Raw genomic sequence first — 227,387 nt, 5'->3', positions numbered from 1 at the left:
CACCGCGCGCTCGATGCCGTCGAGCAGCAGCGCGTTGTGGACCACGCCGATGCCGCTCTCGACGTTCTGCAGCGTCGCGCCGGGGAATCCGCCCCACGGCAGCGTCGGGGTGAGGAACCCGAAGGCGGTCCACGAGTTGATCGAGATCGTCCCGTAGCGCAGGTCGGCCATCGCGCGCTCGAACCCTTCGCCGAGCGCCGCCTGCGTCACGGGGTCGATGAGCACGTTCGCGCCGAGCGTGCCGGCGAGCTCGTCGTTGGCGTGCGCGACCGCCCGGTCGACGAACTCCTGACCGTTTCCGGGAAGCGTCACGATGCCGAGGACCGGCGCGAAGTACTCGGTCGTCTCGACGGCGGTCGCGTCTTCGCGGGGACCGACCTCGACGATCGCGCGGGTGCCGTCGCCGCGCCAGGTGGCGGACGGATAGTCGGATGCCGCGGCCGCCAGCTTCTCGTCGGACCGCGGGTACCAGACCGGTCGGGCGGGTGCGGCGTCGAACGCCGCGCGGAGCGCGTCGAGGAAGGCCTCGCGCTGGGGCCAGTCCGAGCTCAGGAGCACGAGCTGGCCGGCGATGCAGTTGTGCCCGGAGTTGTAGAGCCGCATGGTGGCGACGTGCTCGGCCTGGAACCGGAGGTCGGCGTCGCTCCACTCGCCGGGGACGATGATGATCGGAGAGACGCCGCCCAGCTCGGCCGTGATCGGCTTCTTGAGCTTCGGGCGGTCCTCGCGTCTGCGGCGGGCGGTGGCCGCCGCGCCCGCACCGGTCGAGGGGCCCCACACGATCGAGTCGAACGTCGGGGTGGCTCCGGTGATGTGCACGTGGGCGACGCCGCGGTGGTCGGCGAGGTACGCGCCGACGTCGCCGCCGCCGCGCACGATGCGCAGGAAGCCGGGCTCGATGAGCGGCGCGAGCGCGCGCTCGAAGACCGGCACGACGGAGTCCTGGGTCGGGTTGACCTTGAGGATCGTGACGCGGTTGTGCGCCATCAGCTCGTAGACCACGTCGAGCACCGGGATGGACGTCACGTTGCCCGCGCCGAGCACCAGCCCGACCCCGCCGGGCTCGGTCGGTGTCAGCTGCGCCAGTCCGGCCGTGCGACGCGCCTGCGCCTCGGTGACGCCCGGCTCGAACCAGATCTCGCCGGTGTAACCCGACAGCAGCATGCCGTCGACCGGGCTGAGCGGGAAGACGTGTGCGCGCAGTCGGCCGCCGGGCGCGGCATCCGTCCGCACCCCGCGAAGCGGACTCTCGCCCTTGGCCAGCGCCGACAGCGTCGACCGGTACGCGTCGAGGGCGACGAGCGTGCCGTACGGCCCTGAGAGCCATTCCTCGCCACGGAGCGGATGCCCCGGCTCGAGGCCCTTCGAGGTCGCGGCGACGTCGGCCCACTCCTCGGCGACGGTCGCCACCGAGTCGCGTACCCGGCCGAGCAGGCGGGCGCGCTGGTCGAGTGTGAGGTGACTCCACGTGCGGGCGCCGGTCTGCAGGTCGCCGATCGCGGCGTCCAGCGGTCCCGAGACATCCTCGGGGAGGGCGGGCGCCTTCGCGCGGGACGGGACGGCTGCTGCCGGGGCGGCCTTGGGCACGGGCGCTCTCCTTCGGGCGGGATGACTCAGTCTACGACGGCTCCGGTGAGACGGGATCTCACGACTGCTGTGACTCGATGTCGCTGCGACGGAGCGGGTAGCGGGCGAGGCTCCACAGGCTCAGCCCGATGAGGAGTGCGGGCGCGAGGCTGAAGCTGACGACGATTCCCGTCACCGCCGCGGCGGGCTGGGTGACCGTCTCGCCCGCCGTCGACGAGATGTACCCGGTGACCGCGAGGATGAGCGACAGCACCGTGGCGCCCAGCGCGAAGCCCACCGTCTCGCCTGCGGTCCAGACGCCGCTGAACGACCCCGCGCGCCCGGGCCCGGAGGTGCGCTCGTCGTGCGAGATGACGTCGGGCAGCATGGCCATCGGCAGCGACTGCATACCCGCGTAGGCGATCCCCGCGACGCCGACGGGCGCGTAGATCCAGTCGCCCGGCGCCCACAGCACCCCGAGGATCGACAGTGCGGCGACGGCGAAGACGGTGCTCGCGATCGCGAACGCGCGCTCCTTGCCGATCCTGCGGGAGACGACGCCCCACGCAGGGGCCGCGAACAGCGCGGGTGCGATGAGAGCGACGAACAGCAGCTCGACCGCGGCCTCCGACTCGAGCACCCACGTCGCGGCGTACTGCGCGCCGGCGAGCATGAGCCCGGTCGCGAGAGCCTGCAGCACGAACGTCGCGAGCAGCGCACGGAACGGCCCGCTGCGGCGCACGGCACGGACGCCGTCGGCGTAGTGCTCGCGCAGACTCGCCCGGGCGGCGGCGGGGAGCGTGCTCCCCGGGGCGACGGGCGCGGTCTCCGTGACGGGGCGGCGCGCGACCGTCGTGGCGACCAGCATCCCGAGCCCGATGACGACGCCGGCGACGACCCCCATCACGAGGTAGCCGATGACGGGGTCGTCGGCCACGCGGCGCAGCGCCGGGCCGCCGGCGCCGAACAGCAGGATCGCGAGCGTCAGCACGACCACGCGCCACGTCAGCAGCCGCGTGCGCTCGTCGTAGCGCGGCGTGAGCTCGGCGGGGAGCGCGATGTAAGGCACCTGGAAGAGGCTGAAGGCCGTCGCGGTCAGGGTGAAGGCGAAGAAGACCCAGATCGCCGCGACCACGGGGCCGAGGGCGGGCGGGACGGCGAACGTGAGGGCGAAGAGCACCGGGATCGTGCCCGCGCCGAGAAGCATCAGCCGGCGGCGCGTGCCGTGGCGGGCGAGGTCGCGGTCGGTGAGCGCGCCGATGACCGGGTCGATCACGACGTCCCACACCTTGGCGAGCGTGATGACGAGGCCCGCAGCGAGCGCGGCGACGCCGAGGGAGTCGGTGAGGTAGTACGTCAGCACGAGGCCGGGCAGGGTCGCGAACCCGCCGGTGCCGAGCGAGCCCGTGGCGTAGCGGGCGATGGTTCCGTTCGAGAGGCGGGCGCGTGCGGTGGCGGAATCGGATGCCGCGGCCGCGCCGCCGCCGGCGGCGTCGGTGCTCATCGCGCCAGTGTAGGGGCGGAGGCGTGCGCGGAGCTGCGGCTGTGGACAGCCGTTGCGTCGGGCTTCGGGGGCCCTCAGCCCCGTGCGGTCAGGGCGTCGCGCACGGCGCGCAGCCCGGCGAGGGTCTCGGCGAAGCTCGTCGACAGCGGCGAGAGTCCGATCCGCAGACCGTCGGGGTCGCGGTAGTCGGGGATGACGTCCTGGGTCCACAGCCGCGCCGTCACTGCACGCATGGCGGGGTGCGACAGTGTGATGTGCCCGCCTCGGAGCGCAGCATCCCGCGGAGAGGCGATGCTCACGCCGAGCGGCGCCAGCAGTGCGTCGGAGACCTCCACCGCGAAGTCGGTCAGCGCGATGGACTTCGCCCGCACGGCGTCGATCCCCGCCTCTTCGATCAGCCCGAGGGTGTCCTGCATCGCGATCATCCCGACGATCGGCGGGGTGCCCGACAGGAACCGCCGCATGCCCTCGGCCGGACGGTACTCGGCGCCCATCGCGAACACGTCGGCGGTGCCCATCCAGCCCTGGATCGGCTGCGCGAGTGCATCCTGGTGCCGCGCGGCGACGTAGGCGAAGGCGGGCGAGCCCGGACCGCCGTTGAGGTACTTGTACGTGCAGCCGACGGCCAGGTCGAAGCCCCAGGCGTCCGCGTGCACCGGCACCGATCCTGCGGAGTGGCAGAGGTCCCACACCACGAGCGCGCCCGCGTCGTGGATGATGCGGGTGAAGGCCGCGGCATCCGCCAGATATCCCGAGCGGTAGGCGACATGGCTGAGCAGCACGACCGCCGTCGAGGACCCGACCGCCGCGCGGAGAGCCTCTTCCGTCACCCCGGTCGAGAGGTCGACGTCGATCCACCGCACGCGCCCGCCCCGCTCGCGCGCGATGCCGTCGACGAGGTAGCGGTCGGTCGGGAAGTTGTCGCGGTCGACGACGATCTCGACCCGGGCGGGATCCGCCGCGTGCTGAGCATCGAACGCCGCGCGCACGAGCTTGTAGAGCAGGACGGTCGTCGAGTCGCCGACGACGGTCTGCCCCGGCGCCGCGCCGATCACCGCGTGCCCGATCGTGTCTCCGATCCGGAACGGCAGCTCCATCCACGATTCGTCCCAGCCGCGGATGAGCCGCCCGCCCCACTCGTCGCGGGCGAAGGCGGCCAATCGCTCGACGCTCGCACGCGGCGGCCGGCCGAGCGAGTTGCCGTCGAAGTACACGAGCGACGACTCGGCACCGACGAACGCGTCGCGGTGGTGCCGCAGCGGGTCGGCGGTGTCGAGAGCGGATGCCTCGACCTCGAGCTCCGCGACCGTCGCGGCGAGGGTGGGGTCAGTGGTCGTCATGGATGAGCTCCTCGGACGGAACGACGGCCGCGCGACCCAGCCACGCGGCGACCTCGTCGAGCGTGGTGGGAGGCGGGCCGGGAACGAAGGTCGAGACGCCGGCGGGCGCCGTCGCCGGCCACGGGTCGCACAGGGCGGCGACGAGCCGGTCGCCGCGCACGCCGGCGCGGTCGAGCGCGCGCAGCTCGTCGACCAGCACGCCGGCCCGGCGGTCGCCGTTGCCGAGGTCGGTGCCGTAGAGCACCGTGCCGCCGGCGGCGACGAAGGCCTCGAGGTTGGCGAGGGCGCTCGCCTCCGCACCGGGGTCGCCCGCATGGATGTCGAGCGACGAGATCCACGTCTGCCCCGCGGCGACGGCGCGCCCGATCACGTCGTCGTCGAGCGCTTCGGTGAAGGGCGTGTGCGCGAGGGCGTCGACGCCGGCGTCGAGCGCGAGCCGCGTCATCCCGCTCCCCTCCACGTGAGCGACGACGGGCAGGCCGTGCCCGCGTGCGGCGGCGACGATCGCCTCGAGGGTCGTCGCGTCGAAGACCGGCCCGGCGGCGGAGTTGAGGGCGACTTTGATGAGGGATGCCCCGAACGACGCCTGCTCGTCGACCGCTGTCGCGGCGCCGCCGGCCACGCCGGGATGCGCCGACGGGCCGGTGACCGTCCGCACGATCGCGTCGGGTGCCCACCCGCGTCCGGTCGGGTAGCCGCCGGGCGCAGTGAGGAACGCGCCGGCGTACGCGACCCGCGGCATTCCCGCGCCGGCGCGGCGGGCGAAGCCGATGGGGTCGCCGCCGAGGTCGACCACGCCGGCGATGCCACCGGCGGGCAGGGCGTGCTCGTCGATGAGATGCACGTGCACGTGGTGGTCGATCAGGGGCGGCAGCGAGACGCCGGGCTCGCCCGTGATGGCCCGGCGGCACGGTGCGGCCGCAGGACCGAGGAGCTCTCGCAGCGCGAACGGGTCGGCGTGCACGTCAGCGGCCGATCTCGGTGCGCACCGCGAAGAGCTCGGGGAAGAACGTCAGCTGGAGGGCCCGTTGCAGGAACGGCACCCCGCTCGACCCGCCGGTGCCGGTCTTGAAGCCGATGATGCGTTCGACGGTCTTCAGGTGTCGGAACCGCCAGAGCTGGAAGTTGTCCTCCAGATCGACGAGCTCTTCGCACGTCTCGTACGCCGCCCAGTGCTGCTGCGGGTCGGCGTAGATGTCGGCGAACATCGGGACGAGCTCGGGCGCGAAGGTCCACGCCTGCGTGACGTCGCGGCCGAGCACCTCGGCGGGGATCGGGTATCCCGACCGCGCGAGCATCCCGAGGAATTCGTCATAGAGGCTCGGCGCGAGCAGCGCGCGCTCGACGAGTTCGTGGGCAGCGGGGTCGGCGTCGAACACGCGCAGCATGGCGGCGTTCTTGTTACCGAGGGTGAACTCGACCGCACGGTACTGCGCCGACTGGAACCCCGAGGCGTTGCCGAGCACGCCGCGGAACTGCGCGTACTCGGCGGGGGTCAGCGTCGCAAGGACCGACCACTGCTCGGTCAGCGTCTTCTGGATGTGCTTCACACGGGCGATGCACTTGAGCGCCGGTGCGAGGTTGTCCTCGCGCAGCAGACGGCAGGCGGCGCCGAGTTCGTGGAGCACCAGCTTGAGCCACAGCTCTGTGGTCTGGTGCTGGATGATGAACAGCAGCTCATCATGGTGCTCGGGATCGCTCAGCGGTCGCTGGGCCGCCAGCAGCGTGCCGAGATCGAGGTAGCCCCCGTAGCTCATGCGATCGGCGAAGTCGGTGACGACCGTGCCCTCGATCGCCCGGGTATTGCGTTCGACGCCTTCGCTCACCCGCTCAGCCTAACGAGGCAGAACGGTCCTTCGTCAGGGCTGTGAGCGGCGCGAATGACGCGGCGTCAGATGAGCTCGAGCTCGCGGAGCTTGGCCTCGACGTCGTCGTTCGACGGCTCGACGTGGTGCGAGGCATCCGGGTACACCACGACCGGGATGTTCGTGCGGCCCGAGATCTCGCGCGCGACGTCGGCGGCAGCGGGGTCGGCGACGAGGTCCACGTACGTGTATTGGATCCCCAGCGAGTCGAGCTGGCGCTTGGTGCGGACGCAGTCGCGGCACCAGTCGGCGCCGAACATCGTGATGGTGGAGGGGGCAGACGTCATGACGTCTATTCTCCCGTATCGATCCTGGGCGAGGGCCGGGTGCCGGGCGGGTCCCGCTCGCACTCAGGATTCGCTTCGCGCCCACCAAGGTTCCGAGTACAGTTCCCGCGCGGCGGGGGGTTATGTCACCATGGTCCCCTGGGGTAGCAGGACATCAAGGGGAGAACGGGGACTCTCATCGACGTCTCGATCATCGTGCCGACGTACAACGAGGCTCCGAACGTCGCGGAGCTCGTTCGCCGTGTCTCCGCTGCGGTCCAAGGTCGTCAGGCCGAGATCATCTTCGTCGACGACAGCACCGACGACACTCCCGACGTGGTGCGGGCGGTTGCGGCATCCGCTTCCCTGCCGGTGCGCCTGATCCACCGCGATGAGAAGGTGGGCGGCCTCGGCGGCGCCGTGGTCGAGGGGTTCCGCGCCGCGCAGTCCGACACGTGCCTGGTGATGGACGGCGACCTTCAGCATCCTCCCGAGAAGATCCCTGAGCTGCTCGATCGTGCCGCGCGAGGCGACGTCGATGTGGTCGTCGCGTCGCGCTACGCCGGGGGCGGCACCTCGACCGGTCTCGCCGACCGCACCCGCGTGCTGGTCTCGAAGGCGTCGACCGCCGTCACCAAGGCGATGTTCCCCGTCAAGCTGCGCGACGTCACCGATCCGATGACCGGCTTCTTCGTCGTCGACCGTCGTGCGATCGAACTCGAGACCCTCCGGCCGCGGGGGTTCAAGATCCTGCTCGAGATCCTCGCGCGCAAGAGCTTCCGCATCGCCGAGGTCGACTTCGACTTCGCCGACCGGCACGCCGGCGAGTCGAAGGCATCGTTCCTGCAGGGCTTGCACTTCATCACGCAGCTCGCCGCCCTTCGATTCGGCAAGATGTCGCTGTTCGCCGTCGTGGGAGGCCTGGGCGCCGTCGTCAACCTGCTGATCGTGTGGGCGCTCACGAGCATGGGCGTCAACTACGTCATCGCCGCCGTGATCGGTGCCGAGGTGACCATCATCGGCAACTTCCTGCTGATCGAGCGGTTCGTCTTCCACGACATGCGCCACGCCGCCTCGAGCGTGTGGTGGCGGTTCGCGAAGTCATTCGGGTTCAACAACGCCGAGGCGCTCATCCGCATCCCCATCATGGCGCTCATGGTCGAGACGTGGCACATCTCCAGCGTCATCGCGACGGGGATCACACTCGTCGTGGCGTTCTTCGTCCGCTTCGTCTTCCACTCGCTGGTCGTCTACGCGCCCAAGAAGGGCGCCAAGCCCTCCGCTGCACGCGCCGTGCTGGAGGAGATCGACGAGCAGGCGATGCAGCCGGGCGAGATCTAACCGGCGATGACCGAGACGCGGACGTCCCAGGCGCTCCCGGCCCCCGCCGAGCCCACGGGCGGGATCCGGCCCGAGATCCAGGCGCTCCGTGCCGTCGCGGTCATCCTGGTGCTGCTCTTCCACCTGTGGGAGACGAGGGTGCCGAGCGGCTACATCGGCGTCGACGTCTTCTTCGTGATCTCGGGTTTCCTCATCACGGCGCAGCTCCTGCGCGAGATCGAGCGCACCGGTTCGATCCGGCTCCTCGACTTCTGGGCGCGTCGCATTCGACGGCTGCTGCCGGCGGCGTTCGTCGTGATCCTGGTGACGTTGGTCGCGCTGATGGTCGTCGTCCCCCGCACGGAGTGGGGACCCAGTCTCATCGAGTCCGCGGCCAGCGCCCTGTACGTCGAGAACTGGGCTTCGCTCGCGCGGCACCTCGGCTTCCTGCCGTGGGTGGACTACCCGTTGCCGGTCGAGCACTTCTGGACTCTCTCGGTCGAGGAGCAGTTCTACCTGCTGTGGCCGCTCCTGCTCCTTCTGGGGGTCGCCGTCGCGGCCGGGCGCCGCATGAGCGCCCGCGCGCGCGTGCAGATCATCGTGGCGCTCATCATCGTCGCGATGCTGCTGTCGTTCGCGTACTCGCTCTGGCTCTCGGCGCAGCATCCGCTCCACGCCGCCCGCAGCACGCCCTCCGTCGTGTGGGAGTTCGCCGCGGGCGGTCTGCTGGCACTTGCACCGCGCCTGTCGCAGCTGTCGCTGTCGGAGCGGGCGAAGACCGCGGTGCACTGCGTCGCCTCGTGGTCGGGTCTCATCCTCATCGTCGGCTCTGCTCTCACCCCCGAGCTGTTCCTCCACCCCGCGCCGGGCGCGGTGCTGCCCGTCCTCGGGGCGGTGCTCGTCATCTGGGGCGAGAGCAACCGCAGCTGGCTGAGCCCGACGCGCTACGGATCGCTCGCACCGGTGCAGTTCGTCGGCGACGTGTCATACGGCATCTACCTCTGGCATCAGCCCATCTACGTGCTCGTGCTGCTGAGCACCGGCGAGAACGTTCGTTCGGTGGGCGCACTCGCGGTGGTCGCGGCTTCGATGCTGCTCGGGTGGCTGTCGAAGCGGTTCATCGAGGACCCGTTCCGCACCTCGAAGTTCTGGAAGCCGTTGCCGCGCACATACGGCTTCGCCGTGGGAGGGATGCTCGTCATCTCGGCGATCGCCGGGGTCGGCATCCTTCTCTCCGCCTCATAGGCGTGCCGTCACTCGGCGAGCACCCGCTCCTCCGACTGCCGCGCGAGCGGCTCCCGCTCGCGCGCGGCGTCGGCCCGTGCCGCGAGGGCGACCGAAACGCCCAGGGCGAGGAGCGATGAGAACACCACCGCGATGTACTGCGGGGTGCTCTCGCCGAACTGGTTGTCCAGCGGAGGGAGCCGGAAGACGATCACCCACCACACCGCCAGCACACCGACGGCGATGAGCGACTCGAGGCGCCGCGTGCCCTTCATGGCGTGCGCGATCCACACCCAGAGCAGCGGAAGCGCGAGCACGAAGTACCAGAGGTGGCAGACGGGGATCAGCAGCACCACCGCCAGGGCGATGTTGAACATCGACAGGGCGTCGTCTCCGGGCCGGCGGAGGGCGACCACGATCAGCGCGATGACGGCAGCCGCCAGAAGCCACGACACGGCCGTCGCCACCACCGGGGCGACGAAGAGGGGCGTGAGCGCCGCCGACTGTGTGAACAGGTGCCTTCCGGCGCCCCACACGGAGTAGGCCACGAGATCCTGCTCACTGAGGACGAGGGTGCGGTCGATCCACTCGCCGAAGATGCCCGGGCCGTGCACGATGAGCGCGATCAGGAGGAACGCGACGCCTGTTCCGAGGGTGGCGCCGATCAGCCGCGCCCGATGCTGCACACCGCGACGGAACATCCACAGGCCGAGGCCGACCGGCCAGCTCTTGATGATCGCACCGAAGGCGAGCGAGACACCGCTGGCGATCTGACGGTTGCGTGAGGCGAAGAACACCGCGAGCGAGGCGACCAGCGGCAGGAACGTGTCGGTCTGCCCGAGCCAGAGGTCCAGCGAGAGCAATGCGCTGTACAGCGCGCTGACGATCGCGATGCCGGCGAGCACGGGCCGCTGCCACCACGACAGCACACGCCAGAACGTCGCGGTGATCGCCGCGACGGCTCCCCACAGAGACAGGATGGATGCCGCGGTCCACGGCCCGACGGCGGCGTCGAAGTCCTCGAAGGGCAGCAGGACCCACGCCACCAACGGCGAATACACATACCCGAACTCGGTGTACGGGCTGCGGCCTTCGCGGATGTGCTCGGCCGCTGCGACGAACGTGCGCAGATCGGTGCCGATGTCGCTTCCGACGGCATCCTGGAAGCGCTGCACGCTGATGTAGGCGCCGATCAGGACCACGGCGATCCACATCACGACGGACAGGACGGTCTTCGTCATCGATGACATCGGCGGCTCCCCAAAGCCGTTGGCGTCTGGGCCGGTTCGGCGAGAGCCGCACCCAGTCCGGTCGACGAACCGGTGGCCAGATACTAGCCGATGCGGTGCGTCCCGCGCTCCAGGCCGATATCCTTGCCACGACCGGACGTGGGGCGCCGGTCGCCGGGGCATCATCCCTCGGTCGAACCCGGCGTGAAGGGGTAGCACGTGACCGTCGCTCTCGCGCACGACTATGTGACGCAGCGCGGGGGTGCCGAGCGCGTGGCGCTCGCGATGGTCAGGGCGTTCCCCGGATCGCCGCTGCATACGGCGCTCTACGACCCTGCCGGCACCTTTCCGGAGTTCGAGCGCGTCGACGTGCGCACGATGCCGATCAATCGGTGGGGCATCCTGCGCCGCCACCACCGGCTGGCGCTCCCCTTCCTCGCGAAGGCGGTGTCGGGCTATCCCGTCGACGCCGACGTGCTGCTGGCGAGCTCGAGTGGCTGGGCGCACGGCATTCCGGTCACCGGCCGCAAGGTCGTCTACTGCCACGCTCCTGCCCGCTGGCTCTACCAGTCGGAACGGTACGCGGGCGAAGGCGACGGCGGCGTCCGCGCTCGCGCGGTCCGCTCCGCCATCAGCGTTCTGGGGCCCGGATTGCGGGAGTGGGATGCCGCCGCCGCGAAGAGCGCCGACCGCTACCTGGTGAACTCGACGGTTGTGCAGCGTGCGGTCCGCAATGCGTACGGCATCGAGGCGGAGGTCCTCGCGCCACCCCCTGGACGCATCCTCGGCTCAGCCGCCACCGAGCCGGTGGACGGGGTGTCGCAGCCGTTCGTCCTGTGCGTCGCACGCCTGCTGCCGTACAAGAACGTCGATCGCGTGATCGAGGCGGTCGGATCGGTCGGTGGCCTGGAGCTCGTGGTCGTCGGCGACGGCCCCGAGCGAGGGCGGCTGAGCGAGCTCGCCCGGCGGGTCGGCGGCGCACATCTGGTGGGTCGGGTGTCCGACGCGCAGCTGCAGTGGCTCTATGGCCACGCAATGGGGCTGGTGGCGGCATCCTATGAAGACTTCGGCCTCTCACCCCTTGAAGCGGGATCTGCCGGCAAGCCCACCGCGGCGCTCCGCGACGGCGGGTATCTCGACACGGTGGTCGAAGGTCGCAACGGCGTTTTCTTCGACACCGCGGATGCCTCTTCGATCGCCGCCGCGATCGAGGAGATGCTCCGGCGGGACTGGTCGCCCGACGCGATCCGCGCGCACGTCGAGGGGTTCTCAGAGGAGCGGTTCGCCGATCGCCTGCGCTCCGTCGTCGCGGAAGAGGCCGCGCGTGTCTGAACCGACGCGGGAAGAGTCGACGCGCGAGGACCGGGGGCACCGGACCCGGAATCTGTGGCTGGTGGGCCTCGCGTACGGTGGCGCCTTCGTGCTCCTCTACTTCACTGCGGTGCTGACCGCCTTCGGGCAGCTCGTCGATGCCGGTTCGCTCAGTCTGTTCGGCTGGATGCGGAGCGAGGCGTGGCTGGCGTTCTATGACGGACGCGACATCGTGATGTATTGCGTCGTCGGGGCCGCGGTGGTCGCCGCACTCTCCGACGTGCTCGAGCATCGTTGGAAGGCGCCGCTGTACTCGGCCGCCCTCGTCGGGGTGGTCGCCGTGATCTCGCTCCTCATGAAGGAGTTCGCGCCGCGTCCCGATCTGGGCGACTGGGCGTACGCCCACAACACCTTTCCGAGTGGTCACACCGCGATCACCCTGGCCGCTGCCGTGGCGATCATCTGGTGCTATCCGCGCTGGATGTCGCCGGTGCTCGTTCTCGTGCTCGGCGGTGTGGTCGCCTTCGTCGCGCTGGGGTCGCTCTTCTCCATGGCCCACCGCGCCAGCGACAGCATCGGAGGCGCCCTTCTGGCGGGAGCCGTCTCGTGCGCGCTGGCAGCGCTTTCACGGGCGACGCAGCCCGTATCCTCACGCCTGCGCAGGGGATCGGTGATCGCAGGCGGGGTGATGGTGGGCGTCGGCCTGCTGTACCTGGCCGGTGCGCTCGGCTTCTTCGGGGGCGGCGATCACGCCCTGACGCTCACGATGGCAATCCTGCTGTGTACGCTGGGTGTCATCGTCTCGGTCCTCGCCATCCATCGGCCCTTCCTCGTTCAGGCCCGGACGAGGGCTCGACCTGGAGGGGACCGGGCTCCGCGAACGCCTGTAACCTAGACGACTGCCGCTGCTCGCGGCACCATGCCCGTGGGGAGAGTGGACTTGACGCTCCGACAGATTCTCGATGTGCTCTGGAAGCGCAAATGGATCATCGGCGCGGTCATGCTGGCCGCACTTGTGACGGCAGCTGTCTACCTCCAGGTGCGCACTGAGACGTTCGTCAGCACCGGCGTCATCCGGCTCAACGACGTGATCTCACAGGGGGCCGTCACCGGTGAGGTCGGCGGCGTCTCCGTCGACGTGAGCCCCGAGGCGGTGACGGGGCCGACCGTCCTCGAGGCGGCGGCCGCGCAGCTCGGAGAAGACCCCGCCGCACTCGCTGGTGCCGTCCGCGCGAACGTCGACGACTCGACGTCTCTCGCACGCATCCACATCAGCGCGATGGGCACCACGCCCGAACAGGCGCAGGCGCGAGCCGACGCGGTTCTGACGGCGTACGTCGCCCACGTCGACGAGCAGCTCAACCTGGCGCTGACGACCCTGCAGCAGCGGCAAGCCGAGGCCATCCAGAACGCGCGGGATCTGCAGCGCGAGGTCGCCGAGAACCCCGGCGACTCGATCGCGGCGACCAACCTCGCGACCGCGCTCTCTCAGATGACGTCCGTCAACCTCGCCATCGAAGACGTCAACGACGCCGGTGCGGCGACAGCCATCGTGACGCCTCCGTCAGCAGGGGGTTCGACCGTGCCGTCGGTGCTGATCGTCCTGCTGCTCGCGCTGGCCACGGGTCTGATCGTCGGAATCGCGGCCGCACTCATTCGGGATCAGTTCGACAACCGCCTGCGTGGTGAGGACGAGATCGAGGCCATCTCCGGCGCCCGGTCGCTCGGCGAACTGAGCTGGGACCGCGGGGTCGCCGGGATGGATCCGCCTCTCCCCGTCGCGCACAACGAGCGCACCGACCTGAGCGAGCGGCTCCGCACGCTCCGCTCCACGCTGCAGGTCTTCCTTCCCCGACGGGCGGCCGTCGCTGTCGTCACGAGCGTCGAGCCCGGAGACGGCAAATCCTTCGTCTCGGCCAACCTCGCGATGGCCTGGGCTCGCGCGGGAAAGACCGTCATCCTCGTCGGTGGCGACCTGCGACGTCCCGATCTCGGGCGCTACTTCGGCGACGCGGCCGACGGAGACGGCCTCGCCGACATCCTGAGCGATCACGAGGTCGGAGAGACGCTGTCGCGCGGCGATGTCGAGTCCCGCCTGAACACCACGCGCTACCGCCGTCTGCGCATCCTCCCTGCCGGTGCCGAGCCGCCCGACCCCGCCGACCTGCTCGCCCGTCCGGTCCTCGGCGAATTGGTGGCGCACCTGCGCACGCTCGCGGACGTGGTGATCATCGACTCCCCTCCCGCGATCGGGATGGCCGATGCGGCACTGCTCACACTCCAGTCCGACGGCGCGGTCGTCATCTCCTCCGTTCGCAAGACCGACCGCGTGCTGCTGTCCGATACTGTGGCCGCCCTGCGCGCCGCCGGCGCTGACGTGATCGGCGTCGTGGCGAACCGCAGCCGACGCAAACTGCCGAAGACCTACTCGTCGTACTACGTGTCGCAGCGGGCCGGGGATTCTGCGCCGCGGGCAGCCGCTCCGGTCATCGCAGACGACGTGACCCCCGGCGACGTCGAAGACCTGCGCAAGATCCTCAAGACCGGATCCACGGATGACCTCCGCTCGCGCAACCGGAACGGCACGCAGAAGTCGGGGACGAACGAGAACGAGCTCGCTTCCGACCCGGGCAGCGCTGCGGACCTCGATCTCGATACCGACCTCGACGTCGACTCCTCCCAGGCGGAGAAAAGGACGTCCAGCGACCTGTGATGGCGCGTTCCCGCAGCCTCTCCCTGCCCGTCCGGTCACCAGACCCCGAGCACGGCGTCACACACGTGCTCTTCGTCTGCCAGGCGAACCGCTGCCGTTCGCCCTACGCCGCCGAGATCATGCGCCTTCTCGCGGATGATTCCCTCGACATCCACTCGGGGGGCCTCATGGCCGGGGGGCACCGGATGCCACCTGCAGGGGTTCAGACCGGCGCCCACCTCGGGATCGACTTCTCGTCGCATCGCAGCCGCGAGCTCGACCGGGGTGATCTCGGCGGATTCGACGTCATCCTCACCATGGCTCGGGCACAGTCCCGCGAGCTCGCCGCCGACGACGCTCACGTGACCCACCGCATCTTCACCGTCAAGCAGTTCGCTCGATGGCTCACCGATCACCCGCTCCCCGCCGGCATGCCCCTCGGCAAGTGGCTCGACGAGGCAGCGCACGATCGGCCGCGAGACGACTTCCTCGGCGATGACGAGAGCGACGATGTCGCCGACCCGATCGCGTCACCCCCCAGCGCCTGGGTCGCGATGGTCCGGGAGCTCACAGCGGTGCTCTCGACGATCGTCGCGGCGCTCGGCGCGGCGCGCGACTGATCACGCGACCTCGTCGAGCGCCGTCCGCAGCTGTGCCCACGAGTGAGACCAGGAACGATCCTCCGCACGGCGACGGGCTGCGATTCCGATAGTGCGCCGCTTCCCCTCGTCATCGATGAGGGAGCGCAGCGCGTCGGCGAGGGCCGACTCGTCCCCGGGGTCGACAAGAACCCCGGCATCGCCGATCACGCTGGGGATACCGCCGGCGTCACTGGCGACGACAGGAAGTCCGGTGGCCATCGCCTCGCCGACCGTGAGCCCGCTCGGCTCAGGCCAGCGGGAAGGTGCGACGAAGATGTCGGCCGACTGCAGCAGAGCCGGGAGCGCTTCGCGGTCGACGAAGGGCTGAAACCTCACCGTCCCGTCCACCTCGGACGCCAGCGCACGCAGCGCGCGCTCGTACGGCGAGAGCGCCGCGCCGGCGTCGAATCCCTGGCTGCCGACGATGACCACCTCCACGTCGGTTCGTGCCAGCATTCCCGCGGCCTTCAGCAGAACGTCGGCACCCTTCTCCGGCACGATCCGACCGACGAACATGATCCGGACCACATCGCTCGCCGGAGCCCCGGCCGGTTCGCGTGGTCGGAAGCCCACGGTGTCGACGCCGTTCTCGACCACGCGGATCCGCCCTGCGACGGCCGAGGGGACCCGGGAGGAAATGCGGTCTGCCAGGTCGGCGCTCACCGCGATGAGGGCTCCGACGGATCCGAGCGCGCGACCGGCCTCGGAGCGCGACATCCCACGCGGCAGGTCGTTGTGCGCGTAGTAGATGGGGACGTGCGGCGTCGCGTCGAGCATCCCGGGGAGGATCGGCGCATTGTGCGCGATGACGAGGCGCTCGGTGCTCCCCTCCAGCGCCGTCACCATCGGGCGGTACGACCGTTGCGCGCGAACACGCGGAAGGCCGATCTTCGAGAGACCCAGGTCGACGGCACGCTCCCATTTGCGGGGATACCCGGCGCCCGCGTACTCGATCGCCGTTGCACTCGAGTACCGCGGATGGAAGGTGGACGCGTCGAGGAGCACCTCGTGCCGATAGCCGTCGTCGGATGCCGCGGCCTGGGCGAGACCGTGCACGACGGTCGGGATCGCCGAGCCGGTCCTGGGTGAGAAGTGGTCGCCGGGGGTCAGCGCATGGACGACACCCCGCATCAGATGCGAACCCCCCGCGTGCGCCGCCAGAGCGTCTGCACGGGGTGGGGGATCCGCTCGATCCCGTCGGCTCTGTCGCGTTCCTGGACGCCGTAGCAGATGCCGGCGATGATCCAGAGGATGGAGGCGTGGCCGGCGACCCAGTAGAGGTCGAACTGGCTCTGGGCCAGCTTGGCGGCGACGACCGCGAGGCCGAGCGTGCCATACACCGGGTTCATCCGCGCGAGCGCCCAGAGCGCGCCGGCGAACATACCGAGGAAGCCGATGAGTCCCAGCACGCCTACGGTCGTCAGCACCTCCAGCTCGGCGTTCGGAGGCTGGAATCCGCCGAACCCGGTGTGCCACGTCGTCCACCATCGGTGGCCGACACCGAAGATCGGCGACTGCAGCCACACGATGATCGATTCGCCGTACCATGTGATCCGCTGGGCGGCCGAACTGAAGTCATTGTCGGACGCGAGCTGGGAGGCGACTTCTTGGTAGACGAACCATCCGGTGGGGATGAGGATCAGCCACATCCACCTCGAGCGCTTCCCGTTGTGGAATCGCGGCCGGAGGCCGACGACGAAGATTCCGATCAGCCCCCCGACGATCGCCTGGCGCGACTGGGCGGCGGCCATGCCGACACCGCAGATCACGAAGGCCCCCCACGCCATCCACCCCGGCCAGCCCAGCCACGGGGGGTTGGCGAAGGCGATGACGAGACCGACCATCAAGAACGCGCCGATCGCATTCTTGTGCCACACGCCCAGGTAGACGGGCTGGAGTCCGTTGCCCAGCGCCATGACCCCGGCCGTCGCGCCCATGGCGACGCAGATCGCGACGAAGATTCCCAGTGCGAGGCGGGCGTGGCCCTCTCGGCCGATCACGAACCCGACGACCATCGCGCCGAGAACCAATACCAGTTCGTGGGCCCACTCGATGTAGTTCTCGGCGTAGCGGTTGAGGATGAGCTGAGGGGCGGTCAGCGCGACGTAGAAGGCCCCGGACCACAGCAGCGGCTGCATGGTGTGGAGACCGCGGCCGCGCACCAGCACCAGCGCGACCAGCACGGCTATGCCCAGGAGGAGGTCAGATCCGCTCATCGGGCCGATCCGCTGCACCGCGAAGACGGCCGGAACGGCGAGCACCGGCACGAGCGAGAGGTCGATCGCGGCGACAGCGATGAGCAGAACACCCAGCGCGAGGTAGATCGCGTAGTCGGGCAGGCGCGCGCTCGCCAAGCCCATGGAGGCACCGAGGACGAGCAGCACGAGGATCCCCAGGATCGTCGTGCCCACTCCCCGGATCGTCGTGCCTGTGGGCTGGAAGGTCACAGGGCAATGGTAGGGCTCGATCGCGGTGTACCGCTCGGCGAGCCTCTCCCTTAGGGTGTGCAGGTGGCATCTCCTCCTCGCAGCGCCCCTGCGCGGGTGGTGGTCGTCTCCCACACCGCAGATGTCGGGGGCGCAGAGATCGCGATTCTGCGTCTGCTCCGCGCTCGCGACCGCGACGCTTTCGACGTCTCGGCGATCGTGCTCGAGGAGGGTGCCTTTCCTGACCTCCTGCGCGCGGCCGGGGTGCCGACCGAAGTCATCGCGACCGCGGCGGTGCACCGCGTCACCCGCCGCGAGGCGGCGTCCGTGGGCGCTCTATGGCGAAATGCCGTCGCCACCCTGGCCGTCGCGCGCACCGTGCGACGGAAGCTCCGTGGCCTCCGCGCCGAGTTGGTCGTCGCCAACTCGCTCAAGGGCGCTGTCATCACTTCGATCGCCCGTCCGCTCCGCACGCCATGGGTGTGGCACCTGCACGACCGGCTCGCACCCGACTACCTCCCCGTCCCGTTCGTCTTCGCGATGCGCGCTCTGGCGCGCTGGAGTCCGCGACTCGTGGTGGCGAACTCGTGGGCGACGGCGCAGACCCTTCGCTCGACGCCCGCCGAACGCATCGTCGTCGCGTATCCCGGGCTTCCTCGTGAAGCGTTCGCGGATCAGGGGCATCCGCCGGCAGCGACCGTGGGGATCGTCGGGAGGATCAGCGCCACGAAGGGCCAGCGTGTCTTCCTCGAAGCCGCCCGACGCGTCCTCGCCGAGAACCCCGCCGCGCGGTTCCGCATCGTCGGGGGCGCCCTGTTCGAAGACGCCGCCGAGGAGAACGAGCTGCGCAGGCTCGTCGAGACCTCACCCGACCTGAGAGCCAGCGTGGAGTGGACCGGCTGGGTCGCAGACACCCCGGCCGAGCTCCGCCGGCTGTCGCTGGCGGTCCACGCGTCGCCGGTGCCTGAGCCATTCGGTCAGGTGATCATGGAGGCGATGGCGGCCGGCGTGCCGGTGATCGGCACCGATGCCGGGGGAGTTCCCGAGATCATCGACCCCTCCTCGTGCGCTGTCGAACTCGCCGATGGCGTGCGTCGGAGCGATCTGGGACTGCTCGTCCGCCCCGGCGACGATCTCGCCCTCGCTCGGGCGATCGGGTGGATGCTGCGCCATGACATCGAAGCGCAGGTGATGGCGTCGGCCGCGCGGGAGGCAGCGTGGGAGCGCTACGGGATCACCCGCACGTGGTCCGTCGTCGGCGACGCGTGGGCGACCGCCCTCGACGCCCGTCGTGGGGAGCGCGGCGCAGGCTCAGGGGGTGCCGACCCCAGCGCGGCGGTCGCGACGACGACCGTCGATCCCCGCCCAGACTCCGGCGAAGAGACCCGCGATCTCGACGACTGACCGAGTCAGGATGATCGGCGAGGTCACGCGCCGCTGCATGGTCGCCTTCTCACCCTCAGCATCGCGCCCCTTCGCGATCAACCTGCCGACCAGCGAGAAGTAGTGGCCCTGCTGTCGGAACGCCGTCACGTAGTACCGACGCAGATACGGGGTCCGCCAGCCGAACACCCGCGCCAGGAGCATGACGTGATTGCGGCGGGAGTAGTACAGATAGCGCCGATCGAAGCGCTGGCCGCCGATCTGGTACGGCGCGGCCACGTGGCGTACCAGCGCCCGAGGCGCGAAAACCAGCCGGTACCCGGCAGCGGTGAGTCGCAGGCACGTGTCAGACTCTTCGCGCAGGCAGGTGCCGGGATAGTTGCCGCGGATGCCGCCGATCGATTCCAGGATCGATCGCCGATACGACTGGTTCGCGCCGAGGAAGTGATCGACGTCGACCGGACGCAGCGAGTTCGCGCCGAAGTATCCGGTGAGATCCCCGTTGGGAAGCAGTCGGCCGATGGTGCCCACACCCTCGCGATCCTCGCCGGGGATGCCGTTGTCGGCACGTCCGCCTACTCCGGCGACGGCCGGGTCGTCGTCATAGACGCGGGTGAGCTCCGTCAGCCACTCGCGGTCGGCGTACGCGTCGTCATCGATGAATGCCACGATGTCTCCGGTCGCCGCCGCCAGGCCGAGCTGGCGCGATTCGGGCATCGTGCCCTTCCCCAGTTGGTGGCGGATGTACACGACATCGGGATGCTCAGCCGACACGAGGTCGCGCGTGCGGTCATCCGGCGAGCCGTCGACCACGATGATCTGATGCGGCCGGCGGGTCATCTCGTACAGATGGCGCAGGCACTCTGCGATGTACTGCGGCCGCGCGTACGTGATGATGATGACCGAGACGGTCGGGGCGGGCGGGTCCGGTGTGGTCATGTCAGTCGATTCCTCGGTTCTGCATCGCCGGGCGGTTCCGCGACGACCGCGCTGCGGAACACCTCTTCGTAACCGTCTGCCACGCGATCCCACGTGAACCTGCGCACTGCGTCGCGGCCGCCCGAACCGAGCCTCGCCCGCAGCGGGGCATCCTCGGCCACACGCGTGAGCAATCGCGCGAGTCCCTCGGGATCGCGGGGGTCGAAGAGCAGGCCGTCGGCGCCGTCGGTCATGAACTCGCCAGGGCCGCCGCGCTGTGTCGCCAGCACGGGGACGCCCGAACGCCACCCCTCCAGGATGACGAGCCCGAACGCCTCGACGTGGCTCGGTACGACGTGCACCAGGGCACCGTCGAGAAGAGTGCGCACCTGCTCGCGCGGGAGCGCCCCGACGAACCTCACGTGCGCGTCCACGCCGAGCTCGCGCGCCTTGGATTCGAGGTCGGCCCGTCGTGGACCGTCGCCGGCGATGATGAGCTCGGCGCCTCCCAGCCGGTCACGGGCGCGGGCGTACGCCTCGATCAGCACATCGAACCCCTTGTTCTCGACAAGGCGCCCGACGCCGGTGATGTAGGCGGCCGGCAGCGCGACAGCGAGAGGCGAAGCCTCCGCGTCGAGGTCGATTCCGTTGCCGACGACCGCCACCTCGCGATGCGCCCCGAAACGATCGAGATCGGCAGCCGCGTAGCTCGAGCACGACGTCACGGCCCGCGCGTCCCGGAGCACGTCGGCGAGCGATCGGCGCAGAAGCTGGGAAGAGGCGAACGCGTCGTGTGCGTCCATGAACGTTTCGCCGTGGTTCGCGTAGACGAGTGGGATGCCTGCGCGCTTCGCGACGTGCGCCGCCCACGGGCCGTTGGCGCCGAAGCACTGGACGACGATCACCTCCGGCGCATCCTGCCGCACAGCAGCGCGCCACGACCGCAGGGCGCTCGGTGCCGCGAGCGCGAACCGCATCACGCCGCCGAGCGATCGAGTCGGCAGCGGCGTCGGAAGGTACCGGAGCGGCGGGCCGTCGTCCCGGGGCGGCGCCTCGTCGCCCTGATCGACGGCCCACACGGTGACCTCGTGCCCCCGGGCTCGCAACCGGCGCCCGAGATGGAACACGTGCTCCTCGACTCCCCCGAACCGGGGGAGGTATGAGCTCGCGACGAGGGCGATCCGCATCATGCGCCTTCGCCGGGGAAGTCGCGGACGCGGCTGAGCCGGTAGTGCCGCCACAGCGGGGCGAAGGGGGTCTTGAGCACGGTCATTCGCGGCCTGCGGGTCGAGTGCAGCCACATGCCGTACTTGCCGCTGTGGCGCCATTCCTCGGAGTGCCCCGACCAGCCCACCTTGCGTGCGATGTCGGCAGCTGAGCGCACCCAGCTGTAGTGCAGCACGGCGGCCTCCGGCGATATCACCTCGTTGACGATCGTCTCGGGCGAGGCCGCCGGATCGGTGTTCCACGGGCGCACGTCCACCCGGTAGATCGGGAAGTCCGTCTGTCGCGCCAGCCGCAGCGGAACGCCGACCCGCACCGCGAGCGGGCCGGGGAACGAGCAGGCCAGTCGCCAGAATCGAGTGCTCGCTTCGAGGAATCGGCCCGGGGCGACTCGCGTGTACAGCCACCGTGCGGGGTAGTCCAGCGCCCAGGCGCCCGCGCGGTGCGCTCGCCGAACCATCTCGACGAAGACGTCGGGCTGCGGCATCACCTCGTCGGTGTCGAGCTGCAGCACCCAGTCGGCCCCTTCTGCGGCCTGTACCAGCGCCGTCTGGCGCTGGTAGGTGTCGTTCTCGAGCGGATCGAAGCCCTCCCGGCCGAAGTGCCCGGGGCGGTAGTCGCACTTGCCCTCGGTATCGACCTCGCGCAAGATCTCGAGGCAGCGCTCGATCGGGAGCGGCGTGCCCGTCCACGACGTCGCATTCTCGTCGTACGACACGACGATGCGGTCCACGATCGAGTAGTAGGAGCGCACGCTCGGACCGAGGAAGGCAGGGTCACCGAGCATGATGTAAGCGTTGAGTCGCATCTCCCACAGATCTCGTCATGTGCGGTGGCCGGGCGGTCCGATCCTAGCCCGACGACGTCAGGTACTGTCTTTGCGATGTGGGAGGGGGCGAGATGACGGACCAGACAGGGCTTGTGAGCGTCGTCGTGGCCACGAATCGAGCTTCGCCCTATCTGGCGGAGGCCCTTCGCTCCGTCGCCGAGCAGACCTACTCGGACTGGGAGCTCGTGATCGTCGACAACGGAGTGCCCGACCCGGTCGCTCTCGCAGAGCTCGTCGCCCAGCATCCGAGATCGAGAGTCTTACACGTGCCGCCGCCGGTGACGGTGTCGCTCGCCCGCAACGCCGGGGTTGCGGTATCCGAGGGGGCGTTCGTCGTCTTCCTGGACGACGATGACGTCTGGCACCCGGAGCGCCTCCAGACCCAAGTCGCGCTGCTGCGCGACGCTCCCGCCGCGCCCGCCTCGTACTGCGGCGGATGGCACATGGATGCCGCGAGCCGGCGAATCCCGCCGTCCTGGCCCGCGTCGGCTTCGACGGCGCAGGACATGCTCGCCGGCAGGGCGCGGATGCCGCACATCTGCGGCGCGCTTTTGATCCGCCGCCAGTCGTTCGCCCAGGTCGGCGGATTCAGCCCTGAGCTGTCGATGATGGAAGACTTCGAGCTCATGCTGCGCCTGCTCCAGCGCGGAGACCTGGTGTGCGCACCGGGGGAACTCGTCGGCTATCGGCGACACGACCGCAACGCCACGAGCACGTCGCTGTCCAACCTGCGCGTGCGGCGGGACGCCATTGACGGGATCCTTGCGCGCCACGCCTGGGCCGCGCGCGTACGTGGCGATACGCGGTCCGCAGCGCTCCTCGACTCCCACCGTGGGTTCGAGCGGCGGCGGGCGGCACGCGAGGCCTCGCGGGCGACTCTCTGGGCGGCGAGACGCCTGCGGCTCGCGGATGCTCTCACTGAAGCGACATGGGGACTCCGGCACGACGCCGCGGGGTACGCGGGCGAATTCATCCGACGGCTCGCCCGGCGCCGGTGACTGCGCGGGCGATGCTAGCCTGTTCGGCGTTGCGTCCTGCGCAGCGGGGTGGCGTGTCTTGGGGGGATGGAGCCGAATGGCCGATACAGCGATCACGGTCTCGAACCTGTCCAAGGCGTACCGCATTCAGGTGACCGGTGCACAGACGGACCGAATCACGACCGCTGTGCTCAACCGCATCCGGCACCCGCTCACCCGAACGCACTTCGAGGACTTCCACGCGCTGACGGACCTTTCGTTCGAGATTCCGTGGGGTGAGGCGGTCGGCATCGTCGGCAGGAACGGCGCCGGCAAGAGCACGCTCCTGAAGATCCTCACGCGGATCACTGCGCCGACCGCGGGTGTCATCGATCTCGGCGGTCGTGTCGGCTCGCTGCTCGAGGTGGGCACCGGCTTCTCGGGCGAGCTCACCGGTCGCGAGAACATCTATCAGAACGGTGCGCTGCTCGGCATGAGCCGCAAAGAGATCAAGCGCCGTTTCGACGAGATCGTCGACTTCTCCGGCGTCGAGAAGTTCCTCGACGTCCCGGTCAAGCGCTACTCATCGGGCATGTACGTGCGCCTGGCCTTCTCCGTCGCCGCCCACCTCGATACCGAGATCCTGGCGATCGACGAGGTGCTCGCGGTCGGCGACGCCGAGTTCCAGCGCAAATCGCTCGCCAAGATGCGCGAGGTGGCGCGCGACGGACGAACCGTGCTCTACGTGAGCCACCAGATGAACACCGTGACCGCCCTGTGCACCTCGGCGATCTTCCTCGACAAGGGCAGGCTCGGCTACCACGGGTCGGTCGACGGCGCGATCACCCACTACCGCGACACCTTCGAGAAGTTCCAGGTGCAGCAGCAGGACGCGGCTTCGCGTCCCGGAACGGGCGAGCTCCGACTGCAGCGGGTCGGCGTGACCGAGCAGACTCAGGAGCCCGGCGACGAGAAGGTCATCGAGTTCAACGTCGGGCGCAACCCCCACATGATCGGCAAGTACTTCGTATCGGCCCACATCACCGACGCGAACGGCGCCGTGGTGGTCCAGTGCGACTCGCGCCTCCTCGGCCAGTGGTTCGACCCGAGCAAGGAGCAGGCAGGCACTCTGCGCATCCAGAATCTCTGGCTGCGGCCCGGGCGGTACACGGTCGACATGTTCGTGTGCCAGGCGGGCATCCTCGACGCGTGGGAAGGGGCCGACGTCATCGAAGTCGTCGAGCACAGCCCGTACCCCGAGCTCGCGACCGACGACGCCCTGAGCCATGGCATGGTCCTGGCCGACTTCGAATACGAGGCGACCCGATGAGCCACCGCACCGTCATCCATCCCCCGGGGCGGTTCAATCTGCCGAACTGGGGTGAAGTCTGGGCGGCGCGCGAGATCTTCTTCCGGTTCGGTCAGAAGGAGATCCTGCTTCGTTACCGCCAGACCGCGGTGGGCGTGGCATGGGTGTTCGTCCAGCCGTTGGTCGCTGCCGGCGTCTTCACCATCGTCTTCGGCGGCATCGCGCAGCTTCCCAGCGGCGGCGTTCCCTACTTCATCTTCGCCTTCGCCGGTCAGATGGCGTGGTCGCTGTTCAACAACATCGTCAATCGCGGCGCTGGGTCGCTGGTGGCCAACCTCGCCCTCGTGCAGAAGGTCTTCTTCCCCCGCATCATCGTGCCGCTGTCGGTGCTCACCTCGATCCTTCTCGACTTCGCCGTCTCGTTCGGGCTGTTCGTCGTTCTGCTGTTCGTCTTCGGCATCAACCCGGGCTGGCCGATCCTGCTCCTGCCGATCTGGGTGCTGATGACGGTACTGCTCGCGATGGGCATCGGTCTGGCCGCGTCTTCGTGGATGGTCAAGTACCGCGACGTGCAGTACTTCCTGCCCTGGTTCATGCAGATCCTCATGTACGCCTCTCCGATCGCGTACTCGATGGAGGCCGTGGACGATGTCGGGCTTCAATGGCTGTTCAACCTGAATCCGATCACGTGGCTCATGGAGGCCTATCGCTGGTCGCTGCTCGGTCAGGCGGCGCCGGAGGCGTGGCAGGTCATTGCGCTGGCGGTGGCGGCGCTCGTGTCGATCTCGTGGGGCATCCTGGTCTTCCAGCGCACTGAGCGCCTCTTCGCCGACATCATCTGAGCGGACCGTTCGTGCGCGTGGCGATGATCTCGTACTACCTTCCGAGCGGGAGCAAGATCGGAGTCGGATTCCAGGCGCACGAGCTCGCGAACGCGCTCGTGCGACGCGGGCACGAGGTCGACATGTTCTCGGAATGCGCGCCGGTCGACGGCGCTCTCTACGGGCACCGTCAGGTGCACTTGGCGGGGTCGCTGCGCACCTTCCGATTCGCCTGGGCTCTGCGTCGGTTCGATTTCCGCGCCTACGACGTGATCCATGCCCACGGCGACGACTACTGGCTCTGGCGGCGCCGCGCGCCGGTGCACGTGCGGACGATGCACGGGTCATCCTTCGAAGAAGCCGGGCGGGTGCCGGGACTCTGGGAGAAGCTGCGGATGCTCCTGCTGGGGTTGAGCGAGGTCCTGGCGACAGCGGTGGCCGACGTGACGGTGGCGGTGTCTCCGGCGACGCGGCGATGGACTCCATGGGTGCGACGCGTGATCCCGAACGGCGTGGACGTGGAGCGCTTTCGACCGGATCCGGAGAAGAGGTCCGCAGTGCCCACCGTGCTGTTCGTCGGCACGTGGCGCAACCGCAAGCGCGGGCGGGACCTCGCTGCGGCATTCCAGCAGGTCGTGCTGCCGGCCGTTCCCGGGGCGCGGCTCCAGATGGTGTGCAGGGATGCGCCGGACGACCCTGGCCCAGGCATCGAGGTGCTGGGCGAGCTCAGCGCTGCTGAGCTGGTCGCGGCGTATCAGCGGGCGTGGGTGTTCTGCCTGCCGTCGGATTACGAGGGCTTCGGCATCCCCTATGCCGAGGCGATGGCCTGCGGATTGCCCGTGGTGGCGACTCCCAATGTCGGCGCGAGGTATGTGACGGACGAAGGACGGGCGGGGGTCCTCAGCGAGCTCGGATCGCTCGGCGATGCCCTTGTCCGCATCCTGACCGACGAGCGGGAACGAGGGCGGCTCGCGCAGGCGAGTCTGGAGCGCTCGCGCGCGTTCGCGCTGACCTCGGTCGTCGACGAGTACGAGCAGCTCTACCGCCGTTAGCCGTTCGTCTCCCCGCGTGTGTCCATCAGGCGCGGCGTCGGCTCAGCCGTCGCACCACCGCGTCCAGCGGCGCGAACGGTGCGAACCGCAACGCCCACAACGCGTCGGAGGCAGCCGTCCTGAACCTCCTCTGCGTCGCTTCGGTGCGGGCATGCCTGAGTGCGGCCCACCACGCGAACCTGTCGTTCGCACGAAGACTCTCGCGATGCGCCGCGACGAGATCCCGATCACCAGCCTGACGCGCGAGAGCCATATGTGCGCGCACGATCCCGTCGATCGAGATGGCCAGCTCCCGGTGGCGGGAGGTGTTGTTGGCGCCGTGCCAGCGGTAGTCGAAGAGTGCCTCCGGCACGAACTCGAACGGCCCGCGCTCGGACAGACGCAGCACGAGGTCAAGGTCCTCCGCGAGGAGCAGGCCGGCGTCGAAGCCTCCGACGGCAGCGAAGTCGCTGCGACGTATCATGAGGTTGCCGAGCAGGATGCCGGTCCGCCGCCGGGCGATCTCGATCCTGTCCCGTGCCGCGGTCTGGTCGGCTTCGACGAGCACTCGTCCGTCCGCGTCGATGGTGCGCATTCCGCAATAGCAGGCGACGGCTCGGGGCGAGGACGCGAGCGAGGCAGCCTGCCTCGCGAAGCGCTCCGGGTGTGACACGTCGTCGTCGTCCGCGAAGACGAGCAGGTCGCCCTCCGCGACCGCGGCGCCCGCGTTGCGAGCGGCGGAGACTCCGCCGGGCTCTCGTCTCAGCACCCGCGCTGCGGGAATCACCGCACGGACGGCGGCTTCGACAGACGAGGGATCAGGAGACCCGTCGTCGACGACGATCAGCTGCACATGCGGATGCGTCTGGTGTGCGATCGACTCGAGCGCGGCTGTGAGAAACGGACTCACCCGATTGGTCGCGAGGACGACACTGACGAGCGCCACAGCGCTGCTCGGCATCACGTCGCTTGCCCCCTCGATCCACCCGACCTCGCAGACCCACCCAGGGGCAGCTCCGGGATTCCCATTCTGGCAGTATGCCTCCCGCCGCCACCCGTACTACGATTGCCCAAATCCAGCCGTCACACACGCAAGGCGGCGCGTCGGGTGGATCGAAACCGTTCACTGGGGAAGGCGGTTCGGGATGGCGTACCTCAAGCGGTTCGCGCGACGCGCGCGCCGCACCTTCGGGCGACAAGAGTCATCGGACGAGGGCGGCGGAGCTCCGGTTCTGCCGACGTTCCCTGCGGCCGGGCTCATCGGCACCTACGCGATCGTGCGGGCATACCTGCGAGAGGATCTCGCGGGACGCGCCGCGCTGGAGGAGAGTCAGGGCGTCCAGTGGGCGCAGATGCCCAAGATCGCCGATCGCATGGACTCCTTCTTCACCGAGTCGCATGCCGCTCTTGCGAACGGTCGCGGACCATATCAGCTCGCGGTCGTCGGCAAGGCGGACGGCCGGTATGCCGGCGAGGTCTACGTCGAGACGTCCGGTGAGGCGAGCGCGACGTACGCCGCCGCGTTCCTTCCCGAGTTCCGGCACACTCGAGTGTCGATGGAGTCGCTCATGCTGATCCCGGACTGGCTGATGACGACGTCGCTCCATCGCCTGGAGGCCAGCCACAGCATCGAGAACATCCCCGCGCATCGAGCGCTTCTGCGCATGAGCTTCCCCGTGGAGGGTGTGAAGCGCTTGGCCTACCCGCTCCGCACAGCCGACGGCATCGAGTGGTACGACGAGTGCTGTCACGCGATGGTCAACGAGAACGCCTGACGCGCCGGCGGAGGGCACCGATCGCCCGAAGAGCGAATCGATCCGCCCTGTTGGCGAGGTCCAGGCCCCGCCGCACGGCGGCGGAGCGCTCCGCCACCGCGATCAGCCGAACGACCGTCGAGGGCACGAGCCCCACACCGACGACGACGTCGAGAAACTCCCGGCGATCGGGATAGATCTTCGACGCCTCGGGGTACTGGTCGTAGATGCCCGGGTTCATGCCCCTGATCTCCGGCACGCTGCGCAGGTGCGAGCACACCGCGGTGCGCGCAAGGCTTCCCGGCGAATACTGGCCGAACTCGTGCTCATACGCGTCGAGGTAGCCCACCGCCACCCCGCCCGCGACGAAGATCACCGTGGTGTAGACGCAGTGCTCGCCGGCCCACAGCTCCAGTACCCTCAGATCGCCGGATGAGCGGAAGGCGTCGACCTTCTCGCGGAACGCCCGCTCGGCGCGGTCGTCGAGCGCCAGCGCGGTCCCCCCGCGATTCTGATCTCCTTTCCATCCTGATGCTTGAACCGAGACGAAGCGGTCGATCGCCGAAGGATCGGCAGTGGCGTCGTGCAGGGCGAGGGGGCCTCCCGCAGCCTCGGTGAGGCGGCGGGCGCTGTTGCGCAGGACTCTGCGCGAGCCGTAGCTGCGGTACGAGGGCTCGACGTCGGCGGGGAGCACGTCGGCGTCGGGCGCGGGAAGAACCGGGTCGGGAGCGGGGTACGCCCACGCCGCCGAGCGGCTCCCGAGCACGTGAGTGTGGATCGTCGGCCGGTCGACGCCCCCGAGCGCATCCGCGAGGGGGCCGGTGGCGGGGTAGCCCCTCAGGATCAGATATCCGCCACGAAGGAGGTGGCGCACGCCGTGCGCGATCGTGATGAGTGCCTCCGCCGCGCGACTGCGGTCGAGGACCGGATGGCACGGCCCGGCCACCGGGGGGTCCCATGTGCCGTACCCGGGCAGCGTCAGCGATGACGGGGCCTGGGTGGGGAACACTCTCAGAACGCCGAACCACGCGCCGTCTTCTTCCGCCACGACGAACAGGTGATCCTCGTCCGGACCCTTCCGTTCCGACGAGAGGAAACGCGGGTCGAGTACGACGTTCGCTTCGGCTGCCCGCTCGGCGAGAGCGGACCAGCGTGCGAAATCCGAATCCGTCACGTCGGCAAGCCTCAGCAGCTTCGGCCGCATGTCGTCCTCCATTCGGCGCACGATCTCCACCAGGTGCCGAGTGCGCCTGTCCCCGGCATCAGCCTAGTTGCGTCGACTTTCCCTCGGCGCGGAGGCCCCGCCGTGGCCTAGCATTGCGCCATGCGCGGGCTGTGGCCGCGCACCGCACTGCGCCGTGGGGCCGCGCAGGAAGACGCCGGGGGAAGCGAATGCGAGTGAAGATTCAGCGGGCGCCGGACCCCCGCGCGTGGCCGTGGGCGGTCGCGCTCGGAGCGGTGGCCGTCCTCATCGGCGTGTGGCGGATCGCCGAGCCCTCCCTGATGGGTGATGAGGCCGTCACCGTCTCGATCGCGACGCGTTCGCCCGGCGCGCTGTGGGCGATGGTGTCGGCGAACATGGATGCCGTGCACGCGGCCTACTACGCCGGGATGCACGTGTGGTTCTCCATCTTCGGAGCGGATGCTGCGAGCCTGAGGGTGCCGAGTGCGATCGCTGTCGGGGTCGCCGTCGCCGGGGTCGTCCTCATCGGCAGCGTCTTCGTGTCACGGACCGTGGGAATCGTGGCCGGCATCCTGCTGATGGTCACCCCGGCGTCGCTTCTGGTCGCTACCATCGGGCGATCCCAGGGTGTGCAGCTTGCGCTCGTGACCTGGCTCGCGTTCCTCCTGCTGCTCGCGCTGGAGCGCGGAAAGGCCTGGCGGTGGATCATCGTCGGGGCACTCGTGGCGCTCTCGATGGTCACCTTCCTGTTCACGGTCTTCGTCGTCGTCGCGTTCGGCGTGGCCGTCCTCATCCACCGGCCGTGGCGTTCGCGGCTTCTGCCGTTCATGGCCACGGTCTTCGTCGGCGGGCTTGCGGCCGTGCCCGTTGCGCTCCTCGGCTACCGACAGCGCGGCCAGGTGTCGTGGATCGAGCCGATCGGTTGGGACGTCTTCGACAACGTGCTGGTGAAGCAATGGTTCTCGGGGGTGATCTGGGTCGACTCCGCATATCCGGGGTGGGTGGCCTACGTCACCGCAGCGGTCTTCCTCGGTCTCGCCGCCCTCGGCGCCGTCGTCGGCGTGAGGGAGGGCGGGGTCTTGCGGGGCGTCACGTTGCTGAGCGCTGCCTGGATGCTCCTCCCCACCCTCCTTCTGATCGCCGTGTCGCTGGTCGGAACGCCCTTCTACTCACCGCCCTACCTCGCCATGTCGGCCCCCGCGGTTGCGCTCCTGGGCGCCCTGGGCGTCGCGTCGCTCACCGCGCGCTGGCTGCAGGTGGCACTCGTCGCCGCGCTGATCGCCCTCGCGGTGCCGCCGTATCTTGCGATGCGTGCGGAGACGGCACATGGGACCGACTGGACCGCGGTCGCGCGCACCCTCGACAGCGAGGGGGTGGCGGGTGATGCAGTGCTCGTCGAGAGCGAGCCGTGGGATCAGCCGCACCTGCTGTTCGAGCTGTATCCGGATGAGACGCGTGGGCTGCGCGACATCGCCCTCAGCGGTCACACGAACCCTGTCGCGCTGTGGGGGGACCGGGCCGCGCCCGGTGACCTGCAGATCCCCGACGACGTGGAGCGGGTGTGGATCGTCTCGGCCTCCGACGGCAACGGCGAGTGGGACGAGCAGCTCCGTTCGGAGCGATTCCGCGAGGACACGGTGATAGAGCTCTCCTTCAGCACTTTGACGCTCTTCTCCCGCTGATCTCCCCTCGCGATACGCGCGCACGCCTTCCGTGCCATAAGGTCGGACGTGGGGCGAGTAGGGGAGCAGTCAGGGGGGTCCATGCAGGACGATCGATTGAGCGTTGCCGTGGTCGGCGCCGGGTATTGGGGCCCGAACCTCGTACGGAACTTCAATCTCAGTCAGCACTGGCACGTCGCGGCGGTGTGCGATCTCGATCTCGAGCGGGCTGAACGACTGGCGCTGACCACTCGGTCGGCGGTCGCGGTCCGATCGGTCGAAGAGGCGCTCGCCATCGAAGGGGTCGACGCGATCGCGATCGCCACCCCCGCCCGTACCCACGAGCCGATCGCCCTCGCGGCGATCGCGGCCGGCAAGCATGTGCTGACCGAGAAGCCGCTCGCCGACAGTGTGGGCAGCGGCGAGCGCATGGTCGCGGCGGCGGAGGCGGCCGGTGTCGTCCTCATGGCCGACCACACGTTCTGTTACACGCCGGCCGTGCTCAAGATCGCCGAGCTGATCGCGGAGGGCGAGCTCGGCGACATCACCTTCGTCGACTCTGTGCGCATCAATCACGGCCTCGTTCAGCCCGACGTCGACGTCTTCTGGGACCTCGCCCCGCACGATCTGTCCATCCTGGACTTCATCCTCCCCGACGGGCTGCGCCCCAGCGCGGTCTCGGCGCACGGCGGCGACCCGCTCGGCCTGGGGAAAGCGTGTGTCGGCTATCTGGTCATGCAGCTTGCGGACGGTGTGATCGCGCACGTCCACGCCAACTGGCTCAGCCCGACGAAGATCCGGCAGCTCGTCGTCGGCGGAACGCGTCGCACGCTGGTGTGGGACGACCTCAACCCCACTCAGCGCGTGAGCGTGTACGACCGGGGGATCGACTTCGTGACGGTCACCGAGGACGCCGAACGAGCGGCGGCCCAGGTGTCGTACCGCTACGGCGACACCTGGGTGCCGGCGCTCCCCGAGGTCGAGGCGCTGTCTCTGATGGTGGGCGAGTTCGCCGCGGCGATCCACGAAGGTCGTGCCCCGCGTACTGACGGCCGGGCCGCATTGCGCGTGCTGAAGGTATTGGACGCGACGTCGAGAAGCCTCGAGGCGCACAGCGCACCAGCCACGGTGGGTGCCGAGAAAGAGGAGACGATCGCATGACGGAGTTGGCAGGTGCCGACGTTCTCGTGACGGGGGGCGCAGGGACGATCGGATCCACGCTGGTCGACCAGCTCCTCGACGCGGGTGTGGCCCGGATCGATGTGCTCGACAATCTCGTCCGCGGTCGGCGCGCCAACCTCGACGCCGCTCTCGAGTCCGGGCGGGTGACGCTCATCGACGGCGACGTCCGCGACCGCGACACGGTTCACGACGTGGTCAGGGGCAAGGACGTGGTCTTCCACCAGGCCGCTATCCGCATCACGCAGTGTGCCGAAGAGCCGCGCCTCGCACTGGAGACGATGGTGGATGCCACGTTCAACGTTCTCGAGGCATCGGCGGAGCACAGGGTCTCCAAGCTCGTGGCCGCCTCGTCGGCCTCCGTCTACGGCATGGCCGAGTCCTTCCCGACGAACGAGCGTCACCACCCGTACAACAACGACACGTTCTACGGCGCGGCCAAGACCTTCAACGAGGGGATGGCGAAGAGCTTCCGGGCGATGTACGGCCTCGACTACGTCATGCTGCGCTACTTCAACGTGTACGGGCCGCGCATGGACGTCCACGGCTTCTACACCGAAGTCCTCGTGCGGTGGATGGAGCGGATCGCCGACGGCAAACCGCCCCTGATCTTCGGCGATGGCAAGCAGACGATGGATTTCATCTTCAGCGCCGACATCGCCCGGTCGAACGTGCTCGCGGCGAAGTCCGGCGTAGCAGAGGGCACCTACAACATCGCCAGCGGCACCGAGACGAGCCTTCTCGAGCTCGCCGAGATGCTGCTGAAGGTGATGGAGTCCGATCTTCAGGTCGAGTTCGGTCCCGAACGGGGCGTGAACAATGTCGTGCGACGGCTCGCCGACACGAGTGCCGCCGAGCGTGACCTCGGCTTCACAGCGACGACAGACCTCGAGCAGGGGCTTCGGGAGCTGGTCGAGTGGTGGCGCCCTCTGCGTCAGGAGATCGCGGCAGGCCGGGAGCTGCGAGGTGCCGACGCATGACGCGCGTCAACGTCATGAAGCCGTGGCTCGGGCCCGAAGAGGTCGCGGCGGTCACCGAGGTGATCGAGTCGGGCTGGGTCGCGCAGGGCCCCAAGGTGGCCGCCTTCGAAGAGGCATTCCGCACGAGGCAACAGGCCGAGCACGCGGTGGCGGTGTCGAACTGCACGACCGCCCTGCACCTCGCGCTCAAGGTCGTCGGAGTCGAGTCCGGAGACGATGTCGTCGTCCCGTCGTTCTCCTTCATCGCGACCGCGAACGCACCGACGTATCTCGGTGCCACTCCCGTCTTCGCCGAAATCGACCCGATCACCGGAAACCTCACCGCGTCGACTGTCGAGGCCGCGCTCACACCGCGCACCCGTGCAGTCATCGCCGTGGATCAGGGCGGTGTGCCGGTCGACCTCGACGCCATCCGCGGAGTGTGCGATCCGCGCGGGATCGTCGTGATCGAGGACGCCGCGTGCGGCGCGGGCTCCACGTACAAGGGCCGTCCAGTCGGCGCGGGCGCCGACATCGCGGCATGGTCGTTCCACCCGCGGAAGATCCTCACCACCGGCGAGGGCGGGATGATCACGACCTCGCGTGCCGACTGGGCCGACCGCGCGCGCTCGCTGCGTGAGCACGCGATGAGCGTGTCAGCGGCGGTGCGTCACGCCAGCGTGGTCGCACCCAAAGAGGCGTACACCGAGATCGGGTTCAACTACCGGATGACCGACCTCCAGGCCGCCGTCGGACTCGTGCAGCTCTCACGCCTCGATGAGGTGGTGCACCGACGTCGCGCGCTCGCGTCGGCGTACGCCGACGCCATCTCGAAGATCGACGGGCTCCGCGCGGTGGCCGACCCGGCATACGGCACCGCGAACTTCCAGTCGTTCTGGGTGGAGGTCGAGCCCAGCTATCCGCTCGAGCGCGAGCAGCTTCTGGCCGCACTGGGCGCGGCCGACATCTCAGCCCGCCGCGGGATCATGGCGGCACACCGCGAACCGGCCTATGCGCACACCGAGGCGGCGCTGCCGGCGACCGAGCGTCTCACTGACAACACGCTCATCCTGCCGGTGTTCCATCAGATGACCGAGGACGAGCAGACACGGGTCATCGACGTCCTTCGCGAGAACGCGGCAGCGGCCGGTTCGGAACCGGCGTAGGGAGGGTCACGGCGGCTTCGGCATCCACGACTCGGGCACGGAGCGCAGCTCCGAGTCGTACACCCGCACGTAGTCGACGAGCATCGCGGCGGGAAGGACGGCGTCCTCGATGTCGTCGCTGGGCCACCGCCCGCCGACCGCGACGTTCACGATGATGTGCGACGGGTTGTCGAACGTCCAGAGATCTCCCTCCTCGAGTTCCGACTTGCGGAGGGTGCCCAGTTCGCTGCCGTCGACCGAGTACGTGATCGAGTCGGGCGACCAGTCGACGGCGTATACGTGCCACTGCCCGCTCCAGCCGCCCTCCTCATCCGGGCGCGTCACGACCCAGTTCCACGGGTTGTCTTCGGTGTCCACGCCGATGGCCGCGCTCTGAAGCGTCATCGCCTTGTCGACGTACTCCATCATGTCGAGCTCGCCGCGGCTGGCCCACGGCGCCCCAGGGGTGTGCTCGGTGCCCAGCATCCAGAACGCCGACCAGAGGCCGTAGCCGGAGGGGACGTTGATGCGCGCTTCGACGCGCCCGTACCGGAAGGTCTCGTAGGTCATCAGACGCGCCGATGTGTAATCGGAATGATTCCCCTCGGCATCCTCGCTGGACTCCTTGCGCACCACGATGTGCAGGAAGCCGTCGGCGACGAAGGAGTTCTGGGCGGAGGTCGTGTAGTTCTGGAGCTCCTCGTTGCCCCAGCCGCGCGCACCCTCCATGCGCTTCCACGTCTTCCAGCGGTCCGGGGAATCATCGTCGAACTCATCGGCCCAGACGAGCCCGGTTCCGGCCTCCACGGACTCGAACGGCTGTGCCCCGCCGAGCGGTGACGAGGGGGCTGCCGACGTCGTCGGCGGAGGGGCTGTCGTGCCGCCGCCGCCGGTCTCGGCGGAGCATCCGGTCAGCATCGCCAGGGCGACCGTCGTGACCACACCCCATCGGATGAGTCTTCCTGGCCGTTCCTCTGTCTGCCGCATCGGCCCGACCCCCCGTTGAGCGGCATACGGCCGCAGATCCCCATTCTCGGCACTGCGTACTCCCTTGGCCATCGTACAAGCGCGTCAGCGACCGAGGGCCGGCCGGTAGTGTCGGAGTCTGAATCGTCGCGAGCCCGAGGAGTTCGTCCATGCAAGCACGGCGCACCGTCCCCTTCGTCGACCTCGCGTGGCAGACGGCGCGGATCCGCGAAGTCACGGATGCCGCGATCGCCCGGGTGATCGACTCTTCGGCGTTCATCCTGGGCGACGCCGCAGAGGCGTTCGAGCGTTCGTTCGCGAGCTATTGCGGGGTCGACCACTGCCTCGGGGTGGCGAACGGCACCGACGCACTCGAACTCGCCCTCGAGGCGGTCGGTGTCGGTGGCGGCGACGAGGTCATCCTTCCGGCGAACACGTTCGCCGCCACCGCCGAAGCGGTCGCCCGTGTCGGCGCCGTTCCGGTGCTCGTCGACTGCACCGACGACTACCTGATCTCGGTCGAGGCGGTCGCTGAAGCAGTGACCCCGCGCACGCGCGTTGTAGCCGCCGTGCATCTCTACGGGCAGGCTGCTCCCGTCGATGCGCTGCGCTCGGTCATCGGTGACGACGTGCTCATCCTCGAGGACGCCGCCCAGTCCCAGGGTGCGCTCCGCGGCGGGGTGCCGGCCGGAGGCCTCGGCGATGTTGCCGCGACCAGCTTCTACCCCGGCAAGAACCTCGGCGCATTCGGGGACGCGGGAGCGGTGATGACCGACGACGTCGACCTCGCCGACGCCATCCGCAAGCTGCGTAACCACGGCGGCATTGCGCGCTATGAGCACAGCGTCGTCGGCCGCAACTCGCGGCTCGACGGCATCCAGGCGGCCGTGCTGTCGGCGAAGCTCGAGCACCTCGACGAGTGGAATCAACTGCGCCGAGACGCCGCCGCGCGCTACGGCGACCTGCTCGGAGGCGACGAGCGTGTTCGGCTGCCGCTCGTCGCCGATGGCAACGAGCACGTCTATCACCTGTATGTCGTACGGGTCTCCGACCGCGACCGAGTGCTCGCCGGTATGGCCGAGGCCGGCGTCGGCGTCGGCATCCACTACCCGAAGCCTATCCATCTCTTGCCTGCCTTCGGGTTCCTCGGCCAGGGCGAGGGCCGATACCCACAGGCCGAACGCTTCGCGACCGAGATCGTCAGTCTGCCGATGTATCCGGGCATCACCGCCGACGACCAGGAGTACGTCGTCCACACCCTGCGTTCGCTGCTCTGACAGCCCGTTCCGGGCTCTGCGACTAGTCCGCGCGCCGCCCGAGGACGGATGCGGCGAGCCGGCGTCCGCGACGCTTCAGCGCGCGCGCGGCGCGCTCGGCCTGGGCGACGGTGTCCGCGGCGACGAGGCGCGGTTCGATCTCGACGTTGTACGCCGTGCGCCCGGCGGGGGCGAGACGGCGCTTGTAATGGTCGTGAAAGCCGCCGATGTCCACCTTTGCCAGCCCGGCCCTGCGCGCCGCGTCGAAGCACTCGACCGCCACGAGCGTGCCGATCGATCCGACTCCCTGGACGCTCATGTCGCGGGCGGTGATCAGACCGACGAGCGTGTCGCCGTCGACGAGGTTGACGTTCGACGCGACGGGCGCGCCGTCGGCGGTGACGAGAGCGGTCGACATGAGCCGCCCTCGCCGAAGAAGCTCCGGCCAGACCGCTCTCAGATCCGCGGCGGCGCCGGCCTCTTCGTTGGGGTGGTCGGTCCAACGGCCTTCCCAGGTGTCGATCGACCACTTCACGACCTCGGCGTCGTCCTGCACGACCTGAAGGTCCGAGGCCTTCCGCTCGGCGCGGCGGATGTCTTCGCGCAACCGGGTCGAACGCCAGTACGCGTCGAAGTCGAAGCCTTGCAGCGGTGCCACGTAGGAATCGAACGGGTGGAGCTTCTGCCGAGGGAAGTCGTCCTTCGCATCACCGACGTGGTCGATGATGAGGATGGGGAGACCCAGTGCCGACAGGGCAGGCTCGAGCATCCCTTCCCGGTGGGGGATGGCGAACGTGGGGGCCGCGGTCGTGCTCGCGAGCTCCCAACGATCCTGTCGCAGACGCAACGTCGTCGCGATGACCGGCTCACCACGGTGCAGGACGACGACGTTGCGCTTGGGAACATCCGTCGGCTGAGCGAGGGTCATGTGGACGAACCGGGCGAGGTCGTCGTCGGCCGGCACGAGGTGCTCCAGAGCGCGCGAGAACTCCCCACTCGGGCGCTTCTCGACGACAACCTGCAACCCTCGCCACCGAGCCCTCAGCGATTCCGCCAACAAGCTCGCACGCTCCACTGCACCCACCGCGGCCCCCACTCTCTACACGGCAGTTCAGGTTCGAAGACCAAGCTAGCAGTCGCCGTCAGCCATCCTGACTGGGCCACCGCGTGGTCAGTAGACCCCGGTATCCTCGTTCGCGGCCTTGCTTCGGTCGGTCTGCCGCACCCGGGGCGCCACGACGATCCTGCGCACGCCGGTGCGGGCAAGCGTCTGCGCGAGCACCCGCCGTGTGCGCGAGGCCGCCCACGCCGCTCGGCGACGCGCTGCGGGGTCGAGCTCGGCGGCGAAGGCGACGAGCTCGTCGACGAAGTCGGGGTCTGCAGGCGCGTCCCGTGCGATCCGGGCCAGCATGAGCGTGTACTTCGCGACGGCCCGCCGCGCCGCGCTCAGGTACCGCGCTCCGCGAGGGAACTCCCTGGACGCAGTCTCGAACGCCGCCATGCGATGTCGCAGCTCGCTGAGCTCTCTGCGGTCGCCGACCATCCCGCCCTGTGTCATCGACATGTTGGACCCGTGCACGCGGTAGTAGGCCTGGGTGGTCCCGGCGACGAACCCGATGTTCGTCTGCGCGGCGAACCGCAGCCACATCTGCAGGTCGGAGGTGAACGGCACTGCTGGGTCGTAGTCGCCCACCTCGCGCATCGTCGACGTGCGCACGACCGCCTCGGGCGAGTAGATCTGATTCGCACCGTTGCGGAAGATCCGCTCCGCCCACGCCGTACCCTCCCAGATCACCCAGTGACTGGCCGGGGCAGGCAGGTCTGTCGGCAGGTCTGGACCTGTCGAGTACACCACCGGGCCGTACGTCAGCCCCACGTCCGGGTGGGCTTCCATGAGCGCCGCCGCACGCGACAGCGCGCCGGGAGCCAGCGCGTCGTCGGCCGAGATGAGCAGCGCATACGTGCCGGTCACCATCGCGAGGCCTTTGTTGGCCGTGCCGATCAGTCCGAGATTCTTCTCATTGTGAACCACCCGCACGTGCGGGTAGCGGCCGGCCAGCTCCTCCGCCACCTTCAGGCTGTCGTCGGTCGAGCAGTCGTCGATGATGATGACGTCGACTTCGACGCCCTCCTGTGTGCTGACGCTCTCGACGGCGATCGGCAGGTAGTGCGCGTAGTTGTAGCAAGGGATCACGACGCTCACGGTGGGCGTCGTGTTCAGTGCGACAGGATCGGCTTTCCTCATCGTGCGTGGTTCCCTCCGCGACAGGACGTGGCGACCGACCCGCGATCCGAGCCGGCGTCCCCACCGTCGGCTCGGCCCCGCCGAACAGGTCCGTAGCCGAGCAGGTCCATAGTAGGGGGCGCCGGGCCACCCCAGCCGGCTCGGTTAGAGTGCGACGGTGGAGATCCGATTCGGACTGGGGATCCGCGCCCGCCTCGCGGCCGGCGCGGCGGCTGCGAAGGGCGGCGTGGAGGCCGCGCGACTCCTCATCGATCGACACACCCTGGCGAGCTTCGGCCGGGACACCCCTCGCGCGGGCGGCCGCATCCTGTGTTATCACTCGGTCGGACAGCCGCGGTGGGGCATCAACGACGTGGGCGTGCGTCGCTTCCACCGCCAGATCGAGTCTGCGCTCGATGCGGGTTACCGTTTCGTTCCGGCCGCCCAGCTGGCGCGCACGGGCGGGGGGCCTCGCGATCTCAGCATCACGTTCGACGACGGTCCTCGCAGCATCCTCACGACAGCCGCTCCCATCCTCGCTTCCTACGGCATCCCCTTTTCGGTCTTCGTGGTCTCGGGCTGGTCGGAGGACGGTCTCGGGGGCGATGCGTTGAGCTGGGCCGACGTGAGCCGTCTCGCCGAGCTCGGAGCAGACATCGGAAACCACTCCGCCACACACCCCGACTTCTCGCGCATCGACAAGGAGCGCGCGCTGCACGAGATCGGCGACGCGGAGGAACTCATCGCGAAGCGCACCGGCATTCGCACCACCAGCTTCGCCATCCCCTGGGGGCAGTCGCGCAACTGGCCCGCCGACGCCCACCAGGCCGCGCAGGAACTGGGCTACGACGTCATCTACGCGCAGGCGGAACAGACGCGGGTGCCGGGGACGGTCGCCCGCACGTTCGTCACGCGCGTCGACTCGCCGCGGGTGTTCGACGCGCTTCTGCGCGGTCGGTACGACCGCTGGGAGGAGTGGACCTGGCGCCTGCCCGCCAGATGACTACTCCGCGGGCGCCGCGAACGGCCGCTCCCGCTCGAGATAGCGACGGGCGAGGGATGCCTCCACCTGCGGCTCCGATGTGTCCACCCGGCCGACAACCCGCCCGAGGAAGAGACCGAGTGAGACGGCGGCGCGAAGGCGCAGCGATCGCACCGTACGGCGCGCGAACTGACTGCGCTCCTGACCGTCTCTCAGATAGAGCATCACGCGCCCCATGCGGGAGGGGGGCGGCTGCACGGCAGGCTGGACCGCGCTCACCACTCCCGTTTCCCAGCCGGCCGCAGGTGCGCTCCCGCGCGCGGTGTCGAACTCCTCGATCACACGGGCGTAGCGGTGCCGCAATTGGCGCCTTCCGCGCTGGTAGCCGGCGAACTGACGCACCGTCGCAGCGAAGCCGTCCCGATGATGATGGACGATGAGCGCGTCGGGGGATTCGTTGAGGTGATAGCCGGCGAGCTGCAGCCGCCACGACAGGTCGACGTCTTCACCGGTGCGCAGCGACTCGTCGAAGCCCCCGACGGCGGCGAACGCTCCGGCGCGCAGAGCGAGCCGCGAGCTGCTCCCGAACGCCAGCTCGGGAAGGAAGGGCATCCGCAGTGTCGTCACGAGGTCGTAGAGGGGGCGTTCGGGCGTAGAGTACGGCGACTCGACGCGCGCGCACGCGACGACGACCTCAGCCTCCGCGAGCGCGCGGAGCAGATGGGCGAGCCACTCATCGGTCACCTCGTCGTCGGCGTCGCAGAAGGCGAAGAGGGGCGCGCGGGCGGCATCCGCGCCCGCATTCCGTGCCGCAGCGGGGCCGCGTCGCTCTGACGCGTCGACGACGCGCAACGGCAGTCGATCGGCCCACTCGCGGGCGATATCGGCGGTGCGGTCGGTCGAGCCGTTGTCGCTGACGATCACTTCCCAGGCGGCGTCGACCCTCTGGCGCGACAGCGCCGCCAACTGCCGGCCGATGGTCGCAGAGGCGTTGTACGCCGGGATGATGACACTGACAGCCGGAACAGCACCGCCGGGAGGATCGTCAGGTGTCACCCGGTGATCGTAGCGCGAGGCTCGCGCGCACCTCGGCGGCCGGTCAGAGGATGCGCGCCGCCGGCGGAAGCGGGTCGGGGACCGATACGTGCGTCACATGGTCGACTCGTGCGGTGCGGTATCCCCACGCGAACGCGAGCCCGGCCACGTAAGGAGTGATCGCGGCCGGGTTTCGCGCGATCTCGGCCACCTTGCGCGGCACCCTCCGAAGCCGGTCCGCCGCGGCCGCCCAGCGGGGCCGTCTCGCGTCGGCCGAAGGGACAGGCATGGGATCGGTCACGGACGCGCCGGCGGCAGCCGGACGGGCTTCGTGCGCGTACGCCTCACGCACGAGCGCGAACCTCTCGGCGAGAATCCGGGTGCCCTCGCCCTTGGCGCGGCCCTGGCGAGCTGCCGCGCGCAGCCCTCCCCGCTTGCGGTAGTGGATGATCGCCGACGGGACGCCGACAAGCTGATGCCCGGCCAGCTGCACGCGCCAGGAGAAGTCGAGATCCTCGCCCGCACGGAGCGATTCGTCGAAGCCGCCGACTTCATCGAAGACCTCGCGGCGTACTCCCATGTTGCCCGAGCCGCAGGCGGGGAACTGCGGCAGTCCCGGATCGGAGAACAGAGGCTCGTTCCAGCCGAAGTCCCACTCCCGCCCCGGATTGAGCAGTCTGTGTTCGACGGCGCCGGCGACGAACACCGCGGCGCCCAGCGCGTCGTACAGCGAGCGCACCCACGTCTGCCCGACGACGTCGTCGGCGTCGCAGAACAGGAGCCGGGAGCTCTCTGCGGCATCCGCCCCGATGTTCCGCGCAGCCGACGCGCCACGGCGCGCCGACGCGTCGACCAGTCTCAGCCCCGCGAGTCTGGGCGCGAAGTCCTGCACGATCGCGGGGGTTCCGTCGGTGGAGCCGTTGTCGCACACCAGAACCTCGAAAGACGGCGCGTCGTGCTGGTCGGAGAGCGCACCGAGCTGCTGAGCGAGGAAGTCGGCGGCGTTGTAGGCGGGGATGATGACGCTTGCGGCAGGCCGATCGGGCGAAGCCATCTCTCGCTCCCCTCCCTCAGCCCACCGCGTCCCTGGACGCTGATTCCATCATGGGGGATGGGGGGCGTGGGGCGCGCGCTCCCCTAGGCTGGACCGCGCAGGCCAGGGAGGCGCCGTGCGCGATGGGGGATGCGATGGTCGACGGGCTCGAAGCCGGAGTCGAGATCGTCGTCGTCGCCTACGGCGCGCCCGACCTGATCCGCGAGGCGCTCGCCCCCCTCCGCGACTTCGCGGTGACGGTGGTGGACAACTCCTCGATGCCCGAGATCGAACGGATCGCTCGCGAAGCCGGTGCGGCCTACTGGGACACCGGGGCCAACCTCGGATTCGGCGGCGGCGTCAACCACGCGCTGGCCCGTCGGCGCCTGCCCGGTTCCGATGTGCTGCTGCTCAACCCCGATGCCGTCGTCAGCCCCGAGGTGATCTCCCGTCTGCACCAGGCCCTTCACGCGCAGCCGATGATAGCGACGGTCGGCCCGGCGCAGGTCTATGCCGACGGCAGTCACCAACAGGTCACCTGGCCGTACCCGAAGCCGGCGCAGTTTCTGGCCGACGCGGTGAAGCTGGGCCGTCTCGTGAAGAGCGAGCCGCGGTACGTGATCGGCTCGGTGCTGCTGATGAATGCCGCAGCGCTCGAGGCCGTCGGCGGATTCGACGAGGACTTCTTCCTTTATGCCGAAGAGGCGGACTGGCAGTACCGGGCAATGAGGGCAGGGTGGCGCAACATCGCGGTCGAGGACGTCACCGCGATGCACGTGGGTGCGGGCACGAGCACTGACCTCGACCGCCGTGAGGTATTCCTGCAGGCAGGGCTCGAGCGATTTCTTCGCAAGCACCACGGCTGGCTCGGCTGGCAGCTCAGCCGGTGGTCGATCGTCATCGGCGGGCTTCCGCGCGTTCTCGTCTTCCGCGGTGAGCGGGGCCGCGCCGCGAGGGCGCGGATGGCGCTGTTCCGTCGCGGACCGGTGGTCGTCGAGGCCGGCATCCGCTCGAAATGATTCCCTGTCGGCATCCGGCTGTTCGGGGGTAGACTGCCCAGCGCAGAGTCTCGGGCCTCGCCCGCGACTGGGGATCTGCAGATGGGGAGCGGGGGTCTACGCATGCCCTCAGACAAGCCGCGCGAGCGTTGGATCGACATCGCGAAGGGGATCGCGATCATCTTGGTCGTCTTCCTCCATGCGACCTTTCCGGTGGTCACTGACGCGCACACCTGGCGCTGGGGCGACTGGTCGGTCGTCCTCGAGTCGTTCCGGATGCCGTTGTTCTTCTTCACGGCGGGGATCTTCGCCTCTCGGGTGCTATCGATGCGTTTGCGCGACGTCGTCGATCTGCGGGTCCTGAAGTTCACGTGGCTCTACGTGCTCTGGTCGATCCTGACCGGTGTCCTCATCGTGTGGGGCGTGTTCCACGCCGTTGACCTGCCGTCGCAGGCCACCGATCTGCTGCTGGACGCCGGCGGGCCCAACGGCGCGACGTGGTTCATCTTCGCCATCGCCTTGTACTTCTTCGTCGGATGGTTCGTGAGGAAGCTGCCCCTTGTCGTGCAGCTCGGGCTGGCCTTCGTCCTCACGATGCTCTGCGAGTCGGGGCTCATCGTCGACCCCGCCAGCTCGTGGGGCAAAGTCGGGAAGTACTTCTTCTTCTTCCTGCTGGCGGTCGAGTTCGGCCCGCGACTGCGCCAGCTCGCGCCGCGGCTGCGTGCGTGGCACACCTTGATCGCTCCCGCCGTGTACGCTGCGCTGGTCCTCGCCGTCCGCAAGCTGGGGTGGCTCGGGACCGAATCCGGGTCCGCGCAGCATCTGGCCGTCTGGTTCCTGCTGAGCGTTCTCGCAGTCGTCGCGGGCTGCAGCGTGGCCATCCTCCTCGCCCGGTGGGCAGCATTCGACTGGCTGTTCTGGCTAGGATCGCGCACACTCTACGTGTATCTGCTTCAGTGGTACCCGCTCGCCGCAGGCTGGCTCCTGATTGCGTCGCTCGCGGGCATCCCGTCGGTGATCGAGCCATTCCTTGTACCGCTGCTCACCGCTTTCACCATCACCGTCGCCCTCGTGATCCATCGACTGACCAGACGGGCGGTGTTCCTCTACGAGCAGCCGCTGTGGCTGCATCTTCCGCGGCGGCGACCAAGCACATCCGACTCCGGCACCGAGCCGGCGGATGCCGGGAAGCCCGCCGAGGCCGGGACGCAGACGCCGCCGGCAGTCAAGACCGCGGAGAGGTCATCGGAGCCGTAGATCGGGCGTCGCGAGGTCGCAGATGTCGCGCAAGGCGAGTCGCGCGGCATAGAACCCGCTCAGCCCGTGCACACCGCTCGCCGGCGGAGTGGACGACGAGCCGAGGTAGACACCGCGAACGGGTGTGCGCCACGGATGAGGCGAGAGGCGGGGACGCGCGATCAGCTGGGGCAGGGTGATGGCGCCGGCGGAGATGTCACCCCCCACCAGGTTCGGGTCCAGCCGTTCGAGCTGATGCGCCGTGTACGCGTTGCTGGCGAGCACGAGGTCGCGAAAGCCGGGCGCTGCCGACTCGACCATCCGCATGACGTCGGCGGTCGGATCGTGTGCCGAACCGTGCGGTACGTGTATGTATGCCCAGAGCACGTGGCGCCCGGCGGGCGCCCGGCTGGGATCGACGATCGTGGGCTGGCTGACCAGCACGTAGGGGGCTTCGGCCGTGACTCCCGATGCTACGGCGGCTTCGGCTGCCCGGATCTCCCGTCGCGTGCCGCCCAGGTGCACGGTGGGACTTCGCCGAGCGGGTTCGTACGCCCACGGCACGGGTCCCGAGAGTGCGAAGTCGACCTTCGCGACCCCGTCGCCGTACTTCAATCGGTCGAGCCGGCGCGCATATCGGCGGGGCAGGACCGATCGGCCGATCCGGGCCAGTGCGCGCGCCGATGTGTCGGCGATGACGATGCGGGCCCCTGCCAGTTCTCGCAGATCTGTTACCTCCACCCCGGTCTCGATGACGCCGCCGTGCGCCACGAGGTCGTCGGCCATGGCGTCGATGATCGCCTGGGAGCCGCCGATCGGTACCGGCCATCCCCGGGCATGCCCGTGCGCGGCGAGCACGAGGCCGACGGCGGCAGACGCCAGGCTGGGGATACGGCCGATGCTGTGACCGATGACGCCCGTGAGCAGGGCCGGCGCACGGGCTTCACGAAAGCGGACGTTCCAGAGTGGACTCCCCTGCTCGAGCGCGCGCAGACCGAAACGAGCGGCGGTGACCGGCGATCTGGGCAGTCGCAGCATCTGGTTTGCGGTGAAATCGGTCACGGAGTCGATGTGGTGAACCAGAGGACCGAACAGGCGCGCCCAGGCGGATCCGTCCCGGCCGAGCTCAGCGGCTGTGCGTCCGAGCGAGCGGTAAGCGGTTGCGCCGGCCGCTCCCGCCAGCGGCTGCGCATATGAGACGTCGGGGACGGTGAGCTGGATTCGGCGGTCGAGTTCGAAAGCACGGAAGAACGGCGAGGCCAGCGCGAGCGGGTGGATCGCCGCTCCGACATCATGCCGGAACCCACTCAGCGTGAGCGGAAGGGTGCGCGCAGCTCCCCCGATGGAGTCCTCCTTCTCGAGCACGCGCACGCTCAGCCCCGCGCGGGCCAGGGTGACGGCAGCGGCCATTCCGTTGGGGCCGCTGCCGATGACGACCGCGTCATCCATCCCTGCGTCCTCTCACGGGCGAGGAGCTCCCGCCTCGTCGAGTGGAGCACGCGAGGGCGCAGGTTCGGCGTCGGGGTGATCGGTGGCTCGCCTTCTCTGCGCGAGTCGCGTGAGGAAGGGAATGATCCGCTCCCACTCGATGAGGAGGAGGCAGACGATCTGGTATTCGTAGAACGGCAGGCCCATGAGGAAGCCGATCGTGGAGTGCATGCAGATGTATCCGACGAGCAGGGCGCTGCGCAGCCTCGGCACGAAGAGCAGGAAGCCGGCCAACTCCAGCAGGACGGTTGCGATGGAGAACGCCGCTGAAACGGCCGGCGTGTGCGCCATCCAGTCGACCAGGTTGGCCAGGACCGCCGGCTCGTAGTGACCGAACCTCGGGTTGGCGAAGGTGTACATCTGAAGCCCGAGGTCGTCGCGCCACGTGGGCGGGCCTCCGCCGACCGAGTACACGGTCTCTGTGGCCGTGACGCCTCGCAGGTAGAACCCGAGCGTCTCGCCGTTGAGCCATTGAAGTCCGCCGAAGCGGAGCTTCGACAGCCCGGATGCCGTGTAGGTGACGGCGAGGAGCGCCAGGATGAGGTACACGCCCCATTGCCGATACGGGGTCGTCAGCGACGCCAGGAGATCCCTCCGTCCACCCCGCCACCACCGGATGAGGTGCTCCACCGAGACCGAGTTGGTGCCGGGAGCGAACACGAGCACGAACAGCACCTGCGTGGTGAGCGAGGACTCGTGGTCGAAGATCCCGTTGTTCCACGACATCGCGCGCGCGATAAGGCCGATGAGCACCAGCAGGAACAGCGCGGGGCGTGTCCCCAGCCCGATGACGCTCAGCACGATGAGGACGACGACGACCGCCGCCACGCGATTCGGATGGCTCACAAGGAGCTGGGTCACCGACTCGGGGACGACGCTCATCACCCAGCCGTGGCCGCCGTTGCGCGGGACGCCGACGTGCCAGGTTCCGATCAGGGCGAGTGTGCGCTCCCCGAAGGCGAGGGCGAGCGCGATCCGCATCCAGCTCAGCCGACCGATCCACACCAGGGAGAGGGCTCGCGTCAGTCGTGTCTCCGGTGCCGGCGTCTCAGTCGTCATCGCGACACCTCGTACGTCTGCGTGTACGTCTGGGTGGATGTGTCGTATGTCCCCACGGGCTTGGATTCGATCAGGGTGCCCGAGCTGTCCACGATGTCGACATACAGGCCGACGGAGTCGTACTCGATTCCGCGCTGGTCACGCAGAAAGCTCGTCAACGCGCCGAAGTACCCGGACATCACCGACGTGAAGCCCTCGGGACTCGATGCCTCGCCGCTCAGGTCACGGAACGGCGCATTGTCTGCGAGGGGCCGGTAGTACCACGATGCCAGCTGCCGCTGGAACTCGATCGGGTTGAGATTCGTCTCCTCGATCGGAAAGGGCTCGGCCGTGCCGTCTTTGACGACCTCGAGGCGCAGCGCGTACAGCTCGGAGTCGGGCCCGACGTAGTGGGCGAACATGGGCGCGGTCGTGAACGGGAAGTCCTCGACGCCGAGAGCGATCACCACGAGGTTTGGTATGAGCACCACGGCGGACACGACCGCAGGCAGGATGAACGAGCGTGCCCTCCTCGGGGAGGAGAGTTCGGATTGCGTCCGCATCGGGCGATCCCTTCGTAGAGTTGGGGGCCTTCCCATGCGGCTTGGGGGATCGGCTGGCGCCGACCGCAGGTGGATGCTGATACTGTAGCCCCTCCTTTCTTCTCCGTCAGCCGCGGCTGTGCGCGACCGCGCTCACCGGGGCGTCGCTAGGCTGACAGGGGAAGGGCGCGGGCCCGTGTCCGTCGAGGCGGGAATCCGGCGAGGATGAGGGAGTTCGACCGGTGACAGAGCGCGTCGGTGTCGTCGGGGGCGGCATCGTGGGGATCGCGCTCGCGCGACTGCTCGCCGGCCGCGGCAGCGAGGTGACGGTCTTCGAGAAGGAGTCCCGGCTGGCCCAGCACCAGACAGGACGGAACTCAGGCGTCGTCCACGCCGGGCTCTACTACAAGCCCGGATCGCTGAAGGCGATGCTGTGCGCTGCGGGCAGGGTGCAGCTCCGCGAATTCTGCAAGGAGAAGGGCTTGCCGTTCCGGGAGGTGGGCAAGCTCGTCGTTGCCGTCGACGAGTCCGAGCTCCACGCGCTCGCCGAGATCGAGCGGCGCTCCATCGAGAACGGGGTCCCCGACCTTGCGCGCATCGACGACCCCGCAGGCCTTCGCGAGATCGAGCCCCACGTCGCCGGCATAGCGGCCGTCCACTCGCCGCGCACGGCTGCCGTCGACTACTCGGCGATCACCGAGGCGATGGCCCAGGACGTGCGCGCGGCGGGCGGACGCATCCTCCTCGCGCACGAGGTGACCGCGATGACCTCCGAGAACGGGCGGGTCCGCGTGGTCACCGCGGCGACCGAGGACCGATTCGAGCGGGTCGTGGTGTGTGCGGGGCTCCACTCGGATGTCGTTGCGCGCTTCGTCGGCGCCGATGCCGCCCCCAAGATCCTGCCGATGCGGGGCGAGTACTGGGACATGACACCCGAGAGCGCCAAGCTCGTGCGGGGCATGATCTACCCCGTGCCGGATCCGCGCTTCCCGTTCCTCGGCGTCCACTTCACCCGAGGCGTCTACGACGGCGTGCACGTCGGACCCAACGCGGTGCCGGCGCTGGCCCGCGAGGGATACGGATGGCTGCGAATCTCGCCGAAGGACACCTGGGAGTCCCTCCGGTGGCCGGGTGCCCTGCCGCTCGTCCGTCAGCACTGGCGCATGGGCGTCGATGAGATCTCCGCATCGCTGCTCAAAGCGCTCTACTACCGGAAAGCCCGCCGCTTCGTTCCGGAGCTGAAGATGTCGGACCTCTCGCATCGCGCCCCCGCCGGAGTCCGTGCACAGGCATGGGGCCGCGACGGAAGCCTGCTGGACGACTTCGCCGTCGACCAGGTCGGCGCCGTCACCGTGCTGCGCAACGCTCCTTCGCCGGCGGCGACCTCCTCGATGGCCATCGCGGAGTACGTCGCCGAGAAGTACCTGTCGTGATCGTGATGGCTAGAGTCGGACCGGGAGGGGCCGAATGAGGGTGCTGCGCGTCGCTCATCACGCTGTCGTGTCAGCGTGGCGGGATCGGGAACGAAGCCTGCGACAGCGGGGCATGGACGTGCGACTGGTCTCGGCCGAGCGCTGGAACGAGGGCGGGCAGACCGTCGCGCTCGCGGCGGACGGTGACTCGTTCGTGGTCGGCGCCCGCACGATCGGCACCCACCCGAACGCCTTCCTCTACGACCCCCGTCCGATCTGGCGGCTGCTGCGCGGACGGCCCGACCTCATCGACCTGCATGAGGAGCCCTTCTCGCTCGCCACGGCCGAGGTGCTCCTGCTGCGCCGGATTCTGCGGCTGAAGGCCCCGTACGTGCTGTACTCGGCGCAGAACATCGAGAAGCGCTACTCGATCCCGTTTCGGTGGTTCGAATCGGCCGCGCTCCGCGGCGCGGCAGGTGCCTACGTGTGCAATCGGGAGGCGGGCGAGATCCTCCGACGCAAAGGTCTTCGCGGGCCGGCCGAGCTCATCCCCCTCGGTGTCGACACCGAGCGCTTCAGCCCGGCCGACACGTCCTCACCGCGACCCGAGCCCGTCATCGGGTACATCGGCCGGCTCGAGCCGTACAAGGGCGTCGCGCACCTGCTCGAGGCTGCGGCATCCCGTCCTCACTGGCGCATCGAGATCAGCGGGGACGGCAGCCAGCGCGCCGAGCTCGTGGCGCTCGCCGCCCGCCTCGGCATCTCGGACCGCGTCACGTTCCTCGGGTTCGCACAGGGCGCCGAGCTCGCCGACCGCTATCGGCGGCTCGATGCGATCGCCGTGCCGTCGATTCCCTGGCCGGGGTGGCTCGAGCAGTTCTGCCGGGTCGCGGTCGAGGCGATGGCCTCTGGAGTGCCGGTCGTCGCCAGCCGCTCCGGTGCGATCCCCGACGTGGTCGCCGACGCGGGCGTGCTGGTAGAGGCGGGTGACCCCGAGGCGCTTGCCGCCGGACTCGACGAAGCGCTCGAGCCGTCCCGGTGGTCGGGCCTGCGCGAGCGGGGCCTCGCCCGCGCGACCGAGTTCACGTGGCAACGGGTCGCCGAGCAGCACGCCGCCCTGTATCGCAGCGTCGCCCCCCGGCGCGACGCCGGCGCCGGGCGTCCCCCGCAGGTCGTCGCGATCGCCTACGGCGACCCCGACCTGCTCGAGGGCGCCCTCGAAGGCATCGGCTCCGGCTTCGGCGTGACGATCGTCGACAACTCCTCCGCCGCCGAGACCCGCGCGCTCGCCGAGCGACGCGGAGCCGTCTACATCGACCCGGGAACGAATCTCGGATTCGGCGCAGGGGTGAACGTCGCCCTCAGGTCTCTCGCCGAGCGGGGACTCGCCGGCGACGACGTGCTGCTCCTCAACCCCGACGCGCGCATCTCGGCGGAGGGCATCTCCGCGATGCACGCGGCCCTCCATGCCACGCCCTCGCTCGCGGCGGTGGGCGCAACCCAGACCGAGCCATCCAGCGGCGAGACCGTGCGAGTGTGGTGGCCGTTCCCCAGCCCGGTCCGGGCGTGGATCGACGCGCTCGGCCTCGGACGGTTCGACCGGGCCAAGGGATTCGCGATCGGGTCGGTCCTGCTGCTGCGGGCCGAGGCGATCGCGCAGATCGGCCTGTTCGACGAGCAGTTCTTCCTCTATGCCGAGGAGGTCGACTGGCAGAAGCGGGCGCGCGATGCCGGGTGGGGCATCGCCGTCGCGCCGGTGACCGCGACGCACGTGGGCGCGGGCACGGGCGGCGACGGCACCCGCCGCGAGGCGCTGTTCTTCGCGAGCAACGAGAAGTACCAGCGCAAGCATTTCGGAGCCCTGGGGTGGCACGTGTTCCGCGCGGGTGTCATCACGGGGGCGACGGTACGCGCGTGGGTGGGGCGAGGCTCCGCCCGCGAGGCCGCCAGACGCCGCCGCGCGATCTTCGTCGAGGGTCCGGTCGCGTACGCCGACCGCATCGGCTGATCCGCCCGCTCAGGCGGCGGATCGGGTGCGCAGCTTCTCCTCGGCGACCTCGGCGTACACGTCGAGCGTGCGCTGCGCCACCGCTTCCCACGAGGTGTAGGCCGAGGCATCCGCTCGCGCTTCCTCGCCCATGCGCCGGCGCAGGTCGCGATCGGCGACGAGCGGGGCGACAGCCGCTGCGATCGATGCCCCGTCGCGCTCGATCAGTGCGCCGTTGCGCCCGTTCTCGATCATCTCCTCCGCGACCCCGAGCGGGGTGGCGACGACGGGAAGGCCCGCTGCCGCCGCCTCGAGCATGACCAGACCGAACGCCTCGTAGATCGTCGGGAACACGAAGACATCGCCCGCCTGGAAGTACTCTTCGACGACCGGCGAGTGCCCCGTGAAGACGATCCGGTCGCCCACGCCCAGCGCGGCGGCCTGGGCGCGGAACGGCCGGGGGTCGTCGCCGCCGACCACGAGCAGGCGCGTGGTCGGCGGCAGAACGGGCAGCGCGTCGATGACGGCTGCCAGTCCCTTGCGGCGGAACTCCTTGCCGACGAACAGCAGCACCACGTCGTCGTCGCCGTAGCCGTGGCGGGCACGCACCTTCGCGCGGATCGCCGGGGCGTCAGCCGGCTGGAACCGCCGCACGTCGACGGCGTTCGGGATCACGGTGATGCGGTCGGGGTCGGCGCCGTAGTACTGCGTCAGCTCGCGGGCGACGCTCGGCGACACCGCGATCGCGCGGCGGAACCTGCCGGGCCGGTAGTTGCGCTGCTCGACCTGCAGCACGGCGTGATGGAAGGGGTTGGCGATGGCGCGCAGCGCCTCGCCGTTGCGGAACTTCATCTCCCACCACGCCCGGTGGCAGCTGTGCGCGGTGATGACGTCCTGCACCCGGGTCGCGCAGCCGCCCTGGTTGTGGACGATGTCGACGTCGAGGGAGCGGATGCTTCGGCTCGCCGCCGCCGAGTAGGTCACGGGGATGGCGAACCCGGGCGAGGGTGCCATCGGCACCTGGTGCCACCGCAGCGGGGGCTGGGGAAGAGGGTCGATCTTCGCCGACACCAGAGTCAGATCGATGCGGTCCGCCATGCGGAGCGCCAGTTCATAGGACGCGCGCTCGATGCCTCCTTCGTTGTTGAAGGCATAGGACGACATGGCGACGCGCATCAACTCATGCTAGCCAGGCGCGCGCAGGGCGACGGTGGTCGCAGTGACCCTCGATTCTGCGGATCACGCCCCGTCGGTGGCGAATCCTGCAGAAATCGTGAGATATCTCTCACACTCCAGGGCCGGATGCCGATAGAGTGCGCTATGTATCTTCTGCTGGTGATCCTCCTCTTGGGAAGGTGAGGGTCTGACAGCACTACCAGCAGGAGTGCTTGGCTCGCGGTGTGGGATCGCGGGTGACTGGGGATAGTACGTGCGGCCGGGGGGTCGCGCGGCTTTTTGTGCCCACCTGGGGAGGGCCACATCGTGACGACCGCTTTCGAGCGTCAGCTGTTGGGGACACGCCGTCCTTTGGCGACGCCGTCCGTGCAGATTTCTGCGCCGCCCGCGCAGACCACCGCAAGAGTGTCGGCCGCCGTCGCGCCGACGTCGAACGCGACCCTGGAGAACAGGCACCGCTGGGAGCGCGCCTATCGCTGGCGTCTGCGCCTCACCGACACCGCGGTCGTGATCGGTTCGACCGGTGTGGCGGCGTGGATCCAGATCGCCGCCATCGCCCAGGTCCACCTGGCCGACGCCCCCTGGCAGTACGGGCGCGTCTTCGTCCTGACGGCCGCCGTCTGGCTGCTCTTCCTGGCCCTCTTCCAGACGCGTTCACCGCGCGTGATCGGTCAGGGCATCGAGTATCGACGCGTCCTGCACGCCACCGGCATGGCGTTCGGTGTCGCGGCCATCGCCTTCGTCATCATGCAGTCCCAGGGAATCCGCACGCAGCTGCTCATCGCGCTGCCCCTCGGCACTGCCGCAATCCTCGCCACCCGCTGGACTTCCCGCCGCTGGCTTCAGCGCCAGCGGGTGGCGGGCCACTTCGTCTCGCGCGCATTGGTCGTCGGCAACCGCTACGACGTCGAGTACGTCATCGACAGCCTGCAGACCGACGGCCTTCACGCCTACAAGGTGGTGGGCGTCATCCTCGATCAGCCGCACACCGAGATCATGGTCGACGGCCAGCGTTACGTCTCGGTCGGTTCCGTCGACGACGTCGCGACGCACGCCGCGTCACTCGGTGCCGATTCCGTCATCCTGGCGAGCATCCCCGAAGGCGATCGCGGGTACATCAAGCGCCTGACCTGGCAGCTGGAGGGCGCCGCAGCCGAACTGTCGCTGTCCAGCCCGCTCGTGGATGTCGCAGGACCGCGGATGTCCCTTCGCCCCGTCGAAGGACTGCCGCTGATCCAGGTCGAGATCCCGACGTTCGAAGGTGGCCGCCACCTCGCCAAGAGGGCGTTCGACATCGCCGTCGCCTCGATCGCGCTGGTGTTCGTCGCCATCGTGACTCCGTTCGTGGCACTGGCCATCAAGCTCGAGAGCAAGGGGCCGGTCTTCTTCGTCCAGCCGCGCGTCGGTCGTGACGGCGAGACCTTCCCGATGCTGAAGTTCCGCTCCATGCACGTCGACGCCGAGAACATGCTCCACACCGTGGCGGAGCTCAATGAGGGCTCCGGCCCGCTGTTCAAGCTGAAGCGCGACCCGCGGGTCACCCGCGTCGGAACGTTCCTGCGGAAGTTCTCCATCGACGAGCTTCCTCAGTTCGCGAACGTCCTGCTCGGTGACATGAGCATCGTCGGACCGCGCCCCCCGCTGCCGCGCGAGACGAGCCTGTACGAGAACGACACCTACCGCCGGCTGTACATCCGGCCCGGCATCACCGGACCGTGGCAGATCAGCGGGCGTTCCCACCTGTCGTGGGAGGAGAGCGTTCGCCTGGACCTGCGCTACGTCGAGAACTGGTCGGTCACCGGTGACATGCTGATCCTGCTCAAGACCGTCGGAACGGTGTTCAAGGCCGAAGGCGCGTACTGACTCGGCCTCAGCGGCTCCAGAGCGGTTCGAGCAGTTCGGCGTAGGCCTCGACCCGATCCGCCCAGTCGGGGACACCCGAGACGGCGGCCGTCGGCCGCTGCTCGCGGAGCGCGGTCATCACCGCGCCGGGGAATCCGTCGGCCGACGCGATGGTGAGGGTCTCCGCGCTGAGCGATCGGAATCCGGCGACCGGGGTGCTGATGATCGGTCGCCCGACGGCGAGGTATTCATACAGCTTGATCGGGTCGAGGCTGTCGGTGAAGCCGGTGACCACGTGCGGCACGATCAGCGCGGCGGCGTGCTGCAGGTACGAGGGCACCGCCTCGAAGGGTCGCGGTCCGAGCATCGCCACCGCCGGATGGGCGGCCAACCGTGAGGAGTTGGCGTCCGAGAGGGCGCAGGGTCCGATGAGCACGACGGATCCGCCGACGGATGCCGCGGCATCCGCTGTCCGAATCACGAGGTCGACGTCGAGGCGGTCCTCGTGCTGGGTCCCGACGTAGAGAGCCGCGCGCGCCGGAAGATCGTCGGGGCGCGGTGTGGGCTCACGGTAGCGGACGACGTCGACGGCGTTCGGGATGAGCACGACCTCCCGTCGGGACTGCCGAGTGTCGCGAAGTCCTTCGGAGCAGACCACGACGGCGGCGCTCCGCTCCATCAGCAGGCCCTCGTTCCGTGCGATGCGCCGCAGCTCCCGGGCGGGGCGGTCCGCAGCCAGCCAGTCGTCCGTCATGTCGTAGACGGTCGGCCATCCGGTCGCGGCGGACAGTCCCGCCCAACCCGGATCGTTGATCCAGAGCACCGGAGCACGCATCCCCAGACGGCGTGCGGTGCGGAGCACGCTCCGTCGCAGGAGCGCGTCGGCGAGAGGTCCCGCCACGCGGGGGAGCAGCTTGTCAGGCTGAAGGAGATGCAGTCGCCCGGCGTGGCGATCGGCAAGGCGAAGGCCGCGGCCGGGCCGGACTCCGCGACCGGAGAGCGCCGAGTGGAGCAGATCGTTCGACGGCTCGACGAACAGCACACGCAGCGACGGGTCGTCGCGCAGCAGGCCGTCGATCAGGTACTGGTTGCGACGCCACACGTCGTCCCAGGCTTCGAGCGAGAGCACGACGAGGTCCCGGGTCACGCGAGCAGCCGATCGTAGACGGCTTCGACTCCCGCGATCTGGGCATCGATGGTGAAGCGCTCACGCTGCAGGCGCTGCAGTGCGGCGCCGGAGGTGAGGCGCAGCTCGGGGTCGGCGACGAGCCGGTCCAGGAGCTGCGCGGCGGCCATCGCGTCACCGGGTGGGTAGAGCAGGTCGGGCTGGGCGACGCCCACGGATTCGAGGTGCCCGCCGCCGGCAGCGGCCACGACAGGGGTGGCGTGCGCCATCGACTCGAGAACGAGGATTCCCAGTCCCTCTCGCGGCGTGGGGGCGATCACGACGGCTGCGCGACTGAGGAGGTCGGGGATGTCCGTCCGGTGGCCCAGGAACTCGACGGAGTCGCCGACTCCGCGTTCGTGGGCGAGCGTGTGGAGGCGATCCCACTCGGAGCCATCCCCCGCGATGCGCAGCATCCAGCCGGCTGCGGGGCCATCGGACAGCGCCCACGCTTCGATGACTTCAGCCGTGTGCTTCTCGGGCTCGAGTCGTTGCGCGGCGAGGACGAACGGCGCACGCTCCGTCGAGTTGGGCTGATCCTCGACGCCGGAGTAGACGACCTGTGCGGGGCGCTCGACGTGCTCGGCGACGAAACGCGAGATGGCGATCTCCGCATCGAGCGATCTGCCGATCGGCGCGAACGCCGCGCGCGCGAACGCTCCGGTCCCACGGGGTCCCGCGAAGTGGCGGGTGCTCACGTGGCGTGTGCTCTTGCGGCCGCGTCGGCCGATCCAGCCGACGAGATCGGCTTGCGACATGTGCGTGTGCAGCACGTCGACGTGACCGGTGGCCCGCAGGGACCTCAGAGCCTGGCGCATGTCGTCGCCGGGGAGCCATTCCACGCCCGTGCCCTCGAGAGCCGGCACCATGTGACTCCGGCCTCCACCGACGACCGTCACCTCCGCTCCTCGGTTCGCAAGCCCTGCGGCCACGGTGACGATGTACCGCTCCACGCCCGCGAAGCCCGTCGAGCACACGACGTGGACTACTCGCACCAGCACCTCCTCGCCCCGCTCGTCCTGTGCAGTCTACGAGGCGGGTGCCGCGCTCACCCGCTGCTAGGCTCGCGGCCGTGCTGCCGACCGACTGGATCGAACACCGCCGGCCCGACGGCGAGGTGCTGGGGTGGATGGCTGCCGATGGCGAGGGCTTCCGGGTGTTCGACCTGCTGGGCCGCGAGCGGACGGCTGAACCCGTCGACTGGCTCGAGGCCGAGGAGCTGCTCGAGGCGCTGGGCATCGGCTATCTCGCCGACCGCTGGACGCTCCGCCTGCACGACGGCACCGAGCGCCCGGTGCGCATCTCGGAGGCGAGCGCCCGCGGCATCACCGTCGTGGGCGACGAGTTCGGCGCGGCATCCGCTGTCGGCGCCGACCTCGACCGGTTCCGACTTCCCTTCCCCGCGCCCGACGAGCTGCAGCCGCGGGTCTGACTCTGTCGTGGGGCGGTCGCTACGCTGTCGCCCATGACAACTCTCGTGCTCACCGTGGTCGGCAGCGACCGTTCCGGGATCGTCGCCTCGGTCGCCGACGCCGTCGCCGCGCACGGCGGCAACTGGGAGAACAGTCAGCTGGCCGAGCTCGCCGGGGCGTTCGCAGGCATCGTCGAGGTGTCCGTCTCCGCCGAGAACGCCGATGCCCTGCGCGCCGCGCTCGCGGGGCTGGACGGTCTCCACACCGTCGCTGTGCAGGCGGGGACGGATGCTGCGCCCCGGCCGCACCAGGATCTCGTGCTGCACGTGCTGGGCAACGACCACCCGGGCATCGTGCGCGAGCTGTCGTCGGCGCTGAGCGCCCACGGCGTGAGCATCGACCGGATGAGCACTGAGACGCGCGATGCGGCGATGGCGGGCGGGAGGCTGTTCGAGGCCACCGTCGTCGCCGCCGCCCCGGCCGATGTGGACATCGCGGCCGTGGCCGCCGAGATCGAGCGGCTCGCGGCCGAGATCCAGGTCGACGTCACCCTCGACTGAGCGCAAAAGAAATCGGCCTCCGGAGGAATTCCTCCGGAGGCCGTCCGCATCGCTGTGCGGAAAAACCCGTGGCTGCGAGGACCACGCCTCCCCCTTGGCACCGCGAATTCCCGGGCCGGCTCCCCAGAAGCCATCTCCCCAGATTGCCCGGGATTCGCAGTGGTTTGAATCTACCCTGTCCCCCATATGGGGGACACGCTGATCGAGCGATCTTCAGCAATTCCTGAGGTTCGGGGTCGCGGCTCTCGCCGGGGCGATCGCGCGGGCCTTGTCCGGTTCGGCCGGAGACCGCGGCTCTCGTGCAGAGAGAGACGAAACCCCCGCGATGTAGAAGCTACGCGGGGGTTCCTGGGGTGACTGTAACGATCACCCTTGTGGCTCCGACCGGCATCGATCCGGTGACCTTTCGATTTTCAGTCGAACGCTCTACCAACTGAGCTACAGAGCCGCACGGTGGTATCTCATTCGAGACCTGCCGCGTCCTAGACGAAAGGCCCTCTCGAAAAAGGGCCCGTCGCTCGGAGCGACCCTGACGGGACTTGAACCCGCGACCTCCGCCGTGACAGGGCGGCACGCTAACCAACTGCGCTACAGGGCCATGCTTGTTAAGTTGTGTGTTCCCGGGATGTGACCCCAACGGGATTCGAACCCGTGCTACCGCCGTGAAAGGGCGGCGTCCTAGGCCGCTAAACGATGGGGCCGGGTGAACCCGAGGGGCTCACGCTTACCGAGGGTCAAGCATACGCAATGGATCTCGATTGCGCCAATCGAGCGCGTGTCACCCTTGTGTGCGGCGGTCTCCCGGATGACACTGAGCGGGTGGTGCTCCTCCCGCGCGCTGGAGGGCGTTCCGCCGAACCGGTTGCGCATGTGACTGATGTTGCTAATGTGAATCACGACGATGTCACGAAGGGGGATCGGGTGGAGACCGACGACGCCCTCGATGAGTGTGGCTGCGCCCCGTCGCCGCGTGAGCGCCGACTGCTCTGGCCGGCCGTGAGTCGCCGTGGCGCCCTCGGCCTCGGAGCCATCGCCGTCGCGACGCTCGGCGCGATCGGCGGTCCGCTCGTCGCCCCGGCCTTCGCCGCCTCGTACCCCTCGTGGGACGACGTGCAACGCGCCAAGGCGAACCAGGCGGCCAAGGCCGCCGAGGTCACCAAGATCAAGAACCTCATCCAGGCGCTCGCCGACGACGTCGCATCGAAGCGTGCGATCGCGGAGTCCGCCGCCGACGAGTTCTACGTCGCGCAGCAGGAGTACTTCGATGCGGCGCACCGCGCCGAGCAGTTGCAGTCCCAAGCCGACGAGCAGGCTCAGCTGGCACTGGATGCCGCGAACAAGGCCGGCCGCGTCGCCGCCCAGCTCTACCGCAACGGCGGAGATGACACCTCCCTCGAGCTCTTCTTCTCGGGATCGGCGGCCTCCGCCGACGATCTGCTCGCACGGCTCGGCACCATGGACAAGCTCATCGAGCGCAATCAGGCCGTGTACGCCGACGCGATCACCGCCCGCGACTCGGCGCAGAGCCTCAGTGACCAGGCAGAGGTCCAGCGCGCCGAGCGCGATCGCCTGCAGCAGGTCGCCGAGCAGAAGATGGTCGCCTCGCAGCGCGCGGCCGACGAGGCCCAGGCGGCGCTCGACGAGCAGAACGCCCGCCGCGATCAGCTCGAAGCGCAGCTCGCCGCCCTCCAGGACACGACCGCCCGGACGGTCGCCCAGTACCAGGCGGGCGTCCGCGCCGCGGAGGAGGCCCGACGCAAGGCCGCCGAAGAGGCGGCGCGCCGTGCTCGCGAGGAAGCCGAGCGCCTGAACCAGGGCGGCGGTGGCGGCGGAGGCGGCGGAGGCGGCGGCGGTGGCGCAGTCGTCGGGTCCGGCTGGGCGCGGCCCTCGTCCGGCTGGCGCAGCTCCGGCTACGGGTCGCGCACCGTCCAGTGCGGGAGCGGCTACTGCTCCAGCGGCTTCCACTACGGCGTCGACCTCGCCGCCGGCTGCGGCGCGGGCATCTACGCCGCGCACGCCGGCACGGTCGACTACGCGGGCTACAACGGCGGCTACGGCAACTACATCCGCATCAATCACGGCGGCGGCATCGGCACCGGCTACGGCCACATCAGGCCCGGTGGTATCTTCGTGCGCTCCGGCCAGTGGGTCAACGCCGGACAGCTCATCGCCAGCGAGGGCAACACCGGCAATTCGTTCGGCTGCCACCTGCACTTCGAGACCTACGTGAACGGGTACCCGGTCAACCCGATCAACTTCATGCGCGACCGCGGCGTCTCGGTCTGACCCTCCCGCGGGGCGTGTCCGGCGAGGCGGTCGCCTGCACGGTCGAGGCTGCGGCCGTGCATCCGCTCACCTGTCGCGAATCGCTGCGACTGCCGGCGTGTTGCGACAGGTGAGCCACGACCACGACGCCCCGTGACGACGAAGAGCGGATGCCGCGACGGCATCCGCTCTCCTCGTGGATCGTCGTCAGAGCGTGCTCGGCGCGACGCCCTCACCCTGGGTGCGGGTCTCGCCCTCGTGCGCCTTGAAGCGGTCGAAGGCCTCGCTGACGAGGCGCTCCGCCTCGGCGGCATCCGCCCACTCGTCGACCTTGACCCACTTGTTGGGCTCGAGGTCCTTGTAGTGCTCGAAGAAGTGCGCGATCTCCTTCTGGAGGTACTTGGGGATGTCGCCGACGTCCTGGATGTGCGCCCAGCGCGGGTCCTTGGCGAGCACCGCGACGACCTTGTCGTCGCCGCCGGCCTCGTCGCTCATCTTCAGCACGCCGACCGGGCGGACGCTCGCGAGGATGCCTGGCGAGAGCTCGACGTCGAGGATGACCAGCACATCGAGCGGGTCGCCGTCCTCGCCGAGGGTGTTCTCGAAGAAGCCGTAGTTCGTGGGGTAGCCCATCGGCGTGTACAGGATGCGGTCGAGGAAGACCCGGCCGGTACCGTGGTCGACCTCGTACTTCACGCGGCTGCCGCGCGGGATCTCGATGACGGCGTCGTACGCGCCCATGATGGTGCTCCTTCGGAAGAGACGGTGGGATGCCGCGACAAGCCTAGTCGCGGCCGCTTGCGGCGCCGTTCCGTACCGTACCCAGAACTGACGGAGGACGGGGCGGGCGGTCGGCCCCGTGATCGTGCGGCGGCGCCGGCCGCGCCATCACGCCGGTCCTGAGCCGGGTACGGCGCGGCCGGGGACCCTGGGTACGGTGGGCGGGTGGAACAGCATCGTCCCGGACTCGACCCGGCGGTCGCCGCCGTTCGGCTCGCGGTGCGCCGCGCGCTGGCCGGCCTCGAGCCGGGCTCGGCCGTCGTCGTCGCGCTCTCGGGCGGCGCCGACTCGCTCGCGCTCGCCGCGGCCACGGCGTTCGAGGCGCCGAAGCTGGGGCTCGCAGCGGTCGCGGTGACGGTCGACCACGGACTTCAGGACGGGTCAGCGGATGCCGCGTCCGCCGCAGCGGCAGCGGCCGAGGCCCTCGGACTCGAGGCCCGCGTCGTGCGCGTCGAGGTCGCCGGGGAGGGCGGACCCGAGGCGGCGGCGCGGGACGCGCGGTACCGGGCCCTCCGCGACGCGGCGCGCGAGGCCGGCGCCGCGGCGGTGCTCGTCGGTCATACGCTCGACGACCAGGCAGAGACCGTGCTGCTCGGCCTCGCCCGCGGTTCCGGCGGGGGCAGCCTGCAGGGTATGCCGGCGGCCGGGACGCTCGACGGAGTCGTGCTGCTGCGGCCGCTGCTCGAGGTGCGGCGCGCGACGACGCGGGCAGCATGCGCGGCCGAAGGTATCGAGCCGTGGGAGGACCCGCACAACGCCGACCCGAGGTTCGCCCGGGTGCGCGTGCGCGAGACGGTGCTGCCGGTGCTCGAGGCAGAGCTCGGCCCGGGCATCGCCGAAGCGCTCGCGCGCACAGCCGCCCAGCTGCGCGAGGACGCCGAAGCGTTCGACGAGATGATCGACGAGACGATCGAAGACATCGTCGAGCACGCCGAGGCGGGCATCTCGGTCTCCGTCGCCGCGCTCGCCGCGAATCCCGCCGCGCTGCGGGGGCGGATCATCCGCCACGTCGTGGCGAGCGAGTTCCACCAGAGCCTCACCCGCGGCCAGACGCTCGAGGTGGCGCGGCTGGTGACGGACTGGTCCGGCCAGGGGCCGATAGATCTGCCCGGATGCCGCGCCCGCCGCGTCGGCGGACGGATCGAGTTCACGGCCCGCCGCGACGCCTAGACTCTGAGCATGCGCGCGGCCGACATCCAGAGCGAACTGACCGAGATCCTCGTCACCGAGGAGCAGATCCGAGAGAAGCTCCAGGAGATCGCGGCCCGGGTCGCCGAGGACTACGCAGGCAAGGACCTGCTGCTCGTCGGCGTGCTCAAGGGCGCGGTCATGGTGATGGCGGACTTCTCGCGCTACCTGCCGTCGTCGGTGCCGATGGACTGGATGGCGGTCTCGTCGTACGGCGCCGGCACGAAGTCGAGCGGCGTGGTGCAGATCCGCAAGGACCTCGACACCGATCTGCACGACAAGCACGTGCTGATCGTCGAGGACATCATCGACTCCGGTCTGACCCTCAGCTGGCTGCTCGAGAACTTCGAGTCGCGCGGCGCCGCCTCGATCGAGGTCTTCGCGCTGCTGCGCAAACCCGAGGCCGCGAAGGTGCAGGTCGACTGCAAGTACGTCGGCTTCGACATCCCGAACGAGTTCGTCATCGGGTACGGACTGGACTACGCCGAGAAGTACCGCAACCTGCGCGACGTCGCGGTGCTCGCCCCGCACGTCTACTCCTAGCCCGGCGCTCGCGCCGACACGGGCACACCCGGGGGCGGTCCTCCCGAGCCTTACGCCGTCGGCGAATGCACAGTCAGCGCCTAGGAACCCCGCGATACCCTGATCCCACCGCTTCGCGCGCCATTCTGTAGGCGCGCAGCCGGTTCGCAGACGAAAGGGATCGGGCGCGCGCCCGCACCATGGACTTCAAGAAGATCACCCGCAATCCGCTGTTCTACGTGCTGCTGATCGGCGTCTTCCTCATTGTGGGGTTCTCGCTCATCTCCAGCCTGAACGGCGCGAAGCAGATCTCCACGCAGGAGGGCCTCGAGCTGCTCGGCGGCAGCACCGTGACCGAGGTGGTGAACACCGACGGTGATCAGCGCGTCGACATGAAGCTCTCCGACGAGTACGAGGGCGCGAGCGACGTGCAGTTCTACTACGTCTCGGCGCGTGCGGACGAGGTCGTCAGCGCCATCAACGAGGCCGACCCGAAGGACGGGTTCAACGACGCCGTCCCGCGCGCGACCTGGTTCGACGGGTTCCTCTCGCTGCTGCTCCCGATCCTCCTCCTGGGCCTGCTGTTCTGGTTCCTGCTTTCGAGCGCGCAGGGTGGCGGCAGCAAGGTCATGCAGTTCGGCAAGTCGCGCGCGAAGCTCGTGACGAAGGAGATGCCGCAGGTCACGTTCGGCGACGTCGCCGGCGCCGACGAGGCGATCGAGGAGCTGGAGGAGATCAAGGACTTCCTCAAGGATCCGGCCAAGTTCCAGGCGGTCGGCGCGCGCATCCCGAAGGGCGTGCTGCTGTACGGCCCTCCCGGAACCGGAAAGACCCTGCTGGCCCGCGCCGTCGCAGGCGAGGCGGGCGTGCCGTTCTACTCGATCTCGGGTTCGGACTTCGTCGAGATGTTCGTCGGCGTCGGCGCCAGCCGCGTGCGCGACCTCTTCAACCAGGCGAAGGAGACCTCCCCGGCGATCATCTTCATCGACGAGATCGACGCCGTCGGTCGCCACCGCGGCGCCGGCATGGGCGGCGGTCACGACGAGCGCGAGCAGACGCTCAACCAGATGCTCGTCGAGATGGACGGCTTCGACCCCAAGGCGAACGTCATCGTGATCGCGGCGACGAACCGTCCCGACATCCTCGACCCGGCCCTCCTGCGTCCGGGCCGCTTCGACCGTCAGATCGGCGTGGACGCGCCCGACCTCAAGGGCCGCCAGCGCATCCTCGAGGTGCACGGCCGCGGCAAGCCGCTCGCCGACGGCGTCGACCTCGAGGTCGTCGCGCGCAAGACGCCGGGCTTCACCGGCGCAGACCTGGCGAACGTCCTCAACGAGGCCGCGCTGCTCACCGCCCGCTCGAACGCGCAGCTGATCGACAACCGCGCCCTCGACGAGGCCATCGACCGCGTGATCGCCGGTCCGCAGCGCCGCACCCGCGTGATGAAGGACAAGGAGAAGCTCATCACGGCCTACCACGAGGGCGGCCACGCCCTCGTCGCGGCGGCGATGAACCACAGCGACCCCGTCACGAAGATCACGATCCTCCCTCGCGGCAAGGCGCTGGGCTACACGATGGTGATGCCGCTCGACGACAAGTACTCCGTGACCCGCAACGAGCTGCAGGACCAGCTCGCGTGGGCGATGGGCGGCCGCGTCGCCGAAGAGATCATCTTCCACGACCCCACCACCGGTGCCTCGAACGACATCGAGAAGGCGACGAACATCGCGCGCAAGATGGTCACCGAGTACGGCATGACGACCGATGTCGGTCCGGTCAAGCTCGGGCAGTCGTCGGGCGAGGTCTTCATGGGCCGCGACATGGGTCACGGCCGCGACTTCTCGGAGCGCGTCGCCGAGCGGGTCGACGCCCAGGTGCGCGGGCTCATCGAGCAGGCGCACAACGAGGCGTACCAGGTGCTCAACGAGAACCGTGAGATCCTCGACCGGCTCGCGCTCGCGCTGCTCGAGAACGAGACGCTCGATCATCTCGAGATCGCCGAGATCTTCACCGACGTGAAGCGGCTCCCGCCGCGCCCGCAGTGGCTGTCGAGCGAGCAGCGCCCGGTGTCGGTGCTCCCGCCCGTCGAGGTGCCCGCCCGTCCGCAGCCGGTCGGCGCCGCCGCCCAGACCGAGGCGGAGCAGCCCTCGGCCGAGAAGGCCGCCAAGCGTCGCCCGACCGGTCAGGCTCGCCCCGCGACCGCATAGGCTCCCGTCATGGCCGTCGACCGAGATCGCGTCGCCGCGCTCGTGCGCGAGCTGCTCGAGGCGATCGGGGAAGACCCGGATCGCCCCGGGCTGAAGCTCACCCCGGGGCGGGTGGCCGACGCGTACACGGAGTTCTTCGCCGGGGTGGGCGAGGATGCCGCGGCCCCGCTCGCGCACACGATCTCGGTGACACGCGGGCCCGCGCCCGAGACGCTTCCGTCCGGTGCTGTGATGGTCCGCGACATCCGCTTCCGCTCGATCTGCGAGCATCACCTGCTGCCCTTCCGCGGACATGCGCACATCGCGTACCTTCCCGGCGAGCAGGTCGTCGGACTCGGCGCCCTGCCGAAGGTCGTCGACATCCTCTCGTCGCGGCCGCAGGTGCAGGAGCGGCTGGGCGAGCAGATCGCCGACGCGATCGCCGGATCACTCGACACCCGCGGCGTGCTGGTCGTGCTGGACGCCACCCACGAGTGCGTCACGATGCGCGGAGGACGACAGTCGGATGCCTCGACCGTCACGATCGCCGCTCGCGGAGAGCTCGCCGAGCCGGCGGCACGCGCCGAGCTGATTGTGCTCCTCGGGAGCCGCGAATGACGCTCGTCATGGGCATCGTGAACGTCACGCCCGACTCCTTCAGCGACGGCGGCCGGTTCCTGGATGCCGCCGCCGCGGTCGCGCACGGGCTCTCCCTCCGTCAGCAGGGCGCGGACATCCTCGACGTCGGCGGCGAGTCGACCCGGCCGGGCTCAGAGCGTGTCGCCCCGGGCGTCGAGCAGGAGCGCGTGCTGCCGGTCGTGCGGGCACTCGCCGAGGCGGGCGCCTACGTCAGCATCGACACCATGAACGCCTCCACCGCGGCGGCCGCCGTTGAGGCGGGCGCGCGCCTGGTGAACGACGTGTCGGGCGGACTCGCCGACCCTGACCTGCTCGCCGCGGTCGCGGCATCCGGCGCCGACATCGCCCTCGGTCACTGGCGCGGGCCGTCGGCCGACATGTACGCGCGTGCCGAGTACGCCGACGTCGCGGCCGAGGTGATGGCGGAGCTGAGCAGTCGTGTCGATGCCGCGGCGGCTGCCGGCATCCCGCCGTCACGCGTCATCGTCGACCCGGGCATCGGGTTCGGCAAGAAGGGCGAGCAGAACTGGGCGACGCTGCGGGCCACGGAGCGCATCGCCGCCATGGGGCATCGCGTGCTCATCGGCACGAGCCGCAAGCGGTTCCTCGCCGAGACGCTCGGTGCGGCCGGCGGCGATCCGTCCGAGGTGAGCGAGCGCCGGCGCGACCTCGCGACCGCGGTGACCAGCGTGCTCGCCGCGCAGGCGGGCGCATGGGCGGTGCGTGTGCACGACGTGGCCGCGACCCGTGACGCGCTGCGCGTCGCGACGGCGTGGGAAGGGGAGAGCCGTTGGGCGCCGACGAGATCACTCTGACGGGGCTCCGCGTCTTCGGGCGCCACGGCGTCTACGACGAGGAGCGTCGCGTCGGGCAGGACTTCGTGGTCGACGTCACGCTGCGGCTCGACACGCGGCCGGCGGCGGAGACCGACGACGTGGCCGACACCGTGCACTACGGTGAGCTGGCCGAGCAGATCGCGGCGATCGTCGGCGGCGAGCCGGTCGACCTGCTCGAGACCCTGGCCGCCCGCATCGCCGAGCAGGTGCTCACGGCCGAGCTCGTCGACAGCGTGCGCGTGACCGTGCACAAGCCGAACGCGCCGATCCCGCTCTCGTTCACCGACGTCGCCGTCACGATCGAGCGCGCGCGGGGGTCCCGATGAACCGGCGTCTGGCGCAGGGGTTCCAGGGCGACGCATCGCACACCGACCGCGCCCCCGCGGTTGCAGTGGTCGCACTCGGTGCGAATCTCGGCGAACGCGCGGCGACGATGTCGGCGGCGATCGAGGCGCTGCGACGCCTGCCGCTCGTCGACACGGTGCGCGCGTCGGAGCCGGTCGAGTCGGTCGCGGTGAAGCCGGATGGTCCGGATGCCTCGGCCCCGTCTTACCTCAACGCCGTCGCGCTCGTCACCACGCGGCTGGCCCCGTCGGTGCTGCTCGCGTATCTGCACGCGATCGAGACGCATCACGGCCGGGAGCGCCGTGAGCGCTGGGGCGACCGCACGCTCGACCTCGACCTCATCGCCTACGGCGACCTCCGCAGCGACGACCCCGATCTGCTCCTTCCGCATCCGCGTGCCGCGGAGCGCGACTTCGTGCTGGGGCCGTGGCTCTCGATCGATCCCGAGGCGACGCTCCCGGGCGCCGGCCGGGTCGATGCCCTGCTCGCGAAGCTCCGAGGGGACCGATGAAGCACACCGGAGCCGGCATCCTCCTCGTCGCCGCCGCCCTCGGCGTCGCCGCGGGGTTCCTCCTCGACCAGGTGCTGACGTCGTCTGGGCGTGCCACCTTCACGCCTGCGGTCACCCTTCCGATCCTGCTGGTGATGCTCGGCGCTGTGGTCGTCGTGCTCGCGGTGCCGATCCGGCAGGCGACGCGCGGCTCGGCGTCGAAGATGGTGAACCCGTTCCGCGCCGTCCGCGTGGCGATGCTCGCGAAGGCGGCCAGCATCGTCGGCGCGGCCATCGGCGGGGTGGCGCTCGGGCTGCTGCTGTTCCTCGTGACCCGACCCGTCGTGCCGTCGATAGGCTCGATGGCGACGGTGATCGCGACCGCGATCTGCGGGGCCCTCCTCGTGGCCGCCGCGCTCGTCGCGGAGCATCTGTGCACCATCCGGAAGGACGATGATGACGAACACCCCGGCGGGGATCCCGGACTCGAGCCCCGCATCCACGGACACTGACCCGGCGGCCGGAGGCTACACCAGTCTGGCCGAACCGCGTTCCGAGAACCGCCTCGTGCTGGAGTCGGGGGTGTGGCACCAGATCTCGCCGAAGTACGTGCGGGTGCAGTTCATCTCGACCGGCTCGTTCCTGCTGATCGTCGTCGCGGCGATGCTCGTGCTCACGCTGCTGATGCACCAGACGTGGGCCTGGATCCCGGGCGGAATCCTCACGGTGATCCTGGTCTGGACGCTCGCGATCCTGCCTCGCCAGGCTCGCTCGATCGGCTATCAGCTGCGGGACGACGACCTGGTGTTCCGCCGGGGGATCCTGTGGCAGCGCTTCGTCGCCGTGCCGTACGGCCGGATGCAGCTCGTCGACATCACGCACGGCCCGCTCGACCGTGGCTTCGGCATCGCGCAGCTCAAGTTCGTCACCGCCGCTGCGACGACGGGCGTGGTGATCCCCGGGCTCGAGCAGCAGACTGCCGAGACGCTGCGCGACCATCTCATCGAGGTCGCAGAGAGCCGGCGCACGGGACTATGACAGATCCGACTCCGTCGCCCGACGCTCCGCCGCAGGAGCTCGTGCGCTCGCCCCTCAGCGACGGCGAATGGCATCGCCTGCACCCGCTCACGCCGCTGCTGCGCGGCGGGCTGTTCCTGCTCGTCGTCATCGGCATCGTGATCGCGAACCTGCGCGACCGGCTGGTGTTCCTGTTCCTGCCGTGGCTCGCGCCCGAGCTCGGCGACGAACTCGGCGACGAGGTCCGCGAATGGGAGGGCGCCGGCGACCCCGTCGACTTCATCGTCGCCAACAACCTCTACGTCCTGGCGCTGCTCTCGGTCCTCGCGGCGCTCCTCGTGATCGTCGCGGTGTTCTACACATCGTGGCGCTTCCACACGTTCCGGATCACCGACGACGACGTCGAGGTGCGCAGCGGCATCCTGTTCCGCACGCAGCGCCGCGCACCGCTCGACCGCGTGCAGGGCGTGAACCTCACGCGGCCGATGATCGCCCGGCTGCTCGGCATGGCCAAGCTAGAGGTGGTGGGCGCGGGGACCGACTCGAACGTCAAGCTGGAGTACCTCTCGACCGCGAACGCCGAAGCCGTGCGCGCGGACATCCTGCGGCTCGCCTCCGGCAGAAGACTCGCGGATGCCGCGTCCCACGCCGCGCCGACGCGTCCGGCGGGCCGCGTGGCCGCGCTCGGGCAGACCGTCGGCCGGGAGCTCACCGGCCTCATCGAAGGACCTGAACTGCCGGTCGCGGTGCCGGACTCGGTCGTCAACATCCCGATCGGCCGGCTCGTGGCATCCCATCTCGTGAGCATGTCGACGGTGGGGCTTCTGGTCGCCGCCGTCGCGATCGGCGTCGGGGTCTCACAGGGCGTGACGTGGCTGCTGTTCGGCTTCGTTCCCGCGATCATCGGTTTCGGCGCCTACTGGGTGCGCTCGATCGTGCGGTCGCTGCGGTACTCGATCGCGCCGACGCCCGACGGCGTGCGCATCACGTTCGGGCTGCTCACGACGATCACCGAGATCGTGCCGCCGGGTCGCATCCATGCCGTCGAGGTGACCCAGCCGATCCTGTGGCGGCCCGCGGGCTGGTGGATGATCCGCATCAACCGGCTCACCGGGCGCAGTGCGACCGATGCCAACACCGACCAGTTCACGACGGTGCTGCCGGTGGGCACGTCCGCTGACGTTGAGCGGGTGCTGCGGCTGGTGCAGCCGCAGGTCGCCGAGACCGAGTGGCCGCTGATCGTCGAGCAGGGCGTGCTCGGGCCTCGGGATCGTGACTCCTTCACGAACTCGCCGCGGCGCGCGTGGTGGATCCGGCCGTTCTCGTACCGGCGCAACGGCTTCCGCCTCACGCCCGACGTGCTGCTGCTGCGACGCGGGGCCGTGTGGCGCAAGCTCGCGATCCTGCCGCTCGCCCGCCTGCAGAGCATCGGACTGCACCAGGGGCCGCTAGACAGGCTGACACGCGTCGCATCGCTGCGCGGCCACGTCGTGAGCGGGCCGGTCTACGCGCACCTCGCCGCGATCGATCGTGACGAGGCGCTGCGGCTGTTCGACGACGTCGCTCAGGCCACCGTCGACGCGGCGGGCGGGGATCGCTCGCACCGATGGGCGGAGGCCGAGCTGGATCTGGCGACCGCGCCGGTCGCCGGGCAGGGTGCGACGGATACGTGGGGCCAGCGGGCGGACGAGCCCGAGGGGCCGGCAGCGCCCGCCGGATCGACCGCTGAGCCGGCGGCCGGGGCTGAGGCTCCGGCGGTCAGGGCTCACGCTCCGGCGGCCGGGGCTGAGGCTCCGGCGGCGCGGACCGCCTCCGACGGGAGCGCGCATGAATCGTGACGGCCGCCTCGGCGTCGGGATCATCGGCGCCGGTCGCGTCGGCCCCGTGATCGGCGCGGCGCTCGCCGGTGCGGGGCACGCGATCACCGGGATCACGAAGGGTTCCGACCCCGAGCGCGTCGAGGCGATCCTTCCCGGGGTTCCGGTGCTCGAGGCGACGGAGGTGATCCGGCGGAGCGAGCTGGTCGTGATCGCGGTGCCGCACGACCAGCTCGAGGGGCTCGTCTCGGGACTCGCGGCGGTGGGTGCCTGGCAGCCGGGGCAGCTCGTGCTGCACACCGACGCCGCGTACGGCACCGGGGTGCTCGCGCCGGCCATGGCGCAGGGGGCCATCCCGCTCGCTGTGCATCCCGCGATCGTGTTCGCGGGCACCTCGATGGACCTGCGGGCGCTGACCACGGGGTACGCGGCAGTGACGGCGCCCGGACCGGTGCTGCCGATCGCGCAGGCGCTCGCGGTCGAGCTCGGCTGCGAGCCCGTCGTGGTCGCCGAGGACGACCGCCCGACATACGCGGAGGCGATCTCGGCGGCGACCGAGTTCTCGCGATCGATCGTGCGCCAGGCAGCCGGGCTGCTCAGCCAGGCCGGGGTCCCCCACCCTGCGGCGTTCCTCTCCGGGCTCGTGCACACCACGGTCGACCACGCGCTCGCCGCTGCGGGTTCCGGGGATCCCGGCGAACCCGCCGATACGATCAACGGATGATCAGCACCGCCGACGAGCTGCGCACCCGGCTGGCCGACGCCAGAGCCGCAGCTCCCCAGGGGACCCGGATCGCGCTCATCTCGACGATCGGCGCTCTCCACGACGGCCACATCGACCTCGTCCACCGCGCACGCGAAGTCGCAGACATCGTCGTGGTGTCCGTCTTCGTGAACCCGCTGCGCTTCGCCACCACGGCGGAGTTCGCGGCGTACCCGCGCACGCCCGACGAGGACGCGAAGCTGCTGGAATCGCTCGGCGTCGACGTGGTCTTCATGCCCGACGCCGCCGAGCTGCTGCCGAACGGCACGGCCACGACGAAGGTGAGCGCCGGCGACCTCGGGCTGCGCTACGAGGGCCGGGCGCGCCCGTTCTACTTCGACGGGCTGCTCACGGTCGAGGCGAAGCTCCTCAATCTCGTGCGGCCCGACGTCGTGGTGTACGGCGAGCGCGATCCGCAGCGCATCTTCCTCGTGCGTCGCATGATCCGGGACCTCTGCTTCGACGTCGAGGTGGCCACGGTCGAGACGGTGCGAGGCGACGACGGCCTGCCGGTCTCGACGCGCGTCGGCATGCTGGAGGACCGCGACCTCGCCGCCGCCGGACTGCTGCCGGCCGCTCTCGATGCTGCGGCGTCGAACGCCGACCGTGGCGTGGACGCCTGCATCGCCGCGGCGCAGTCGACCCTCATGGGCGAGCCGCGGATCCGTCTGGAGTACCTCAGCGTCGTCGACCCCGGGTCCTTCCTCCCGGTCGACGAAGGCCACCGAGGCCCGGCGCTCGCGCTCATCGCGGCGAGCGTGGCCGGGCACCGGTTCATCGACAACGCGCAGATCTACATCGCTTGAGGATCCAACGCAGGGGCCGCGTGAATCGGGGAGACTGGACCCATGTGGGACACACCGCATGAGACCCATCCGCTGACCACCGTGCAGCCGGAGACGAGCTGGATCCACTCCGAGCTCCTCGCCGCATGCCGACGGGTCATCGGCGTCACCCGCACCACCGGTACGCAGACGTTCACCGGTACCACCTCGCGCGACGGGACGAGCCTCGCAGCGTTCGACATCGTCTTCCGCAGCGATACCGCTGAGAACGTCCGCACCTCGCTCGTCCTCGACGTTCGTGACGACGCCGCACAGCGCACCCTCTCCACCGCGGAAGCGCTCGGCGACCTGTGCCACGGCGCCGCTACCGGCGACGGCGATGCCCAGGAGTCCCTTCTGAACCTCGTCGGCGCCGACTACTACGCCTACCTGACTCGCTTCGCCCGCGAACACCCCGGATCCGGCGACTCCCTCTGACCCGTCGCGAGGCAGGGCCCCTGATCCGACGTTCTCGAGGGTGAGGCGCCGTCTCACCGTCGAGGATCCTGAGCGTGAGGGCAGGGACCGGCGAGGCCGCGCAGATAGACTTGGCGGCGACTTTTGCGAGGAGCCCGTCGATGACCGAAACGCCTGCGAACACGCCTGCCGAGACGCCCGAACCCACCGAAGAGGACATCTTCGAGCAGAAGGCCGTCCGTCTGGCCAAGCGTGAGCGGCTCATGGCGGAGCGGACGGATGCCTCGGGCGGCGCCTACCCCGTGAGCGTTCCGGTCACCGACACGATCCCCGCGCTGCGCAAGCGTTTCGGCGACCTCGAGGCCGGTGCTGAGACCGGTGTGACCGCCGCGGTCGCCGGCCGTGTCGTGTTCAGCCGCAACACCGGCAAGCTCTGCTTCGCCACGCTGCAGTCCGGCGACGGCAGCCGCATCCAGGCGATGGTGTCGCTCGCCGCCGTGGGTGAGGAGTCGCTCCAGCAGTGGAAGGAGCTCGTCGACCTCGGCGACCATGTCTTCGTCGAGGGCGAGGTCATCTCCAGCCGTCGCGGCGAGCTGTCGATCATGGTGTCGACGTGGCAGATCGCCGCCAAGGCAGTGCTCCCCCTGCCGAACATGTACGCCGACCTCAGCGAGGAGAGCCGCGTTCGCAGCCGCTTCCTCGACCTCATCGTGCGCGACCGGGCGCGCCAGACGGTCGTCGCGCGGGCGAAGGCCAACGCGAGCGTGCGTCAGACATTCGCGGACCACGGGTTCCTGGAGGTGGAGACGCCGATGCTGCAGGTGCAGCACGGTGGCGCATCGGCGCGCCCGTTCATCACGAACTCGAACGCGTTCGACACCGACCTGTATCTGCGCATCGCGCCGGAGCTGTTCCTGAAGCGCGCGGTCGTCGGCGGCATCGAGCGGGTCTTCGAGATCAACCGCAACTTCCGCAACGAGGGCGCCGACTCCACGCACAGCCCCGAGTTCGTGATGATCGAGGCGTACCAGGCGTACACCGACTACAACGGGATCGCCGACCTCACCCAGGAGATCATCCAGAACGCCGCGATCGCGGTCACCGGCTCGACCCTGGTCACGTGGGCGGACGGCACCGAGTACGACCTCGGCGGTCAGTGGGAGCGCCTGCCGATGTACGGCTCGCTCTCGGAGGCGTCCGGTCGCGAGATCACGCCCGAGACGTCGCTCGACGAGCTCGTCGCGTTCGCGAACGAGGTGGGCGTCGACCTTCCGCCCCACGCCACGCACGGCAAGCTCGTCGAAGAGCTGTGGGAGCACTTCGTGAAGCCGGGCCTCACGCGCCCGACGTTCGTCATGGACTTCCCGATCGACACCAGCCCGCTCGTGCGGGAGCACCGCACGATCGCGGGCGTCGTGGAGAAGTGGGACCTGTACACGCGCGGCTTCGAGCTCGCGACGGGCTACTCGGAGCTCATCGACCCGGTCATCCAGCGTGAGCGCTTCGTCGAGCAGGCCAAGCTGGCCGCGCGCGGCGACCTCGAGGCGATGCGCATCGACGAGGAGTTCCTGCGGGCGCTCGAGCACGGCATGCCCCCCACCGGCGGCATGGGCATGGGCATCGATCGCCTCCTCATGGCCATCACCGGTCTCGGGATCCGCGAGACGATCCTCTTCCCGCTCGTCAAGTAGCAGAACGGTCGCCCGGCCTCCCGGCGACACGTTCGGCACCGGCTGAGCGAGACGCGCGCTCACCGCGCGGCTCGGCGGAACGCCCAGTCCGGCAGGTGCCCGGCGTGCACGAAGGACCGGACGATCTCGCTGAGGCCGTGCTCGGGCTCGATCGCGCACGCCTGCTCGGCGTAGAGGTCGGCGTGCGTCGAGAGACCGAGCGCCCACGACAGCCACGCGCACATCGCGAGCGGTCCCGGACGAGACGCCCTCGGTGCCGCAGCCGCCGCGAACCTCACGACCTGCAGCGCTCGTGCGAGACGGTCGGGGTCGGGCTGCTCCCCTTCGCCCCACATGCGCATCGCGAGGTGTGTCGGATACTCCTCGCCGGACTCCCACCGCAGCTGTGCGTCGAACGCCTCGTCGCCGGCGATCATGGTCGCGCTCCACTGCACGAGGGCGATGTCGCGCAGCGACGGCCGCGACAGGCACCACACGAGCGTCGCGGCGTCGTACGGGCTCAGGTCGTCGGCCTCCCAGTCCAGTGCGTCCTCGAACAGGCAGGGCAGATCGTCGAGCGCGCATACCGCCGCCAGTGCCGCCGGGTCGATGCGGTCGCCGCCGGCCGGGGCGACGTCAGCGTCGTCCGGATCGCCGCCGGGCGCGGCATCCGCTCCTCCACCCGGTCCGCACAGCACATCGACCGCCCGCTCGAGCGACACGAGCGCACTGGCGACCCGCTCGCTCTGCGCGAGTCCGACGCGGGGGAGCTCGGCGCCCGACGCCTGGTCGCCCGGCGCGGTGGCGCCCTCGGCGCCCGGCCCCTCCTCATTCGCCGCCGAGAGGTCGAGGTCGGCGAGCGGCCGTCCGCCCTCGGGACAGTACGGGTCGAAGAGGGAACCCCAGGCGTCCTGGGCGACGCACAGGGCGTCGGTCCACCGCAGCCCGCAGATGTCGGCGCGCCGCTCGAGCGCGCGCAGAAGGCCGGTGTGCGGCATCCGATTCCCGCTTTCGAAGGTCGCGTCGGTGAACGCGATCGCGGCGACGGCGTCGGCCTCGGGGAGCCGGCACACCGTCCCGATGACGGTCGCGGCCACACGGTCGACGGACTCGGTGTCGTCGTCGGAAAGGTCGAACCGCATCGCGCCGACGCTGCGCGAACCGGCGAACGGGACCATCACGAGGCTGCGCGTGGGGACGTAGCCGAGCATGCGGGGGATGAGGGACAGGAACTCCGCGGCGCCCGCGGCTTTGACGATCGTGGTCATGGGTCGACTGTCGCGGCACGGGCGGGGTGAGCACGGGACCCGATCGCCGACCGGGGATCGTTCACGCAGCACCCGGGGTTGGGGAGGAACCGCCGCCTCCGGCGAACGTCGTCGCGAACTCCTCGGGAAACCACCCCTGCGCCGGCCGCGTATCCTTGAGGGCATGGACGATTACTGGGTCGCCGTCGTGTGGACGCTGCTCCCGACGATCGTCGTCAGCGCCATCTTCTTCTTCGTGCTGCGCAGCGTGATCCGTGCCGACCGCAACGAGCGCCGTGAGTACGCCCGCGTCGAGGCCAAGGAGCGCGCCAAACTCGGGATGCCGCCGGCCGCGGCACCGGTCGATGCACCTGCCGCCTCCGAGCGCTGACCGCCGTCCCCACTAAGGTGGGGCTCACGCCGTCCGGGGAACGTCAGGAGCCACAAGAGTGATCACCGTCACGTTCGATGCGACGTGGTGGCTGGTGCTGGTCTTCGTCGTCGACCTGGTCATCCGCGTCGCCGCGATCATCATCGTGCCGCGCAACCGGCGCCCCACCGCGGCGATGGCCTGGCTGCTGGCCATCTACTTCATCCCGATCATCGGCGTGTTCCTCTTCCTGCTGATCGGCAACCCTCGCCTGCCACGCAAGCGTCGGCGCAAGCAGGAGCGCATCAACGAGTACATCCGTGACACCAGCGCCTCGCTCGACTTCGGCACGCTGCGCCCGCACGCGCCGTCCTGGTTCACGTCGCTGGTCACCCTCAACCGCAACCTCGGCGCGATGCCGCTCGCCGGCGACAACGCCGCCCACATCATCGGCGGCTACCAGGACAGCCTCGACGCCATGGCCGACGCCATCCGCGGTGCGAAGCGCTATGTGCACGTCGAGTTCTACATCTTCCAGTCGGATGCCTCGACCGCGAACTTCTTCCGTGCGCTCGAAGAGGTCAGCGCGCGCGGCGTGACCGTGCGCGTGCTGCTCGACCACTGGGCCAACCGTGGCAAGCCGTTCTACAAGCAGACCCTCAAGCGCCTCGACGCCATGGGCGCGCAGTGGCACCTGATGCTTCCCGTCCAGCCCCTCAAGGGGAAGTACCAGCGGCCCGACCTGCGCAACCACCGCAAGCTGCTCGTCGTCGACGGCCGCGTCGCGTTCACCGGATCGCAGAACGTCACCGACTCCACGTACAACCTGCGCAAGAACATCAAGCGCGGCCTGCACTGGGTCGACCTCATGGTGCGCATCGAGGGCCCGGTCGTGGCATCCGTCAATGCCGTCTTCCTGTCCGACTGGTACAGCGAGACCGACCAGATCCTGACCGACGAGATCGACCTCTTCGACGTCGAGTCCGGTCCCGGCGACCTGGACTGCCAGATCGTGCCGTCCGGGCCGGGGTTCGAGTTCCAGAACAACCTCAAGCTGTTCGCGGGACTCCTCTATGCCGCGCAGCGCAAGATCGTCGTCGTCAGTCCCTACTTCGTGCCCGACGAGGCGCTGCTGCTCGCGATCACGACGGCGTGCCAGCGCGGCATCCACGTCGAGCTCTTCGTGTCGGAAGAGGGCGACCAGGCGCTCGTCTACCACGCCCAGCGCAGCTATTACGAGGCGCTGCTGCGGGCGGGCGTGAGGATCTGGATGTACCAGCGCCCGTTCATCCTGCACTCCAAGTCGATGACGATCGACGACGAGGTCGCGATCGTCGGCTCGAGCAACATGGACATGCGCTCCTTCGGTCTCAACCTCGAGATCTCCATGCTCGTGCGAGGCGAGGAGTTCGTGCGCGAGATGCGCCGGATCGAAGACAGCTACCGCGCCCTGAGCCGCGAGCTGACCCTCGAGGAGTGGGAGAAGCAGCCGCTGCGCTCCACCGTGCTCGACAACCTCGCGCGGCTGACCTCCGCGCTGCAGTGATCACCCCCTCGGGGTGATTGTGACCAGCGCGTTACCGAGCACCGTGAGATCACACGCCGATCTGCGACACCATATGGCTGACGGATGCCGCGGTCTCGGGCGTCCGCGCTGCTCAGGGAAGGACCTCGCATGACCCCTCGCATCCGCTCGGTGCTCGCCGGGCTCGGCCTCGCCGCGCTCCTCGCGGGCGCACTCACCGCCTGCGCGACCACGTCGGGCGGCACCGCGCCCACGGCGCCCTCGGACACGTCGTCGACCGACGGCGATGACGCGAACGAGCAGGAGGTCGGCGCCGCGTGGCTCGACGGCGGCCGCCTGATCGGCATCGTCACCCAGGGCAGCTCGACGTGCATCCCGACCGCGGAAGAGGCGACGTACGAAGACGGCGTGATGAAGGTCACGCTCGTCGACGTCGAGGGCGACACCGCCTGCACCGCCGACCTCGCGCCCCGGGTCTCGCTCGTCGGCGTGCCCGAAGACGTCGACCCGACGCAGGACCTCGAGATCGAGGTCACCGGTGACGGCTGGGCCGGCGACACCGAGCTCGGCGGGGTGGCCGACCTCGGCGGCGGCGGCGAGACGGACTACCTGCCCTCCGCCGGGTGGACCGACGTCGACGGCCAGTTCGTCGTGCTCACTTGGGGCTCGTCGTCGTGCGCGCCGGTGGTCGAGAACACCGAGGCCACGAGCGCGACCGAGATCACGGTCACGTTCGCGACCCCGCCCGCCGACCAGGTCTGCACCATGGACATGGCCCCCCGCGGCGTCGTGACCTCGGTGCTCGAGGCCGAGGACGACGCCGACATGTTCGCGATCCTCACCGGCGGCGAGTTCGACAACATCCGGGTGCCGATCTACCCCAACTGAGGTGCGCGTGCGCTTTCTGCTCACCTGTCACGATGTGTCGGTGCGAGCGGCAATTCGCGACGGGGGAGGCGGCGTCGGCGAGGTGACGGCTTGATCACCTGTCACGATGTGTCGCGGCAGGTGGTGTTTCGTGACAGGGGAGCGCAGGGGAGGCGGCGTCGGCGAGGTGCCGGCCTGATCACCTGTCACGATGTGTCGGTGCGAGCGGCAATTCGCGACGGGGAGGCGGCGTCGGAGAGGTGCCGGCCTGCTCACCTGCCGCGATGTGTCGCGGCAGGTGGCGTTTCGTGACAGGGGAGCGCAGGGGAGGGCGGATGCTGCTTCCTCCGGAGGCCGCTTCCAGCACGCGCTCTCCACAGACGAACCGTAAGCCTGCGTCGCACGCTGAGCTGAGGTCACGATCTTCGAGTGATGCGACCCCTCCCGGAAGAACTCGGACCTCGGTTCTCCGTCCAGCAGGCAAGGGCCGCCGGAGTCTCAGAGGGGAGGCTGCGGCGCAAAGACGTCGACAAGCCGTTCCACGGCGTGCGAGTCGTGAGCGACGCCGGGCTTCCAGCAGAGCTCGCGACGGATCGCTGCGGTCGCGCTCTCGGGTCGGCGGAGCATGCGCACCTCGCACGTGCCCTCGCGTACGCACCGCGGATGTCCGACGGCGAGTTCTTCAGCCACGTCACCGCCGCGGTCATCCTCGGCATCCCCCTCCCGTATGCGCTCGTCGCGCGGTCGCTGCTGCATGTGTCGGTGCTCCGGCCGAGGCGGCTTCCTCGCAGCGCGGGCGTGCGCGGACATGAGGCGAAGCCCTCGCTCGTGACCACCGCACGAGATGATCGCACCGGTCTGATGGTCGCGTCGCCGGCGTCGGTGTGGGCGAGCCTCGGGCGACAGTTGGCCGACCCGTATGACCTGGTCGCCGCCGGAGACGCGGTCGTGCGAACGTGGCGCGTCGACTCGCCGCTTGCGACGCTCGCCGAGCTCGAGTCGGCGGTCGCAGCGGGACGACGAGTCGGCGTGGTGGCCGCCCGGCTGGCGCTTCCTCGCGTGCGGACCGATTCCGCGTCCCGCACGGAGTCCTGGCTGCGCCTCACGCTCGTCGATCACGGGCTGCCTGAACCTGCGCGAAACCACGAGGTGTGCGAGGACGGCGTCTACCTCGGGTGCGTTGATCTCGCGTATCCCGCCCTCAGGGTCGCGATCGAGTACGAGGGAGAGCACCACCTCCTCGACCCGGAGCAATGGAGCCGCGACATCGCTCGGTACGAGGCGCTTCGCGCCGCTGGCTGGATCGTCGTCCAGGTCACCAAGTCCGAGCTCTTCGGCACGCCCGCGGTAGCCGTTCAGCGGGTCCGCGAGGCGATCCGTCGTCGCGGCTGAGCCGCGTCGTACTCTCCGCACGCTCGCCTGTCACGAAGCGCCGCGACCCGCGGCGCTTTTCGACAGGCGAGCAGATGGGGCGAAGGTGATCAGGCTGGGCCGTGCACGTTGCGCCGAGCGTGCCCTTGCTCGCCTGTCACGAAGTGCCGCTGCGCGCGGCGCCCTGTGACAGGTGAGCGGGCTGGGTCGGTCGAGCGAGCTGCGACGAGCGTCTCCGCACGCTCGCCTGTCACGAAGTGCCGCTGCGCACAGCACCTTGCGACAGGTGAGCCTCGGCCGCGGACGCCGCGGCTACGAGTCGCTCCGGACGAGCAGGTCGCCGATCTCGCAGTCGAGGGCCTGGCAGATGGCCGACAGCGTCGAGTAGCGGATCGCCCGGGCGCGGTCGTTCTTCAGGATCGACAGGTTCACGACCGAGACGCCCACCAGCTCGGACAGGCGCGTGAGGGTCATGCCGCGCTCCTCGAGCAGCTCGTCGAGCCGGCAGTGGACCCCGCTCGGGCCTTCGTCCTCGGCCGGGCTCATGCGAACCGCCGAGGCCGGCGCCGCACCTGGCCGGTGCCGCCCGCCATCACACCAGCGCCTCGGTGTCGTGCTGCAGGCGGGCGCCATGGCGGAAGATCGCGGCCAGCGCGCCGAGTGCGGCAGCTGCGCAGATCGGCCACCACGACACCGAGACGCGATAGATGCCCGTCGACACCACGTCGGCACCGTGCGCGGGGAAGATCTCGTTCGCGAGGATGGTGCGTCCCAGGCTGCCGAGCAGCTCGCCGCCGAGCCCTGCGACGAGCACCGTCACGGCTCCGATGAGCAGCCAGCGGCTCACCACGCGCGAGAACGGCACGCCTTTCAGCGCCCGGCCGCACGCGATGGCGAGCACGACGCCGGGAACCGCGATCGCGATCAGCGTGAGCACGTCGCCCGCCGCGAGCAGCATCCGCAGACCGGCGCCGACCCCGGCGACCGTGACGTCGACCCCCGACACGGTTCCGCACACGAGCGTCGGCGTGGTGGCCACAATCGGCTCGTCGACACCGCCGCACGACAGACCTGGCACGGTCACCGCGACCGGCAGGCCCGCGATCCAGACATCGCCGCCGAACCAACGCCAGGCCGACAACAGCATCGCGACGCCGGTGAACGCGACCCAGATCCGCGCCAGCGCGCCGGCTACCTCAATCACGACGGAGGAGCTTCGCCGTCGCCGGGCACCCCACGCCATGAAGCCGATGAACCCGGCGACGAGCAGCAGGCCCCCGGTGATCCAGAGAAGTGCGCCGGGCAGATCCGGCCAGCCGATGTTCACGAGGTCTCCTTCGCCGTGCCGGTCATCGAAGAGCGCGCCATCAGACCAGTGCCTCCGTGTCCTTCTGCATGCGGGTGCCGATCTGGAAGGCGGCCGCGACGAGCGCGAGCCCGAGCGCCCAGCCGATCGGTCCGAGGTCGAGCGTCAGCGTCCAGCCCGTCAGCCCCTCGTACGGACCGTCGCCCATGTCGCCGGCGGTGATGGCCCGCTCGCCGAGGAATCCGACCACCGACGCCCTTGCGAAGCTGCCGAAGACCTGCGATCCGAGTCCGCCGACGAGCACCGCGATCGCGGTGATGCCGATCACGTGCGGCAGCGAGCGCACGAACGGGCGTCCGCGCAGCAGGCCGATCGCGAGCCACGCCACGGCAACGCCGATCGCGAGGGCGGCGAGGAGCGGCAGCGCGTACTCGAGGTAGAGCAGCCAGCGCGTCTCGCCGGGGAGCCCGGTGACCTCCAGCCAGGCCGACTCGTACCCCGCACCGACGATCGCATCCGACTTCTCCGCGAACGACGGCACGGCGGCGTTGGCAAGGGGGAAGCCGTCGATGCGCAGAGGGTCGACGGTGAAGACCTGGATGCCCGCGAGCACGAGCATGATCGCGCTCCCGGCGGCGACGAGCATCGCGCCGGCGCCGACCACGGCGACCATCCATTCCTCGAGCCTCGAGAGCCCGCCGGGCTCGGCGGCACGCCGCGTGCGCACCATCAGGATCACGAAGATCGTGCCGACGAGTATCGGCAGCCCGACCCACAGTGCAAGGAATCCCGACCCCATGCCGGCACCTCCATATCGATAGTCGTTATTATCGAAAAACGATAAACCGAGCGGATGCCGCGGCGCAAGCATCCGGTGCACTATGCCCCTGGCGAACACGGGCTCACCTGATCCCCCCTCTCGTTACCCTCGATGTAAGGCGCCGAGGGCTCGACAGACCCTCCCTGCCCCGAAGGAGTGAACGATGTTCGAGAGATTCACCGACCGTGCCCGTCGTGTGGTCGTCCTCGCCCAGGAAGAGGCGAAGATGCTCAACCACAACTACATCGGCACCGAGCACATCCTGCTCGGGCTGATCCACGAGGGCGAGGGGGTCGCAGCCAAGGCGCTGGAGTCCCTCGGCATCTCGCTCGACGCCGTGCGCGAGCAGGTCCAGGACATCATCGGCCAGGGCCAGCAGCAGCCGACCGGGCACATCCCCTTCACCCCGCGTGCCAAGAAGGTGCTCGAGCTCTCCCTGCGCGAAGCGCTGCAGCTCGGCCACAACTACATCGGCACCGAGCACATCCTCCTCGGCCTGATCCGCGAGGGCGAGGGCGTCGCCGCCCAGGTGCTGGTCAAGCTCGGCGCCGACCTCAACAAGGTGCGCCAGCAGGTCATCCAGCTGCTCTCGGGCTACCAGGGCAAGGAGCCGGCCGCCGTCTCCGGCGCCGCGCACGACAACCCGCAGTCCGCCCAGGGCGGCTCGCAGGTGCTCGATCAGTTCGGCCGCAACCTCACGCAGGCCGCGCGCGACAACAAGCTCGACCCCGTGATCGGGCGCGAGAAGGAGATCGAGCGCGTCATGCAGATCCTGTCGCGCCGCTCCAAGAACAACCCCGTCCTCATCGGCGAGCCCGGCGTCGGCAAGACCGCCGTCGTCGAGGGCCTCGCGCAGGCGATCGTCAAGAACGACGTGCCCGAGACGCTGAAGGACAAGCAGCTCTACTCGCTCGACCTGGGCTCGCTCATCGCCGGGTCGCGCTACCGCGGAGACTTCGAGGAGCGCCTCAAGAAGGTAACGAAGGAGATCCGCACGCGCGGCGACATCATCGTCTTCATCGATGAGATCCACACGCTGGTGGGTGCCGGTGCCGCCGAGGGTGCGATCGACGCCGCCTCGATCCTCAAGCCGCTCCTCGCCCGCGGCGAGCTGCAGACGATCGGTGCGACGACGCTCGACGAGTACCGCAAGCACTTCGAGAAGGATGCCGCGCTGGAGCGCCGCTTCCAGCCGATCCAGGTCGCCGAGCCGAGCCTGCCCCACGCGATCAACATCCTGAAGGGGCTGCGCGACCGCTACGAGGCGCACCACAAGGTGCAGATCACCGACGGCGCCATCGTCGCCGCGGCGAACCTCGCCGACCGCTACATCTCCGACCGCTTCCTGCCCGACAAGGCGATCGACCTGATCGACGAGGCCGGCGCCCGCCTGCGCCTGTCGATCCTCTCGAGCCCGCCCGAGCTGCGCGAGTTCGACGAGAAGATCGCCAAGGTGCGCGAGCAGAAGGAAGTCGCCTCCGAGGAGCAGGACTTCGAGAAGGCCGCGTCGCTGCGCGACGAGGAGAAGTCGCTCCTCGCCGAGCGCCTGCGCCTCGAGAAGCAGTGGCGCTCGGGCGACGTCGCGTCGCACGCGGTCGTCGACGAGGGCCTGATCGCGGAGGTGCTCGCTCAGGCGACCGGCATCCCGGTGTTCAAGCTCACCGAGGAGGAGTCGAGCCGCCTCGTCTTCATGGAGAAGGCGCTGCACCAGCGCGTCATCGGCCAGGAAGAGGCGATCGCCGCACTGTCGAAGACGATCCGCCGCCAGCGCGCCGGCCTCAAGGACCCGAAGCGCCCGTCGGGCTCGTTCATCTTCGCCGGCCCCACGGGCGTCGGAAAGACCGAGCTTGCCAAGGCTCTCGCCGAGTTCCTGTTCGACGACGAGGCCGCGCTGATCTCGCTCGACATGTCGGAGTTCGGTGAGAAGCACACCGTCTCGCGGCTGTTCGGTGCCCCTCCCGGGTTCGTCGGCTTCGAAGAGGGCGGCCAGCTCACCGAGAAGGTGCGCCGCAAGCCGTTCTCGGTCGTGCTCTTCGACGAGATCGAGAAGGCGCACCCCGACATCTTCAACTCGCTCCTGCAGATCCTCGAAGAGGGTCGCCTGACCGACGGTCAGGGCCGCGTCATCGACTTCAAGAACACGGTCATCATCATGACCACCAACCTGGGCTCGTCGGCGATCGCCGGCGGACCGGTCGGGTTCCAGGTCGAGGGCAACACCGGCACGACCTACGAGCGGATGAAGGGCAAGGTCAACGAAGAGCTCAAGCGCAACTTCAAGCCCGAGTTCCTCAACCGCGTCGACGACATCATCGTCTTCCCGCAGCTCGACAAGGACGAGCTGCGCCAGATCGTGGGTCTGTTCACCAAGCGCCTCGGCGAGCGTCTGCTCGACCGCGACATGACGGTGGAGCTGACGGATGCCGCGAAGGACAAGCTCATCGACATCGGCTTCGACCCGGCGCTCGGCGCCCGTCCGCTGCGTCGTGCGATGCAGCGCGAGGTCGAGGACCGACTGTCGGAGAAGATCCTGCACGGCGAGCTCGACCCGGGCGACCACGTGAAGGTCGACGCCGTCGACGGCGAGTTCGTCTTCGAGCACGGCCCGCGCGGCGAGAAGGTCGCGGTGGGTGTCGTCCACAACGGCGAGATCACGGCCACGCCTGACCTGGCGGCCAACAACTGATCCAGCCGGATTGAACAGAGCGAGGGGAGTGGATGCCGCGGCATCCACTCCCCTCGTCGTTTCACGCGGCGGCACCCGCGACGTCGCGCGCCACTGTCAGGAGACACACCGCGGTGGCGTCCCTCGAAACAGACCCGATCCCGGCGAGTCTCCTGACACCGGCACGACAGGTGCCCGCATCCGCCTTCGTCAGCATGGGGGTCCGCGCTCTACGCTGGAGGGATGAGCGAGATCACGGTGCGGCCCGCGCGCACGCGCGACGTGCGTGGCATCCAGGCGATGCTGGAGCCGTTCGTGCAGCGCCGCATCCTGCTCGGCAAGGACCTCGTCGTGCTCTACGAGGCGACGCAGCAGTTCCTGGTCGCCGAGGACGGCGAGGGCAACCTCATCGGCTGCGGCGCGCTGCACGTGATGTGGGAGGACCTCGGCGAGATCCGCACGCTCATCGTCGTGGACGAGTGGCTCCACCACGGTGTCGGCCGCGCGCTCGTCGAAGGGCTCGAGGGGCAGGCCCGCACGCTCGGGCTCACGCGCCTGTTCTGCCTCACCTTCGAGGTGGACTTCTTCACGCGGCGCGGCTTCTCGCCGATCGGCGAGCAGATCGTCGACCCCGACGTCTACTCGCAGCTCATCCGCTCTCCGGATGAGGGCGTCGCCGAGTTCCTCGACCTCGCGCACGTGAAGCCCAACACGCTCGGCAACACGAGGATGATCAAGAACCTCTGAGCGGATGCCGCGACCGGCGGCAACGCGAGCGTGACGCGGTCAGCGAACCCGGGGCGGCGGGCGTGCCGACGCGGGTAGCCGGACGCCTCCGCCTACCCTGGTCTCATGACCGGCGAGACTCCCCGCAGACGGCACTCCCCGGCGGTGTACCGCCGCCGCCGGATCGTCCTGCTCATCGGGGTGCTGCTGGTCGCCGCCCTCATCTGGCTGCTCGTCGCCCAGCCGTGGCGGAGCACCGCATCGGAAGGCGCCGAGCCGCAGACCGAGAAGACCCAGGACGCGGCGGGATCGCTGCCCGTGCCGACCGCGGGGGCAACGCCCGGCGTCACCCCGACGGGAGAGGCCCCCGCCGTCGACGCGACGCCGAAGCCGACACCGTCGGGCACGCCCGCCGCTCAGCCCTGCGTCGGAAGCGACATCACGGTCGAGGCGGTGACGAGCCAGGAGTCCTACTCGAACGACCAGGTGCCGTCGTTCTCGATCCGGCTCACCAACGACGGCGACGCCGACTGCACGCTCAACGTCGGCACGAGCGGTCAGGTCTTCACCGTGACCAGCGGCAGCGACACCTGGTGGCGGTCGACGGACTGCCAGAGCGAGCCCAGCGACATGGTCGTGCTTCTGACGGCAGGGCAGACCGTCTCGAGCGCCTCGCCGCTCACGTGGGACCGCACGCGCTCCGCAGTCGGCACGTGCGACGACGAGACGCGGCCGCGTGCTCCCGGTGGCGGCGCATCGTACCACCTCGCTGTCGAGATCGGCGGGGTCGCCTCGACCGAGACGACCCAGTTTCTGCTGTACTGACGGCCTGCTTGGAAGCCGGTGGCCGCGGCTCCACGGCGGCAGCATGGGCGGTCGGTACATACATGCGCATGAAAGGGTGTAGACGCGACGCTCTCGACGCTCTACATTTTGATCACTGGCACCCATCACGACTGTCCCCACAGTCCGCGGATCGCGTTCCCCAGGCGCACATCGCACAGGTGGCCAGTTGAGGAGACGCCCCCCTCGAGGTGGATAGGCAGAGCCTGTGGATCTGCACCTCGAGGGGGGCGTCTCTCTGCGTCCGAACTCCCCAGTTCTGGAACGCCCCAGCGCACGATGACCAGGCTCGCGAGCGAGGGAGTCGAGACATCGGCGTGCTTAATGTAAACCCAGCAGACGACGCCCACAACCTGTTTCGTGAGCACGTCCGCGCGGTTCACAGCCGACGCCCAGGCTGAGACACCGGCCCTGCGGCGCGGCGCCACACGTATGAGGCGCGTGCGGCCGGCGGGAGGGCAGGAAAAGGCCCCCGGGGTTGGGGACTCCCGGGGGCCTGCCATCGTCCTGCGGTTCGGGCACACCCCAAGGCGCGCGATGCTCGACGATGGAAGAGAAAGTGCTGGGGACACTGTTCTCGGAGGTGCTGGGGACACCTCGTGTACAAGGTTATGCGGATTGGCACTACCTTGTATGTCCCCATTTCGGTGGACAAATGTGAGATTCTCATGAGAGTTTCATTCGACTTGTCCCCCAGATGGGGGACATCGCAGAGTAGTGAGGGCTACCCTTGGCGTCAGCTCCCGTATTCCGGCTCGACGCTGTCCCCCACAGCGAACTCGTAACCCCAGCGAGGAGATCGAACGGCCGGTGAGCAGTGGGCCCTCTCGAGCCGCCGTGGGAACGGCGCGAGAGGGCCGCTCAATGCCCGGGTGCCGCACGCACCCGTGCCCGCACGCCGCACGCACCCGAGCCCGGACGCCGCACACATCCGTGCGCGGACGCCGCACGCTCAGCTCGTCGACACAAGCAGCGGGGTCGGAGCGTCCCCCCGGACCACTCCGACCCCGCGCATCCCCCTGCTAAGGCTTGTCGCTGCCGAACACCTCGGCCTCCATGGCGTCGTAGCCCTCGGCCTGTGGGTCGCCGTGCGTTCCGCCGGAGAGCGCGTACTCCTCCTCGGGCGAGAGCACCAGGCGGTGCCGGAAGAACAGTGCGAAGCCGGCGAGGATGACGACGTACACGATGAAGATCGCGATGATCGCCGGTACGAAGGTCGGGTTCAGCAGGAATCCCACGAAGATGAGTGCCGCGATGACTGCCGCGATCACGGCGCCGGGCACGCCCCACGGGCTGCGGTACGGACGGTTCGCATTCGGGAACTTCCGGCGCAGGATGATGAACGAGATCATCTGCAGCAGGTAGGCGAGCACTGCGCCCCAGACCGCGATGTTGAGCACGATCGCACCCGCGACGGCGCCGGCGCCTTCGTTCACCGCCGCCACGGTGTCGAGCACGCCCAGAGCGATGAAGCCGATGACCGCGCCGACCGCGAGCGCCACCCAGGGCGTCTGGCGCTTGCCCGTCAGCGAGAGGAAGCGCGGGTAGTAGCCGGCGCGCGACAGCGAGTACATGTTGCGGCCGTAGGCGAACATGATGCCCTGGAGCGAGGCGAGCAGGCCGACGAGGGCGAAGAGCGCGAGCACGGCAGCCAGGCCGTCGCCGACGATCGCGCGGAAGCCATCGAGCAGCGGCTCGGCCGCCTTTCCGGTCGCGTCTGCGCCGATCACCCCGGTGTTGAGGAAGAGCACGAGCAGGCCGGTAACGATGAGCGTCCCGCGGGCCCAGAAGCCTGCGCGGGGGATGTCGCGCACTGGGTTGTGCGACTCCTCGGCGGCGAGGGGCAACTCCTCGATTCCGAGGAAGAACCACATCGCGAACGGAAGTGCGAAGAGGATCGGCAGCACGCCGTGCGGGAGGAACTCGGTCTGTCCGGGGTCCGGCACGATGTCCCACAGGTTCGCCCACTGGAACGCGCCGGAGAAGATCGCCATCGCGGAGAAGACCAGGATGATGCCGATCGAGATGATCGACACGACGATGGCGAACTTGAACGAGATGTTCGCGCCGGCGGCGTTGAGGCCGATGAACACCAGATAGAGCACGACCCACCACACCCACGCGGGCAGCGAGACACCGAGGAGCTCGGACGTGATGGCGTCGGCGTACGACGCCGAGAAGTAGACGATGACGGCCGTCGTCGCGACGTACTCGATCGTCTCGGCCGCCCCGGTGACGAGACCGCCCCACGGGCCCATCGCCGATCGGGCGAACGAGTACGCGCCGCCCGTATGAGGCATGGCCGAGGCCATCTCGCCGATCGAGAAGATCATGCCGTAGTACATGGCGACCAGGATCACGAAGGCGATCAGCATGCCCCCGAAGCCGGCGAACGCGATGCCGAAGTTCCAGCCGGAGAAGTCACCGGAGATGACGGCGGCGACGGCGAGACCCCAGAGGCCCCAGACGCCCGCGGCTCGTTTCAGCGTCCGCTTCTGGAAGTAGTCCTGACCAGCCCGCGTATAGGTCGCGCCGGCGACCTTCGCGGGACCATCGCTCGACTGAGACATCGATCCTCCGTGCTCTCGGGTGGGACGCGGCGGCGTCTTTGCGCATGATTGTGATACCTATTGGCGGGTTGTGTCTACCTTTGCAGCGAGATTCGTCGTTACAGTGGACCGGATCCGACAAGGCTCGTACGTTCCCAATGGTCGGATCCGGAAGGATGGACGTATGCCGGGCAACCTCAGCGTCGACGAACTGGACGCCGCCATCGCGGCCGGTGAGATCGACACGGTGATCGTCGCCTTCGCCGATGCGCAGGGCCGCCTGGTCGGCAAACGCGTCTCGGCCCGCCTCTTCCAGGAAGAGGTGCTCCTTCATGGTGCCGAGGCCTGCAACTACCTGCTGTCGGTCGACGTCGACATGAACACCGTCGACGGGTACGCGATGTCGAGCTGGGAGACGGGATACGGCGACATGATGCTGCTCAGCGACACCGACACGCTCCGCCGCGTTCCGTGGGTGCCGGGGAGCGCGCTGGTCATCGCCGATCTCGGCTGGGAGAACGGCGACCCCGTCGTGCAGTCGCCCCGGGCGATCCTCAGACGGCAGCGCGAGCGGCTCGCCGACCGGGGCCTCGTCGCCTACTCGGGCACCGAGCTCGAGTTCATCGTGTTCGACGATTCGTATCGGGATGCCTGGGCCAAGGGCTACCGCGACCTCACCCCCTCGACCGACTACAACGTCGACTACGACCTGCTCGCGTCAGGGCGTCTCGAGCCGCTGCTGCGCGACATCCGCCTCAGCATGGACGGCGCCGGGCTGTACACCGAGGGCGTGAAGGGCGAGTGCAACCTCGGTCAGCAGGAGATCGCATTCCGCTACGCCGAGGTGCTCGAGACCGCCGACCAGCACACGATCTACAAGAACGGCGCGAAATCGATCGCCGACGCGCACGGCAAGTCGATCACGTTCATGGCCAAGTTCAACGAGCGCGAGGGCAGCAGCTGCCACGTCCACCTGTCGCTGCGTTCCGAAGACGGGACGCCGGTGATGGCGGGCGACCGCCCGCACGGCTTCAGCCCGCTCATGGAGCACTGGATCGCCGGCATCCTCGCCACGCTCCGCGAGTTCACGCTGCTGTACGCGCCCACGATCAACTCGTACAAGCGGTTCGCCCCGGGCTCGTTCGCTCCGACCGGCATCGCGTGGGGCGTCGACAACCGCACGTGCGCGCTGCGCGTGGTCGGCCACGGCCCATCGCTGCGGGTGGAGAACCGCGTGCCCGGCGGCGACGTGAATCCGTACCTGGCGATCTCGGCGATCATCGCCGGCGGGCTGCACGGCGTGGAGCACGAGCTGCCGCTGCCCGACCCGCTCACCGGCAACGCCTACGCGGCCGGCGTCGAGCACCTGCCGACCACGCTGCGCGAGGCCGCGCGGCTCTTCGACGAGTCTGCGATCGCCCGAGCGGCCTTCGGTGACGACATGGTCGACCACTACCTGAACCAGGCGCGCATCGAGGTCGAGGCCTACGACGCCGCCGTGACCGATTGGGAGAGGGTGCGTGGATTTGAGCGCCTCTGACGCTGCGGCTGTCGTGCGGAGGCCGGTCATCGGCCTCACCACCTACCTCGAGCGTGCGAAGCAGGGGGTGTGGGACGTGCGTGCCGCGTTCCTGCCGCAGCAGTACTTCGACGCGGTCACCGCGTCGGGCGGCATCGCGGTTCTGCTTCCCCCTCAGCCGGGTCCGGATGCCGCAGCCGCCGCGGTCCTCGATGGACTCGACGGCCTCATCCTGACCGGCGGGCTGGACGTGCAGCCCGAGCTGTACGGCGCGGAGCGGCATCCGCTCACGGATCCCGGGCGACCCGACCGTGACGAGTGGGAGCTCGCACTGTTCCGCGGCGCCGAGGAGCGGCGCATGCCGGTGCTCGCGATCTGCCGCGGGCTGCAGCTTGTGAACGTCGCCCGCGGCGGCACGCTGCACCAGCACCTGCCCGACGCGCTCGGCACCGAGCGCTACCGCATCGGCGGCGGCGTCTTCGCGACGAACGAGGTGACGGTCGACGACGGCTCCCGGCTGGCCGCGCTGGTCGGTGCCGGCACAGTCGACGTGCACAGCTACCACCATCAGGGCGTGGATCGGGTGGGTGCGGGTCTGGTCGTGACGGCGCGCACGGACGACGGCCTGGTTCAGGCCGTCGAGTCGGACGACGACCAGTACCTCGTGGGAGTGCAGTGGCATCCCGAGGAGAACCTCGAAGACCGCCGCCTCTTCGCCGGGCTCGTGGCCGAGGCATCCGCCTACCGCGCCGCTTCTCAGGGGGTCTCCGCATGAGCGCCGCGTTCACCGTCATCAACCCGGCGACGGCGCAGCCGATCCGCGAGATCGGGCGTGCGAGCGTCGACGAGGTCGATGACGCCATCGCCCGGGCAGTCCGTGCGCAGCGGGCGTGGGCGGGTCGTGCGCCTGTCGCCCGGGCCGACGCGCTGCGCGCGTTCGCCCGTGCGGTCGAGGACCACGTCGAGGAGCTCGCGCAGCTCGAGGTGCTCAACTCGGGGCATCCGATCGGATCCGCCCGCTGGGAGGCGTCGCACGTCGCCCAGGTGCTCAACTTCTACGCGGGCGCGCCCGAGCGGCTCAGCGGTCAGCAGATCCCGGTCGCCGGGGGACTCGACGTGACCTTCCACGAGCCGTACGGCGTGGTCGGCATCATCGTGCCGTGGAACTTCCCGATGACGATCGCGTCGTGGGGCTTCGCACCCGCGCTCGCCGCGGGCAACGCCGTCGTGCTCAAGCCCGCCGAGCTCACGCCGCTCACCGCGCTGCGGCTGGGTGAGCTTGCGCTCGAGGCAGGGCTGCCCGCGGGGCTTTTCACGGTCGTGACGGGCTCGGGCTCGGTCGTCGGCCAGCGGTTCGTGTCGCACCCCGACGTGCGCAAGGTGGTGTTCACCGGCTCGACGGAGGTCGGGACGGATGTCGCGGCCGGCTGCGCCCGCAACCTCAAGCCCGTCACGCTCGAGCTCGGCGGCAAGAGCGCCAACATCGTGTTCGACGACGCCGATCTCGAGCTCGCTGCGGCGTCGGCTCCCGGTGCGGTGTTCGACAACGCGGGACAGGACTGCTGCGCGCGCAGCCGCATCCTGGTCCAGCGCTCGGTGTACGACCGGTTCCTCGAACTTCTCGAGCCGGCGGTGCGCGGCTGGCAGGTCGGCGATCCGACGCTCGAGTCGACCCAGATGGGGCCGCTGATCTCGGCCTCGCACCGGTCGACGGTCGCGTCGTTCCTGGACGGTGCGGACGTCGCCTTCCGCGGCTCGGCTCCGGAGGGCGACGGGTTCTGGTTCGCGCCGCATGTCGTGCTGGCCTCGCCGCAGGACCGCCTCGCACAGGAAGAGGTGTTCGGGCCGGTGGTCGCCGTGCTGCCGTTCGACGACGAGGCCGACGGCATCCGCCTCGCCAACGACACGATCTACGGGCTGGCGGGCTCGATCTGGACCGAGAACCTCGGCCGCGCCGTGCGTGTCTCGCGCGCCGTGAAGAGCGGCGTGCTGTCGGTCAACTCCCACTCCTCGGTGCGCTACTGGACCCCGTTCGGCGGCATGAAGGCCTCGGGACTCGGTCGCGAGCTCGGTCCCGACGCCGCCGAGCACTTCACCGAGACCAAGAACGTCTTCTTCGCGACGGATGCCCAGTGAGCGTCATCCGTCCATCGATCCACCCGGAGGAACAATGACCATCGACCTCACCCAGCGCCTCAAGGACCGGGTCGCGATCATCACCGGCGGCGCGTCCGGGATCGGGCTCGCGACGGCGCGCCGCTTCGCCGCCGAGGGTGCGAAGGTCGTCATCGCCGACCTCGACCCGACGTCGGGCCAGGCCGCGGCGGCCGAGGTCGGAGGCGTGTACCGGCACGTGAACGTGGCGGACGAGGCATCCGTCAACGAGCTCTTCGACGGGGTCGCATCCGACTTCGGCCGGCTCGACATCGCGTTCAACAACGCCGGGATCTCGCCCGCCGACGACGACTCGATCGAGACGACCGAGCTGCCGGCGTGGGACCGCGTGCAGGACGTCAACCTCAAGAGCGTGTACCTGTGCTCGCGCGCGGCGCTGCGGCACATGGTCCCGGCGGGCAAGGGCTCGATCATCAACACGGCGTCGTTCGTCGCGCTGCTCGGGTCGGCGACCTCGCAGATCTCCTACACGGCCTCGAAGGGCGGTGTGCTCGCGATGACCCGCGAGCTCGGCGTGCAGTTCGCGCGACAGGGCGTGCGCGTGAACGCGCTGTGCCCGGGTCCGGTGAACACGCCGCTGCTGCGGGAGCTCTTCGCGAAGGATCCCGAGCGCGCGCAGCGCCGGCTCGTGCACGTGCCCATGGGCCGCTTCGCCGAGCCCGAGGAGCTCGCGGCGTCGGTCGCGTTCCTCGCCTCGGACGACGCGTCGTTCATCACGGCCACGGCCTTCGTCGTCGACGGCGGCATCACCAACGCCTACGTCACCCCGCTGTAACCATGAACGTGTGCACAGTGTCGGCAAGTCGGCCCGCATCCCGAACTGACGGGGACCCCCCGGGCGGTTCGCGCCGGGATCGCCGACGTTGTGCTGGCTGCGAGGATGCGCGATGACCGAGACGCCGATGCGCGAGGTGCGCCGGGCCGTGTACCGGCCGGTGCGTGAGGGGAATGCCCTCGAAGACACCGTCGCGCGCCTGGTGCAGACGATCCGGCTCGGGGTCGTGGCGCCGGGAGAGTCCCTCCCGGCCGAGCGCGAGCTGGCGACGCTGTACGCGGTGAGCCGCGACACCGTGCGCGAGGCCATCCGCGAGCTCGCCGACACCGGATACCTCGTGCGCCGGCGCGGCCGCTACGGCGGCACGTTCGTGGCCGACCCGCTGCCTCAGCCGCCGCATCCCGGACAGGTCGATCCCGCCGAGCTCGACGACGTGCTCGGGCTGCGGCGCGTGCTCGAAGCGGGAGCGGCGCGGGCCGCGGCATCCCGTTCCCTCCGCCCCGAGCAGCGGGACGAGCTGTGGGCGCGCTACGAGGCGGTGTCAGCGGCGTCCGCCACCGACTACCGCCGCCTCGACACTCTGCTGCACCTGGTGATCGCCGAGGTCGCGGGCATCCCGTCACTCGTCGCGCTCGCGGCCGAGAACCGGGCGCAGGTGAACGCGTGGCTCGACACGTTCCCGCTGCTGCCGCGCAACATCGAGCACGCGAACGCCCAGCACGAGCACATCGTCACCGCGATTCTGGCCGGGCGAGCGGATGCCGCGGAGGCCGCGGTGCTCGACCACCTGGCCGGCACCGAGGCCCTGCTTCGCGGCTTCCTCGCCTGACCGGGCGTGGCGGCGGGCCGTCCTGGGTCGTGGTGCTCGCCTGTCGCATTAGGTCGGGCGCGGCGGCACTTCGTGACAGGTGAGCAGGTGTGGCGGCGGGCGGTCCTGGGTCGTGGTGCTCGCCTGTCGCATTAGGTCGGGTGTGGCGGCATTTCGTGACAGGTGAGCAGGGGTGGCGGCGGGGCGGACGGTCCTGGGTCTGGGTGCTCGCCTGTCGCATTAGGTCGGGTGTGGCGGCATTTCGTGACAGGTGAGCAGGCGTGGCGGCGGGCCGTCCTGGGTCTGGGTGCTCGCCTGTCGCGTTGGGTCGGGTCTGGCGGCACTTCGTGACGGGTGAGCGGCGTGGGGGCCGCGCGAGGGGGCGTCTACGCTGGACGGATGGCCGGCAAGAAGCGCGCGAAGAAGAAGGAACCCCTCGAGTTCCGCAACACGCAGCTGAGCGACGCGCTGCAGACGCAGGACATGGCGGCCGTCGCGTTCGCGCTGCGGCACGGGCCCACCGTCGTGCCGCTCATGCGTCCCGGTCAGCGTGACAACCCGCTCGACGTCGGCGAGGTCTGGACCTACCGCGACCCGCGCACCGGCGACATCGCCCTGCTGCTCTTCAGCGACGCGGCCCACAAACCCGAGACCCTTCCGCCGGGCGTCGCCCTGCAGTCCCCGGCGTGGCTGCGGGCCTTCCTCGGCACGCACGAGGAGGAGATCACGACGGTCTTCTTCGACATCGCGGGCCCCCACCCGCTGCAGGCGACGCCGGCCGATCTGATCGCCGCGCTCGACGCCTGATCGCCTCGGCCCGGCATCGCGGGATCTCCTCGCGTCGCGCGCCCGAGCATCCTCGGTGCGCTGACGCTACGCTCGGGCCATGTTCCGAGTGGTGGGATGCCTCGTGCTCGCGGTCGTCAGCGCCGCAGTGCTCAGCGCGTGCACGTCCGCCGCGGACATCCCCGATTCCGGGCCCCTCCCCGTCCACCCCCGACCGGAAGCCGGGATGGACGCCCTCCTCGAGGGCGTCCTGCGCACCGACGACGGCTGCGTGCGGGTCGAGCACGAGGGCGGTACCGCGGTGCCGACGTTCCCGGCGGGCGACGCTTCATGGTCGGGCAACACGCTGACCTGGCGCGGCGACGACTACACCGACGGCGATGCGATCGCCCTCGGCGGTGGCTTCATGGGCACGGCGTCGGCTCCGTCGGCAGACGGCTACATGCCGGAGGCCTGCGTCGGGCTCGAGGTCTTCGTGGTGTCTCCGTACTGACCCGCGCTCAGAACTCCGGAACGTCGCCCCCGCGCGCCGGCCCCACGCGCGCCCGAACGTCGTTGAGTGCGCCGCGGAGGGTGCCCGACCGGTTGTCGATCACGTCGGTGTAGCCGAGCCGCGCGGCCTCGGACCGCCGCTGCACCGCCTGGGTCACCGGGCGCACCTCGCCGGCGAGACTGAGTTCGCCCACGGCGGCGAGCGTCTTGGGCGACGACTCGTTGTTCACGGCGCCCGCGACGGCGACGGCGATCGCGAGGTCGGCCGCCGGTTCGGTGAACCGCACGCCGCCGACGGTCGAGACGTAGACGTCCTTGTCGCTGGTCTTGATGCCGCCCCGCTTCTCGAGCACCGCCAGCACCATCGCGACGCGCGCCGCGTCGACGCCGTTCACGATGCGGCGGGGGTTGGGGCTCGTCGCGGTGATCGTCAGGGCCTGCACCTCGACGGGCATGGCGCGCTTGCCTTCGAGCGCGATCGCCACGCACGTGCCGGGCTCGGGAGAGCCGTGGCCGAGGAACAGTGCGCTCGGATCGGGGACCTCGGCGATGCCGGCGCCGGTCATGTCGAAGCATCCGACCTCGTCTGTCGGCCCGAAGCGGTTCTTGAGCGCCCGCACGAACCTCAGCGACGTCTGCCGGTCGCCCTCGAAGTGGCAGACCACATCGACCAGGTGCTCGAGGATGCGCGGGCCCGCGATCGTGCCGTCCTTGGTCACGTGCCCGACGATGATCACGGGCAGTCCGCGCTCCTTCGCCACGCGGATGAGGGTCGAGGCCACCTCGCGCACCTGCGACGGGTGCCCGGCCATGCCTTCGGACAGCGACGACGCGACGGTCTGCACGGAGTCGACGATCAGCAGCTCGGGGCGCACCTCGTCGACGTGCCCGAGGATCGTCGCGAGGTCGGTCTCACTCGCGAGATAGAGCTCGTCGTGCAGCGCGCCGGTGCGCTCGGCGCGCAGGCGCACCTGCGCGGTGGACTCCTCGGCAGAGGCGTACAGCACGCGCCGCCCCGCCTTGGCGGACTGCGCCGCCACCTCGAGCAGCAGCGTCGACTTGCCGACGCCCGGCTCGCCCGACAGCAGGATCGCGGCGCCCGGCACGACTCCACCGCCGAGCACGCGGTCGAACTCGCCGACGCCGCTCGTGCGCCGGGGCGCGTCGGTCGTGTCGATCCGCGTGATGGGCTGCGCCGCCCGGCCGGCGCCGGGAGCCACCGGTGTGATCGATCGGAGCAGACCCGTGGGTTCGGATGCCTCGACCACGGTGCCCCACTGCTGGCATTCGCCGCAGCGGCCGACCCACTTGATCGTCGTCCAGCCGCACTCGGTGCAGCGATACGGCGCGGTCTGCGTGGGTCGTCGGGTGGCGGCCATGGCCTCAGCGTACGGCGGGGTCGCGACATCGCCCCCAGGCGCGGCGTAGGGTGACCGCATGCGGGTGGATGCGGCATCCCGGTTCATCGCGGCGGAGCCCGACGACGTCTTCCGCGCGTTCGTCGACCCGTCCGCGATGCTCGCGTGGCTGCCGCCCGACGGCATGACCGGACGCTTCGAGCGCTTCGACGCCCAGGCGGGCTACCGCATGGTGCTGACCTACGACGAACCGCCGGCGCAGGGCGGGAAGGCGACGGCGGAGTCGGATGTCGCGGACGTGCGCCGCATCGCCGTCGAGGCCGGCGAGCGCATCGTCGAGGAGGTCGACTTCGCGTCCGACGATCCGGCGTTCGCCGGCACCATGACGATGACGTGGACGTTCACCGAAGGCGACGGCGGGACGTATGTCGTCGTCGAGGCGAGGGGGGTGCCGCGCGGGATCGACCCCGGTGACCACGTCGTCGGCCTCGAGTCGTCGCTGAGCAACTTGGCGCGGGTCGTGGAGGACGGCCGCGGCATCCGCTGATCTTCGCGAAGCCGCGCGCGGGTCACCCCTCCCGCGTCGTGAACGCCGCGTCGAGCGCGGCCATCGCTGCCGCCGCTTCTCGAGCCGGCGATGCAGTCGCGCTGCGCGTGCTCGACGGTCGCCGCGTCGAGCGGCACGCTGTCGACGCGGGTGACGCCGTGGTGCTCGTGGATGTGCGCCTCGAGCTCGCGGCCGGACTCCCACGTGGCCGGCCGTCACGGGTCAGCTTCGCAGCGAGTCGGCCACCTCGCGCAGCGCTTCGGCGGACCGGTGGAAGAGGTCGAGCTCGTGCGAGGCGAACTGGGTCTCGCGCACCGGGTGTGCGCCGGTCGCGCTCACGACCGACGGCACCGAGAGGGCGACGCCGTCGACGCCGTGGAAGTCGCGCAGCACGGCCGACACCGGCATCACGGCGTGCTCGTCGTGGAGGATGGCCTCGATGATGCGCGCGCTCGACAGTCCGATCGCGTAGTTCGTCGCACCCTTGCCCTGGATGACCTTGTAGGCGGCGTCGCGCACGTCGACGGCGATCTGATCGAGCTCGGCCGCGCTCATGCGGTCACCCGTCGGCGTGACCCAGTCGAGGATCGGCACGGTGCCGATGGTCGCCCGCGACCACAGCGGGAACTCGGTGTCGCCGTGCTCGCCCACGATGTAGGCGTGCACGCTGCCGGTCGAGACGCCCGCGCGCTCGGCGAGCTTCCAGCGCAGGCGCGACGTGTCGAGCACCGTCCCCGACGCGAAGATGCGCTCGGGCGGCAGTCCGGTCGCCTCCTGCGCGAGCACCGTGAGCACGTCGCACGGGTTCGTGACGATGACGTAGATCGCCTCGGGCGCCGCCTCGAGCAGCTGCGGCATCATCTTCTTCATGATCCCGGCGTTGACGCCCGCGAGCTCGATGCGGGTCTGGCCGGGGTTCTGCTTCGCGCCCGCCGTGATGACGACGACGTGGGAGCCCTCGACGACCGAGAGGTCGCTGCCGCCGATGATGTCGCTCGAACCCGTGAACTGCGTGCCGTGGGCCAGATCGAGCACCTCGGCCTCGACCTTCTCGGTCGCGATGTCGTAGAGCGCCACGTGCCGCGCCGACCCGCGGATCAGCGCGGCGTACGCCGTGCTCGATCCGACGCTTCCGGCGCCGACGATGGTGACTTTCGAGTTCTCGATGACGGCCATGCCGCCAGTCTTGCAGTGAGCGGATGCCGCGGGCCAGGCGCGCGCCGTGACAATCACCCTGTTCGGGGTAGGCGGGGGTCCCGTGCCCGGTCGTACGATGACTCGCACCGGGCCGAACGGCCCGTTCCGTCGTGGGGTTCGGAGGCAGGATGTGCCGCTGGCTGGCCTACACCGGAGAGCCGCTGCAGCCCTCCACGCTCGTCCTCGACGCGCAGCACTCGGTCGTGGCGATGTCGCTCAACTCGCCCCTCGGCGCCGAGACCGTGAACGGCGACGGGTTCGGGTTGGGCTGGTATCCCGCGGATGCCGCGCTGCCGCGGCATCCTGCTGTCTTCCGCAGCATCGAGCCGGCGTGGCATGACCAGAACCTGCGCGAGATCAGCCGGGCCGTGCGCAGCCCGCTGTTCTTCGCGCACGTGCGGGCGGCCGCCGGCCCTCCCATCCAGCAGACGAACTGCCATCCGTTCCGGTTCGACCGGTGGCTGTTCATGCACAACGGCGGGATCGCGCAGTTCGGGCTGATCCGGCGCGACCTGATGCTGGCGGTGGACCCGTCGCTGTACCCGCACATCCAGGGCACGACCGACTCGGAGGTGCTGTTCTACCTCGCCCTGACGTACGGGCTCGCCGACGATCCCATCGCGGCCGTCGGCGCCGCGATCCGTCGTGTCGAGGAGGTGGGGCGCGCGGCCGGCGTGCAGTTCCCGATGCAGGGCACGCTCGCGGTGTCGGACGGCGAGACGCTGTGGGCGTTCCGTTACTCGTCGCAGGGCCGGTCGCGCACACTCTTCCACTCCGCGGATGTGCCGACGCTGCGGACGATGTATCCGGATGCCTCGCGCCTGGATGCCTTCGGCGATCACGCGCAGGTCGTGGTGTCGGAGCCGCTGAACGACCTGCCCGGGGTGTTCCTCGAGGTGCCTGAGTCGACCGTCGCGGTGCTCGACTCGTACGGGTTTCGTCACGCGGCGTTCTTGGGCGCCTGATCCTCGTCTGCGGGAGCCTCGGGATTGCGGATGCCCGCCCACGACACCAGGCCGCCGGCCACCATCATGGCTGCGGTCACGATGGCCGCACGGTGGAAGCCCTCGAGATCGAGCTGTCCGCCCACGATCGTGGCGAGCATGGCGATCGTGACCAGCCCGGCCACGCGGGCGACGGCGTTGTTCACCGCCGAGGCGATGCCGGAGCGCTCGGTGTCGATCGCGCCGAGGATCGCCGAGGTGAGCGGCGCGACGGTGAGCGCCAGGCCGAGCCCCATGAGGATCATGCTCGGCAGCACCTGCCACCAGTAGCTGAACGCGTGCGACACCGTGAGCAGCAGCAGCGCGCCCGCGCCCATCGTGATCGGGCCGACCGTCATGAACAGCCGCGGACCCCATGTGCCGGCGAGGGCGCCGACGCGCGAGCTGAGCAGGATGAGCAGGATCGTGACGGGAAGACTCGCGAGCCCGGCGAGCGTCGCGGGCAGCCCGGGGCCTTGCTGGAGATAGACCACGACGACGAAGCCGTTCAGCGCGAGCGCCCCGTAGATGAAGGTGGTCGCGACATTGCCGGTCCAGAAGTTGCGCACCCGGAACAGATCGAGGGGGAGGATCGGATGCCGCGCGAAGCGCTGCCGGATGATGAACGTCGCGAACAGCCCGGCGCCGACGACGAGCGGCAGCCAGATCGCGGGTGACGTCCAGCCCAGCCGTGGCTGCTCGATGAGGGCGAACACCATCAGGCCGAGGCCGATGGTGCACAGGGCGGCGCTGAGCCAGTCGATCGCGGCATCCGCTCGTCTGGTGTCTTTCACTCCTGCGCGGGACAGCAGCCACAGCGTGATCGCGATGGGGACCACGTTGATGAGGAAGACGAGGCGCCAGGACAGGAAGTCGACGAAGAGGCCGCCGAGGACGGGGCCGGCGATCATCGCGGTGGTGGTCATGGCCGTCCAGATGCCGATCGCCCGGCCCTGCGCCGCGCCGCGGAAGGTCGACGTGATGAGCGCGAGCGAGCTCGGCACGAGGAACGCGCCGGCGGCGCCTTGCAGCGCCCGCGAGATGATGAGGAACTCGGCGGTCGGCGCGATGGCGATCGCCACGCTGGTGATGCCGAAGCCGATCAAGCCGATGCGCATGACGAACGCCCGGCCGTAGGCGTCTGCGACCGAGCCTGCCACGAGGATGAGCGCGCCGAGCGTGATGAGGTAGGCGTCGACCACCCACTGCTGCGTCGTGAGGCCGCCGCCGAGCTCGTCGCTGATCGCCGGGAGCGCGACGTTGACCACTGTGCCGTCCAGGAACGCGACGAATGACGCCAGCACTGCGATGGCGAGGATCGTGCGTTCGCGGCCGGTCATGGTCTGGGGCATGCGGCCAACCTATCCCCGGGGGCCGACGCTTCGGGCGGTTGCGCGGATGTGCGTCGATTGGCGGCTTCGCGTCGCGTGACGTAAACTCTTCGGCGGTGACGTGTCCGAGCGGCCGAAGGTGCAACTCTCGAAAAGTTGTGTAGGGTAACCCCCTACCGTGGGTTCAAATCCCACCGTCACCGCCACGTCGAAGCCCCGCGAACCCTTGGAAACACTGGGATCGCGGGGCTCTTCTCTTCTCACGTTTCGCCCCGTGAGAACAGATTGAGAACAATCGTTGCTGATCTCGTTCTCAGAGGCCGATGCCTGGCGCCGTCGGGGGCAGCGGGTACGGCGCTTGTGTGGCGGCGTGAATCGATCGGTTTCGCGCCTGGCTGAGGGCGGTTGCGACTGCATCTAGGTCGTCGTCGAACAGGTCGGCGTAGGTATCGAGGGTCATCGCGGCCGAGGCGTGGCCGAGCATGCGTTGGACGGCCTTGACGTTTGCGCCGGCGCTGATCGCGAGGCTTGCTGCTGTGTGGCGGAGGTCGTGGGGCGTGACGCGTGGAAAGGTCGGATCGTCTCGTTGAGCACGCTTCACAGCCTTGGCGAACCAGCCGTCCCGCGAGTTGGGAAGGCGGAGGTAATCTGTCCCGTCGCCAAAGAGGAGGTTCATCGAGTCCTTTCCGGCGAGCAGAGGTCGGATGACGGGATCGAGGAACTCGGGGTATCGCACCGCCCGGCTGGCGTGCGTTTTCGGTGATCCGACGTGCATCTGGCCGTTCACGAGTACTGCGTTCTCGTAGACGGTGACGCGCCGTCGATTGAGGTCGACGTCGCGCACGCGCAGACCGGTGGCTTCGCCCCAGCGCAGGCCCGTGTAGGCGAGGAAGTAGATCACTTCCGGATAGCGCGCGTGCTGAGCCAGTTCGGAGACCTGCCGATGAGTCAGGTACACGCGCGGCTTTGGTCGCTTCTTGGGGAGCTTCACACCTCGAGCAGGATTGTCTGCCAGTCTTCTGTCCCGAACGGCGATGTCGAGGATCGCGGCGAGGATGCCGAAGCAACGAATAACCGTCGTTGCCCCGCGAGTGCTAGTGAGTTCGGTCACCCCGCTTTTTTGTGCGTATCGACGCCCGCGACCAACTCGGACCCTGGCGACAGCGGGTTGGTGGGCGGCGGGTCGAGTGTCATGCTCGTCATTGACGGGAAGGTTCAGATCCCACCGTCACCGCCACGTCGAAGCCCGAAGAACCCCTGTAAACACTGGGATCGCGGGGGTTTCGTCATGCCCTTCACGCCCTTCTCACATCCAGACCCGGCGTCTAACGGGCGGTTGGGTAGAACGGCTGACCCACCTCCGTATTAGCACTCTCATGGGTAGAGTGCTAACCGGGTGAAAGGAGTGGTCGGCATGCAGCTCAGCGGGAAGTTCTGGCGATTCTGGAGCGCGGCTGTCGCGGTGAACCTCGGCGACGGCATCCGACTCGCGGCGTTCCCGCTCGTCGCGGCATCGCTCACGGACGATGCTTTCGTCGTTGCAGCGGTGGCAGCTGCGACGACGCTGCCGTGGCTGCTGACCGGCCCCATCGCCGGAGCGTGGGCTGACCGATACAGCGCGCGGGCGCTCCTCGCGAGTGCGGACGCGCTGCGGCTCGGTGTGCTCGCGATGCTGATCGTGCTGATTCTGGCGGACGCGGTTACCCCGACGATCCTCGGGGGAAGCGCATTTCTCATCGGTGTGGGTGAGGCAGTCCGCGACATCACGGCGCAGACGGTTGTGCCTCGGCTCGTGCCCACCTCGCTGATCGAGCGTGCCAACGGTCGGCTGGCGGCCGGAGAGATCGTGGCCAATGAGTTCATCGGCCCCCTCGCAGGCGGACTGCTGTTCGCGGTGGGCGCCGCGATTCCGTTCGTCGCCAACAGCGCCGTTCTAATCTTCGCGATCCTCCTGGTTCTCGGTCTGCCTGCTCTCGCTCTGCGGGTCACCCCGTCCCCACCGAACGACGGCTCGCGAGGGCGCCTCTCGGTCGGTCTGCGGTGGGTCGCTCGCCATGCAGTGCTTCGCTCGCTCGTGGTGGTCGGCGCGCTGGTTGCTCTGGCGGACAGTGCGTGGTTCGCCGTGTTCGTCGTCTATGTGCAGGATCGACTCGATCTCGGTGCGACGGCATTCGGAGGCCTGCTGGCGGTCGGGGCAGCCGGAGGACTGAGTGGGTCATTGTTGGCAGACCGAATGATCGGTCAGGCTCGGCATCGCATGGTGATCCTGGGCGGGATCGCCGCTGCGGTCATCAGTCCCGCTCTCCTCCTGATCGCGCCGTCCGTGTGGCTCGCGGCGGCGGTCGTGCTGATCACCAGTGCCGGGTTCGGGGTCTTCAATGTCGCGGCGATCTCGCTCCGACACCGGCTGACACCTCCGGACCTTCTCGGCCGTGTCGTCGCCGTGTCCCGCACCGCAATCATCGGCGCGGCCGCATTCGGCGCTCTGGCGGGCGGAGTGGCCGCCACCGCTTTCGGGCTGGACGCACCTCTCGTCCTCGCCGCAGTCCTCGGGGTTGTCGCCTTCATGGCATGGCTCGCGACCTCGCCGCCCCATCGAGCATTCGGTGACGGCACGCCAGCAGTGTGAAGGGTACCGACTCGTCTCGGTGGCGTTCTACGGCGGCCTGCCGGACCTGCTGGTCTCCGCTGCCATAGGCGTGCGACGGACCCGGTGGACGTCTCCATCGCGCTGTGGGTCGATCGGTGTTGGCCCACAGTAGGCACGCGAGCAACCGGCCGCCGCAACGACGCCACACAAGCAGCATCCGGGCCTTTCTTGACGTCGCGCGTCGTGTGCTTACGACGTTCGGAATGTCCGATGGTGTTGCGTCACCGGAATAGCCGCCGTCAGCCAGCCACTCGCTCCGGAGCGTGACCTCAGTTCGAAGGGTTCAAATCCCACCGTCACCGCCATCGTCGAAGCCCCGCGAATCCTTTGGGATCGCGGGGCTTCTCGTTCTCGGTGATACGTCTACAGCGTGGCGGTGGCCCGCGCCCTGCTACTCGTAGCGGAGCGACTCCACCGGGTCGGCGCGTGCGGCCCGTGCCGCCGGAAGGGTGCCGGCGAGGAAGGCGATCGCCATGACGACGACGATGATGCCGGCGATCGCGACAGGGTCGAAAGCGATGAGGGTGAGGCCCGGCAGGTCTGCCAGCAGCGTCGTGGAGAGCGACGAGCTCAGCGCGCTGCCCGCGATGATGGCGACTGCCACTCCGATCGCGCTGCCGAGGAACCCGATGAATGCGGCTTCGAGGCTGAACAGGCTGAAGACCCGTCCGTTGCCCATGCCCATCGCCTTCATGAGGCCGATCTCGCGCGTGCGTTCCTGCACCGACATGAACAGCGTGTTCACGATGCCGAAGCTCGCGGCGAGCAGGGCGATGATGGCGAACGCGTTCAGCACGAGCACGATCCCGTCGATCACGGTCTTGAACAGCCCGAGCTGATCCGCGACGGTGGATCCGGTGTACCCGGCATCGTTGAGACGCCTCTTCAGCGCGGTGACCTCCTCGTCGGTGGCTGCCGGATCGAAGAAGACGCTCGCCTGCGCGTACCGCTCCACCTCATCGTCGGGGACGCCGGTGTTCTGGGCGTCGAAGAGCGCGTCGCTGAGTGCGGTGTTCGGCACGATGCTCGCGCCCGCGGGGGACGCGAGGCCCTCCTCGGCGACACCGACCACGGTCGCCTCGACGAAGTGCTGGGTGCGTTCGGCGTCGGTGATCGCGAGCGTCACGGTCTCACCGATGGCGCGCTCCGGATCGCCGAGGCCCATCGGCTCGACGAAGGCGACGGGGAGGACGAGCTGCAGGTCGGTGGCGTCGTCGTCGGGCACGACCCCCGCTTCGAGCGGGATCGTCTGTCCTGCGATGAGGATCCCGACTCCGATGACGAACTTCGTGCCGTCACCTGCCTGGATGTAGTCCGGCGAGATCGCCCGGGTGGGCTGCACGTCGAGCACGCCGTCTATCCCCGCGATCGCCTCGAGGTCTTCGGGGGTGAGCGCCACCACGGTCGACCCGGGCGGGCCGGGCTGAGCGCTCGCGATGGCATCCGGGTTGTACTTCACCGGGTCCGTGGCGTCGACGCCCGTCGCCCCTTCGGGGGTCGTGGTGACCGTCATCACATCGGAGGCACCGATCGACGTGACGGTGTCGTCGATGAAGGCGTTGATCCCGGTGCCGAGCCCACTCGTCAGCGTGAGTGTGAAGGCGCCGACGAAGATCGCCAGGATCGTGAGGATGGTCCGCGTCTTCGAGCGGAACGTGTTCGCGATCGCGGAGGCGATCAGATCGATGGACCTCATGCGGGCACCGCCGCGGAATCCTCGACAAGGAGCCCGTCTCGGATGAGCAGGCGTCGATCGCAACGACTGGCCAGGTCTTCGTCGTGGGTGACGACGATGAGGGTGATCCCGTGGTCGCGATGCAGCCCGAACAGGATGTCTTCGACGATCGCGCCCGTGGTGGAGTCGAGGTTGCCGGTCGGCTCATCGGCGAAGATGATGCGCGGATCGTTCACCAGGGCGCGCGCGATGGCGGTGCGCTGCTTCTGGCCGCCCGACAGATTGACGGCCTTGTTCCTGGCCTTGTCGTCGAGCTCGAGCTGCTCGAGCGCCGCGTGGCCGCGGCGGTGCCGCTCGGAGCGACCGACGCCCGCGATCTTCAGCGGCAGGATCACGTTCTCCAGCACGGAGGAGTTGCCCGTGAGGAAGAACTGCTGGAAGACGAAGCCGAACGTCTTGTTTCGTGTACGGTTCAGTCGCCTGCCGCGCAGGGTGGAGGTATCGATCCCCTCGAGTTCGACGGTGCCCGAGGTCGGGGCGTCGAGGAGCGCGAGCACGTGCATCAGCGTGGACTTCCCCGAGCCGCTCTTGCCGACGATCGCGACGCTCTCGCCCTCGTGGACGTCGAAGCTCACGCCTCGCAAGGCATCGAAGCGGTTCTGTCTCCGGCCGTAGGACTTGTGAACGTCCCGGACCGAGATGATCGGCGTCCTCATGGCACTCCCTCACTCCGCAGACAACATCCCTAGTTAACCTAGCGATCTCACACAGGTGCGGGTGCGCCGCAGAGCAACCGCTTCTAACGCGTCGCGTCGAGGGGCCAGCCGGTGTAGGCCTCGGCGAGGTAGGTGCTGCCGGCCTCGGATTCGACGACGGACCGCAGCTCCCCGAGCTGGCGCAGCCGGTCGAAGTCGGAGGCATCCGGGGCCGCATGCAGCATGCTCGTCATCCACCAGGAGAAGTGCTGCGCCTTCCAGATGCGGCGCAGCGCGGTCTCGGGGAAATCGGCCAGCAGCCGGTCGTCGCGGTCGAGCAGCAAGGCGCGCAGCGCGCGTTCGAGGATGAGCACATCGGCGACCGCCAGGTTCATGCCCTTCGCGCCCGTCGGCGGGACGGTGTGCGCGGCATCGCCGACGAGAGCGACGCGTCCGTTCAGCAGCTGATGCGCGACGAAGCTGCGGAAGCGCAGCACATCGCGCTGGAAGATCGGGCCCTCGTTGAGCCTCGTTCCGGGGACCCGTCGCTGGAGCGCATCCCACAGTTCGGCCTCGGAGAAGGCCGAGGGGTCGGTTGCCGGATCGCACTGGAAGTACATCCGCTGGACGGTGGCGCTGCGCTGGCTGACGAGGGCGAAGCCGTCGGGGGAGTTGCTGTAGATCAGCTCCGCCGCCGAGGGCGGCGCTTCGCACAGGATGCCGAACCACGCGAACGGGTACTCGCGGAAGTGACCGCCTGTCGACGAGCCGGTCACAGCCTCCCGCGCCACGCTGCGCGATCCGTCCGCGCCGACCACGAAGTCGGCTTCGATCACGAGCGGCGCGCCGGCGGCGTCGGTGGCGATCACACGCGGGCGGTCGGATGCCGTATCCTCCACCCGCTCGGCGGTGACGCCGAACCGCAGGTCCTGCCCGGCGGCGAGACGGGCGGCGATGAGGTCCTTCAGCACCTCGTGCTGCGGGTAGAGCCAGACCGACCGGCCGACGAGGGCGTCGAAGTCGATGCGATGGCCTTCGCCTGCGAACCGCAGCTCGATGCCGTCGTGGCGGCTCCCCGCGGTGCGCACCCGCTCCGAAGCACCGGTGGACTCGAGGATCTCGACCGTCCCCTGCTCCAGAATGCCGGCGCGGATCGTGCTCTCGATCTCCTCGCGCGAACGCTGGTCGAGGACGATCGACTCGATGCCGGCGTCGGCGAGCAGGTGCGAGAGCAGCAGACCGGCGGGGCCGGCGCCGATGATCGCCACTCGGGTTCGGACGGTCGTGGTCATGTCGTCTCCTTCGACGGGAACCGGATCATTCTGCGGTGCCCGGCGGTCACGCACCCGGGTGATTCCCGATGAATGGGAAGCCAGTCAGTGACGATAGCCGAGCGAGCGCTCGATGTCGCGGGCCGCCCGGTGCAGCTCGACGAGGGCGAACTCGACCTCCTCATCCCGGGGGAGGACGACGGAGAGCGCCGCGATCACGGCGCCTGTCTCGTCGCGTACCGGGACGGCGACACCCGTGGAGACCTCCTCGATGTAGCCCGGCGCGATCGCGTGCCCGACCGTGCGGATCTCCGACAGCTTGCGCCGCAGCTGCGCCGGGTCGACGAGCGTCGACGGGGTGAGCCGGACGAGCGTCCCCGACATCACCCTGTCCTGGAGCGCCCGGTCGCCGAAGGCGAGCAGCACCAGTCCTGAGGACGAGGCGTGGACCGGCAGTCTTCCGGCGATCCGGGTGACGTTGGAGCCGGATGCCGGGGCGCTGAGCCGTTCGAGGAACAGGGCCTCGTCGTGCTCGAGGATGGCGAGCTGGGTGTGCTCGCGTACGCGCTGCTGGACGCGCTCCATGTAGGGGAGGGCCGCCTGACGCAGGCGCAGCGCCGAGGACGATCGCGTGGCGAGCTCCCACAGGCGGATCCCGATCCGCACTCGCCGCTCGTCATCGCGCTCCAGCAGCCCCGCCCCGACGAGCTCGCCGACGATGCGATGGGCGGTCGAGCTCGGCAGCCCGCTGCGACGGCCGATCTCCGCGGCGGTCTGAGCCGTCCGAGTGGGGGTGAACGTCTCGAGCACGCGCACCAGGCGGTCGGTGACCGATTCTCCGGACGGTGAGTTCGCCATGTGCTCAGCATGACACGTCATCGACGCGATTCCCATTGAGTGGGATCCTCGGCCCACGCGTCGCGCGGCCATCGCACCATGGATGCCAGCATCCTCACCGCGTCGAAGGAGACCCGTGTCGCACCGCACCGCAGCCGCACCAGAGACGCTGCTCGCCTCGCCCGATCAGGCGTCGCAGACGGCGATCACCGCCGAGATCGCCGAGTTGCACGACCTGTACGCGCGCCGCGAGGCAGGCGGGGAGTCGTTGCCGGCCACGATGCACGACTTCCCCCCGTACCGCTCGAGCATCCTGCGCCACCCGACGAAGAACCCGAAGCTGGTCGACCCCGAGACGATCGAGCTGCTCTCCCCCGCGTTCGGCCAGCGCGACGTCGCGGCGATCGAGTCGGACCTCACACTCCAGCACGCGGGTGAGCCGCTCGGTGAGCGCCTGACCGTCCGAGGGCGTCTGCTCGACTCGTGGGGCCGTCCCCTCGCGAACCAGTTGATCGAGATCTGGCAGGCCAACTCGGCCGGTCGCTACATCCACCAGCGCGATCAGCATCCGGCACCGCTCGACCCGAACTTCACGGGAGCGGGCCGGGCCGTGACGAACGATGCCGGGGAATACCTCTTCACGACGATCAAGCCCGGGCCCTATCCGTGGAAGAACCACGCCAACGCGTGGCGCCCCGCGCACATCCACTTCTCGATCTTCGGCTCGTCGTTCACGCAGCGGCTGGTCACCCAGATGTACTTCCCGGGCGATCCGCTCTTCGCCCTCGACCCGATCTACAACACGATCTGGCGACAGAAGGACCGCGACAGCCTCGTCGGCGTATACGACCACGACCTGACCTCGCCCGAGTGGTCCACCGGGTACCGCTTCGACATCGTCGTGGACGGCCCGGACTCCACCTGGTTCGAGCAGGAAGGCGAGTGACCGCATGACCGCCCCCGCCAAGACGCACCGCCCGACCCCGGGCCAGACAGCCGGCCCCTTCTTCGCGTACGGGGTCGAGTTCCCGAAGATGCACCAGGTCGCCTTCCCGCACTCGCCGGGTGCCATCGTGCTCGGGGGCACCGTGCTCGACGGCGCCGGGGCGCCGATCCCCGACGCGTTCGTCGAGATCTTCAGCGCAGACGCGGACGGCACGATCCCGCGTGCGCGCGGCTCGTTCCACCGCGACGACCACACCTTCACGGGCTTCGGCCGCGCCTTCACGACGGATGAGGGCCGCTTCGAGTTCTGGACCCGCAATCCCGGCGCGGTCGCGGGACGCGCGCCCTTCTTCGCGGCCATCGTCTACGCCCGCGGGCTTCCCGACAAGCTCCACACGCGCATCTACCTTCCCGATGACCCCGACGCCCTCGCCGCGGATCCCCTCCTGGCATCGCTCGAACCCGAAGACCGCGCGACCCTGATCGCGACCCGCAGTGCGGACGGGCACCTGCACCACGACATCCGCCTGCAGGGCGAGAACGAAACGGTGTTCCTTGCCTTCTGACCCGAGATCCTTCGACAGCGGTCTGCTGACACCGGTGGCAGCCGGACGCGACGAACTCGTCGGCGACGGCGCCATCCTCGACGCCCTCGTGACCGCCGAAGTCGCTCTCGTGCGCGCGCTCGCCGCCGAGGGCCTGGTCTCCGGCGACGTGGCGGAGCGGATCTCGCACGCGCTCGGTTGGCAGGGCGGCGAGATCGGATGCCGCGACCACGGCGTGACCGTGGAGGAACTCACCACCGCTGCCGTCGGCGGCGGCAACCCGGTCATCCCGCTGGTCGGGCGGCTTCGCACCGCGGTCGCGGCTGACGACGCGCCGTGGATCCACCGCGGAGCGACCAGTCAGGACATCCTGGACACGGCACTCATGTCGATCGCGCGGTCCGCCGTCGCGCGGATCATCGGCGACCTCGACCGGACGGCGGACACCCTCGGCCGCCTGGCACGAGCACATGCCGCCGAGGCCGCTGCGGCGAGGACCCTCACCCAGCACGCGGTGCCGACGACCGTCGGCGCCCGGATCGCCGGCTGGGAACGCGGCATCCGTCGTGCCACCGAACGTCTCGGCCACGTGCACGCGGAACTCCCCGCGCAACTCGGCGGAGCCGCAGGCACCCTCGCGTCGTATGTCGACGAGTTCGGCGTCGACGCAGCAGCCCGTCTCCCGCGCGCCTTCGCCGTCGAGCTCGGTCTGCGGGCTCCCGACGCGCCGTGGCACTCCGAGCGCTGGCCCGTCACAGAACTCGGCGACGCGCTCGTGCAGGTGCTCGACGCCCTCGGCAAGATGGCATCCGACACCGCGACGCTCGGTCGCAGCGAGATCGGTGAGCTCGCCGAGGGAGCCGGCGGAGGATCGAGCGCGATGCCGCAGAAGCAGAACCCGGTCGCCTCGGTGCTGATCCGCTCGGCCGCCCTGCGCGCTCCACAGCTCGGCGCGACCCTTCACCTGGCGTCTGCGCTCGCCGTCGACGAGCGTCCCGACGGCGCCTGGCACGCGGAGTGGCCGACGCTGCGCGAACTGCTGCGGCTCGCGCTCGGGGCAGCGGCGCATGCGGCCGGGCTCGCAGCCGGGCTGCGCGTCCAGAAGGGCGCCGTCGCGCACAACCTCGCACTGACGGGCGGTCTCATCGTGAGCGAGCGCCTGCGTCATGCGCTGCAGCCGCTCATCGGTGCGGACCGTTTCGCGGCGCTGCTCGCGGGGCCCGGTGATGGCCTCGCCGCTCGCGTGCGCGCACTCCCCGAAGCTGCGGCGCTCGACCTCGACGACCTGCTCGACCCCGCACGGTATACCGGGCTGGCCGAGGCGTTCGCGACCGGCGGCGGCGACACGGAGCACGACTCGTGACCGTGCCGGCCGTCACGCTCACATCGCCGATCGGCCCCGCACACGCTCCGCTGCTCGTGCTCGGCCCGTCACTCGGCACGTCGACGATCCTGTGGGAGACGGTCGCGCCGCTGCTCGCCGACCGGTTCCGGATCGTCGCGTGGGACCTGCCCGGACACGGCTCGTCCCCTGCCGCCGTCGCCGGCTTCAGCGTCGGCGAACTCGCCGATGCCGTCGCGGAGGCCGTTCCCGCCGGACACTTCTTCTACGCGGGGGTCTCACTGGGCGGCGCGGCCGGCCTCGAGCTGATGCTGCGCCACCCCGACCGGGTGCGCGCCGCCGCGATCGTCGCCTCCGGGGCGCAGCTGGGCGAGCCCGCGGCCTGGCACGAACGGGCGGCGCAGGTGCGCGCGCAGAGCACGTCGAGTCTGATCATCGCGTCGGCGCAGCGCTGGTTCGCGGACGGGTCCGTGGCGAGGCATCCCGAGCTCACCGGGCGTCTGCTGCACGCACTGCAGGACGCCGACGACCAGAGCTACGCCCTGTGCTGCGAAGCGCTGGCCCGGTACGACGTGCGCGACCGGCTCGCCCAGATCGAGGCGCCCGTCCTCGCGCTGTGGGGGGAGCACGACGGCGTCGCCCCACGTGAGAAGGCCGCAGAGATCGCCTCGGGGACGAAGCGCGGAGACGTCGAGATGGTGGCGGATGCTGCGCATCTGCCGCCCGCCGAACAGCCCGAGGCAGTCGCCGCGATGCTCGGAGACTTCTTCGCCCGAGTGGAAGGAACGGCCGATGACACGACCGGACGGTGAGGGACTCACCGACGAGGAGCGCTACGACCAGGGCATGGTCGTCCGACGCGAGGTGCTCTCCGACGCTCACGTCGACCGGGCGATCGCAGGGACGACCGAGCTGACGGCGGATTTCCAGGACTTCATCACCCGCGTCGCGTGGGGCGACGTCTGGTCGCGCCCGGGGCTCGATCGCCGGTCGCGCTCGATCGCCGTGCTGACGTCGCTGATCGCGCACGGTCACCACGAGGAGCTCGCCATGCACGTGCGGGCGGCGCGGCGCAACGGGCTCTCCGTCGACGAGATCCGCGAGGTGATTCTGCAGTCCGCCGTGTACTCGGGTGTCCCCGCCGCCAACACGGCCTTCCGCGTGGCGAGCGAGGTACTGACGGAGGAGGCCCCGTGATCGACAAGACGGTGACGGATGCCGCAGCCGCGGTCGCGGGCATCCCGGACGGCGCGACGGTGATGATCGGGGGGTTCGGCCGCGCCGGGCAGCCGGTCGAGCTCATCGACGCCCTGATCGAGCAGGGGGCCTCGGACCTCACGATCGTGAACAACAACGCCGGGAACGGCGACACCGGTCTTGCGGCGCTGCTCGCGAAGGGACGGGTGCGCAGGGTCGTCTGCTCGTTCCCCCGTCAGCATGACTCGTGGGTGTTCGACAGGCTCTACCGTGCCGGCGAGATCGAACTCGAGCTGGTCCCGCAGGGCAACCTGGCGGAGCGGATCCGGGCGGCCGGTGCCGGCATCGGGGCGTTCTTCTCTCCCACCGGGGTGGGAACCGAGCTCGCCGAGGGCAAGGAGCTGCGCGAGATCGACGGCCGGATGTTCGTGCTGGAGCATCCGATCAAAGCCGACTACGCGCTGATCTCGGCGCTGCGCGCCGACCGGTGGGGCAATCTCGTCTACCGCGAGACGGCCCGCAACTTCGGGCCGATCATGGCCACCGCCGCGACGACGACGATCGTGCAGGTGGATGAGCTCGTCCCGCTCGGCTGGATCGACCCCGAGACGGTCGTGACGCCGGGCATCTTCGTGGACCGTGTCGTCGCCGTGGGCGAGCGCCCGTGGCTGCGCGACGGCGCTTTCGTCGGAGGCGTGGACATCGAGGGACGCCCGGCGCCTGCGGTTGAGGCACTCGCGGAGGTGGACCAGTGAGCGGCCGGATCAGCCGGGACGAGCTCGCCGCCCGGATCGCCGCCGACATCCCCGAGGGCTCGTACGTGAACCTCGGTATCGGTGCCCCGACGCTCGTGGCCAACTACCTGCCCGATGATTTGGAGATCATCCTGCACACCGAGAACGGGTTGCTGGGGATGGGATCGGCGCCGGAGCCGGGCGCGATCGACCCCGACCTCATCAACGCCGGCAAGCAGCCGGTGACGGCGCTTGCCGGCGCCGCGTACTTCCACCACGCCGATTCCTTCGCGATGATGCGCGGGGGCCACCTCGACGTGTGCGTGCTCGGGGCGTTCCAGGTCTCGCAGACCGGGGACCTCGCCAACTGGTCGACAGGCGCCCCGGGCGCGATCCCCGCCGTCGGAGGAGCGATGGACCTCGCCATCGGCGCGAAGGAGGTCTTCGTGATGACCGACCTCCTCACGAAGGCGGGCGAGCCGAAGCTCGTCGCCGCATGCACCTATCCGCTCACCGGCCTCGGATGCGTCACGCGCGTGTACACCGACCACGCCGTCTTCGACGTGGTCGACGGCCGGTTCGTGGTCCGCGAGGCTTTCGGCGACAACACGGTCGCGTCGCTCGCCGAGCTCACGGGCCTCGAGCTGGGATCGATGGCGGATGCCGCGGCATCCGTCGAGGGGAGCTGACATGCCCGCCGCATGTGTCTACGAAGCCGTCCGCACGCCGTTCGGCCGCGCCGGCGGCGCCCTGGCGGGGGTACGGCCCGACGATCTGGCCGCGGTGGTGATGCGGGCCGTCGTCGACCGGACGGGATTGGATCCGGCGCGCATCGACGATGTGATCTTCGGCGACGCGAATCAGGCGGGGGAGGACAACCGCAACGTCGCTCGTTTCGGCGCCCTGCTCGCGGGCTTCCCCACGTCGGTGTCGGGGGTGACGGTGAACCGGCTCTGCGGGTCCTCGGTGGAGGCGGTCATCCAGGGGTCACGCGCGATCGAGGCCGATGATGCCTTGATCGTGCTCGCCGGCGGCGTCGAGTCGATGAGCCGTGCTCCGTTCGTCGTCGAGAAGTCGCCGAAGCCGTGGCCCGCGGTGGGAAATCAGACACTGTGGAACACGGCGATCGGATGGCGGATGACGAATCCGAGGCTGCCGCAGGAGTGGACGATCTCGAACGGGCAGTCGGCGGAGAAGCTGGCAGGGATCTACGGGATCCCCCGCGATGCGCAGGATGCGTTCGCCCTGCGAAGCCATCTGCTCGCGGCCGAGGCCTGGGCCGCGGGCGCCTACGACGCCGAGATCGTGCAGGTTCCCGGTGCTGCGCTCACGCGTGATGAGGGGATCCGCGACGACACCTCGCTCGAGAAACTGGGGTCGCTCAGGGCCCTGTTCGCGGATGACGGAACTGTGACAGCGGGCAACTCGTCGCCGATCAACGACGGTGCCTCGGCCGTTCTCCTGGGCGCCGAAGGCGCCCTCGACGCGGAGCCGCTCGCGCGGATCACGGGTCGAGGGGTGTTCGGAAACGATCCCGACGTGTTCGGCGTCGCACCTGTCGAAGCCGCCAACCGGGCTTTGGCGCGGGCCGGGCGCACCTGGGCGGATGTGGATCTGGTCGAACTCAACGAGGCCTTCGCGTCGCAGTCGCTCGCCTGTCTCGCCGGGTGGCCGGACCTCGATCCCGCGAAGGTCAACGTCCACGGCGGGGCGATCGCGATCGGACACCCCCTCGGCGCCTCCGGGGGACGGATCATCGGGCATGCCGCCCATGAGCTGCGTCGCCGGGGCGGCGGGGTCGCCGTCGCGGCCCTCTGCATCGGCGTCGGTCAGGGGCTGGCGGTCGTGCTGGAGCGCTGAGCCGGATCGGACGGACGGCCGGCGATGCGGTCCGCGATGAGCTTCGCGCCGCCCGACGATGTGAAGCCGCCATCGACGGGAAGCTCGGCGCCGGTCACGTACGAGGCGGCGTCGGACAGCAGGAAGGCGACCGTCCGGGCGCTGTTCACCGACACGATCCGCCGGGAGAAGGCGGTGCGTGAGACGGGCATCAACTTCGTCGGCGCCGGGATCTCCGGTGGTGAGGAGGGTGCGCTGCTGGGCCCGTCGATCATGCCGGGCGGGTCGGACGAGTCGTGGGTCACGCTCGGCCCGATCCTGCGCTCGATCGCGGCGGTCGCTGAGGGTGAGCCGTGCGTGACGCACATCGGCCACGACGGTGCCGGGCATTTCGTGAAGATGGTGCACAACGGCATCGAGTACGCCGACATGCAGCTGATCGCCGAGGCGTACGACCTGATCCGCCGCGGCACCGGCAAGTCCCCCGCGCAGATCGCGGACGTGTTCGCGGAGTGGAACCGGGGTGAGCTGGAGTCGTACCTGATCGAGATCACCGCCGAGGTGCTCCGCCAGGTCGACGCCGAGACGGGCCTGCCGCTGGTGGATGTCATCCTCGACCAGGCCGGCGCGAAGGGCACCGGCGCGTGGACGGTGCAGACCGCGCTGAACCTGGGCGTGCCGGTCTCCGGCATCGCCGAGGCCGTGTTCGCCCGGTCGCTGTCCAGCCACCCCGAGCAGCGTGCCGTCTCCGCAGACCTCCCCGGCCCCGCGGAGGGCCTGTCGGTCGATGACGCCGACGCGTTCATCGAAGACGTCCGGCTCGCCCTCTACGCCTCGAAGATCGTCGCCTACTCGCAAGGGTTCGATGAGATCCGCGCCGGCGCCGCCGAATACCACTGGCAGATCGACCTCGGCGCGGTCTCCAAGATCTGGCGCGGCGGCTGCATCATCCGCGCCCAGTTCCTCAACCGCATCGCCGACGCCTACGCCCACACCCCCGACCTGCCCGTGCTGCTCACCGCCCCCTACTTCGTCGAAGCACTCGGCCGCGCCCAGGACGCCTGGCGCCGCATCGTCCAGACCGCCGCGGCAGCCGGCATCCCCGCCCCCGCCTTCTCCTCCTCCCTCGCCTACTACGACGGCCTCCGCGCCGAACGCCTCCCCGCCGCCCTCGTCCAAGGACAACGCGACTTCTTCGGCGCCCACACCTACCAGCGCACCGACAAACCCGGCACCTTCCACACCCTGTGGTCCGGCGACCGCACCGAAATCGAAGCAGAAGACACCCACTGACCGTCTCGTGTGAGGCGGGGCGGTCGTGGGACAGACGTCGGTGGTTCACAGCCCGCGGTCATGACAGCGCCGACGGTGCTCCTGCCCGCCGCGCGAAGACGTCACCCGTGACGGGGGACGAGCCGAGGGCGGCCCGGTCGTAGGCTCGCGTCGTCGTCGGGACTGCGGTCCGCGAGACGGCCGCCGGTCGTCTCGGACGTGGATGGAAGGGGATAGCGATGGGCTCGAAGAATCTCGCGCTGGTGGTCGGGTCGTACGACACCGAGGCAGCCGCCTCCGAGGACTATGACGCGCTGCGCAGCGGCCAGGACTCCGGCGGCTACGAGATCGTCGGCGCGGTGGTGCTCTCGCGCAGCGAGGACGGAAAGGTCCAGGTCAAGGAGCACGGTGACAAGTCCGTCGGTCACGGCGCTGCGTGGGGAGCCGGTGCGGGCGCGGTGCTCGGCCTGTTCGCCCCTCCGCTGCTCGCGGCGACCGCCGTCGGGGCGGGCGTGGGCGCGATCCTCGGCAAGATCAGGAAGAACCACGAGGAGAAGCAGTTCGGCGTCGACGTCGACGAGTACCTCGCCCCGGGGACGTCCGCGGTCGTCGCCGTCGTCGATGACAAGTGGGCCGACCGGGTCGAAGATGCACTCGACCGTGCGGACAAGCGCATCAGCAAGGCGATCGACTCGAACGACTATGAGCGGTTGCGCAAGGCGATCGAGGAATCCGCCGACGATGTGATCGAGCAGATCAACTCGTAGCGCCCGGTTCGGTCCAGCGGCCGTCTTCTCACCCGCACAGGTGACCGGGTGCGCGGCGCATCCCGCCGCGCGTTCGCCCAGCCCCGGGCTCTCACTAGTGGGTCTCGGGGCGGGCGATGCGGTCTTCCGGGGCAGCCTGCTCGAGTGCAGCGGTCGCCGCGCGACGGCCTTCGGCGATGAGGCGCGGCACATCGCGCATCGTCCATTGCGCCATCCGCTCCATCTCGGGCTGGATGAGAATGACCGACGGGTCGGCGATGAGGTCCGACAGCTTCGTGCTCGTGCGCATCATGCGCGCGTTCTCCCACTTGGCGTGAAGGTGCACGACGATGACGCGATCGGCTCCGAGCTTGCGCGCGGCGAAACGCGGGACGTTGTCGACCAGGCCCCCGTCGGCGAGCAGCCGACCGCCGAGCCGCACGGGCGGGAGCAGTCCGGGCACCGCGATGGTGGCGCGCAGCGCCGCACTCAAGGGGCCGCTGTCGATGACGACGGCCCGGCGGGTGCGAAGGTCGGTCGCCACCGCCCCGAACCTGCGCGGCAGGTCCTCGATCCGCGGGTCTTCGCCATGCAGCCGATGGATCGCCTCCGCGACGACCTGGGTGTCGAGCAGCCCCCAGCGCGGCTGGAAGCTCCACTTCGCGATCCGGCTCCAGCGAAAGCGTCGCGCGATCGCTTCGAGTTCGTCTCCGCCGAGCCCCGACGCGAAGGCGGATCCGACGAGCGCACCCGAGCTCGTGCCCGTCACGATTCCCGGACGCAGGCCTCGCTCTTCGAGCACCTGGAGCACGCCGACATGGGCGGCTCCGAACGCGCCGCCGCCGCTCAGCGTGATGCCGAGCCTGGCGTCATCGGCGACCGGGAGATCGGTGGACACGTGGCGAACGTACACCCGTGCGGGCCGCGCGCGGCTCGGCCGGTCTCAGTCCGTGCTGTGGGGCGGGATGCTCGGCAGGTGCGTGCTGTCGAGCGCGACCTCTTCGGCGGGTGCGACGTATGTCTGCCGGTGCCGCACGAGCGATTGCTCGCCCGGGCGGGCGATGGCGACCTCGCTCATCGGCGGATCCACGACCGCGGCTCGAGCGGGACGGTACAGCCGAGCGCGCCTCTTCTGGTCGACGCGCTGAGTGTCGAGGATGAGCTCGTCCTCCGCCCGGCACCGCGCGCACTCGTCATTCGAGACGGTCCGCCGGTAGTGCGGCGACCACCCGCACGTGTGCGGCGGCGGCGCCTCATCGCGGAACATGCTTCGAGGGTAACCGCGCTGCCCGTGTCGCGTGGGCAACGCGCTCTTTCGGCGTCGGGCACGCTCGTTCGAGGAGCGCCGCGTCGACGGGCAGACCTGCGCGGGGTGAATCCTGTCAACCCCCTCCGGGCGCCCGCCGCACGCTCCTAGCGTGGAGCGCATGACTGATCTGAGTGGAAAGCGCGTCGCCTTCGTCGCGACCGACGGATTCGAAGACAGCGAGCTCACCTCCCCCTGGCAGGCGGTGACGGATGCCGGCGCCACGGCCGTTCTGATCGCTCCCGAGCCGGGCGAGATCGAGGGCAAGAACGGCCACAGGCAAGCCGTGGACGAGCTGACGGCCGACGTCGATGCCGGCGCCTTCGACGCGCTCGTGCTGCCGGGCGGAGTCGTCAACGCCGACCACCTGCGCATGGACGGGAACGCCGTCGACTTCGCGCGGGCGTTCTTCGAGCAGCAGAAGCCGGTGGCGGCCATCTGCCACGCCGCCTGGACACTGATCGAGGCGAAGGTCGTCGAGGGCCGCACGCTGACGAGCTACCCGAGTCTGCAGACCGATCTCCGCAACGCCGGCGCGACCTGGGTGGACGAAGAGGTCGTCGTCGAGGACGGGCTCGTCACCAGCCGCACCCCCGACGACCTGCCGGCGTTCAACGCGAAGGTCGTCGAGGAGATCGCCGAGGGCCGGCACTCCGCGCAGAGCGCCTGACCCGGACGAGAGGCCCGGCCCGCGCCGTGCGAGTCGGGCCTCTCGTCCGATGGCCGCCCGCGACCGCTCTGGTGCGGCAGGAAAACGTTCACTAGGGTCCGAGTCATGACGCCCCAGATCGGTGTGGACGGTCCAGCTTCCGACGCCCTGCTGCGCGCAGGGCGGTTCTTCACGAGGTGGGACGAGACCCCCGATCATCGCGCCGCCTTCCTCGAAGGAGGCCGCGAGGGAGACGCCTTCTATCGCGATCGCTGGAGTCACGACAAGGTCGTGCGCTCGACCCACGGGGTGAACTGCACGGGCTCCTGTTCGTGGAAGGTGTACGTGAAGGACGGCATCATCACGTGGGAGGCGCAGGAGACCGACTACCCGAGCGTCGGTCCCGACCGTCCTGAGTACGAGCCCCGCGGCTGCCCCCGCGGGGCTGCGTTCTCCTGGTACACCTATTCGCCCACGCGGGTGCGGTACCCGTACGTCCGGGGCGTGCTGCTCGAGGAGTACCGCGCCGCCAAGGCCCGCGGCAACGATCCCGTCGAGGCGTTCGGCGAGGTCACCCGCGACCCCGAGACCCGTCGTCGCTACCAGCAGGCTCGCGGAAAGGGCGGTCTGGTGCGGGCGTCGTGGCGGGAGGCCGTCGAGCTCGTCGCAGCCGGCTACGTCCACACGATCAAGGCGTACGGTCCCGACCGCGTCGCGGGCTTCTCGCCCATCCCGGCGATGTCGATGGTGTCGCACTGCGTCGGCACCCGGTTCACGCAACTCGTCGGCGGCGTGATGACGTCCTTCTACGACTGGTACGCCGACCTCCCCGTCGCCAGTCCGCAGGTGTTCGGCGACCAGACCGACGTGCCCGAGTCCGGCGACTGGTGGGATGCGACCTACCTCATGATGTGGGGCTCGAACGTGCCGGTCACGCGCACACCCGACGCGCACTGGATGGCCGAGGTCCGCTACCGCGGCACCAAGGTCGTGACGGTGAGCCCGGACTACGCCGACAACACCAAGTTCGCCGACGAGTGGCTGCCGTGCCAGGCGGGCACCGATGCCGCCCTCGCGATGGCGATGGGTCATGTCGTGCTCACGGAGAACTACGTCGACCGCCGGGTTCCCTTCTTCGCCGACTTCGCGCGCCAGTACACCGATCTGCCGCATCTCGTGCGCCTGGTCGAGCGCGACGGCGCTCACGTGCCCGGCACGTTCCTCACGTCGAAGGACCTCGGGGGCGAGACGCCTGAGGATGAGTGGAAGACCGTGGTGCTGGATGCCGCGTCCGGCGCGCCGCGGGTGCCCAACGGCTCCATGGGGTTCCGCTACGCCGCCTCGGGGGAGGGCCTCTGGAACCTCGACCTCGAGGGAGTCGAGCCGGCGCTGTCGATCCGTGACCTGCCCGCCGCTTCCCCGGCGGTCGACGTCGAGGTGCTCCTGCCGCGGTTCGATTCGGCAGACGGCTCCGGCGAGGTGCTGCGCCGCGGGGTCCCGGCGACGCGGGTGAGCGGCATCCTGGTCACGACCGTCCTCGATCTGATGCTGGCGCAGTACGGCGTCCGCCGTGACGGGATGCCCGGTGAGTGGCCGACCGGGTACGACGATGCCGACTCCCCGTACACTCCCGCATGGCAGGAGGAGATCACCGGCGTACCGGCCCAGGCGTGCACGCGTATCGCCCGGGAGTTCGCGGCGAACGCGGCTGAGTCGAACGGCCGATCGATGATCATCATGGGTGCCGGGATCTGCCAGTGGTTCCACGGCGACGCGACCTACCGCTCGATCCTCGCGCTCCTCATCCTCACGGGCTCCATGGGGCGCAACGGCGGCGGGTGGGCGCACTACGTCGGACAGGAGAAGTGCCGGCCGATCACCGGCTGGCTGTCGCTCGCGAACGCGCTCGACTGGAGTCGTCCGCCGCGCACGATGATCGGCACCGCGTACTGGTACATGCACACCGACCAGTGGCGCTTCGACGGGTACTCCGCCGATGCGCTGGCATCGCCGCTCGCCGAGGGCAACCTCGCCGGCATGCACACGGCCGACACGATCGCCCAGTCCGCACGGCTCGGCTGGATGCCGTTCTACCCGCAATTCGACGTCAACCCGCTCGACCTCGCCGACCGGGCCGACGCGGCGGTGGCGAACGGAGAGGCGGCGGATGCCGCATCCTACGTCGCGTCACAGCTCCAGTCGGGCGAGCTGCAGCCGGCCATCGCCGACGTCGACGCCCCCGAGAACTGGCCGCGCCTGCTGACGCTGTGGCGCTCGAACCTCATGGGGTCGAGTGCGAAGGGCAACGAGTACTTCCTCAAGCACCTGCTCGGCACCCACAGCAACGTCATGGCGACCGATGAAGCCGCCGTGCGGCCGAACGACGTGAAATGGCACGACGAGATCCCGGAGGGCAAACTCGACCTGCTCGTCTCGGCCGATTTCCGCATGACCTCGACCACCCTCCTCTCGGACGTCGTGTTCCCCGCGGCGACCTGGTACGAGAAGCACGACCTGTCGTCGACCGACATGCATCCGTTCGTGCACGCGTTCACCCCGGCGATCGACCCGCCGTGGGAGGCGAAGAGCGACTTCGACCTCTTCCACGCCATCGCCGTGGAGTTCTCGGCGCAGGCTCGGACGCATCTCGGCACGCGCAGGGATCTCGTCTCCGTGCCGATGCAGCATGACACTCCGGGCGAGACGTCGCAGCCCGGCGGTGCGGTGCGGGACTGGTCGCGCGGCGACGGCGTCGGCGTCCCCGGCAAGACGATGCCGCAGTTCACCGTTGTCGAGCGCGACTACACCGCGATCGCCGACAAGCTCGCCACCGTCGGACCCCTCGCCGACGAACTCGGCTTCACCATCAAGGCCGTGACCTACGACGTCTCGCACGAGGTCCAGCGGCTGGCGCAGAAGAACGGTGTGATGCTCGGCGGCGCCGCCGAGGGGCGTCCGGCGATCGACACGGACGTCAAGATGGCCGAGGCGATCCTGGCGTTCTCCGGGACGACGAACGGCGAACTCGCGTCGCAGGGGTTCCGCACCCTCGAGAAGCGCGTCGGCAAGCCGCTGGCCGACCTCGCGGAGGGCTCCGAGGAGAAGCGCATCACGTTCGCCATGACCCAGGCGGCACCCGTGCCGGTGATCACGTCGCCGGAGTGGTCGGGGTCGGAGACGGGCGGGCGACGGTACGCGCCCTTCACCGTGAACATCGAGCGGTTGAAGCCCTTCCACACGCTCACCGGGCGGATGCACTTCTACCTGGATCACGCGTGGATGCGCGACCTGGGCGAGGCCCTCCCGATCTATCGCCCGCCGCTGGACATGCACCGCCTGTTCGGCGAACCCAAGCTGGGACCCGTTGGGTCGCAGCAGGTCGTGGTGCGCTATCTCACGCCCCACTCGAAGTGGTCGATCCACTCGGAGTACCAGGACAACCTCTTCATGCTGTCGCTCTCACGGGGAGGGCCCACGGTGTGGATGAGTCCGGCGGATGCCGCGGCCATCGGTGCCGCCGACAACGACTGGGTCGAGTGCGTGAACTCCAACGGCGTGCTCGTCGCGCGGGCGATCGTGTCGCACCGCATGCCGACCGGCGTCGTCTACGTGCACCACGCGCAGGAGCGCACGATCGACGTGCCGAAGTCCGAAGCGACGGGTCGGCGCGGCGGCATCCACAACTCCGTCACGAGGCTGCTGGTCAAGCCGACGCACCTCATCGGCGGGTACGCGCAGCTGTCGTACACGTTCAACTATCTCGGCCCGACGGGCAACCAGCGCGACATGGTCGCGACGGTGCGCCGCCGCTCGCAGGAGGTGACGTACTGATGCGTGTGATGGCCCAGATGGGCATGGTGATGAACCTCGACAAGTGCATCGGGTGCCACACCTGCTCGGTCACGTGCAAGCAGGCGTGGACGAACCGCGCGGGAACCGAGTACGTGTGGTTCAACAACGTCGAGACCCGCCCCGGTCAGGGCTATCCACGTCGCTACGAAGATCAGGAGCAGTGGCGCGGCGGCTGGACGCTCAACAAGCGCGGACGCCTGGCGCTGCGCACCGGCAGTCGCCTGAAGCGGCTGCTCACGATCTTCTCGTCGCCGGTGCAGCCGAAGCTCGCCGACTACTACGAGCCCTGGACGTACGACTACGAGACCCTGATCGACGCACCGCTCGGCGACGACTTCCCGGTGGCACGGCCGAAGTCGCTCATCACCGGTGAGGACACGAAGATCACGTGGTCGGCGAACTGGGACGACGACCTGGGAGGCGCCTCGGAGATGGGGCATCTCGACCCCATCGTCGAGCGTGTGCGGCGCGAGTCGGAAGACAAGATCAAGCTGCAGTTCGAGAAGACGTTCATGTTCTACCTGCCGCGCATCTGCGAGCACTGCCTGAACCCGTCGTGCATGGCGTCGTGCCCGTCGGGCGCGATCTACAAGCGCGCCGAGGACGGGATCGTGCTCGTCGATCAGGACCGCTGTCGCGGCTGGCGCCAATGCATCACGGGGTGCCCGTACAAGAAGATCTACTTCAACCACAAGACCGGCAAGGCCGAGAAGTGCACGCTCTGCTACCCGCGCCTCGAGGTCGGCATCCCCACGGTCTGCTCCGAGACGTGTGTCGGGCGCCTGCGCTACCTCGGCCTCTTCCTCTACGACGCCGACCGCGTCACCGAGGCGGCCTCGACACCCGACCCCCAGGACCTCTACGAGGCGCAGCTCGACCTGATGCTCGACCCGGACGACCCCGAGGTCATCGCGGCGGTGCGCGCGCAGGGCGACATCCCCGAGGACTGGATGGATGCTGCGCGCCGGTCTCCCGTCTACGCCCTGGCAAAGACCTACCGGGTGGCGCTGCCGCTGCACCCGGAGTACCGCACGATGCCGATGGTCTGGTACATCCCGCCGCTGTCGCCCATCGTCGACCTGCTGCGCGACCAGGGTCATGACGCCGAAGCGGCGGGCACGCTGTTCGGTGCCATCGAGGCTCTCCGCATCCCGGTCGAGTACCTCGCCGAGCTCTTCACCGCCGGAGACGCCGACCTCATCACCACCGTGCTCCGGCGCCTCGCCGCCATGCGTGCGTACCTTCGCGACATCACGCTCGACCGGGAGCGCGACGAGTCGATTCCGCAGGCGGTCGGGATGACCGGGGATTCCATCTACGAGATGTATCGCCTGCTCGCCATCGCGAAGTACGAGGACCGCTATGTCATCCCCACAGCGCACTACGAGCGAGCCCACGAGCTGGAAGAGCTGGGCTGCTCGCTCGACTTCGACGGTGGGCCCTACGCAAGCGAGCCGGGCATGTTCGGCGAGGCGAGCGGCCGGCCTGTCCCGGTCGCCGTCGAGACCTTCCAGGCGCTCAAGGAGCGGCAGACGTCCGATTCGGCGGCGAGCGGCGAGTCGCTGCGCGGGCGGGTGAACCTGCTCAACTGGGACGGCAACGGGGCGCCGCCCGGGTTGTTCCCGCCGCGAGACGACCGACCGGACGCCCCGGACGAGGGCCCGCGATGAACGCCCGAGTCGTCCACCAGGCGGCGTCACTCTGCCTGAGCTACCCCGACGACGCGGTGCTCGGATCGGCGGCGATGATCGACGATGCCCTGCGCGAGGCGGCACCGCGGGCCGCGGCATCCTTCGCCCCGCTCCTCCACTGGTGGGCGACCACGCCGCCGGCCGAGGTGCAGGCCGTCTATGTCGACACCTTCGACATGTCGCGACGCCACGCGCTCTACCTGAGCTACTGGACCGACGGCGACACCCGCCGTCGCGGCGCCGTGCTCGCCGACCTGAAACGGCGCTACCGCGAGGCGGGCCTCGCTCTCGAAGGAACGGGCGAACTCCCCGACTTCCTGCCGCTGGTCCTCGAGTTCGCCCGGCACTCCCCGCAGGAGGGCGCCGCGCTGCTGCAGGAGTACCGGCCGAGTCTCGAACTCATCCGCCTCGCCCTCGGCGAGCGCGGCTCGCCGTACGCCGGCGTCGTCGCCGCCGTGTGCGACACGCTTCCGGGACGCTCGCCCGCCGACCGCCAGCAGGCGATGGCGATGGCCGCAGCCGGACCGCCGCGCGAGTCGGTCGGTCTCGATCCGCACGACCCGCGGCTGCTGCCGCTCGAACCGGTCGGGAGACGCTGATGGACCTGTTCCTGTGGGGCATCCTGCCGTACATCATGGTCGCGGTGCTCGTCGGCGGCACGATCTGGCGCTACCGCTACGACCAGTTCGGCTGGACGACGCGCTCGTCGCAGCTGTACGAGTCACGGCTGCTGCGGATCGGCTCGCCGCTGTTCCACTTCGGCATCCTCGTCGTCGTCATCGGTCACGTCGTCGGGCTCGTCATCCCGAAGGCGTGGACGGACGCCTTCGGTGTCTCAGAGGACATGTACCACCTCGCCGCGCTCGGCCTCGGCACGATCGCGGGATTCGCGACCCTCGTCGGAGTCGGCATCCTGATCTATCGGCGTCGCACCACCGGACCGGTGTTCATGGCGACGACGAAGAACGACAAGACGATGTACGTCGTGCTGGTCGCCGCGATCGTTGCGGGACTCGCGACGACGGTGCTGAGCGTCGTCGGACCGCCGCACGAGGTCACGTACCGCGAGACGGTGGCGCCCTGGTTCCGCTCGCTCTTCGTCTTCCAGCCCGACATCGCCGCGATGAGCGCTTCGTCGCTCGATTTCAAGGTCCACACGGTGATCGGAATGCTCCTGTTCATGCTCTGGCCCTTCACGCGGCTCGTGCACGCGTTCACGGCGCCGGTGCACTATCTCTTCCGCCCGTACATCGTGTACCGCTCACGCGACGGGCGTCCCACGACCGCCCGCGGCATCCGGCGTGGCTGGGCGCCCGTCGGGACGACGGACCGCACCCCCGACCGCAAGGCCGGCCGCAGCGGCACCCAGACCGGAGGACGACGATGACGACGGATGCCGCAGCCCGGGCCGAAGACACCGTTCAGGCGCTGCCCGGCCGCACCAAGAACCTTCTGCTGGCGCTGCTGGCGTTCACGATCACCTTCTGGGCGTGGAACCTCGTGGCCCCTCTCGGCGTGCAGTACACCGCCGAGATGGGTCTGGACTCGACACAGGCGTCGCTGCTCATCGCGACGCCCGTGCTCGTCGGCTCGCTGGGGCGCATCCTCACCGGCGCCTTCACCGACCGGTTCGGCGGACGCCTGATGTTCACCCTGCTCACCGCGGCCTCGGCCGTGCCCGTCGTCCTCGTGGCGCTCGCGGGGGTCATGGGGTCGTACGCCCTGATGCTCGCGTTCGGGTTCCTGCTCGGCATCGCCGGAACGACGTTCGCCATCGGCATCCCCTTCGTCAACGCCTGGTACGAGCCGTCGAAGCGCGGGTTCGCGACGGGCCTCTTCGGCGCGGGCATGGGCGGCACCGCTCTGTCCGCTTTCTTCACACCGCGCATGGTGGCGTGGTTCGGCTATGTCCCGACCCACCTCATCATGGCCGGCACCCTCCTCGTCGTCGCACTCATCGTGTGGCTGTTCATGCGCGACTCGCCGCGATGGAAGCCCAACACCGCCCCGGTCATGCCGAAGCTCAAGGCGGCGTCGAAGCTGGCCGTGACCTGGCAGATGGCGTTCCTGTACGCCGTGACCTTCGGCGGCTTCGTCGCGTTCTCGACCTACCTTCCGACGTACCTCAAGGAGGTCTACGGCTACGACCTCGCTGATGCGGGCGCGCGCACGGCGGGCTTCGCCATCGCCGCGGTCATCGCGCGACCCGTCGGCGGATGGCTCTCCGACCGCATCGGGCCGGCGACCGTGCTCGGCATCTCGCTGGGCGGCGCCGCCGTCATGGCTGTGGTGATCGCCCTGCAACCGCCCCCCGAACTGGCGGCCGGCACCGCGTTCGTCCTCATGGCGCTCGCACTCGGGCTCGGCACGGGCGCGGTCTTCACCTGGGTCGCCCAGCGCGCCCCGGCCGAGAAGGTCGGCACGGTCACGGGCATCGTCGGTGCGGCCGGTGGGCTGGGCGGCTACTTCCCGCCGCTCGTGATGGGGGCCACGTACAACGCCGAGGCCCACAGCTACACGATCGGACTCAGTCTTCTCTGCCTCACCGCACTGGTCGCTCTGGGCTTCACGGTCTTCCTCGCGCGCCGGGGACGACGCGCGGCGTGAGCTCCGCCTCGGGTCACTGCTCGAGGAAGCGCACCGGCAGGTCGGCGATGTCGAGGCCCGATGCCCGGAGGAGCTCCTCGATCGCCGCGTGCTGCGGCTCCGGAGCGACGATCTGCACCCTCGCCTGCCCGTTCGTCTCTCGGCCGTCGGCCCAGAAGCTGCTCACGGCGTGCTCATCGGCGAGCTCGGTGAGCAGCGCGAGATACCGGTCGCGCTCATCCGGCGGAACGGCGACTCCGAGCGAGGATGAGTTGATCTCCACCACGGTGCCGGAATCGAGACCCGCCGCGGCGACGAGGTCCGCGGCGTGCGCGACGAGTGGCAGGAGATGCGCGAATCCGGCGGACGGCGCCTCCTCGACCTCGACGAACGCGAACCTGGTCTCGTCCCACCTCGCCGGCTGAACGGCGAGACCGGGCGCGACCCGGTCGAGCTCGTCAACGACCTCGACCGCATCGAACCCGAAGTCCGGGCACCGCGTGCCGTTGCCGACGGTGCTCCGGGAGGGCGAGTCGCCGTGCACCGACACGTCCGTACCTGACGGCGTGCGCACGTGAAACGACCACAGGACCGCGTCGGGGTACCCGGTCGTGCACGCGGCGTCGAGCAGGCCGCCCAGACCCGCCTGGTCCACGGTCACCGCCATCCACGACGTCGGGTTCGAGAACGTCGGCGCCTCGACCCAGCGCTCCTTCTCGACGGAGTCGACGCCGGGGAGGCTGTCGATCACGCTCGCGAGCTCGTCGAATTCCGCGCTCGGTCGATCGAAGTGCTCCTCGTTGACCATCCAGGCGAACAGCACCAGCGCAGCGACCACGAGTCCGACGAAGACCACCACCAGGAACGTGACTCCGACCCGTGCGGCGGTCTTCCCGTGAGGGCGACGACCGGCGGGGCCGGCACCCGTCTCCGGCGAGAGCGTCGTCGCCATGTCGCACCGCCTCCCGACGGATCTGGGGGTCGTCGCCTCGAACCTACCGCGTGCCGGGCGGAGCCGTCCCGACGATCTCTCGCGGAACCTGTGGACGGTGACCCCCGACGGGGCTACTGTCGCGGTGTCGTCGAAGCTCTCGCAGAGGGGCGGTGCCGTCATCTCCCACGTCAGTGCCGCGCGCCCGATGCCCACCCCGCGGCGGGTGCAGGGCACCTATTACCCGTCGAAGCAGCGGGCGACGGTGCTGTCGTTCGACTCGCTGATGGGTTCGGGCGGCGGTGTGGTGATCCAGCCGGTGCTGGGACGAGCGGCGGATGCCGGAGGCTACGGCACCTCGCTGATCTGGAGCGGCGTCATCTCGGCCGTCGCGATCCCGTTCGTCCTGCTCAGCCGGGCGCAGAACGCCCCCGCCGACACCGCCCGGGAAGTCACCGCGGAGCCGCAGGCATGAGGCGGACCGCACGCGGTGAGAGGCGAGCCGCCGTCCATCGCCCGATGCGGGTGATGCCCCACCCCGAGGCATCCCCCTACGCTCCTGTCCTGTGACCGGGGGGCTGCATATTCACCGCTGCGTGACCCTCGGCCAGACGAAACGTGTGGACGAGAGGGAATCGAGATGACCGAAGAGAAGAAGACATCGATCGTGGGAGATCCGCTTCCCCCCGCCCGGTCACTGCCGTTCCCCCCGAAACCGTCGGGCAGCTATGCCGGCCGCACCCTCGGTGAGTCGACCTACTCTCCTCTTCCGCCCGAGCAGCACCTCGGTGACGACGCACCGAACATCCTGGTGATCCTCATCGACGACGCCGGACCCGCGCTGCCCGCCCCGATCGGCGGCAAGATCCACACCCCGACTCTCGGACGCATCCGCGAGGAAGGCATCGGCTACAACCGTTTCCACACCACCTCGATGTGCTCACCGACCCGCGCGTCGCTGCTCACCGGACGCAATCATCACCGTGTCGGAGCGGGGCAGATCGCCGAACTGGCCAACGACTGGGACGGCTACTCGGGGCACATCCCCAAGAGCAGCGCGACGATCGCCGAGGTGCTGCGCAACTACGGCTACTCGACCGCGGCGTGGGGCAAGTGGCACAACACCCCCGCCGAGGAGACGACGAAGGCGGGGCCCTACGACAACTGGCCGACGGGCAACGGGTTCGAGTACTTCTACGGCTTCCTCGCCGGAGAGGCGTCGCAGTACGAGCCGAACCTCGTGCGCAACACCACGAGCGTCCTGCCGCCGAAGTCGCCCGAAGAGGGCTACCACCTCAGCGAGGACATCGCCGACGATGCGATCGCCTGGCTGCGCGACCACAAGGCGCTCTCACCCGACAAGCCGTTCCTCATGTACTGGGCGAGCGGCGCCATCCACGGGCCGCACCACATTCACAAGGAGTGGGCCGACAAGTACAAGGGCGTCTTCGACGATGGATGGGATGCCTATCGCGAAGACGCCTTGGCGGGCGCGAAGGCCGCAGGCTGGGTGCCGGAAGACGCGGCTCTCACCCCGCGTCCGGACTCGCTGCAGGGCTGGGACGACGTCCCCGATCACCAGAAGCCGTTCCAGACGCGGCTCATGGAGCTGTGCGCGGGCTTCGGCGAGCACGCCGACGTGCAGGCAGGGCGGGTGGTCGACGAATTGGAGAACCTCGGTTACGCGGACAACACCATCGTCGTCTACATCTGGGGCGACAACGGATCGTCGGGCGAGGGTCAGAACGGGACGATCAGCGAGCTGCTCGCACAGAACATGATCCCGACGACGGTCGACCAGCACATCGCCGCGCTCGAGGAGCTCGGCGGCCTCGACGCCCTGGGAACCCCGGCGACCGACAACCAGTACCACGCGGCGTGGGCCTGGGCGGGGTCGTCGCCGTACCAGGGCATGAAGCTCATGGCGTCGCATCTCGGCGGCACGCGCAACCCGATGTTCATCCGGTGGCCCGCGCGGATCGAGCACGATCCCGAGCCGCGCACGCAGTTCCACCACGTGATCGACCTCGCGCCGACGATCTACGAGATCCTCGGAATCTCGCACCCCGACACCGTCAACGGCATCCCGCAGGATCCCATCGACGGGACGAGCTTCGCGTACTCGATCGACGACAAGGGCGCCGAAGGCCGGCATCGCGTGCAGTACTTCGAGATCATGGCGAGCCGCTCGATCTACGAGGACGGCTGGATCGCGTCGACCACCGGACCGCGCCTCCCGTGGGTGCCCGGCACGCCTCCCGGAATCGCGACGTGGACCCCTGACGGGGATGCGTGGGAGCTGTACCACCTCGACGAGGACTGGAGCCAGGCGCACGACCTCGCCGACAAGCACCCCGAGAAGCTCGCCGCGATGAAGGAGCTCTTCGCGATCGAGGCGGCGAAGAACAAGGTGCTGCCGGTGGGCGGCGGCCTGTGGATCGCCCCCCTCCATCCGGAACTGCGCATCGCACCGCCGTACACGGAGTGGGACATGACGGGCGACACCGTGCGCGTGCCCGAGTTCTGCGCTCCCGCGCTGGGCAACAAGCCCAACACGGTCAGGATCGAGGTGACGGTCGGCGACAGGGCGAACGGTGTGCTCTACAAGCTCGGCGGCGCGGGCGGCGGCCTCACGGCGTTCGTCGTGGACGGCATCCTGACGTACGAGTACAACCTGTTCCTCGTGCAGCGGACGACGGTCGCGGCATCCGATCCCCTCCCGGAGGGCGATCACACGATCGAGATCGAGACGTCCTATGTGGAGCCGCGCCCGGGCGGACCCCTCTCCGTGGTGCTGCGCGTCGACGGCGCCGAGGTCGCCTCGGGCACCGTCCCGGTGAGCGCGCCGCTGCTGTTCTCCGCCAACGACTGCCTCGACATCGGCCGCGCGTATGGCGGCGCTGTGTCGCGGGCGTACGCCGACCGGATGCCCTTCGCGTTCGACGGAGAGATCGGGCGCGTGCACGTGTCGTACACCGTGCCGGCGAAGGCCTGATCCGAGGTCGTCGGGGGCTCCGAGGGCTCCGAGGGGACCGAGGTCGCCTGTGCCGCTCGCCTAGCCGTGGAAGGGGCACCGCCCGCCGGAGCCGGCGGCGCGCACCTTGGCGCCCGACGACGGCTTGGTCGGCAGACGGCGACGGTTCACGCCCAGACCCTGCGGAAGGACGGACAGCCGAGGGTCGCTCAGCACGGCGATCGCAGCGGAGAGGCCGGCCAGCGCGAGCTTCTCGCCGGGGCAGCGGTGGCCGGTGCGCACGTCCGCCCCGCCGTGCGGGACGAAGGAGCGCAGAGCCTCGTAGTCGTCGACGCCGACGAACCGTTCGGGGTCGAAATCGCCGGCGCGCACCCACGACGCGTCGTCGGTGTTCGAGCCGAGGATGTCGAGCACGACGCGTCCGCCCTTGGCCACGCGGTGGCCGTCGAGTTCGACGTCGGCGATCGCCCACCCCGGCAGCATCGGCACGAAGGGCGACGTGCGACGCACCTCCTGGGCGAAAGCCAGGGCAAGCGGGCCGCCGACGAGCGAACCGCGCTCACCGGTCTCGGCGGCGATGCGTGCTCGCCAATCGGGCTCCGCGTGCAACCGCTTCGCCGCGAACGCCACGAACCGTGCGACGGCCACCATGGGGCGGATGCTGTTCTGCAGCTCCACCCCGGCGAGTCGGGGCGTCAGCAGGGCACCGTCTCGGTCCGTGTGCCACGCCCACTCGGCGAGCGCCGTGCCGGGCGGTGCACTGAGCGAGCCGACGCGGACCGCTTCGATGAGGCGTGCCGCGTGGCGGTCCGACCAGGCGCGGTTGAGCTGCGCCTGAAGGAAGGCAGGGGAGTACGGGGCGCAGAATCCGTCGACGATCTGGGCGAGCCGCGCCGACCACCGGGTGCGCGCCGCCGCGGTGCCGGGCAGTCCGGCCCACGTCGTGATCGCCCGTCCGAGCGCCCCCACTGCCGCGTCGTACGCGGAGCGGCGACCGCCGGCGATCCAGTCCGCGAGCTCGGCCTGCCATTCGCGCTCGAGCAGCGGAGTGAGTCGCGCGACCTGGGAGTCTTCGTAGGCGACATCGACGAACGTGGCCTTGCGGTGACGGTGGTCGTCGCCGTCGAGGCTGTGCACGGAGTCGTGCCCGAACAGGGTCTCCTGCACGATCGAGGGCATCGCGCCGTGCCGTGCGACCAGCCGGTCGTCGTAGAAGACGTCGACGCCGTCGGCGCCTCGCACGAACAACGCATCCCGCCAGAGCAGCTGCATCGGGACGGCGCGCGCCCCCTGACGCGCTTTGCGCCACATGCTCGCGCTGAAGTCGTAGCCGCGCACGGCGAATCGGAGACCGTCGTCGATCAGCATTCCGCCACGCTCCCGGGCGCGCGGCGCCCGTGCCAGGGGGTGCGGCACCTGCGGCCGCTGTGCTACGCGGATGCTCGACGAGCCGCGCAGTCGCGGCGGTGGGATCGGCGGCGGTGGTCTGTCGACTCAGACATTCCGGCGCGCGTCAAGACCTCCCACCGCGTGCAGGGGGACTGGGATGCTGGGGCCGGCGTGTGGGGCGCCGGGCGAGTGCGAGGAGGCATGGCCATGGAGATGACGCATGTGATCACCGGGGGCGATCCCCGGCCCGACCTCGTCTGGGTGGGCAATGGCGGATGGGTCGCGTGCGACACCCTCGCCGACCACAGCGATCCCCATCGCGTCGTCGCCTATCTCGAGTGCAAGGACGAGATCGTCTACGTGCTCTGGGTGCACGGTCGCGCCGGCGTGGACGAATATCGATCGCTGCGCGAGGCACTGGCCGCCATCGCGGAGGGGATGCGCGCGCGTCGGGAGACCAGTCCCACGGAGGCGGTTCCGGCAGCGGTACCTGCGGCCTGAGGACGGCCTCCGCGAGTCCGGTCAGTCGGGTAGGAAGTTCTCGCGCGCGAGCGGCGCGACCTCGAGCACCTCGGCATCCGCACGCGTGATCCAGCGCAGTTCGGCGATCTCGGCGCCGACAGTGGGACTCTGCGAGCGGATGTCCGCGGCGAACACATCGGCGACGACGAGGCAGCCGGGCTCATTCGCGGCCGCGGCGGTGAACGCACCCAGTGAGCGGAGGTCGTCGACGGGCACATGGATGCCGAGCTCCTCGGCCAGCTCGCGGCTCAGGGTCTCATCCGGTGATTCGCCCGGTTCGGGCTTGCCGCCCGGCTGCATGAACGCCGTCGTCCCCTCCTTGCGCACCAGCAGCAGCCGGCCGTGCTCGTCGAGGATGACCGCGGCCGACACGTGGATGCGGCGGGGCGGCGTCGGCTCGTCGGGCGGGGTGGTCACCCCGGCACGCTAACAGGTCGCGCCCATACGCGCCGACGTAGAATCGCGTGTGCCTGACCAGACCCCCGCCGCCGATCTCCCGCCGAGCGGCATCGACCGTGCCGACCTCGAGACGACGCTCCGCGTCCTCGGGAACATGGCGGGGCTCGATGAGACCCACCCCGACTTCATCGCCGTCCGGCGTGCGACCGCGGCCATGTTCAAGGCGGTCAAGAAGGAGCGGCGGCGCGAGATCCGCGAGGCGATCGCGCAGGCCGACAAGGCGGTCGTCGCGGCGACGGCCACCGGAGCCCCCGACCGGATCGACGACGAGACGCGCGGCATCCCCATCAGCACGTCCACGACCGCACCGACGGCCGGCACGCTGCTCAAGGCCCGGGGCTGCTACATCTGCAAGCAGCCGTACACGGTCGTCGACGCGTTCTACCACCAGCTCTGCCCCACCTGTGCGGCGATGAGCCACGAGAAGCGCAATGCCCGCACCGACCTGACCGGCAAGCGCGCCCTGCTGACCGGCGGGCGCGCGAAGATCGGCATGTACATCGCCCTTCGGCTGCTGCGCGACGGCGCGCACACCACGATCACGACCCGCTTCCCGCGCGATGCCGTGCGCCGCTTCAGCGGTCTGCCCGACGCCGCAGACTGGATCGACCGGCTCAAGATCGTCGGCATCGACCTGCGCGATCCGGCGCAGGTGATCGGCCTCGCCGACGAAGTCGCCGCCGCCGGGCCGCTCGACATCCTGATCAACAACGCCACGCAGACCGTCCGGCGCTCGCCGGGCGCGTATCAGCCGCTGGTCGACGCGGAGCTCGCGCCGCTGCCGAGCGGCCCGCTGCCCGAACTCGTCACGTTCGGCCACACGAACGACCAGCACCCGCAGGCGCTGGAGCGGTCGGTCACCGCGCATCCGATCCTCGCCGCCGCCGCCGCGCGTGCCGACGAGCTCACGGAGCAGGCGATGGCCGCGGGCTCGAGCTCGCTCGACCGCCTCGCGGCGGGCACGGCGATCGACGCGGGCGGGCTCATCCCCGACCTCGACCACTCCAACTCGTGGGTGCAGCGGGTGGACGAGGTCGACCCACTCGAGATGCTCGAGGTGCAGCTCGCGAACACGACCGCGCCGTTCCTCCTCATCTCGCGACTGCGTCCCTCGCTCGCCGCCAGCTCGGCCCGGCGCACCTACGTCGTCAACGTCAGCGCGATGGAGGGTGTCTTCAACCGCGGGTACAAGGGGCCGGGGCATCCGCACACCAACATGGCCAAGGCGGCGGTCAACATGCTCACCCGCACGAGTGCGCGCGAGATGTTCGAGACCGACCGCATCCTGATGACGAGCGTCGACACCGGCTGGATCACCGACGAGCGGCCGCACCCGACGAAGGTGCGTCTCGCTGAGGAGGGCTTCCACGCCCCTCTCGACCTCGTCGACGGGGCAGCCCGCGTCTACGACCCGATCGTGCGCGGCGAGGCCGGCGAAGACCTGTTCGGCGTGTTCCTCAAGGACTACGCGCCCGGCGCATGGTGACGCTACCCGAGCCCGGCCACCGCGTCGTCGTGCGCTATCTGCTGCCCACGGGACAGGCGACGGACGCTCTCGGAGAGCTGCGGGAAGCGGATGCCGAGACCGTCGTCGTCGACGGCAAGCGCGGCGTCGAGCGCATCCCCAGGGCCGACATCATCGCGGCCAAGGAGGTTCCGCCGCCGCCCGCTCCCCGGCGACGCATCGTCTAGGCTCGTCGGCTATGGCACTCGGCGCGACCATCCACACCTTCGACGTGTCCCTCGCCGACGTCGATCGCGGTGTGTACGAGGAGCTCACGCTGCGTGTGGCGCGGCATCCGTCCGAGACCGACGCGTTCATGATGACACGCGTGCTCGCGTACTGCCTCGAGTACGAGGAGGGCATCGCATTCAGCGAGGGCATCTCGGCGACCGACGAGCCCGCCGTGCTCGTGCGCGACCTCACCGGCCGCGTGACCGCGTGGATCGAGGTCGGCGCCCCCGACGCCGAGCGCCTGCACCAGGGAAGCCGGCTCGCCGGGCGGACCGTCGTGTACACGCACCGCGACCCCGCGAAGGTGATGGCGCCGTGGGCGGGCAAGCGCATCTTCAACGCCGAGGGGATCGTGCTGCACAGCTTCGACCCCGGGTTCGTCGACGCGGCCGTCGCGGCGATCGCGCGCCGCAACACCATGACGCTCTCGGTCACCGAGCGCCAGCTCTACCTCGAGCTCAACGGCACCAGCACCTCGTCGGAGATCCACGACCACTCGCTCGTCTGAGTGCGCGGAGCTCGCCCGCCGTGGGGTCGCTCGCCGAGCAACTGTGCCGCAGTCAGGAGACACGCCGCTCCGCGGCCTCGCCTCCCCCCTTGCACCGGCGTGTCTCCTGAAGCCGGCGCGTTCCCGGGTCAAACCGTCGGGCGGTCTCGCCCTGAACCGTGCGCGCGAGCACCGCGCGACGGCATTTCGCCCGACGCTTTGACCGCCGCCCCGACCTCACCCCGCCGATCGATCGGAAAACGCTTCGCGCCCGCGGGAGGATAAGCCTTCCGCGCCTTCGCCGCAACGGGGGACCCCCGCGAGCGCAAGCGGCCTAATCTCGCCGCATGAGTTACGACAACGACGCGCGCACCGACCGGGATCGCACCGTGCACGACGCCGACACGGTCGCCGCCGCACCCGTGGCACCTCGCACCGTGCACGACGCCGACACGGTCGCCGCCGCACCGGTGGCGCCGGCGGACCTGTCGCACGGCCAGGCACTCGCCGAGGAGCGCAACCGCTTCGGCGGCGTGAAGTTCGGCTCGGCGTTCTTCGGCTGGCTCGCCGCCTTCGGCGCGGTCGTGTTGCTCTCGGCCATCGTCGGCGCCGTCGGCGCCGCCATCGGCATCGAGACCGGCACCACGGTCGAAGAGGTCGCGGACGCAGCATCCGACAACCCCGACACCGTTGGCATCGTCGGGGCCATCGCGATCGGGATCGCCCTGTTCGTCGCGTACCTCGCGGGCGGCTACGTCGCCGGGCGCATGGCGCGGTTCAGCGGTGCGGCGCAGGGCTTCGCCGTCTGGCTGTGGGGCATCGTCATCGCGATCGTGGTCGCGCTGCTCAGCCTCGCGGCGGGCAGCCGCTGGGACATCCTGTCGGCGCTCGACGGCTTCCCGCGCTTCCCGATGGACGCGACGCTCACCGGCATCATCACCGCTGTGGTGGCGGCGATCATCACGCTCGGCGGCGCGATTCTCGGCGGCATCCTCGGGATGCGCTACCACCGCCGGGTCGATCGTCTCGGCGTGGACCGCGACGCCGACGGCATGTGACTCAGCAGACCCTCGCAAGGACCATCTACAGAAAGGAGAACGCCATGGGTGCAGGAGATGACATCAAGCACGGCGCGGAGGAGATGAAGGGCAAGGTCAAGGAGTCGGTCGGCGACATGACCGACAACGAACGACTCGAGGCCGAAGGCAAGATGGACCAGGCCAAGGCCAACATCAAGCAGGCCGGCGACGACGTGAAGGACGCCTTCACCAACGACCGCTGACCTGGCGTGCCGCGTGCCCCCGGTTACGGCCGGGGGCACAGCCGTGCCCGCGCGACCGGCGCCGAGTGAGCGCTACGCGCCGGGACGGCGCGTGCGCACCTGCGGCGGAGCGCTCGAGTCGAGGATCGCGCGCAGGCGGGCTGCCTCGTCGGCCGGCATGCCGTACCCGTGCTCGGGCTGCGGATAGGCGCGCGTGCGCACCTCGTCGGCGTAGGCCGAGACGGCGCCGATCATCTCGCCACGCAGCTCGGCGTAGCGCTTGACGAACCGGGCGGTGTGGCCGTCGTAGATGCCGAGCAGGTCATGGAACACGAGCACCTGGCCGTCGGTGCTCGGTCCGGCACCGATGCCGATGACCGGGATCGAGAGCTGCGGCATGATCGCCTCGGTCACGGGGCTCGGGATCGCCTCGAACACGATGGCGAAGCATCCGGCGTCCTGGAGGGCGATCGCGCTCTCGCACAGGGCGACGGCCTCCTCCGCGGTGCGGCCCTGCGCGCGGTAGCCGCCGATGCTCGCCGCGGTCTGCGGGGTGAGGCCGACGTGCCCCATCACCGGGATGCCCGCGGCGACGATCGCGCGGGCGCGGTCGACCGATGAGCCCCCGCGCTCGATCTTGACTGCGTCGCAGCCGGTTCTCTTCACGAAGCGCTGCGCGGTCTTGACGGCCTGCTCGTCCGACTGCTCGTACGACCCGAACGGCAGGTCGGCGACGAGCAGCGGCGTCGACAGCCCCCGGCGCACGGCGGCCGTGAGCATCAGCATCTCGTCGACGGTCACCGGCACGGTCGATTCGTGCCCGAGCACCGTCATCGCCGCCGAGTCGCCGACGAGCACCATGTCGACGCCTGCCGCCTCGGCGATCTGGGCGCTCGGGTAGTCGTAGGCGGTGACCATCGCGATCGGCTCGCCGCGGTCCTTCATCGCGGCGAGCGCGCCGAAGGTCATGCGGGGGCGGGCCGGCTTGTCGGTCGTAGGGAAGGATCCGGCGCTCATGCGGTGGCCTCCAGGATTCGGTTGTCGATGAGTCGTGCCTTGCCGACCTGCGCGGCGACGGCCAGCAGCGCTCCGCCGCCCACGCGGTCGAGCTGCGCCAGGTCGTCGGGCGATCGGAGTTCGAGGTACTCGGGCTCGATGCCGGAGCGCGCCAGCACCTCGCGTGCGGCCGCGATCACGGCATCCGCACCGGTCTCGCCGCTGCGGACGACGGCCTCGGCCGCCTCGAGAGCGCGGTTCAGCGCGGTCGCCTGCTCACGCGCCGCAGGGTCGAGATAGGCGTTGCGCGAGCTCATCGCGAGCCCGTCCGCCTCACGCACGATCGGGCATGCGACGATGCGCACCGGCATGTCGAGATCGCGCACGAGCCGGCGGATCACGAGCACCTGCTGGGCGTCCTTCTGGCCGAAGTACGCGGCATCCGGCGCCACCATCTGGAACAGCTTCGTGACGACCGTCGCCACCCCGTCGAAGTGGTGCGCGCCGCGGTGGGCGCCGTCGAGCACGTCCGTGATGCCGGCGATGTGGATGGTCGTCGAGAATCCGCGCGGGTAGACCTCGTCCGCCGGAGGAGCGAACAGGATGTCGGCCCCCGCCCCCGCGGCCAGTTCGGAGTCGCGCGCCTCGTCGCGCGGGTAGGACTCGAGGTCCTCATTCGGCCCGAACTGCGTCGGATTGACGAACAGCGACACCACGACGAGGTCGTTCTCGTCCCGCGCCCGGCGGACGAGCGAGAGGTGACCGTCGTGGAGGGCGCCCATCGTCGGCACGAGTCCCACGGAAGCACCCCGCGATCGCGCATCGCGCACGGCGGCACGCACGTCGGCGACAGTCCGGACGGTCCTCATGCCGGTGCCCCCTCCGTGCCGATGAGCGCGCGCGTGCGCTCGGTGAGTTCGTCGAAGAGCGGAAGAAGGCCGGGAGCGGATGCCGCGACCGCGGCCCGCTGCCGCTGCACGGTCGGCTCGTCTCCGCGCACGATCGGACCGGTGAGCGCCTCGCGCGGCCCGTGGGCCGCCCAGTTCTCGACCGTGCCGCGCACGAGCGGAACGAGGTGCGCGCGGAATCCGTCGGGAAGACCGGATGCCGCGGCCACCGTCTCGGCGGCCGCCTGCAACGTCACGAGGTAGTTCGAGGCGATCGAGGCGGCCGCGTGATATCCGGCACGCTGCTCGTCGCGCACCTCGAACGGCCGGCCGCCGACGGCGAGGGCGAGCTCCTCGGCGACCCGCAGCGCCCCGGGCGAGGTGCCCGCGACGGCGCAGCCGATGCCTGCGAAGGCGTCGGCGCCCTCGGTGCCCACGAAGGCCCGCAGCGGGTGCAGCCCGAAGTCGACGCCCGCCTCGGCCAGCGGCGTCGCGCCGGACGTGTGGCCCACGAGGGGCGCGGCATCGCGCGCGACCGAGCCTGCCTCGCCGATCTCGCGGTCAGGGACGCACAGGAGCACGGCGTCTGCGGGTTCGACCCGCTCGCCGCGGCCGGTCGGCCCGTGAACCTCGTAGCCCGCGGCGCGCAGCGAGGCGGCGGCGGCTCGGCCCACGCGGCCGGCCCCGACGACGCTGATGCTCGCGACGATGCGACTCTGATTCGAGGTGCTCATGATGATGGTGACGACCACTGGCGGCCGATCTGTCGAGTATCCCACTGCGGCGCGGGCGGCGAGACGCCGCGAGTTCACTCCCCGCGGGTGATGCACGGGCGGAGGGCGACCGGCACCCTTGAGGTCACCGTGGCGGAGCCGCGCCCTGCGCACGCCGGGGGAGAGGACGCCGCACCCATGGATGACGCGCCGATCGAACGGCTGACCCGGGCTCAGCGCCGGAAGGTCATCGCCCTCGGCCTGCTGCGGGCGCTCCTCTCGGCGACCGTGCTCGTCACGCTCTACTTCCTCGTGCCGCTCGACTGGATCGACTCGATTCCTGTGCCGCTCGCGATCGTCGTCGCGGCCGCCGTGCTCGCAGGGTTGACGGTGTGGCAGGTGCTCGCGATCATCCGCTCCGCCGATCCGGGCGTGCGCGCGATCGAGGCGCTCGCCGTCATCGCCCCCATCTATCTCCTCCTCTTCGCCACCATGTACTTCCTGATGTCGCGGAACGATCCCGGCGCCTTCACCGGCGACCTGTCACGCATGGACTCCCTCTACTTCACGGTGACGATCTTCGCGACGGTCGGGTTCGGCGACATCAGCGCGGTCACCGAGCTCGCCCGCGTGGTGGTGACGGTGCAGATGATCCTGAACCTCATCGTGCTCGGCGCAGGTGTGCGCCTGCTCACGATGGCCGTCAAGTACGGGCGGGAGCCGAAACCCTCGGATGCCGGCGCACCGGCGCCTGCCACCGATCGCTGACCCTCAGGGTGCGGCGAGGGGGTAGCGACGACGCAGGATCACGCGCTGCACCAGCGTCCAGACGACGGTGGTCGCGAGGTAGATCGCCGCGGCGAGCGGGACGAACAGCGCCACGACGGCGGTCGTGAACTGCAGCGCCCCGACGGCACGTGCGAATCCCGCACTCGCGAGGGGCGAGGCATCCGCTCCGGCCGTCACGGGCGGTCGGAACGCGCGTCGTGTGAGCTCGGCGGCGACGGCGATCACGACGATCAGCGCGCCGAACACCGCGAACGTCGGCGCCGTCGCGGTACCGGCGGCGATCGATCCCACGAGGCTCGCGCCGAGCGGGACGCCGAGGAGCGTCTCGGACAGCAGCGCGTTCGCGTGCCCCGCGATCGCCGGGAATGCGAAGAGCGCGTAGACGACTCCGATGACCGGGGCCTGGGCCACGAGGGGCAGGCAGCCTGCGAACGGCGAGGTGCCCTCGTCGGCATACAGCCTCATGGTCTCGCGCTGCAGCCGCTCGCGATCGCGGCCGTACCGCTTCTGCAGGTCGCGCAGCTTCGGCGCGAGCCGGCTGCGCGTCTGCTCGGCCTTCGCCTGCGATACGCCGGCGGGCACGAGTGCGGCGCGCACCAGCAGGGTGATCAGGAGGACGGATGCCGCGGCCGCAGCAGCACCCGTGAGTGGTTCGAGGAGGGCCGTGATCTGCATGAGCACGGCGTAGGCCGCGTCGAGGATCGCGGCGACAGGGGGGAAGGCGTAGATGTCCAAGGGCGGTCCGTTCGTCGATGCCGAGGTGGTCGCGTGCGGCCACGACGACACCGGCGGACGCCGACGGCCACCCCGGCGGACGGGGGAGCGCGGACGGCGTGGAACGGGGTCAGGCGGCCGGGGCCGCGAATCCCGGCGCGCGCGGACGCGAGTGCCCAGGGGCATCCGGATCGCTCTGCGCCGGCCTCACCGAGACGTCGATCGCGCGCCGCGGGTGCGGCGACGACCCGACAGCGGAGGCGGGAAGCTCGACCGGAACGGCCGTGAGGGCGACGATCGCGATGGCCGCGAGCGCGGCGGCGAGCACCAGCGCGCTGGGCTCCCGGACGGCGACAGCACCGAAGACCTCCAGCAGCAGGCGCAGCAGGATGCCCAGAGACTCGAACATGCCCACCGCCTTCCGTCGATCGCGCTCACGCTAACACGGGTGTCCGGCTAGACTGACCGCGTGTTGACCTGTCGTTGTTGTCGCTGAGTGCCGCCGGCACGCCTCCGCGACCCCGACAGCCCGTCCGCGCTCAGCGCGGCGACACCACCAAGGACACATCCGTGCGTTACGCCAAGAGCGTGGCCGACCTCGTCGGCAACACCCCTCTCGTCCAGCTCACCCACGTCACCGACGGCATCGCCCCCACCGTCCTCGCGAAGGTCGAGTACTTCAACCCGGGCAGCTCTGCGAAGGACCGCATCGCCCGCAACATCATCGACGCCGCCGAGCATGACGGACTCCTGCGTCCGGGCGGCACGATCGTCGAGCCGACCAGCGGCAACACCGGCGTCGGCCTGGCGCTGATCGCGCAGCAGCGCGGGTACCGCATGATCTTCGTCGTGCCCGACAAGTTCGCGGGCGAGAAGGTCGCCGTGCTCAAGGCGTACGGCGCCGAGGTCGTCATCACCGAGACGAGTGTCCCGCCCGAAGACCCGCGGTCGTACTACAGGGTGTCCGACCGCCTGGCCCGCGAGATCCCCGGCGCGTTCAAGCCGAACCAGTTCGCGAACCAGAACGGGCCCCGCGGTCACTACGAGACCACCGGGCCCGAGATCTGGCGCGACACCGACGGCCGGGTGACGCACTTCGTGGCGGGCATCGGCACAGGAGGCACGATCACCGGGACCGGGCGGTACCTGCGCGACGCATCCCACGACGCCGTGCGGGTGATCGGAGTCGATCCCGAGGGCTCGATCTACTCCGGCGGCCCGGTGCACGGCTACCTCACCGAGGGCGTCGGCGAAGACTTCTGGCCCGACACGTACGACCGCACGGTGGCGCATGAGGTGGTGCGGGTCACCGACACCGAGGCGTTCGCGATGACGCGTCGCCTGGCCCGCGAGGAGGCGCTGCTCGTCGGCGGCTCGAGCGGGATGGCCGTCGTCGGAGCGCTGCGCATCGCCCGCGACCTTCCCGCCGACGCCGTGGTGGTCGTGCTGCTGCCCGACCACGGCCGCGGCTACCTCAGCAAGATCTACGACGACGACTGGATGCGCGCACGAGGCTTCGCCGTCGACGCGCCGGAGCCGGTCGTCGAGCAGCCCGACCACAGAGCCGAAAGAACACAGTCATGACCGACACGAACGCCCCTCGCGGATTCGAGACTCGCGCCGTCCACGCCGGGCAGGCATTCGATCCGACGACCGGCGCGGTCATCCCGCCCGTGCACTTCTCGACGACATATGCCCAGGACGGCATCGGCGGGCTCCGCCAGGGCTACGAGTACGGCCGCAGCGGCAACCCGACGCGTGCCGCGCTCGAGGCTCAGCTCGCGGCGCTCGAGGGCGGAGCCCACGGCCTGTCCTTCGCGTCGGGTCTCGCCGCCGAGGACGCGCTCCTGCGGTCCGTCCTCACGCCGGGCGACGAGGTGCTGCTCGGCAGCGACGTCTACGGCGGCACGTACCGGCTGCTGGCCCGGGTGCTCGCGCCGTGGGGCATCGGTCTGCGGATCGTCGACATGAGCGACCTCGCCGCGGTCGGGGCCGCGCTCGCCGAGCGGCCGGCGCGGATCCTGTGGGTCGAGACGCCGAGCAACCCGATGCTGCACATCTCCGACATCGCGGGGCTCGCGCAGCTCGGCCACGACGCCGGCGCCCTCGTCGTCGTCGACAACACCTTCGCCTCCCCGGCGCTCCAGCAGCCGCTCTCGCTCGGCGCCGACGTCGTCGTCCACTCGACGACCAAGTACCTCGGCGGGCATTCCGACGTTGTCGGCGGCGCGCTGATCCTGAACGACGACGCCCTGTACGAGCAGGCGAAGTTCCACCAGTTCGCGGTGGGTGCGGTCTCCGGCCCGCTGGACGCCTGGCTCACCACGCGCGGCATCAAGACGCTCGCGGTGCGCATGCAGCGCCACAGCGAGAACGCGCAGGCGGTGGCGGAGTTCCTCGACGCGCACCCGAAGGTGGCCCGCGTCCACTACCCCGGTCTGCTCGCGCACCCCGGTCACGAGCTCGCCGCGCGCCAGATGCGCGGCTTCGGCGGCATCGTCTCCGCGGAGCTGGCGGACGCGGCATCCGCTCGCCGTCTCGCGGAGTCGACGACGCTGTTCCAGCTCGCGGAGTCGCTGGGCGGAGTGGAGTCGCTCATGAACTACCCGGATGCGATGACCCACGCATCGGTGCGCGGCACCGAGCTCGCGGTCCCCGAGCAGCTGGTGAGGCTGTCGGTCGGCATCGAGACCGTCGACGATCTCATCGCCGACCTCGACCAGGCGCTCTCGGCCCTCTGAGCCCCGCGCTCCGGCCTCTGGTGCTCACCTGTCACGATGTGCCGCCAAGCACAGCACTTCGTGACAGGCGAGCAGCCCCGCGGCCCGAAACCTCGATGCTCACCTGTCACGATGTGCCCCCGCGGGCGGCGCTTTGCGACAGGTGAGCAGCCCCGCGCTCCGGCCTCTTGTGCTCACCTGTCACAAGGTGCCGCCAAGCACAGCACTTCGTGACAGGCGAGCAGCCCCGCGGCCCGAAACCTCGATGCTCACCTGTCACGATGTGCCCCGCGGGCGGCGCTTTGCGACAGGTGAGCAGCCCCTCGGCCCGAGACCTCGGTGAGCGGTGGGCGCCGGGGTCGTAGGCTCGAAGGATGACCGAGAGCCTGCTGTCTCAGCCCCTGCGGATCGGGGCCGTCACGGTGCCGAACCGCATCATGCAGACGGCGCACTCGAAGCAGTACTCCGACCGCGTCGAGTCCGATCGCGAGACCGCGTACTTCGTGCGTCGGGCGCAGGGCGGCTGCGGCCTGTTCATCGCCGGCAACCACTTCGTGCATCCGTCGGGCTCGATCCGCGGCTTCCAGGACGCATTCCGGCCGGAGTCGGTTCCGGCCAGCCGGCGCATGACCGACGCGATCCACGACGCCGGCGCGCGCGTGTTCGTGCAGCTCAACCACCACGGCGCGCAGGCGCAGCCCGACGGACCGGACGGGCCGCGCACGGTGTATGCCCCGTCGCGCATACTCTCTCCGTCGACCTCGCACGCCACGCGGGCGATGAGCCACGACGACATCGCCTCGGTGGTCGAGGGATGGGCGACCTCGGCGGCCCACGCCCGTGACGGAGGGTTCGACGGCGTCGAGATCCACATGGCCCACGGGTACCTGCTCCACCAGTTCCTCTCGCCGCTCTACAACGCCCGGCGCGACGAGTACGGCGGCGACCTCGAGGGGCGCACGCGATTCCCGCGTGACGTGCTGCGCGCCGTGCGCGCCCGTGTCGGCGACGACTTCACCGTCGGCATCCGCATCGTCGCGAACGAGTTCCACGCCGACGGTCTCGACGGGGCGGCGATGCGCGAGGTGATCGCGCGCCTCCGCGCCGAGGCCCGCATCGACTTCCTCGACCTCGCCGCCGGCGGGTACCACAACGTGCACTACGTCTTCCCGTCGTCGGCCATGCCGGTGGCGTGGCTGCGCGACGACGTCGCAGCGGTCAAGGCGGCGAACCCCGACGTGCCGGTGTTCGGCGTCGGGGCCGCGCTGTCCGTCGAAGCGGCCGAGGAGGTCGTCGCGTCGGGCACCGCCGACATGGTCGCCCTCACCCGGGCTCAGATCGCCGATCCCGACCTCGGACTGAAGCTCACCGGCGCGACGGGTGCTGCCGAGGCCGGCGGCATCCGCCACTGCATCCGGCTGAATCAGGGATGCCTCGGCCGCGGCAGCCGCGGACTGGCGATGTCGTGCACCGTCAACCCGCTGGCGGGCAGGGAGCGCGAGCGCGGGGAACGCCCCCGTGCCGAGGTCGCGCAGCGGTGGATCGTGGCCGGCGGAGGTCCCGCGGGCATGCGCGCGGCGATCGAGCTCGCCACCGACGGGCACGCCGTCACGCTGCTCGAGGCCGATGAGGAGCTCGGCGGGCAGCTGCGGCTCGCGCGGCGCGTGCCGGGACGCGAGAGCGTCGGGCTGCTCGTGGACGACCTGGTGCGGGATCTCGCGGCGACCGGCATCGACGTGCGGCTGGGGACGCGCGCCACCGCCGCCGATCTGCGCGCGGAGGCCGCCGACGGCATCGTCCTCGCCACCGGCGCGACGGCACCGCGCCGCTCGTCGCTCGCGCTGGGCGGCGCGTACGCGGGCGGCTTCCCGCTCGAGGGCACGGTCGACGCGTTCACCGCCGCATCCGCCCCCGCACGCGTCGGATCGCGGATCGCCGTCGTCGACGCGGACGGCACGGCGTATGCGGCCGGCATCGTGCTCACCCTGCTCGACCACGTCGACGAACTCGAGCTCGTCACGCCGTTCGAGTCTGTGTTCCCGCACATCGGCGCCGGCTACGACCGACCGCTTCTGCTGCAGCGCCTGCGCGCGCACGGCGGCTTCCGGCGCCGCACGGCGCGGTCGGTGACCGCCGTCGGCAGCGGCACGATCGGCCTCGCCGACACGCTCACCGGCGTCGACGAGTCGCTCACCGGGCTCGACGCCGTCGTGGCGGTCGAGCCGCGCGCCTCGGTCGTCATCGACGGGCTGAGGGATGCCGCGCCCCGCGTCGTCACCATCGGCGACGCCTACGCGCCCCGTACGATCGACGCCGCCATCTTCGAAGCGGTCGAGGTCGCCTACGACGTCGCCGGGCTCGCGGTGCTCCGCGGCTGAGGATCACCGCTCCGCGCGGTCTGACGCCGCCGGACACGCTGGCTAGGGTGGGGCGAGTGGACCCCGTCGCGGCGACGCTGATCATCCTGGCCCTGGCGGTCGTCGCCTTCGTGAGCAATCGCGTGCCCCTCGGGATCGTCGCGCTCGGCGTCTCGCTCGCGCTGTTCTTCACGGGTGTGCTCACGCTCCCGCAGGCGCTCGCCGGCTTCGGCGACCCGACCGTCCTGTTCATCGCGGCACTCTTCGTGGTGAGCGAGTCGCTCGATGCGTCGGGCGTCACCGCGTGGGCGGGGCAGAAGGTCATCGGCCGCGCGGGCACGCGCCGACTTCCGCTCCTGGTGCTCATCTGCGTGCTCGTCGCCGGGGCGGCCGCGCTGATCAGCATCAACGGCGCGGTCGCCGCGCTCTTGCCTCTGGTGGTCGTCGTGGCATCGCGCGCGGGCATCCCGACCTCGCAGCTCCTCATGCCGCTGGCGTTCGCGGCGTCCGCCGGTTCGCTGCTGCTGCTCACCGGCACCCCCGTGAACGTGATCGTCTCGGAGATCGCCGCCGAGAACGGCGGCCGCCCCTTCGGCTACTTCGAGTTCGCCCTCGTCGGTGTTCCGCTGGTCGTCGTGACGGTCGCGTTCATGGCACTGTTCGGCAGGCCCCTGCTTCCGGTGCGCACCGTCAGCAGCATGCCCCTCGACCTGGTGCGGCACGCGCGCCTGCTGCGGCAGCAGTACTCGCTCAGCCTCGACACCGGCGTGATCATGGGGCCGCAGAACGGGGTGAGCGAGGTCGTTATCCCGCCGCGATCACCTCTCATCGGCACCACGGTGTACTGCGGCATGGCCGCGCCCGGCGGCGACCTGGTGATCCTGGCCGCCCGTCGCGGTGAGGAGCAGCTGAAGGGCCAGGACATCACGCTCCAGGCGGGCGACGTGCTGCTCATGCAGGGCACATGGGACGACCTCACCCGGCACGCCGAGAAGACGGGCGTGCTCGTGGTCGACCCACCGGCGCGACTGCGGCGCTCGGTGCCGCTCGGCCGCGGTGCGAAGCGATCGCTGGTCGTGCTCGCAGCGATGATCGTGCTCCTCGCGACCGGCGTGGTGCCGCCCGTCGTCGCCGGACTGCTCGCGGCGATGGCGCTGGTGCTGACGCGGACGGTCACGCCGATGCAGGCGTACCGCTCGATCTCGTGGACGACGATCGTGCTGATCGCCGGCATGATCCCGCTGTCGACGGCCTTCATCGAGACCGGCACCGCCGCGCTCGTCGCCGACGGGCTGCTGTCGTTGCTCGGCGCGGGCGGACCGCACGTAGCCCTGGCGGCGCTGTGCCTGCTCACCGTCGTGCTCGGTCAGCTGATCAGCAACACCGCGACCGTGCTCATCGTCGCCCCGATCGCGGTGTCGGTCGCGGCATCCCTCGATCTGTCGGTGCAGCCGTTCATGATGGCGCTCACCGTGGCGGCGGCCGCCTCGTTCCTGACGCCCATCGCGACCCCGGTCAACCTCATGGTGATGGAGCCCGGAGGCTACCGGTTCGGCGACTACTGGAAGCTCGGACTGCCGCTGGCCGTGATCTTCCTGCTGTTCGCCGTGCTCTACGTCCCTCTGGTCTGGCCCTTCTGAGACCGGCGATGCCCGGCGAATCGCTTCGCCGGGCATCGGGAGTGCTGTGCCGCGGCAGCAGCCGCGCAGCGTTCTCAGCGACCGCGTCAGGCCGCGGACCAGCCCCCGTCGCTCGCGAGGGTGACGCCGTTGATGTTCACGCCGTCGTCGGAGAGCAGGAAGGTGATGGATGCCGCGAGAGCATCGGCCTCGACCGGGTCGGACATGATCGCCATGCCGGTGCGCACGCGCTCGGCTCCGAGCGGCGAGGCGAAGCTCGCCTCGATGTTGGTGATCGTCGCGCCGGGGGCGACCGCGTTGACGCGGATGCCGCTGGGACCGTACATGAATGCGCTCGACCTGGTGAGGCCCACGACGGCGTGCTTGGACGCGGTGTAGGCCACACCGGCGGCAGAGCCGCGCAGCGCGGCCTCGGACGCGGTGTTGACGATCGAGCCGCCGCCCTGAGCGAGCATCGTCGGGATGACCGCTCGCATGAGCTTCATCGTGCCGTCGACGTTCACGCGGAAGACCCGCTGCCAGACGGCGTCGGAGACCTCGCCGACCGGCGTCATGTCGTCCATGATCCCGGCGATGTTCGCGAGGCCGTCGATGGTGTCGCCGGCCGTCTCGACGATGCGGGCGATCGCTTCGTCGTCGGTGATGTCGGCGACGAGGGCGGAGATGTCGGCCCCCGGGTGCTCGGCGACGAACTCGTCGAGGCGCTCCTGGCTGACGTCCACCGCGATGACCCGGCCGCCCTCGCGCGCGATGCGGGACGCCGTGGCCCGGCCGATGCCCGAGCCGGCCCCGGTGACGATCACGGTCTGACCGGCGAAGCGGCCCTGGTCGATGCGTTCGGTCCACTCACGCAGCGCGACCGTCGGCACGGCATCGTCGGCACCGTCGGCGCCCTCGGCGGTGACGGCCGGGGCAGCGCCGGTGGCGTCCCCGGGTACGTCGCCCGCGGCGGCACGAGCGACCAGGTCGTCGAGCATCTCCTGGGTGAAGGAGCCGCGACTGAGCTTCACGAGTCGCTTGATCGCGAGGCGTCTCACGGGTGTGAAGACCTCGGGCGTCTGCCCGCTCTGCGCGAGCATCTGGGTGAGGATCGCGTTCCCGGCGGGATCGGCCAGCCAGTCGGCGATCGAGGAGTCCCCGGTGAGGGGCTTCGGGTTGCCCATGATGAGTTCCTTTCGTAACCGGACATCGTTGTCCGGAACTAGGCTACACCCGTGCAGAGCACCGCATCCCCCCGTGCGAACCGTGGTCCCGCCGCCGCCGCCGAGAATCGCAGAGCCCTGATCGCCGCCGCACGCGAGGTGTACGCCGACGGGGGCCTCGCCGCGCCCTTCAGCGCTGTCGCCAAGCGCGCCGGCGTCGGGCAGGGCAGTCTCTATCGGCACTTCCCCGATCGCACGGCGCTCGCCGTCGCGGTGTTCGAGGAGAACGTCGCCGAGCTCGAGGAGTACATCTCCGACCCCGACCGCACGATCGACGACCTGCTCGACCGGGTCGTGGCCCAGGCGGTCGAGGCCACCGCGCTGCTCGAGCTCATCACGGCCGACCTGAAGGACCCGCGCGTGCAGCCGCTCGGCGAGCGCTTCGCCGTCGTCGTGTCGTCGCTCGTCGAACGCGAGCACCGGGCCGGACGCATCGGCGACCACATCGACGCCGAGGATGTGACGATGGCGGCGGGGATGCTGGCCACCGAACTGGCCCGCACCGACCCGCCGGCCCGCCCCGCCGTCGCCTCGAGGGCCAGGCGCCTGTTCGCCGCCGCGTTCGCGCCGCGCTGACGCGGCGCTCTATGCTCCTCGCATGGGCAGGTTCATCTACGACACGACGGCGAACTCGGTCGACATCGATGATCGGACCCTCGCGCACCTGCGCATTGTGATCATGAACAAGCTCCGCCGGGGGGAGCCGTTCATGTTCGACGTCGAGGTGGGCGACGGCAGCGGTCGTCGAAGCTTCTGGATCCATCCCTCCGTGCCGCTGCAGTTCCACTTCTTCGGCAGCCGTCAGCCGCGGGTCAATCGACGCTGGATCGAAGACCTGATGCTGTCGGCGAGCGGGCCCTCCGGGCTCTCGATCGTCCCCGAGCCCACCGAGGACGCCGCGCCGGACGAGGACTGAGCGCCTCAGTCCTCGTCGCCGGGGGCGGGGAACTCGGTGCCCGCCACCCGCAGGGTGCCGACATCGAGGCTGTCCACCTCGACCGCGCCGAGCGTGACATCGCCCTCCGCCGTGCCGCTCGCCGGCGCGGGCGCGGAGTCGATGTGCTCCGCGACGAGGGTGATGCCGCCGGAAGAGCTGGCCGAGTTGGCGAGGTCTTCGACCCACCGCCGGCTGAGCTGCGTCGGCTCGGGGTCGTCGAAGACGAAGCGCAGCGGAATGGAGGGGTGCAGCCACAGCGTGCTGCGCCCGCGCGGTTCATCGTCCGGATGCTCCCACGACACGGTGAAGCTCTCACCTCGCCGCAGCTTCGTCGTGATGACGACCTTGAGATGCGCCAGCGCCCGGTCTTCGATGTGGATCGGAGTGGCCGAGCCTCCGTAGTAGATGGTCCCCACGCCGCGATCCTATGCCTTGCCGCCGCGCCGAGGCTCCGGTTCCAGCAGGTGCGCGAGAAGATCGAGCGATTCGGCCTGGGGGACCGACTCGTCGAGCATCCACTGGGTCTGCAGCCCGTCGGACGCCGCGATGACCAGCGACGCCACGGCCGCGGCGTCGACGTCGGCACGGATGCGCCCGGACGCCTGCCCGCGCTCGACCCGCGCGACGAGGTCGGCGCGCACCGCCGCGAAACGCTCGGTGGCGAAGGCGGTGGCATCGGGATGGCCGGACTCGAGGGCTGCCGCCACGAGCGTCGAGTACAGCTGCACGAGCCCGGGCACGGCGTGGTTGCGGCGGGCGGATGCGGTCATGATGTCGACCGGCGACGCGTCGACGCCGTGCGGCTCGGCCTCGCCCTGCTGGCGCTCCGCCTCGCGGTATACCTCGACGAGCAGCTGTTCGCGCGACGAGAAGTAGTGCGTCAGCGCGGCATGCGAGACGCCGATCTCCCGCGCGATCGAGCGCAGGCTTGTGCCGGCCGACCCCCGACGCGCGAACACCTCGATGGCGCGGTCGAGGATCTGCTGCCGCCGGGCGAGACCCTTCGCGTACGGCCCGCGCGGCCGGGATGCAGCGTCGTCATCGGTGGCGACGGCGGGCTCTTCGGGCATGCAGGCATCCTAGCCAGATCTAAAACCTCCATGTGGAGGTTTTGTGCTACCGTGCTCACGTGGCGCCATTCGGCGCACGTCGACGTCGACCACAGGAGAGGTTCCATGACGGCACTCACATCGGTTCAGCTGTTCACCGTGAAGGACGCCCTCGAGGCCGATCTGGACGGCACCCTCGCCGAGGTCGCCCGCCGCGGCTTCACCGCCGTCGAGCCCTACGACTTCGTCCGTCGCGCGGCCCCGCTTGCGGCATCCCTCACCGCCCACGGCCTCGCCGCCCCCACCGGCCACGCATTCCTCGCGTCGACCTCCTTCGTGAACCCCGACGGGAGCGGCACCGCCCTCCCGGTGCCGACGCCCGACGAGGTGTTCGACGCCGCCCAGACCCTCGGCATGGGCACGGTCATCGACCCGTACACCGAGCCGGCCCGCTGGGAGACGCGCGAGCAGATCGAAGAGACCGCGCGCCTGCTCAACGCCGCCGCCGAGATCGCGGCCCGGCGCGGGCTGCGCGTCGGCTACCACAACCATGCGCACGAGCTCGAAGCGCAGATCGACGGGCAGACCGGGCTCGAGCTGCTCGCCGAGCTGCTGGACCCGCGCGTCGTGCTCGAGGTCGACCTGTACTGGGCAGCCCGCGCCGGAGTCGACCCGGCCGCGCTGCTCACCACGCTGGGCGACCGCGTCATCGCGGTCCACGTCAAGGACGGCACGCTCGACGCCGAGGCGATCACGGCGTACCCGCCCGCCGACCAGGTGCCGGCGGGCACGGGCAGCGTTCCGCTGACCGCGGCGCTGGATGCGGCATCCGCTCTCGAGTTCGCCATCGTCGAGTTCGACGCCTACGCCGGCGACCTGTTCGACGCGATCGAGCAGAGCCGCGTCTTCCTCGACGGGCGGGCGGCGGTCTGATGGGCGCGCCCGTCGGCGTCGGCATCATCGGCGCAGGGAACATCAGCGACCAGTACCTGCGCAACCTCACGGCCTTCCCCGATGTGAAGGTCATCGCGATCGGCGACCTGCTCGAGGACCGCGCGCGCGAGCAGGCGGCGAAGTACGGGGTGCCGAAGGCCGGGGGCGTCGACCTCGTGCTCGGCGATCCCGAGATCGAGATCGTCGTCAACCTCACGATCCCCGCCGTGCACGTCGAGGTCTCCGAGGCGATCCTCGCCGCGGGCAAGCACGTGTGGACCGAGAAGCCCATCGGCGTGGATCGTGCGTCGTCGCTGCGGATGCTCGAGAAGGCGGATGCCGCGGGCCTGCGCGTCGGCGTCGCGCCCGACACGGTGCTCGGCCCCGGCGTGCAGACGGCGAAGCGCGCGATCGCCCGCGGAGACATCGGGCGCCCGCTGTTCGCGCAGACGACGTTCCAGTGGCAGGGGCCGGAGATCTTCCACCCCAACCCCGCGTTCCTCTACGCCGTCGGCGGCGGTCCGCTGCTCGACATGGGCCCGTACTACGTCTCGGCGCTCGTCCACGTCTTCGGTCCCGTCGCGTCGGTCGCGGCCGTGGGCCTGCGCGCCACCGACTCGCGCGTCGTGCAGGTCGGACCGCTCGCCGGGCAGGAGTTCCCCGTCGAGATCCCCTCGACTGTCTCGGTGCTGACGCAGTTCGAACAGGGGGGCCAGGCGTCGAGCCTGTACAGCACCGATTCGCCGCTGCTGCGCCAGGGCGTGGTCGAGATCACCGGCACCGAAGGGACGCTGGTCATCCCCGACCCGAACACCTTCGGAGGTCCCATCACGATCACGCGGCCGCTTGCCGAGATGATCGTGCCGCCGGCGCCGGTGGTGCAGGAGGTCGTCGAGGTCGAGCAGGAGGGCGTTCTCGCCGGGCGCGGCCTGGGCCTGCTGGACATGGTGCGGTCGATCCGCACCGGTCGCCCGCACGTGGCGACGGGGCGCTTCGGCTTCCACGTGCTCGACACGCTGCTCTCGATCGAGGAGTCCGTCGAGTCCGGCGCCTTCGTGCCGGTGCAGAGCACGATCGACGAGGTCGGGTCGATCCCGGCCGACTTCGACCCCTACGCCGCGACGCTGTAACCGGCCCCGGCCCCGGCCTGCGCCCGCCGAGCCCCGGCCCGCCGAGTTGCCACTCACGGTCGGCGTGAAGGCACCCTCCCCGCCCGGAGTGGCGACTCGGCGTCTCCGCGCCGGCGTCAGCGGGTGGCGCGGGCCAGGTTCGCCTCGAGCTCGGCCTTCGTCTGACGCGACACGTACGCCGGCTGGTCGCGCTCGACGCGCCAGCTCTCGGCGACCGAGCCGATGTCGACGGTGTCGAACCCGAACTCGTCGTACAGCTCCGTGACGAACGCCACGGCGTCGGGGTGGTCGCTCGCGGTGGCGAGCGCGCGGCGGTCCTCGGTGCCGGAGGGGGCACCCGTCGTGAGGATGTCCGTCGAGTACAGGTGGTTGAACGCCTTCACGACCTTCGAGGTGGGCAGGTGCTCCTGCAGCATCCCGGTCGTGGTGGTCTGCTTGGCGTCGAGCGCGGCGATCCGGCCGTCGCGCTCCCAATAGTAGTTGTTCGTGTCGAGGACGATCTTGCCCGCGAGGGGCTCGACGGGGATCTGGTCCACCGCCTTGAGCGGCACGGTCACGATGACGATGTCACCGGATGCCGCGGCATCCGTCACAGTCCCTGCCGAGACATTCGGCCCGAGCTCGCCGGCGAGCGCCGTGAGCGTCTCGGGACCGCGCGAATTGCTGATCACGACCTCGTACCCGCGCTCGGCGAGGCCGCGCGCGAGGGTCGATCCGATGTGTCCTGCTCCGATGATTCCGACTCGTGTCATGCCGGAGGAGAACGCGCAGACGCCCGGCGGGAATTCCCGCGGGGCGTCATGCGGCGACTCAGAGCCGGGTCCAGGCCTCCGTCAGCACCGAGCGGAGGATCTGCTCGATCTCGGTGAACTCGCTCGGCCCGATCGTCAGCGGCGGCGCGAGCTGGATCACGGGGTCGCCGCGGTCATCGGCGCGGCAGTACAGGCCGGCGTCGAACAGGGCCTTCGAGAGGAAGCCGCGCAGAAGGCGCTCGGACTCGTCGTCGTCGAACGTCTCCTTCGTCACCTTGTCCTTCACCAGCTCGATGCCGAAGAAGTATCCGTCACCGCGCACGTCGCCGACGATGGGCAGGTCGGTCAGCTTCTCGAGCGTCTGGCGGAAGATCGGCGAGTTCTCGCGCACCCGCTCGGGCAGGCCCTCCTCCTCGAAGATGTCGAGGTTCTCGAGCGCCACGGCGGCCGCGACAGGGTGACCGCCGAAGGTGTAGCCGTGGTAGAACGCGGTGTCGCCGTGGGCGAACGGCTCGTAGATGCGGTCCGAGACGACCGTGCCGCCGAGGGGCGCGTAGCCGCTGGTGACCGCCTTGGCGAACGTGATCATGTCGGGCTGATACCCGTACGCGTCGCACGCGAACATGTGCCCGATGCGGCCGAACGCGCAGATGACCTCGTCCGACACGAGCAGCACGTCGTACTTGTCGCAGATCTCGCGGACCCGCTGGAAGTACCCGGGAGGGGGCGGGAAGCATCCGCCCGAGTTCTGCACCGGCTCGAGGAAGACGGCCGCGACGGTGTCGGGACCCTCGAACTGGATCATCTCCTCGATGCGGTCGGCGGCCCACACGCCGAACTCCTCGAGGCTGCCCGTGGGAGCGCCCATGTCTTCGGCGCGGTAGAAGTTCGTGTTCGGTACGCGGAAGCCGCCGGGGGTGAGCGGCTCGAACATCGCCTTCATGGCGGGGATGCCGGTGATCGCGAGCGCGCCCTGCGGGGTGCCGTGATAGGCGACGGATCGCGAGATCACCTTGTGCTTGGTGGGCTTGCCCTGGAGCTTCCAGTAGTACTTCGCGAGCTTGAAGGCCGTCTCGACCGCCTCGCCGCCGCCGGTGGAGAAGAAGACCTTGTTGAGGTCGCCGGGCGCGTAGTCGGCGATGCGGTCGGCCAGCTCGATCGCCGCGGGGTGCGCGTACGACCAGATCGGGAAGAAGGCGAGCTGCTCGGCCTGCTTCGCGGCGACCTCGGCGATGCGCTTGCGGCCGTGGCCGGCGGCGACGACGAACAGGCCGGCCAGGCCGTCGATGTACTTCCTGCCCTGCGAGTCCCAGATGTGGTGGCCCTCGCCCTTGACGATGATCGGGACGCCCGGTCCTTCGGTCATCACCGACTGGCGGGCGAAGTGCATCCACAGATGGTCCTTGGCCATCTGCTGGAGCTCGGCCTCGGTACGGGCGTGGCGTTCGGTCGTGGTCGACATGGGTGGGCCTTCCGTAGGACGTGTCCCCGACCCTACGCCGTGGGCCATCGGCTGCGTCAGTGGCCTCGGCAGACAATTGGTGCGGTCTCACCGACCCGTCCGGACGCGCTGACGTGCCTCAGGCTCGGGCGGCATCCGAGCGCGCTCGAGCGTCACATGTTCGATCATGCACACTCACTAAGGTTAGGCTTACCTGATCCAGTCATCCGTTCGTGAAGGAGACCCTGCATGACCCCTCGACGCACCGCGATGGCGGCACTGGCCGTCGTCGCTCTCGTCACCACCGGTTGCACCGCCACGCCGTCGGGTTCCGGCCCTGCTCCGTCGGAGGACACCGCCGCCATCGAGAGCGATGGCGTGCTGACGCTGTACTCGGGCCGCAGCGAGGATCTGATCGGACCGCTGATCGAGCAGTTCACCGAAGCGACGGGCATCGAGGTCGAGGCGCGATACGGCTCGACGGGCGAGATCGCGGCGCTGCTGCTCGAGGAGGGGAACGCGACTCCTGCCGAGGTGTTCCTGTCGCAGGATGCGGGCGCCCTCGGCGCGCTCACCGCGGCGGGACTCGCGTCGACGATCCCCGCCGAGCTCGCTGGAGCGGTCCCCGCGGGCTTCACCAGCACGGACGGCAGCTGGGTCGGCATCACGGGACGCGCCCGTGTGATCGCGTACGACGGCGCGCAGCTCACCGAGGACCAGGTGCCCGACTCCGCCGACGACCTCGTGGCGCCGCAGTGGAACGGCACGGTCGCATTCGCCCCGGGCAACGCCAGTTTCCAGTCCTTCGTGACGGGGCTTCGCGTCCTCGAGGGAGAGGACGCGGCGGACGAGTGGGTCGCGGGGATGGCCGCGAACGCCCCGGTGCTGACGGAGAGCAACGGTGACTCGCTCGAGCTCGTCAACACCGGTGCGGCGCAGCTCGGCCTGATCAACCACTACTACTGGTACGAGGCGGCCGCCGAGGTCGGTGCGGACAACATGCGCGCGCAGCTGAAGTTCCTCCCCGGTGACGCGGGCGGGATCATGAACGTCACGGGGGCGGCGATCCTCGCCGGCGCACAGGGCGATCCGGACGCCCTCGCATTCGTGGAGTATCTGCTGTCCGACGAGGGTCAGGCGTACTTCGTCGAGCAGACGTACGAGTATCCGCTGGTGCCCGGCATCGCCGCGCCGGAGGGGCTGCCCGAGCTCGACACCCTCGTGAACCCCGACCTCGACCTCAGCGACCTCGAGTCCGTCTCCGAGACGCAGGAGCTCCTGGCCGCACACGGTCTCATCTAGGCGCCGTGCGCCGCTCGACCTCGAGTCCTCGCCGGAAGGCCCCGCCGTTGCTGATCGCAGCGGCGGGGCTGTCGGCCGTCCTCGCGGCGATCCCGCTCGTCTACCTCGGCGTCCGCATCGGCGAAGCGGGGTGGGAGGGTGTGATCCGGGTGATGGAGCGGCCCCGGATCCCCCTGCTGCTTGCGAACACGGTCGTGCTCGCGGCATCCGTCACCCTCTCCGCCGTCGTGCTGGGAGTCGCCGGCGCACTCGCCCTCAGCCGCGTCCGGCTCCCTGCGCCACGGCTGTTCGCGGTCGCGGCCGTGCTGCCGCTCGCGGTGCCGTCGTACCTGGCGGCTTTCGGCTGGCTCGCGACCTTCCCGGGGATCCACGGATTCTGGCCGTCGTGGGCGGTGCTCACCCTGGTGACCGTTCCCTATGTGACCCTCCCCGTCGTCGGCGCGCTCCGCGGCGCACCCGCCGCGTTCGCAGAGGTCTCGCGCACGCTCGGCCACGGTCCGGTGCGCACGTTCGTCTCGGTGATCTGGCCGGGAATCCGCACCCCGACGCTCGCCGGTGCGCTGCTGACCTGCCTGTACGTGCTCGCGGACTTCGGCGGGGTCGCGCTGTTCCGCTATCCGGTGCTGACGACCGCGATCCACCAGGCGTACGGGGCGAGCTTCGACCGGTACTACGCCGCCGTCCTCGCGGGCGTGCTCGTGGTCATCGCGCTCGCGATCTTCGCGGCCGAGCGGCGCCTCCGCCCACGCCGGGAGTTCGCCGTCGGACGTGCGGGCGCCAGGCCTCCTGGCCTCACCGGATGGATCGTTCCGGTCGCCGCCGTCGTGCTTCTCATCGCGCCGATCGGCGCGGTCGCGGTGCCGGTCGCGAGTCTCGTGGCGCGCCTGCTGAACGCGCAGACGGTCGGCGAGACGGATGCCTCGGCCCTCGTCGAGGCGACGGCCAACACGATCGTCCTGTCCGTCGCCGGCGCGATCATTGCGGTGATCCTCGCCCTGCCGATCGCGACGCTCGCCGCGCGGTACGCGGGGCGGGTGTCGCGCATCCTCGAGACGGCGGGGTCCGTGCCGCTGGCGGTCCCGGGAATCGTCGTGGGACTCGGACTCGTGTTCTTCGCGCTGGTCGCTGTGCCCGCGCTCTATCAGACGTCGATCCTGCTGGCCTTCGCGTACGGCATCCTCTTCCTGCCGAAGGCTGTCGGCACGATCCGTTCGTCGATCGAGCGCGTCCCTCGTGCACTCGGAGACGTCGCGGGGACTCTCGGGCACGCTCCGCTTGCAGCGTGGTGGCGCGTGACGATGCGACTCGCGCGACCGGGGATCCTGGTGGCGGCGCTGTTCATCGCGGTGACGGCGATGAAGGAACTGCCGGCGACGCTCATGCTCCGCCCCACGGGGACGACGACGCTGGCGGTCGAGCTGTGGGCGAGGACCGACATCGCCCAGTACGGAGCCGCCGTGCCCTACGCGGTGGTGCTCGTCGTGCTCGCGACGATTCCGGCGGCGCTGCTGTCGCCGCGGGAGGAGCGTGTCGACATGGGAAGGCCGGTATGAGCGAACTCGTGGTGGACGGTGTGGTCGTGGACCTCGGCGGTGCGGACGTGCTGACGGATGTGTCGCTGCGGGTGCCCGACGGTGCGTTCGGGGTGATCGTCGGCCCGAGCGGCTGCGGCAAGTCGACGCTGCTGCGCACGATCGCGGGGCTGATCCCGGCGCGCGCGGGACGCGTGGAACTCGGCGGTGAGATCGTCACGGATGCCGCCGCGGTCGTGGTGCCGCCGGAGCGTCGTGGGGTCGGCTGGGTGCCGCAGGATGCGACGCTGTTCCCGCACCTGACCGTGGCGCAGAATGTCGCGTTCGGTCGTGCCGGCCTGCGGGCGCGCCGACGACGGGCAGGGGAGCGCCTTCGTGCCGGCGATGACGAGCGCGTGCTCGGCGAGCTGCTCGAATTGACCGGCCTCGACGCCCTCGCCTCCCGGTACCCCGATCAGCTCTCGGGGGGTCAGGCGCAGCGGGTCGCGCTGGCGCGCGCTCTGGCCGCCGAGCCCCGGCTGCTTCTGCTCGACGAGCCGTTCGCCGCGCTGGATCCGCAGCTCCGCGGCGAGCTGCGGGAGGACGTGCGCGCGCTGCTCGAGCGGTTGCGCGTGACCTGCCTGATGGTCACCCACGATCAGGACGAGGCTCTGCTGATCGCCGACATGGTGGTCGTGATGCGCGATGGGCGGGTGGTGCAGGAGAGCTCGCCCGTCGACCTCTACCGGCATCCCGTCTCGCCGTGGGTCGCGACGTTCGTCGGCGAGGCCGTCTTCACCGACGGCGTCGCGGCGGGGGCGGTGGCATCCACTCCGCTCGGCGATCTCGTGATCTCGCCGCCCGCGAATGGCCCGGTCACCGTGATGCTGCGACCGGAGCAGTTCGAGCTGACGGCGGACGGACCCCTCTCCGCCCGTGTCACGCGCGTGCAGTATGGCGGGCACGCGGCGCTCGTCCACCTGGACAGCGGGGCGGGCGCCCTCCTGGCACGCGTGCCGGCCGGGTCGATCCCCCGGGTCGCAGACGAGGTGGCGGTCCGCGTCCGCGGATCCGCGATCGCCTATTCCTGACCCGGCGGAAGGGGCACGCTCGGCTCGTCGGGCGACGGGAAGCCGGGTTCCTGCGGGTTCGGGGCGAGCGGCTCGTCCGGCGTCGGGACGGGCGGCTCCGCCGGGTACGGTCCGGGTGTCTCGCCCGGAGCTCCCGGGGTGCCGGGGAAGGTGTTCGGATCAGTCATGGGAAGGCCTCCTATCCCCCCCAGAGTGGGCCGGGGCGCGGCATCCCTCACCCCCGTTGACCGGGCCGCGCGAGCGGTGTACGCGCTCAGGGCGCGGGGGACGACGCGCCGCTGGGGTCGGCGAGGAGCCGCTCGAACGCCGCTTCGGCCGCGCCGATGAGCAGCCGGTCCTCGGCCAGCGAGGCGATGCGGATGTCGAGGCCCTCCATGTTCGCCGTCATCGCCTGCGCGCCCACGGCCGCCGTCAGCCCGTCGAGGTCGTGCTCGGCGAGCGTCGCCAGGAAGCCGCCCAGCACGACGACCGACGGATTCAGCACGTTCACGGCGTTGGCCAGTGCGGTCGCCAGGATGCCGCGCTGCCGCGTCACCTCGTCCCGGACATCGGGCTGATCCGATGCCGCGAGCGCCGCGGAGAGAGTCGGCTCATCGGCGGCCGACAGTCGCACGGCCGCCAGCAGCCGCGCGCGGCTCACCTCGTCCTCCAGCACGCCGTCGCCCGCCCGCCGGTCGGCGTTCGACGCGATGCCCGGCCGGTTCTGCCCGAACTCGCCGGCATAGCCGCCGGCGCCGGCCACCGGCATCCCGTGCACGATCAGCCCGCCGCCGATGCCGCTCGCGCCGCCGTTGAGGTAGACGACGTGGTCGATGCCGCGCGCCGCTCCGTAGAGGTGCTCGGCGACGGCGCCGAGGCTGGCGTCGTTGCCCACGACCGTGGGCAGCCCGGTCGCCGCGGTGACGAGGTCGCGCACCGGCGCGTCGGTCCAGTGCAAGTGGGGGGCGTCGCGCACGAGGCCGTCGGCCGCGCGCACGAGGCCGGGTACGGCGAGCCCGACCGCGACGATGCGCGCCCCGCTCAGTTCGCCCTGCCGCCACGCCGCGATGCGCTCGGCGATGATCGCCGCGGTCTCTTCCGGGGTGACCAGGTGGTCGACGTCGATGCGCTCGCGCAGCACGATCTCGCGGTCGAGTCCGATCGCCGCCAGCGTCACGGCGTCGACCTCGGGGTTCACCGCGGCGGCGAGGACACGGGGCGCGGCGGCGACCACGGGGGAGGGGCGCCCGACCCGCCGTGACGGATCGGGCGCGCGCTCCTCGACCAGTCCCTCGCGCGCGAGCTCCGCCACCAGATCGGCGATGGTCGACCGGTTCAGCCCGGTCGCTTCGGTCAGTGCGGCGCGAGACACCGGGCCGTCGAGGTGCACGAGTCGCATCAGGCGGGCCAGGTTTCGCTGGCGCACGCCTTCGGCGGCGGGGGACGCATCGGTCATCCCCCTCACTGTAGGGCCGTCACCGTGATCGGATCGGTATTTGTTGCGCTTGACTCCAAATGTGGAGCGGCCTACTCTGAGGACGTCCACATCACTTTCGACGCAGAGGTCGAAACTTTCGAGAGGTTCGAGGATGAACACACGCAGCAGGATGCGCGTCTTCGCCGTGATCGCAGCTGCCGGCCTCACAGCCGGCGCACTCGCCGGCTGTACGGCCGGTGGTGGCGGCGACGACGGCGACGGCGACGGCGAAGACGTCACACTCACCTGGTGGCACAACGCCACCAACGGTCCCCTGCCCGAGGTCTGGGAGGAAGTGGCGGCCGAGTTCGAGGAGGCCAACCCCGGCGTCAACGTCGAACAGGTCGGCTACCAGAACGAGGAGCTGCAGCGCACGCTGATCCCCAACGCGCTCGCGGCAGGCGACCCGCCGGACCTCTTCCAGGTGTGGCCGGGCGGCGAGCTGCGCGACCAGGTCGAGAACGGCTATCTGATGCCGCTCGACGACCTGATCCCCGACACCATCGAGAGCGTCGGCGCCACGGTGAACCCGTGGCAGGTCGGCGGCGACACCTACGGCGTCCCCTTCACCTTCGGCATCGAGGGCTTCTGGTACAACACCGACATGTTCGAGGAGGCCGGCGTCGACGTGCCCGAGACGTTCGACGACCTCGTCGACGCGGTGGCCGACCTGCGCGAATCGGGCGTCGTCCCGATCTCGGTCGGAGCCGGCGCCGGCTGGCCGGCCGCGCACTGGTGGTACCAGTTCGCGCTCAAGTCCTGCTCGCCCGAGACCCTCGCCGCGGGTCAGGAGGAGTTCGACTTCAGCGACGCCTGCTGGGTCGAGGCGGGCGAGCAGCTCGAGGACTTCCTCGGCATCGAGCCGTTCCAGGACGGCTTCCTCGGCACCGTGCCTCAGGAGGGCGCGGGCAGCTCGGCGGGCATGATCGCCAACGGCCAGGCGGCCATGGAGCTCATGGGCCACTGGAACGCCGGCACGATCGGCGGTCTCACCCCCGACCAGCAGGTGCCCGCCTTCCTCGGCTGGTTCCCGGTGCCCGGCATCGACGGCGCGGCGGGCGACCCGACGGCCGCCCTCGGCGGCGGCGACGGCTTCGGCTGCGCGGCCGAGGCGCCGCCGGAGTGCGCCGACCTGCTGGCCTACATCATGTCCGAGGACGTCCAGCGGCGCTTCGCTGAGAGCGGCTCGGGCATCCCGACGGTGCCCGCCGCACAGGATGGGCTCGAGGATGAGAACCTCAAGGCCGTCGCAGCCGGGCTGGCCGAGGCATCCTTCGTCCAGCTCTGGTTCGACACCGCGTTCGGCACCACCGTCGGCAACGCCATGAACGAAGGCATCGTCAACCTGTTCGCAGGCAACGGCACGCCCGAGGACATCGTCAAGCGGATGCAGGACGCCGCGGCGACGCTGTAGACATGGCCACTCTCACCACGCCCGGGCCCGCGGTCACCGCGGGCCCGGGCCCTGCACCCACGCGCCCCCGGCGGCGCGGCGAGGCCCGCAAGCGCCTCGAGATCTTCTTCTTCATCACCCCCGCGCTCGTGCTGTTCCTGGGCTTCGTGATCCTGCCGGTGATCCTCGCGGCGGTCTACAGCCTCTTCAATCTGCCTCCCGCGTTCCAATGGGAGAACCTCGCCGACTCGGGCCGCTTCATCGGTCTCGACAACTACGTGCGGGCGCTGACGACGCCCGAGTTCCAGCGAGCCATCGCCAACACCTTCTTCATCCTGATCATGTCCCTGCTCGTGCAGGGTCCGATCGCCATCGGCATCGCGCTGCTGCTCAACCGGCGCCTGCGCGGCCGCAGCGTCTTCCGCCTGCTGATCTTCGTGCCGTACGTGCTCGCCGAGGTCATCGCGGGCCTGTCGTGGCGACTCATCCTCCAGCCGACGGGAGCGGTAAACGCCACCCTCGAGGCCATCGGACTCGGCGGACTCGCCCAGAACTGGCTCGCCGACCCCGATCTCGCGCTCTGGACGATCTTCTTCATCCTCACGTGGAAGTACATCGGCTTCGCCATCCTGCTCATGCTCGCGGGACTCCAGGGCGTGCCCGACGAGCTCGCCGAGGCCGCGGCCATCGACGGCGCCAGCTGGTGGCAGATCCAGCGCTACATCACCCTGCCGCTCCTCGGCCCGACGATCCGCATCTGGGCGTTCCTGTCGATCATCGGCTCGCTGCAGGTCTTCGACATGATCTGGGTCACCGTCGCGCCCGCCGTGCGGCGGATCGCGACCGAGTCCATGGCGACCTACATGGTGCAGCAGGGGCAGTTCGCCGGGCAGCCCGGCTACGGCAGTGCGATCGCCGTGATCCTGTTCGTCATCTCGCTCGTCATCGCACTCGTCTACCAGCGCTTCGCGCTGCGCCGCGACCTCGCGGGGTCGATCACCGGATCCTCGGCCCGCCGCTCGCGCGAGCCCGGCGTCCGTCGCCAGAGAGAGGAGGGTTGACATGTCGGCCACCACCACCATCGTCACCGGCGGCACCGCGGCGCGCGACGTCCCGCCCGCCCGTCGCGGATTCGACTGGGGCCAGCCGTTCGTCTACCTCGTGGCGCTCGTCATCGCGGCGATCGCCGTCGGCCCCGTGATCTACGTCTTCATGGGCGGCCTGCGCACCACCGCCGACATCAACGCCAACCCGGCCGGACTGCCCGATCCGTGGACCCTCGAGAACTGGATCGCGGTGCTCAGCGCTCCGAGGTTCTGGGGCAACGTCTTCGCGAGCACGGTGCTGGCCGTCTCTACGACCGTCGGTGTCGTCGTCGCGGGCATCATGGCCGCCTTCGTGCTGGCGCGCTACGAGTTCCGCGGCCGTCAGGGCGTCTACACCCTGTTCGCCGCGGGTCTGATGTTCCCGCTGACCGTCGCCGCGCTGCCGCTCACGCTGCTGCTGCGCACGCTCGGACTGCACGGAACGTACCTCGGCGTGATCATCCCGGGCATCGCGTTCGCCCTGCCGACCACGATCATCATCCTGGTCCCGTTCCTGCGGGCGATCCCCGCCGAGCTCGAAGAGGCGGCGATGATCGACGGCGCATCGCGCATCGGGTTCTTCTGGCGCATCATGCTGCCGCTGGCCAAGCCGGGCCTGATCACGGTCGGCATCCTGGCCTTCGTCGCGAGCTGGAACGGCTACCTGCTTCCGCTGCTCGTGATCAGCACCGGCAGCCTGCCGCAGGAACTGTGGCCCCTACCGCTCGGAGTGACGCAGTTCTCCAGCCAGTACTCGCAGAACACCGGCGCGATCCTGGCGTACACCTCATTGGCGATGATCCCGGCGCTGGCGTTCTTCCTCGTCGCCGAGAAGCGGATCGTCGGCGGACTGACAGGAGCGGTGAAGGGATGACCCTCTCGAACCAGACAGGCATCGAGAGCGTCGCGCCCTGGCGCGATGCGACGCTGCCGATCGACGACCGCGTCGACGCGCTCATCGCCGAGATGAGCGTCGCCGAGAAGGTGGCGCAGCTCTACGGCGTGTGGGTCGGAGCCTCCGACGACGGCGAGGACGTCGCCCCGCACCAGCACGACATGGACGACCATCTCGACCTCGACGCCATCCTGCCGATGGGCCTCGGGCAGCTCACGCGGCCCTTCGGCACGGCCCCGGTCGACCCCGCGACCGGTGCGCTCTCGCTCCAGCGCGCGCAGCAGCGGATCATGGCCGCGAACCGCTTCGGCATCCCCGCACTCGCGCACGAGGAGTGCCTCGCCGGGTTCGCCACCTGGGGCGCGACCGCCTACCCGGTGCCGCTGAGCTGGGGCGCGTCGTTCGACCCCGACCTGGTGCGCGAGATGGGCCGCCGCATCGGCGACGACATGCGCTCCGTCGGCGTGCACCAGGGCCTCGCGCCGGTGCTCGACGTCGTGCGCGATGCCCGCTGGGGTCGCGTCGAGGAGACGATCGGCGAAGACCCCTACCTCGTGGGCACGGTCGCGACCGCCTACATCCAGGGCGTCGAGTCGGCGGGCGTCATCGCGACGCTGAAGCACTTCGTCGGCTACTCCGCCTCCAAGGGCGGGCGCAACCTGGCACCGGTCTCGGTGGGTCCTCGTGAGCTCGCCGACGTGCTGCTGCCGCCGTTCGAGATGGCGATCCGCGAGAGCGGGGTCCGCTCGGTGATGAACTCGTACACCGACCTCGACGGCATCCCGACGGCTGCCGACGCCTCGCTGCTGACCGGACTGCTCCGCGACGAATGGGGCTTCGAAGGCACGGTGGTCGCCGACTACTTCTCGATCGCGTTCCTGAAGGAGCTCCATCGCTACAGCGAGGAGTGGACGGATGCTGCGCGCGACGCGCTCGCCGCGGGCATCGACGTCGAGCTGCCGACCGTCAAGACCTTCGGGCCGGCGTTCGTGCGCGCCGTCGAAGACGGCGAGGTCGACGAGGGCCTCATCGACCGTGCTCTCCGGCGCGTGCTGCGGCAGAAGGCGGAGCTCGGCATGCTCGACGCCGCCTGGTCGCCGGTGCCGTCCGCGCTCGCTGACCGTGACGGCGCGAGCGAGGACGTGCGCGGCAGCGTCGACCTCGACCCCGCCGCCAACCGCGACCTCGCCCGGCGTCTCGCCGAGGAGGCCGTCGTGCTGCTCTCCAACGACGGCACCCTGCCTCTGGCCCGCCCGAAGCGCATCGCCGTCGTCGGGCCGACCGCCGCGGATCCGTACGCCGTGCTGGGCTGCTACTCGTTCCCCTCGCATGTCGGGGTGCGGCATCCCGAGATCCCCATCGGCATCTCCCTGCCGACCCTGCGGGAGGCGGTCGCCGCGGAGTTCCCCGACGCCGAGATCGTCTACGCGCAGGGCACCACGGTCGACGGCGGCGAGACTGAGGGGTTCGAGGAGGCCGCGGCCGCGGCATCCGGGGCCGATGTCGTCGTGCTCGCACTCGGCGACCGTGCCGGACTCTTCGGCCGCGGAACCAGTGGCGAAGGCTGCGACGTCGCCGACCTGTCCCTCCCGGGGGCGCAGCAGGCGCTGCTCGACACCGTGCTCGACAGCGGTACGCCGACCGTCGTGACGTTGCTGGCCGGGCGCCCCTACGCGCTCGGGTCGGCTCCCGAGCGGGCGGCGGCGATCGTGCAGACGTTCTTCGCCGGCGAGGAGGGCACCGGGGCGATCGCCGGCGTGCTGAGCGGCCGGGTCAACCCGAGCGGGAGGCTGCCGGTGAGCGTGCCCCGCGACCCGGGCGCTCAGCCGTCGACCTATCTCGCGGCGACGCTCGCGCGGCGCAACGAGGTGTCGAACATCGATCCCACCGCGGCGTTCGCGTTCGGCCACGGCCTCGGGTACTCCCACTTCGTCTGGGCGGATGCCGCAGCCTCGGCTGCCGAGATGAGCGTCGACGGGTCGGTGACGGTGTCGATCCACGTGGGCAACGCCGGCGAACGGGACGGCGTCGAGGTCGTGCAGCTGTACGTGCACGATCCCGTCGCGTCGGTCGTGCGCCCGGTGCAGCGGCTCATCGGCTACGCGCGCGTGCCGCTGCGGGTCGGCGACCGCGTGCGCGTGTCGTTCGAGGTGCCGGCCGACCTGGTGTCGTTCACCGGCGCAGACGGCCGCCGCCGCGTCGAGCCGGGCGCGATCGACTTCGGCTTCGGTCGCTCCAGCGCCGAGATCGTCGCGACACGCACGGTGCGGGTGACGGGCGACGTGCGCCACGTCGGCAGCCGACGCGCGCTGCACGCGAAGGTCGGCGTGACCCCGGAGTGAGGTCCGCCGCTACGCCGTGGCCGAGCTGATCGCCCGCACGGCCGCGTCGAAGTCGAGGGTCTGGAGCACCTCGACAGCGCGGTCGTAGCGGGCGCCGGCGAGGACGACGAACACCGCGCCGACGACGTCGATGTAACCGACGACATGCTCGCACACCCGCACCTCGTAGCGGTCGACGCCGAGGCGGTCCCAGCGCACGACGGCGTCAGGCGGCGCGGGCTGCTGCGGCCGGCGGGGCGGGAGTTCGCGGAGCGTGCGGACTCCGCGCGAGCGCAGGACGGTCGGGCGTGGCGACGACGTCGGCAGTTCCAGGACCATGGCGCGCTCCTTTCGCGTGAAGCGATCATGCGCCGCTTCCTGCGCTGGAGCAGGAGGCTTGACTCCGGCCCGGCTCCCCGGTATGCCCGGCCCCGCCTGGTGAGTGGGCGTCCCGGCGCGGTTTCGAGACCTCTCCCCGTCGGGGGGTCCGCGGGCGGGGGAACGCCGCAGAATCGGAGATCGTGCCCGACACGCGGGGTGGGGGATGCTTCGCCCCGGCGTGTCGGCCGGATCTCCGATGTTGCGACGCCCGACCCGGCGGGCTGGTCAGCGAGCGGGCGGCGGGGCGCTGCTGTCGCGCACCACGAGGTGCGTCGCGAGGTCCATGCGCAGGGTGTCGGCCGTGGCGCCGTCGGCGAGGCGCAGCGCGAGGCGCGTGGCCTCCTCTCCCATGCGCCGCAGCGGCTGGTGCACGGTCGTGAGCTGCGGGCTCATCCAGCGGGAGAGCGCGATGTCGTCGTAGCCCACGACGGACAGGTCGTCGGGCACGCGGAGCCCCGCCGCCGAGCCGGCGGCGATCACACCGAGCGCCTGCAGGTCGCTGCCGGCGAAGATCGCGGTCGGCGGGTCGGGCAGCGCGAGCAGTTCGCGGCCGTGGTGCTCTCCGCCGCCGGGGTGGAAGTCGCCGAAGCGGATCAGCTCAGGGTCGATCGGCAGCCCGGCGGCGTTCATGGCCGAGCGGTAGCCGTCGACGCGCGCCAGCGAGCACATCATGTCCTCGGGGCCGGTGATCGCGGCGATCCGGTGGTGGCCGAGCTCGATCAGGTGGCGCGTGGCCATGAGCCCGCCCGACCAGTTCGCCGATCCGACCGAGGGCACGTCGGGCGACGGGTCGCCCGCCGGGTCGACGATGACGAACGGGATGCCGCGCGACCGCAGCTTCTCGCGGTACCGGGCCTCCAAGTCGCTGAACACCAGCACGACCCCGACCGGGCGGCGGCGCAGGACGCCGTCGATCCAGTCGGGCGCGGGAGAGTGACGGTCGCCGCTCACGGTCAGCACGACGGAGAGACCGGCTGCGTGCGCGACGTCTTCCACGCCCTCGATGACCTCCATCGACCAGATCGGCTCGAGCTCGTGGAAGACGAGCTCGACGAACTCGCTGCGCTGCGCCGACGTGCGGCGCTGGTACCCGTGCCGCGCGAGGTGCTCCTCGAGCCGGGCGCGGGTCGCGGGCGAGACGTCCGTGCGGCCGTTCAGCACCTTCGACATCGTCGCGAGCGAGACCCCCGCCTCCGCGGCGATCTCGGCGAGGGTCACTCGGGTCGTGTCGGCCATGGGTCGATGCTAGCGCCGAAAGTATCGGACGTGGAGGGCGTAATTCTCGGAATCGAGCAGTGGACGCAGCATCCGCTCATGCTATAGGTTGTCTTCAACAACATTTAGTTCACCGTCGAACCTGGTTCGCCGCCGAATCGAGGAGCGTCATGCCCACCCCCACTCCCGCCGACAAGTTCTCCTTCGGTCTCTGGACCGTCGGCTACAACGGCACCGATCCCTTCGGCGGGCCCACCCGCAACCCGCTCGACGTCGTGCACGTGGTCGAGAAGCTCGCCGAGCTCGGCGCCTACGGCCTGACCTTCCACGACGACGACCTGTTCGCGTTCGGGTCCACCGACACCGAGCGCCAGAAGCAGATCGACCGGCTCAAGGGCGCGCTCGCCGACACCGGCCTCATCATCCCGATGGTGACCACCAACCTCTTCTCGGCGCCGGTCTTCAAGGACGGCGGCTTCACGGCCAATGACCGCGACGTGCGCCGCTTCGCGCTGCGCAAGGTCTTCCGCCAGCTCGACCTCGGTGCCGAGCTCGGCGCGAAGACGTTCGTCATGTGGGGCGGCCGCGAGGGTGCCGAGTACGACTCGGCCAAGGACGTCCGCCAGGCGCTGGAGCGGTACCGCGAGGCCGTGAACCTGCTCGGCGACTACGTCACCGACAAGGGCTACGACATCCGCTTCGCGATCGAGCCCAAGCCGAACGAGCCCCGCGGCGACATCCTGCTGCCGACGCTCGGCCACGCGATCGCGTTCATCGACTCGCTCGAGCGTCCCGAGCTCGTCGGCCTCAACCCCGAGGTCGGCCACGAGCAGATGGCCGGGCTGAACTTCGCCGCCGGCATCGCGCAGGCGCTGTTCCACGGCAAGCTCTTCCACATCGACCTCAACGGCCAGCGCGGCATCAAGTACGACCAGGACCTCGTGTTCGGCCACGGCGACCTGCACAACGCCTTCGCCCTCGTCGACCTGCTCGAGAACGGCGGCCCCGGTGGCGTGCCCGCCTACGACGGCCCGCGCCACTTCGACTACAAGCCCTCGCGCACCGAGGACGAGGTCGGCGTGTGGGAGTCGGCCGCCGCGAACATGCGCACCTACCTGCTGCTCAAGGAGCGCGCCGCGGCGTTCCGCGCCGACCCCGAGGTGCAGGAGGCGCTCGCCGCCGCCAAGGTCGACGAGCTCGCCACCCCGACTCTGAACCCGGGTGAGACGTACGAGGACTTCCTGGCCGACCGCTCGGCCTACGAGGACTTCGACCCCAGCGTGTACCTGGGCGGCAAGGGCGCCGGGTTCGTGCGCCTGCAGCAGCTCGCGACCGAGCACCTGCTCGGCGCCCGCTGACCCGTCCTCGCCCGAATCAGGGGATTCTCGACGTGACCGGGGCACCGCCCTCGGGCTCGCGAAGAATCCCCTGATTCGCGCCACCGTGTGAAGGAGGAGCGATGCCGCTCGTCATGGGAGTCGACTCGTCGACCCAGTCCTGCAAGATCGTGATCACGGATGCCGCGACCGGCGCGATCGTGCGTCAGGGGCGTGCATCCCACCCGGCCGGCACCGAGGTCGACCCCGCCGCCTGGTGGCAGGCGCTGCAGGCCGCGATCGCCGACGCCGGCGGTCTCGACGATGTCGAGGCGTGGGCTGTCGGAGGCCAGCAGCACGGCATGGTCGTGCTCGACGAGGGCGGGCGGGTCATCCGCCCGGCGCTGCTGTGGAACGACACCCGCTCCGCGCAGGCGGCGGCCGACCTCACCGCCGAGTTCGGCGCCGAGGTGCTCGCCCGTCGCACGGGACTCGTGCCGGTGGCATCCTTCACCCTCACGAAGCTCCGCTGGCTGCGCGATGCCGAGCCCGGCAACGCTGCGCGCGTCGCAGCCGTCGCGCTCCCGCACGACTGGCTGACCTGGCGCCTGCGCGGCTTCGGACCCGAGGGCGAGTCGCCGCGTGGACCGATCCTCGACGAGCTCGTGACGGATCGATCGGATGCCTCGGGCACCGGCTACTGGAACCCCGAGACCGGCGGGTACGACCGCGAACTCCTGGCGGCCGGCCTCGGGCACGACGCTCTGCTGCCGCGCGTGCTCGGCCCGGACGAGTGGGTCGAGGACGCGGACGGCCGTCGCGTCGGCGGCGGCGCGGGCGACAACGCCGGCGCCGCGCTCGGACTGGGCGCCGGACCGGGCGACGTCGTCGTGTCGATCGGCACGAGCGGCACCGTGTTCGCCGTCAGTGACGATCGCACGATCGACCCATCGGGCACGGTCGCCGGATTCGCCGACTGCACGGGGCGCTTCCTGCCGCTCGTCGCCACCCTCAACGCCGCGCGCGTGCTCGATGCGATCGCGGGCCTGCTCGGCGTCGACCACGCCGAGCTGTCCCGGCTCGCGCTCGCGGCGTCGCCCGGGGCGGACGGCCTCGCGCTGGTGCCGTACTTCGAGGGGGAGCGCACCCCGAACCTGCCCGACGCGACCGCGTCGCTCACCGGGATGACGCTCGCCTCGACCACGCGGGAGAACCTCGCGCGCGCCGCCGTCGAGGGCATGCTGTCGGGACTCGCGGCCGGCCTCGACGCCCTGCGGAGCCTCGGTGTGCCGCTCGAGCGCGCGCTGCTCATCGGCGGAGGCGCGCAGTCCGAGGCCGTGCGGGCGATCGCCCCCCTCGTGCTCGGCCTCGCGGTCGAGGTGCCCGAGCCCGGCGAGTACGTCGCCCTCGGCGCCGCGCGCCAGGCCGCCTCGGTGCTCGCGGGCTGAGCCCGGGTCGAGGCCGGGCCCGCCGAACGCGCCCCGCCCGCCCGTCCCCCGACCCCTCGGCGGCCTCCCCTGACACAATGAACCCATGCCGGAGCGCTCCGACCTCGACGCCATCGCGGCCGAGCTCTACGTCCTCCCGCCGGCCGAGTTCACGGCTGCGCGCAACGCCCGCGCCGGCATGGCCGACCGGTCCATAGCCGCGCAGGTGAAGGGGCTGCGCAAGCCCACCGTGGCCGCGTGGACGGTCAACCTCCTCGCCCGCGGCGGACAGCTCGGCGAAGCGCTCGAGCTGTCGGCCGCGCTCCGCGAGGCACAGGACGACCTCGACGCCGCCGAGCTCTCCCGGCTCGGACGCCAGCGCCGCGCCCTCGTCGCCGCCCTCGCCACGCAGGCCGCCGGACTCGCGAAGGACGCCGGCGTCGCCGTCAGCGCCGCGGCGCGGGACGACGTCGAGAAGACCATCAATGCGGCGGTGATGGATGCCGCGGCCGCCGCCGCCGTCATGACGGGTCGCCTCGTCACTCCGCTCGAAGCGGGCGCCTTCGAGGAGGCCGATCTCGTGGACGCGGTCGGCGGGTCGCTCCCCGGCATCGCCGCGCCTCGGCAGCGCGACGACCTCGCCGAGCGGCGCGCCCGGAAGGCGGCGGAGAAGGCCGCGCGCGAGGCCGAGCGCCTCGCCAACGAGGCCGAGCGCGAGCTCGCCCGCATCGACGCGCAGCGGACCAAGCTGCAGGAGCGCGTCGACCATGTCTCCGAGCGCATCGACGATCTGCGCCGCGACCTCGAGCGGCTCGAGGAGGAGCAGGCGAAGGCCCGAGCGGCGCTCGGGCAGGTCGAGGAGGAGCGGGGGGCCGCGGCATCCCGAGCCCGATCGGCCGCGAAGGACGCCGAACGCGCGCGCGACGCGCTCGGGGGCTGACGCATCTCACAGGTGTCTCGTAGCCGGCGTCCCTAGCGTGGGGGACATGGCCACCCCGGCGCCCCTCGCGCGCGCATCGAGTCCCGACGACACCTCGATCACGGTCTCGGCCGCCGAACTGCGCGGGATGCGTGACGAGTTCGAGCGCTTCCTCATGGAGTACCGCTTCGGCATGCAGGAGGTCGAGACGAAGCTCGGCATCCTGCGCGACGAGTTCCAGCTCGTGCACGACTACAACCCGATCGAGCACCTCGCCAGCCGCGTCAAGTCGCCGGACAGCCTCGTCGAGAAGGTGCAGCGCAAGGGCATCGACCCCGACTTCGCCTCGATCCGCGAGCACATCACCGACATCGCCGGCGTGCGCGTCACGTGCAGCTTCGTCTCGGACGCGTACCGCCTGTTCGACCTGCTCGCCGCGCAGGACGACATCCGCGTGATCACCGTCAAGGACTACATCGCGCAGCCGAAGTCCAACGGATACAAGAGCCTCCACGCGATCGTCGAGGTGCCGGTGTTCCTCTCGAGCGGCCGCGTCGAGGTGCCCGTCGAGGTGCAGTTCCGCACGATCGCGATGGACTTCTGGGCGAGCCTGGAGCACAAGATCTACTACAAGTACGACACCAACGTGCCCGCCGGACTGCTCGACGAACTCAAGGACGCCGCCGACACGGCCGCCGAGCTGGACGAGCGCATGGAGCGGCTGCATCGCGAGATCCGCGGCGCGGCTCACCCGTCGCCGCCGATGCGTCCCCGGCCGGTGCGCGCGATCGAGGCCTGACCTCCGGCTCTCCGGCCGGTGCAGACCGGAGTCACCACGCGGCTCACCCGTCGCTAGGGTGAGTCCGTGGACGATCTCGAGCCGACGCTGCTGATCATCCCGATCCTCGGCGTCCTCGCCCCGCTCGCAGCCCGCGGCCTGGGGCGATGGGTGCGCGTGCCGATCGTCGTGTTCGAGCTCGTGCTCGGCATCCTCGTCGGTCCCAGCGTGCTCGGATGGGCGCAGCCGGATGCCTTCATCGACGTCCTCTCGGAGTTCGGCCTGGCGATGCTGTTCTTCGTCGCCGGATCCGAGATCGAGTTCGCGGCGTTCCGGGGCCGCACCGGTCGTCGGGCATCGCTCGGATGGCTGCTGAGCCTGCTCCTCGGCGTGGGGCTGGCCTGGATCTTCGTGCCGGGCGAGGAAGCCGTGATCATCGGCATCGCACTGTGCTCGACGGCGCTGGGCACGATCCTGCCGATCCTGCGCGACGCCGGAGAGCTCAAGACGCCGTTCGGCAAGGCGATCGGCGCGATCGGGGCGATGGGCGAGTTCGGGCCGCTCATCGCGATCTCGGTCTTCCTCGGCGGCCGGGCGCCCGGCGCGTCGACGGTGGTGCTGCTGCTGTTCGTCCTGCTGGCCGGCGTCGCGATCTGGCTTGCGCTGCACGTACCGCGCGGTGCGATGCACCGCTTCGTCAACTCGACGCTGCACACGTCCGGGCAGTTCGCGATCCGCGTCGTGCTCGTCATCCTGGCGGCGCTGATCGCGATCAGCGTGGTGCTCGACCTCGACATCCTGCTGGGCGCCTTCGCCGCGGGCATCGTCTGGCGCCTGCTCATGCGCGACGCCGCCGAGTCCGACCGCTCCGCCGTGGAGAGCAAGGTCGAGGCGCTGGCGTTCGGTTTCCTGGTGCCGGTGTTCTTCATCTACACCGGGGTCACGTTCGACCTCGACGCGCTGATCGAGCAGCCCATCCTCCTCCTGCTGCTGCCGGTCGTGCTCGTCGTGCTGTTCCTCGTGCGCGGACTCCCCTCGATGCTCGCTGCGCCCGAGGGGTCGACCCGCCGCGACCGGCTGTCGGTCGCGCTGCTGGGGGCCACGGCGCTGCCGATCATCGTCGCGGTGACGGCGATCGGCCTCGACGAGGGCATCCTCTCGTCGGCGGCGGCCGCACTGCTCGTGGGCGCCGGAATGCTCTCGGTGCTGCTCTTCCCCCTCGTCGCGATGAGCATCCGCGGCGAGCGGCGCGTCGGATCGGCCGTGCCGGTCGAGGACGACGCGGCATGAGCGTCGCCGCCATCCTCGGCGTCGCCCGCGAGCGCCTCGCCCCGGCACGGCGGGAAGCCCTCGGTGAGCTCGTCTCGCCGCGACGCGTGTTCGGGATCGCCCGCGCCCCGCGGATCGTGCGGGCGGGCACCGCGTGGCACCTCGGCGCGCTGCTGCTGACCGACGACGCCGTGCTCGCGACGGGCGAGATCATCCGTGCCCGCGGCGAGGCCATCCGCGGGTACACCGCCGAATCGCAGCGGCGCCGGGGCGAACTCGCCGCGGCCGCACGTCGCGGCGGGTTCGAGGAGGGCGAGACCGTGCACATCGGGTGGCGGATGCTGGATCCCACCGCCCTCGACGGCACCGGAGCAGGCTCGGGCGCGTCGACCGACCCGCTCGCCCTCGTCGACGGCGTCCCGAGCATCCGGTGGAGCGCCTCCGGCGGCTTCATGCCCCTCGATCGCTACGTCGACGAGCGGATCGGCCTCCTGCTCGACCCGCCCGCCGGCGCGTGACCTCGTAGGGGACTGCCCGTCTCCTGTCAACAGGGGTGGACGCGTCAGCCGACTTCCGTAGCGTGAGGGTATGGCCGCCAAGGACCTCACTCGCCAGATCGTCGTCATCAGCGCCTTCTGCTTCATGATCGTCGCCGCGATGGTCGGCTCGGGACTGTTCGGCGGCACCTCCGTCGAAGACCTGCAGGACGGCGCGCTCTCGTCGGAGGGCTCGTACCTGGCACCCGCCAGCACGGCGTTCTCGATCTGGTCCGTCATCTACGTCGGGCTGTTCGCCTACACGGTGTGGCAGGCGTTCCCTCGACAGCGTGAGCGCTCGCGGCAGCGGGCGGTGGGCTGGCTCATCGCCGGCACGATGGTGCTCAACGGACTCTGGCTCGTGACGGCGCAGTTCCTGACGCTGCTGCTCACGGTTCTGTCGATCGTGCTGCTGCTGGCCCTGTTGTGCGTGACCTTCCGGGCCACGCTCCTCAATCCCGGGCGAGGTGTGCTCGACGCCCTGCTCATCGACGGCGTGACCGGCCTGCACCTCGGCTGGGTCACCCTCGCAACGGTCGCCAACACGTCGGCGTGGCTCACGACGATCGTCCCGGCCGAGGCCGGAGAGAACGCCGCCCTGTGGGGCATCGCGGTCCTCGTGGTGGTCGCCGTCATCGGCATCGGCATCGCGTGGGCGAGCGGCTGGCGCGTCGCCCCCGGCCTGGCGATGGCGTGGGGACTCACGTGGATCGGTGTCGGACGCCTCGCCGGCGAGCCCGAGAGCACACCGATCGGCGTCGCCGCGATCGTCGTGGCCGCGGTCGTCCTGCTCGTTCCGCTGGCCGGCGCGCTCCTGCATCGCGTCGCCGACGTGCGCAACGCCGAGGTCTGATCAGGCCGGGCCGAATCGCTGGGCGAAGGCGCGCAGGAGCCGGACCGGTTCGGTGACGGATGCCGCGAGCACTCGCCCCGCGACGGCGTCGTAGTGCTCCGCCTCGAAGTACCCGTCGTCGCGGTAGACCGCCATGCGCTCGGTGAACGCCTTCGTCGTGGGCTCCGGGTGGAACTGAGTCGCGTACAGCCGGTCACCCACGACGTAGGCCTGCACCGGGCACGCGGCGTTCACCGCGAGCTGCGTCGCGTCCGGCGGGAGCGCCGCGGTGCCCTCCTTGTGCGCGGTGAGCGCGGTGAAGCGCGAGGCCAGTGCGCCGAAGAGCGGATCGGCGCGGCCGGCGTCGGTGAGTTCGATCGTGACCGGTCCGGTGTCTTCGGGGAAGGCGCGGCTCACCTCACCCCCGAGCATGCGGGTGACCACGCCGATCCCGTAGCAGGTGAAGAGCGCCGCCGGCCCTTCGTGGCTGGCCGAGCCGTCGGCCACCCGACGCGCGATCCGCTCGAGGTCGCCTTCGAGACGTCGCTGCACGTCGGTCTTCGTCGACTCGGGATCGGCGACGTTGAACGGGCTGCCGCCGACGAGGAACCCGCTGTAGCGGTCGAAGACGTCGTCGGGGAGCGGCTCGCGCACGAGGTCGATCCGGTGGACCGCTGCCTCATCGAGCCTCATCGCGGTGCGGAACGACTCGTACTCGGCGGCCGCCGCGCCCTGCTGCGGCCGCACGCAGACATAGAGCAGCGGCGCGGTCGTCATGCGCAGAAGTCTAGGCGGCGGCCCCATCGTCACGCGACGGCCGGGAAATCCCGCGACACGCTGTATCAGGGGGGATCTATCGCTCTCCTCGTAGTGTGGACAGAATTGGCGTCATGACGCACGCGGACGCCGAGGCTGGGGCCTCGCCGCCGCCAGAGGACCCGCGCGACCTGGCACCGTCGCACGGAGAGTCGGCGGGAACGATCGACTCCGTCGAGCCGGCGCGATGGCAACGCGCAGCCGACCTGTTCGTGCGCTGGCGCGAAGGCGACAGTCGCGCGATGGACGAGCTCGTGAGGCTCATGACACCGCCCCTGTGGCATGTCGTGCGCGCGTACGGTCTCGACCACGCACTTGCCCAGGACGTCGTGCAGACGACGTGGCTGACGCTGGTGCGGCGTCACGAGACCATCCACGACGCGCAGGCCGTGTCGGGGTGGCTCACCATGTGCGCACGCCGCGAGGCGTGGCGCGTCGGCAAGCAGCAGCGTCGGGCGGACCCGACGGAAGCCGAGGCGCTCGAACCCCACCTGCCTGTCCACGAATCCGCCGAGCAGACGGCCACCGCAGACGACGCGACACGTCGGCTGTGGGATGCCGTCTCGACGCTCAATGAACGATGCCAGCGTCTGCTGCGGATCGTCGCGTTCGAGGACCGCCCCGACTATGCCCGCATCGCGCAGGACCTGGCGATGCCCATCGGGTCCATCGGACCGACCCGCCAGCGCTGTCTCGCCAAGCTCCGGGCAGAGCTCGAGGGCTCAGGATGGGAAGGACAGGACGATGGACAATGAGGACTTCGCCGCGGATGCGGCGCTTTTCGCACGAATGCGCGCGATGTGGGAGGGGGTCGATCCGGTGCCGGCGGGCCTCGTCGACCGGATGGTCGCCGCAGTGGCCGTCGAGGACCTCACCCGCGAGTACGCGCTGCTGACCCTGGTCGAGGGTTCCCTCGCCGCCGTCCGCGGCGAGGCCGACACGGCGACGCTGCAGTTCAGCGACGGGACGACCAGCGTGCTTCTGCACACCAGCGCCACCGAAGACGGCGGACGCCGAGTCGATGGATGGGTGGACGCGACCGCTCTGGCCATCCGGCTGGCGCAGGGCGAGCGGGAGTGGTCGGCCGAGCCGGGTGAGCACGGCCGGTTCGCATTCGAAGACGTGACCCCTGGTGTCGCGCGGCTGCGCATGGTGGTGAAGGACGCCACCGGCGAGCTTCGCGATTTCGAGACACCGCAGTTCGAAGTATGACGATGCGGATGCTGCGGCGGGGGCCGCGCTCCGCCCGATGATCAAGGAGATCCATGGCTGACGAGAATCCGCCCCGGCGACCGCCGAACGAGACGTGGCGCTCACGATACGAGGCGACGAAGCCGCTCGGTGTCGTGCTCGACCCGGCCGTCGAGCCCGAACCCGGCGTTCCCGCCTACCCGACCGAATACGCACCCACCCATCTCCTCGTGAGCGCCGGCGAGGACCTGCAGCGCATCCAGACCGATCTGAGCGAGTCCGCCCGCGCCTTCGGCTGGTCGGTGAGAATCCGTCCGCTCACCCGTCCCGCAGAAGGCGAGCAGGAGAGCGAGCTGGATCTCGCAGCCGCCGAAGAAGAGGCGCGCGCCGACCGCATCGAACGCCGCACTCCGCCGCTCTACCGGGCCGACATCTCGCAGGATCCGAAGGTCGACGTCGATGACCAGCCCGTGCCGCCCGTCGACGCGTGGCGGCTGCTGAAGGCGGCGCGGCAGAAGTTCCCCCGGGCCGACGACGCATCGCGCACCGAGCGCGACAGCAGGAAGCTCTCCCGCGGGGTCGGGCTCGACCACGTGCTCGCGCTGGGGGCGAACGGCCGCACCAATCCCTACGGCCGGACCAACCCGTACGGTCGCACCAACCCCTACGGCCGGACGAACCCGTATGGCCGCACCAACGCCCCCGGTCCGGACGCATACGCCGAGCCGGGAAGCGGCGGCCGCGAGATCATCACCTACATCGGGCCGAAGCCCGTGCGCACGGACGACGCCGACTACTCGGGGCGCCGACCCGTCGTCGCCGTCTTCGACACCGGGTGCGGCGACCACCCCTGGCTCGACGATCCGATCGTGACGCGTGATCCGATGTCGCCCAAGGGCCCCATCGGCGACCACGACCCGAACACGAACCCCGAGGTCTACCCCGATCAGTCGGGTCCGCTCGACGGGTTCCTCGACGAGGCGGCCGGTCACGGCACGTTCGTCGCGGGCATCGTGCGCCAGGTCTGCCCCGACGCGGACATCATCGCCGTGCGCGTGGCGAACAGTCAGGGCACCGTGCTCGAAGGGGAGTTCCTCGAGGCGGTGCGGCGGCTGGTCGACGCGATGCGCGCCGGCCAGAAGGTCGACGTCATGAACATCTCGCTGGGCTATTACCACGAGACGCCCGACGACGAGCTGTTCGACGCCACGCTCGGCGAGTTGCTGGAGGAGGCGCGCATGCTGGGCTGCGCGGTCGTGTGCTCGGCCGGCAACGACTCCACCGAGCGCCCTGCGTTCCCGGCGGCGCTCTGGCAGTTCCCGGCCAAGCGGGACGACGCCGCCGCGCTCGCGAACGCGGCACCCCACGTGTCGGTCGGCGCGCTCAATCCGAACAGCAAGACGGTCGCGCTCTTCAGCAATGTCGGCGACTGGGTCAAGACCTACGCGCCCGGTGTGTCTGTCTTCAGCACGTCACCCGGATTCCTCGGCGGCATCCAGGCGGGCACGCGCGACGATCTCTACGACCTGCCGGGCGTCACCGAGCCGCTGCCGCGGCAGAGCCTCGACCCCGACGACTGGCGCGGCGGGTTCGCGATCTGGAGCGGCACGTCGTTCGCCGCGCCGTACATCGCGGGCAAGCTCGCCCAGGCGATCGCCCCCGCACTGATGGAGCCGAAGGCGACGACGACCACGGCGACGGCGAGCGCGGCGAGGGCTCCCAGTGAGAACGAGATCAAGAAGCTCCTGCGGGAGGAGGCGAAGAAGCTGGAGTTCACGCCGAAGCTGTAGCCGCCAAGACGGCCGCTGTTCCCGCCAAGATAGGGGGATGACCCGTTCGGCGGACGCTCTGCACAGTGAGGCGGTGGACCTCGTCAACCGCGGTCACTACGACGAGGCCGCTCAGCTGCTCGACCGGGCCGACAGCGACGCCGGCGATGTCAACCTCCGGGCTCGCATCGCCGGCACGCGGGCGTATGTGCTCGCGCGGACCGGGCACGTCGCCGACGCCGAACGCATCTGCGGCGACGCGCTCGCCGAGCCGGGTCTCAGCGACCACACGGTTGCGATCCTCGCCGGCCAGCTCGGAGCCCTGGCGGAAGAGACCGGTCGCCTCGCCGACGCGGAGCGCTGGCTCACGCGCGCGATCGAGGCGCTCGCCGACGACCCGGTCGCCCAGGCGAACACGCGGGTCAACCGCAGCCTGGTGCGGATGCAGCACCGACGCCTGGACGATGCCGAGGACGACCTGCGCTGCGCGGCCGCAGCATATGCCGCGGCCGGCATGCCGGTCGCCGAGGCTCAGGCGCGTCACAACCTCGGCTACGTAGCCATGCTCTCGGGCGACCTGGTCGGCGCACTGCAGGCCATGGTCGCCGCGGCGCCGCTCGCCGGCGACACCGCGGTCGGCGCCGCGGTCGGCGACCTGGATCGCGCCGAGGTGCTTCGCGATGCAGGCCAGACGTCCGAAGCGGAGGCGATCCTCGAGCGCGTCGCGACGACGTTCGGCGAGCTGGGGATGCCGCTGGATCGCGCGATGGCCGAGCTCAACCTGGCGCGGTCGCTCCTGAACCATGCGCCCGAGCGGGCCGGCGCCGCCGCTGCCGCCGCATCCGCCGGCTTCGAGGCCTTCGGGAATGAGGCATGGCGTGTGCGTGCCGAGGGAATCAGGCTGCGCGCGCTGCTCGCGCCCGATCTGCCGGCCTCCGTCGAGCCTCCGTCGGCGGGCGAGGTCGCCGACGTCGTCGCCGCGCTCCAGCGCAACCGCTTCCTGAACGAGGCGGCGGCGTTGCGCCTGGCCTACGACCTCGCTCTCGCCGAGCAGGGTCAGCCCTCGACGCGCCCCATTCGGCCGGTGGCCTCCGCGTCGATGGAGGTGCGCCTCCTCGCCCATCAGGCGCGCGCCGCACGTGCCCGCGCCGCGGGCAGGCCCGCCCTCGTGCGCCGGCACGCCGCGAACGGTCTCGACATGCTGACCGAGTGGCAGCACTCGTTCGGCAGCCTCGACCTGCAGACGTCGTTCGGGATGCACGCGACCGGCCTCATCTTCGCCGGACTCGGCTCGGCCGTCGAGTCCGGCCGCCCGGACGTCCTGTTCGAGTGGTCGGAGCGCGCGCGCCACCTGAGCCAGCAGGTCACACCCCTGCGGCCTCCGCCCGACGTCCGACTCGCGGAGGAGCTCGCGGAGCTGCGCATGATCCGCGCGGACGACCCTGGCGAGGAGTGGCTGTCGCAGCCTCGTGCGGCTGCGCTCCGCGAGCGCGCACGCGAGCGGCAGTGGTCGGCCACCGGGGCGATCCAGGTCGATCGTCCGATCACGCTCGAAGAGCTGCGCGGCGCGCTCCCGCCCGACACCGCCCACATCGCCTACGTCTACGCGCGGACCGCCCTGGTCGCCCTTGTGGTGACCTCCGACGGCGACCACGTCGTGCCCATCCGGCAATGGGACTCCGACCTGCTCCTCGGCGGGCTCCGCGCCGATCTCGACATGGCGGCCTCCGTGCGCAGCGGGCCGATGGCCGCGGTCGTGCGGCGATCCCTCGACTCGCGCCTGGAGGAGCTGTCGGGCATCCTCCTTGCGGATGCGGTCCAGCGCGCAGGGCGCCGCAGGCTCGTGATCACCATCCCCGGCATCCTCGGCGGCATCCCATGGGCGATGCTGCCCGCGATGCGCGGCCACGCGTTCACGATGGCGTCCTCGGCATCCCGGTGGATGCGGATGCGAGACGGCGCCCGGCCGCGCCGCCGTGCGGGCTTCGCCGTCGGACCGCGGGTCGCGCGTGGCGAGGAGGAGGTCGCGGCCGCCGCGGCCGTGTGGCGCGAGAGCACCGTGCTGCGCGCGGGCGAGGCATCCGTCGATCACGTCACCGCGCTGGCGGCCGGTGTCGACGTGCTCCATGTGGCCGCCCATGGCCGTCACACCGTCGACAACCCGCTGTTCTCGGGACTCGAGCTGGCGGATGGCACGCTGTTCGGCTACGACATCGACCTCATGCCGGAGGTCCCCGAGACCGTCGTCCTCTCGGCGTGCGAGGTCGGGCGCTCGTCGGTGCGCTGGGGGGAGGAGGCGATCGGCATGACCCGCATCTGGCTGCACGCCGGAACGCAGAGCGTCGTCGCCGCCCCGGTGATCGTCGCCGACGACGCCGCGTGCGAACTGCTCGGCGCGATGCACGGGGGCCTGGCGGCCGGGCAGCCGCCTTCGGAGGCGCTCGCGGCAGCGGCCGCGCGCACGGGGATCGTGGCGCCGTTCCAGGTGCACGGGGCCGGATTCTGAAGATCTCGAAGAAATCTCTGCGGTCGTGTATCAGAGGGACAGGGGCACGCTCTAGATCCATGGAACTGCTCATGCGCGACGGCATCTGGGGGTGTCGCCGCTGGGAGCGGGTGGCCGTCTCTTGGGGAGAGCGTCTGGGGACACGCGGCCATTGAGCAGAACCGGGCGGGGGATGTCGCAGAGACCCAGGTCGGCGACATCCCCCGACCTCATGCCTGCTCAGCCGCGTGACGAGTTCGCGGTGCGCCCCCGGACGATGCCCACGAAGGTCTCGACGGCGGGAGTCGTGCGCTCGGCGACCCAGGCCACCGCCACGGTCGAGACCGGACCGTCCCGCAGTGGGCGGTGCTCGACGTCCTTGCGGTGGTGAAGCCGCGCGAGCGACATCGGCACGACGACGACCCCCACGCCGGCGGCGACCGTCGCGATCGCCTCGGCCGTGTCGGCGGGCGGCGCGAAGGCCGGTGCCACCGCGTCGGGAATCCGGATGCCGAGCACATCGTCGCGTGCCGCGATGACGACCTCGCCGGCCAGGTCGTCGGTGCCCAGGTCGTGGGCCGCGGTCAGGTGGGAGTCCGCGGCCATCACGACGACCGGCACCTCGTCGTAGAGCGGGATGACGTGCAGGTCGTCACGATCGATGGGCAGGCGCACGAGCGCGGCGTCGACCTCGCCGTCGACGAGGGCGCGGCGCTGATCGGCGACCTCGAGCGGCAGGAGCTCGAGCTGGACGCCGGGCACGCGGTCACGCCAGGCCGAGATCCACTTCCCGGGGGTGGCGCCGGCGATCGCGCCCAGCCGGAAAGGGCCCGCGATCTCCGGCGCGGCGGGGGCCTCGGGCGGTGCCGCAGAAGCCGGCGGCCGGCGCGCGGGACGCCCGCCCTTGCCGCTGGAAGCGCCGGCCCTGCCGCCGGAAGGCGCGGCCTTGCCGCTCTTTCCGCTGCGGCGGGACGAGGCATCCCGCCCCGACTTTCCCGGTCGCGCGTGCGACTTTCCGCTGCGTGCCATGGGCTCAGCGTAGCCGGGCGCTATGGTTCGGTCATGATCGCGATCATCGCCACGGTCTTCGCCGCGCTGGCCGCCCTGCTCCATGTGTACATCTTCGTGATGGAGAGCGTGCAGTGGACGCAGCCGAAGATCTGGAAGCGGTTCGGCGTCGCCGACCAGGCCGCCGCCGAGATCACCAAGCCGATGGCCTACAACCAGGGCTTCTACAACCTGTTCCTCGCCGTCGGCACGGCCATCGGGCTCGTGCTGTTCCTGTCGGGCGCGGACGACTCGGCGCTGCGGGCGGCCGGGCTCGCGCTGGTGCTGTTCAGTCTCGGGTCGATGGTCGCGGCATCCCTCGTCCTGCTCACCACCGGCATGAAGTATCTGCGCGCCGCGCTCACCCAGGGCACGCTGCCGCTCATCGGCTTCGTGCTGTTCCTGTTCGCCTGAGTCGCCGCAAGATCAGCCGCACGCGGCCCACCTGCCGGCTCCGGATGCCTGCGCCTGCGTCTGCGCGTCGGTCAGGAGGTCGTAGAACGCGTCGTTCGACCCGACGCGGATCGCCTCGGCGTCCCCGGCGGCGACGAGCTCGTGATTGATGAAGCGGCCGTCGTCCGACCAGAGGTTGAAGAGGTAGCGGCCGTAGCGGTCCGACGTCTCGGTGTCGGGTGCCGCCCACACCGTCGCGCCTTCGGGCAGCAGCTCGCGCAGGTGGGAGCGGGCCTCGTCGGCCCAGCACTCCGGCGTGGGCGTTCCCTCTGGAGTGTCGATGCCGATCAGCCGGATGCGCACCGGCTCCGCGGTCGTGACGATGTCGTTGGGCTGCTGCACCTGCGCCTCGATGGTGTCGCCGTCGAAGACGTACCGCACGGTCAGCGGAAAGGCCCCGGCGGGGCGGGACGGGATGCCGTCGGCGACCGGGGCTCCGGTATCGGATGAGTTCGCGGGCTCTGCGGGTGCGTCGAATGCGCCGACGCTCAGGAGCACCCACACCGCGAGACCCACGCCGATCGCGAGGACCAGGACGGATCCGAGCACGACGACGACCGCCGTGACGAACTCCTTCATGCGCGCCACGATAGCGCGCCCCCAGGCCAGCGGACGCCTCGGAGTGCGGTCATCCCGTGAGTTGCCGGTGGTGGCGGGCCGGACCCGCGGTCGACCCGCCGGGACCGGCAACTCGCCGGCGGGTGTCAGGCTGCGAGGCGGAGACCCCGCTGATCGGTCGCCACCCGCTCGCCGTCGGCGATGGTCTCGTCGTCGCCGATGAGCGATCCGACGGCCACACGGGCCTCGCTGCCGACGTGCGTGCGCACGCCGATCTTCGCTCCCGCACCGATCGCGGCGCGGGGTCCGATGTGGGCGTGGGGTGCGATGTCGGCGTCGGGACCGATCACGGCGTCCGACTCGACCCAGGCGCCGCGGCCGACGTGTGCGCCCGCGGCGATCTGAACCCCCGGCTCGACATACGCCCCCGCTTCGACGATGGCGCTCGGGTGCACCTTGGCGCCGTGCGCGATGAGGCCGCGACCGTTGACGTGCTTGCGGTAGCGCAGCGTCTCGCCCCGGTCGTTCTCGATGTCGATGTAGTTCTTGCCCACAGTCCCCTCCTGCAGCACCGAATCGTGCTGAGTACAGAAATAACGACGAACCTCGTCTATTCATTCCCGTGCATCCGTTCCCTCGGATGCACCAGTAGTTCGTCGCGCTGCCCGCATCGGATTCCATCTCATTCGCGCGGCATCCGCCTCCCTCTTGCTTTTTCCGCGCCCGTGAGGGTGGCGGCGAGGAATGTACGTGAGGCTGCTCGAGCGCCTCTTCCTTGGTGAGAGCGAGACGGGTCCCGGAAGGGAGAGGGAACGATGATCGCCGATCCGCACGACGCGCACACCTGGACGGTCCTGAGCCAGGCGTCGCGGGCTGAACTGGTCATGCTCACCGTGCTCAGCTGGCTGAACACGCCCGGCGCCCGCGCCCCGTCCCGTCGTCGAACCGGCGGAGCGGAGCGGACGGCACCGAGTGCGCGATAGCGTTCTTCGATGCAGGTGACCCGCATCCGCCTCTATCCCGTCAAGTCGTTCTCCGGACTCGACGTCGACGCCGCGGGCGTGCTGCCGTGGGGCCTCGAGGGTGACCGGCGCTGGGCGGTCGTCGACCCCGACGGCGAGCCGGTCACCGCGCGCGAGGTGAACGGGATGCTCGGCCTGTCCGCGACCCTCGACGACGGTGCGCTGGTGCTGTCGGACGGGCGTCACGGGAGCGAGCTGCGCGTGCCCGAGCCCGTCGGCGCCGCTCCGATCCGGGTGGGCCACTCGCGTCAGGGTTCGGCATTGCCGGCGGATGCCGCGGCCGACGCCTGGCTGAGCGACCGCCTCGGCCGTCCGGTGCGGCTCGTCTGGCAGCCCGACCCCCGAGTGCGGCCGGTGAACCCCGCGCACGGCGGGCACCCCGACGACCGCGTGTCCCTCGCGGACGTGGGGCCGCTGCTCCTCGCCAGCGAGTCGTCGACGGCGCAGTTGAACCGGTGGACAGACGACGGGACGCCGGAGCTCGACATCGTGCGGTTCCGTCCGAACGTCGTCGTCGACGGCGACCCGGCGTCGCCCTTCGCCGAGGACTCCTGGCCGTTCGTGCAGCTCGGCGACGTGCGGTTCCGCGTGAACGGCGTGTGCGATCGCTGCGTGATGACGACCATCGACCCCGACACGCTCGCGCGCGGCAAGGAGCCGATCCGCAACGCTCGCGAAGCACCGCCGCTGGAACGGCAAGACGTGGTTCGGGGTGTGGCTCGTGCCCGACCTGGCGTCCTCCGCGTCGCCGGCGGCGATCCGCGTGGGCGACGCCGTCGTCGCCGGCTGAGCGCTCGGGCGCGCTGCGTCAGCGCGTGTGCTCGTCCGCGTGGGTGAGGGCGCGGTCGATCACGTCGAGCCCGCGCACGAGCTCGTCCTCGGCGATCACGAGCGGCGGTGCGACGTGCACGCGGTTGAAGTGCGTGAACGGCCAGACGCCGTCGCGCTTGCACGCCGCCGCGACGGCGGCGACGGGCGCAGCATCCGCCCCGCTCGCATTGAACGGCACGAGGGGCTCGCGGCTCTCGCGGTCGCGCACGAGCTCGATGGCCCAGAAGAGGCCGAGGCCCCGCACGTCGCCGACGGAGGGGTGGCGTGCCGCGATGTCGCGCAGCCGCGGCTCGACGACGCGCGCTCCGAGGTCGCGGACGCGCTCGAGGATGCCGTCGCGCTCGAAGACCTCGAACGTCGCGACGCCGGCTGCACAGGCGAGCGGGTGCCCGGAGTAGGTGAGCCCACCCGGGAACGCCATCGTGTCGAAGTGCGCGGCGATGCGGTCCGAGATCACCACGCCGCCGAGCGGCACATAGCCCGAGTTCACGCCCTTCGCGAACGTGATGAGGTCGGGCACCACATCGAACGCCTGGAAGGCGAACCATTCGCCGACGCGGCCGAACCCGACCATCACCTCGTCGGCGATGTACACGATGCCGAACCGGTCGCACAGCTCGCGGACCCCGGCGAGGTAGCCCGGCGGCGGTACCAGCACGCCGTTGGTGCCCACGATCGTCTCGATGACGATCGCCGCGATCGTCGACGCACCCTCGAGCACGATCGTCTGCTCGAGGTGCTCGAGGGCGCGCTGCGTCTCCTCCTCGGGCGTCGCGGAATGGAACGCAGAGCGGTACGGGTACGGGCCGAAGAACTTGGCGACCGAGCCGTCGGCGGGCTCGTTCGGCCACCGCCGCGGGTCACCCGTGAGCGCGATCGCCGTCGACGTGTTGCCGTGGTAGCTGCGGTACATCGAGAGCACCTTGCGGCGGCCGGTGACGAGCCGTGCCATGCGCACGGCGTTCTCGTTGGCGTCGGCGCCGCCGTTGGTGAAGAACACCTTGTCCATGCCGTCGGGCGCGACCCCGGCGATGCGGCGTGCGAGCTCGCCGCGGACGTCGTTCGCCATCGACGGCTGGATCGTGGCGAGCCGCCCGGCCTGCCGCTGGATGGCGTCGACGAGGTCGGGATGCTGGTGCCCGAGGTTGAGGTTCACCAGCTGCGAGCCGAAGTCGAGGAAGGCGTTGCCCTCGTAGTCCCAGAACGTCGAGCCGTCGCCGACGGCGATCGGAAGCGGATCGATCACCGCCTGTGCGCTCCACGAATGGAAGACGTGTCCGCGATCGTCGGCGCGGACGCGGGCGTCGGCTTCGCGATCGGGCAGGGGATGAGCGGCGCCGTTGCCGTCGGTGTAGGTCGCGGCGCGGGAGAGCGTGTCGGTCATGGCGGCTCCCGGGTCGTCTCCGGACAGATCGACCGGAGATGGATTAGGCTGGGTCGGCCCAGTTTGTCAGAGCAGAAGTTGGTGCAACGGTGCCCGACCGTCGCGAAGATCAACCGATCCGTACGGATCGTCTGGTCGCAGGATCCGCGCTTGAAACCCTCCCGACCGTGCGCGAGGTGATCGCCCTCGACGCCGTCGCACAGGGTGTCCCCGAGGTGCTCGTCGGCGACGACGCGCTCGATGCCCGCGTGCGCTGGCTGCACGTGTCGGACAGCGCCGGCGTCGCCCCGCTGCTCGACGGCGGCGAGCTCCTGCTGTCGACGGGGTCGTCGTGGCCGGAGGACCCTGCGGACCTCCGCCGGTTCATCGGGGGGCTCGACGACGCGGGGCTCTCCGGGCTGATCCTCGAACTCGGCACGCACTACCGCTACGTGCCCGCCGTCGTGGTCGAAGCGGCCAGGGAGCGCAACCTGGCGCTCATCGTGCTGCACCGCGAACTGAAGTTCATCACGATCACCGAGGCCGTCCACGGCCGCATCATCACGGGGCAGAGCGACGCGCTGCGCTCGCGCGACGAGGTGCGCGAGCGCTTCACCGCCCTCGTGCTGCGCGGGTCGCCCGCCGACTTCATCGTGCACCAGCTCGCCCAGACCCTCGGCGCCCCGGTGGTCCTCGAGAACCGGGGGCACGAGGTGGTCGCCGCCGAGGTGCCGCTCGCTCTCGAAGAGGAGCTCTTCACCGAGTGGGAGCTGCGCTCGCGCTCGGCCCACCGGCGTGCCGAGCAGCGGCGCGAGCGGGGCGCGGCCCCGGGCCCGGAGGACTGGCTCGTCGTGCCCGTCGAGGCGCGCGGCGTGCGCTGGGGCACCCTGATCGCCCTTCCCGGACCCGACCACCCCGCCGGGCGCACCGCCGTGCTGGAGCAGGGCGCCATCGCACTCGCCGTCGGCCGTCTCGCCGACGGGGAGTCCGACGAATGGGGTCGCATCGGGCGCCGCCGCCTGGTCGACGGCCTGCTGGCGGGCCGGTTCGCCGGCGCCGGCGGTGCGGCCGCTCGACTCGAGGCGGCCGGACTGCCGTTGCGAGGAGCGCGCCTGTACGGGATCGTCGTCTCGGGCGCCGCGGTGACGGCAGAGCGAGCGGATGCCGCGGCCCGCGCCCTGCGCGGGCGTGCGCTCGCCGGGTCGGCCCCCGACGGCGTGCCCGCGCCGGCGACCACGGTGCTGCTCTCGCTGCCCGCCGACACGGTGTTCGACGACTCCGCCGCCCTCGCGCTCGCCGCCGCGCTCGTGGAGGCGGGGGCCGACACCGATCGCCTGACCCTCTCGGTCGGACGCGCCGCCGAGGGCCTCGACGCGGCTCTCGCCTCGCTGCACGACGCCGTGGACCTCGCCCGCGGGCGGCGACGGCGCCCGGGCAAGGGGCCGCATCTGCGCCGGGCCGAGAATCGCCCGCTCGTGCAGCTCGTGACGGCGCTGCGCGACGACCACCGCGTGCTCGAGCACGGCGAGCGCATGCTGGCGCCCCTGATCGTGCACGACCTGACCCGCACCGGCGACCTGCTCGATGTGCTCGAGGCGATGCTCGCGCATCCGGGCAACCGCACGGCCGCGGCATCCGCTTCTCATCTGTCGCGCTCGGTGTTCTACCAGCGCATCGCCCTCATCGAGGAGCTGCTCGGCGTCGACCTCGACGACGGCGAGACCCAGACCGCGCTGCACCTCGCCCTGCTGGTGCGCCGCAGCGCCGGCCGGTGAGCCCGCTCCACCCTTGGAGCCGTCTCACACTCGACGCGGGTCGATCATCGTCATGCCGGCGGGCGTCGCGGAGTCGAACGCGGGCAGCAGAGCGGCAGCCTCCGGCAGCCCGACGACGCGCTCCACGAGTGCCTCGGGGTGCAGAGCGCCCGACTCGATGAGGGCCAGCATGCCGGGGTAGTCGACGGCGGCCATGCCGTGGCTGCCGAGGAGGTCGAGCTCCCACCCGATGACGCGTGACATCGGCACGCGAGGGTGGCCGTCGACGGGCGGGAGCAGGCCGATCTGCACGTGCCGTCCACGTCGGCGCAGGCTGTGGATCGCGTCGGCGCACGTCTGCTCGCTGCCGACGGCATCCACGGAGACGTCGGCTCCGCCGTCGCTCAGCTCGTGGCCGACGGCCGCGACATCGCGGCCGTCGGCGAGGACGACATGATCGGCGCCGAGAGCGGATGCCGCATCCAGCGCCGCTCGATGGCGATCGACCACGATCACGCGGGCGCCGAGCGCCTTCGCGATCATGACCCCGCTCAGGCCGACTCCGCCGGCGCCGACGATCGTCACCCACTCGCCGGCCGACAGACGCGCCCGGCCCACGAGTCCGCGATAGGCGGTGGCGAAGCGGCACCCGAGGGCCGCGGCGGCCTCGAAGCTCACCGATTCGGGGATCGCCACGAGGTTCGCGTCCGCGGCGTGCAGCACGACGTACTCGGCGAAGGACCCGTCGTGTGTGAAGCCCGGCTGCGTCTGGTCGGGGCACACCTGCGCATCGCCACGCAGGCACCATTCACAGCGTCCGCAGCCGCACACGAACGGCACCGTCACGCGGTCGCCGGCGGCCCACCTCTCGACGCCTTCGCCGACGTCGGCGACGATGCCCGCCAGCTCGTGCCCGGGCACGTGGGGGAGCGAGATGTCGTCGTCGTGGCCCGCCCACCCGTGCCAGTCGCTGCGGCACAGCCCCGTCGCGCGCACCTCGACGACGACGCCGCCTTCGGGCGCCGACGGTCTCCGCACGTCACGAACCTCGGGTGCGACGCCGAAGGCGTCGTAGACGACTGCACGCATGCCTCCATCGTGGCATCCGGGGAGGGGGCGCTAAGCCAGGTACACCTTGCGCAGGGTCTCGCGCACCGTCCAGACGGTGCGCATCCCCGCTTCGAGCCGCACTATCGCGCCGGTCTCGAGCTCGATCGAGGGCAGGGCCGGGTCGACGAACTCCACCGTGGCCGACCCGGCGACGACGACGAACACCTCGTCGATCTCGACGTCGGACATCGCGCCGGGCGTCATCTCCCACACGCCGATGCCCATGTCCTCGTCCAGATCGACCGATCCGGTGGACGGCGACCCCGCGACGACCTGCGCAGGCGGCACGGGGACGAGCGGAACCTCCACCTCGCCGGCCGAGACGAGTGCTCCGGCGTCCAGCTCGCTCATGAGTCGAACCCCAATCCGAAGGCGTCGAGGGTCTTCAGCAGCAGGTTGCGCCTGCCGCGGTTGTGGTCGGCACGGTCGAGCGACCAGCGGGTCGCATTGATGCCCATGGCGGCGGCGGGCTCGGGAGGGAACGGCAGCGGGCGCTTGCGCACCATCTCGAGCTCGGTGCGCTCCGTGCGCTCGCCGGCGAGCAGGTCGAGCATGACGTCGGCGGCGAAGCGCGTCGCTGCCACGCCCAGCCCCGTGAAGCCCGCCGCGTACGCGACGCGACCCTGGCGAGCGGTGCCGTAGAACGCGCAGAACTGGGTCGACGTGTCGATCGCGCCGGCCCACTTGTGGGTGAAGCGCAGGCCGTCCAGCTGCGGGAACGTCGTGAAGAAGTGGCCGGCCAGCTTCTCGAACGACGACGGGCGGTCTTCGTACTGTGTGCGGATGCGCCGCCCGTAGTGGTAGACCGCGTCGTAGCCGCCGAACAGGATGCGGTTGTCGCGGCTGAGCCGGTAGTAGTGGAACTGGTTCGCCAGGTCGCTGATGCCCTGCCGGTCGTTCCAGCCGATGGCGGCGAGCTGCTCGGCGGACAGCGGCTCGGTCATGAGTGCGTAGTCGTACACCGGCACGGTCATGAGCCGGTTGCGCTTGAGCAGCGACGGGAAGACGTTGGTCGCCAGCGCCACGCGCCCGGCGGTGATGCGGCCGTGGGTCGCGACGACCCGCACCGCGGCGCCGGCGTCGTCGAGTGCGTGGATGGGCGAGTTCTCGAAGATCTCGACGCCCGCCTCCTCGGCGGCGTGCGCGAGACCGGCGGCGAGCTTGCCCGGATGCACGATGGCGGTCGAGCGCTGCTCCCAGACGGCCCCGAGATAGGTGGGGGAGGCGATGGATGCCTGCACCTCTGCCCCGCTGAGACGCAGCACTCCCTCTTCGCCGCGGGATGCGGCATCCGCTGCCCATTCGTCCAGCCACGCGAGCTGGTGCGGTTCGGTCGCGACGCCGAGCGAGCCGACGCGCTCCCAGTCCGCATCGATCCCGTAGGCGGCGATGTCCACGCCCATCCCGTCGAGGTTCTCGAGCCCCATCTCGTCGAGGCGGTCGATCTCGTCGGGCCAGCGGCGCAGGCCGTTGTCGCGTCCGTGGGTGAGGCTCGCCTCGCAGAACCCGCCGTTGCGGCCCGAAGCGGCCCAGCCGACGGTGCGGGCCTCGACCACGACGACGCGGCTCGACGGATCGCGGCGCTTGGCCTGCAGTGCGGTCCACAGCCCGGTGTAGCCCGCGCCGACCACCACGAGGTCGGCCGTCGACTCCCCGCTCACGCGTGCACGTGCGGGGGTGGCGGGGAGGTCGTCGAGCCAGAAGACGCTCTGACGCGTCTCGGAGAGGCTGTGACGGATGACGGATGCTGCCGGCCGCTGTCGTTCGAAGACGGTCGTGCCCACGGGTATCACTTCCCTGTTCGGTGTTGTCTGCTTCGATCTTGGGGGCTGCCGGGTGCCGAGAACAGGTGATCTGGCGAACACAGGACGATCCGGCCGATTTCGCCCTGTTTCCGTCAGATCACCTGATGCGGGCAGGTGGGGAGAGCGGATGCCTCGGCCCGAGCCGCCGTCTCGGCCGGCTCACGCGTCGGGGGCGGCGTACACGCGCGATCCCTCGACGAACGTCTGCAGCACCCGCGCCGCGCCGATCTCCTCGGCCGGACCTTCGAAGGGGTCGCGGTCCAGTACGACGAGGTCGGCGTACTTGCCGGCCTCGACGGTCCCGGTGGTCTCGTCGAGGTGGTTCACCCAGGCCGAGCCGGCCGTATAGGCCGTCAGCGACGTGGCGAGGTCGATCGCCTGCTCGGGGAGGAAGGCTTCGTACTCGCCCTCCTCATGGCCGGGGGCGGCAAGGCGGTTGACGGCGACGTGGATCGCCGCGAGCGGGTCGGGCGACGAGACCGACCAGTCGCTCCCGGCGGCGAGCACGGCACCCGCGCGCTGCAGGTCGCCGAAGGGGTACTGCCACGCGCTGCGCGGCTCGCCAAGGAACGGCAGCGTCAAGTCGACCATCTGCGGTTCGAGCGCGGCCCACAGTGACTGCATGTTGGCCGCGACACCGAGCTGCCGGAAGCGTGGGACATCGTCGGGGTGGACGACCTGGATGTGCGCGATGTGGTGACGGTTGTCGCCGTGCCCGTTGCGGCCGATCGCGTGCTCGACGGCGTCGAGGCACTCGCGCACGGCGCGGTCGCCGATCGCGTGGAAGTGCACCTGGAAGCCTTCGGCGTCGAGGATCGGGACCGCTTCGTTCAGCACGGCCGGGTCGACGAACGAGATGCCCGAGTTGTCGGTGAAGTGCCCGTGCCCGTCGCAGTACGGCTCGAGCATCGAGGCGGTGAAGTTCTCGGCGACGCCGTCCTGCATGACCTTGACGGATGTCGCGGCGAAGCGCCCGCCGCGGTACCGCTCGCGACGCTCGAGGAGGGAGGGTATCTGCTCGAGGCCCTGCGTGCGGTCCCACCAGATGGCGCCCACCACACGTGCCGTCAGCGTCCCGTCGGCAGCCGCCCGCAGGTACGCCGGTCCCGGGTCGCCGGCATCCCCGTACGACCCGACGATGGCGTCCTGCCACGCCGTGATGCCGAAGGAGTGCAGGTAGCGCTGGCCCACCAGGAGCGCCTCGGTGAGCCGCTCGAGCGGCTCGTCGGGCAGGTGGCGGTTCACGAGGCTCATCGCGCCCTCGTGCAGGGTCCCCGAGGGAGTGCCGTCGGCGTCGCGCTCGATGCGTCCGTCGGCGGGATCGGGCGTGTCGCGGTCGATTCCGGCCAGGCGCAGCGCGGCGGAGTTGACCCAGGCGCCGTGGCCATCGCGGTTCGGGAAGAACGCCGGGCGATCGGCCACCACCGTGTCGAGTGCGGCCGCCGTCGGCGTTCCGCCGGGGAAGGCCGACATCTGCCAGCCGCCGCCGAGGATCCACTCGTCGTCGGGGTGGTCGGCCGCGTAGGCGCCGATCGCGTCGAGGTACTCCGCCGCCGTGCCGTGCTCGGACAGGTCGCACCGCAGCATGTCGAGGCCGCCCCACACGGGGTGCACATGGGCATCCTGGAAGCCCGGCAGCAGCATCCGTCCCTGCAGGTCGACCAGCTCGGTCTGAGGGCCGATCAGGTCTCGGACGTCGTCGCCGCCGACGGCGATGATCCTGCCGTCCGCCACGGCGACCGTGCGGGCGCGCGAGCGGACGGTGTTCGCAGTGAAGACCGGACCGCCGGTGAAGACGAGATCGGCGTACCGCACGGCGGGTCAGCCTCCCGTCATCGTGCGGGCGATCTGCGTCGCCGAGTCGCCCGCGCGCTTGAGCACCAGTGCGACCAGAGCGAGGGCGACGAGCGTGAGAAGAAGCATGATCGTCGACACCGCCGCGATCTCGGGACGCAGCCCCGTTCGCAGCGCGCTCAGGACGTAGACCGGCCACGGGGTCGTGCCCGACACCTGCACGAACGCGGCGACGATGGTGTTGTCGAGGCTCAGGGTGAACGCGAGCAGGAAGCCCGCGAGCACTGCCGGCATCGCCAGCGCGAGCGTCACGCGGCGGAACGTGGTGAACGGCTTCGCGTAGAGGTCGGCGGATGCCTCCTCCAGGCGTGCGTCCTGACCCACGAGCCGCGCGCGGACGATGTACGACACGACCGCGGTCGCGAACAGCGAGGAGCCCACCGAGAGGCGCACGATGCCGTCGTTGAACATCGTGACGCCCATGTCCTGGCCGAGGAACACGAAGAACGGCAGCAGCGCGACGGCGTCGACGATCTCGGGGGTCACCGACACCAGGAGCAAGAGGCCCAGGAACCACCAGACCCACTTGCCGGGATGCCGCGCCATGGCGATGCCGGCGAGAGTGCCGAGCACCGTCGCGATGATCGCGGCGATGAGGGCGGTGAGCAGGGACACACGCACGGCGCTCTGGATCGCGGGCTTGGTGAGGATCGACATGAACGCGTCGAAGCCGAACCCGTCCCACACGGCGAGCAGGCGGCCGCTGTTGAACGAGTGCACGACGATCACGATGATCGGGAGGAACAGGAAGAGCATGACGAGCACGCCCCACACGCTGAGCGCGATGTCCGACCACGGCTTGCGCACGCGGCGACGGACGCCGGAGCCGGGCCGGCCCTCGCGAGCCCGCGCCTGCAGGATCGTCTCCGTCTGGGTCTGCGTGGTCACGTCGTCACCTCCGGTGAGGCTGCGGGGGCAGCATCCGTCCTCGCCGTCTCGGTGACCGGCCCGAGGACCAGTCGGTTGCGGGAGCGGAACGGCAGCGCGATCAGCCACAGGATGAGTGCGGCCACGGCGATCGCGAGCATGATCAGGAGCATCAGCAGCACGGCCATGGCCGAGCCGAGGGCCCAGTTCTGCGCCGTCTGGAACTGGCCCGCGACGATCTGGCCGACCATGTTGCCCTTCGCCCCGCCCAGCACGGTCGCGGTGATGTAGTCACCCATCAGCGGGATGAACACCAGCAGGACGCCGGCGATGATGCCGGGCTGCGACAGGGGTAGCGTGACGCGGAAGAAGGTCATGACCTTGCCGGCGCCGAGGTCTTTCGAGGCCTCGCGCAACGCCGGTCCGACCCGGTCGAACGCCACGAACAGCGGCAGGATCATCAGCGGCAGGTAGTTGTAGACCACACCGATGATCACCGCGGTGCGCGTGTAGAGCAGCTCCAGCGGGCCGTCGAGCACGCCGATGCTCTGCATCAGGGTCGAGAGCCACCCTTCGGGTGCGAGGATCACCTGCCAGCCGATGGTGCGGACCAGGAAGTTCGTCCAGAACGGCACCAGCACAAGGGCGATGAGGATGCCGCGCCGCTCGGGCTTGACCTTGAAGGCCATCCAGTACGCGACCGGCGCTCCGATCGCGAAGCAGAGCAGGGTGCCGATGATGCCCACCCCGAGCGTGTTCTGGAACGTCGCGATGAAGGTGGGCGAGATGGCCTCGAAGTACCGGTCCAGCGAGAGGATGTCGTTCGCGTGGGTGCCGAAGACGCCGGGCTTGTAGCCGAAGCTGAACCACACCACCATCGCGACGGGCGCGACGAAGAAGAGCAGGAGCCACGCCCACGCCGGGACGGCGAGCGCCGGGCCGACCGCGCCCGAGGCGCGATTACGCACCGGCCGCAGCCTTCACCTCGTTGTAGATCTCCACGCGCGTGGCCAGCGAGTCGTTGAGGACCTGCTCGTGCATGGTCTCGAGCTGCTCGGGCGTGAAGAAGATCATGTCGAGGCGCTCGACCTCGGCCGCTTCGGCCGCGGCCTGCGCATCCTTCGCGCCGACGTTGTAGCCGACCCACTCGAGGTTCAGGAGCTGGTTCTCGGGGACCATCGCGAAATCGATGAACGCGTGAGCCGCCTCCGGGTGGGCGGCGCCGGTCGCGATCGCCCAGTTGTCCATCCAGAGCTCCGTCTGCGGGCCGGGGAGCACCCACTGCCAGCGGTCGGGGTCGGACGACTCCTGGATGCCGAGGCGCGCGTCGCCGTTCCACGCCATGAGCAGGGCGTGGGTGCCCTGGGGGATGGTGTTGGCACCGGCGGCGGAGTCGAACGCCGCGACGTGGGGCGCGATCTTCTCGACGAGGAAGGCGCGAGCCGCCTCGAGCTGGTCGGGGTCGTCGGTGTTCCAGTCGATGTCGTTCGCCCAGAAGTACGATCCGACGACGCCGGCGGGATCGTCCGACATCGCGGTCTTGCCGCTCGCCTCGTTCTGTGCGGCGTCGAAGAAGTCCGCCCATGTGGTCAGCTCGCGGGTGATGACGTTCTTGTCGTACACGTAGCCGGTCGTGCCCCACGCCTTGCAGATCGAGTAGTCGTTGTTCGGGTCCCACGCGCGGCCCATGAAGGCCGGGTCCATGTTCGCCATGTTCGGCAGCAGGTCCTTGTTGAGCTTCTGCAACAGGCCCTGCTCGATCATCTGCGGGATGAAGACGCCGGTGGGAACGACGATGTCGTAGCCCGACGTGCCCTTGGCCGCCACGAGCTTGGAGATGAGCTCCTCGTTCGAGCCGTAGGAGTCGAGCGTGACCTTCGGTCCGAGCTCGGCGGTGAACGCCTCGACCACCTCGGGTGCGTCGTACTCCGCCCACGTGTAGACCGAGAGGCTGTCTTCGAGCGAGCCTCCTGTCGCCTGCGGCGCCGGCGACCCGCTCCCCCCGGGCGCGCACGCCGCGAGCACGCTCGCTCCGCCGGCGAGGGCGGCGAGGCTCAGGAACCGGCGGCGCGAGAGCTCGCGCACGATCGACGGCGCCGCGCCTTCCGGCGCGAGGATGCGGATCGGGTTGCGTGAGTCGGTCATCGTGGTCTCCAGGTTCGGGTCGGGGAGCCGGGTGAGCGGGTGCTGCGGCTGTGTGGTTGTGAGGGACGGTTCAGACGGTGGTCGGGGGCGCGACGTAGCCGCCCTCTTGGGCGGCGTCGTCGGCGGGGAACAGCAGCACGTGGTGTGCGGCCCACGTGCAGACGACCGCGTCGCCCACCTGCAGGGCGGGGGCGTCGGGCGTCGGGCGGCGCACGATGAGGCTCTGCTCGTCGCCGAGGCGCACGAGGTACTGCATCGTGTCGCCGAGGTGCGACACCCCGATCAGCTCACCGCGTGCGGTGTTCGCATCGGTCGTCGCCGCCGGGTCGTCGGCCGCTATGCGGATGTACTCGGGCCGCACGGCGGCTTCGCCTTGACCGGTGCCTGTGAGCGTGGCGTTCGCGGCGCGCACGAGGGCGTGCGGGGACGCGATCGCCGCGCCCGACTCCTCGATCCGACCGCGGAAGAAGTTCTGCTGTCCCACGAACGCCGCGACATATGCCGATGTCGGCCGTGCGTACACCGTGTCGGCATCGGCGAGCTGTTCGATGCGACCGGCGCGCATGATCGCGATGCGGTCGCTCATCGAGAGCGCCTCGCCCTGGTCGTGCGTGACGAAGATGAACGTGATGCCGAGGCGGGCCTGCAGCAGCTTGAGCTCGAGCTGCATCTCCTCGCGCAGCTGCCGGTCGAGCGCGCCGAGCGGCTCGTCGAGGAGGAGCACCGAGGGCTGATTGACGAGGGCGCGCGCGAGCGCGATGCGCTGCTGCTGGCCGCCGGAGAGCTGTGTGGGCTTGCGGTCGCCGAATCGGCGCATCTGCACCAGGTCGAGCGCCTGCGTCACCTTGTCGCGGATCTCCGCTTTCGGGGTGCGGCGCTGCTGGAGGCCGTAGGCGACGTTCTCGGCGACGCTGAGATGCGGGAACAGGGCGTACGCCTGAAAGACGGTGTTGACGTCGCGGCGGTAGGGCGGAGCGTTGAGCACCGACTTGCCCGACACCCGGATGTCCCCCGCGTCAGGGTGCTCGAATCCGGCGATCATGCGCAGCGTGGTGGTCTTGCCGCACCCCGACGGGCCGAGCAGTGAGATGAACTCTCCGGGCTGGATCGTGAGCGACAGATCGTCGACGGCGACCTGGTCGCCGTAGAGCTTCGTGATCCCGGACAGGACCACGGCGCCGCGGCCGTCCGTCGAGGCCGGGTTGGTCGCCGGAGCGGTCTCCGCGTCAGTCGCCGTCGTCACCTGATGAGGTCCTCCTGCTGCGGGTCGCGCGACGCTGCACGACCGGGTGGGATGTGTGGGTCATTCAATAGCGGGCGGTTCGCCCCCCGCAACGTGCCCGTGGCCGAACCGGACGATCCGGGGTCTCGCAGCGTCCGGCCTGACAGATCGTCCGGAGTTGTGTAACGGTCAGGAAACCGCAGGGTTTCGGGGCGCTCACGGCGCGCGGGCGACCGACCGGCGCTCGGGGGCCGACAGATCGTCCGTGGAGCGGCCGCCGGGGGTCGAGTCAGCCGGCCGCCGGGCCCGTCTGGCACACCGGGCACCAGAAGACGATGCGCTCTTTCGTGGGGTCGGCGCCGAGCGATCCGCCGCGGATGATCGCGCCGCAGCGGCGGCACTCGCGCCCCTCGCGGCGGTAGACCCAGGTCGAGCGACCGGGTCGGGCATCTCCCGTGAACGTGCGCCCGCTGCGGTCCTTGTTGGCGCGGATCATCCGGGCGCCGAGGTCGATGATCGCCGCGGCATCCGTCTGATCCGCAGGAGTGGTGGGGAGGATGCCGCGAACGAAGAGGATCTCGTTGGCGTACTCGTTGCCGAATCCCGCCACATTGCGCTGATCCTGCAGCGCGACGTGCACCGCGCGGCGGTCGGCCGCCAGGCGCCGCGCGGCCTCGCCGGCATCCCAGTCCGCCGCGAGAGGATCCGGGCCGAGGTAGCCGACCAGAGTGTCTTCGGCGGACGTCGGCACGACGGTGATGTCGGCGAGGTCGAAGCCCACCGTCTCCCACTCCGTGCCGTCGGGCGCGGTCGCCCCGATGACCGCCCGCGCCTTGAACGCGGCATTGCGCCAGCGCTCGCCGCGTCGGTAGACGTGCCATTCGCCCTCCATCTTGAGGTGCGTGTGAAGGGTCTGATCGCCGATCCGGTGCAGCAGATGCTTCCCGCGCGACACCACGCCGTGCACGACGCTGCCGGTCAGGTCGACGGTGGCGACCTGCGGCACGCGCAGTTCGAACCGGGTGACGGTCGCCCCGGCCAGGGCGTCGTTCAGCCGCCGGGCCGTGCGGTAGACGGTGTCGCCCTCAGGCATTCGGCGTTCCGGCGCTCTGCCGAGCGGCGCGCTCGGCGTCGCCCGCGGTGAGGCGGCGCAGCGTCAGCCCGCGCGGGGACTCGACGAAGCCCGCCTCGCGGAGGGCGCGGCCCCAGCCGGTGCCGTGGATGAACGCGCCGTTGACCTGCTCGATGGTGAGGGTGTCGAGCCGCCGTGCGCGCGCCGTCGCGGCGAGGTCGCGCGTCGCTGCAGCGATGGCGTCCTCGTCACCGCTGAACGCGAGGGCGGACTTCCCTCCCCGCTCGAGGTACAGCACGAGCGAGCCGTCGACCAGCACGACGAGCGCCCCCGCCTTGCGCCCGGGGCGGTGGCCGACGCCCTCGAGCGCCGGCCAGCCGAGCGCCGCGCCGTACGGGTTGGCGGGGTCGGTGGCCGCGAGCGTCACAGCGCGCAGCGGCGGCGGGTCGGGCAGGGCGGCGAATTCGCGCAGACGGTCGACGGTGGTGGACGCGGCGAACTGCGCCGCGCCGAGCTTCTCGATGACGTAGCCGCGCCGGCAGTGCCCGGCCTCTTCGAAACCGGCCAGCACGCGGTACGCCTGGGCGAAACCGCCGGGCAGCCCTTCGGCCTGGACCGCGCCGCGCGTGACGACCCCGTACCGGTCGAGCAGCAGGCTCGCCGCCGCGGTGGCGCGCAGCGCGGGGTCGGGCTCGGGCGGCGGCAGCAGCGACCAGCGTCCCCCGATCGCCGGCGGCCGAGGGGGGACGGTTGCCGCCACCGTCCGCACGGCGGCGCCGCGGTACAGCCGGGTGCGCGGCGTCTTGCGGGCGACGCGATGAGCCTGCGATCCGCCGCCGACGAGCGTGCGCACGGGGGCGAAGGTGTCGTTGGTGACCCTGCCCGCCCACGTCAGCCGCCAGAGTGCGTCGATCACGGACTGCTCGTTCTCGGCGCCCGTCAGCTGGCGGAGCTGTGCGGCGAAGTAGCCGCCCCCGGCGTCGAGCGCGGCGAGGAGCTGCGCGTCGAGCGACCCGTCGGGAATCTCGTCGTCGGCGACGGTGAGCGTCAGTGGGAGCGCATCGGCGGGATGCAGGGCCACCCAGCCGTCGCGGCCCGGAAGACTGCCATGCCCCGACCACACCACCTCACCGGTGGCGGTGAGCTCGTCGAGCATGGCGGGCGAGTAGTCGGCGACCCGTGCCGGCAGGATGAGCGACTCCCACGCGCTGGCCGGGATCGGCACGCCGGCGAGCTGCTCGACCACCGCCGCGACCCCGTCGACACCCTCCAACGGACGGGTGGCGTGCTGCCACACCGGCAGGAATCGGGCATACGCGTCTTGCGGAACGGGCTCGACGCTGCCCCGGATGGCCGCGAGCGAGCGCATCCGCAGCCGGCGCAGCACCTCGGCGTCGCACCACTCGGTGTCGTCACCGGCGGTGGCGGTCGACGCGGGGAGGAAGAACCCGCTGGTGAGCCGGCCCTGCGACTCGAGCCGCTGGAGCGTATGGCGTGCGACGGCGATGCCGACGCCGAGCCGCTGGGCGACAGCATCCGCCGTGAAGGGTCCGTGGGTGCGGGCGTATCGTGCGACGAGGTCGCCGAGCGGATCCGCGAGGGGCTCGAGGAACGCGGTCGGGATGCCGACGGGCAGCGCCACGCCGATGGCGTCCCGCAGGCGTCCCGCGTCTTCGACGGCGGCGACGCGCGGAGATCCGGCGATGGTGACCTGGATCGCGCGACGTGCGGTGACGAGATCGTCGAGGAGAGCGGATGCCTCGCCCTCGGTCGCCGCGCTCGTGTCGGCGCGGCTCGCCCCATCGCCGTTCGGCTCGGGGGCGGTCCGGGTGGGCTGCAGGCGGGCGGCCACCTCGGCGGCGTCGAGCGGACCGAGCAGGCGCAGCAGGTCGGCGACCCCCTCGAGGCCGCGAGCGCGGCGCTCGGGATCGAGCCGCTGCGCCTCGCGCTCGAACTGCGCGATGACGTCGGGGTCGAGCAGCTCGCGCATCTCGATCTTGCCGAGCAGCTCGGACAGCAGGGCCGGATCGACCGAGAGCGCGGCGGCACGACGCTCCGCGAGGGGAGAGTCGCCCTCGTACATGAACGCGCCGACATATCCGAAGAGCAGGTCGCGGGCGAAGGGCGACGGCTGTGACGGCTCGGTCTCGATGAGACGGATGCGGCGATCCCCGATGCTGCGCGCGATCCGCAGCAGCGACGGCACGTCGTATACGTCCTGGAGCACCTCGCGCAGCGTCTCGAGGATGATCGGGAACGTCGGATAGCGCCGCGCGACCTCGAGCAGCTGCGCCGACCGCTGGCGCTGCTGCCACAGCGGGCTGCGGCGGCCGGGGTTGCGCCGCGGCATGAGCAGCGCCCGCGCCGCGCACTCGCGGAACCGCGAGGCGAACAGGGCTGAACCGCCGACCTCTTCGGTGACGATCTGCTCGAGCTCGTCGGGATCGAAGACGAACAGCTCCGCCCCGGGCGGCTCGGCCGAGGCATCCGGAATCCTCGCGATGATGCCGTCGTCGCTGGCGACCGCCGAACCCTCGACCCCCAGACGCTCGCGGATGCGCGCGTTGACCGCCAGCGCCCACGGCGCGTGCACCTGCATGCCGTACGGGGAATGCAGGATGACGCGCCAGTCGCCGACCTCGTCGCGTCCTCGCTCCACCGTGAGCTGCTTGTCGGTCGGAAGAGTGCCGGTGGACTCGCGCTGCTCGGCCAGATAGGCGAGCAGGTTGCCCTGCGCGTAGTCGTCGAGCCCCGCCTCGCTGAGCCGCTCCTGCGCCTTGTCGGGCTTCGCCGCCGAGACCTCGCGCGAGAACTTGCCGAGCGCCTCGCCCAGCTCTGCCGGCCGGCCGATCCCGTCGCCGTGCCAGAAGGGCACCTTGCCAGGCTGCCCGAACGCGGGCACCACGTTGACGCGGTCGTGCGTGATCTCGACGATGCGCCAGCTGGTCGTGCCGAGGGTGAACACGTCGTTGACGCGCGACTCGTACACCATCTCCTCGTCGAGCTCGCCGACGCGGGCGTTCTGGGACTCGCCGGCGACGAAGACGCCGAACAGCCCGCGGTCGGGGATCGTGCCCCCGCTCGTCACCGCGATCCGCTGCGAGCCGGGGCGCCCGGTCAGGGTGCCGTGGTCGCGGTCCCAGATGAGACGCGGCCGCAGCTCGGCGAATTCGTCGGACGGGAAGCGTCCCGCGAGGAGGTCGAGCGTCGCCTCGTACGCCGAGCGGGGGAGGGAACGGAACGGCGCGCTGCGCTTGAGCGTCTCGTACCAGCCCTCGACGTCGATCGGCGCGAGCGCACACGCCGCGACGGTCTGCTGCGCGAGGATGTCGAGCGGGTTCTGCGGGACCGCGATCGCCTCGATCTGACCGGCGAGCATGCGCTCGGTGACGATCGCGGTGTGGAGCACGTCGCCGCGGTGCTTCGGGAAGAGCGCCGCGCGGCTGACCTCGCCCACCTGGTGGCCCGCGCGACCGATCCGCTGGAGGCCCGACGCCGCACTCGGCGGAGCCTCGACCTGGATCACGAGGTCGACCGCGCCCATGTCGATGCCGAGCTCGAGGCTGCTGGTCGCCACGACGCAGCGCAGCACCCCCGACTTGAGCTCCTCCTCGACCTGTGCCCGCTGCTCCTTCGACACCGAGCCGTGGTGCGCCTTGGCGAGCACCGGGTCGGCCCCGGCCGTGGCGCCGGCCTGCGCCATCATCGCGGCGGGGACGGATGCCTCGGGCAGGTCGAGCCCGAGCCGCTCGGAGTAGATCTCGTTGAGGCGCCCGGTGAGGCGCTCGGCGAGGCGGCGCGAGTTGCAGAAGACGATGGTGGAACGCTGCTGCAGGATGCGGTCGACGATCGCCTCCTCGACGTGCGGCCACACCGAGCCGGTGACCTCGGTCTCGCCGGCGCCGGACGCCCGCGTGCGGCCGCCCGAGCCGTCGGCGAACCAGTCCTCGTCGATGACTTCGCCGTCGCCTGCGCCGTCGCCGGTCGCCGGCGTCCAGTCGGCCGGCGCTGTGGCGCCGGGCGCGGGCGGCGGGTTGAGCATGTCGTCGATCGGCACGACCACGCGCATGTCGAACGCCTTCGACGACTTCGGTGCGACGATCTCGACCGGTGCCGAGCCGCCCATGAAGCGCGCGACCTCGTCGATCGGGCGCACGGTCGCCGAGAGTCCGATGCGCTGGGCGGGCTTGTCGAGCAGGGCGTCGAGCCGTTCGAGGCTTACGGCGAGGTGCGCGCCGCGCTTGGTCGCGGCGACCGCGTGCACCTCGTCGACGATGACGGTGTGCACGCCCTTGAGGGTCTCGCCCGCGGCGCTCGTGAGCATCAGGTACAGCGACTCGGGCGTCGTGATCAGGATGTCGGGCGGCGCCGTGACGAGCTTGCGCCGGTCGCTCGACGTGGTGTCGCCGGAGCGCACGCCGACCGACACGTCGGGCACCGCGACGCCGAGGCGGCGTCCGGACTGCCCGATGCCGACGAGCGGCGAGCGGAGGTTGCGCTCGACGTCGACGCCCAGCGCCTTGAGCGGGGAGATGTACAGGATGCGGGTGCGACGTGTCGCATCGACCTCCCGTCGCTTCCGGCCTCGGCCGCGCGGAACCGGTTCCTGAGTAGGCGGCGAAGCCGCCGTATCGAAGGGCTCGCGGAAGACGCGGTCGATCGCCCACAGGAAGGCCGACAGCGTCTTGCCCGACCCGGTGGGGGCGACGACGAGCGCGTTCTTGCCCTTGGAGATGGCGTCCCACGCGCCGATCTGCGCGTCGGTCGGCCGGGAGAACGCGCCGCGGAACCAATCCTGCGTGGCGGGGCTGAACCGCTCGAGCACGTCGCTCATCCCTCCATCTTGGTCGAGGGCGGCGACATCGGGGCGGGGTTGACGTCGGCGGAGGTCGGCCTGACGTCAGCGCTCGGACGGGATGAGCACCCAGAGCAGCAGGTAGACCCAGATCGAGAGGCCGAAGAACACGGTCGCGAGGACGGTGAGGATCCGCACGGCGACGACGTTCACCCCGAAACGGTTGGCGACCGCGAGGCAGGCGCCGGCGATCATGCGCCCCTCGCGGGGCCGGATGAGCTGGTTCATGCGCTCATCCTGCTCCGAATGAGGCCGTCGCGACACCCGGTCTGCGGAAGACGGACCGGGTGCCGCAGAGGTCACCGCTCGGTGAGCTCGCCGTCGCGGCCGAGTTCGAGCGTCAGGTCGATGCCCAGCCGCGCGAGGAACGCGTCGTCGTGGCTCACGATGAGCACTGCGCCGCGGTAGGCGGCGAGGGCGCCGACGAGCTGCCCGACCGTGTCGAGGTCGAGGTTGTTCGTCGGCTCGTCGAGCACGATCAGCTGCGGTGCCGGGTCGGCGAGCAGCAGCCGCGCCAGGGCGACGCGGAACCGTTCGCCGCCCGACAGCGTCGACACCGGCCGCTCGACCGCGGCCCCCCGGATGAGGAACCGGGCCAGCCGGTTGCGCAGCTCGGGAATCGGCACCGCGGACGCAGCGACCGCCACGTTCTCCAGGACCGACCCGTGCTCGTCGAGGCCGTCCACCCGCTGCGGCAGGTAGCCGACCCGGTCGGTGTGCAGCTCACCGCGCGCCAGCGTCGGGAACACCGGCGCCTCGGGCGGCGTGTCGCCGTTTCCCTGCGTCGCGTCTCCGGGCTCTGGGACGCCGGGCGGGCCAGAGGGGCGTGAAACGGTCGGGAGATTCCCGGCCTCCGGCCCCGGAACTGCCCCCGCGGCCCCGGTTCCGCCCGGCCGTTCGACGCCGAGCAGGCGCTCGAGCAGGGTCGTCTTGCCGACGCCGTTGGCGCCGACGAGCGCGACCCGCTCCTGCCCCTGCACGACCCACGACCGGTGACGGTCGCTCAGCGTCGCGATGCGGCGCCCCGCGCGAACCCCCGGGTCGGGAAGGTCGATGCGGATCGTGTCGTCGTCGCGCACGCGGCGTCCGGCGGCGTCGAGCGCCTCGCGGGCCTCCGCCTCCTTGCCGCGGGCCTCGGTCCTCAGCTTCCCGGCCGAGACCTGTGCCGACATCTTGCGCCCGCCCGCGACGATCTTCGGCACGCGCTTCTCGGCCTGCGCCTTCTTGCCCATCGCGCTGCGGTGGGCGAGCTTGGTCTCGGTCTCGATGCGCTCGCGCTTCTCGCGCCGCACAGCCTGCGCAGCCGCCTTCTCGGCCTGTTTCGCGGCGTCCTGCTCGCTGTCGAGCCACGCCCGCCACTCCGAGTACGGACCACCGAACACCGAGAGCTCGTTGCCGTAGAGCTCGGCGGTCTCGTCCATCAACTCGAGCAGCGAGACGTCGTGGCTCACCACGATGAGCGTCCCGCGCCACTCCCGCACCATCGAGCCGAGCCGGGCCCGGGCATCGCGGTCGAGGTTGTTCGTGGGCTCGTCGAGCAGGGCGGTGGATGCCTCGCGCAGCCGGATCCCCGCGATCGCGGTGAGCACGGCCTCGCCGCCCGACAGCTCGCCGACGCGCCGGTCGAGCATGTCCGGCGACAGGCCGGCCTCGGCGAGCGCGGCGTGCGCGCGCGCCTCGATGTCCCAGTCGGAGCCGACGGCGTCGAAGTGGCGCGGGTCGGCGTCGCCGGACTCGATCGCCCGCAGCGCCGACAGCGGCACCGACACGCCGAGCAGCTCGGCGACGGGTCGGTCGACGTCGAGGGTGAGCCGCTGCGGCAGGTACGCGACGTCCGCCGACGACGCGACGCTGCCGGCAGCGGGGGTGAGCTCGCCGGCGATGAGCCGGAGGAGCGTGGACTTGCCCGAGCCGTTGCGGCCGACGAGGCCGGTGCGGCCGACGCCGAAGGCGCCGGAGACGTCGGCGAGGGCGAGGGTGCCGTCGGGCCATGCGAACGAGACGCGCTCGAGGATGACGGACGGGGTGAGGGTATGGGTGGACATGGGGCCTCCGTGGTGCGGTCATGCGCTGGCACCGGATGCCGCGGATCACCCCGACGCCGGCGGAGAGCCGGCACGCGCCGGCGGAAGGCCGGCAGAAGCCGAGGAAGAGCGGCAGGATCGACGGTCAGCGCGGAATCGGAGCGCTGGGCCGCCGGAAGGATCGACGGAGCAGCGCGATTACAGCGCGGTCGCGGCGATCAGCTTCAAGGGAGTTCCTCACAGAGGGGACAAGGCCAGGAGACACGATAGCGGATGCTCCGCCCGAGCGCCTGGGAATCTCGTGCTCGCTACGCGGAGGCGGAGGCGCCGTCCTCCTGCGCGAGCTGCTTGTCGAGGAACACGCGCACATCGGCGAGCTCCGGCTCCGACACGCTGTGCGTGAGTCCCGGGTAGACCCGGCCGCTCAGCTCGACGTGGCCGGGGAGCCACTCGGTCGTGTGCGCGACGAGGAAGTCCGGGATGACATCGTCGTTCGTGCCGCGCCCCCAGAACACCGGCGGCCGCAGTCCGGCGAGCTCGCTGTCGCGGGGCAGGTCGCCGGGAGTGACGTAGCCCGACAGGTTCACCGCGAACGCGAACCGCTCCGGCTCGAGCCGCATCGCCTGCAGGGCCACCGCCGCACCCTGCGAGAAGCCGAGCAGCCCGATCGTGCGATGGGCCGCGGCCGCGGCATCCGTCCACTCGATGAGTCCGCGCGCTGCGGCCGTGATGTGCGCGGGATCGCGGGTCTCGAGTCCCTCGATCGGGTACCAGGAGTACCCGGGTGCCGGGAAGGGCGGTGCGAGCGGGGCGCGCACGGCGGCGACGGCGAACTCGGGCGGAAGGTAGGGGACGAGACCGAAGAGGTCGCGCTCGTCGGCGCCGTAGCCGTGCAGCAGGACGAGCAGCGGTCGTCCGTCGCGATCGCCGGCGTCGGCCGACCACAGCACGGCGTCCGCGTCGAGAGGCGTGTGGGTGCTCACGCCTCCATCCTGCCCCGGACCGGGGTCACGACGCCTCCCTCGACGCCCCGCCGACCCACTCTCGCCCGGCGGGGCGTTGAGGTATACAGGAGGCATGCCGGTGCGCACCCCCGATCCCGACCCCAACGAGCGCGACGACGACGGGACACCGCGCGATCCACTCGGCGGCGTGGGCGCGTCGTTCGGCTCCGGCGGCCGCAGCCTGGGGGACGGTACGTTCGGATCGCCGACGCCGGACGCCGCGGGCAACCCCGGATGGCTCAGCGACATCGAACTCGCCGAGGCCCGCCGCCGCCTGCCGATGCTGTACGTCGAGGCCCTGCCGGTCCGCACCGACGGCGTCGGCGCCGTCACGGAGGTCGGCATCCTCCTGCGCGCGACCCCGCTCGGCGAGATCACGCGCACCCTCGTCTCGGGCCGCGTCCGCTACGGCGAGACCGTGCGCGACGCGCTCTTCCGCCACGTCGAGAACGACCTCGGGCCCATGGCCTTCCCGCTGCTGCCGCCGCAGCCTCTCCCGTTCACGGTGGCCGAGTACTTCCCCCTGCCCGGCATGAGCCCGTTCCACGACGAACGCCAGCACGCCGTGTCGCTCGCCTTCGTCGTGCCGGTCACCGGCACGTGCGAGCCGCGTCAGGATGCGCTCGAGGTCACGTGGCTGAAGCCGGAGGAAGCGGCATCCGACGCCCTCTCCGCAGAGATGGAAGGCGGACGCGGAACCCTCGTGCGCCTCGCCCTCGCGAGCGTGGGCGCCTTGCGCTGACGTCGCGTCGTAGGCTCGTCGAGTGAGCAACGCCGCCCTCGAGCCCCTGACCTTCCCGACCGACGACGAGGGCTGGATGGCCCTCGCCACCGACCGCGCGACCGAGCGGATCGCCCGAGTCGAGGCCCTCGACGACCAGCTCAAGGCGGGGTCCGAGCTGTCGACGATCGAACGGCTCGAACTGTGGAACGACGCCGACCTGGCGCTGGCCGAAGCCCTCAGCGCCGTCTACCTGCTGAGCGAGGCGCACCCCGACGACGCGGTGCGCGAAGCGGCGGAGGCCCAGGTGCAGGCGGTGGAGGCGCTCAGCAGTGCCCGGCTGCTCGACCGCGACCTCTGGGCCGTCTTCGCCGAGGCAGATGCTTCGGGGCTCGACGACGACGCCGCGCGCCTGCTGTCGCACCTGCTCCGCGACTTCCGACGCGGCGGCGTCGACCTCGACGACGAGAAGCGGGCGTGCGTGCGCGAGCTCACCGACCGCGACACCGAACTGTCGCTCATCTTCTCCCGGAACGTGCGCGACGGCCGCCGCGAGATCACGGTGCCCGCCGATGCCCTGACCGGGCTGCCGCAGGACTTCATCGACGCGCACCCCGTCGGCGCCGACGGGCGGGTCACCCTCACCACCGACTACACCGACCTGCTGCCGGTGCGCGAGTTCGCGGCCGAGCGCGCGACCCGGGTGGCCCTCCTGAGCGCGTACAACGACCTCGCGTGGCCCGAGAACGACAGCGTGCTCGCCGAGCTGCTCGAGGTGCGGGCCGAACGGGCCGAGCTGCTCGGCTTCGCCGATTGGGCCGATTACGAGACCGAGACGAGGATGATCGGCTCGGGTCCCGAGATCCCCGCTTTCCTCTCGAGACTGGATGCCGCGTCCGCCGACGCCGCGACCGTCGAGCACGCCCGGCTGCTGGAGCGGCTGCGCCGTGACGAGCCCGACGCCGACGTCGTCACGATCGCCGACTTCTGGTACCTGCTCGGCGCGCTCAAGCGTGAGGAGTACGACGTCGACGCGCAGCTGGTGCGCTCCTACCTCCCGTTCGACCGGGTGCGGGCGGGTGTGCTCGACGTCACCGGGCGCCTGCTCGGCGTCGAGTACCGCCCCGTCGACGTGCCGACCTGGCACGAGGACGTGGCGAGCTACGACGTGCTGCGCGACGGTGAGCGCATCGGCCGCATCCACCTCGACCTGCACCCGCGCCCCGGCAAGTTCAGCCACGCGGCGTGCTTCCCGCTCGTGCCCGGGGTCTCGGGAAGGTCGCTTCCCGAGGCCGTGCTGCTGTGCAACTTCCCGCGGGGACTTCTCGCGCACGACGACGTCGTGACCTTCTTCCATGAGTTCGGGCACCTCGTGCACGACATCCTCGGCGCCGACCAGCGCTGGGTGCGCTTCAGCGGCGTCGCGACCGAGTGGGACTTCGTCGAGGCGCCGAGCCAGCTCCTCGAGGAGTGGGCGTGGGACGCCGACGTGCTGCGGTCGTTCACGGCGAACGCCGAGGGCGAGCCGATCCCGGCCGAGCTCGTCGAGAAGATGCGCGTCGCCGACGCGTTCGGCCGTGCTCTCGAGGTGCGGCGCCAGCTCGGCCACGCGAACGTGTCGTACCGACTGCACGTCGATCGTCCGGGCGACCTCCAGGCCGAGACCGAGCGGCTGTACTCCGAGACCAGCCCGGTCCAGCCGCTGCCGGACCTCCACCCCTATGCGGGCTTCGGGCACCTCACGGGGTACGGCGCCTGCTACTACACGTACCAGTGGAGCCTGGTGATCGCCCGCGACCTGCTCTCGGGCTTCGGCCAGGGGCTCATGGACGAGCAGACCGCGCACCGCTATCGCCGCGAGATCCTCGAGCCCGGCGGGTCGCGCGACGCCCGCGATCTCGTGGCGGCCTTCCTCGGCCGGGAGTACTCGTTCGACGCGTACCGGGGGTGGCTCGCGGGGGCCTGAGGCCGCGGCATCCCGAGTCCCTGATCCGCTGCCCGCGAGCCGCGTTCGCGCCCTCCACAGCACCCGTCGCCGCGCATGCCGAATACACAGGTCGGCGGGGTAGTCTTCACCTGCCCGAGCCGCAGTTCGCTGCGCCCAGAACACTGGTGTCGTCGAGGGCGTCGTCTCCGCCCCTCGCCACTGTCGGATGCACCCTCCGCTGGGACGAGTGTGCGAGTCTGCGCCACTCCATCCCCCCGATGAGATCGCCGACCCCCGATCCCCTAGAAGCGGAGACACTCGATGTCCGACAACGCCTCGCCCGCCCGAAACGACGCGGCCGAAGACACCAGCACCCACCCGTTCGATCGCCTGATGGCGAACGCCGCCGCCCCGGTCGCGCAGACCGCCCCCCCAGGCTTCACCACGGCCTTCCGCGGCTACGACAAGGAAGAGGTCGACGCGGCGGTCGCCGGCCTCAACGCGCGCGTGCGCGCGGCGACCGAGCAGGTGACGCTGCTCAAGCAGAACCAGCGGCGCGCCAGCGCGGCGGTGTCGCAGAGCCGCGAGAAGGCCGACCGCCTCGAGAGCGAGCTCGCCGCCGCGACCGCGCAGCGCGAGGAGGCACTGGAGCGTCTCGAGACCGAGGTGGCCGCCGCTGCGGCGCGCGACCGCGACGCCGTCGCCCGCCTCGAAGCCGAGCTCGCGGCGGTCCAGGCGAAGCTCTCGAACGCCGAGCACCGCGTGCAGGCGCTCACCGAAGAGCTGGTCAGCGCGACCGAGGAGTCGGCGTCGCCGAACCGCCCGCAGTTCGAGGAGATCCTCCGCGTCGCCGAGGACCAGGCGAGTGTCGTGCTGCGCAACGCGACCGTGCAGGGCGAGCGCCTGCTCGCCGCCGCGCACGAAGACATCGACAACCGCCGCAAGGATGCCAAGGCCGAAGCCGATGCGATCATCTCGCAGGCCCAGCACGAGGCCCAGCAGGTGCGTCTGCGCATCGACACCGAGCTCACGGCGCACCAGGCGCGCATCGAGCGCGAGGCCGCCCACGCGGCCGAGAAGGTCTCGCAGGCCGAGCGCGAGGCGGCGGCGATCCGCTCCGAGGCGGAGAAGGGCGTCGCGACGCTGCGGTCGATGGTCGCCCGCGAGACCGCGCACGCTCGCTCGGAGGCCGAGGAGGCGGTGCGCGAGCTGCGCGTCCGCGCCCTCGAGTTCGAGGCATCCCTCACCCGCCGTCAGGACGACGCGCAGCAGGAGTTCCTCGTGCTGCACAACCAGGCCGTCGCCCACGCCGAGCGCATCACCCAGGACGCCAACGACCAGGTCGCCGCGTCGCTCGAGCACGCGCAGCGGGTGTCGGCGAAGGCGGACGACTTCGAGCGTCTCGTGCGCGCCCAGGCCCAGCAGGTGGAGGCGGATGCCGCCCTGCGCGCCCGTGAACAGCTCGACCAGGCCCGCGCCAAGGCGCAGCAGATCATCGACCTGGTCACGAGCCACTCGCAGGCCGTGCTGCGCGACGCCGAAGACCGCACGCGCCAGCTGCGCTGGCAGCAGCATCAGCTGACGAGCTTCATGGCCGAGGTGAAGGACCTCATCCGTCCGACCGCGCCGCTCGACCTCGCCGACGCCGGCGTGCCGACCGAGACGGATGCGGTCGCCGAGACGGATGCGGTCGCCGAGACCGATGCGGTCGCCGAGACCCTCGAGGACGCCGCGCCGATCGAGCACGTCGTGCACGCGGCGGACGTCGACGCGGAGCACGACGGGCATGACGCGTCCGGCGCCGAGGCTGCCGAGGGTGACCAGCCGGAGTCGTCTGACGCGGATGACTCCGCGGGTGACGCCGACGCGGACGACGCGGAGCAGCCCGCCGAGCAGGCGGCGGAGGACGACGCCGACGCCGACGCCGAGCAGCGCGCTGAGGACGCGGAGCAGCCCGCCGGCGCCTGACCCCGTCCGCACCGTCCCACACGTGAGAAGGGCAGGATCCGCAGCGGCGGATCCTGCCCTTCGGCGTTCCCGGGTGTCAGACCCGCGCGGTCTCCCGCGCGATCGCGGCCACGAAGGCGTCGATGTCGTTCTCGGAGGTGTCGAACGAGCACATCCAGCGCACCTCGTTCTTCGCGGCATCCCAGTCGTAGAAGCGGAAGGATTCGCGCAGCCGGTCGGCGACGCCGTCCGGCAGAGTCGCGAACACGCCGTTGGCCTGCGTCGGGTGCGTGAACGCCACGCCCTGGATGGATCCGTCGGCGAGCCCCGCCTCGATGCCTGCCCGCAGGCGCTGGGCCATCGCGTTGGAATGCGCTGCGTTCCGGTGCCACAGGTCGCCGTCGAGCAGCGCCACGAGCTGCGCCGAGACGAACCGCATCTTCGATGACAGCTGCATGTCGAGCTTGCGGAGGTAGGTGAGTCCCTGCGACGCATCGGGGTTCAGCACCACGATCGCCTCGCCGAGCATCGCGCCGTTCTTGGTGCCGCCGAAGCTCAGCACGTCGACGCCCGCGTCGCGCGTGAAGGTGCGGAACGGCACGTCCAGCGAGGCAGCCGCGTTCGAGATGCGCGACCCGTCCATGTGCAGGCGCATGCCATGGCCGTGCACGTGGTCGGCGATCGTGCGGATCTCGTCGACCGAATAGAGGGTGCCGAGCTCGGTGGACTGCGTGATCGAGACCACGAGCGGCTGAGCCCGGTGCTCGTCGCCCCAGCCCCAGGCCTCGCGATCGATCAGCTCGGGCGTGAGCTTGCCGTCGTCGGTCGGAACGCTGAGGATCTTGATCCCGCCGACGCGCTCGGGCGCACCGCCCTCGTCGACGTTGATGTGCGCCGTGGTCGCCGAGATCACGGCGCCCCAGCGGGGGAGCATCGACTGCAGCCCCACGACGTTCGCCCCGGTGCCGTTGAACACCGGGTACGCCTCGACCCCCTCGCCGAAGTGGCGGGCCATCACGGACTGCAGCCGCTCGGTGTAGATGTCCTCGCCGTAGGCGACCTGGTGGCCGTCGTTGGCGGCGGCGATGGCCGCGAGCACCTCGGGGTGGATGCCGGAGTAGTTGTCGGATGCGAAGCCGCGGAGGTTCGGGTCGTGGATCGTGCTCACGGATGTCCAATCTAGCTGCGTGTCGTGACTCAGGATGAGCTGTCGGGTCGGGGTGCGGGGACCGCGTGGTTCCGCGGCCGGGTCGACGGGGGCTCGGCGGCGGTCCTGAGAACGGTACGCAGGTGGCGCGGCACGTCGGCCGGTGCGCCCGGGTCAGAGGGCGGGGTCGGTCAGCTCGACGATGGTGTCGTTGACCTCGGCGGCCTCGCTCGCCCAGAGGTCGGCGAACCGCTGTGCGAGCGCTTCTTCGAGGCCGTCGAGGCTCTTGACGCGGAAGATGACGGATGCCGCGGCCAGCGGTGCGCCCGCATCCCGAGCTGCCTTCGCGAACCCCTGGGCGACGGCCCGCGTCCACGCCTCGGTCGCGGCCTTGACGGCGGCGTAGTTCGCGCCGCCGGAGAGGGGGCGGGCGACCGCGGTCGACGAGACGACGGCCAGGCGGGCCGCCTCGGATCCGCGGAGGTCGACGTCGAACGTGCGGCTGACGTGGCGCAGCGCGGTGAACGACCGCTCGAGGAACCGGTAGTCGTCGTCGCTCTGCCCGGCGAGTCCGCCGCCGCCGCGCCAGCCGCCGACGAGGTGAAGCACCCCGTCGACCGGTCCGTCGGCGGCGTGCACGCGCTCCGCCAGTGCCGTGACATCGTGCTCGTCGGTCAGGTCGCACACCTCGGTGCGGATGCCGGGAGCCGCTTCCGCCAGCTCGTCGAGCCGGCCGGCGTCCCGGCCGACGGCGACGACCCGCGCCCCGGCCGAGGCCAGGACGCGGGCTGCCGCGAGACCGGAGGCGCTGGTCGCCCCGGCGATCAGCACGAGCCGACCGGCGACCCCGGCGTCAGGCACCGGTGATACCGGCCGTCGACTCGATGACCGGCTTCATCTTCTTGTCGAGCGCCTCGAAGAACATCGACAGCGGGAACTCGTCGTCCATGACCGCGTCGGTGTAGCCCTTCGGCGCGCCGGCGAGGATCTCGTCGGGAAGCCCGCGGGCCCAGGCCGACGCCGGGTTGGGCGTGAGCGTGCCGCGCACGAGATCATAGGCGGCGAGCCAGTGCGCCTTCTTCGGGCGGTCGATCGAGCGCCAGTAGAGCTCGTCGATCGCGTCCGCGAGGGCGACGACCGCAGCGGGCACGTCGTCCCAGTCGAAGGCGAGGGCCGTGTCGGTCCAGTGCAGCACGCCGCGCTGGTGCAGCCACGCGAACAGCAGCTGGCCGCCGAGCCCGTCGTAGTTGCGCACCCGCGACCCGGTGATCGAGAACCGGAAGATGCGATCGAAGATCACCGCGTACTGCACGAGCTTCGCGTGCTCGAGCATCTCGGTCTCGGCCGCCGACAGGTCGTCACGGGCCGACAGGCGGCCCTGGATCGCGACGCACTCGCGGAAGGCGGTGAGGTCGCAGCGCAGCTCCTCGAGCGAGTACAGGAAGTACGGCATCCGCTGCTTGATCATGAACGGGTCGAACGGCAGGTCGCCGCGCATGTGCGTGCGGTCGTGGATGATGTCCCACATCACGAACGTCTTCTCGGTCAGCGACTGGTCGTCGAGCATGCGCGCGGCGTCGGCGGGCAGGTCGAGCTTGGTGATCTCGGCCGCCGCACGGACGACGCGGCGGTAGCGCGCGGCCTCGCGATCCTGGAAGATCGCGCCCCACGTGAACGACGGGATCTCGCGCATCGCGACCGTTTCGGGGAAGAGCACGGCGCTGTTGGTGTCGTAGCCCGGCGTGAAGTCGAGGAACCGCAGCGACACGAACAGCCTGTTGGTGTACTCGGTCTCGAGCTCGGCGATGAAGTCGGGCCAGATGACCTCGACGAGGACGGCCTCGACGTGACGGTCCGACGATCCGTTCTGCGTGTACATGGGGAAGACGACGAGGTGGCGGATGCCGTCGACGCGGTGCTGCTGGGGCTGGAAGGCCACGAGCGAGTCGAGGAAGTCGGGCACGCCGAAGCCCTCGCTCATCCAGCGCTCGAAGTCGCGGACGGATGCCTCGAGATAGGCGGCGTCGTGGGGGAAGCGCGGTGCGAGCTCGGCGATCGACGCGATGATCGTCGTGACGTGCTCGCGCGCCTGCGGGTGGGCCGCGGCATCCGGAATCGAACCGTCCTTGACCTGCAGGTCCTGCAGTGCGGTCGCGGCGGCCTTCAGCGCGAGCCAGGCGGACGAGGCCTCGACGCCCCGGGCGTCCTCGACGACCTCGGGTTCGCCGACGATGGCCTGCGCTGCAGAAGTCGGGCTGGTGGGCATGGTGAACCTCCGATCGGTCGAGTGGACTCCTCCGATTGTACGGGAGAACTTCCGGCGTTTCCGCCTGACCGCCGGAAACATTCCTGTCGGCGGCGATCTCCATTGGTATCCTCGACGCATGCTCAGCTCCGACGCCCCGTCCGAGACGGCGGCACCCGTCGACGATCCGATCGACACGATCATCGTGCGCGAGGTGTCGCTGAACGCGCGGGCCACCCTCGCCGAACTGTCGGCCGCCGCAGGTCTCTCGGTATCGGCGGTGCAGACCCGCCTGCGCCGGCTCGAATCCCGCGGGGTGATCACCGGCTACCGCGCCCTCATCGACGCGGAGGCGGTCGGTAAGCCGCTGTCGGCGTTCGTCGAGATCACACCGCTCGATCCCGCGCAGCCCGACAACGCGCCCGAGATGCTCGAGCACCTCACCGAGATCGAGGCGTGTCACTCCATCGCCGGCGATGCGAGCTACATCCTCTTCGTGCGCGTGAGCACGCCCCGACATCTGGAGTCGCTGATCCGAGACATCCGCCTCGCCGCCTCGGTCAACACGCGCACCACGGTCGTGCTCCAGACCTTCTACGAGAACCGGCCGATCCTGCCCGCCTGACCGCGGTCTCCCGACGCCTGCCGTCAAAGCGTCGGGAGAAACCAGGGTGTCAGGGGTCCGGAGCGGCCGCGCTGCGGCGTTTCGCCCGACGCTTTGACGCCCACGCCGCGCCACCGTCAGGCGACACGCCGAGGGTGGAGGTCGCGGCGGGGGCCGCGTGCGGCGTGTCTCCTGAATCTGGGCCGCGGTCGGCGGCGCAGGCGCGCCTCGCGGGTACAGTCGGGCAGGTGGAGGGGTCCAGCGGGATCGGCGAGCACGCGCGCGGGCGCGGGGTGCTCCTCGTGCGCAACGCGCAGTCGGGGGCAGCCGTGGTGCGGTCCGATCCGGCCGCGGTGTTCGCGCAGCGGCTGCCCCAGGCGGTCGTGCACGAGTTGGCAGACGGCGAGGACATCGACGACGTCGTCGCTGCGGTCATGGCGTCGGCGACCCCGCCCGAGGTGCTCGGGGTCTACGGCGGGGACGGGTCGGTGTCGCGCATGGCGCACCTCGCCCGCCGCCACGACCGGCCGATGCTCGCCATGCCGGGCGGAACCTTCAACCATTTCGTCCGCGCGCTCGGCCTCGACGGCGTGGAGGTCGCGATCGATGCGCTCGAGGCCGGATCGACGGTCTCGGTGGGCGTCGCGGAGGCGTCGGCCGACGACGACGAGCCGGTGACGGTCCTCAATGTCGTGTCGGTCGGGGCGTATCCCGAGCTGATCGAGGAGCGGGAGCGCCGCAGCAGCCTCGGCAAGTGGCTCGGCGGGGTCGCGGCGACGTGGAGTGCGCTGCGCCGCACCGAGCCGCTGACGATCGTCCTCGACGGGCGCCGCGCCCGCGTGTGGTCGGTGTTCGTCAGCGCGGGGCGCAACGATCCCGACCGCGTCGCGACGATGCAGCGGCAGGAGGCGGATGCCTCGGAGCTCGACGTGCGCATCCACCATGCGCGCGGGTCGCGTGTGCGGGCGCTGGCCTCGCTGGCCTTCGGCAAGCGCACAGCCGCGGTGCTCCGCGCGGTGCGGCTCTTCCCGCGCGACGCCGACATCGAGCGCCGGGTGGTGCGCGAGCTCGACCTGCGGGTCATCCCCGCGCCGGGGCATCCGTCGGTCTTCGTGCATGACGGCGAGCTCGAGGAGCGCGACCCTGCCGGCTTCCGCCTGCGGTGCGTCGCGGTGCCCGACGCCCTGCGGGTCTACGCGCCGCGCCCGTGACGGTCCGGGGGATCGAACGCGCGGACGACGGATGCCGCGACCCATCGGGCCGCGGCATCCGTTTCGTCCTGCTCAGTCGTGCTGGGGGAAGCCCAGGTTCAGACCACCGTGCGAGGGGTCGAGCCAGCGCGAGGTGACCGCCTTCTCCGCCGTGAAGAAGTCGAAGCCGTGCGGGCCGTACGCCTTCGCGTCGCCGAACAGCGAGGCCTTCCAGCCGCCGAAGGAGTGGTAGGCGACCGGCACGGGAATCGGCACGTTGATGCCGATCATGCCGACCTGCGCCTCGCGCTGGAAGCGGCGAGCCGCACCGCCGTCGTTCGTGAAGATCGCCGTGCCGTTGCCGTAGAGGCTCGAGTTGATGATGTCGAGGCCGTCCTCATAGCCCTCGACGCGCACGACCGAGAGCACCGGGCCGAAGATCTCATCGGTGTACACCGACGAGGTGGTCGGCACCCTGTCGATGAGCGTCGGCCCGAGCCAGAACCCGTTCGCGTCGCCGTCGATCTCGGCGTCGCGGCCGTCGACGACGACCGTCGCGCCGTCGGTTCCGGCGACGTCGATGTACGACGTCACCTTGTCGCGGTGCTGGCCGGTGATGAGCGGGCCCATGTCGCAGCCCTTCATGCCGTCGCCGGTGCGCAGCGTCGCCATGCGCTCCGACACCTTCTGCACGAACTCATCGGCGATGGTGTCGACGGCCAGGACGACCGAGATCGCCATGCAGCGCTCACCGGCCGAGCCGAAGCCGGCGTTCACTGCGGCGTCGGCGGCGAGGTCGAGGTCGGCGTCGGGGAGCACCAGCATGTGGTTCTTCGCACCGCCGAGGGCCTGCACGCGCTTGCCGTGGCCCGTCGCCGTCTCGTAGACGTACTTCGCGATGGGGGTGGAGCCGACGAACGAGATCGCCCGCACGTCCGGGTGCTCGAGGAGCGCGTCGACGGCCTCCTTGTCGCCGTGGACGACGTTGAGCACGCCGTCGGGGAGCCCCGCCTCCTTGAGGAGCGCGGCCATCCAGTTCGCGGCGGTCGGGTCCTTCTCGGACGGCTTGAGGATCACCGCGTTGCCGGCGGCCAGCGCGATCGAGAAGAACCACAGCGGAACCATCGCCGGGAAGTTGAACGGGCTGATGATGCCCACGACGCCGAGTGGCTGACGCAGCGTGTAGACGTCGATCCCCGTCGAGACGTTCTCGGAGTACGCGCCCTTGGTCAGGTGGCCGAGTCCGCACGCGAACTCGACGACCTCCATGCCGCGCGCGATCTCGCCGAGCGCGTCGGAGAGCACCTTGCCGTGCTCGGCGGTGAGGATCTCGGCGAGTTCGCCCTTACGGGCGTTGAGCAGCTCGCGGAAGGCGAACATGACGGTCTGGCGCTTGGCGATGGAGGCGTCGCGCCACTGCGCCCACGCCTCGGAGGCCACGTCGACCGCGGCTCCGACGTCCGCCTTCGATGCGAACCGCACCTGCTTCTGCACCGTTCCGAACGCGGGGTTGTAGACCTGGCCGGTCCGCTCGGACTCGCCGGCCCAGGCGGCCCCGCGCACCCAGTGCTCGAGGATCGTCGTCGTGGACTGGTCGGTCCGCTCCAGGGTCGTCGTGTCGGTCATCGTGTGTTCCTGCCCTTCATTGGGAAGCCCTCCTCGTGAGAGGACGCGCACGCGTCAGAAGAGGTCATCTTCGACGCTCGTCAAGGCTTCATCGTAGATCGACATCGCCTGCGATACCTCGGCGTCGGTGACGACGCACGGGGGCACCACGTGGATGCGGTTGTCGGCGGCGAAGGGCATGAGGCCCCTCGACGTCAGTTCCTTCTTCAGCTTTCCGATCACGTCGGCGCCCACCGGCTCGCGGGTCTCCCGATCGGCGACGAGCTCCATGGCCCAGAAGACGCCTTCGCCGCGCACCTCGCCGATGAGCGGATGCTTCGCCTCGAGCTCGCGCAGGCCGGGGCCGATGGCGTCCGCGCCGACCCGCCGGGCGTTCTCGACGATGCCCTCGCTCTCCATCGCATCGATGGAGGCGACGATGGATGCCGCGGCCAGCGGGTGCCCGGAATAGGTGAGGCCGCCGGGGAAGACCCGCTCGTCGAAGGTCGCCGAGATGGCATCCGAGATGATGACGCCGCCGACCGGCACGTAGCCGGAGTTGACGCCCTTCGCGAAGGTGACGAGATCGGGCACCACGTCGTAGCCCTGGAACGCGAACCAGCGCCCCGTGCGGCCGAAGCCCGCCATCACTTCGTCGAGGATCAGCACGATGCCGTACTTGTCGGCGAGAGCCCGGACGCCGGCGAGGTAGCCGGGCGGCGGAAGCATGATGCCGGCGGTGCCGGGGATCGACTCGAGCAGGAGCGCTGCGATCGTCGACGGGCCCTCGGACTGGATCACCCGCTCGAGATGCTGCAGCGCGCGCGCCGACTCCTCCTCCGGCGTGGTGGCCCAGAACTCGGTGCGGTACAGGTACGGGCCGAAGAAGTGCACGTGCCCGCGGGCGTACTGGTTCGGCATCCGTCGCCAGTCGCCCGTCGCGACGATCGCCGCGCCGGTGTTGCCGTGGTACGAGCGGTAGGTGGAGAGCACCGTGTCGCGGCCGGTGTGCAGGCGGGCCATGCGGATGGCGTTCTCGATCGCGTCGGCGCCGCCGTTCGTGAAGAAGACCTTCGCGAAGCCCTCGGGAGCCTTCGAGAGGATGCGCTGAGCGGCCCGGCCGCGTGCCAGGTTGGCCGTCGCGGGTCCGATCGTCGCGAGTTCGGCGGCCTGCTGCTGGATGGCCGCGACGACGGCGGGATGCTGGTGCCCGATGTTAACGTTCACCAGCTGGCTGGAGAAGTCGAGCATCCGGTTGCCGGCGTGGTCCCACACGACGGTGCCGGATCCGCCGGCGATGACGGGCAGATCGAGGCCCGCCTGCGCCGACCACGAGTGGAAGACGTGGTCGCGGTCGAGCTGCTTCGCCGTGGCGTCGAGGTCGTCGGACATCTGTCCTCCTGGGGATGAGTGCGTATTCGTCTCCTCGCTACGCTCGTCGCTCATCGACCGGGGGTCAACCGACGATCCCGGTCGATGAACGAGCGAAGCGAACGAAACGTCCGGGGTGCCGCTAGTTGCCGCCCTCCTCGAGGACGACGTCCATGGGCGTGAAGGACTCACCCGTGAGGTCGATGCCGTCGGCCTCGAGCTCGTCCAGCGCCTGCTGGATGTACTCGTTCGACCAGGCGCTCGCCGGCGGCTCCTCGGTGATGAGGTGGGCACCGGTCTCGTTGACGGCCGAAAGCGCGCCGTCCACGGTCCGCTGCCACGCGGTCTCGTCGATGATGCCGATGCCGTCTGCCGACGGCCAGATCAGCTTGTTGATCTCGTTCATCATCCACAGCTCGTGGCTCGGACCCCACGCCGAACCGTTCTCGATCGTGAGAAGGGCTGCCTCCTCGGGGTTGTCCCGTGCGTACACCCAGCCCTTGACGACGGCCTTCAGGAAGGCGACCGCCGTGTCGGCGTACGCCTCGTCGCTCTCGAGCCGCTCGGTGTCGGCCCAGATCGCGTCCTGGAGCATGGCGCCGACGGTGTCTTCGTAGCTGATGACGTTGAAGTCCTCGGGCTGGTAGAGCTCGCCGGTGTCGGGGTTCACCGTCTCGAGCAGCTGCGCGTACTCGTTGTAGGTCATCGCCTGCGCGGCGTCGATGTCGCCCTGCAGGAACGCGTTCATGTTGAAGTCCTGCGTGATGATCTGCACGGTGGTCGAGTCGAGGCCCTCCGCCGCCATGGCCGCGAAGATCTCCCACTCGTTGCCGAAGCCCCAGGAGCCGATCGTCTTGCCCTCGAAGTCGGCGACGGACTCGATGCCGGAGTCGGCCCACGACACCTGGAGCGTTCCCGAGCGCTGGAAGATCTGGGCGATGTCGGTGAGGTTGGCGCCCGCCTCGATCGAACCGAGCACCTTGGGCACCCAGGCGATCGCGAAGTCGACGTCGCCGTTGGCCAGCGCGTCCTGGGGGACGATGTCGCCGCCGGACGGGATGATCTCGACCTCCAGCCCCTCCTCCTCGAAGTACCCCTGATCGATCGCGGCGAAGTAGCCGGCGAACTGGGCCTGCGGCAGCCACTGGAGCTGGAGCTTGACCGGTGTCAGCTCGCCGCTGTCCGGGTCGCCGCTCGCGTCGGGGCTGTCCCCGCCGCCGGAGCATCCGGCGAGCAGGAGCGCGGCCGACAGGGCGAACGCGCCCGTTGCGAGCGCGCGACGTGTGCTGTGTCTCATGTCGTTCCTTTCCGTCCCCTCACGGGGAGTCGCTGCGGTGGTGCATTGCCGGCCTCGCAGGGGCGAGGACGTCGTGCGAGGCGGCGCATCATCGCGCCCCTCCGGTCGGGATGCGGCGGAGCACGAGCCACTCCAGCAGCGCCGTCGCGAGGTAGAAGACGAGACCCAGGGCGATCGCCGCGGCGACGTAGGCCCACGCGCGCGCATAGGCGCTCGTCGCCGCGGACGTCGCGATGAACGTGCCGAGACCGCCCCGCGGCCCGCCGAAGTACTCGGCGACGAGGGCGGAGATCACCGCGAGCGAGCTCGCGATGCGGATGCCGGTCATCAGGTACGGCACGGCGGTGGGCAGGGTGACGAGACGGAACGTCTGCGACCCCGAGGCCGCGTACACGTGCATCAGGTCGCGGTGGACGGGCCGGGTCTGGCGGAGGCCCCGCAGGGTGTTGACGAACACGGGCACGAATGCGGCGAGCGCGGCGATGGCCTGGCGGCCGAACTGGCTGTCGGCGCCGAACATCGAATTGAGCACCGGAGCCAGCGCCACGATCGGCACGACCGCGAGCGACGCGACGATCGGCGCCGACATCCTGTCGACGACGCGCCAGCGCGCCGCGAGCGCAGCCAGCAGGATCGCGAGCAGTGTGCCGACGACGAGTCCGAGGAGCGCGTTCGTCCCCGTGATGACGGTGGCCTGCAGGATGGCCGGCCAGAACTCGACGAGCTGCTGCAGGATCGCCGCGGGGCTCGGGAGCAGGTAGTCCGAGACGCCGACGACCGTCACCAGGACCTGCCACAGCGCGAGTCCGAGCAGACCGACCACGATCGGCGCGATCACCCGCAGGCGCCGCTCGGCGGCCGGGCTCCATCCCGCCCGCGGCGCCGACCGCACGGTGGTCATCGCTCCTCCGCACCGCGGGGCGCGGCGCCACCCGGTCGCGCGGGCGGCACGCCGTGCAGGGCCTCGCGCACCGCGGTGACCTTGGCGAAGAAGGCCGGTGTCTCGCGCAGTGACTCGTCGCGTGCGGCATCCGCTCCGAATCCCGTCTCGATGACGTCGGTGATCCGTCCCGGACGCGGCGACATGACGACCACACGATCCGACAGGAACACCGCCTCCGGGATCGAGTGGGTCACGAACACCACGGCGGCGCCCGTCTCCGCGGCGATGCGCGACAGCTCGGCCTGCATGCGCTCGCGGGTCATCTCGTCGAGCGCGCCGAACGGCTCGTCCATCAGCAGCAGTCGCGGCTGCTCGGCCAGGGCGCGCGCGATGGCGACGCGCTGCTGCATGCCGCCGGAGAGCTGATCGGGATGCCGGTCGGCGAAGTCCGACAGACCCACCAGCTCGGCGAGCCGGGCGACCCGCTCCTTGCGCTCGGCGGCCCCGACGCCGTGCAGCTCGAGCGGCAGGGCGATGTTCGCGGCGACCGTGCGCCACGGGAGGAGCCCGGCCTGCTGGAACGCGATGCCGTAGTCCTGGTCGCGCCGGGCGCGATGCGCGGGCTTGCCGAACACCTCGACCGTGCCCGCCGTCGCCGCGTCGAGGTCGGCGATGAGTCGCAGCAGCGTCGACTTGCCGCATCCCGATGGTCCGATGAGCGAGACGAACTCGCCCTCGGCGACCGTGAGCTCGATGCCGTCGAGCGCAGTGACGTCGCCGGCCTTCGAAGGGAACACCTTCGACGCCCCGTGCACGCTCACCGCGGCCGCCCGGGTCACGGGCTCCACGCTCGTCGCCGTATCGGTCATCAGGCCGCCTCTCCTCGTCGGTAGTCCTTCAGGAACACGCCCAGCAGCGCCACGGAGCCCGCCGCGACCAGGCCGAGCGCGACCGCGCCGAAGATCGGGCTCCAGGCCTTCGCGGGGTCGCCCGACGCCTGGCCGGCGAACTGGATCAGCAGGCGTCCGATGCCGCCCTGCAGTCCGGTCGAGACCTCGGCGACGACCGCGCCGATGACGGCGTTCGCCGCGCCGAGTCTCAGTGCGGGGAGCAGGTAGGGGACGGATGCCGGCAGTCGCAGCTTCACGAGCGTCGGCCAGTACCCGGCGGCGTAGGTGTGCATGAGCTCGGTGTGGATGCGATCGGGGGACTGCAGGCCGCGCAGGGCCCCGACGGCGATCGGGAAGAAGGCGAGGTACGACGCGATCAGGGCGACCGACATCCAGTCCTGCCACTCCCAGCCGCCGATCTCGATGCGCGATCCCCAGCTCTTGACGATCGGCGCGAACGCGATGAGCGGCACGGTCTGGCTGAGGATGATCCAGGGGAGCAGGCCCCACTCGGCGAGGCGCCAGCGCTGCATGAGCAGGGCGAACGCGAAGCCCACGATCATCCCGACGACCCAGCCCACCGCCGCGATGCCCAGGGTCGTCAGCGCGCCGAGCGCGATGACGCCCCACAGCGGCGGAGCGCCCTCCTGCCGGGTGACGGGCTCGAACAGCCGGCCCACCATCACCCACACGTGGGGCATGGCCAGGTCGGTCGTGCGCGGCAGGATGCGCAGCCCGGCGACGACCACGCCGTCCTCGGGCGCGAGCCACTTGTACAGCTCCCAGACGATCACGACCGCCGCGACGCCGACGATCCCCCACAGCCACGCGAGACCGGAGCGGCGCGGGCGCGGACGCGGGGCGCGCGCCGGATGAGCCGGATCGCCCGGCGCGGCGATCTGGGTCTCGATGCCGGCGGTGCTCGTCATGCCTTCGCCGTGACGTGGGCCGAGAGCGCGGGGATGACGGTCTCGCCGTACACCCGCATCGTCTCCTCCTTGTTGTCGTGCTGGAGGTAGCCCGCGAACTGGGTCACGCCGAGGGCGCGCAGCTGCTCCAGCTTGGCGATGTGCTCGTCGGCGGTGCCCAGGATGCAGAACCGGTCGACGATCTCGTCGGGAACGAAGTCGACGTGGTCGTTGTCGGCCTTGCCGTGGGTGTTGTAGTCGTACCCCTGGCGTCCCGCGATGTAGTCGGTGAGCGCGTCGGGCACGGCGCCGTGCTCGCCGTACTTCGCGACGATGTCGGCGACGTGGTTGCCCACCATCCCGCCGAACCACCGGCACTGCTCGCGCATGTGATGCCAGTCGTCTCCGATGTACATCGGCGCGGCGACGCAGAACGAGATGGCGTCGGGGTCGCGGCCGGCGGCGGCCGCGGCATCCCTCACCGTCTTGATCATCCACGCGGCGATGTCGACATCCGCCAGCTGCAGGATGAACCCGTCGCCCACCTCTCCCGTGAGCTTGAGCGCGAGCGGGCCGTATGCGGCGACCCAGACCTCGAGCTCCGACCCGCGGCTCCACGGGAACTGCAGGGTGGCGCCCTTGTACTCGACCGGCCGCGAGTTCGCGAGCTCGCGGATCACGTGGATCGACTCGCGCAGCTCCGACATCGTGACCGGCTTGCCGTTGGTCACGCGCACCGCCGAGTCGCCCCGTCCGATGCCGCAGATCGTGCGGTTGCCGTACAGCTCGTTGAGGGTGGCGAAGACGGATGCCGTCACCGTCCAGTCCCGGGTCGCCGGGTTCGTCACGAACGGACCGACGGTCACGCGCTTGGTCGCGTTGAGGATCGCCGAGTGGATGACGTACGGCTCCTCCCACAGCAGGTGCGAGTCGAAGGTCCACACGTGGCTGAAGCCGTGGGCCTCCGCGAGCTGTGCGAGCTGCACGGTGCGCGCGGCGGGCGGGTTGGTCTGAAGGACGACTCCGAAGTCCATGATCTCGATACGCTCCGCTCCTCGATCGGCGATGTCAGATGAGGTACTGCGACAGGCCGCGCGTGAGGAACCGGCCGTCGCCCTTGGCGCCGAGGTAGGCGCCGCCGTCGACGACGACCTTGCCGCGCGAGATGACGGTGTCGACATGGCCGTCGATCTCGAATCCCTCCCATGCGGAGTGGTCCATGTTCATGTGGTGGGATGCCGCCGAGATCGTCGTGTGCCCATTCGGGTCGTACACGACGACGTCTCCGTCGGCGCCCGGCTGGATCACGCCCTTCCGTCCGTACAGACCGAACATGCGGGCCGGGGTCGTGCTCGTGAGCTCTACCCAGCGCTCGAGGGTGATCTTGCCGGTCACGACGCCCTGGTACATGAGGTCCATGCGGTGCTCGACCGAGCCGATCCCGTTGGGGATCGCGCGGAAGTCGTCGAGTCCGAGCTCCTTCTGGCCCTTCATGCAGAACGGGCAGTGGTCGGTCGAGACCATCTGGATGTCGTTCGTGCGCAGCGCTTGCCACATGTGGTGCTGGTGGCCCTCGTCGCGGCTGCGCAGCGGCGTCGAGCACACCCACTTCGCGCCCTCGAACTGGCCCCACTCCTCGCTGAACCCGCCGAGCTGCTCCTCGAGCGACAGGTACAGGTACTGCGGACAGGTCTCGCCGAAGACGTTCCAGCCCTGGTCTCTCGCCCAGGCGATCTGGTCGACCGCCTGCTTGGCGCTCACATGCACCGTGTACAGGGGCGCGCCGGTGAGGTTGGCGAGCATGATCGCGCGGTGCGTCGCCTCCTCCTCCATCTGCCAGGCCCGGGCGATGCCGTGGTAGTACGGCGCCTTCTTGCCGGCCTCGGCCAGCTGCGCGGCGAGCACGTCGATGGCGGGGCCGTTCTCGGCGTGCATCATCGTGAGCAGGCCGGTCTCGGCGGACACCTGCATCGCCTTCAGCACCTGCGCGTCGTCGGAGTAGAACACTCCGGGGTACGCCATGAAGAGCTTGAAGCTCGAGACGCCCTCGTCGAGGAGGCCCCGCATCGCGGCGAGCGAGTCGTCGTCGACCCCGCCGATGATCTGGTGGAACCCGTAGTCGATCGCGCAGTTGCCGGCGGCCTTCTCGTGCCAGGCGGCCAGTCCGTCCTGCACGCGCTCGCCGTACTTCTGAACGGCGAAGTCGATGATCGACGTCGTCCCGCCCCACGCCGCGGCCCGCGTGCCCGTCTCGAACGTGTCGGACGCAGCGGTGCCGCCGAACGGCAGCTCCATGTGCGTGTGCGCGTCGATGCCGCCCGGGATCACATACTTGCCCGTGGCGTCGATGACGGTGTCGACCGATGTCGACAGGTCGGTTCCCAGCAGCTGCGAGCCCGGTGCCAGCACGGCGGCGATGGTCTCGCCGTCGATGAGCACGTCGGCCTGGCTGCGGCCGGTGGCGGACACGACGGTTCCGCCGGTGATGAGTGTGGTGGTCATGTCAGTCCTCTTTCTTCGTCGAGGCCCGAAGCTCGCCTGTCACGAACTGTCGTCCTCGACGACACTTCGTGACAGGGGAGCAGGGGGTGAGAGGGCTCGCGGGTATCGCAGGCATCGCGGGCATCACGGCTTCGCGATCCGGGTGTAGGAGTCGGGCCGGCGGTCGCGGTAGAACTGCCAGTCGTCGCGCATCTCCTGCACCATGTTCAGGTCGAGGTCGCGCACGAGCAGCTCCTCGCTGTCGCCCGAGCCGCGCTCGCCGACGAAGTTGCCGCGCGGGTCGATCACCTGGCTCGTGCCGTAGAAGTCGACGGCGAGGTCGCCGTACTCGTTGTCCTCGCGCCCGACGCGGTTCGGCTGCAGCACGAAGTAGCCGTTCGCGACGGCGGCGGCGGGGCCCTCGACCTCCCAGAGCCGGTTCGACAGCCCGGGCTTGGTGGCGTTCGGGTTGAAGACCATGTGCGCGTCGGCGAGGCCGAGCTCGCGCCATCCCTCGGGGAAGTGCCGGTCGTAGCAGATGTACATCCCGATCCGCCCGACCGCGGTGTCGAACACCGGGTAGCCGAGGTTGCCCGGACGGAAGTAGAACTTCTCCCAGAACCGGTCGAGGTGCGGCAGGTGGTGCTTGCGGTACTTGCCGAGGATCCTGCCGTCCGCGTCGACCAGCACCGAGGTGTTGTAGTACACGCCGGTCTCGGCCTCTTCGTAGATCGGCAGCACCATGACCGTTCCGAGCTCCTTCGCGACCGACGCGAAGCGCTGCACGATCGGCCCGTCCGCCTGCTCCGCGAAGCGGTAGTACTTCTTGTCCTGCGTGATGCCGAAGTACGGCCCGTAGAACAGCTCCTGGAAGCACACGACCTGCGCACCCTGGGCCGCGGCATCCCTCGCGAATCCCTCGTGCTTATCGAGCATCGACTCCTTGTCACCTGTCCAGGAAGTCTGCGAAATAGCCGCTCGTACCGTCGTCATGTTGTCTCCGTCCGTGCTCGATCGAGGTCCCTCGGGCTGGGACCGACGGGGCGAGACCTGGGGGCTGCCTTGCCCCTGATCCTGTCGACTCGACGTTTCCCGTCGGTTTCGGCCTGTGACGCGACAGTAAAGCCTCGTCCCGCGCGCCGCAATGGTCGGCTGGGCAGACCATAGGAGTGCTGGCGCTCGCGGGCCGCTGCATCCCGGGACGGATGCCCGCACCGGCGCTGTACATCTCGGGACGGATGCCGCGGCATCCGCTCTCGCGTACCGTGAAACGGTGTTCCGCAGCCTGAAGCCGTACCAGCTCCTCGTCGACGTGGTGGTCGCTGGGCTGTTCGCGGCGATCGCACTGCCGCTGGAGATCCAGTACACGGACCCGCTCAACGGATTCTCGTTCGGCCTGCTGTCGGCGGTCGTCATGACGCTGCTGCTCGCGGCCGCGCTGGCGGTGCGACGGCTGTCGCCGGGCATCGCGCTCGGGGTGGCGTGGCTGGCCGCGATCGCGCAGATGTCGTTCGGCCGGCCCCCGGGGGTCGCCGACGTCGCCATCTTCGCGGTGCTCTACGCGACGGCCGCGTACGGCACGCAGCGGGTGTTCTGGCTGGGCTTCGCCTCGTCGTTCCTCGGCGCCGTCGTCATCACGGTGTACCTCGCGATCGGGCCGTACTTCGGGTCGGGCAGCGGCGTGACGTGGAGCACCATTCCGATCGCGCTGGCGGTGCTCGTGGCGGCCGGGTTCGCGCTGCTGCTGTCGTGGACGGTCGGCGCCCTCGTGCGCACGTCGCTGCGGGCGCGCGAGAACCGCCGGGCGCAGGAGCGCGCCGAGGCCGAGGCCGTCGTCGAGCAGGAGCGCGTGCGGATCGCCCGCGATATGCACGACGTCGTCGCCCACTCGCTCGCGGTGGTGATCGCCCAGGCCGACGGGGCGCTTTATGCCATCGCGTCCGCCGCGTCGACTGCCGGCGAAGCCGGTGTGTCGAGACCATCCGATCCCTCGGTCGCGACGGCCACGCTCGCCACGATCTCGACCACCGCACGCACCGCGCTCGCCGATGTGCGGCTGCTGCTGACGCAGCTGCGCCACAGTCAGGCCGACGGGCCGCAGCCGACGCTCGCCGACCTCGAGGCGCTCTACGCCCAGGTGCGCGCGGCCGGCGTCGACCTGCGCGTCGACGTGGATCCGGCGCCGAGCGGCGAACCGCCAACCGGCGTGCAGCTGGCGGTGTACCGCATCCTGCAGGAGGCGCTCACCAACGCACTGCGCCACGGCGACGGCGGCACCGTCGACGTGCGGCTCGCGTGGCACCCCGCGCGAGTCGAGCTCGAGGTCGGCAACGGCGTCGCGGAGCCGGCGGCGCCGCCCGCCGCGGGCCACGGCGTGATCGGCATGCGGGAGCGGGCTCAGCTCGTGGGCGGCAGCCTCGCCGCGACAGCCGAGGGTGCGAGATTCGTCGTGCGCGCCTCGCTTCCGATCGGGGCGGCCACGTGAGCCGGGGTCCATGCGACGTAACGGCGGAGATCGTCCACGACACGCCGGTGACGGATGTCGCGGCCCGGCGTGCCGCCCATGATCTCCGATTCTGCGCACGACCGGGGGAGGCCCGATGATCCGCGTCGCACTCGTCGACGACCAGGCGCTGTTCCGCGCCGGCATCCGCATGCTGGTCGATTCGCAGGCCGACCTCGAGGTCGTCGCCGAGGCGTCCGACGGACGTGAGGCGCTCGACGTGGTCCGCTCCGCCCGCCCGGACGTGGTGCTGATGGACATCCGCATGCCGGTCATGGACGGCCTGACCGCCACGGCCGAGCTGCTCGCCGACCCCGAGCCTCCGCGCATCGTCATGCTCACGACGTTCGACCTCGACGAGGCCGCGGCCCGCGCGATCCGACAGGGCGCCAGCGGATTCCTGCTGAAGGACGCCGACCCCGAATTCCTGCTCGCCGCCATCCGCACCGTGCATTCGGGATCGGCCGTGATCGCGGCATCCGCCACCCGTGACCTGTTCGCTCATTTCGCGGATGCCGCACCCCGGCCCGTTCCGCCCGCCTACGGTGGGCTCACCGAGCGCGAGCGCGAGATCTTCGCGCTCGCCGCCCGCGGCCTGTCGAACGCCGAGATCGCGGCCCGGGAGTTCCTGTCGGAGGCGACGGTGAAGACGCACATCAGCCGCATCCTGACCAAGCTCGGCCTGCGCGACCGCGTGCAGCTGGTGGTGTTCGCCTTCGAGCACGGCCTGGCGTAGCAGCGGCACCCGGGCTGCGCCCGGGCGGCCTGCGGCGGGCGCCGTAGCGTTGTCCGGACCGCTGATGTGCTCCGCGCGGTCGGCTGCCCTGCGCCGTCCGGCCCGCGCCGCGGGGTCAGCGACCCTCGAGGACGGCGCGGTGCTTGGCGTACCGGCGCCGGCCGATCAGGCGCCACGCGAGCCGGCCGGGCACCGGCATGTGCGTGCGCAGCCAGGCGTCGCCGCCGTCGGGCTGCGACGCGAGGATCTCGCCGAGCTGCTGCCAGGTCTGCCCCTTCGGCACGGCCTTGCGTCCGTGCTCGGCGAACCACTCGACCTCCTCCTCGGTGATCGTGCGCTCCATGACGGGCACGATGTTCGCCTCCTCATCGGGGAGGTGCACCGCGAGGGCGGCGTTGATCCCGTCGAGCGCCGCGAGCACGGGCACCGAGTCCGCCTCCGACGCTGACGCACGCCAGGCCGGCAGTGCCCCGTCGAGGGCGGTGAGGTGCACGAGCATCTCGGCGTGCTGCTCCTTCATGCGTGCGACGTGCGTCGCGCACGACGGCGCCCGCTCGTCGAGCGCGGTCCACAAGCGCTCGTCCTCGCCCTCGTGATGCGTGTGCAGCGCGATCGACAGCGTCTCGAGCTGCGTGGCGACCGCGGCCGCGTGTGCGGTGTCGCCGGGGGCGACGCCGCGCACCAGGTCCGGGCCCTCGCCGAACGTGCGCCGGAAGAGCCGATGGATCTCGATCATCCCGCCGGCGTCGCACGTCTTCGGCCCGGCGGGCAGGTCGCCGCTCGGCGGCAGGGGCGTGGCGGGCATCGGATCTCCTCGTGATCGGTGGCCTGCCGCGACCCTAGACCCGTGCCCCGGCGCGCGGAAGAGATCATCCTGCAGATGTACCCGGATGCCTCGCCAGGCCGACGCGCCGCCCCGCCTGCCGTTCGTAGCGTCGAAGGCATGGAGATCACATCGACCGACTTGGGGCTCGCGGCGCGGGTCCAGCAGCTCACGAAGACCTACGGCCGCGGCGAGAGCACCGTCCGCGCACTGGATGAGGTGTCGGTGGGCATCCGCCGCGGCGAGTTCACCGCGATCATGGGGCCGTCCGGCTCGGGCAAGTCGACGCTCATGCACATCATGGCGGGACTGGATGCCCCGAGCTCGGGTCGCGCGTGGATCGGCGACACCGATATCACCGGCCTTTCCGACCTCGAGCTCACGATCCTGCGCCGCCGTCGCGTGGGCTTCGTGTTCCAGGCGTTCAACCTCGTGCCGACGCTCGACGCGCTGGGCAACATCCTGCTGCCGTTCGACCTCGACGGACGCCGTCCGACGGCTCTCGAGAAGGCCCGCATCGACGGCCTGATCGAGGCGCTCGGCCTCACGCCGCGGCTGCGGCACCGGCCGCACGAGCTCTCGGGCGGCCAGCAGCAGCGCGTGGCCATCGCCCGCGCCCTCGCGACGGCGCCCGACCTGGTCTTCGCCGACGAGCCCACCGGCAACCTCGACTCGCGCACCGGCCGCGAGGTGCTCGGCCTCCTCGCGGCCGCCAGCCGCGATCACGGCCAGTCCATCGCGATGGTGACGCACGACCCGATCGCCGCGAGCCACGCCGACCGCGTGCTCTTCCTCGGCGACGGACGCATCGTCGCCGACAAGCCGCGTCAGACCGCCGAGGAGATCTCGGCGTACATGCTCGCGAGCGAGCTCGGCACCAGCGAGCCGGCGGTGGCGTCATGACCGCGGTCACCGCACCGGAACGAGTCGAGCGGATGCCGCAGCCCCCGGCCGCGCGCCCCCTCGCGTGGCTGCGCGAGCGCGGCATGGGTGCGAGCATCCTCGTCGCCGCTATCTCGAGCGCCTTCGGCGCACTGCTCCTCACCGCGACGGGGTATCTCGCGGCGATCATGGACGCCGACCCGTACATCGGCGACAGCGAGACGCTGGCCGCGGTGCTCGTGATCATGACGGTGATCCTCGTGGGCGTCGCCGTGTACGTCGCCGCGATCGTGACC

At 70.5% G+C, this 227,387-nt stretch carries 208 protein-coding genes, 4 tRNA genes and 4 pseudogenes (2 of these 216 cut by a window edge); 122 read left to right on the top strand and 94 right to left on the bottom strand.

What is annotated here, in order from left to right:
- From ACFC1W_RS05025 to ACFC1W_RS05000, 6 genes are all read right to left on the bottom strand, one after another.
- Positions 1-1,587, bottom strand: partial view of an aldehyde dehydrogenase family protein gene (locus ACFC1W_RS05025; RefSeq protein ID WP_375989361.1) — the 5' portion only. Its footprint begins 210 nt before the window's first position; the window shows 1,587 of its 1,797 coding nt (coding positions 1-1,587); it begins with the start codon at positions 1,585-1,587; the stop codon falls past the left edge of the window.
- Between the two features lie 58 nt (positions 1,588-1,645).
- Positions 1,646-3,070, bottom strand: coding sequence for an MFS transporter (locus ACFC1W_RS05020; RefSeq protein WP_375989358.1), 1,425 nt, complete (start codon positions 3,068-3,070; stop codon positions 1,646-1,648).
- Positions 3,071-3,144: 74 nt separating this feature from the next.
- On the bottom strand, positions 3,145-4,410 hold the full coding sequence (locus ACFC1W_RS05015) for a kynureninase (RefSeq protein WP_375989355.1): 1,266 nt from the start codon (positions 4,408-4,410) through the stop codon (positions 3,145-3,147).
- Positions 4,397-5,374 (bottom strand): amidohydrolase family protein, encoded by a 978-nt coding sequence (locus tag ACFC1W_RS05010; RefSeq protein WP_375989352.1) that lies wholly within the window; start codon positions 5,372-5,374, stop codon positions 4,397-4,399. Before ACFC1W_RS05010 ends, ACFC1W_RS05015 begins: the two co-directional genes overlap by 14 nt.
- Before the next feature lies 1 nt (position 5,375).
- Positions 5,376-6,236 (bottom strand): tryptophan 2,3-dioxygenase, encoded by an 861-nt coding sequence (kynA, locus tag ACFC1W_RS05005; protein ID WP_241111755.1) that lies wholly within the window; start codon positions 6,234-6,236, stop codon positions 5,376-5,378.
- A 65-nt stretch (positions 6,237-6,301) separates the two neighbouring features.
- Positions 6,302-6,562, bottom strand: a complete 261-nt coding sequence (locus tag ACFC1W_RS05000) for a glutaredoxin family protein (RefSeq protein ID WP_241111756.1) — start codon at positions 6,560-6,562, stop codon at positions 6,302-6,304.
- Between the two features lie 177 nt (positions 6,563-6,739).
- Here ACFC1W_RS05000 and ACFC1W_RS04995 point away from each other — a divergent pair, with 177 nt between their 5' ends.
- Entirely contained in the window at positions 6,740-7,882 is a 1,143-nt protein-coding gene (locus ACFC1W_RS04995) for a glycosyltransferase (protein WP_375991414.1), read from the top strand.
- Between the two features lie 6 nt (positions 7,883-7,888).
- The gene (locus ACFC1W_RS04990; protein ID WP_375989348.1) at positions 7,889-9,106 is read left to right on the top strand and encodes an acyltransferase family protein; all 1,218 of its coding nucleotides are present in this window, start codon (positions 7,889-7,891) and stop codon (positions 9,104-9,106) included.
- A gap of 8 nt (positions 9,107-9,114) precedes the next feature.
- Here ACFC1W_RS04990 and ACFC1W_RS04985 read toward each other — a convergent pair whose 3' ends face one another.
- Complete coding sequence (locus ACFC1W_RS04985) at positions 9,115-10,326, bottom strand: glycosyltransferase family 87 protein (protein WP_375989345.1); 1,212 nt, start codon at positions 10,324-10,326, stop codon at positions 9,115-9,117.
- Positions 10,327-10,533: 207 nt separating this feature from the next.
- Here ACFC1W_RS04985 and ACFC1W_RS04980 point away from each other — a divergent pair, with 207 nt between their 5' ends.
- The 4 genes from ACFC1W_RS04980 to ACFC1W_RS04965 are packed head-to-tail and all read left to right on the top strand — an operon-like array spanning position 10,534 to position 14,937.
- On the top strand, positions 10,534-11,646 hold the full coding sequence (locus ACFC1W_RS04980; RefSeq protein ID WP_375989342.1) for a glycosyltransferase: 1,113 nt from the start codon (positions 10,534-10,536) through the stop codon (positions 11,644-11,646).
- The gene (locus ACFC1W_RS04975) at positions 11,639-12,520 is read left to right on the top strand and encodes a phosphatase PAP2 family protein (protein WP_375989340.1); all 882 of its coding nucleotides are present in this window, start codon (positions 11,639-11,641) and stop codon (positions 12,518-12,520) included. Before ACFC1W_RS04980 ends, ACFC1W_RS04975 begins: the two co-directional genes overlap by 8 nt.
- Positions 12,521-12,565: 45 nt before the next feature.
- The gene (locus tag ACFC1W_RS04970; protein WP_375989338.1) at positions 12,566-14,338 is read left to right on the top strand and encodes a polysaccharide biosynthesis tyrosine autokinase; all 1,773 of its coding nucleotides are present in this window, start codon (positions 12,566-12,568) and stop codon (positions 14,336-14,338) included.
- Positions 14,338-14,937 (top strand): low molecular weight phosphatase family protein, encoded by a 600-nt coding sequence (locus tag ACFC1W_RS04965; protein WP_375989335.1) that lies wholly within the window; start codon positions 14,338-14,340, stop codon positions 14,935-14,937. The genes ACFC1W_RS04970 and ACFC1W_RS04965 overlap by 1 nt, the downstream gene beginning before the upstream one ends.
- On the opposite strand, the gene ACFC1W_RS04960 is transcribed toward ACFC1W_RS04965, so the two are convergent.
- Both ACFC1W_RS04960 and ACFC1W_RS04955 read right to left on the bottom strand, forming a co-directional pair.
- Positions 14,938-16,089, bottom strand: a complete 1,152-nt coding sequence (locus tag ACFC1W_RS04960) for a glycosyltransferase family 4 protein (RefSeq protein WP_375989332.1) — start codon at positions 16,087-16,089, stop codon at positions 14,938-14,940.
- Positions 16,089-17,405: an O-antigen ligase family protein gene (locus ACFC1W_RS04955; protein ID WP_375989329.1), complete on the bottom strand. Its 1,317-nt coding sequence runs from the start codon at positions 17,403-17,405 to the stop codon at positions 16,089-16,091. Before ACFC1W_RS04955 ends, ACFC1W_RS04960 begins: the two co-directional genes overlap by 1 nt.
- Positions 17,406-17,468: 63 nt before the next feature.
- Between ACFC1W_RS04955 and ACFC1W_RS04950 the strand changes: the two genes are divergently transcribed.
- Complete coding sequence (locus ACFC1W_RS04950; protein WP_375989326.1) at positions 17,469-18,788, top strand: glycosyltransferase family 4 protein; 1,320 nt, start codon at positions 17,469-17,471, stop codon at positions 18,786-18,788.
- Here ACFC1W_RS04950 and ACFC1W_RS04945 read toward each other — a convergent pair.
- The 3 genes from ACFC1W_RS04945 to ACFC1W_RS04935 are packed head-to-tail and all read right to left on the bottom strand — an operon-like array spanning position 18,696 to position 21,696.
- A complete protein-coding gene (locus ACFC1W_RS04945; RefSeq protein ID WP_375989323.1) occupies positions 18,696-19,706 on the bottom strand; it encodes a glycosyltransferase family 2 protein in 1,011 nt (336 codons plus the stop codon). The two genes, ACFC1W_RS04950 and ACFC1W_RS04945, sit on opposite strands and share 93 nt — an antisense overlap.
- The gene (locus tag ACFC1W_RS04940; RefSeq protein ID WP_375989320.1) at positions 19,703-20,875 is read right to left on the bottom strand and encodes a glycosyltransferase family 4 protein; all 1,173 of its coding nucleotides are present in this window, start codon (positions 20,873-20,875) and stop codon (positions 19,703-19,705) included. Before ACFC1W_RS04940 ends, ACFC1W_RS04945 begins: the two co-directional genes overlap by 4 nt.
- The gene (locus ACFC1W_RS04935; RefSeq protein WP_375989317.1) at positions 20,872-21,696 is read right to left on the bottom strand and encodes a hypothetical protein; all 825 of its coding nucleotides are present in this window, start codon (positions 21,694-21,696) and stop codon (positions 20,872-20,874) included. Before ACFC1W_RS04935 ends, ACFC1W_RS04940 begins: the two co-directional genes overlap by 4 nt.
- Before the next feature lie 113 nt (positions 21,697-21,809).
- On the opposite strand from ACFC1W_RS04935, the gene ACFC1W_RS04930 reads away from it, so the two are divergent.
- The 3 genes from ACFC1W_RS04930 to ACFC1W_RS04920 all read left to right on the top strand — a co-directional run bounded on the left by ACFC1W_RS04930 (position 21,810) and on the right by ACFC1W_RS04920 (position 24,845).
- The gene (locus ACFC1W_RS04930; protein ID WP_375989314.1) at positions 21,810-22,736 is read left to right on the top strand and encodes a glycosyltransferase family 2 protein; all 927 of its coding nucleotides are present in this window, start codon (positions 21,810-21,812) and stop codon (positions 22,734-22,736) included.
- A 76-nt stretch (positions 22,737-22,812) separates the two neighbouring features.
- A complete protein-coding gene (locus ACFC1W_RS04925) occupies positions 22,813-24,024 on the top strand; it encodes a polysaccharide ABC transporter ATP-binding protein (RefSeq protein WP_375989311.1) in 1,212 nt (403 codons plus the stop codon).
- Positions 24,021-24,845 (top strand): ABC transporter permease, encoded by an 825-nt coding sequence (locus ACFC1W_RS04920; protein ID WP_375989309.1) that lies wholly within the window; start codon positions 24,021-24,023, stop codon positions 24,843-24,845. The genes ACFC1W_RS04925 and ACFC1W_RS04920 overlap by 4 nt, the downstream gene beginning before the upstream one ends.
- Here ACFC1W_RS04920 and ACFC1W_RS04915 read toward each other — a convergent pair.
- The gene (locus tag ACFC1W_RS04915; protein ID WP_375991411.1) at positions 24,728-25,024 is read right to left on the bottom strand and encodes a hypothetical protein; all 297 of its coding nucleotides are present in this window, start codon (positions 25,022-25,024) and stop codon (positions 24,728-24,730) included. The genes ACFC1W_RS04920 and ACFC1W_RS04915 overlap by 118 nt on opposite strands.
- Between ACFC1W_RS04915 and ACFC1W_RS04910 the strand changes: the two are divergent.
- A pseudogene (locus ACFC1W_RS04910) lies at positions 24,917-25,339 on the top strand (glycosyltransferase family 4 protein); the annotation flags it as partial. The gene ACFC1W_RS04915 and the pseudogene ACFC1W_RS04910 overlap by 108 nt on opposite strands.
- A complete protein-coding gene (locus ACFC1W_RS04905; RefSeq protein WP_375991409.1) occupies positions 25,313-25,876 on the top strand; it encodes a glycosyltransferase family 4 protein in 564 nt (187 codons plus the stop codon). The pseudogene ACFC1W_RS04910 and the gene ACFC1W_RS04905, both read left to right, overlap by 27 nt.
- Before the next feature lie 25 nt (positions 25,877-25,901).
- Here the strand turns inward: ACFC1W_RS04905 and ACFC1W_RS04900 are convergent, their stop codons facing one another.
- Complete coding sequence (locus ACFC1W_RS04900) at positions 25,902-26,801, bottom strand: glycosyltransferase family A protein (RefSeq protein ID WP_375989306.1); 900 nt, start codon at positions 26,799-26,801, stop codon at positions 25,902-25,904.
- 199 nt (positions 26,802-27,000) lie between these two features.
- Here ACFC1W_RS04900 and ACFC1W_RS04895 point away from each other — a divergent pair, with 199 nt between their 5' ends.
- A complete protein-coding gene (locus ACFC1W_RS04895; protein WP_375989303.1) occupies positions 27,001-27,630 on the top strand; it encodes a GNAT family N-acetyltransferase in 630 nt (209 codons plus the stop codon).
- On the opposite strand, the gene ACFC1W_RS04890 is transcribed toward ACFC1W_RS04895, so the two are convergent.
- The gene (locus ACFC1W_RS04890) at positions 27,614-28,783 is read right to left on the bottom strand and encodes a GNAT family N-acetyltransferase (RefSeq protein WP_375989300.1); all 1,170 of its coding nucleotides are present in this window, start codon (positions 28,781-28,783) and stop codon (positions 27,614-27,616) included. The two genes, ACFC1W_RS04895 and ACFC1W_RS04890, sit on opposite strands and share 17 nt — an antisense overlap.
- Positions 28,784-29,007: 224 nt before the next feature.
- Between ACFC1W_RS04890 and ACFC1W_RS04885 the strand changes: the two genes are divergently transcribed.
- From ACFC1W_RS04885 to ACFC1W_RS04870, 4 genes are all read left to right on the top strand, one after another.
- The gene (locus tag ACFC1W_RS04885; RefSeq protein ID WP_375989298.1) at positions 29,008-30,474 is read left to right on the top strand and encodes a glycosyltransferase family 39 protein; all 1,467 of its coding nucleotides are present in this window, start codon (positions 29,008-29,010) and stop codon (positions 30,472-30,474) included.
- Positions 30,475-30,555: 81 nt separating this feature from the next.
- Positions 30,556-31,614 carry a Gfo/Idh/MocA family protein gene (locus ACFC1W_RS04880; RefSeq protein WP_241111775.1) on the top strand — a complete coding sequence of 353 codons (1,059 nt, stop codon included), beginning with the start codon at positions 30,556-30,558 and terminating at the stop codon, positions 31,612-31,614.
- Positions 31,611-32,612, top strand: a complete 1,002-nt coding sequence (locus ACFC1W_RS04875; protein WP_375989295.1) for an NAD-dependent epimerase/dehydratase family protein — start codon at positions 31,611-31,613, stop codon at positions 32,610-32,612. The genes ACFC1W_RS04880 and ACFC1W_RS04875 overlap by 4 nt, the downstream gene beginning before the upstream one ends.
- The gene (locus tag ACFC1W_RS04870) at positions 32,609-33,757 is read left to right on the top strand and encodes a DegT/DnrJ/EryC1/StrS family aminotransferase (RefSeq protein ID WP_375989292.1); all 1,149 of its coding nucleotides are present in this window, start codon (positions 32,609-32,611) and stop codon (positions 33,755-33,757) included. The genes ACFC1W_RS04875 and ACFC1W_RS04870 overlap by 4 nt, the downstream gene beginning before the upstream one ends.
- 6 nt (positions 33,758-33,763) lie before the next feature.
- Here the strand turns inward: ACFC1W_RS04870 and ACFC1W_RS04865 are convergent, their stop codons facing one another.
- Positions 33,764-34,678: a family 16 glycosylhydrolase gene (locus tag ACFC1W_RS04865; protein ID WP_375989290.1), complete on the bottom strand. Its 915-nt coding sequence runs from the start codon at positions 34,676-34,678 to the stop codon at positions 33,764-33,766.
- A 194-nt stretch (positions 34,679-34,872) separates the two neighbouring features.
- On the opposite strand from ACFC1W_RS04865, the gene ACFC1W_RS04860 reads away from it, so the two are divergent.
- Positions 34,873-35,979 (top strand): DegT/DnrJ/EryC1/StrS family aminotransferase, encoded by a 1,107-nt coding sequence (locus ACFC1W_RS04860; protein ID WP_375989288.1) that lies wholly within the window; start codon positions 34,873-34,875, stop codon positions 35,977-35,979.
- Between the two features lie 22 nt (positions 35,980-36,001).
- On the opposite strand, the gene ACFC1W_RS04855 is transcribed toward ACFC1W_RS04860, so the two are convergent.
- Both ACFC1W_RS04855 and ACFC1W_RS04850 read right to left on the bottom strand, forming a co-directional pair.
- Positions 36,002-36,982: a GNAT family N-acetyltransferase gene (locus ACFC1W_RS04855; protein WP_375989286.1), complete on the bottom strand. Its 981-nt coding sequence runs from the start codon at positions 36,980-36,982 to the stop codon at positions 36,002-36,004.
- A 147-nt stretch (positions 36,983-37,129) separates the two neighbouring features.
- The gene (locus ACFC1W_RS04850) at positions 37,130-38,203 is read right to left on the bottom strand and encodes a glycosyltransferase family 2 protein (protein WP_375989283.1); all 1,074 of its coding nucleotides are present in this window, start codon (positions 38,201-38,203) and stop codon (positions 37,130-37,132) included.
- 157 nt (positions 38,204-38,360) lie between these two features.
- Here ACFC1W_RS04850 and ACFC1W_RS04845 point away from each other — a divergent pair, with 157 nt between their 5' ends.
- Positions 38,361-39,185 carry a polysaccharide deacetylase family protein gene (locus ACFC1W_RS04845; RefSeq protein ID WP_375989280.1) on the top strand — a complete coding sequence of 275 codons (825 nt, stop codon included), beginning with the start codon at positions 38,361-38,363 and terminating at the stop codon, positions 39,183-39,185.
- Here ACFC1W_RS04845 and ACFC1W_RS04840 read toward each other — a convergent pair whose 3' ends face one another.
- Entirely contained in the window at positions 39,186-40,220 is a 1,035-nt protein-coding gene (locus ACFC1W_RS04840; protein WP_375989278.1) for a glycosyltransferase, read from the bottom strand.
- 43 nt (positions 40,221-40,263) lie between these two features.
- Positions 40,264-41,253, bottom strand: coding sequence for a glycosyltransferase (locus ACFC1W_RS04835; protein WP_375989276.1), 990 nt, complete (start codon positions 41,251-41,253; stop codon positions 40,264-40,266).
- Positions 41,254-41,375: 122 nt separating this feature from the next.
- Between ACFC1W_RS04835 and ACFC1W_RS04830 the strand changes: the two genes are divergently transcribed.
- Entirely contained in the window at positions 41,376-42,251 is an 876-nt protein-coding gene (locus ACFC1W_RS04830) for a glycosyltransferase family 2 protein (RefSeq protein WP_375989274.1), read from the top strand.
- Positions 42,252-42,353: 102 nt separating this feature from the next.
- Positions 42,354-43,487, top strand: a complete 1,134-nt coding sequence (locus ACFC1W_RS04825) for an acyltransferase family protein (RefSeq protein WP_375989272.1) — start codon at positions 42,354-42,356, stop codon at positions 43,485-43,487.
- Here ACFC1W_RS04825 and ACFC1W_RS04820 read toward each other — a convergent pair.
- The 3 genes from ACFC1W_RS04820 to ACFC1W_RS04810 are packed head-to-tail and all read right to left on the bottom strand — an operon-like array spanning position 43,473 to position 46,555.
- The gene (locus ACFC1W_RS04820) at positions 43,473-44,915 is read right to left on the bottom strand and encodes a phytoene desaturase family protein (RefSeq protein ID WP_375989270.1); all 1,443 of its coding nucleotides are present in this window, start codon (positions 44,913-44,915) and stop codon (positions 43,473-43,475) included. The two genes, ACFC1W_RS04825 and ACFC1W_RS04820, sit on opposite strands and share 15 nt — an antisense overlap.
- A gap of 12 nt (positions 44,916-44,927) precedes the next feature.
- A complete protein-coding gene (locus ACFC1W_RS04815; RefSeq protein WP_375989267.1) occupies positions 44,928-46,013 on the bottom strand; it encodes a hypothetical protein in 1,086 nt (361 codons plus the stop codon).
- Positions 46,010-46,555 carry a hypothetical protein gene (locus tag ACFC1W_RS04810; RefSeq protein ID WP_241111789.1) on the bottom strand — a complete coding sequence of 182 codons (546 nt, stop codon included), beginning with the start codon at positions 46,553-46,555 and terminating at the stop codon, positions 46,010-46,012. The genes ACFC1W_RS04815 and ACFC1W_RS04810 overlap by 4 nt, the downstream gene beginning before the upstream one ends.
- Before the next feature lie 221 nt (positions 46,556-46,776).
- Here ACFC1W_RS04810 and lhgO point away from each other — a divergent pair, with 221 nt between their 5' ends.
- Positions 46,777-47,967: an L-2-hydroxyglutarate oxidase gene (gene lhgO / locus ACFC1W_RS04805; protein ID WP_375989264.1), complete on the top strand. Its 1,191-nt coding sequence runs from the start codon at positions 46,777-46,779 to the stop codon at positions 47,965-47,967.
- Between the two features lie 34 nt (positions 47,968-48,001).
- Positions 48,002-49,954 (top strand): glycosyltransferase, encoded by a 1,953-nt coding sequence (locus tag ACFC1W_RS04800; RefSeq protein WP_375989262.1) that lies wholly within the window; start codon positions 48,002-48,004, stop codon positions 49,952-49,954.
- Positions 49,955-49,963: 9 nt separating this feature from the next.
- On the opposite strand, the gene ACFC1W_RS04795 is transcribed toward ACFC1W_RS04800, so the two are convergent.
- On the bottom strand, positions 49,964-51,109 hold the full coding sequence (locus tag ACFC1W_RS04795; RefSeq protein WP_375989259.1) for a glycosyltransferase family 4 protein: 1,146 nt from the start codon (positions 51,107-51,109) through the stop codon (positions 49,964-49,966).
- A gap of 306 nt (positions 51,110-51,415) precedes the next feature.
- On the opposite strand from ACFC1W_RS04795, the gene ACFC1W_RS04790 reads away from it, so the two are divergent.
- The gene (locus ACFC1W_RS04790; RefSeq protein WP_375989257.1) at positions 51,416-52,972 is read left to right on the top strand and encodes a sugar transferase; all 1,557 of its coding nucleotides are present in this window, start codon (positions 51,416-51,418) and stop codon (positions 52,970-52,972) included.
- Between the two features lie 7 nt (positions 52,973-52,979).
- Here ACFC1W_RS04790 and ACFC1W_RS04785 read toward each other — a convergent pair whose 3' ends face one another.
- A complete protein-coding gene (locus ACFC1W_RS04785; RefSeq protein ID WP_375989254.1) occupies positions 52,980-54,098 on the bottom strand; it encodes a glycosyltransferase in 1,119 nt (372 codons plus the stop codon).
- On the bottom strand, positions 54,095-55,111 hold the full coding sequence (locus ACFC1W_RS04780) for a glycosyltransferase family 4 protein (protein ID WP_375989252.1): 1,017 nt from the start codon (positions 55,109-55,111) through the stop codon (positions 54,095-54,097). The genes ACFC1W_RS04785 and ACFC1W_RS04780 overlap by 4 nt, the downstream gene beginning before the upstream one ends.
- Before the next feature lie 77 nt (positions 55,112-55,188).
- Between ACFC1W_RS04780 and ACFC1W_RS04775 the strand changes: the two genes are divergently transcribed.
- Both ACFC1W_RS04775 and ACFC1W_RS04770 read left to right on the top strand, forming a co-directional pair.
- Positions 55,189-55,548: a hypothetical protein gene (locus tag ACFC1W_RS04775; protein ID WP_375989249.1), complete on the top strand. Its 360-nt coding sequence runs from the start codon at positions 55,189-55,191 to the stop codon at positions 55,546-55,548.
- Positions 55,549-55,581: 33 nt separating this feature from the next.
- Entirely contained in the window at positions 55,582-56,088 is a 507-nt protein-coding gene (locus tag ACFC1W_RS04770) for a glycine cleavage system protein R (protein WP_375989247.1), read from the top strand.
- 375 nt (positions 56,089-56,463) lie between these two features.
- On the opposite strand, the gene ACFC1W_RS04765 is transcribed toward ACFC1W_RS04770, so the two are convergent.
- The 3 genes from ACFC1W_RS04765 to ACFC1W_RS04755 form a co-directional block, all read right to left on the bottom strand.
- Positions 56,464-56,536: transfer RNA gene (locus ACFC1W_RS04765), tRNA-Phe, on the bottom strand.
- Between the two features lie 76 nt (positions 56,537-56,612).
- A tRNA-Asp gene (locus ACFC1W_RS04760) sits at positions 56,613-56,686 on the bottom strand.
- 30 nt (positions 56,687-56,716) lie between these two features.
- A tRNA-Glu gene (locus ACFC1W_RS04755) sits at positions 56,717-56,789 on the bottom strand.
- A 220-nt stretch (positions 56,790-57,009) separates the two neighbouring features.
- Between ACFC1W_RS04755 and ACFC1W_RS04750 the strand changes: the two genes are divergently transcribed.
- Positions 57,010-58,374: a peptidoglycan DD-metalloendopeptidase family protein gene (locus ACFC1W_RS04750; protein WP_375989245.1), complete on the top strand. Its 1,365-nt coding sequence runs from the start codon at positions 57,010-57,012 to the stop codon at positions 58,372-58,374.
- A 186-nt stretch (positions 58,375-58,560) separates the two neighbouring features.
- Here ACFC1W_RS04750 and ppa read toward each other — a convergent pair whose 3' ends face one another.
- Positions 58,561-59,094 carry an inorganic diphosphatase gene (gene ppa, locus ACFC1W_RS04745; RefSeq protein ID WP_375989243.1) on the bottom strand — a complete coding sequence of 178 codons (534 nt, stop codon included), beginning with the start codon at positions 59,092-59,094 and terminating at the stop codon, positions 58,561-58,563.
- A 204-nt stretch (positions 59,095-59,298) separates the two neighbouring features.
- Between ppa and tilS the strand changes: the two genes are divergently transcribed.
- From tilS to lysS, 14 genes are all read left to right on the top strand, one after another.
- Entirely contained in the window at positions 59,299-60,303 is a 1,005-nt protein-coding gene (gene tilS / locus ACFC1W_RS04740) for a tRNA lysidine(34) synthetase TilS (protein ID WP_375989241.1), read from the top strand.
- 9 nt (positions 60,304-60,312) lie between these two features.
- On the top strand, positions 60,313-60,864 hold the full coding sequence (hpt, locus tag ACFC1W_RS04735) for a hypoxanthine phosphoribosyltransferase (RefSeq protein WP_241111803.1): 552 nt from the start codon (positions 60,313-60,315) through the stop codon (positions 60,862-60,864).
- Between the two features lie 179 nt (positions 60,865-61,043).
- The gene (ftsH, locus tag ACFC1W_RS04730; protein WP_375989239.1) at positions 61,044-63,050 is read left to right on the top strand and encodes an ATP-dependent zinc metalloprotease FtsH; all 2,007 of its coding nucleotides are present in this window, start codon (positions 61,044-61,046) and stop codon (positions 63,048-63,050) included.
- Positions 63,051-63,059: 9 nt separating this feature from the next.
- The gene (gene folE, locus ACFC1W_RS04725) at positions 63,060-63,647 is read left to right on the top strand and encodes a GTP cyclohydrolase I (protein ID WP_375989237.1); all 588 of its coding nucleotides are present in this window, start codon (positions 63,060-63,062) and stop codon (positions 63,645-63,647) included.
- Complete coding sequence (gene folP / locus ACFC1W_RS04720; protein WP_375989235.1) at positions 63,644-64,483, top strand: dihydropteroate synthase; 840 nt, start codon at positions 63,644-63,646, stop codon at positions 64,481-64,483. The genes folE and folP overlap by 4 nt, the downstream gene beginning before the upstream one ends.
- On the top strand, positions 64,459-64,830 hold the full coding sequence (gene folB / locus ACFC1W_RS04715; protein WP_375989232.1) for a dihydroneopterin aldolase: 372 nt from the start codon (positions 64,459-64,461) through the stop codon (positions 64,828-64,830). The genes folP and folB overlap by 25 nt, the downstream gene beginning before the upstream one ends.
- Positions 64,827-65,360 (top strand): 2-amino-4-hydroxy-6-hydroxymethyldihydropteridine diphosphokinase, encoded by a 534-nt coding sequence (gene folK / locus ACFC1W_RS04710; RefSeq protein WP_375989230.1) that lies wholly within the window; start codon positions 64,827-64,829, stop codon positions 65,358-65,360. The genes folB and folK overlap by 4 nt, the downstream gene beginning before the upstream one ends.
- Entirely contained in the window at positions 65,357-65,851 is a 495-nt protein-coding gene (locus ACFC1W_RS04705; protein WP_375989227.1) for a DUF3180 domain-containing protein, read from the top strand. The genes folK and ACFC1W_RS04705 overlap by 4 nt, the downstream gene beginning before the upstream one ends.
- Complete coding sequence (locus ACFC1W_RS04700; protein WP_375989224.1) at positions 65,796-66,377, top strand: PH domain-containing protein; 582 nt, start codon at positions 65,796-65,798, stop codon at positions 66,375-66,377. The genes ACFC1W_RS04705 and ACFC1W_RS04700 overlap by 56 nt, the downstream gene beginning before the upstream one ends.
- A complete protein-coding gene (locus ACFC1W_RS04695; RefSeq protein WP_375989222.1) occupies positions 66,374-68,194 on the top strand; it encodes a PH domain-containing protein in 1,821 nt (606 codons plus the stop codon). Before ACFC1W_RS04700 ends, ACFC1W_RS04695 begins: the two co-directional genes overlap by 4 nt.
- Entirely contained in the window at positions 68,184-68,897 is a 714-nt protein-coding gene (locus ACFC1W_RS04690; RefSeq protein ID WP_375989219.1) for a DUF2520 domain-containing protein, read from the top strand. Before ACFC1W_RS04695 ends, ACFC1W_RS04690 begins: the two co-directional genes overlap by 11 nt.
- On the top strand, positions 68,894-69,742 hold the full coding sequence (gene panC, locus ACFC1W_RS04685; protein WP_375989216.1) for a pantoate--beta-alanine ligase: 849 nt from the start codon (positions 68,894-68,896) through the stop codon (positions 69,740-69,742). Before ACFC1W_RS04690 ends, panC (ACFC1W_RS04685) begins: the two co-directional genes overlap by 4 nt.
- 42 nt (positions 69,743-69,784) lie before the next feature.
- On the top strand, positions 69,785-70,198 hold the full coding sequence (locus tag ACFC1W_RS04680; protein ID WP_375989214.1) for a hypothetical protein: 414 nt from the start codon (positions 69,785-69,787) through the stop codon (positions 70,196-70,198).
- A 140-nt stretch (positions 70,199-70,338) separates the two neighbouring features.
- On the top strand, positions 70,339-71,868 hold the full coding sequence (gene lysS, locus ACFC1W_RS04675) for a lysine--tRNA ligase (protein WP_375989211.1): 1,530 nt from the start codon (positions 70,339-70,341) through the stop codon (positions 71,866-71,868).
- A 59-nt stretch (positions 71,869-71,927) separates the two neighbouring features.
- Here lysS and ACFC1W_RS04670 read toward each other — a convergent pair whose 3' ends face one another.
- Positions 71,928-73,115: a DUF4192 family protein gene (locus ACFC1W_RS04670; protein ID WP_375989208.1), complete on the bottom strand. Its 1,188-nt coding sequence runs from the start codon at positions 73,113-73,115 to the stop codon at positions 71,928-71,930.
- A 163-nt stretch (positions 73,116-73,278) separates the two neighbouring features.
- Between ACFC1W_RS04670 and ACFC1W_RS04665 the strand changes: the two genes are divergently transcribed.
- The 4 genes from ACFC1W_RS04665 (at position 73,279) to ACFC1W_RS04650 (ending at position 77,248) form a co-directional block, all read left to right on the top strand.
- Positions 73,279-73,485, top strand: a complete 207-nt coding sequence (locus ACFC1W_RS04665; RefSeq protein WP_241111816.1) for a hypothetical protein — start codon at positions 73,279-73,281, stop codon at positions 73,483-73,485.
- 58 nt (positions 73,486-73,543) lie between these two features.
- Positions 73,544-75,010 carry a cardiolipin synthase gene (cls, locus tag ACFC1W_RS04660; RefSeq protein ID WP_375989204.1) on the top strand — a complete coding sequence of 489 codons (1,467 nt, stop codon included), beginning with the start codon at positions 73,544-73,546 and terminating at the stop codon, positions 75,008-75,010.
- A gap of 129 nt (positions 75,011-75,139) precedes the next feature.
- Complete coding sequence (locus ACFC1W_RS04655) at positions 75,140-75,877, top strand: hypothetical protein (protein ID WP_375989201.1); 738 nt, start codon at positions 75,140-75,142, stop codon at positions 75,875-75,877.
- A gap of 642 nt (positions 75,878-76,519) precedes the next feature.
- Complete coding sequence (locus ACFC1W_RS04650) at positions 76,520-77,248, top strand: endonuclease domain-containing protein (protein ID WP_375989200.1); 729 nt, start codon at positions 76,520-76,522, stop codon at positions 77,246-77,248.
- Between the two features lie 291 nt (positions 77,249-77,539).
- Here the strand turns inward: ACFC1W_RS04650 and ACFC1W_RS04645 are convergent, their stop codons facing one another.
- From ACFC1W_RS04645 to ACFC1W_RS04635, 3 genes are read right to left on the bottom strand one after another with little or no spacing between them, the layout of a single operon-like run.
- Positions 77,540-77,773, bottom strand: coding sequence for a helix-turn-helix domain-containing protein (locus ACFC1W_RS04645; protein WP_375989198.1), 234 nt, complete (start codon positions 77,771-77,773; stop codon positions 77,540-77,542).
- A 46-nt stretch (positions 77,774-77,819) separates the two neighbouring features.
- Positions 77,820-78,554, bottom strand: coding sequence for a hypothetical protein (locus ACFC1W_RS04640; RefSeq protein ID WP_375989195.1), 735 nt, complete (start codon positions 78,552-78,554; stop codon positions 77,820-77,822).
- 40 nt (positions 78,555-78,594) lie between these two features.
- Positions 78,595-79,332 carry a hypothetical protein gene (locus ACFC1W_RS04635; RefSeq protein WP_375989192.1) on the bottom strand — a complete coding sequence of 246 codons (738 nt, stop codon included), beginning with the start codon at positions 79,330-79,332 and terminating at the stop codon, positions 78,595-78,597.
- 184 nt (positions 79,333-79,516) lie between these two features.
- On the opposite strand from ACFC1W_RS04635, the gene ACFC1W_RS04630 reads away from it, so the two are divergent.
- The 3 genes from ACFC1W_RS04630 to ACFC1W_RS04620 all read left to right on the top strand — a co-directional run bounded on the left by ACFC1W_RS04630 (position 79,517) and on the right by ACFC1W_RS04620 (position 83,569).
- On the top strand, positions 79,517-82,039 hold the full coding sequence (locus ACFC1W_RS04630) for an ATP-dependent Clp protease ATP-binding subunit (RefSeq protein WP_375989189.1): 2,523 nt from the start codon (positions 79,517-79,519) through the stop codon (positions 82,037-82,039).
- 222 nt (positions 82,040-82,261) lie between these two features.
- On the top strand, positions 82,262-82,765 hold the full coding sequence (locus tag ACFC1W_RS04625; RefSeq protein ID WP_375989186.1) for an amino-acid N-acetyltransferase: 504 nt from the start codon (positions 82,262-82,264) through the stop codon (positions 82,763-82,765).
- 105 nt (positions 82,766-82,870) lie between these two features.
- Positions 82,871-83,569 carry a hypothetical protein gene (locus ACFC1W_RS04620; protein ID WP_375989183.1) on the top strand — a complete coding sequence of 233 codons (699 nt, stop codon included), beginning with the start codon at positions 82,871-82,873 and terminating at the stop codon, positions 83,567-83,569.
- 1,040 nt (positions 83,570-84,609) lie between these two features.
- On the opposite strand, the gene ACFC1W_RS04615 is transcribed toward ACFC1W_RS04620, so the two are convergent.
- Positions 84,610-86,157 carry an amino acid permease gene (locus ACFC1W_RS04615; protein WP_375989180.1) on the bottom strand — a complete coding sequence of 516 codons (1,548 nt, stop codon included), beginning with the start codon at positions 86,155-86,157 and terminating at the stop codon, positions 84,610-84,612.
- Between the two features lie 163 nt (positions 86,158-86,320).
- Here ACFC1W_RS04615 and ACFC1W_RS04610 point away from each other — a divergent pair, with 163 nt between their 5' ends.
- From ACFC1W_RS04610 to ACFC1W_RS04580, 7 genes are all read left to right on the top strand, one after another.
- Positions 86,321-87,676, top strand: coding sequence for a glutamine synthetase family protein (locus ACFC1W_RS04610; protein WP_375989177.1), 1,356 nt, complete (start codon positions 86,321-86,323; stop codon positions 87,674-87,676).
- On the top strand, positions 87,663-88,430 hold the full coding sequence (locus ACFC1W_RS04605) for a gamma-glutamyl-gamma-aminobutyrate hydrolase family protein (RefSeq protein ID WP_375989174.1): 768 nt from the start codon (positions 87,663-87,665) through the stop codon (positions 88,428-88,430). The genes ACFC1W_RS04610 and ACFC1W_RS04605 overlap by 14 nt, the downstream gene beginning before the upstream one ends.
- Complete coding sequence (locus ACFC1W_RS04600) at positions 88,427-89,791, top strand: aldehyde dehydrogenase family protein (RefSeq protein ID WP_375989171.1); 1,365 nt, start codon at positions 88,427-88,429, stop codon at positions 89,789-89,791. Before ACFC1W_RS04605 ends, ACFC1W_RS04600 begins: the two co-directional genes overlap by 4 nt.
- A gap of 34 nt (positions 89,792-89,825) precedes the next feature.
- A complete protein-coding gene (locus ACFC1W_RS04595) occupies positions 89,826-90,605 on the top strand; it encodes a 3-oxoacyl-ACP reductase (protein ID WP_375989168.1) in 780 nt (259 codons plus the stop codon).
- Between the two features lie 112 nt (positions 90,606-90,717).
- The gene (locus ACFC1W_RS04590) at positions 90,718-91,434 is read left to right on the top strand and encodes a FadR/GntR family transcriptional regulator (protein ID WP_375989165.1); all 717 of its coding nucleotides are present in this window, start codon (positions 90,718-90,720) and stop codon (positions 91,432-91,434) included.
- A 378-nt stretch (positions 91,435-91,812) separates the two neighbouring features.
- On the top strand, positions 91,813-92,220 hold the full coding sequence (locus tag ACFC1W_RS04585) for a dehydrogenase (RefSeq protein ID WP_375989163.1): 408 nt from the start codon (positions 91,813-91,815) through the stop codon (positions 92,218-92,220).
- A 79-nt stretch (positions 92,221-92,299) separates the two neighbouring features.
- The gene (locus ACFC1W_RS04580; RefSeq protein WP_375989160.1) at positions 92,300-92,692 is read left to right on the top strand and encodes a hypothetical protein; all 393 of its coding nucleotides are present in this window, start codon (positions 92,300-92,302) and stop codon (positions 92,690-92,692) included.
- A gap of 7 nt (positions 92,693-92,699) precedes the next feature.
- Here the strand turns inward: ACFC1W_RS04580 and radA are convergent, their stop codons facing one another.
- On the bottom strand, positions 92,700-94,070 hold the full coding sequence (gene radA, locus ACFC1W_RS04575; protein ID WP_375989157.1) for a DNA repair protein RadA: 1,371 nt from the start codon (positions 94,068-94,070) through the stop codon (positions 92,700-92,702).
- Between the two features lie 58 nt (positions 94,071-94,128).
- Here radA and ACFC1W_RS04570 point away from each other — a divergent pair, with 58 nt between their 5' ends.
- The gene (locus ACFC1W_RS04570; RefSeq protein ID WP_375989154.1) at positions 94,129-94,596 is read left to right on the top strand and encodes an SRPBCC domain-containing protein; all 468 of its coding nucleotides are present in this window, start codon (positions 94,129-94,131) and stop codon (positions 94,594-94,596) included.
- 222 nt (positions 94,597-94,818) lie between these two features.
- On the opposite strand, the gene ACFC1W_RS04565 is transcribed toward ACFC1W_RS04570, so the two are convergent.
- Complete coding sequence (locus ACFC1W_RS04565; RefSeq protein WP_375989151.1) at positions 94,819-95,772, bottom strand: L-lactate dehydrogenase; 954 nt, start codon at positions 95,770-95,772, stop codon at positions 94,819-94,821.
- 149 nt (positions 95,773-95,921) lie between these two features.
- On the opposite strand from ACFC1W_RS04565, the gene ACFC1W_RS04560 reads away from it, so the two are divergent.
- Positions 95,922-96,758 (top strand): class II glutamine amidotransferase, encoded by an 837-nt coding sequence (locus tag ACFC1W_RS04560; protein WP_375989148.1) that lies wholly within the window; start codon positions 95,922-95,924, stop codon positions 96,756-96,758.
- Here the strand turns inward: ACFC1W_RS04560 and ACFC1W_RS04555 are convergent.
- Entirely contained in the window at positions 96,734-98,128 is a 1,395-nt protein-coding gene (locus ACFC1W_RS04555; protein WP_375989146.1) for an MFS transporter, read from the bottom strand. The genes ACFC1W_RS04560 and ACFC1W_RS04555 overlap by 25 nt on opposite strands.
- Positions 98,129-98,222: 94 nt before the next feature.
- Between ACFC1W_RS04555 and ACFC1W_RS04550 the strand changes: the two genes are divergently transcribed.
- Positions 98,223-98,313: transfer RNA gene (locus tag ACFC1W_RS04550), tRNA-Ser, on the top strand.
- A gap of 107 nt (positions 98,314-98,420) precedes the next feature.
- On the opposite strand, the gene ACFC1W_RS04545 is transcribed toward ACFC1W_RS04550, so the two are convergent.
- Positions 98,421-99,218: a tyrosine-type recombinase/integrase gene (locus tag ACFC1W_RS04545; protein WP_375989143.1), complete on the bottom strand. Its 798-nt coding sequence runs from the start codon at positions 99,216-99,218 to the stop codon at positions 98,421-98,423.
- Positions 99,219-99,503: 285 nt separating this feature from the next.
- Here ACFC1W_RS04545 and ACFC1W_RS04540 point away from each other — a divergent pair, with 285 nt between their 5' ends.
- Complete coding sequence (locus ACFC1W_RS04540) at positions 99,504-100,736, top strand: MFS transporter (RefSeq protein ID WP_375989141.1); 1,233 nt, start codon at positions 99,504-99,506, stop codon at positions 100,734-100,736.
- Between the two features lie 412 nt (positions 100,737-101,148).
- Here ACFC1W_RS04540 and ACFC1W_RS04535 read toward each other — a convergent pair whose 3' ends face one another.
- The 4 genes from ACFC1W_RS04535 to ACFC1W_RS04520 all read right to left on the bottom strand — a co-directional run bounded on the left by ACFC1W_RS04535 (position 101,149) and on the right by ACFC1W_RS04520 (position 105,256).
- On the bottom strand, positions 101,149-102,453 hold the full coding sequence (locus ACFC1W_RS04535; RefSeq protein WP_375989138.1) for an ABC transporter permease: 1,305 nt from the start codon (positions 102,451-102,453) through the stop codon (positions 101,149-101,151).
- Entirely contained in the window at positions 102,450-103,067 is a 618-nt protein-coding gene (locus tag ACFC1W_RS04530) for an ABC transporter ATP-binding protein (protein WP_375989136.1), read from the bottom strand. The genes ACFC1W_RS04535 and ACFC1W_RS04530 overlap by 4 nt, the downstream gene beginning before the upstream one ends.
- Before the next feature lie 164 nt (positions 103,068-103,231).
- Positions 103,232-104,419 (bottom strand): 4-hydroxybenzoate 3-monooxygenase, encoded by a 1,188-nt coding sequence (locus ACFC1W_RS04525; protein ID WP_375989133.1) that lies wholly within the window; start codon positions 104,417-104,419, stop codon positions 103,232-103,234.
- Between the two features lie 84 nt (positions 104,420-104,503).
- Positions 104,504-105,256, bottom strand: coding sequence for an IclR family transcriptional regulator (locus ACFC1W_RS04520; RefSeq protein ID WP_375989130.1), 753 nt, complete (start codon positions 105,254-105,256; stop codon positions 104,504-104,506).
- A gap of 115 nt (positions 105,257-105,371) precedes the next feature.
- Between ACFC1W_RS04520 and pcaH the strand changes: the two genes are divergently transcribed.
- Genes pcaH through ACFC1W_RS04480 form a run of 8 tightly spaced genes read left to right on the top strand, consistent with a single transcriptional unit; the run spans position 105,372 to position 111,858 of the window.
- Complete coding sequence (pcaH, locus tag ACFC1W_RS04515) at positions 105,372-106,181, top strand: protocatechuate 3,4-dioxygenase subunit beta (protein ID WP_375989127.1); 810 nt, start codon at positions 105,372-105,374, stop codon at positions 106,179-106,181.
- A 4-nt stretch (positions 106,182-106,185) separates the two neighbouring features.
- Positions 106,186-106,746, top strand: coding sequence for a protocatechuate 3,4-dioxygenase subunit alpha (pcaG, locus tag ACFC1W_RS04510; RefSeq protein WP_375989124.1), 561 nt, complete (start codon positions 106,186-106,188; stop codon positions 106,744-106,746).
- 34 nt (positions 106,747-106,780) lie between these two features.
- A complete protein-coding gene (locus tag ACFC1W_RS04505; protein ID WP_375989122.1) occupies positions 106,781-108,088 on the top strand; it encodes a lyase family protein in 1,308 nt (435 codons plus the stop codon).
- Positions 108,085-108,879 carry an alpha/beta fold hydrolase gene (locus tag ACFC1W_RS04500; protein WP_375989119.1) on the top strand — a complete coding sequence of 265 codons (795 nt, stop codon included), beginning with the start codon at positions 108,085-108,087 and terminating at the stop codon, positions 108,877-108,879. Before ACFC1W_RS04505 ends, ACFC1W_RS04500 begins: the two co-directional genes overlap by 4 nt.
- Positions 108,860-109,264: a 4-carboxymuconolactone decarboxylase gene (pcaC, locus tag ACFC1W_RS04495; protein ID WP_375989116.1), complete on the top strand. Its 405-nt coding sequence runs from the start codon at positions 108,860-108,862 to the stop codon at positions 109,262-109,264. The genes ACFC1W_RS04500 and pcaC overlap by 20 nt, the downstream gene beginning before the upstream one ends.
- Positions 109,261-110,019 (top strand): 3-oxoacid CoA-transferase subunit A, encoded by a 759-nt coding sequence (locus tag ACFC1W_RS04490; RefSeq protein WP_375989114.1) that lies wholly within the window; start codon positions 109,261-109,263, stop codon positions 110,017-110,019. The genes pcaC and ACFC1W_RS04490 overlap by 4 nt, the downstream gene beginning before the upstream one ends.
- Positions 110,016-110,687 (top strand): 3-oxoacid CoA-transferase subunit B, encoded by a 672-nt coding sequence (locus tag ACFC1W_RS04485; RefSeq protein ID WP_375989111.1) that lies wholly within the window; start codon positions 110,016-110,018, stop codon positions 110,685-110,687. The genes ACFC1W_RS04490 and ACFC1W_RS04485 overlap by 4 nt, the downstream gene beginning before the upstream one ends.
- A gap of 1 nt (position 110,688) precedes the next feature.
- Positions 110,689-111,858 (top strand): thiolase family protein, encoded by a 1,170-nt coding sequence (locus tag ACFC1W_RS04480; RefSeq protein WP_375989108.1) that lies wholly within the window; start codon positions 110,689-110,691, stop codon positions 111,856-111,858.
- Here ACFC1W_RS04480 and ACFC1W_RS04475 read toward each other — a convergent pair.
- The gene (locus tag ACFC1W_RS04475; protein WP_375989106.1) at positions 111,828-112,049 is read right to left on the bottom strand and encodes an SDR family oxidoreductase; all 222 of its coding nucleotides are present in this window, start codon (positions 112,047-112,049) and stop codon (positions 111,828-111,830) included. The two genes, ACFC1W_RS04480 and ACFC1W_RS04475, sit on opposite strands and share 31 nt — an antisense overlap.
- Between ACFC1W_RS04475 and gndA the strand changes: the two are divergent.
- Positions 111,997-113,130: pseudogene (gene gndA / locus ACFC1W_RS04470) on the top strand (NADP-dependent phosphogluconate dehydrogenase); the annotation flags it as partial. The gene ACFC1W_RS04475 and the pseudogene gndA sit on opposite strands and share 53 nt — an antisense overlap.
- Positions 113,131-113,348: 218 nt before the next feature.
- Complete coding sequence (locus tag ACFC1W_RS04465) at positions 113,349-113,876, top strand: DUF1269 domain-containing protein (protein WP_375989103.1); 528 nt, start codon at positions 113,349-113,351, stop codon at positions 113,874-113,876.
- A gap of 94 nt (positions 113,877-113,970) precedes the next feature.
- Here ACFC1W_RS04465 and ACFC1W_RS04460 read toward each other — a convergent pair whose 3' ends face one another.
- Both ACFC1W_RS04460 and ACFC1W_RS04455 read right to left on the bottom strand, forming a co-directional pair.
- The gene (locus ACFC1W_RS04460) at positions 113,971-114,753 is read right to left on the bottom strand and encodes a patatin-like phospholipase family protein (RefSeq protein WP_375989100.1); all 783 of its coding nucleotides are present in this window, start codon (positions 114,751-114,753) and stop codon (positions 113,971-113,973) included.
- 45 nt (positions 114,754-114,798) lie between these two features.
- Entirely contained in the window at positions 114,799-115,122 is a 324-nt protein-coding gene (locus ACFC1W_RS04455; protein ID WP_375989097.1) for a hypothetical protein, read from the bottom strand.
- A gap of 160 nt (positions 115,123-115,282) precedes the next feature.
- Between ACFC1W_RS04455 and ACFC1W_RS04450 the strand changes: the two genes are divergently transcribed.
- From ACFC1W_RS04450 to ACFC1W_RS04425, 6 genes are all read left to right on the top strand, one after another.
- Positions 115,283-115,831, top strand: coding sequence for a type 1 glutamine amidotransferase domain-containing protein (locus tag ACFC1W_RS04450; protein ID WP_375989094.1), 549 nt, complete (start codon positions 115,283-115,285; stop codon positions 115,829-115,831).
- Positions 115,832-115,936: 105 nt separating this feature from the next.
- A complete protein-coding gene (locus ACFC1W_RS04445) occupies positions 115,937-119,641 on the top strand; it encodes a nitrate reductase subunit alpha (RefSeq protein ID WP_375989092.1) in 3,705 nt (1,234 codons plus the stop codon).
- Positions 119,641-121,332, top strand: coding sequence for a nitrate reductase subunit beta (gene narH / locus ACFC1W_RS04440; RefSeq protein WP_375989089.1), 1,692 nt, complete (start codon positions 119,641-119,643; stop codon positions 121,330-121,332). The genes ACFC1W_RS04445 and narH overlap by 1 nt, the downstream gene beginning before the upstream one ends.
- Positions 121,329-121,952: a nitrate reductase molybdenum cofactor assembly chaperone gene (gene narJ / locus ACFC1W_RS04435; RefSeq protein ID WP_375989086.1), complete on the top strand. Its 624-nt coding sequence runs from the start codon at positions 121,329-121,331 to the stop codon at positions 121,950-121,952. Before narH ends, narJ begins: the two co-directional genes overlap by 4 nt.
- Positions 121,952-122,740 (top strand): respiratory nitrate reductase subunit gamma, encoded by a 789-nt coding sequence (gene narI, locus ACFC1W_RS04430; RefSeq protein ID WP_375989083.1) that lies wholly within the window; start codon positions 121,952-121,954, stop codon positions 122,738-122,740. Before narJ ends, narI begins: the two co-directional genes overlap by 1 nt.
- Positions 122,737-123,960: a nitrate/nitrite transporter gene (locus tag ACFC1W_RS04425; RefSeq protein WP_375989081.1), complete on the top strand. Its 1,224-nt coding sequence runs from the start codon at positions 122,737-122,739 to the stop codon at positions 123,958-123,960. The genes narI and ACFC1W_RS04425 overlap by 4 nt, the downstream gene beginning before the upstream one ends.
- 13 nt (positions 123,961-123,973) lie before the next feature.
- On the opposite strand, the gene ACFC1W_RS04420 is transcribed toward ACFC1W_RS04425, so the two are convergent.
- Positions 123,974-124,891, bottom strand: a complete 918-nt coding sequence (locus ACFC1W_RS04420) for a hypothetical protein (RefSeq protein ID WP_375989078.1) — start codon at positions 124,889-124,891, stop codon at positions 123,974-123,976.
- 223 nt (positions 124,892-125,114) lie between these two features.
- Between ACFC1W_RS04420 and ACFC1W_RS04415 the strand changes: the two are divergent.
- A pseudogene (locus ACFC1W_RS04415) lies at positions 125,115-125,345 on the top strand (MFS transporter); the annotation flags it as partial.
- Positions 125,346-125,510: 165 nt separating this feature from the next.
- Positions 125,511-127,865 carry an arylsulfatase gene (locus ACFC1W_RS04410; protein ID WP_375989075.1) on the top strand — a complete coding sequence of 785 codons (2,355 nt, stop codon included), beginning with the start codon at positions 125,511-125,513 and terminating at the stop codon, positions 127,863-127,865.
- Positions 127,866-127,925: 60 nt separating this feature from the next.
- Here ACFC1W_RS04410 and ACFC1W_RS04405 read toward each other — a convergent pair whose 3' ends face one another.
- Entirely contained in the window at positions 127,926-129,212 is a 1,287-nt protein-coding gene (locus tag ACFC1W_RS04405) for a cytochrome P450 (RefSeq protein WP_375989072.1), read from the bottom strand.
- A gap of 228 nt (positions 129,213-129,440) precedes the next feature.
- On the opposite strand from ACFC1W_RS04405, the gene ACFC1W_RS04400 reads away from it, so the two are divergent.
- Positions 129,441-129,734 carry a hypothetical protein gene (locus ACFC1W_RS04400; RefSeq protein WP_375989069.1) on the top strand — a complete coding sequence of 98 codons (294 nt, stop codon included), beginning with the start codon at positions 129,441-129,443 and terminating at the stop codon, positions 129,732-129,734.
- 21 nt (positions 129,735-129,755) lie between these two features.
- Here the strand turns inward: ACFC1W_RS04400 and ACFC1W_RS04395 are convergent, their stop codons facing one another.
- The gene (locus tag ACFC1W_RS04395; RefSeq protein WP_375989067.1) at positions 129,756-130,172 is read right to left on the bottom strand and encodes an NUDIX domain-containing protein; all 417 of its coding nucleotides are present in this window, start codon (positions 130,170-130,172) and stop codon (positions 129,756-129,758) included.
- Between the two features lie 49 nt (positions 130,173-130,221).
- Between ACFC1W_RS04395 and ACFC1W_RS04390 the strand changes: the two genes are divergently transcribed.
- The 5 genes from ACFC1W_RS04390 to ACFC1W_RS04370 all read left to right on the top strand — a co-directional run bounded on the left by ACFC1W_RS04390 (position 130,222) and on the right by ACFC1W_RS04370 (position 133,718).
- The gene (locus ACFC1W_RS04390; RefSeq protein ID WP_375989064.1) at positions 130,222-131,700 is read left to right on the top strand and encodes an SDR family NAD(P)-dependent oxidoreductase; all 1,479 of its coding nucleotides are present in this window, start codon (positions 130,222-130,224) and stop codon (positions 131,698-131,700) included.
- On the top strand, positions 131,694-131,906 hold the full coding sequence (locus ACFC1W_RS04385; protein ID WP_375989061.1) for a hypothetical protein: 213 nt from the start codon (positions 131,694-131,696) through the stop codon (positions 131,904-131,906). Before ACFC1W_RS04390 ends, ACFC1W_RS04385 begins: the two co-directional genes overlap by 7 nt.
- Positions 131,907-131,917: 11 nt before the next feature.
- Positions 131,918-132,457, top strand: a complete 540-nt coding sequence (locus ACFC1W_RS04380; RefSeq protein WP_375989058.1) for a YaeQ family protein — start codon at positions 131,918-131,920, stop codon at positions 132,455-132,457.
- Positions 132,458-132,783: 326 nt separating this feature from the next.
- Positions 132,784-133,494, top strand: a complete 711-nt coding sequence (locus tag ACFC1W_RS04375) for a hypothetical protein (RefSeq protein WP_375989055.1) — start codon at positions 132,784-132,786, stop codon at positions 133,492-133,494.
- A gap of 44 nt (positions 133,495-133,538) precedes the next feature.
- A complete protein-coding gene (locus tag ACFC1W_RS04370; RefSeq protein ID WP_191767057.1) occupies positions 133,539-133,718 on the top strand; it encodes a CsbD family protein in 180 nt (59 codons plus the stop codon).
- A 72-nt stretch (positions 133,719-133,790) separates the two neighbouring features.
- Here the strand turns inward: ACFC1W_RS04370 and panB are convergent, their stop codons facing one another.
- From panB to ACFC1W_RS04355, 3 genes are read right to left on the bottom strand one after another with little or no spacing between them, the layout of a single operon-like run.
- Positions 133,791-134,714: a 3-methyl-2-oxobutanoate hydroxymethyltransferase gene (gene panB, locus ACFC1W_RS04365; RefSeq protein ID WP_375989052.1), complete on the bottom strand. Its 924-nt coding sequence runs from the start codon at positions 134,712-134,714 to the stop codon at positions 133,791-133,793.
- Complete coding sequence (gene panC, locus ACFC1W_RS04360) at positions 134,711-135,562, bottom strand: pantoate--beta-alanine ligase (RefSeq protein WP_375989049.1); 852 nt, start codon at positions 135,560-135,562, stop codon at positions 134,711-134,713. The genes panB and panC (ACFC1W_RS04360) overlap by 4 nt, the downstream gene beginning before the upstream one ends.
- Positions 135,559-136,314 (bottom strand): DUF2520 domain-containing protein, encoded by a 756-nt coding sequence (locus ACFC1W_RS04355; protein WP_375989047.1) that lies wholly within the window; start codon positions 136,312-136,314, stop codon positions 135,559-135,561. Before ACFC1W_RS04355 ends, panC (ACFC1W_RS04360) begins: the two co-directional genes overlap by 4 nt.
- Positions 136,315-136,491: 177 nt before the next feature.
- Here ACFC1W_RS04355 and ACFC1W_RS04350 point away from each other — a divergent pair, with 177 nt between their 5' ends.
- Positions 136,492-137,061, top strand: coding sequence for a potassium channel family protein (locus ACFC1W_RS04350; protein WP_375989044.1), 570 nt, complete (start codon positions 136,492-136,494; stop codon positions 137,059-137,061).
- 3 nt (positions 137,062-137,064) lie between these two features.
- Here ACFC1W_RS04350 and ACFC1W_RS04345 read toward each other — a convergent pair whose 3' ends face one another.
- On the bottom strand, positions 137,065-137,817 hold the full coding sequence (locus ACFC1W_RS04345) for a YidC/Oxa1 family membrane protein insertase (RefSeq protein WP_375989041.1): 753 nt from the start codon (positions 137,815-137,817) through the stop codon (positions 137,065-137,067).
- Positions 137,818-137,926: 109 nt separating this feature from the next.
- Positions 137,927-138,205 (bottom strand): DUF6412 domain-containing protein, encoded by a 279-nt coding sequence (locus tag ACFC1W_RS04340; RefSeq protein ID WP_375989038.1) that lies wholly within the window; start codon positions 138,203-138,205, stop codon positions 137,927-137,929.
- Between the two features lie 161 nt (positions 138,206-138,366).
- Here ACFC1W_RS04340 and ACFC1W_RS04335 point away from each other — a divergent pair, with 161 nt between their 5' ends.
- The 4 genes from ACFC1W_RS04335 (at position 138,367) to ACFC1W_RS04320 (ending at position 144,513) form a co-directional block, all read left to right on the top strand.
- Positions 138,367-139,380: a PLP-dependent cysteine synthase family protein gene (locus ACFC1W_RS04335; RefSeq protein ID WP_375989035.1), complete on the top strand. Its 1,014-nt coding sequence runs from the start codon at positions 138,367-138,369 to the stop codon at positions 139,378-139,380.
- On the top strand, positions 139,377-140,537 hold the full coding sequence (locus ACFC1W_RS04330; RefSeq protein ID WP_375989032.1) for a cystathionine gamma-synthase: 1,161 nt from the start codon (positions 139,377-139,379) through the stop codon (positions 140,535-140,537). Before ACFC1W_RS04335 ends, ACFC1W_RS04330 begins: the two co-directional genes overlap by 4 nt.
- 353 nt (positions 140,538-140,890) lie before the next feature.
- Complete coding sequence (locus tag ACFC1W_RS04325) at positions 140,891-142,894, top strand: FAD-binding protein (RefSeq protein ID WP_375989030.1); 2,004 nt, start codon at positions 140,891-140,893, stop codon at positions 142,892-142,894.
- Positions 142,895-142,950: 56 nt separating this feature from the next.
- The gene (locus ACFC1W_RS04320; RefSeq protein ID WP_375989027.1) at positions 142,951-144,513 is read left to right on the top strand and encodes an SLC13 family permease; all 1,563 of its coding nucleotides are present in this window, start codon (positions 142,951-142,953) and stop codon (positions 144,511-144,513) included.
- Positions 144,514-144,599: 86 nt separating this feature from the next.
- Here ACFC1W_RS04320 and ACFC1W_RS04315 read toward each other — a convergent pair whose 3' ends face one another.
- On the bottom strand, positions 144,600-145,676 hold the full coding sequence (locus ACFC1W_RS04315; RefSeq protein ID WP_375989024.1) for an SDR family NAD(P)-dependent oxidoreductase: 1,077 nt from the start codon (positions 145,674-145,676) through the stop codon (positions 144,600-144,602).
- A 51-nt stretch (positions 145,677-145,727) separates the two neighbouring features.
- On the opposite strand from ACFC1W_RS04315, the gene ACFC1W_RS04310 reads away from it, so the two are divergent.
- Positions 145,728-146,291, top strand: coding sequence for a TetR family transcriptional regulator (locus tag ACFC1W_RS04310; protein ID WP_375989021.1), 564 nt, complete (start codon positions 145,728-145,730; stop codon positions 146,289-146,291).
- A 22-nt stretch (positions 146,292-146,313) separates the two neighbouring features.
- A complete protein-coding gene (locus ACFC1W_RS04305) occupies positions 146,314-146,631 on the top strand; it encodes an ATP-dependent DNA ligase (RefSeq protein WP_241112930.1) in 318 nt (105 codons plus the stop codon).
- Positions 146,632-146,744: 113 nt separating this feature from the next.
- Here ACFC1W_RS04305 and ACFC1W_RS04300 read toward each other — a convergent pair.
- A pseudogene (locus ACFC1W_RS04300) lies at positions 146,745-147,068 on the bottom strand (hypothetical protein); the annotation flags it as partial.
- Positions 147,069-147,077: 9 nt separating this feature from the next.
- Positions 147,078-147,722: a TetR/AcrR family transcriptional regulator gene (locus ACFC1W_RS04295; RefSeq protein WP_375989019.1), complete on the bottom strand. Its 645-nt coding sequence runs from the start codon at positions 147,720-147,722 to the stop codon at positions 147,078-147,080.
- Between the two features lie 105 nt (positions 147,723-147,827).
- Here ACFC1W_RS04295 and ACFC1W_RS04290 point away from each other — a divergent pair, with 105 nt between their 5' ends.
- Both ACFC1W_RS04290 and ACFC1W_RS04285 read left to right on the top strand, forming a co-directional pair.
- On the top strand, positions 147,828-148,634 hold the full coding sequence (locus ACFC1W_RS04290; RefSeq protein WP_375989017.1) for a sugar phosphate isomerase/epimerase family protein: 807 nt from the start codon (positions 147,828-147,830) through the stop codon (positions 148,632-148,634).
- Entirely contained in the window at positions 148,634-149,764 is a 1,131-nt protein-coding gene (locus ACFC1W_RS04285) for a Gfo/Idh/MocA family protein (RefSeq protein ID WP_375989015.1), read from the top strand. The genes ACFC1W_RS04290 and ACFC1W_RS04285 overlap by 1 nt, the downstream gene beginning before the upstream one ends.
- 116 nt (positions 149,765-149,880) lie before the next feature.
- Here the strand turns inward: ACFC1W_RS04285 and ACFC1W_RS04280 are convergent, their stop codons facing one another.
- A complete protein-coding gene (locus ACFC1W_RS04280) occupies positions 149,881-150,516 on the bottom strand; it encodes an NADPH-dependent F420 reductase (protein WP_375989012.1) in 636 nt (211 codons plus the stop codon).
- A gap of 58 nt (positions 150,517-150,574) precedes the next feature.
- Positions 150,575-151,978 (bottom strand): aspartate aminotransferase family protein, encoded by a 1,404-nt coding sequence (locus tag ACFC1W_RS04275; RefSeq protein WP_375989009.1) that lies wholly within the window; start codon positions 151,976-151,978, stop codon positions 150,575-150,577.
- A gap of 228 nt (positions 151,979-152,206) precedes the next feature.
- On the opposite strand from ACFC1W_RS04275, the gene ACFC1W_RS04270 reads away from it, so the two are divergent.
- From ACFC1W_RS04270 to ACFC1W_RS04260, 3 genes are read left to right on the top strand one after another with little or no spacing between them, the layout of a single operon-like run.
- Entirely contained in the window at positions 152,207-153,259 is a 1,053-nt protein-coding gene (locus ACFC1W_RS04270) for an extracellular solute-binding protein (protein WP_375989006.1), read from the top strand.
- A 47-nt stretch (positions 153,260-153,306) separates the two neighbouring features.
- Positions 153,307-154,812, top strand: a complete 1,506-nt coding sequence (locus tag ACFC1W_RS04265; RefSeq protein ID WP_375989004.1) for an ABC transporter permease — start codon at positions 153,307-153,309, stop codon at positions 154,810-154,812.
- On the top strand, positions 154,809-155,861 hold the full coding sequence (locus tag ACFC1W_RS04260; protein ID WP_375989002.1) for an ABC transporter ATP-binding protein: 1,053 nt from the start codon (positions 154,809-154,811) through the stop codon (positions 155,859-155,861). Before ACFC1W_RS04265 ends, ACFC1W_RS04260 begins: the two co-directional genes overlap by 4 nt.
- On the opposite strand, the gene ACFC1W_RS04255 is transcribed toward ACFC1W_RS04260, so the two are convergent.
- Together ACFC1W_RS04255 and ACFC1W_RS04250 are read right to left on the bottom strand one after the other, a co-directional pair.
- Entirely contained in the window at positions 155,852-156,028 is a 177-nt protein-coding gene (locus ACFC1W_RS04255) for a hypothetical protein (RefSeq protein ID WP_375988999.1), read from the bottom strand. The genes ACFC1W_RS04260 and ACFC1W_RS04255 overlap by 10 nt on opposite strands.
- Positions 156,029-156,114: 86 nt before the next feature.
- A complete protein-coding gene (locus tag ACFC1W_RS04250) occupies positions 156,115-157,296 on the bottom strand; it encodes an ROK family protein (protein WP_375988996.1) in 1,182 nt (393 codons plus the stop codon).
- A gap of 133 nt (positions 157,297-157,429) precedes the next feature.
- Here ACFC1W_RS04250 and ACFC1W_RS04245 point away from each other — a divergent pair, with 133 nt between their 5' ends.
- From ACFC1W_RS04245 to ACFC1W_RS04230, 4 genes are read left to right on the top strand one after another with little or no spacing between them, the layout of a single operon-like run.
- A complete protein-coding gene (locus tag ACFC1W_RS04245) occupies positions 157,430-158,731 on the top strand; it encodes an ABC transporter substrate-binding protein (RefSeq protein WP_375988993.1) in 1,302 nt (433 codons plus the stop codon).
- A 2-nt stretch (positions 158,732-158,733) separates the two neighbouring features.
- On the top strand, positions 158,734-159,771 hold the full coding sequence (locus tag ACFC1W_RS04240) for a carbohydrate ABC transporter permease (RefSeq protein ID WP_375988990.1): 1,038 nt from the start codon (positions 158,734-158,736) through the stop codon (positions 159,769-159,771).
- Position 159,772: 1 nt separating this feature from the next.
- Entirely contained in the window at positions 159,773-160,669 is an 897-nt protein-coding gene (locus ACFC1W_RS04235; RefSeq protein WP_375988988.1) for a carbohydrate ABC transporter permease, read from the top strand.
- Complete coding sequence (locus ACFC1W_RS04230) at positions 160,666-163,032, top strand: beta-glucosidase (protein WP_375988986.1); 2,367 nt, start codon at positions 160,666-160,668, stop codon at positions 163,030-163,032. Before ACFC1W_RS04235 ends, ACFC1W_RS04230 begins: the two co-directional genes overlap by 4 nt.
- A gap of 9 nt (positions 163,033-163,041) precedes the next feature.
- On the opposite strand, the gene ACFC1W_RS04225 is transcribed toward ACFC1W_RS04230, so the two are convergent.
- Together ACFC1W_RS04225 and ACFC1W_RS04220 are read right to left on the bottom strand one after the other, a co-directional pair.
- Positions 163,042-163,350: a hypothetical protein gene (locus tag ACFC1W_RS04225; RefSeq protein WP_375988983.1), complete on the bottom strand. Its 309-nt coding sequence runs from the start codon at positions 163,348-163,350 to the stop codon at positions 163,042-163,044.
- Positions 163,351-163,617: 267 nt separating this feature from the next.
- Positions 163,618-164,628 carry a LacI family DNA-binding transcriptional regulator gene (locus ACFC1W_RS04220; RefSeq protein ID WP_375988981.1) on the bottom strand — a complete coding sequence of 337 codons (1,011 nt, stop codon included), beginning with the start codon at positions 164,626-164,628 and terminating at the stop codon, positions 163,618-163,620.
- Between the two features lie 149 nt (positions 164,629-164,777).
- Here ACFC1W_RS04220 and xylA point away from each other — a divergent pair, with 149 nt between their 5' ends.
- The 7 genes from xylA to ACFC1W_RS04185 all read left to right on the top strand — a co-directional run bounded on the left by xylA (position 164,778) and on the right by ACFC1W_RS04185 (position 171,705).
- Positions 164,778-165,965: a xylose isomerase gene (gene xylA / locus ACFC1W_RS04215; RefSeq protein ID WP_375988978.1), complete on the top strand. Its 1,188-nt coding sequence runs from the start codon at positions 164,778-164,780 to the stop codon at positions 165,963-165,965.
- A gap of 101 nt (positions 165,966-166,066) precedes the next feature.
- On the top strand, positions 166,067-167,371 hold the full coding sequence (gene xylB, locus ACFC1W_RS04210) for a xylulokinase (protein ID WP_375988976.1): 1,305 nt from the start codon (positions 166,067-166,069) through the stop codon (positions 167,369-167,371).
- A gap of 85 nt (positions 167,372-167,456) precedes the next feature.
- Positions 167,457-168,290, top strand: coding sequence for a transposase (locus tag ACFC1W_RS04205; RefSeq protein ID WP_375988974.1), 834 nt, complete (start codon positions 167,457-167,459; stop codon positions 168,288-168,290).
- 46 nt (positions 168,291-168,336) lie between these two features.
- Positions 168,337-169,068, top strand: coding sequence for a GTP pyrophosphokinase family protein (locus tag ACFC1W_RS04200; protein ID WP_375988972.1), 732 nt, complete (start codon positions 168,337-168,339; stop codon positions 169,066-169,068).
- Between the two features lie 66 nt (positions 169,069-169,134).
- The gene (locus tag ACFC1W_RS04195) at positions 169,135-170,337 is read left to right on the top strand and encodes a cation:proton antiporter (protein WP_375988970.1); all 1,203 of its coding nucleotides are present in this window, start codon (positions 169,135-169,137) and stop codon (positions 170,335-170,337) included.
- Entirely contained in the window at positions 170,334-170,834 is a 501-nt protein-coding gene (locus ACFC1W_RS04190; RefSeq protein WP_375988968.1) for a glutaminase, read from the top strand. The genes ACFC1W_RS04195 and ACFC1W_RS04190 overlap by 4 nt, the downstream gene beginning before the upstream one ends.
- Positions 170,835-170,904: 70 nt before the next feature.
- The gene (locus tag ACFC1W_RS04185; protein WP_375988965.1) at positions 170,905-171,705 is read left to right on the top strand and encodes a tryptophan-rich sensory protein; all 801 of its coding nucleotides are present in this window, start codon (positions 170,905-170,907) and stop codon (positions 171,703-171,705) included.
- Here the strand turns inward: ACFC1W_RS04185 and ACFC1W_RS04180 are convergent, their stop codons facing one another.
- Positions 171,706-172,461 (bottom strand): GMP synthase, encoded by a 756-nt coding sequence (locus ACFC1W_RS04180; protein WP_375988963.1) that lies wholly within the window; start codon positions 172,459-172,461, stop codon positions 171,706-171,708.
- Between the two features lie 113 nt (positions 172,462-172,574).
- Here ACFC1W_RS04180 and ACFC1W_RS04175 point away from each other — a divergent pair, with 113 nt between their 5' ends.
- From ACFC1W_RS04175 to ACFC1W_RS04160, 4 genes are read left to right on the top strand one after another with little or no spacing between them, the layout of a single operon-like run.
- A complete protein-coding gene (locus tag ACFC1W_RS04175; RefSeq protein ID WP_241112953.1) occupies positions 172,575-173,255 on the top strand; it encodes an RNA polymerase sigma factor in 681 nt (226 codons plus the stop codon).
- Positions 173,245-173,712 (top strand): hypothetical protein, encoded by a 468-nt coding sequence (locus ACFC1W_RS04170; protein WP_375988961.1) that lies wholly within the window; start codon positions 173,245-173,247, stop codon positions 173,710-173,712. The genes ACFC1W_RS04175 and ACFC1W_RS04170 overlap by 11 nt, the downstream gene beginning before the upstream one ends.
- Positions 173,713-173,765: 53 nt before the next feature.
- Positions 173,766-175,481 carry a S8 family serine peptidase gene (locus tag ACFC1W_RS04165; RefSeq protein WP_375988958.1) on the top strand — a complete coding sequence of 572 codons (1,716 nt, stop codon included), beginning with the start codon at positions 173,766-173,768 and terminating at the stop codon, positions 175,479-175,481.
- 37 nt (positions 175,482-175,518) lie between these two features.
- Positions 175,519-177,966, top strand: coding sequence for a CHAT domain-containing protein (locus ACFC1W_RS04160; RefSeq protein WP_375988956.1), 2,448 nt, complete (start codon positions 175,519-175,521; stop codon positions 177,964-177,966).
- Between the two features lie 219 nt (positions 177,967-178,185).
- Here ACFC1W_RS04160 and ACFC1W_RS04155 read toward each other — a convergent pair whose 3' ends face one another.
- Positions 178,186-178,974: a LysR substrate-binding domain-containing protein gene (locus ACFC1W_RS04155; protein WP_375988953.1), complete on the bottom strand. Its 789-nt coding sequence runs from the start codon at positions 178,972-178,974 to the stop codon at positions 178,186-178,188.
- Positions 178,975-179,007: 33 nt separating this feature from the next.
- Between ACFC1W_RS04155 and ACFC1W_RS04150 the strand changes: the two genes are divergently transcribed.
- Positions 179,008-179,406 (top strand): DUF1304 domain-containing protein, encoded by a 399-nt coding sequence (locus ACFC1W_RS04150; protein ID WP_191767019.1) that lies wholly within the window; start codon positions 179,008-179,010, stop codon positions 179,404-179,406.
- Between the two features lie 12 nt (positions 179,407-179,418).
- Here ACFC1W_RS04150 and ACFC1W_RS04145 read toward each other — a convergent pair whose 3' ends face one another.
- Positions 179,419-180,024: a thermonuclease family protein gene (locus ACFC1W_RS04145; RefSeq protein WP_375988951.1), complete on the bottom strand. Its 606-nt coding sequence runs from the start codon at positions 180,022-180,024 to the stop codon at positions 179,419-179,421.
- Positions 180,025-180,149: 125 nt separating this feature from the next.
- The gene (locus ACFC1W_RS04140; RefSeq protein WP_191767017.1) at positions 180,150-180,557 is read right to left on the bottom strand and encodes a transferase; all 408 of its coding nucleotides are present in this window, start codon (positions 180,555-180,557) and stop codon (positions 180,150-180,152) included.
- 438 nt (positions 180,558-180,995) lie between these two features.
- On the opposite strand from ACFC1W_RS04140, the gene ACFC1W_RS04135 reads away from it, so the two are divergent.
- A complete protein-coding gene (locus ACFC1W_RS04135) occupies positions 180,996-181,862 on the top strand; it encodes an MOSC domain-containing protein (RefSeq protein WP_375988948.1) in 867 nt (288 codons plus the stop codon).
- Here the strand turns inward: ACFC1W_RS04135 and ACFC1W_RS04130 are convergent.
- On the bottom strand, positions 181,834-183,240 hold the full coding sequence (locus ACFC1W_RS04130) for an aspartate aminotransferase family protein (RefSeq protein ID WP_375988946.1): 1,407 nt from the start codon (positions 183,238-183,240) through the stop codon (positions 181,834-181,836). The genes ACFC1W_RS04135 and ACFC1W_RS04130 overlap by 29 nt on opposite strands.
- A 167-nt stretch (positions 183,241-183,407) precedes the next feature.
- On the opposite strand from ACFC1W_RS04130, the gene ACFC1W_RS04125 reads away from it, so the two are divergent.
- Positions 183,408-184,994, top strand: a complete 1,587-nt coding sequence (locus ACFC1W_RS04125) for a PucR family transcriptional regulator (RefSeq protein ID WP_375988943.1) — start codon at positions 183,408-183,410, stop codon at positions 184,992-184,994.
- 24 nt (positions 184,995-185,018) lie between these two features.
- Here the strand turns inward: ACFC1W_RS04125 and ACFC1W_RS04120 are convergent, their stop codons facing one another.
- The 13 genes from ACFC1W_RS04120 to ACFC1W_RS04060 form a co-directional block, all read right to left on the bottom strand.
- Entirely contained in the window at positions 185,019-186,062 is a 1,044-nt protein-coding gene (locus ACFC1W_RS04120) for a zinc-dependent alcohol dehydrogenase family protein (protein WP_375988941.1), read from the bottom strand.
- 30 nt (positions 186,063-186,092) lie between these two features.
- Positions 186,093-186,434, bottom strand: coding sequence for a cupin domain-containing protein (locus ACFC1W_RS04115; RefSeq protein ID WP_375988938.1), 342 nt, complete (start codon positions 186,432-186,434; stop codon positions 186,093-186,095).
- Positions 186,431-187,867 carry an NAD(P)/FAD-dependent oxidoreductase gene (locus ACFC1W_RS04110; RefSeq protein ID WP_375988936.1) on the bottom strand — a complete coding sequence of 479 codons (1,437 nt, stop codon included), beginning with the start codon at positions 187,865-187,867 and terminating at the stop codon, positions 186,431-186,433. Before ACFC1W_RS04110 ends, ACFC1W_RS04115 begins: the two co-directional genes overlap by 4 nt.
- 180 nt (positions 187,868-188,047) lie before the next feature.
- The gene (locus ACFC1W_RS04105) at positions 188,048-189,703 is read right to left on the bottom strand and encodes an amidohydrolase (protein WP_375988933.1); all 1,656 of its coding nucleotides are present in this window, start codon (positions 189,701-189,703) and stop codon (positions 188,048-188,050) included.
- 6 nt (positions 189,704-189,709) lie between these two features.
- Complete coding sequence (locus ACFC1W_RS04100) at positions 189,710-190,630, bottom strand: ABC transporter permease (RefSeq protein ID WP_375988931.1); 921 nt, start codon at positions 190,628-190,630, stop codon at positions 189,710-189,712.
- Complete coding sequence (locus ACFC1W_RS04095) at positions 190,627-191,577, bottom strand: ABC transporter permease (RefSeq protein WP_375988928.1); 951 nt, start codon at positions 191,575-191,577, stop codon at positions 190,627-190,629. The genes ACFC1W_RS04100 and ACFC1W_RS04095 overlap by 4 nt, the downstream gene beginning before the upstream one ends.
- Entirely contained in the window at positions 191,570-192,754 is a 1,185-nt protein-coding gene (locus ACFC1W_RS04090; RefSeq protein WP_375988926.1) for an extracellular solute-binding protein, read from the bottom strand. Before ACFC1W_RS04090 ends, ACFC1W_RS04095 begins: the two co-directional genes overlap by 8 nt.
- Positions 192,755-192,824: 70 nt before the next feature.
- Positions 192,825-193,997, bottom strand: a complete 1,173-nt coding sequence (locus tag ACFC1W_RS04085) for an ABC transporter ATP-binding protein (protein ID WP_375988924.1) — start codon at positions 193,995-193,997, stop codon at positions 192,825-192,827.
- Positions 193,998-194,265: 268 nt separating this feature from the next.
- Positions 194,266-195,069, bottom strand: a complete 804-nt coding sequence (locus ACFC1W_RS04080; RefSeq protein ID WP_375988922.1) for a DNA-formamidopyrimidine glycosylase family protein — start codon at positions 195,067-195,069, stop codon at positions 194,266-194,268.
- Positions 195,062-199,882, bottom strand: coding sequence for a DEAD/DEAH box helicase (locus tag ACFC1W_RS04075; RefSeq protein ID WP_375988920.1), 4,821 nt, complete (start codon positions 199,880-199,882; stop codon positions 195,062-195,064). Before ACFC1W_RS04075 ends, ACFC1W_RS04080 begins: the two co-directional genes overlap by 8 nt.
- 66 nt (positions 199,883-199,948) lie before the next feature.
- Positions 199,949-200,131 carry a PspC domain-containing protein gene (locus tag ACFC1W_RS04070; protein WP_241112972.1) on the bottom strand — a complete coding sequence of 61 codons (183 nt, stop codon included), beginning with the start codon at positions 200,129-200,131 and terminating at the stop codon, positions 199,949-199,951.
- Between the two features lie 71 nt (positions 200,132-200,202).
- Entirely contained in the window at positions 200,203-201,948 is a 1,746-nt protein-coding gene (locus ACFC1W_RS04065) for an ABC-F family ATP-binding cassette domain-containing protein (RefSeq protein ID WP_375988918.1), read from the bottom strand.
- A 287-nt stretch (positions 201,949-202,235) separates the two neighbouring features.
- Complete coding sequence (locus ACFC1W_RS04060) at positions 202,236-202,910, bottom strand: alpha/beta hydrolase (RefSeq protein WP_375988916.1); 675 nt, start codon at positions 202,908-202,910, stop codon at positions 202,236-202,238.
- Positions 202,911-203,004: 94 nt separating this feature from the next.
- On the opposite strand from ACFC1W_RS04060, the gene ACFC1W_RS04055 reads away from it, so the two are divergent.
- The 3 genes from ACFC1W_RS04055 (at position 203,005) to ACFC1W_RS04045 (ending at position 207,547) form a co-directional block, all read left to right on the top strand.
- Positions 203,005-203,673: a DUF4916 domain-containing protein gene (locus ACFC1W_RS04055; protein WP_375988914.1), complete on the top strand. Its 669-nt coding sequence runs from the start codon at positions 203,005-203,007 to the stop codon at positions 203,671-203,673.
- Between the two features lie 76 nt (positions 203,674-203,749).
- Positions 203,750-205,618 (top strand): M3 family metallopeptidase, encoded by a 1,869-nt coding sequence (locus tag ACFC1W_RS04050; RefSeq protein ID WP_375991406.1) that lies wholly within the window; start codon positions 203,750-203,752, stop codon positions 205,616-205,618.
- Between the two features lie 282 nt (positions 205,619-205,900).
- Positions 205,901-207,547, top strand: coding sequence for a hypothetical protein (locus tag ACFC1W_RS04045; protein WP_375988912.1), 1,647 nt, complete (start codon positions 205,901-205,903; stop codon positions 207,545-207,547).
- Between the two features lie 76 nt (positions 207,548-207,623).
- Here ACFC1W_RS04045 and ACFC1W_RS04040 read toward each other — a convergent pair whose 3' ends face one another.
- From ACFC1W_RS04040 to ACFC1W_RS04030, 3 genes are all read right to left on the bottom strand, one after another.
- Positions 207,624-208,694 carry a threonine aldolase family protein gene (locus ACFC1W_RS04040; RefSeq protein WP_375988910.1) on the bottom strand — a complete coding sequence of 357 codons (1,071 nt, stop codon included), beginning with the start codon at positions 208,692-208,694 and terminating at the stop codon, positions 207,624-207,626.
- Positions 208,695-208,847: 153 nt separating this feature from the next.
- The gene (locus tag ACFC1W_RS04035) at positions 208,848-209,534 is read right to left on the bottom strand and encodes an SDR family NAD(P)-dependent oxidoreductase (protein ID WP_375988908.1); all 687 of its coding nucleotides are present in this window, start codon (positions 209,532-209,534) and stop codon (positions 208,848-208,850) included.
- On the bottom strand, positions 209,527-210,939 hold the full coding sequence (locus ACFC1W_RS04030) for a DUF6421 family protein (RefSeq protein ID WP_375988906.1): 1,413 nt from the start codon (positions 210,937-210,939) through the stop codon (positions 209,527-209,529). The genes ACFC1W_RS04035 and ACFC1W_RS04030 overlap by 8 nt, the downstream gene beginning before the upstream one ends.
- Before the next feature lie 118 nt (positions 210,940-211,057).
- Here ACFC1W_RS04030 and ACFC1W_RS04025 point away from each other — a divergent pair, with 118 nt between their 5' ends.
- Positions 211,058-211,543, top strand: a complete 486-nt coding sequence (locus ACFC1W_RS04025; protein WP_375988903.1) for an Lrp/AsnC family transcriptional regulator — start codon at positions 211,058-211,060, stop codon at positions 211,541-211,543.
- 227 nt (positions 211,544-211,770) lie between these two features.
- A complete protein-coding gene (locus ACFC1W_RS04020) occupies positions 211,771-212,733 on the top strand; it encodes a diacylglycerol/lipid kinase family protein (RefSeq protein ID WP_375988901.1) in 963 nt (320 codons plus the stop codon).
- 72 nt (positions 212,734-212,805) lie between these two features.
- On the opposite strand, the gene ACFC1W_RS04015 is transcribed toward ACFC1W_RS04020, so the two are convergent.
- From ACFC1W_RS04015 to ACFC1W_RS03975, 9 genes are all read right to left on the bottom strand, one after another.
- Complete coding sequence (locus tag ACFC1W_RS04015) at positions 212,806-214,338, bottom strand: CoA-acylating methylmalonate-semialdehyde dehydrogenase (RefSeq protein ID WP_375988900.1); 1,533 nt, start codon at positions 214,336-214,338, stop codon at positions 212,806-212,808.
- A 54-nt stretch (positions 214,339-214,392) separates the two neighbouring features.
- On the bottom strand, positions 214,393-215,709 hold the full coding sequence (locus tag ACFC1W_RS04010; RefSeq protein WP_375988898.1) for an aspartate aminotransferase family protein: 1,317 nt from the start codon (positions 215,707-215,709) through the stop codon (positions 214,393-214,395).
- Positions 215,710-215,830: 121 nt separating this feature from the next.
- On the bottom strand, positions 215,831-216,985 hold the full coding sequence (locus tag ACFC1W_RS04005) for an ABC transporter substrate-binding protein (RefSeq protein ID WP_241112985.1): 1,155 nt from the start codon (positions 216,983-216,985) through the stop codon (positions 215,831-215,833).
- 88 nt (positions 216,986-217,073) lie between these two features.
- The gene (locus tag ACFC1W_RS04000) at positions 217,074-217,886 is read right to left on the bottom strand and encodes an ABC transporter permease (protein ID WP_375988896.1); all 813 of its coding nucleotides are present in this window, start codon (positions 217,884-217,886) and stop codon (positions 217,074-217,076) included.
- Positions 217,883-218,737, bottom strand: a complete 855-nt coding sequence (locus ACFC1W_RS03995) for an ABC transporter ATP-binding protein (protein ID WP_375988894.1) — start codon at positions 218,735-218,737, stop codon at positions 217,883-217,885. The genes ACFC1W_RS04000 and ACFC1W_RS03995 overlap by 4 nt, the downstream gene beginning before the upstream one ends.
- Positions 218,737-219,687, bottom strand: coding sequence for an ABC transporter permease (locus tag ACFC1W_RS03990; protein ID WP_375988892.1), 951 nt, complete (start codon positions 219,685-219,687; stop codon positions 218,737-218,739). Before ACFC1W_RS03990 ends, ACFC1W_RS03995 begins: the two co-directional genes overlap by 1 nt.
- The gene (locus ACFC1W_RS03985) at positions 219,684-220,700 is read right to left on the bottom strand and encodes a TIGR03842 family LLM class F420-dependent oxidoreductase (protein WP_375988890.1); all 1,017 of its coding nucleotides are present in this window, start codon (positions 220,698-220,700) and stop codon (positions 219,684-219,686) included. Before ACFC1W_RS03985 ends, ACFC1W_RS03990 begins: the two co-directional genes overlap by 4 nt.
- 34 nt (positions 220,701-220,734) lie before the next feature.
- Entirely contained in the window at positions 220,735-222,168 is a 1,434-nt protein-coding gene (hydA, locus tag ACFC1W_RS03980) for a dihydropyrimidinase (RefSeq protein WP_375988887.1), read from the bottom strand.
- Between the two features lie 123 nt (positions 222,169-222,291).
- Positions 222,292-223,140 (bottom strand): nitrilase-related carbon-nitrogen hydrolase, encoded by an 849-nt coding sequence (locus ACFC1W_RS03975; RefSeq protein ID WP_375988885.1) that lies wholly within the window; start codon positions 223,138-223,140, stop codon positions 222,292-222,294.
- 280 nt (positions 223,141-223,420) lie between these two features.
- Between ACFC1W_RS03975 and ACFC1W_RS03970 the strand changes: the two genes are divergently transcribed.
- Both ACFC1W_RS03970 and ACFC1W_RS03965 read left to right on the top strand, forming a co-directional pair.
- Positions 223,421-224,632 (top strand): sensor histidine kinase, encoded by a 1,212-nt coding sequence (locus ACFC1W_RS03970; protein ID WP_375988883.1) that lies wholly within the window; start codon positions 223,421-223,423, stop codon positions 224,630-224,632.
- Positions 224,633-224,747: 115 nt separating this feature from the next.
- The gene (locus tag ACFC1W_RS03965; RefSeq protein ID WP_375988880.1) at positions 224,748-225,386 is read left to right on the top strand and encodes a response regulator; all 639 of its coding nucleotides are present in this window, start codon (positions 224,748-224,750) and stop codon (positions 225,384-225,386) included.
- A 115-nt stretch (positions 225,387-225,501) separates the two neighbouring features.
- Here the strand turns inward: ACFC1W_RS03965 and ACFC1W_RS03960 are convergent, their stop codons facing one another.
- A complete protein-coding gene (locus ACFC1W_RS03960) occupies positions 225,502-226,191 on the bottom strand; it encodes a hemerythrin domain-containing protein (RefSeq protein ID WP_375988878.1) in 690 nt (229 codons plus the stop codon).
- Between the two features lie 138 nt (positions 226,192-226,329).
- Between ACFC1W_RS03960 and ACFC1W_RS03955 the strand changes: the two genes are divergently transcribed.
- Positions 226,330-227,112 (top strand): ABC transporter ATP-binding protein, encoded by a 783-nt coding sequence (locus ACFC1W_RS03955; RefSeq protein WP_375988876.1) that lies wholly within the window; start codon positions 226,330-226,332, stop codon positions 227,110-227,112.
- On the top strand, positions 227,109-227,387 hold the 5' portion of the coding sequence (locus ACFC1W_RS03950) for an FtsX-like permease family protein (protein ID WP_375988873.1). 1,191 nt of this gene lie beyond the right edge of the window; 279 of the gene's 1,470 nt are visible here — the first part of the coding sequence; it begins with the start codon at positions 227,109-227,111; its stop codon lies beyond the right edge, outside the window. The genes ACFC1W_RS03955 and ACFC1W_RS03950 overlap by 4 nt, the downstream gene beginning before the upstream one ends.

Source organism: Microbacterium sp. NPDC056003 (assembly GCF_042274785.1).
Lineage (GTDB): Bacteria > Actinomycetota > Actinomycetes > Actinomycetales > Microbacteriaceae > Microbacterium.
The sequence above is the reverse complement of the archived record's forward strand: the minus strand, read 5'-3'. Positions and strand labels throughout refer to the sequence as shown.

Coding starts and splice junctions, on each gene's coding strand:
- ACFC1W_RS05020 (WP_375989358.1), bottom strand. CDS start 3,070: ATGAGCACCGACGCCGCCGGCGGCGGCGCGGCCGCGGCATCCGATTCC.
- ACFC1W_RS05015 (WP_375989355.1), bottom strand. CDS start 4,410: ATGACGACCACTGACCCCACCCTCGCCGCGACGGTCGCGGAGCTCGAG.
- ACFC1W_RS05000 (WP_241111756.1), bottom strand. CDS start 6,562: ATGACGTCTGCCCCCTCCACCATCACGATGTTCGGCGCCGACTGGTGC.
- ACFC1W_RS04990 (WP_375989348.1), top strand. CDS start 7,889: ATGACCGAGACGCGGACGTCCCAGGCGCTCCCGGCCCCCGCCGAGCCC.
- ACFC1W_RS04985 (WP_375989345.1), bottom strand. CDS start 10,326: ATGACGAAGACCGTCCTGTCCGTCGTGATGTGGATCGCCGTGGTCCTG.
- ACFC1W_RS04965 (WP_375989335.1), top strand. CDS start 14,338: ATGGCGCGTTCCCGCAGCCTCTCCCTGCCCGTCCGGTCACCAGACCCC.
- ACFC1W_RS04960 (WP_375989332.1), bottom strand. CDS start 16,089: ATGCGGGGTGTCGTCCATGCGCTGACCCCCGGCGACCACTTCTCACCC.
- ACFC1W_RS04945 (WP_375989323.1), bottom strand. CDS start 19,706: ATGACCACACCGGACCCGCCCGCCCCGACCGTCTCGGTCATCATCATC.
- ACFC1W_RS04940 (WP_375989320.1), bottom strand. CDS start 20,875: ATGATGCGGATCGCCCTCGTCGCGAGCTCATACCTCCCCCGGTTCGGG.
- ACFC1W_RS04935 (WP_375989317.1), bottom strand. CDS start 21,696: ATGCTCGGTGACCCTGCCTTCCTCGGTCCGAGCGTGCGCTCCTACTAC.
- ACFC1W_RS04930 (WP_375989314.1), top strand. CDS start 21,810: ATGACGGACCAGACAGGGCTTGTGAGCGTCGTCGTGGCCACGAATCGA.
- ACFC1W_RS04925 (WP_375989311.1), top strand. CDS start 22,813: ATGGCCGATACAGCGATCACGGTCTCGAACCTGTCCAAGGCGTACCGC.
- ACFC1W_RS04920 (WP_375989309.1), top strand. CDS start 24,021: ATGAGCCACCGCACCGTCATCCATCCCCCGGGGCGGTTCAATCTGCCG.
- ACFC1W_RS04895 (WP_375989303.1), top strand. CDS start 27,001: ATGGCGTACCTCAAGCGGTTCGCGCGACGCGCGCGCCGCACCTTCGGG.
- ACFC1W_RS04880 (WP_241111775.1), top strand. CDS start 30,556: ATGCAGGACGATCGATTGAGCGTTGCCGTGGTCGGCGCCGGGTATTGG.
- ACFC1W_RS04875 (WP_375989295.1), top strand. CDS start 31,611: ATGACGGAGTTGGCAGGTGCCGACGTTCTCGTGACGGGGGGCGCAGGG.
- ACFC1W_RS04870 (WP_375989292.1), top strand. CDS start 32,609: ATGACGCGCGTCAACGTCATGAAGCCGTGGCTCGGGCCCGAAGAGGTC.
- ACFC1W_RS04860 (WP_375989288.1), top strand. CDS start 34,873: ATGCAAGCACGGCGCACCGTCCCCTTCGTCGACCTCGCGTGGCAGACG.
- ACFC1W_RS04850 (WP_375989283.1), bottom strand. CDS start 38,203: ATGAGGAAAGCCGATCCTGTCGCACTGAACACGACGCCCACCGTGAGC.
- ACFC1W_RS04835 (WP_375989276.1), bottom strand. CDS start 41,253: ATGGCTTCGCCCGATCGGCCTGCCGCAAGCGTCATCATCCCCGCCTAC.
- ACFC1W_RS04830 (WP_375989274.1), top strand. CDS start 41,376: ATGGGGGATGCGATGGTCGACGGGCTCGAAGCCGGAGTCGAGATCGTC.
- ACFC1W_RS04825 (WP_375989272.1), top strand. CDS start 42,354: ATGCCCTCAGACAAGCCGCGCGAGCGTTGGATCGACATCGCGAAGGGG.
- ACFC1W_RS04820 (WP_375989270.1), bottom strand. CDS start 44,915: ATGGATGACGCGGTCGTCATCGGCAGCGGCCCCAACGGAATGGCCGCT.
- ACFC1W_RS04815 (WP_375989267.1), bottom strand. CDS start 46,013: ATGACGACTGAGACGCCGGCACCGGAGACACGACTGACGCGAGCCCTC.
- ACFC1W_RS04810 (WP_241111789.1), bottom strand. CDS start 46,555: ATGCGGACGCAATCCGAACTCTCCTCCCCGAGGAGGGCACGCTCGTTC.
- ACFC1W_RS04800 (WP_375989262.1), top strand. CDS start 48,002: ATGAGGGTGCTGCGCGTCGCTCATCACGCTGTCGTGTCAGCGTGGCGG.
- ACFC1W_RS04795 (WP_375989259.1), bottom strand. CDS start 51,109: ATGCGCGTCGCCATGTCGTCCTATGCCTTCAACAACGAAGGAGGCATC.
- ACFC1W_RS04770 (WP_375989247.1), top strand. CDS start 55,582: ATGACAACTCTCGTGCTCACCGTGGTCGGCAGCGACCGTTCCGGGATC.
- ppa (WP_375989243.1), bottom strand. CDS start 59,094: ATGGGCGCGTACGACGCCGTCATCGAGATCCCGCGCGGCAGCCGCGTG.
- hpt (WP_241111803.1), top strand. CDS start 60,313: ATGCGCGCGGCCGACATCCAGAGCGAACTGACCGAGATCCTCGTCACC.
- ftsH (WP_375989239.1), top strand. CDS start 61,044: ATGGACTTCAAGAAGATCACCCGCAATCCGCTGTTCTACGTGCTGCTG.
- folE (WP_375989237.1), top strand. CDS start 63,060: ATGGCCGTCGACCGAGATCGCGTCGCCGCGCTCGTGCGCGAGCTGCTC.
- folP (WP_375989235.1), top strand. CDS start 63,644: ATGACGCTCGTCATGGGCATCGTGAACGTCACGCCCGACTCCTTCAGC.
- folK (WP_375989230.1), top strand. CDS start 64,827: ATGAACCGGCGTCTGGCGCAGGGGTTCCAGGGCGACGCATCGCACACC.
- ACFC1W_RS04705 (WP_375989227.1), top strand. CDS start 65,357: ATGAAGCACACCGGAGCCGGCATCCTCCTCGTCGCCGCCGCCCTCGGC.
- ACFC1W_RS04700 (WP_375989224.1), top strand. CDS start 65,796: ATGACGAACACCCCGGCGGGGATCCCGGACTCGAGCCCCGCATCCACG.
- ACFC1W_RS04695 (WP_375989222.1), top strand. CDS start 66,374: ATGACAGATCCGACTCCGTCGCCCGACGCTCCGCCGCAGGAGCTCGTG.
- ACFC1W_RS04690 (WP_375989219.1), top strand. CDS start 68,184: ATGAATCGTGACGGCCGCCTCGGCGTCGGGATCATCGGCGCCGGTCGC.
- panC (WP_375989216.1), top strand. CDS start 68,894: ATGATCAGCACCGCCGACGAGCTGCGCACCCGGCTGGCCGACGCCAGA.
- ACFC1W_RS04680 (WP_375989214.1), top strand. CDS start 69,785: ATGTGGGACACACCGCATGAGACCCATCCGCTGACCACCGTGCAGCCG.
- lysS (WP_375989211.1), top strand. CDS start 70,339: ATGACCGAAACGCCTGCGAACACGCCTGCCGAGACGCCCGAACCCACC.
- ACFC1W_RS04670 (WP_375989208.1), bottom strand. CDS start 73,115: ATGACCACGATCGTCAAAGCCGCGGGCGCCGCGGAGTTCCTGTCCCTC.
- ACFC1W_RS04665 (WP_241111816.1), top strand. CDS start 73,279: ATGGACGATTACTGGGTCGCCGTCGTGTGGACGCTGCTCCCGACGATC.
- ACFC1W_RS04655 (WP_375989201.1), top strand. CDS start 75,140: ATGACCCCTCGCATCCGCTCGGTGCTCGCCGGGCTCGGCCTCGCCGCG.
- ACFC1W_RS04650 (WP_375989200.1), top strand. CDS start 76,520: ATGTCCGACGGCGAGTTCTTCAGCCACGTCACCGCCGCGGTCATCCTC.
- ACFC1W_RS04645 (WP_375989198.1), bottom strand. CDS start 77,773: ATGAGCCCGGCCGAGGACGAAGGCCCGAGCGGGGTCCACTGCCGGCTC.
- ACFC1W_RS04635 (WP_375989192.1), bottom strand. CDS start 79,332: ATGGGGTCGGGATTCCTTGCACTGTGGGTCGGGCTGCCGATACTCGTC.
- ACFC1W_RS04630 (WP_375989189.1), top strand. CDS start 79,517: ATGTTCGAGAGATTCACCGACCGTGCCCGTCGTGTGGTCGTCCTCGCC.
- ACFC1W_RS04625 (WP_375989186.1), top strand. CDS start 82,262: ATGAGCGAGATCACGGTGCGGCCCGCGCGCACGCGCGACGTGCGTGGC.
- ACFC1W_RS04620 (WP_375989183.1), top strand. CDS start 82,871: ATGACCGGCGAGACTCCCCGCAGACGGCACTCCCCGGCGGTGTACCGC.
- ACFC1W_RS04615 (WP_375989180.1), bottom strand. CDS start 86,157: ATGTCTCAGTCGAGCGATGGTCCCGCGAAGGTCGCCGGCGCGACCTAT.
- ACFC1W_RS04610 (WP_375989177.1), top strand. CDS start 86,321: ATGCCGGGCAACCTCAGCGTCGACGAACTGGACGCCGCCATCGCGGCC.
- ACFC1W_RS04600 (WP_375989171.1), top strand. CDS start 88,427: ATGAGCGCCGCGTTCACCGTCATCAACCCGGCGACGGCGCAGCCGATC.
- ACFC1W_RS04595 (WP_375989168.1), top strand. CDS start 89,826: ATGACCATCGACCTCACCCAGCGCCTCAAGGACCGGGTCGCGATCATC.
- ACFC1W_RS04590 (WP_375989165.1), top strand. CDS start 90,718: ATGACCGAGACGCCGATGCGCGAGGTGCGCCGGGCCGTGTACCGGCCG.
- ACFC1W_RS04585 (WP_375989163.1), top strand. CDS start 91,813: ATGGCCGGCAAGAAGCGCGCGAAGAAGAAGGAACCCCTCGAGTTCCGC.
- ACFC1W_RS04580 (WP_375989160.1), top strand. CDS start 92,300: ATGTTCCGAGTGGTGGGATGCCTCGTGCTCGCGGTCGTCAGCGCCGCA.
- radA (WP_375989157.1), bottom strand. CDS start 94,070: ATGGCCGCCACCCGACGACCCACGCAGACCGCGCCGTATCGCTGCACC.
- ACFC1W_RS04570 (WP_375989154.1), top strand. CDS start 94,129: ATGCGGGTGGATGCGGCATCCCGGTTCATCGCGGCGGAGCCCGACGAC.
- ACFC1W_RS04565 (WP_375989151.1), bottom strand. CDS start 95,772: ATGGCCGTCATCGAGAACTCGAAAGTCACCATCGTCGGCGCCGGAAGC.
- ACFC1W_RS04560 (WP_375989148.1), top strand. CDS start 95,922: ATGTGCCGCTGGCTGGCCTACACCGGAGAGCCGCTGCAGCCCTCCACG.
- ACFC1W_RS04555 (WP_375989146.1), bottom strand. CDS start 98,128: ATGCCCCAGACCATGACCGGCCGCGAACGCACGATCCTCGCCATCGCA.
- ACFC1W_RS04535 (WP_375989138.1), bottom strand. CDS start 102,453: ATGAGGTCCATCGATCTGATCGCCTCCGCGATCGCGAACACGTTCCGC.
- ACFC1W_RS04525 (WP_375989133.1), bottom strand. CDS start 104,419: ATGACCACGACCGTCCGAACCCGAGTGGCGATCATCGGCGCCGGCCCC.
- ACFC1W_RS04520 (WP_375989130.1), bottom strand. CDS start 105,256: ATGGCGAACTCACCGTCCGGAGAATCGGTCACCGACCGCCTGGTGCGC.
- pcaG (WP_375989124.1), top strand. CDS start 106,186: ATGACCGCCCCCGCCAAGACGCACCGCCCGACCCCGGGCCAGACAGCC.
- pcaC (WP_375989116.1), top strand. CDS start 108,860: ATGACACGACCGGACGGTGAGGGACTCACCGACGAGGAGCGCTACGAC.
- ACFC1W_RS04480 (WP_375989108.1), top strand. CDS start 110,689: ATGCCCGCCGCATGTGTCTACGAAGCCGTCCGCACGCCGTTCGGCCGC.
- ACFC1W_RS04475 (WP_375989106.1), bottom strand. CDS start 112,049: ATGCCCGTCTCACGCACCGCCTTCTCCCGGCGGATCGTGTCGGTGAAC.
- ACFC1W_RS04465 (WP_375989103.1), top strand. CDS start 113,349: ATGGGCTCGAAGAATCTCGCGCTGGTGGTCGGGTCGTACGACACCGAG.
- ACFC1W_RS04455 (WP_375989097.1), bottom strand. CDS start 115,122: ATGTTCCGCGATGAGGCGCCGCCGCCGCACACGTGCGGGTGGTCGCCG.
- ACFC1W_RS04450 (WP_375989094.1), top strand. CDS start 115,283: ATGACTGATCTGAGTGGAAAGCGCGTCGCCTTCGTCGCGACCGACGGA.
- ACFC1W_RS04445 (WP_375989092.1), top strand. CDS start 115,937: ATGACGCCCCAGATCGGTGTGGACGGTCCAGCTTCCGACGCCCTGCTG.
- narH (WP_375989089.1), top strand. CDS start 119,641: ATGCGTGTGATGGCCCAGATGGGCATGGTGATGAACCTCGACAAGTGC.
- narJ (WP_375989086.1), top strand. CDS start 121,329: ATGAACGCCCGAGTCGTCCACCAGGCGGCGTCACTCTGCCTGAGCTAC.
- narI (WP_375989083.1), top strand. CDS start 121,952: ATGGACCTGTTCCTGTGGGGCATCCTGCCGTACATCATGGTCGCGGTG.
- ACFC1W_RS04425 (WP_375989081.1), top strand. CDS start 122,737: ATGACGACGGATGCCGCAGCCCGGGCCGAAGACACCGTTCAGGCGCTG.
- ACFC1W_RS04420 (WP_375989078.1), bottom strand. CDS start 124,891: ATGGCGACGACGCTCTCGCCGGAGACGGGTGCCGGCCCCGCCGGTCGT.
- ACFC1W_RS04410 (WP_375989075.1), top strand. CDS start 125,511: ATGACCGAAGAGAAGAAGACATCGATCGTGGGAGATCCGCTTCCCCCC.
- ACFC1W_RS04405 (WP_375989072.1), bottom strand. CDS start 129,212: ATGCTGATCGACGACGGTCTCCGATTCGCCGTGCGCGGCTACGACTTC.
- ACFC1W_RS04400 (WP_375989069.1), top strand. CDS start 129,441: ATGGAGATGACGCATGTGATCACCGGGGGCGATCCCCGGCCCGACCTC.
- ACFC1W_RS04385 (WP_375989061.1), top strand. CDS start 131,694: ATGGTGACGCTACCCGAGCCCGGCCACCGCGTCGTCGTGCGCTATCTG.
- ACFC1W_RS04380 (WP_375989058.1), top strand. CDS start 131,918: ATGGCACTCGGCGCGACCATCCACACCTTCGACGTGTCCCTCGCCGAC.
- ACFC1W_RS04375 (WP_375989055.1), top strand. CDS start 132,784: ATGAGTTACGACAACGACGCGCGCACCGACCGGGATCGCACCGTGCAC.
- ACFC1W_RS04370 (WP_191767057.1), top strand. CDS start 133,539: ATGGGTGCAGGAGATGACATCAAGCACGGCGCGGAGGAGATGAAGGGC.
- panB (WP_375989052.1), bottom strand. CDS start 134,714: ATGAGCGCCGGATCCTTCCCTACGACCGACAAGCCGGCCCGCCCCCGC.
- panC (WP_375989049.1), bottom strand. CDS start 135,562: ATGAGGACCGTCCGGACTGTCGCCGACGTGCGTGCCGCCGTGCGCGAT.
- ACFC1W_RS04355 (WP_375989047.1), bottom strand. CDS start 136,314: ATGAGCACCTCGAATCAGAGTCGCATCGTCGCGAGCATCAGCGTCGTC.
- ACFC1W_RS04350 (WP_375989044.1), top strand. CDS start 136,492: ATGGATGACGCGCCGATCGAACGGCTGACCCGGGCTCAGCGCCGGAAG.
- ACFC1W_RS04340 (WP_375989038.1), bottom strand. CDS start 138,205: ATGTTCGAGTCTCTGGGCATCCTGCTGCGCCTGCTGCTGGAGGTCTTC.
- ACFC1W_RS04330 (WP_375989032.1), top strand. CDS start 139,377: ATGACCGACACGAACGCCCCTCGCGGATTCGAGACTCGCGCCGTCCAC.
- ACFC1W_RS04325 (WP_375989030.1), top strand. CDS start 140,891: ATGACCGAGAGCCTGCTGTCTCAGCCCCTGCGGATCGGGGCCGTCACG.
- ACFC1W_RS04315 (WP_375989024.1), bottom strand. CDS start 145,676: ATGGGCAACCCGAAGCCCCTCACCGGGGACTCCTCGATCGCCGACTGG.
- ACFC1W_RS04305 (WP_241112930.1), top strand. CDS start 146,314: ATGGGCAGGTTCATCTACGACACGACGGCGAACTCGGTCGACATCGAT.
- ACFC1W_RS04295 (WP_375989019.1), bottom strand. CDS start 147,722: ATGCCCGAAGAGCCCGCCGTCGCCACCGATGACGACGCTGCATCCCGG.
- ACFC1W_RS04290 (WP_375989017.1), top strand. CDS start 147,828: ATGACGGCACTCACATCGGTTCAGCTGTTCACCGTGAAGGACGCCCTC.
- ACFC1W_RS04285 (WP_375989015.1), top strand. CDS start 148,634: ATGGGCGCGCCCGTCGGCGTCGGCATCATCGGCGCAGGGAACATCAGC.
- ACFC1W_RS04280 (WP_375989012.1), bottom strand. CDS start 150,516: ATGACACGAGTCGGAATCATCGGAGCAGGACACATCGGATCGACCCTC.
- ACFC1W_RS04275 (WP_375989009.1), bottom strand. CDS start 151,978: ATGTCGACCACGACCGAACGCCACGCCCGTACCGAGGCCGAGCTCCAG.
- ACFC1W_RS04270 (WP_375989006.1), top strand. CDS start 152,207: ATGACCCCTCGACGCACCGCGATGGCGGCACTGGCCGTCGTCGCTCTC.
- ACFC1W_RS04260 (WP_375989002.1), top strand. CDS start 154,809: ATGAGCGAACTCGTGGTGGACGGTGTGGTCGTGGACCTCGGCGGTGCG.
- ACFC1W_RS04255 (WP_375988999.1), bottom strand. CDS start 156,028: ATGACTGATCCGAACACCTTCCCCGGCACCCCGGGAGCTCCGGGCGAG.
- ACFC1W_RS04250 (WP_375988996.1), bottom strand. CDS start 157,296: ATGACCGATGCGTCCCCCGCCGCCGAAGGCGTGCGCCAGCGAAACCTG.
- ACFC1W_RS04245 (WP_375988993.1), top strand. CDS start 157,430: ATGAACACACGCAGCAGGATGCGCGTCTTCGCCGTGATCGCAGCTGCC.
- ACFC1W_RS04240 (WP_375988990.1), top strand. CDS start 158,734: ATGGCCACTCTCACCACGCCCGGGCCCGCGGTCACCGCGGGCCCGGGC.
- ACFC1W_RS04235 (WP_375988988.1), top strand. CDS start 159,773: ATGTCGGCCACCACCACCATCGTCACCGGCGGCACCGCGGCGCGCGAC.
- ACFC1W_RS04230 (WP_375988986.1), top strand. CDS start 160,666: ATGACCCTCTCGAACCAGACAGGCATCGAGAGCGTCGCGCCCTGGCGC.
- ACFC1W_RS04225 (WP_375988983.1), bottom strand. CDS start 163,350: ATGGTCCTGGAACTGCCGACGTCGTCGCCACGCCCGACCGTCCTGCGC.
- ACFC1W_RS04220 (WP_375988981.1), bottom strand. CDS start 164,628: ATGGCCGACACGACCCGAGTGACCCTCGCCGAGATCGCCGCGGAGGCG.
- xylA (WP_375988978.1), top strand. CDS start 164,778: ATGCCCACCCCCACTCCCGCCGACAAGTTCTCCTTCGGTCTCTGGACC.
- xylB (WP_375988976.1), top strand. CDS start 166,067: ATGCCGCTCGTCATGGGAGTCGACTCGTCGACCCAGTCCTGCAAGATC.
- ACFC1W_RS04205 (WP_375988974.1), top strand. CDS start 167,457: ATGCCGGAGCGCTCCGACCTCGACGCCATCGCGGCCGAGCTCTACGTC.
- ACFC1W_RS04200 (WP_375988972.1), top strand. CDS start 168,337: ATGGCCACCCCGGCGCCCCTCGCGCGCGCATCGAGTCCCGACGACACC.
- ACFC1W_RS04190 (WP_375988968.1), top strand. CDS start 170,334: ATGAGCGTCGCCGCCATCCTCGGCGTCGCCCGCGAGCGCCTCGCCCCG.
- ACFC1W_RS04185 (WP_375988965.1), top strand. CDS start 170,905: ATGGCCGCCAAGGACCTCACTCGCCAGATCGTCGTCATCAGCGCCTTC.
- ACFC1W_RS04180 (WP_375988963.1), bottom strand. CDS start 172,461: ATGACGACCGCGCCGCTGCTCTATGTCTGCGTGCGGCCGCAGCAGGGC.
- ACFC1W_RS04175 (WP_241112953.1), top strand. CDS start 172,575: ATGACGCACGCGGACGCCGAGGCTGGGGCCTCGCCGCCGCCAGAGGAC.
- ACFC1W_RS04170 (WP_375988961.1), top strand. CDS start 173,245: ATGGACAATGAGGACTTCGCCGCGGATGCGGCGCTTTTCGCACGAATG.
- ACFC1W_RS04165 (WP_375988958.1), top strand. CDS start 173,766: ATGGCTGACGAGAATCCGCCCCGGCGACCGCCGAACGAGACGTGGCGC.
- ACFC1W_RS04160 (WP_375988956.1), top strand. CDS start 175,519: ATGACCCGTTCGGCGGACGCTCTGCACAGTGAGGCGGTGGACCTCGTC.
- ACFC1W_RS04155 (WP_375988953.1), bottom strand. CDS start 178,974: ATGGCACGCAGCGGAAAGTCGCACGCGCGACCGGGAAAGTCGGGGCGG.
- ACFC1W_RS04150 (WP_191767019.1), top strand. CDS start 179,008: ATGATCGCGATCATCGCCACGGTCTTCGCCGCGCTGGCCGCCCTGCTC.
- ACFC1W_RS04145 (WP_375988951.1), bottom strand. CDS start 180,024: ATGAAGGAGTTCGTCACGGCGGTCGTCGTCGTGCTCGGATCCGTCCTG.
- ACFC1W_RS04135 (WP_375988948.1), top strand. CDS start 180,996: ATGCAGGTGACCCGCATCCGCCTCTATCCCGTCAAGTCGTTCTCCGGA.
- ACFC1W_RS04130 (WP_375988946.1), bottom strand. CDS start 183,240: ATGACCGACACGCTCTCCCGCGCCGCGACCTACACCGACGGCAACGGC.
- ACFC1W_RS04120 (WP_375988941.1), bottom strand. CDS start 186,062: ATGCGTGCAGTCGTCTACGACGCCTTCGGCGTCGCACCCGAGGTTCGT.
- ACFC1W_RS04115 (WP_375988938.1), bottom strand. CDS start 186,434: ATGAGCGAGCTGGACGCCGGAGCACTCGTCTCGGCCGGCGAGGTGGAG.
- ACFC1W_RS04090 (WP_375988926.1), bottom strand. CDS start 192,754: ATGACCGACTCACGCAACCCGATCCGCATCCTCGCGCCGGAAGGCGCG.
- ACFC1W_RS04080 (WP_375988922.1), bottom strand. CDS start 195,069: ATGCCTGAGGGCGACACCGTCTACCGCACGGCCCGGCGGCTGAACGAC.
- ACFC1W_RS04075 (WP_375988920.1), bottom strand. CDS start 199,882: ATGAGCGACGTGCTCGAGCGGTTCAGCCCCGCCACGCAGGATTGGTTC.
- ACFC1W_RS04070 (WP_241112972.1), bottom strand. CDS start 200,131: ATGAACCAGCTCATCCGGCCCCGCGAGGGGCGCATGATCGCCGGCGCC.
- ACFC1W_RS04065 (WP_375988918.1), bottom strand. CDS start 201,948: ATGTCCACCCATACCCTCACCCCGTCCGTCATCCTCGAGCGCGTCTCG.
- ACFC1W_RS04055 (WP_375988914.1), top strand. CDS start 203,005: ATGCCGGTGCGCACCCCCGATCCCGACCCCAACGAGCGCGACGACGAC.
- ACFC1W_RS04050 (WP_375991406.1), top strand. CDS start 203,750: ATGGCCCTCGCCACCGACCGCGCGACCGAGCGGATCGCCCGAGTCGAG.
- ACFC1W_RS04045 (WP_375988912.1), top strand. CDS start 205,901: ATGTCCGACAACGCCTCGCCCGCCCGAAACGACGCGGCCGAAGACACC.
- ACFC1W_RS04030 (WP_375988906.1), bottom strand. CDS start 210,939: ATGCCCACCAGCCCGACTTCTGCAGCGCAGGCCATCGTCGGCGAACCC.
- ACFC1W_RS04025 (WP_375988903.1), top strand. CDS start 211,058: ATGCTCAGCTCCGACGCCCCGTCCGAGACGGCGGCACCCGTCGACGAT.
- ACFC1W_RS04015 (WP_375988900.1), bottom strand. CDS start 214,338: ATGACCGACACGACGACCCTGGAGCGGACCGACCAGTCCACGACGACG.
- ACFC1W_RS04010 (WP_375988898.1), bottom strand. CDS start 215,709: ATGTCCGACGACCTCGACGCCACGGCGAAGCAGCTCGACCGCGACCAC.
- ACFC1W_RS04005 (WP_241112985.1), bottom strand. CDS start 216,985: ATGAGACACAGCACACGTCGCGCGCTCGCAACGGGCGCGTTCGCCCTG.
- ACFC1W_RS04000 (WP_375988896.1), bottom strand. CDS start 217,886: ATGACCACCGTGCGGTCGGCGCCGCGGGCGGGATGGAGCCCGGCCGCC.
- ACFC1W_RS03995 (WP_375988894.1), bottom strand. CDS start 218,737: ATGACCGATACGGCGACGAGCGTGGAGCCCGTGACCCGGGCGGCCGCG.
- ACFC1W_RS03990 (WP_375988892.1), bottom strand. CDS start 219,687: ATGACGAGCACCGCCGGCATCGAGACCCAGATCGCCGCGCCGGGCGAT.
- ACFC1W_RS03985 (WP_375988890.1), bottom strand. CDS start 220,700: ATGGACTTCGGAGTCGTCCTTCAGACCAACCCGCCCGCCGCGCGCACC.
- hydA (WP_375988887.1), bottom strand. CDS start 222,168: ATGACCACCACACTCATCACCGGCGGAACCGTCGTGTCCGCCACCGGC.
- ACFC1W_RS03975 (WP_375988885.1), bottom strand. CDS start 223,140: ATGACGACGGTACGAGCGGCTATTTCGCAGACTTCCTGGACAGGTGAC.
- ACFC1W_RS03965 (WP_375988880.1), top strand. CDS start 224,748: ATGATCCGCGTCGCACTCGTCGACGACCAGGCGCTGTTCCGCGCCGGC.
- ACFC1W_RS03960 (WP_375988878.1), bottom strand. CDS start 226,191: ATGCCCGCCACGCCCCTGCCGCCGAGCGGCGACCTGCCCGCCGGGCCG.
- ACFC1W_RS03955 (WP_375988876.1), top strand. CDS start 226,330: ATGGAGATCACATCGACCGACTTGGGGCTCGCGGCGCGGGTCCAGCAG.